Consider the following 162,329-nt stretch of genomic DNA (forward strand, 5'->3'; position numbering starts at 1 on the left):
GACTTCAAATATATATTCACCAATGTTTCCCAGCAGCAATTTTTCGGTTTGAGCGCGGATGAACTGCAGGGGAAGACCGATTTCGATATCTTCCCGGCGGAACTGGCCGGACAACTGCGGCGGGAGGATGAGGAGAATATGCGCGATCTCGAGCACGGCTTCGACAATATCATCCGGCTGGAACGCCGGGACGGCAGGATTGCCTCCCTGCAGATCACCCGTTATCCGTTCGTCGGGGAGGATGGTTCCCGGTGGCTGCTGGGCGCCGCTTTCGATGTGACGGAACTGGAAGAAGCCAAGCATCGCGCCGAGGAGAATGCCGATTGGTTCAAATTGACGCTGGACTCGATCGGCGACGGCGTGCTGACCACCGATGTGGACGGCAGAGTCATGATGCTCAATCCGGTTGCCGAGCGGATGCTGGGCGTCACGCTGGCCGAAGCGGCCGGCCGGCCGCATGAGGAAATTTTTCACATCGTCGGCTCTCCGGACGGTTCGTCTTCGCCGATCGCCCGGACGCTGCGGACCGGCGCCACGGTCGAACAGGCCGGCCACACCGATCTGCTGTCCTGCAACGGCTGGCGCTACCATATTTCCGACAGCGCCGCGCCGATTCGCAGCCACGGCGGAGAACTTTCCGGGGCGATTCTGGTCTTTCGCGACGTGACCGAGGAATATGTCAAGCGCAACCAGCTTCGCGACGCGCTGACCAGTTTGGAATACGCTTCGGAGCTGACTTGTTCCGCGTCGTTCCGGATGAATCTCCGTACCCGGGAAATTGCCGGCAGCAAACTTTTGCCGGAGCTGTGGCCGTTGCGCGGCGACAAAGCGATTCCGCGCGAGGAGTTCGTGTTGCCGGAGGATGTCGAAAATTATATCCGCGTTTCCAATCGGATTTTGAACCGGGAATGCGAAATATCCACCTGGGATTACCGTTCCGATTTCTTCGGAGAGTTGCGTTATTTCCGCATGCGCGCCTCGATCGATTGGAGCGTCCCGGAGGAACCCTATCTGCTCGGCGTGATTCAGGACATCACCGAAATCACCCACAGCATCGGCAGGCTCAAGGAGACGATGGAGCTTTGGGAATTGGTCATCAACTCGATTCCGATCATGTTTTTCGCCAAGGATGCCGACCATGATTTCCGCTATGTGCTGTGCAACCAGGCGTATGCCGATTTCCTCTGCCGCAGCCGGGAAGAAATCCTCGGACGGACCGATGCGGAATTGTTTTGCCGGCCGGAGGATGCCGCCTGGTTCCACCGGAAGGATCTGGAGATCATGGCCAAGCCGGAAGGGGAGGAATTCGAGGAGTCCTGTACCGGGCCGCAGGGCAACGTGCTGCAATGCAAAACGATGAAAAAGCCTTTCCTCGGCCTTGACGGCCGGCGCCTGCTGCTCGGCGCTTTCAGCGATATCAGCGAGCTCAAGCATCTGATCGCCAGCGAGCGGTTCAACAGCGAAGTGCTGGCCTACACGGTCGGCGAACCGGATTTCGGTCGCGTCCTCGAATATATCGCCGACCGGCTGAAACGGCAGATGGCCGGCGACCGGGTGGTGTTGGCCCGCTGCAACGGGGAAGGCAGACTGCGCCTTGAGCGGGAATGGCTTTCGGCCGGTTCGCCGTCCATTCGTGGCGCCGGACTCGAACGGCTTTACCGCGCCTGGGACGAATATTGCCGCCTGATGCGGGATGGCCGGATTTTGCGGTTTGCCGATCTTGCAGAGAACGAATTGGCGGAGCCCGGCGCGGCTTGTGGCACTTGTTCGCAGATTGTGGCGCCGATTTTCGAGGAAAGCCGGCTGTGGGGAGCCCTTTTCGTCTGTTATGCGGGGCGGCGCCGGACATTCTCCGACGCGGATGAGTGGATATTGCGTTCCTGTTCCAACGTGATTGCGCTGGCGCTGGCGCGGGAGAAGCAGGCGCAGAAGATCAAACGCTCCGAACGTGAAATGCAGTTGATCCTCGACAACATCGACATTCCGATTTCGCTCCATGCCGCCGACGGCAAGCTGCTTCACGTCAATACCGCGGTCTGCCGGATGACCGGATTGGAAACGGAGGCGCTGCTGGCTTCGCCCGAGAGCGAGGTTTTCTATCTCGGCACCACGCCGCCGGCCGATTCGCCGTTGAAACAAATCATCGCCGGCAAGAAGTCCGCTTCCGCCGATTTATGCGTTGACTGCCGGCAGTACATCATCCATGCCGATGCGGTCATCGACGATCACGGCAAATTGATCAATATCGTCAAGAGCGCCACCGAGGTCACCGAGCTGAATGCACTGATCAAAAATCAGAGCGTCATCAACTTCTGCCTGGAAACCCTGTTGCGTGAAAGCGATATGCAGAAAGCGATTTTTCTGGCGCTGCGGGCGGTCTGCCACCACATCGGCGCTTCCCGCAGTTATATTTTCCAGTTCGACACCGACCGGAAAACCATTTCCTGTTTCATCGAATATGCCGAACCCGGCCGGGCGACCGTTTTCGGCAAAGTCAAAGATCAGCCGTACGACACCCGGCCGGATTGGGAGGGGCGGTTCGCCGGGCAGGAGAGCATTGCCATCGAGAGCATCGTCGACCAGGCCGGCCAGGAGGGACTGGGCGAATCCTGGGTGGAGATGGCGACCCGTTATTCGATGTGTTCGCTTTACGCCAACCGGATTATGCTCGACTCGAAATTCTGGGGATATATCGGCCTGGTCTACGAGGACCATCCGCATGCGATCAACGCGCGCGAAGTGGACTTCATCCGCTCGGTGGCCCATTTCATCGAAGCGATGCTCGACCGCTGGCAGGCGCAGACGCAGTTGCTCGAGGCGCTGCAGAAGGCGCAGGCCGCCGACAAAGCCAAGAGTTTTTTCATCGCCAGCGTCAGCCATGAAATCCGGACGCCGCTGAACTCGGTGATCGGATTCTCCGAACTGCTCCGCGAAGGGCAGGTTTCGCCGCAGGAGCAGAAGGAGTACGTCGACAACATCGCCTACAGCGGCAATGCGCTGCTGCAACTGATCAATGATGTGCTCGATCTGTCCAAACTGGAAGCCGGGCAGGTGGTGCTGGTGCCGACGCCGACCGATTTCGGCGGGCTGGGGCGGGAAGTGATGAAGGTCTTTTCCTTCCGGGCGGCCGAGCGGAACGTGGCGCTGCAGGTGGAAATGCCGCAACTGCCGGAATTGGAGCTGGACAAGCAGCGCATCCGCCAGATTCTGTTCAATCTGATCGGCAATGCGGTTAAATTTACGGAACGCGGTTCGATTGTGCTCCGGGCGGAGTTCGTGCCGGCGGACGGCGAACGGGGCATCTTGCGTTTCTCGGTTGCCGATACCGGTATCGGAATTGCCGAAAAAGACCGGAAACGCCTGATGGAGCCGTTCGTTCAACTTTCCAATCTGCGCGGCACCAATGCGGCCAACAACGGAACCGGTTTGGGGCTGGCGATTTCCAAGCGGTTGGCGGAGGCGATGGGCGGCCGGCTGTGGCTGGAGAGCGAGCTCGGCAAAGGCAGCACCTTCGGCGTCACCTTGCACGGGGTCAAATTTCATCGCACCAGGCATCCGGAAGCGGTGACGCCGGCCAGGCCGGAAGAGGAGGACGCCGGCGAACCTGTTTCGATTTTGATTGTCGACGATGTGGAAATGAATCTGCAGGTCATGAAGGCGATGTGCGCCAAAGCCGGCCTGACGGATGTCGTTGCCGTCGCCTCCGGGCCGGCCGCGCTGGCGGAGTTGGAGAAGCGCCGTTTCGATCTGGTGATGACCGACCTGTGGATGCCGGGGATGAACGGCGCCGAATTGGCGCAGAAAATTCACGCCGACCGGCGTTTCGCCGCGCTGCCGATCATCTCCGTCACCGCCGATGTCGAGGCGCAGAACAATTTCGCCCAGGACCATTTCGCCTGTGTGCTGCTGAAACCGGTCACCCTGGCGAAAGTGCAGCAGGTGGTCGAGGCGGTCCGGAAGAAAACCGCCAAGCTTATCAGGCGCGCTTGACGGCGCCGAAAGCGGCGAAGCAGGAATTTTTGTGCAGCAGCTCCACCTGGGCGAAGCCGGCCTTTTTCAGCAGCTCGAGTTGAAAGACCACTGAACGCGGCGAGTCTTCCCTGGCGACGTTGTCAAAAATGTTCTGCCGGTAGGTTTCGCCGCCGATTTGCGCCAGGTAAGCGCCGTGGCGCTGCCACATCATTTGCTGCACGGCACCGATTTCATGGCAGACCAGGTCGGTAATCCAGACGCTGCCGCCGGGCCGGAGCAGCCGGTGGAGCCGGCGGAACGCCGTTTCCCAGTCGCCGGTGTCGCGCAGATGGTGCAGCACCGCGGCGGCCAGGATGACATCGTAACTGCCGTCGGCCAGTTCGGCGGTCCGGAAATCGGCCTGGATGATTCGGACCTTGCCGGAGTTTGCCGCTTGAACTCGTTCCTGCGCTTTGAGCAGCATCGGCCGGCTGAGGTCCAGCAGATCGCAATCGATTCCACGCTTCAACTGCAGCAGTTTCAGCGTATTGTTGCCGGCGCCGCAGCCGATGTCCAGCAGTTGCCGGACATCGGGCGTGACGCGGATTGCCGCGGCGGTGATGAGTTCCATCAGCAACGGCGCATCGGCGATCGAAACCTGGGCGGAATCCAGATTGCTGAACCGTTCGACATCATGGTCAAACCGTTCACGAATTTCCTCGACGGAGCTTTTTTGTTCAAGTGGGATATCCATGGCGGAAGCCTCCTTGGGGTTGTTCATTATTTTTAATTTCGTTAAATATATCATTTGAAAAAAACAAAATCAAATATTTCGATTGAAATTAAATATATTTAACGTTATTGTATAAGGAAAAAATCGGAGGATAACCGTGTTGCACGCCAGGATCGGCCGCCGGATTGCGGCATTCCGCCGGGAGCGGAATATTTCCATCAAGACATTTTCGGAATGGAGCGGCATCAGTACCGCCTTGGTTAGCGAACTGGAGCGGGGAATCGGCAATCCGAGTTTATCGGTGCTGCAGCGGCTGGCGGCGACGCTGGAAGTGCCGCTGGCATCGCTGTTTGCCGAAGAGATCGACAACGCCGCCTTGATCTGCCGCAAAGCGGACCGGGTGCGTCTCCACCATCCGAACGAGACGGAAGCCGCCTACGACAACTTGACGCCGGGACCGTTGCAGTCGAATGTTGAGCTGCTGCTGCTGACGCTGGTGCCGCATGGCGAGACGAACCACGAGTTCTCCCGGCACTTTGAAGAGGAGATCGCCTATGTCGTCGATGGGGAAGCCTGGATGGTTTTTGAACAGGAGGAGTTTCCGTTGTCGGCGGGAGACAGCATCCGGATTCTGCCGTCCCGCCGCCATAAACTGCGCAATGAGACCGACCGGCCGGTCAAGGTGCTTTTCATCAAGAGCAAGCCGGCCTGGTAGGGGCCGTCACTGCTGACCGGCCAGTTCCAATTGCCGGACCGCCCAGTGAACCTGGGCCCGGCTGATGTTGAATTGTTTCGCCAGTTCCATCTCGGTCGGCAGGCGGCTGCCGATCTGATATTTGCCGTTGCCGAGTTCCGACATCAGATGGCTGCGGACGATATATTTATTGGCCTCTCCTTTGGGCGTTCTCTTGCGCATTTTTCGCCTTTCGCTCCGGTTGATCCCCGTCCAATATAGCTTTGCCTGGCGAAGATTGCAAAAATTTTACCGGGTCGATCGGCCAGGAAGCGGTAAAAAAAGCACCGGGTGTTTCCACTCCGGTGCCTGAAAATCATTTCCGGTCACGCCACGACTGCCTTTCTCCTCCGAACCAGCCGCTCCTCTACGCAATTTCTCCCTGCTGCTTCGTACTCCTCGTGACAGTCTTGAATTTTATCCGTATTTCTCCCGGAAAACGCCTCGCTGCTCCTCTTCCGCGTCCGCCTCGCAAGTCTCCTCCGCTCTCCTCAAGCAACCTGCCGGGCGACCTCTTCCAGCCATGCGAATTCCATTACTCCTCCTCGGATGAAATTTCAAGCGCGATTCAGTGACCGGTCAGAACTGCGGTCCAGCCCTGACCGGAAAACAACAGATGAAAAGTTGCTCCAATATCTCCTCTTCACCGGAGCTGTCGCTCCACTCGATTATCTCCAGAACAACAGGACCCGCCGTACCGTTGAAAAAGGGTGCCGGCGGCCGGAAGGGATTGAATTTCTTTTTCGCTTCCAACAGCAAATGAAGGGGCTCCTGCGAAACTGCCGTCAGGCAGGCTTCCGGAGTGGCCTGGTGGATGTGCCAGGATTCCTGCGCATAAGCCTGTAAATCGGCGGCATGGCTGGACGCTCCTGCCAGGATCAGCCAACTGCAGCAAAATGTCAAGCCGACCAGAATGATGCCGGAAAGAAAAAACTGAAATTTCTTCAACACGAACTTCTCTTCCTGATTACTTATTTTACCGTGAAATTATTTTAACGCCGGTTTGGTTGTTTTGCAAGTTAATATGGTTGTTTTTTTAATGTTTTTTTTACAAAATACGCCATCTGCCAGTTTTTTGCCGTCAAACGGCGAAATCGATTCCTGGAAAACCGGTGTTTCGCGGCCGCCGGGAATGTTATTTTTAAGCTTTCTCGGATGATTGAAGCGGATGATTGCCGGCAGCCCGATAACGAGTTAAAAAAAAACTTGTACGCGGAATCGTTTGAAAATATGGCGTTTCGGAGGTACAGTATAGTATCGTGAGATTAAGTTAGAAACAACTTGCCGATGGTTGCGGAACCTATTTTTTCTCTTTTCAACAACTGCCTGCATTGAGGAGAATAGGTATGGTGCCGCAAAAACATTTATTGGCCTTTCTGGGAATAGTCGTCATTTCATTCAGCCTCCGCGGTCCTTTGACGGGCGTAAGCCCTCTGGTTTCATTGATGAAATCGGAACTGGGACTCAATCATACCCTGATCGGACTGGTTACGACGTTGCCGCTTCTGATGTTTGCCGTTTGTTCTCCGATGGTCTCCTGGTTCACGCGGCATTTCGGAAGTGCGCGTACCATGTTCGCCGGGCTTCTGTTCCTGGTCGCCGGCGAGTGCCTCCGCGGTCTTGGCGGTTTAGCCCTGCTGTTCTCCGGAACGGTGCTTGTCGGAATCGGGATTGCGGTGGGCAACGTACTCTGCCCGGTTATCCTGCGGCAGCGCTTCCCCGATGCTTTTGGCGTGATGATCGGTATTTTCACCCTGGGCATGTCCGTATTCGCCGTGGCGGGGGTGGCGATCGGTGTTCCGCTGGCGGTGAACGGCGGCTGGGGATGGCGCGGTACGCTGGCGGTATGGCTGCTGCCCGCCTTGGCCGCGGTGGCGCTGTGGAGCACGCAGTTGTATCGCCCGGCCATTCGGAAAGAATCCCGTTCGCCGGCCGTGCCGTCGAAAGCCGCTCCCGGGCTCGAAATATGGCATTCTCCGGTTGCGTGGGCAGTCGCCGCGTATACCGGTCTGCAATCCTTCCTCTTTTATGCGCTGGTCGCCTGGCTGCCGTCCATCGCTGCCGCCAGGGGCTGCGGCGATATGGAAGCGGCCGTGGTGGCAACCGTCTATCAAGTCTTCGGAATGCTGACGAATTTCATTGCCCCGGTTTTGTTTCAGAAATTCGGGCGGCATCGGGAAATGACGTTTATTTTCACATTTTTGTACCTGGCGGGGGGAATCGCGCTTTTTTTCGGACAAAGTTTCTCCGCCTTGCTGATTGCCGGCGTGCTGCTGGGATCGGGCGCTACGATCGGGCTGGCGTTTGTCTTTTTCGGATTGCGATCGGGCAGTCCGGCGGCGGCGGTGGCGGTGGCTCTCTCCGGTATGGCGCAGGGGGCCGGATATCTGCTGGCTGCTTCCGGTCCGGTGATTCTCGGGATGATTCACGATGTCAGCCACTCCTGGGAGGCGGTTATTCTGGCGATCGTGGCGGCGATGCTGTGCCTCCTGCCTGCCGGCGACCTCTCGGCCAGAGCGCGCCGGATTGATATTTGAAGGTCTCCGAGGTTCCCTCCCGGGCGCCTGGAAGGTGGATGGCCAGGGAGACCGGGTGGAAACGGCGTCAAATTCGACATCCGCTTGCGGCGTGGCGGGCCGAGGCCATGGGTGTCGTTTCGAATTGTCTGCGGCGAAAACTGGCTGGATTTCTCAGAGATATTGATTCATCAGCCGGAGCAGCCGCCGGGCGGAGGATGTAAAGCGTTCTTCGTCGTACCAGCCCATATTTTCCAGATGCCGGATGTCATCCCAGAACCAGTAAAAAATTTTCCTGACCGGAAACAATTCGCTCAGGACTGCCCGGTTCTGATAACGCTCCAGCAGGCTGAAACGGTCGCCGTCGGCATTCTGCAGCTGAAACAGGTCCATTTCCCGGTCGGCCCATCCGGCGTCACTCGGATCGAGCACCGCGGTAATGGCGGCGCTTGCCGGGTCAACCAGCAGGTTCCATAAATTATAATCGCTGTGGATCAGCGACGGTACAACCGGTTCGGCGAAAATCCGCCGCAGGTTTTCCAGCGATTTTTCCGCCGCAGCCAGTACCGGCGGCGCCACCCGGCCGGAAAAATCATGCCGCAAGATCCGGTAATGATTGTCCAGACGGCTTTGCAGGCAGCTTACCCAGTCCGGAAACCGATCCGCTCCGAACCCGAAAAAATCGTTGGTCGTTTCATGCCAGTGCAGCAGGTTGTCGATCAGCGCTTCGGCGAACCGCTCCCGGTGCGGGTGGCCGGTCGGCAGGGCGGAAGCGTTGATGCCGTCGACATATTCCATCAGCAGCGCTTCACAGGGAAGGTCGGGCGTGTGATCGTGAACGAAATAGACTTCCGGCAGTTTCAGCAGCGCACGGGGGCGCAGCAGTTCGAGCTGCCGGTGTTCCGAACGGTGTCTGGCACTGTGCTTGAAACATTTGATCGCCAGCCGGCCGGGATCGGCCGGCAAGACGGCGGCATAGACGGCACCATAGAAGCCTTCGCCGATTTTGGCCTGCGAAACGGGCCGGCAGTGAAAATAACGCTCGATCAGATTGTTCAGGATATCCGGCCGGCGTTCCAGTTCGGTCAAGTCGTAATTCATGGGTTCGGATTCCGGGAAAGGTTGACTGTTGCATGCTGTCTTATTTTATCATGCGGCGGAGGTTTGTCAAGGCGCCTTGCCCGGAAGGCGTCCGTTTCGCCGGTGCTGCGGATGAAAAGGCCGGAAAGTTATTTCTCCAGATAGAGTGTCTGGGTCGGAAAGGCCATCGCCAGGTTGTTTTCGGCGAAGCGGCGCTGGATTTCCAGGTTGATTTCGGTTTTCCACGCTTCGGCCTGCCAGTAATCGCCGGTGTTGAACCAGACATAAATGGTGAAATTCAACGAATAAGCGCCGAAGTCGGTGAAATCGATTTTCGGCGGGTGGTTTGCCAGATCGAACAGATCGGTCCGGCTCAAAACCTCCTGCAGGATTTCCCGGGCCCGTTTCATCTGCGGCGCGGTCGTTTCATAAGTCATGCCGATGCAGAACCGGTAGCGGATATAGGGGCGGCGGGCGTAATTCTCGATGACCGAACTGGCCACCTGGCGGTTGGGAACGGTGAACAGCTCCCCGTCGAATGCCCGGATCTTGGTCGAGCGCAGGCCCATCGTTTCGACGATGCCTTCGACGCCGCAGGTTTTCACCCAGTCGCCGACCCGGAACGAATGGTCGACGATGATCGTCACCGAACCGAAGAAATTGGCGATCGTCTCCTGGGCGGCGAAGGCGACGGCCAGCCCGGCCACCCCGGCGCCGGCCAGCAGGGAAGTGATGTTCAAGCCCAGAATGTTCTGGCCGATGAAAAAGACCGACAACAGCACCAGCACCACTTTCAGCGTTCGCCGCAGCAGCTCTTCGAGCAGTTCGTCCATCAGCGATTCCTCCCGGTCCAGGACATCGTGAAGCACCCGGTCCAGCACGTCGATCAGCCGGAACAACCCCCAGATGACGCTGACGGCGATCGCCGCGCCCAGCCCGCGCGCCCAGACTTCCAGCAATTCGCCGCCGACGGTCCGGAACAGCGGCAGGACGCTCATGAACGCGCCATTCAGGCAGAGCAGGAACATCGACGGCGCTTTCAGTTTTTCGCACAATAAATCATCGTATTTGAAATGGGAACGCCGGGCCAGCCGCAACAACGTTTTCCAGAACAGCGTATTGACGATCCAGGCGACGAAATAGGTGAGCAGCAGCCCGACGACCAGCATCGTCAATTCCACTTTCAAAGCCGTCACTTCATGCCAGGATTTTTTCCAGAATTGATTGACCTCATGCCAGAATTCGTTGGCGTTTTCCGGCAGATGAATGACTTCCTCCGCCGTTTCGGCGTCCGGCCTGGCGGTCGTTTCCCGGGTCAATACGTCGGCCAGCTTTTCGGCGAAAGCCGGATCTTTGATGACGATCACTACCGCGTCGGATTGGGCTGCCGCCGGCGCGGCTTCCTCGCCGGTGACCGGCTGGCCCGTGGCGCACAGTTGCAGCAGAAAGAGAAGAAACAGCAATTTTATTTTCATTTTTTTTATTCGTTCCAGTCGAGCGATTCATATGGTTGCAGAAAAAAGAAAAACCGAAACAACACCCGTAGTGCAGTTTCGGAAGATACTAGTTTACTATATTGCCGAAGAATGATTCCGTCAAATGAAAGTTGCCGCAGGCATTGCGATTGTCATCGCTTTTTCACCGAAAAAATTGGCAATATGTATACAATGCTGGTATGTTGAACCGTGGTTGGTCGAAAGAAAAATGAAACCGGTAGTGATTCGGGAGGATAAAATGATTCAGTGGGGAATGGTCGGGTACGGACGGATTGCGACGACGTTTGCCAGGGCGCTGGAAGCCGGCCGGAGCGGCAAAGCGGTTGCGGTTGCCGGGCGTTCGCCGGCGCGGGCGGCCGAATTTGCCGCATGCTGGAATATTCCGCAAGTGTATGACGGGGTCGACGCGCTGGCGGCGGCGCCGGAGGTCGAGGCGGTTTATGTGGCCACGCCGCATCCGTTTCATGCTGCGGCGGCGATCGCCGCACTGCGTTGCGGCAAAGCGGTGCTTTGCGAAAAACCGCTCGCGATTACTGCGCCGGAGGTTGAGGCGATGCTGCGGGAAGCCGAGACGCGCCGGGTGCTTCTGGCGGAAGCCTATATGTACCGTTTCCATCCGCAGACGCGGAAATTGGTGGAGTTGCTGGCCGAGGACGCCATCGGCCGGGTGCGGCACTTGGAGTGCTGGTTTGCCTATCAGGCTCCTTATGATCCGCAGAGCCGGTTGTGCCGGCCGGAATTGGGCGGCGGCGTGATCTGGGACATCGGCGGTTATCCGCTGTCGATGGCGATGCTGGTGGCGGCGGCTGCCGGCGGCAGGCCGCCGGCGGCGCCGGAGCTGTTGACCGGGTTGGGGTGTCCGACGGTCGACCTGGTGGACTGGCACAGTCTGGCATTGGCCCGCTGGCCGGAAGGCATCACCGCGCAGTTGACGGTGAGCTGTGCGGTTTCCGTCGGAGCTGGTCTGCGGGTTTATGGCGAAAAAGGCCGTCTGGAGTTGCCGAATCCCTGGGTGTGCGACCGGGTGAAGCCGGAAGATGGCATCATCCGGCTGGAGCGGGAAGGGCGCGGCGAAACGTTGCGCGTGCCGGCCGATTTGACCAGCTTCGGGTACGAGGCGGCCGGATTTGCCGAATTGCTGCGTTCCAGAGAGGCGTCGGCGCTATTCCCGGCGGTTTCCATCGCGGAGAGCAGACAGTTGAATGCGGCGTTGCAATCGTGGCAGCGGCAGGTTGAAAATTCTTTCAAAAAATGAAAAAACGATGCTCCGGTCCGGGCGTTAGCTTTTCTTGTTCCGTCCGGACCGGTTGGGAAATTTTTTCGGCGGAGCGCCTTTCCTGTCGTATTCCGCTTTGCCCCGCTTGCGTTTCAGCATGGCGATTTGCACCCGTCGTTCTTTCAGGCCGCGGTTGACGGCAATCGGCGTGCCATCCGGCGCCTTGCCGGTATAATACATCGCCGCTCCCATCGTCATCGGCAGCGGAATGTAATCCTGAACCTGCTGCGGACTCCAATTGTTATCGGCCAGATATTGATCGACGACCGCCATCTCCTTTTTGGTCGAACCGGGAAAATTGGAGATGAACAACGGAATGATATATTGCTCCTTGCCGCATTTGGCGCTTTCTTCCTCGAAAATCCGGCGGAATTCGTAAAATTCTTCCGCCGTGCTTTTGCGCATCAGCTCCAGAACCTTCGGATGCAGGTGCTCCGGCGCCGCTTTCAGGTGGCCGGAAACATGGTGGCGGATCAGTTCCCGCAGCAATTCCGGTTGCTTCAACGCCAGATCCAGCCGGATGCCGGAATTGATATAGAGGTGTTTCACTTCCGGCATCGAACGGATGCAGCGCAGGAGCTCGATCAGCTCCTTGCCGTCGCATTGAAAATTTTTGCACGGCACCGGCACCAGGCAACTGGAACGTTTGCAGACGGCGCATTTGGCGGTGTCGAGAATATGGCTGCCGAAGATATTGCCGGCGGCGCCGCCGATGTCGCTGATCGTTCCCCGGAAATGCGGCCGCGCACTCAGGCGCTTCGCTTCTTTCCGGATCGATTCGCAACTGCGCGACATCACATAGCGCCCCTGGTGCGCCACCAGTCCGCAGAAGGCGCAGCCGCCCGGACAGCCGCGCACGGCCGGAATGGAATCCTTGATCGTTTCAAAGGCCGGAATCCGGCCTTGATAGGAGGGGTGCGGGACCCCGGAATAAGCCAAATCGTGCACGGCGTCAAGCTCTTCCCTGGTCAGCGGCAGCGGTGGCGGTTCGATGACCAGCAGCCGGTCGCCGTAGCGCTGGAGCAAACCGCGGCCGCCGAACGGATTCATTTCCCGCTCCACCAGCTTCGTCGAAGTCATCAGGGCGTCTTTGTCGGCCAGCATCTCCTCCCAGCTCGGCAATTCCAGATAAGCGTCGCCCGGTTGAAAGGCCTCTGCCTCTTTTTTGCCCAGCAATACCGCCGTCCCGCGAATGCCGCGCAACGGCTCCCGGCGGTCGAGGCGGCGGAAGATCTCCGGCATCGGCTTTTCGCCCATGCCGTAACAGAGGATGTCGGCTTTGGAGTCGACCAGCACGCCCGGCCGCAGTTTATCCTGCCAGTAATCGTAATGCGCCACCCGGCGCAGGCTGGCGCCGACGCCGCCGAGCGTGATCGGCAAACCGGGAAAAGCGCGTTTGGCCAGTTGCGCGTAGACGATCAGAGCGTGCGGCGGCCGCCGCCCCGGAACGCCGTTTTCGGAAAAGGCGTCTTCCCGGCGCAACCGCCGGCCGGCGGTGTACAAGTTGACCATCGAATCCATATTGCCGGAAGTGACGCCGCAGGCCAGCCGCGGCCGCCCCATCACCGTCAGGGAATCGACCGTTTTCCAGTCCGGCTGGGCGACGATGCCGACCCGGTAACCGAGGCTGAGCAGTTGCCGGCCGACGATCGAAACCCCGTAGGAGGGATGGTCGACGTAACAGTCGCCGGTAATCAGTAAAATATCCAACTCCTCCCAGCCGAGACGTTTCATTTCGGTCCGGGACATCGGCAGGAAATCGACTTTTTGCAAAATAATATTCTCCGGACAATTTTCCCCGGCAAGGGAAAATCTGGTTGTAATTGATTGAATTTTCCTCTGTAATATATCGCTTGCGGCAGTGAAAAGCAAGACCGGAGCGGCGGAAAAAGCCGGCCGGCCGTTTGATGGCGGAAAATAAAATTTATGACATTATTCATTTTCTATTTGCAGGATGTCCAGAACCGATTATTTTATGTCTGGAAGATGATCGCATCGGGCGGGCAATCAAGGTTGGAGTGCGGAATTTTGAGTTCATTTTTTCATTTCGGCGTGTTGAGCAAAGTAAAACAGGCGTTCTGGCGCGGCAATACTTCGGCGAAAAAAGCGGCGCAGGCGGACTTTCTGGTCAAGATGAACCTGGCGCCGCTGATGGGACGGCGTGACGCCGCTTACGACCGGGCGGCGGAATTGCTCAATTCGGATATTTTCGCCTTGGGCGACGGCGAGCGGCGGATGCTGTATGCCAAAATTCTTTTGCTGCTGGACAACGCCATCGTCGATACCGACGCGATCATCATCACGTTGAGCAGTCACGACATCTCGATCCGTGAACGGCGGATGCAGCATTTTCTGCAGACGCTGCACGGCTTGATGGAGGCGGCGCACAATCTGATCCTGCTGCCGCCGGAAAGCGGCCGGGAAGAACTGGGGTTCTTTTTCGGCGATTCGCGCTCCGATTCATTTGTACTCGACGAGGATGCTTTCAGCCGCTGTGAAATGAACGTCATCCACAGCATTGCCGAGTTGGTCAAGCGGTCGGCGAAGTCGTTGAAGCGTTATCGCGGTTATGCGGCCAAAAGTTTCAGCCAGCACAATCTGGAACGTTACAATAGCGCCATCCGGGAATATGAAGGTTTTTTCCGGGATTTGAAAGTCGGCAATCCGACCCTTTGAGCGAAGCCGGAGCCGGGCGGCTGACGCTTGCCCGGCTTGAGCCGCCGCCGTTTTATTCCGGAAGTTCAGCCGGTTTTTGCTGTTTTCTCGCCATGTATTCGATCAGCAGGACGAGCAGGAAGCCCGCCAGGCCGAGCAGCAGCGCATACCAGAATTCCGGTTCGGAGCCGGCCGGCAGAATATTGTGGTTTTCGATGTGGTCTTCGAATTTCCACGGCCAGACTTTGCGCAGCGATCCCAGCATGAAGCCGATCAGCACCGCGATGGTGATGTCATGGAATTTCCGCAGCAGGTAGCTCAACAGCCGGATGAAACCGGCAATCCCGATGACGATTCCGACGATGAACAGCGTCAGCGTATAGCAATTATCGGCGAGATTCAGCCCGCTTTTGAGTTCGTGGACTGCATTCAGCACATCGTCGTATTTGCCCAGCAGCAACAGGATGAAACTGCCGGAGATGCCGGGCAGAATCATCGCGCAAATCGCCAGCGCACCGCAGAGGACCAGGTAAAACGGCGAATCCGGCGGATTCCGAAGCAACGGCAGTCCGACGATCAGCCAGCCGGCGGCGGTCCCGCCGATCAGGGCGGCGATCCGGCCGCCGTTCCAGTGTCTGACGCGCGGCAGCACGGTTGCCACCGAGGCCAGAACCAGGCCGAAGAAAAATGCGAGAATCAGCGTGAGCCGGTTGGCCAGCATCCATTTGATCGGCGTGGAAAACAGCGCGATGGCGCTCAGGATGCCCAGGCCGAGGCAGAGCAGGAAGGGCCATGGCAGGGTTTTGAATGCCTGCCGGATCTGGAATCGGAAAACCATCGAAAAGCACTCTTTGCCGGTGAAACGCCGAATCGCTTCGACCAGTTCATCGTAGATGCCCAGAATGAAGGCCATCGTTCCGCCGGAAACGCCCGGCACGACATCGGCGCCTCCCATGATAAAACCGCATGAAAAGATACGCAAATAATCTTTGAAGGAACGCTTCGGAGCGAACGGTTGTTCGTCTTGCATGTGAAAAACCTTGAGTTGTGTATTGGTCGAATCGGTCGGGTCGGGACGAAACAATTCCTGCGGATAAATCAAGGCGTGAAAGGCGGAAAATGGATTTTCGCCGATTGGGAAAACGGAAACGGTCGATATCATCGAAAAACGCGGTAAGGAAGTTTTCGCCCGGTCAGTTCTGGCGGAAGCGCGCCGGTCCGGCCCTGACCGGGGTTGCGGCAGCCAGAATATCCTGAACGGTGAGCAATTCCGGCTTCGGCGCGCCGCCCGGTACGCCGTCGAAAAGGTGACGAGCGGCAGAAACGGCGGCAACATCGGCTTCGCCGGCCGAATGGACCGACAGGGATTTCTTATATTTATTTTTTACCGTCGCGACGGTACGGCGGGGACGCCGGCAATCATCCTGAAAGTAGGCCGCCGCCTTGTTTTCGCCGGCGGCTGCAAGGTAACTTTGCCCGATCGGAAAAATTGCCGGCGGCGGACAGGATTCGGACGCTTCGGCCCGGAACAGCGAAAAAACAAAAAACGCGACGACGGCGAAAAGCAGGATTTGCCGGATTCTTCTCAAAATAAATTGCACGGAACCGTTGTCGCTCTGATCCATTCTCGAATGACTTTTGTTTTGATACCGGGATAATATAACGTCGTTCGGGAACTTTACAAGCGGCGTCCAGCCGGTCCGGGCCGCGGCGGCTATTTGCCCGGCGGCAAAGGCCGCCGCGGCTGTCTGCCGAGATAGGAGAGGTAGGCGCGCCAACCGTGCTTTTTGACATATTCGGCCGCCTGCCGGTAGCCGTCGCCGTAAACCGGATCCGGGTTCAATTCGAAACGGATGTTCTGCCCGGGACGCTTCAACAGCGTGTTGACCCTGGCCGCCACGTATTCGCAGGTGCCTTCCTCCAGCTTCTGATCTTCAAAAGTCCCGTAACGGTGGCGGAGATAATCGTGAGTCAGCTCATGGGCGAATACTTCGCTGAGCCGTTTCTCCGGCAGCAGGTTCAGCACATAAATGCTGCAGCGCTCATCGTCGAGATATTGCCGCTCTTCCGGCTGGCCGGCGACCGATACCGTTTTGGTGTACAACGTGGCACTGAAGACATAGCTGCCGACCTCCGATCCGAGGTTGTCGGCGGCGGCGTTTTGCTTCAACGTCGGCAGGTCGACCGAATACAATTCGATGACATGATCGAATTCGAAGGATAGTTTCTTTTCGAGCAATTCCCTGGTTTTTTCGAAAATCCTGGCGATTTCGTCCGGATCGGTGACGGCGGATTCGTAACATTGCCGGCAAAGGAAACGGCCGTCCGCCAGCGTTTTTCCCGGCTGCGGCAACTGGCAGGCGTAGCAGAGCGGCAGCCGGGCGCATTTTTCACAGAAGTCGAAGGATCCGTACAAACCGGTGATCCGATAGTAGGTTTTCATCGCGGCGCCGCAAGAGTGACAATGCGGCAGCCGCTGGTTCAGGCAGGCCTGCGAACAATAAAAGTCATTGCCCGATTGAAAACTGTCGGCCAGGCAGGGTTGACGGCAGATGGTGCAGCGCGGCGCCTGGCTGGCCAGACAGGTTTCCGAACAGTACATCCTGCCGAGCGCCGGAGAGAAAAATTGCCGCCGGCAGGCGCCGCCGCAGGCGGCGCATTTGGCGAGTGTCGCCTCGAAACAGCGTTCGGAGCAATAGATCCGGCCCTGCTGGTCGAGCAGATATTCATCGGCAATTGCCTGCCGGCAGGTCTGGCACAGATAGTCCATCGCCGCTGCCGGCAGCAGCAGACTCAACAGGACGCCGACGATCAACGCGCGCCGGAATATCTGGAAACTCATGATTCCTCCGGTTGCGCCCCATACGGATAGGGCAGAAATTCCAGCAGTTCGTCATCGGCCATGCCGCACAGCGCGTGACCGACGGTGTGGATGTAGCGGAAACTGTCGGAGCTGACGGCATACAAAAACAACATGCTCGCCAGGAATTTCAGCACTTTGCGCGGGTCGTCCCAGAATTCGCAATTGGCCGGATCGGTCGGCGCCAGCACCTGCCAGCCGTTTTTGGGCGAAAGAATCCGGCCGCGCCGGTCGATCAGCGCGAAATTGCCGTACAACCGCACGATGCACAATTCCAAATTGCACTCCAACGCCAGTTCCAGAGCGACGGCGCACAGCAGAATATCGGCGCCGATGCGGTCGTCGAGCACCGGGCCGAGGCAATAGTAATCGGGGGACGGCACTTCATTGTCCGGCGGCAGCGTGAACGAACACTTGCGCATGAAATACGCGACCTGTTCCAGGTTGTACAGATCGAATTTTTCCGCTGCGCCGGAAAAATTCTGCCAGAGGTCCACCAACGCCGGCGCCGAATCGTTGTCATACCATTGCAGGTGAACTTCAATCAGCCCTTCCAGCAAGTTGATGTTGCGATTTTTCAGCAGTGCGGCAAACATCCGGCGGCGGCGGCGCAGCAGTTGGATGGCCTGCAACTGGTGGATGCGCCGCCGGACATTCGGGTTGTCGCACTCCTGCAATTCCGCCAGATGGGCATCCAGCGCCGGCCCGAGCTTCAACAACTCGGTGATGGCGGTGCGGCCGATCTGCTCGTTGTCGTCGTCGAGCAGCCGGAGCAGGCTTTCAATCCGGCCGGCATTGCTCATTTTTTCGCTCCGGAAATTTGCCGGCCAGCGCGTTGCTGGCGATCGCCTTCACATCATCGGCGAAATCGGCCCGCAGGATCCAGCGCAGGAAACCCGGATCGTTTGCCGCCAGATGGCGCAGCGTCTGCCCGTAGTTCTTGCCGAAATTGACGATCACTTCGCTGCCGGACCATTTGAATCGGTTCGAGGCGTCGATGGCGTCCGGATCGCGCAAGTCGCAGAATTTGTGCAGTTCGTCCAGATCGCGCGGCAACTCCGGATGTTTCTCCAACTGGCCGAGGAAAACTTCGACGGTGGCCATCGTGTCGGCTTCGGCGCTGTGGGCATCTTCGAGCTCCTTGCCGCAAAACAGCCTGTAGGCGGCGGTCAGCGTCCGGGGATACAGCTTGCAGAAAATCCGGAACGAATCGATGACCCGGCGGCCTTCCAGCGAAAACTCCAGTCCGGCGCGGCGGAACTCCTCGACCAGCAGCGGAATGTCGAACCCGACGATGTTATAGCCGGCCAGATCGCAGCCTTCCAGGTAATGATGGAGATTCTGGGCGATGATCGCAAAGGTCGGCGCGTTGGCGACGTCGGCGTCATAGATGCCGTGGATTTTGCTGGCCGCTTCCGGGATCGCCATCTCCGGGTTGAGCCGCCTGGTGGTGCACTCCCGGCTGCCGTCCGGCAGAAATTTGATGACGGAGAGTTCGACGATGCGGTCCCGGGTGACGACGGTGCCGGTGCTTTCGATGTCGAAGAAGACCAGCGGCCGGTCCAATTGCATATTCAACATGATGATTGATTTCCCTCTTGAAAGTTTCATTTGTTATAAGTTACCACGGCAAAGACGGCAGCACAAGTTTTTTTGCTGTTTCCTGGAAAATTCTGCTGTTTTTATTGACCGCCAGCTGCTAAAATAGTTGCAAAAAATAATTTGCCTTGCTATTGTTATCATTCGTGGCTGAAGAGCGAATCCGGAATCATACAACGGAGGCATTGGAATGAAACGATATTGGCGGCTGAACTTGGGCGCGGCGGTCTTTTTGCTGGCGGGGCTGGCATTCTGCCGGACTGCGGCGGTAAAAGCCGAGACCAACGAAACGGAGGGAAAACAGGTGAAAATCGAAGAACTCGACCCGAATATGGCCGATAAGCCGGTGGACGAAAACGGCATGATCTGGTTCACACCGGACGAAAAGCCGTTCGAACTGCTCGGGTTTTACTGGTATGACCAGGATAAAGTGTTCCGCCGGCTGCCGGTCAAGCCGGATGTCGAAATCAGCGAAGGGGTGGATTATCTGGCCAACCATACCGCCGGCGGCCAGATTCGTTTCCGCTCCGACTGCCGCAAGCTGGTGCTCAAGGCCGATTTGGGAATTTCCGAATTCATGCCGCATATGGCGCCGACCGGCAGCAGCGGCTTCGATTTCTACATTGGCGGACCGTATCAGCAGCGCTTCAGTACGACGGCCCGGCCGCCGATGGAGCCGGACAATCATATCGTGATCGGTTATTTCCTCGACGAGCAGGGTGAGCGTCCGGCCGAAATGCGCGACTTCACGATCAATCTGCCATTGTACAACCAGGTCAAATCGATCCGGATCGGCCTGGATGCCGGCAGCCGGGTGATGGCGCCGCAGCCGTATGTCAGCGACCGGCCGGTCATCGTCTACGGCACTTCGATCACCCAGGGCGGCTGCGCCTCCCGGCCGGGCAGTTGCTATACGAACATCCTCAGCCGGAAACTCAACCGGCCGTTCCTCAATTACGGCTTTTCCGGCAACGGCAAGGGGGAGCCGGAGATGGCGCAGTTGCTGGCCGAGATCGCCGATCCGGCGATGCTGATTCTGGATTATCAGGCCAATTGTGTCGATATGATCGACCGGACTTTACCGGAGTTCATCCGGATTTACCGGGAAAAACATCCCGAGGTGCCGATCTTGGTCGTTTCCGGCATCCGTTTCAGCGGCGAAGCGGTCGGCCAGCGGCGCGAAGAGGGCAATTCGCTGAGTGACTGGATGATCCGCTACCGGGATATCCAGAAAAATACCGTCGAAGCCTGCCGGGCGGCCGGCGACCGGAATATCTATTTTCTCGACGGCAGCGAACTGCTCGACCCGTTGATCTATGACGAAGCCACCGTCGACGGCGTGCATCCGACCGACTTGGGCTTCACGATGATGGCCGACGGGATGGCGCCGGTGATCCGGAAGATTCTCGACGGCGAAGCAAAATGACGGTGCCCTGACGGCAAAGGGAACCCGGCGGTCGTTTCGGCTGTCGGGTTTTTTACTGCATAATTGCGTCGGAAAATTTGGAAAAATACGGAAAAACGCCTAAATTACTTGCATCGTAAAAGAATTGCTGAACGGATCGGAGCTCTGAGGGAATGAAAAAAAAACGCCGTTTGTATATGACCGATTACGGCTTGGTGCCGACCCGGCGGATCGATCAATGTGCGATCCTGTGCGAAGACGAACGAATCCTGTCGATCGGCTCCCGTTCCGCTTTTGTCCTGGAGCCGAAGCTGGAAATCTTTGAATTGCCGAATGCTTATGTGACGCCCGGTTTCGTCGATACCCATATTCACGGCGCCGGCGGTTTCGACTCCTCCTCGGCTTTTCTGCCGGACGCGTCGATCGAACTGATGAGCCGGATTCTGGTGGAACGCGGTGTGACCACGTTCGTGCCGACGGTGGTCAGCGCGCCGCGGGAAGAGATGCTGCGCAATCTGTCGGCGCTGGCCGATATGCTCGACCGGCCGATGGCCGGCGCCGAAGCGGTCGGCATCCATATCGAGGGGCCGTTTCTGAACCTGGCCAAGCGCGGCGCCCAGATCGAGGCGTGTTTGCGCCCGATCGATCTGGGATATGCCCGCGAGCTGCTGGCGGCGGCGCGCGGCAAGGTGAAGCGGATGACCTTCGCGCCGGAATTGCCGGGCGGCGTCGAATTGACCGAATTGCTGTGCGCCGAGCACGTGGCCCCATCGATGGGACACAGCCTGGCCGATGAAGCGGCGACCCTGCGGGCGATCGATGCCGGCGCCTGCTACTGCACCCATCTGTTCAACGGCATGCCGCCGCTGCAGCAGCGGACGATCACGCTGACGTCGATCGCCTTGACCGATTCGCGGGTGACGGTGGAAATGATCATCGACGGCCGCCATATCCATCCCCGGATGGTCGACCTGGCCTGCCGCTGCAAACCGTCCGACAAAGTGGTCGGCATCAGCGACGCGACGATGGCGGCCGGCATGGCCAACGGCGAATACCGGCTGGGGCCGTCGCTGATCAAAGTGGAGGACGGTTATTCCCATACCGGCGACGGGTTGCTGGCCGGGACGACGACGCTGCTGGACACCGGCTGGCACAGCCTGATGAGTTACAGCCATATGTCCGAGACGTATGCCGCCAGCGCCGTCAGCCGCAACGCGGCGCTGTCGCTCGGCTTGACCGACCGTGGCGAGCTGCTGCCGGGCAAACTGGCGGATCTGGCTTTTTTCGAACACGGCACCAACCGCCCGCTGCTGACGGTGCGGCGCGGTGAAATCGTCTACAAAGTCGAAGGCGCTTATCGGTTCCAGCCGGCGAATCCGGCTTGAGCGAGAGCTTCAATTGTCACTTTTTGAAAGAATTTTATGCATTATCAATTGCTCGATACCGGCAACCGGCAGAAGCTGGAACAGGCCGGTCCTTATCGTTTGATCCGGCCGGCCTTGAATGCTTTCTGGGCGCCGTCGCTGCCGGATTCGGAGTGGAAAAAAGCCGATGCCGTTTACAGGCGCGACAGTTCCGGCGGCGGCGCCTGGCAGTACCGGAACCGGCTGCCGGAACAGTGGTCGCTGGAATGGGGCACCTATACCCTGACCGTCAAGCCGACCGGTTTCGGGCACTTGGGGTTTTTCGCCGAACAGTATGCCAACTGGGCGTGGTTCCGGCAGCTCATTCCGACGATGGGCGACGCAGTCAGGACGTTGAATCTTTTCGGCTATTCCGGCGTCGGTTCGATGGCGATGGCGGAAGCCGGCGCCAGGGTGACGCACCTGGACGCGGCCCGCGGCATGATCGAGTGGGGGCAGGAAAATCAGCGGAGCAATCCGCAGGTGCCGGATGCCATCCGCTGGATCGTCGATGATGTCAACAAATTTTGCGCCCGGGAATTGCGGCGCGGCGTCAAATACAACGGCATTGCACTGGACCCGCCGACGTTCGGCCGCGGCAGCAAAGGACAGGTATGGAAAATCGAGGAGGATATCCGGAAGCTGCTTGAAATGTGCCGGGAGCTGCTGGATCTGGAACGACCGTATTTCATCGTGCTGAGCAGCCATTCGCCGGGCTTTTCCCCGCTGGTGATGGGACGGCTGCTGCAGGAGATCCTGCCGGATGGCGTGGTGGAGAATCGTGAAATGAGCATTCCGGAAAGTACCGGCAAGGTGTTGCCGGCCGGCATGGCTTCCCGGCTTGTCGGCGGGAAAAAGATGGCCTTTTCGTTGCAAAATTGATGTCATGGGCCAAGCGGTGTCCGCCCGGCCGGACCGCGTCCGGGGACTGTCCGCGACGCGGCAGCAAAATACCGGCGGCTCCGGTTTTATCGGAGTGACCGACGCTTTCTCTATCTTGAAGGGAAGCGCGGTTTCATAAGACTTTTCAGCACCAGTGGTTTTTTATGCAAAGGAACGAATTCGCAGCCGCAATCGGGTTGTAGAAAGGGAGCGCCGGAGGTTCCGGCGCTTCCCGAAAACGGCATCGCCCGCTGGATACGGACCGGCCGGCGGATTCTGACAGGCCGCATCCGGGAGGTTCGCTTTCTTAGATTTTTAGTCGAAGGCGTCTGTGAGCCATTGCTTGGTGGCGACATCGCCGATGCCCATGACCCATTCCAGTTCCTCCATGCCCGCCAGCGGCGACAGGACGATTTTCAACTCATATTCGCCGGGAAGCAATTTCCGGTCGAGCCATTGGTTGAGCGGCGCCCGGTGGAAGGACGGCACCATGGCGCCGCCGTCCCGTCCGAATATGAATTCATCGTCCAGATAAACCCGGGAAATGGCCGAAGAGTTGACCATCAGCCGATAATTGTCGCTCCGCCGAATCTTGAATTGGCGCCGGACGATGACTTGATAATCCGGCGTCAGCCCGGTTGCCGGATAACGGCACCACAGCCCGGGAAATTCCATCGGCTGATAATGGGGCGTCAAACCGTTTTTCTTGTTGCCGAGGTTGACGACGGCGATTTCAACTTTGTTGGCCAGTTTCGGCCACTCCGGTTCCGGGTCGGCGCTGGCGGCATCCCGCAGGCGGATCCGTTTGCGCAACCGGTTGATCATGGCGCAAAAATCATCGAGCGTGGCCGGCGGCGTGATTCCGACGATGCCGTCGTTGAGCACCAGTTTGTTGCCGATCGGTTTCAGCCATTCCGCCCCGATGGCGTTCGGGTTCCGCAGGCCGAGGATGGCGCCAACGCTGGCCGCCGTGCAATCGGTGTCCTGCCCCATGTTGGCGGCCAGACAGATGCTGCGGCTGAAATCGCCTTTGCCGAGCAGCAGGCCGGCGACAATGAATGGCAGGTTCATGACTACCGAGGTAAAGTTTTCACAGTAATACGTTTCCATGATCTGCCGGCGGATGACGGCCGGATCCTCACTCCGGGCGCACCAGTTGCAGGTGTCGGTCAAAGCGCGGTGCAGCACGGAAGTTGCCGGAATGTAATGCAGTGCGGAAGTGACCAGGCTGTCAAGATCGGATTCGAGGAAAGCCATGCTTTCCAGCGCCGCCAGATAGATTTCCGCCCACAAACCGTCGCCGTCGTGGTCGACGCAGGCGTCCTCGTAGGCGAATTTGGCCGCCAGTTCCGGATTGCCCGGCGCCAGCGAAGCCCACAGTTCACTGCGGATGGCCGCACCGAGGCCGTCGATGAAAAAGTTGTCGTAGCGGCCGGAATGGGGCGGGCGGATGCCGCGCCGGAGATTGCGGATGGCCATGCCGTATTCGTCCCAGGGGAAATTGACGTTGGCCAGCCAGCCGTCGGCCAGCGTTTGCCGGTCCACCACCGGCGTTTCCATCCGGTCGAGCAGACAGGCCCATAACACCTGCAAATCGATGTCGTCGTTCGGGACCATGTCGGTCGGCACCGGGTCGTAAAAGGTCAGGCGCAGCGGTCCGGACAAGCCTTCATAAGGCTGTCCCAGCGTGCCGCCGACCGCTTTTCCGAACCAGCAGCCGCGCAGCTTTCGCAAGTAAAGTTGTTCGTCCATGAGGTTCCTTTCAAGGTTCTTGGAAAAATAATTACTCCGGAACAACCGTTTGAACGGCTGCTCCGGAACGGATTCCTTTATCTGGCCGGTTCGATCCGGTCGAAGCCGACCAGCGGCCGCAGCACTTCCGGCACGAGGACCGAGCCGTCCGGCTGCTGGTTGTTTTCCAGGATGGCGATCAACGCCCGGTCGGTCATCGCGGTGGCGCTGATGGTATGGACGAAATCGCGCTTGCCGTCGCTGTCCTTGTAACGGATGTTCAGCCGGCGGCTCTGGAAGTCGGTCAGGTTGGTGTTGCTGGTCACTTCGCGGTAGGTGCCGAAACCGGCGAACCAGGCTTCGATGTCGTATTTTTTGTATCCGGGCGCGCCGAGGTCGCCGACGCAGACGTTGACGACATGATACGGCAGTCCGAGCTGCTGGAGCAGATATTCCTCGTTGGCCAGGCAGAATTCGTGATATTTGACCGAATCTTCCGGCTTGCAGAAAATGATCTGCTCGACTTTGTGGAACTGGTGCACCCGGAAAATTCCGCGGCTGGCTTTGCCGTAACTGCCGGATTCGGTTCGGAAGCAGGGTGAAAAGGCGGTGTAGCACAACGGCAGTTTGCCGCCGTCGAGCACCTCGTCGGCATGATAACCGACCAGCGTCTGCTCCGAAGTGCCGATCAACGCCAGGTCTTCTTTTTCCAGTTTGTAGGTCTGGTCGGCGAAAAATGGCAGATACCCGGTGCCGAACAGCGTTTTTTCCTTGGCGGCGCACGGCGTCATGAAAAGCGTGAAACCGCGGTTGATCAATTCGCGCTGCGTCCAGAAGAACAGCGCCTGCGCCAGTTGGGCGCCTTTGCCTTTCCAGTAATAGAAGCCGGACTGCGCCACCTTGGCGCCGCGCTGGGTGTCGATGATGTCCAGCAGTTCGCCGAGTTCCTGGTGATCGCGCACTTTGAAGTCGAAGCTCGGAATGACGCCGACTTTGCGCAATTCGACGTTGTCGGCGTCGTCTCTGCCGTCCGGCACATCGCCGGCGAGCAGGTTCGGCAACCAGGAAAGCTGTTCGTTGATCTTGCTCTGGAGCGCATCCAATTCCGGTTCCGCCGCCGCCAGTTTTTCCTTGAGCTCTTTCACCTGGTCGCGGGCTGCCGGGTTGTCGCGGCACTCCTTGCTCAGCGCGTTCCGCTCCGCCCGCATCGTTTCGACTTTCGTGGTCAGTTCGCGATATTGTCTGTCCAACGCGGCGAGCGCATCGATATCGACGTTGCAGCCGCGCCGCGCGGCATTGGCTTTGACCAGTTCGATGTTGTCGCGGATCAATTTGATATCAATCATTCTACCAGTTCCCTTATTGCTTAGAATTGCGGCAGCGGATAGTCGCGGGTGAAGGCTTTGACCTCTTCGCCCAGCGCGCCCAGCGCCGCGTCGTCATTTTTCACTTCGACGGCGCGCTCGATGAAGGCGGCGATCTGCGTCATTTCCGCTTCTTTCATGCCGCGGGTGGTCACCGCCGGGGTGCCGATGCGGATGCCGCTGGTGACGAATGGTTTTTCCGGATCGAACGGAATCATGTTCTTGTTGACCGTGATCATCGCTTTGTCCAGCGCGTTGGCGATCTCTTTGCCGGTCGCCCGCTTCGGCCGCAGGTCGACGAGCATCAGATGGTTGTCGGTGCCGCCGGAAACGATCCGGAAGCCGCGGTCGGTCAGCTCCCGGGCCAGTTTGGCGGCGTTGCGCCTGACCTGCTGCTGGTATTGCCTGAACGCCGGCGTCATCGCTTCGGCGAAACAGATCGCTTTGGCGGCGATGACGTGCTCCAGCGGTCCGCCCTGCAGACCCGGGAACACTTTGGAATTGATCGCCTTGAGATATTGTTCTCTGCAGAGAATCAGCCCGGACCGCGGGCCGCGCAGCGTCTTGTGGGTCGTCGTGGTGACGACGTCGCAGTACGGCACCGGATTCGGATGTTCGCCGGCGGCGACCAGTCCGGCGACATGCGCCATGTCGACGAACAATTTGGCGCCGACCTGGTCGGCGATCGCCCGCAGCCGGGCGAAGTCGATGATGCGCGGATAGGCGCTGGCGCCGGCCAGGATCATTTTCGGCTGATGCTGCTTGGCCAGCGCTTCGACTTCGTCGTAATCGATCTGCTCGGTTTCCCGGTTGACGCCGTAGGGAACGATATTGAACAGCATGCCGCTGAAATTGAGCGGATGACCGTGCGTCAGGTGGCCGCCGTGGTCGAGACTCATCGCCAACACGGTGTCGCCCGGGTTGAGCAGCGCGAAATAGACCGCCATGTTGGCCTGGCTGCCGGCGTGCGGCTGCACGTTGGCGGCTTCGGCGCCGAACAGCTTGCAGGCGCGTTCGATGGCCAGCGCTTCCACCTGGTCGACGAATTCGCAGCCGTTGTAGTATCGTTTGCCGGGGTAGCCTTCGGCGTATTTGTTGGTCAATACCGAGCCCTGGGCGGCGCGTACCGCGCAACTGGTGAAGTTTTCGGAGGCGATCAGTTCGATGCCTTCCGACTGTCTGGCCGCCTCGCGATCGATCATCGCGGCGATTTCCGGGTCGGCCTGGCGGATGGCGGCGATGTCGTCGTAAGAACCGGTTTCCAGCTTCATCAGCCGCTGGGCATGGCGCGGTTCGTTGCTGAACGGTGTGCCGAGCCATTGTTCGACGATGGTCAGCACCGCGGCGAAATCCAGTTGGTCTGCCGGCAATACCAGCACATTGCTGCAGTTGTGGCGGCGGCTCAGAGTGGCGACGGCCGCCTCGGCGGCGACCACCGCCCGGACGTGATGGAACCGGTTGGCGTTGATCGCCATGCCGGCGCCGGAACGGCAAAGCAGAATGCCGCAGTTCGCTTCGCCGCGGGAGATGGCGAAGCCGACTTGATTGGCGTAATCCGGATAATCGTCGGCCGGATCGAGCGTTGCCGGACCGACATCGACGATGCGGATATCCTGCGCCTCCAGCGCGTTTATCAACTGCCGCTTGAGCGCAAAGCCGCCATGGTCGGAGCCGATGGCCAGCGTCAGGACTGTCCCATGAAAATCTTGGATCGGGTTCATCTGATTGTTCCTCCAGTCAATAATATTTCAGGTCGAAAATGATACAGTCAGTTGTTCGAATAACGCATCCAGCGCCGGCTGCATTGCCAGAAAGCATTGTTCATAACAGGCGACCGAGCCGCCGAAGGGGTCCGGAATGTCGCCGTTCGGGAGCAGGGTGCGCACTTTACCGCTGCAGTCCGGCCAGGCGGCCAGCAACGCCGCCCGGTGCGACCGGGTCATCGTCACCACCCATTCGGCTTCCGCCAGCAGAACTGCGGTCAGGCGGCGGCTGTGGAAACGGCTCAGGTCCAGGGCGCGATTGGCCATCACCGTCAGCGCTTGAGCGGATGCCGGCGCTCCGTCGGCGGCATACAAGCCGGCGGAGCCGACCCGGATGTCATCGCGCCCGGCGGCGCGGCAGCGGGCGGCAAAATAGGCTTCGGCCATCGGGCTGCGGCAACTGTTGCCGGTACAGACGAACAGGATGGTTTTCATTGCTTCTCTTGACTCTCCCGTTTCGAGGCTTTTTCGTGCCGGAAGGCGTTGCGGGCGTTCCGGGCGGCGGATGTTTCGTGAAAACATAATATAGCACTGTCGCCGGAGAATGAAAACTTTTGAAATGTTTTTTTGCCGGGATGACCGCGGGCCGATTTTTAAGTGAGATTTTTGTTGAAAACCGGAAAATCGGCTTTGCACAATGCCGTGGAAGCGTTTATAATATAGATTTATAATTTGAAACGTCTGTAATATATATCCCGGAAAATTTTTTAAAACAATCTATTATTTATTTTAATTTATGATGGAATCGAAAGCAGAGGATCGCCATATCACCATTTTGACCGATGTCTACACCGTGCTGCCGGTGGCGGCGCTGGCGCGCGGCAGACGGCGGGTCGAACTCGATTTGGGGTGCGGCAAAGGTTCATTTACCACCCGGTTGGCCCAACGGGACGCTGAAACGCTGGTATTGGCGGCGGATGTGATGATCGGCCGCCTGCGCAAGCTGGTGAAACGCAATGAACGGGAACAGGTCGACAACATCGTGGCGCTGCGGGTGGAAGCCCGGATGCTGCTCGGCATCATGCTGCCGGACCGGTGCCTGGACCGGCTGCACATTCTCTGCCCGGATCCCTGGCCGAAAGGGCGGCATCGCGGCAACCGTTTGCTGTGTTCCGATTTTTTGACCCAGGTGCACCGGGTGCTGAAAAGCGGCGGCCACTGGCATTTTTCGACGGATGACATGAATTACCTGGAGCAGGTGCGGCAGGTGGTGGCGGCTTCCGGTTTGTTCGAGGAACGCCCGGAACAGCTTGCCGCGCTCGCCGATTTGAAAAGCGATTTCGAGGAACGCTGGGAGTCGGAGGGCAAGACGGTCCATCATCATCTCTGGGTTGGCGTGGAGCCGCCGCCGGTCACGATCGGACATTGAGCGATGAAAAATACTGTTTTCAAATTGGAAGTTTATGTGCCGGCTTCGCATGCGGAGGAGCTTAAAGCGGCTTTGTTCGCGGCCGGCGCCGGCCGGTTGGGCAATTACGACTGCTGCTGCTGGCAGACCGTCGGCCGGGGGCAGTTCCGTCCATTGGATGGCAGCAATCCGTTTCTCGGCCGGCCCGGCGTGGCCGAATCCGTCGAAGAAGTCAAGCTGGAATTGTTGATGACTGCCGGGGTGCGGGTGGCGGTGCTGGAGGCGTTGCGTCGCGCCCATCCGTATGAAACGCCGGCATTTTATTGCTGGCCGGTGGACGTGGAATAAACGAATGGAGAGTCGGCGCGATGTTTTTTATTCACAATCTGTTTGACGATCCGTATTATTTTTTCTCTTCTCTGCTGTTGGTGGTATTTTCGATCTGTACCCACGAGTTCGTCCATGCCTGGGCGGCGCTGAGGGAGGGGGATACGACTGCGGCGGATGCCGGCCACTTGACCTTCAATCCGTTTGTCCAGATGGGAGTCTGGTCGCTGATCATGTTTCTGCTGTGCGGAATTGCCTGGGGGCAGGTGCCGGTCAATCCGTCGCGTATGCGGCATGGCCGGCGCAGCGCGGCCTGGGTGGCTTTGTCCGGGCCGTTGAGCAATTTTGGATTGTTCCTGATTTTTTCGTCGGTCGCGGCGGTTGGCTATTATTTTGAATCCGAAGGGCTGTGGCAGCTGATGGCCAGGGGCGCGGTGCTCAATGTGATCCTGGCTGTCTTGAATTTGCTGCCGATTCCCGGATTGGACGGCTGGGCCGTCGTCGTCAATTATTTTCCCCGGTTGCTGGCGAAAGTCAACAATGAAGTGCTTGCCGGCGTGACCATCGGGTTGGTGCTGCTGCTTTTTATCAAGGGGTTTGTCTGGTTGGAATACCTGGGCTATTGGGGAACGGGGCTGGCGGTTTGGGGCTGGACCTACGGCATCGACTGGATTGCCCGGTTTTTTTTCTGAAGAATCAGGCATTCGGTGAAAATAATTCGATACGGGTTGCCGTTTTTTGGTTTGGCGGGAAATGTAAATGTGCGGGAAGGGTTGTTGCAGGAGGAGGCGATGAGCGAAGAACCGGTTTGGAGTGTCAGTGAAGTCAATGCTGCGGTCAGGGACCTGATTGAGAACAGCCTGATGCCTTTCTGGATTCGGGCGGAAGTCGGCACGTTGACGATTCATCGTTCCGGTCACGTCTATTTGACGCTGAAAGACCATGCCTGCCAGTTGCGGGCGGCTTATTTTGGCGGCGCGACACTCTGCCGGTCGATGAATCTGGCCGTCGGCATGTCGCTGGAGGTGTTCGGCAAATTGACCGTTTATCCGCCGCGCGGCGAGTACCAGTTCACGATCCGGACCTTGCGGCCGGTCGGGCAGGGGGAGCTGCAGCGTCGTTTCGAGGAGTTGAAGCGGAAGCTGGCGGCGGAAGGTTTGTTCGACGAAGGCCGCAAAAAACCGATTCCGCAGTTGCCGCGCCGGATCGGGGTGATCACTTCGGCCGACGGGGCCGCATTGCGGGATTTTTTGCAGATTGTCGAGCGTCGTTTTCCCAATTTGTTCATTCGTATTTACCCGGCGGCGGTACAGGGTGTCAACGCCGCCGCCGAAGTGGCCGCCGGCATTGCATTTTTCAACCGGACCGCCGGTGCCGACGTTCTGGTGGTGACCCGCGGCGGCGGCAGCATGGAAGATTTGTGGCCGTTCAATGAAGAACGCCTGGCCCGGGCGGTGGCTGCCAGCCGCATCCCGGTGATCAGTGCGGTCGGCCATGAGATCGACTTTACGATCTGTGATTTTGCCGCCGATCTGCGGGTGCCGACCCCTTCGGCGGCGGCGGAGCTGGTCATCGGGCGGCGCGAAGAGTTTTTGACCCGGCTGCAACGGTTTGAAAAGGATTTGAAACAGGCGCTGCGGTGGTGCTGGCAGCAGGCGCAGCAGCGCCTGAAACGGGCCGAACAAAGTTACGTGTTCCGTGAGCCGGTACACCTGGTTCAGATCAAAATGCAGCAGGTGGATGAACGGTATGAACGGCTGCAGCGGGTGCTGGGCCGCCGGCTGGAGATGAATCTGCGGCGGCTGACGGCGGCGGAAAATCGTCTGGAGGCGATGGACCCGCAAGCGGTGCTGAAACGCGGTTATGCCCTGCTGGAGCATGGAAGCGGCGGATTGATCACCCGGCCGGAGATGGTGCGTCCGGGGGAAACGGTGCGGGCGCAATTGGCCGATTTCGCTTTGGATATGACGGTGGAGCGCATCATAACGACATAAATTTCTTGCTGAAAGCGAGAAAAAAAGCAAAAAAAGTTAAAATTTTGATAACCATTACGAAAAACGGCTTGTCATTAAGCTCAGGGTTAACTATATTAGTTGACAGAAGAACGCAACTGAGGAGTAAGTTGCGCGAGGGTTAAACAATATTTGCTATGAAGGGTAAATGCTGATGGCTATAACTCCATTGAAGAAAATGTTTGGGGAGCGCATTCGGATGTATCTGGTCACCAATAAAATCCGCCAGCAGGAATTGGCACGCAAGTTGTCGGTTTCCAGTTCGGCGGTTTCCCAGATGCTCACTGGAAAAATTGTTCCCAGTATGCAGCAGTTGGATAAAATTTGTGAGGTTTTATCATTGGAATGCAGTCAATCTCTGGAATTAAGAGATTGGTTGACTCGTATCCGGATCGGCATTGACAACATCAAATCGCCGTTCAATGAATTGCTGCGGTTGTATCGGACCCGCCGCGGTCTGTCGATCGGGCAGCTTTCAAAGCGGACCGGCATTACCGTCGCCCGGCTCAACGCGTTGGAAAATAGCGGTGAAAGCCGGCCGACGGCGGATGAAGCGCTGCGGTTGAGCGCCGTATTGGAGTGTGAGAGCGCCGAATTGATGGAGGTGGCGCCGTTGTTGTGGCAGGCGCCCGGCGCCTATTCGGTGGCGCCGGGCTATCAGCCGGCGTTGAGCTATGCGCCGCCGAGCGTGACGCCGATGGTGGAAATCGGCGAAGAGGCGATTGCCTACGATCAGAGCGGCCGGCCGGTGGCGCTGATGGGGGCGCAGGAACTGTTCGAATACTGGGAGCAGCCGGACTGGATCGACAAAATCGCCAATGCCGAAAAGCACATTCAACTGGAAAAAATGCCGATGGGAACGATCGGGGTGCTGGTGATCGATGGAATGTCGGTCGGGATGGCGGTCGGCCTGGAGGTTACCATCCTGCTCGGTCACCCGGATCAGCAGGTCGAAGGCGGCATCGTGCTGCGGGCGCTGGACGGCGGCAAGTTCGAATTGCGCCTGAAATCGCGCAACGGCCTGACCGGCTGCGTGCAGCCGCTGGATCTGGTCGCCAGCGATGCCCGGCGTTTTCTGCCGGTGCTGGAAGTGACCATCCGTCCGGTGGTGACGCCGCATCCGGCGATTGATCCGGTCCCGGAGATCGAATTGGACCCGGAGATCGAATCGGAACCGGAGGCCGACGAGGAATAACGGTTCATGGAAGAAAACAAACCACCGGAAAACGGTTCCGGGCCGCTGAAACTCAGTCAGCGGCTCGGATGTTTGATTTTACTGATTGCGGTGTTGCTGATCCTCTTCTGGTTTCTCTGCATGCCGGCGCTTGAACGGCAGGGCGTGGATATGTCCGGGGTGCGCGGTACGGTCGACCATTGGCTGCAGCAGGGAACCGGTAAGGTCAATGAAGCGATCGGGGCGGCGACCGGGCGGGTGACGGAGCTGACCGGAACGGCGGAGGACGGCGGTGAGCCGGAAGTGACGGCAGCGGAGGAGGATGGCGTGGTCGACATTTCCGACTCGGTACCGGAAATGCCGCCGGAAGAGAAAATCGCCGAACCGGAGATTACGCCGGAAAATGGTTCGCCGGGCGAGCCGGACAATGCGGAAAATGAAACGGCCGGCGAGTGGATGGATCCCGATGGCGGCGTGCTGGATTACGGCGCGTATCAGTTGATCGAAGAGTGAGGCCACGATATTTTTTTGAAGATTTTTTCAATTCGGCGATTTGTATTTTACGCCGATATGTTTATATTGAAAACAATCTGAAGAAGAAATGAAAGATTGGAATTGAATGAATTCGGTTTCGGTAAAATTTTGGCGCTGGTGGCATCAGGAGGCAATCCGTTGAGGCCGCTGTGAGTTTTTGCCGTTTGGTTGGAGTTTCGCGGATTGAATGAAGTATTCAATCCGCTTTTTTTTATTTTGAAAGATATGGAATATTGAGAAGATGAATTGCAGTTTGAACAACTTTTTTGGATGGTGGCAACGCGTTCGACATGATTCGCGGCGCTCGGCCGCGTCGCGGCCGCCCGGCGCGACGGACTGAGGATTTCGAAAACGTGCAAGCCCCGTGAATCAGCAAGGTTCACGGGGCTTTTTTATGGCAATTGATCAACAGGAAATGAAGGATTGAAAACAAGATGAATACCAAACCGGATTTCAAAGAATTCGAAAAACTTTATCGGCCGCATTGCATCATCCCGCTGTATCGGGAGTTGCTGGCCGATCTGGAGACGCCGGTGTCGATTCTGAGCAAACTGGCCGGCCGCGATCAAATTTTTCTATTGGAAAGCGTCGAGGGCGGCGAACGCCACGGCCGTTACTCGTTTATCGCGTTGAATCCCTATGCGACCTTTACGGTCGAAGCGGGCCGGCCGTATTTGACCGACCGCGCCGGGCGGCGGCCGCTGGCGGGGGCGGCGAATGGTTTTGCGGCGTTGCGGCAGGTGCTCGGCGACGCGGTGATGGTGCGGCAGCCGGGTTTGCCGCCGCTGGCCGGCGGGGCGATCGGTTGTTTGAATTTCGAAGCGGCCGGCCTGTTTGAAGAGTTGCCGCCGCCCAAAGACCATCCGGAACGCCCGGTGGCGCAATTCATGCTGACCGACGAGATGATCACTTTCGACAACATGCGTCACACTTTGCTGTTGTCGGTGGCGTTGCACAGTGACGATTATCCGTCGGCCCGGGCCGCTTACGATACCGGTTTGGAACGATTGAAAGCGTTGGCCGGACAACTGGGCGGCGCCGGTCATCCGGCGCCGGCTGTAACCGATATGGTTCAATTTCAAGCCAATATGAGCAAGGAGGAATTTTGCCGGATGGTGGAGCGCGGCAAAGCGGAAATTGCCGCCGGCGAGGCGATTCAATTGGTTTTGTCGCAACGTTTCCAGGCGCCGCTTACCGTCGACCCGGTTTGCCTGTACCGGGCGTTGCGGCTGGTCAATCCGTCGCCGTACATGTATTTCTGCAAGAATTTTGACCGATATCTGATCGGCTCTTCGCCGGAAACGATGGTGAAACTGCAGCAGCGGACTGCCGGTTTGCGGCCGATTGCCGGTACCCGACGGCGCAGCGGCGACGAAGCGACCGACCGGCAGTTGGCCGATGAACTGCTGCGCGACGAGAAAGAACGGGCGGAACACCTGATGCTGGTCGACCTGGGCCGCAACGATCTCGGCCGGGTGGCGGCGCCGGGCAGCGTCCAGGTGCGGGATTTTATGCAGGTGGAACGTTATTCGCATGTCATGCACCTGGTGTCGAATCTGGAAGCGCAGTTGGACGACTCCTTCGACGCTTTCGATCTGGTCCGGTCGGCGTTTCCGGCCGGAACGCTTTCCGGCGCGCCGAAAATCCGGGCGATGGAGCTGATCCGCGAGTTGGAACCGGAGTCGCGCGGCGCCTACGGCGGTGCGGTCGGCTACATCAGTTACGACGGCAACCTGGATCTGGCGATCACCATCCGGACGATGCTGATTGAGGACGGGGTGTTGTCGATCCAGGCCGGCGCCGGCATCGTCGCCGACTCGGTGCCGGAAACGGAATATCAGGAAACGCTGAACAAAGCGATGGCGATGTTCAAAGCGGTGGAACTGGCCGCCAACGGCTTGAAATTGAATTGAAACATTTGCGAGGTTGAAAAATGGTGCTGCTGATCGATAATTTTGACTCTTTTACTTACAATCTGGCCCAATATCTCTATCAACTGGACGTCGAGCTGCTGGTGCGGCGCAACAATGCGATCACGCTGGAGGAAATCGCCGCGTTGGAGAATCTCGACGCGATCGTTCTGTCGCCGGGCCCCGGCCGTCCGGAGAATGCCGGCATCATGGTGCCGCTGATCCGGCATTTTGCCGGCCGTGTGCCGATGCTCGGCGTCTGCCTCGGGCATCAGGCGATCGGCTGTGCGTTCGGCGGCGAGGTCGTCCGGGCCAGACGGTTGATGCACGGCAAGCTCTCCAGTATTTCGCACGACGGCCAAGGGCTGTTCGCCGGTTTGAAGCAAAATTTTGCGGCGGTCCGTTACCACTCGCTGGCGCTGAATGAAACGACCCTGCCTCCGGAATTGATGGTTACCGCCCGCAGCGAGGACGGTGAAGTGATGGGCGTCCGCCACCGCGAATTCGTGCTGGAAGGCATTCAGTACCATCCGGAGTCGATCCTGAGCGCCAACGGCAAACGGCAACTGGCCAATTTCCTGGCGCTGGCAGCGGAACGGAAAGGAGTTTGAAGCGATGCTGGAACAATATTTGAACCGGGTGGTCGACGGACAGTCGTTGACGGCGGCGGAAGCCGCGGCGGTGATTGACGGCATGATGGACGGCAAGTTGACGCCGGCGCAAAGCGGCGCTTTGCTGGCCGCGCTGAAAATCAAAGGGGAAAGCTGCGAGGAGATCGTCGGCGGCGCCCGGGCGATGCGGCGCCATGCCCGGTTCATCGATTCCGGCAATCTGCCGGTCATCGACACCTGCGGGACCGGCGGCGACCACCTGAATACCTTCAATATTTCGACGACGGTGAGCTTCGTTGCCGCCGCCGCCGGCGTGCCGGTCGCCAAGCACGGCAACCGCAGCGCTTCGAGCTTATGCGGTTCGGCCGATGTGCTGGCTGAGCTCGGTTTCAACCTGGATGCTGATCCGCTGCGGATGGAGGAGTGTCTGCTCGAACACGGCATCGGCTTTTTCTTTGCGCCGAAGGTTCATCCGGCGATGCGCCAGGTGGCGGCGGTCCGCCGGGAGTTGAAATTCCGGACTTTGTTCAATCTGCTGGGGCCATTGTGCAATCCGGCCGGGGCTCGCGGCCAGTTGCTCGGCGTTTTCAAGCCGGAATTGACGGAGCTTTTCGCCAACGCGCTGCGTGAGCTGGGATCCTCCCGGGTGATGGTGGTGCACGGCCACGACGGCCTGGATGAGATCAGTTGCGATGTGCCGACCCGGATTTCCGAATTGCGCGACGGAGCGGTTCGTACCTACGATCTGTATCCGGAACTGATTCTGGGGGAGTCCTATCCGCTGAGCAGCGTCAAAGGTGGCGACGCCAAAGTCAATGCGGCGATCCTGACCGCGGTGCTGGCGGGCCGCGGGCAGGGGGGGCCGCGGGCGATCACGCTGTTGAATGCGGCGGCGGCGATCGTCGTCGGCGGCCGGGCCGAAACTTTGCAGGCTGGAATGCAGTTGGCGGCCGAAGCGGTGGATTCCGGCGCCGCGTTGGAAAAGCTGGAACGATTGCTGGAAGCGAGCCGGGGATGAAAAGTTTGATGGATTATTTGAATATGATCGTCGATCACAATCAGTTGATCGTCCGTAACGACCGGCGTTCCAAGCCGTTGAGCCATTTGAAACGAACGATTGCCGGATTGCCGCCGCCGCGGGATTTTCTGGCACCGTTCCGGGACTGTCGCCGGGTACGAGTCATCGCCGAGCTGAAAAAGGCGTCGCCATCCAAAGGATTGATCCGCGACGATTTTCCGGTGGAGGCGTTGGCCGGGGCATTGGCGGAGGCGGGCGCCGCCGCTTTGTCGGTGCTGACCGAACCGTATTATTTCCGCGGTTCGACCGAAAATTTGCAATTGGCGGCCCGGACGGTCGATATCCCGCTGCTGCGCAAGGATTTCATTTTCGATCCTTACCAGATTTATCAGGCGCGGGCGCTGGGGGCCGACGCGGTGCTGCTGATTGCGGCGATCCTCAACCCGGCCCGTTTCGATTTCCTGCTGAAATTGACCCACGAACTGGGGATGACCGCCCTGTGCGAAATCCATACCGAGAGTGAATTGGAAACCGTGTTGAACAGCGGAGCCGAATTGATCGGCATCAATTGCCGCAATTTGCGCAGTTTCGTCACTGATTTGGAAATCGTCCGGCATCTGCTGGATTTGATTCCGGACGACAAACTGGTCATCGCCGAAAGCGGCATCCACAACCGCCGCGATCTCAATCGGCTGCGCGACGCCGGCGCCGACGGTTTTCTGATCGGCGAAGCGTTGATGCGGGCGGAGAAGCCGGGTGAAAAATTGCGGGAATTCATCCGATGAAGAAACTGGAAGTCAAAATTTGCGGCCTGACGCGCCGGGAAGATGCGCTGAAAGCTCTGGCGTGCGGCGCCGATTATCTGGGTTTTGTACTGCATCCGGCTTCGCCGCGTTATATTGCGCCGGACGCATTGCGCCGGCTGGTCGCCGGCCTGCCGCCGGAAACCCGTACCGTCGGGGTTTTCGTTGACCGGCCGGCGGCGGAAATGCTGGAAATCATGGCGTTCTGTCATTTGAAAATCGTTCAACTGCATGGTCGGGAGACGGTCGAAGTGGCCGGGCAATTGGCCGGCTATCCGGTCTGGAAAGCGGTTCATTTGGGCGCGGCCGAAGATTTGGCGGCGGCCGCCGCCTTTCCGGCCGAGCGCCTGGTGGCCGACAGCCGCCGGGGCGGTTCCGGCGAACTTTGCGACTGGACTTTGGCGGCGCAGTTGGCGCGACGGCGGCCGGTCATGCTGGCCGGCGGGTTGACCCCCGTGAATATCCGGTCGGCCGCGGCGGCGGTGCAGCCGGCCGGCGTCGACCTGGCCGGCGGGGTGGAAGCGGCTCCCGGCGTCAAATCCGCTTATTTGATCGAACAATTTTTTCAACGGTTGAAAGGAATAGAACGATGAAACCGATTCCCACTTATTTCGGCAATTACGGCGGCCAGTTTGTCGCTGAAACCCTGATGGCGGCGCTTGAAGCGTTGCGGGAAGAATATGACGCCTGCCGCCGCGATCCGGCTTTTCAGGCGGAATTGCAGGCGCTGCAGCATGATTACATCGGCCGGGAGTCGCCGCTTTACTATGCGGCGAATCTGAGCAATGCGCTCGGCGGCGCCCGGATTTTCCTGAAACGGGAAGACCTCAACCATACCGGCGCCCACAAGATCAACAACACCGTCGGGCAGGCGCTGATCGCCAAGCGGATGGGAAAAAAGCGGCTGATCGCCGAAACCGGCGCCGGCATGCACGGCGTGGCGACCGCGACGGTGGCGGCGTTGTTCAATTTCGATTGCGAAGTGTTCATGGGGGCGGTCGATGTCGCCCGGCAGCAGCCGAACGTCGAACGGATGCGGGCGCTCGGGGCCGAAGTGACCGCAGTGTCCAGCGGTTCGGCCACGCTGAAGGACGCGATGAATGAGGCGATCCGCAACTGGGTAGCCACTGTCGACGATACCTTTTACGTCATCGGTACGGTGGCCGGACCGGCGCCGTATCCGGCGATGGTGCGCGACTTCCAGTCGGTGATCGGCACCGAGACGCGCCGGCAGTTTCTGGAACGCACCGGCCGGTTGCCGGATCAGGTGATCGCCTGCGTTGGCGGCGGCAGCAATGCGATGGGAATGTTCAGCGGTTTCCTGGAAGATTCCGGCGTGGAATTGATCGGCGTCGAGGCCGGCGGCCGGGGGTTGGCAACCGGTCGTCATGCCGCCAGCATCTGCGGCGGCCGGGTCGGGGTGCTGCACGGCTGCAAGACCTATCTGCTGCAGACCGACGACGGACAGATCGTCGAAACCACTTCGGTGTCGGCCGGGCTGGACTATCCCGGCGTCGGCCCGGAACATGCGATGCTGCACGACTGCGGCAGGGTTAATTACGTGGCGGTCAACGATGATGAGGCGGTCGCCGCCTTCGACCTGCTGTCGCGCCGGGAAGGCATCATTCCGGCTTTGGAATCCAGCCATGCGCTGGCCGAAGCGATCAAGCGGGCGCCGACGCTGCCGCCGGAACAGAATATCGTCGTCTGTCTTTCCGGCCGCGGCGACAAGGACATGGACAATCTCAAACAATATCACGTTTCACGAAAAGAGGAGTTTTACCGATGAACCGCATTGCCGCTGTTTTCGAACATTGCCGTACCGCCGAGCGTGCCGCTTTGACGCTGTATGCGACGGTAGGTTATCCGACGCTGGCCGACAGCATTGAAGCTTTGAAGGCGATGATCGCCGCCGGCGCCGATATGATTGAACTGGGGGTGCCATTTTCCGATCCGATGGCCGATGGGCCGGTCATCCAGGCTGCCGGGCAGGAAGCGCTGCGGCAGGGAGTCACTTTGGGCGATATCCTGTCGGTTGCTGTCGCCATCCGGAAAGAATCGTCAGTGCCGCTGATACTTTTCTCTTATTACAATGTCCTGCTGCGTTACGGCCTGGAACAACTGGCGCGGGATGCCGCCGCCGCCGGCATCGACGGGATATTGGTCGTTGATTTGCCGCTGGAAGAACAGAAAGAGCTGGTGCAGGCGCTGGAACCGGCCGGCCTGGCGTTGATTCAATTGATCGCGCCAACCACGCCGCCGGACCGGGCGGAACGGATTCTGCGGCACGCTTCCGGTTTCGTCTATTACATCACCGTCAAAGGTGTTACCGGCGAACAGAGCGTATTTCCGGCCGATCTGGCCGGGCAGCTGCAGCGCCTGCGCCGGCAGTCGCCGGTCCCGGTCGTGGCCGGATTCGGCATTGCCACGCCGGAACAGGCGAAGATGATTGCCGGCCACGCCGACGGGATTGTCATCGGCAGCGCGGTGGTGCGCCGCCAGAAGGAGCCGGAAAAGTTGCGGGAGTTCGTCGCTTCGATGGCGTCTGCCTTGCGATGAATATCATAAAATAAAAGTTAACGCTCCGGGTCGTACCCGGCCGCAGTCCAGCGGGCGGAATCCGCTGGTCGTCCGTATCCAACGGGCGAAGCTACTCCCCTGAAAGCGCCGGGCATTTCCGGCGCTTACGTCAAGGCCATCGGCCGGTTGGCGACCGTTTCCGGCGGTACCGCAAGATTTCAGCGATGAGCTGAAATCGAGAAGCTGTAGTCGGGTCTTTCGCCGAAAAACACTGCTCCGGGTCGCGCTCGGGGCGGTGGTGTTTATTTTGCCGGCTGAAGTTGATCGATGAATTGACGGATCTCCTGCCGGAAACGTTCGGCATTGAAGCGCTTGGCGTTTTGCTGCAGTTCGGCTTGATTGAATGTCGCCGTCTCGAATTCCAGCAACGCGCCGATCAAGGATTCCACCGTCGGTTCGGCGAAAAACAGTCCGGTCCGGCCGGCGATGACGGTTTCCAGCGCGCCGCCGCGGCCCAGCGCGATCACCGGCGTGCCGGCGGCCTGAGCTTCCAGCGGCACGATGCCGAAATCTTCGACGCCGGGGAAAATCAGCGCGCGCGCTTCGGCGTAGAGCCGTCTGAGCTGCTCATCGGCGGCGCGCCCGGCAAACTGGGCGGTGTCGCCGAATTCGGCACTCAATGCGGAGCGCAGCTCACCGTCGCCGACCACGACCAGCGGCCGCTTGAGTTTGCGGCAGGCCGCCAGCGCCAGTTGGGGTTGCTTGTAGGCGATCAATTGGCCGACGAACAGATAATATTCCTTCTTCTGATAATTACCGCCGGCGAAAAAGGTGGTGTCGACCGGCGGATAGATGACCGTCGATTCGCGGTGGTAGGTGCGGCGGATGCGTTCGGCGACGAATTTGCTGTTGGCGATGAAAGCGTCGACACTGTCGGCCGATTTCAGATCGTAATGCCGCAAATAATGCTTGCAGAGGCTCATCGCCAGTTTGGCCGGCAGCGAGGAGTGACGGTAATAGTCGGCGTACATGTCCCAGAGATAGCGCATCGGCGTGTGGCAGTAACAGACATGCCGGCAGCGCTTCGGCTTCCGGATACCCTTGACCGGACCGGATTCGCTGGAGAGAATCAAATCGTAATCGTCGAAATTCCAGCCTTGCAGTGCCCGGGGCATCAGCGGCAGGTATTTCTGACAGCCGTTCCGGGCGCCCGGCAGCCGGGCGATGAAGGATTCCCGGATCGGATGGGCGGTAATCGTCTCCGGCATTTTCGCCGGATTGCAGGCATGGGTGTAGATGTCCGCGTCCGGATAGAGTTTGCAGAATTCGGCCAGCACGTTTTCGCCGCCGCGCATGTTGGTCAGCCAGTAATGCAGGAGTGCGGTTTTCATGGGATGTTTTCTCCGTGGTTGTCCGGAAGTTTGCCGGTTTGGGAAACGGTTTCGTAAAGCCGGCGCAGGCGTTCGGCCATGCGTTCGACGGTGTAATGCTGCCGCACTTCCTGCTGCCAGTTCCGGCCGAGTTCCGGCAGTTTTTCATACGTTTCCGGCCGGGTCAGCAGCGTTGCCAGCGCAACGTCGTCGCCGGAAGGGAAAACCCAGCCGGTATGGCCGGACTCGAACAGCGAACCGACGCCGGGGGCGTCCGAACCGATCACCGGAATGCCGCACATGCCGGCTTCGAGGGCGATCAGCGGCAGTCCTTCCCAGCGTGACGGCAGCAACAGCGCCTCGGCCAGCGGCAGGAAGCGTTTGGCCTCCGGAATGGCGCCGGCGAAGTGGACGATGTCGTCGAGCCGGTAGCCGCAGCTCTTGCGGCGGCACTCTTCCAGATCCCGGCCGGACCCGATCAACACCACCTGACGGCCGGAATCGCGCAGAAAACCGGCCGCCTGGCGCAGCGCCTCCAACAGGATATCGTAGCCTTTGAAGAACGCATCGACGCGGGCGATCATCATCAGCACTCCGGCTGCCGGCGGCAGTTGGAGTTCGGCGGCCAGTGCCCGGCGTTCCGCGGCGGAACAGACTGCCGTTGCCGGGACGCCGTTCGGGATGAGCACCATATTGGACAGGCGGTAATGCCGCGCCAGCCAGCGGCGGTCGTCTTCGGTCAGCACGATGCTGGCGGCGGTCCGGCGGTAGAGAAAACCTTCCAGCCGCTGCCGGCAGAAATATTTGAACCGGGCGGCGCAGCCGTCCTGATATTCGTATTGACGCACGTGAATGCCGTGAACGGTGTGCAGAACCGGAACGGTTTGCCGGCCGCGCAGCCGCAGCAGGGCTTTCAGGTGGTGGCAGTGAATCAGGTCGAACGGTTCCGTCGGCAAGCCGCCGTCGGCCTGAATCCGGACGTTCGGCAGCGCTTCCAGCGCCGGAAAACTGCCGCCGCGCGCCGAGACGGTGAAGGTGAAGTCCGGCAGCTGGCGGGCAATCTGATGAATACATTCACAGCCGCCGCCGAGCCCCAGATGATCGGTTGACATGACGATATGCATCAGGAGGTCTCTCTTTCCGCCAGCAGGTACGGTTTGAGATTCGTTTCGTATTCCCGCAAGGCGTCGGCGATGGTGTCGTCCATGTCGAAATAGCGGTAATTGCCGAGGCGGCCGCCGATGAACAGGCCGGGCGTTTGCGCGGCCAGTTGCCGGTATTCGGCCGCTTTGCGGCGGTTGTCCGGCGTATCCACCGGATAATACGGCTCGTCCTCCGGGCCGGTGGTTTGCGAGTATTCCTTATAGATGACCGTTCGGCCGGTATCCGGCCGTTCCGGGTGATAATGCTTGAATTCATGGATTCTGGTATAGGGAATTTCGGCATCGGCGTAATTCATCACACTGCAGCCCTGGTAATCGGCGGTGTCCGGGTGTTCGATCTCGAAACGGACGGTACGCCACTCCAGGCGGCCGAAACGGTAATCGAAATAGGCATCCAGCCGCCCGCTGTAACAGATGATTGCGTCGGGCGGCAGCGAATCGCGCCGTTCCCGGAAGTCGGTGTTGAGTTCAAGCTCGATCAGCGGATTGGCCAGCAGCTGCCGGAACAATGCCGCATAACCGTCCAAAGGAATCCCTTCATAACAGTCGGCAAAATAACGGTCCTGGTAATGGAAGCGCAACGGCAGCCGGGAGATCAGTTCCGCCGGCAGTTCACGCGGGTCGCGCTGCCACTGTTTCAGGGTATAGCCGCGGAAAAACGCTTCGTACAACGGCCGGCCGACCAGTGAAACCGCTTTTTCCTCGAAATTGCGCGGCGGGTGACCGGTATCCCGGGCCGCTTCGGAGGCGAGCAGGGCGCGCGCCGCGTCCGGCGACAGGTTTTTCCGGTAGAACTGGTTGATGGTCATCAGGTTGATCGGCAACGGATAGACCTGCTGCCGGAACGAGGTCAGCACCCGGTGGCGGTAGTCGTTGAAGGCGGTGAAACGCCGGATATAACGCCAGACCGTTTCATCCGAGGTATGAAAGATGTGCGAGCCGTAGCAATGGCATTCGACGCCGGAGTCCGGATCGACCGCCGAATGGCAGTTGCCGCCGCTCTGCGGACGCTTTTCGATCAGACGGACCGGTCGCGCCAGTTCCGAACTGATGCGCTCGGCGATCACGGCGCCCCACAGGCCGGCGCCGACAACGTAGATGGGTTTCATGGTTTTGCCCCGTTGAAAAAGATTTGCCGGTAACTATCGACATCGCCGCGGCGGCCGTGACGGATGGCGGCAAGCAGAATGCCGGCTCCCTTCCAGTCGCGTTCGAAGAGGAGCGTCAGCGCCAGCGCTTTGGCGCTCTCGTAACTGTAAGTCAGATAGGCGAGCGCCGACAATTTGCGGCGTTTCTTCAAATAGTTCATGACGAACCAGTAATTGCGCAGATGGAAGTAACGGCCGAATAAGCTGGAGGAGTAAAAACGGCGTTTGCCCAGCGCCAGGCGTTCCTTTTCGAACTGTTTCCGCAGCAGCCACTCTTTGATATAAATGAATTTGAAAAATTCCGAAATTTTAAAACCGTAAAAGAGGTCGTCCAATCCGATGAAGAATTCCCGGTCCGGCGGCCCGAGTTTTTCGACGACCCGCCGGTGGAAGAACAACCCCTCGAAGGTGGCGCAATTGCACGGGACATAACCGCCATCCGCCAGCTCCGACCGGTAGATGAACCGGCGCCGCATCGTCCGGGGATCGAGCCGACCTTCGAACGGCACTTCCGAGCCGTCATGAAACTGTTTGGCTCCTTGAATGCAGTCGGCGCAATCGGCGTACCGCAGCAGCGTTTCCAACGCGCCGGGCAGCGGAATGACGTCGTCGTCCATGATCCACAGCCATTCGAAGCCGGCCTCGTAAGCCGCTTTGACTCCGGCGTGAAAACCACCGGCCCCGCCGCTGTTCTCCGGCAGCCGGAGCACCCGGTAATTGGCATGGCCGGCGGCCTGTTCATTCAGGTAGGCGGCGGTGCCGTCGGTGGAGGCGTTGTCGACCAGAAAGAAGGTCGGCTCCCGGTATTCCGGCATGGACAGAAAGGCATTCAGCAGGGTTTGCAGATTGGCCAGCCGGTTGTAGGTGACGATGACGATCGCCACTTGTTTGCTGTCATGATTCATCGGTGATCTGTTTCCTTTGACTTGAGAGTTCGTGAAGACCGGCGGCGGCTGTCATGCCCCAGAACAGGAAAAAAACGAATTGCAGCATTTCGGTGGCGTTCAAGCCGATCAGCAGCGTGCAATAGCCGGCGGCGACCGCCGCCGTTTCCAGCCGGATCCCCCGGCGCAGCGACCAGAGCACCGGCCCCAGCGGCATGGCCAGAAAGACGAGCAGCAGCAGCAGCCCGACCGGGCCGGATTCGATCCAACTGCCGGTGTAGACGTTCAAGCGCGAGTAATTGTGATATTGATACCACAGTGCCACTTCCGGCGGCAGTTGCTGCCGGCCGGCCAGCCGGCCGGCGATTGCGGCGCTGTAGCCGTCGAGGCCGTGGCCTTCGACCGGCGTGTCGGCGATGATGGCCAGTTCCAGTTCCAGCATGTAACGGCGGGTGACCAGCGAACCGCCGTTCGGCAGTTTCGTCTGGAATGTCTGCTCCACCAGGCCCGGCTGCACCGTCGGCTCCGATGAAGGAGCGGAGGAATCGGACAGCCGGAGAATCGCCAGGAATGCCAGGAATGCCAATGCCGCGGCAGTCAGTATGGAGGCCGGCAGGCGCCAGCGGTGCGTTTTCCAGCCTGTCAGGAACAGTTTCGGAGCCAGCAGCAGCAAACCCGCCGCCAGCATGAGGTAGCCGAGCCGGCTGAAGGTCAGGAAGAGCAGCAGCAGAACCCAACCTGCCAATAAAATGCCGATCACCTTGTGACGGCGGACCGGCAGTGCCGGCAGCAGCGCCAGCCACATCGGTACGGCGGCAAACGCGAAAAAGGACGGTTCGGCGAAAAAGGTGCGTACCCGGCCGGACTCCCATAGCAGGGGCGGCCACCAGCCGTGCTGGGTTGCCACTGCCCGGAAGCAGGGCGTCCAGAATTCCAGAAATCTGGTGGCAGCCGGACAGTGGCAGATCCAGAGAATTTCGACCAGGCCATACAGGCTGCAGCCGATCAGACAGCACAGCAGCGCGGCGGAAAAAACCCGGCGGGCCGTTTGAAAGGGCACGATAAAGAAGAGGGCGGCGAAAAAGAATCCGGAGCTGAAGAAAAAACCGCGGCCCAGCAGAAATTTGCCGATGGCGCACCAGGTGCCGCCGTCCAGCCGGGCCGGCCCGGCGGCGACCAGGCTTACCGCGATTGTCCAGCCGAAGTAGACGGCCGCAACGATTACCGGAATCCGGAACGCCCATTGCCGGCGGATGAGCCGCCACAAGGACGGCAGCGCCAGCAGCAGGCCGAACAACAGCGGATAACAGCTCGCTTTGCGCAGCAGGTAACTGTCGATGCCGGGCAGGGTGTCGAACGGCAGCAGCAGTACGGCGGCAAAACCGCAGCTCAGCAGCAGTCGCGGCTGGAGCGGCAGCCGGCGCCAGCGGCGATACCAGTTTCGCATCCGGTTCATGGCAACCTCCCGGCGAGCCGCCGCCGCGCGGCGGCGTACATCAGGATCGTCACCAGGATTTCGGCGCCGAGCGCAGCGGCGGCGGCACCGTATTCTCCCCAGCAATAAGTCAGCAGGATACTGGCGGCGAGCCCGAACAGCCCGGTGATCAGCATCGCATTGCGGTAATCCCGGTACCAGCCGCCGGCCACCAGGGTCAGCGTGCCGAGAATGCCGTTTTGAGAGATGACCAGCGGAATCAGCACCAGCAGCATGAAAAGAAGGATCGTCGGGCGGTCGCTGTTGGCGGCCAGCAATTTGACGGCGAACGGCGCCAGCAGCCAGAGGACGGCGGTCACCAGCAGCATGATGCCGAGGCTGCCCAGGTGGACGAATTTGAGAAAGTGTGCCGCCCGGCGGGTGGATTCGGTCAGCAGCACGCAGAGACGCGGGTAGGCCGCCTGGTAGAACGGCAGAAACAAGTTGCTCAGCATGGTGACGAAGCGGTACAGCACGCCGAAAATGCCGGCGCTGGCTTCGCCGAGCAGCAAGCCGACGATCAGCGGCGGCGACGAAGCGTAGAAGGAGGTGGTCAGCGAGGCGGTGAAGAAATTCCAGTCAGTCGTCAGCCGTTGACGCAATTGCGCCAGGGAGAACGGCGCGAAACGAATCTTTTCGCGCCGGATGAGATACCACCAGCCCGGCAGCGCCGCCAGCAGAAACACCGACGACAGCCAGAACGCCGCCAGGCTGGTATCCGCGGCCGAACGGGTCATCAGCAGGATGAACAGGATTGAAATGAGGCGGCTGGCGATCATGAAGATGGCGAACAGAAAACTTTTTTCCAGCGCCAGGTACAGCCAGGTCGGATTGACCGCCTGGCCGATCGCCTGGACCAGGCAGGCCAGATAAAGCCAGAACGCCGCCGCCGAAACGCCGCCGAGCAGCAAGCCGGCTCCGGTCAAAGCTCCGAGTAGCAACGCGGCCAGCAGCCGCCAACCGGTGATCAGGGTTGCCAGTTGCGACAGTTGGCGGCGGTCGCCGCGGCACAGGGCCGCGAGGCGGACTGCCGTGGTCGAAAAACCATAGTCGGAAAACAGGTAAATATAGTTGACGACGGTCTGCATCATGATCAACAGGCCGAGCTGCCGGTCGCCGACGATGCGCAGCAGCCACGGCAGGATGAGCACCGGGATGATGGCGCCCATCAACTGCTGGAGATAGATCGCCAGCGAATTCCAGGTCAGTTTCGAATACAGCAGCCGGCGGCTTTGAACACCGGCCCAATTCCTCCATTGACTATTTGGCACCGCGACACCTGAATACTTCCAGAACCGTCTTCAGCAGGATGTAAAAATCCAGCCAGACCGACCAGTTCATCACATAGTGCATATCCAGATCCACCCGCCGCTCGTAAGTCGTGTCGCTGCGGCCGGAAACCTGCCACAGACCGGTAATGCCGGGTTTGACGCGGGCGAATACTTCGTAATTGTTGCCGTAATAGACCTTTTCCGCTTCGACAATCGGGCGGGGGCCGATGACCGCCATTTCCCCGTGGAGGACGTTGAAAAATTGCGGCAGTTCGTCCAAGCTGCTCTTGCGCAGGAATTTGCCGAGCGGCGTGATGCGCGGATCATGGTCGAGCTTGAACCGCAGCCGCCATTGCCGCGCCAGTTCCGGATCTTCGGCCAGAATGCTTTCCAGCCGGTCGTCGGCGTCCTCGTACATCGTCCGGAATTTCCAGACCCGCATCGTCCTGCCGTCCAGTCCCAGCCGACGGGCGCGGTAAAAAATCGGCCCGGGACTGCTCAGTTTGACCAGCAGCGCCAGCAGCAGGAACAGCGGCAGCAGCAGAACGATGGCCGTCAGCGACAGACTCAGCTCCAGGAGCCGTTTCATCAGCCGCGGGCCGGGCAATTGCAGTTGGTTGCGCAGCTCGACGCCGGCGATGCCGTGCAGATTGAGCGGGTAAGACCAGGAAATCGGCAGCGTCTGGGTGTCGGAGACGATCAGGATATGCCGGAAATAGCCGGCGAAGTCCCGCAGTTTGCTCTGCAGGAGCGGCAGCGGCAGGCAGCAGATCAGGTAATTGATGTTTTCCCGGCGGGCAACGGCGATGGCGTCGTCGACTTTGCCGCGGAGCAGCGAAGTCTCGACCGTCGTTCGGGCGGCGTCGTCGACGAAGCCGGCGACCCGGAAGCCGAAGTGGCAATCTTCTTCCAGCATTGCCGCCACCTTGCTGCCGGTGTGCCCGGCGCCGGCGATCAGCACCCGGCCCTGCGCCCACGGGTATTTTTTCAGCCAGGCCCGCGCCAGCCAGCGGCCCGGCGGCAGCAACAGACCAGTCGCCGCCCAACTGGCCAGCAGCACCAGACGCGAGTATTCGGTATTGCGTACGATGGTCAGATAGGCCAGCAGCAGCAGGTAAGTCAGAGTGATCGAGAAAAACAATCGCCGCAACTCCTCCACCGGACCGAGCGCGGCGCCCGGATAGAAGAAATTGCCGTGGTAGAGGCGGACGAAACCGTTGCAGATGACGAACACCAGCAGCAGCGGCCACAGCCGGCAGTAGAGCGAAAGTTCGTAATTGCCGCCCAGCCAGCGGTAAATCAACGCGGTCAGCAGCAGAATGCCGCCCAGCGCGATACAGTCGCCGAGCGCTAGCAGCCAGACTCGAATTCTCATTTCATTCATAATCATTTACCGTGCCGTTGCCCGGCGCCTTCCGTCGGAGTACATAGCGGCCGTTGTGGCCGGGGAGGATTTTTACCACTGCAAAGCCGGGAATTTCGGCCGGCGGCCGGTCGGCCGGTTCCTCGTCGATTTGATAATCGGCGTTCGGCGAAAACGTTTCGACCGCTTCGCCGCCGGCCAGATAACCGAGTTCCGGCAACGCCGGCCCGGTGACCAGCGGCCGCCGGTTGGAGCGGTAGCAGCGCAGATCAAACGAGCCGCAATCGTTCCGTTGCGGTCCCCGGTAGTCGTCGCGGATCCAGGCGGCCAGCGTCAGCACCGCCTGCCGGTGGAGGCAGTGTTTCGGATCGACGCGCTGTTTCCATTGCGGCAACAGCGCGTCGGCATACAAACCGACCAAAAGGATCGTATAACCGACGGCGATGGTCCGGCGGGCGGTTCGCGGCGTCAGGCGGCGGCGCAGCCAGCCGGCGAACGTCAGCAGGCCGACTGCCGTCCAGATGAAAAAGAGGCCGGAAACCGGCAGAAGGTAACGCCTGGAGACGTACAAATAACGGTCGAAGAGCAGAATTTGCAGACACAGCAGCAACGCATGGCCGAGGACCGCCGCCAGCAGCAGCGTTTCTTCCGGCTGCCAGCGGCGGCGGCGAATCCGGAAAACGATGACCGGCAGCGCGATGACGGCATAGAGCGGAAAGAAGCCGTTGAGCAGGCCGTCGGCGAAATCGAGCGATTCCTCCAGCCCGGTGGCGGCGAATTGGCTGGGAATCACCGCCGGCGGTGGAACGCTCGGCAGGTTTTCTCCGGTTACCAGCGATGGCGCGGGTTTTTGAAAGTGCATGACCAAAGCGGCGAACCGGCCGCCGGGCACCGGATAACCGACCGTCCGGTAGTTGTAAACCAGATAAGGCAGCACCAGCAGCAGCGACAGGAACAGGCCGGCGACCGCCTTTGGCCAGCTCCGGCGGCTGCCGGAGTCGGCCAGCAGCAGAATGAGTGCCGCCAGCCAGAAGACGGCGGCATACAACACACAGTCTTCTTTGATCAGCATCAACAGTCCGGCGGCGAGGCCGAGCAGCAGATAGCCGGCGAACCGGCGGCGTTCCCGGTAGATGACCAGCAGTCCGTAGACCGCCAGTGCGAAGGCGAAACCTTTGCCGCTTTCGCGCAGGCCCGAAGAGGCCAGCCGAAGCAACTGGCTGCAGAAGACGAACAACAACAGTCCGAACAGTACAATCCGGTGAGGGAAGATTTGCCGCCAGATGCCGTAAAGCGGCAGCAGCGTCGCGACGAAAAACAGAGTGCTGGCCAGTTTGACCGCCAGAAAACCATTGCAGCCGGTCGACCAGGCCAGCAAGCCGCCGGCGGTCTGCTGCAACGGCGGAATGCGGGGATGCAGGACTTCCTGCCAGCGTCCTTCGCCGAACGCCTGCGCCATCGGCGCATAACGCGACAGAACATCGCGCAGCGGTAGATCGGTCAAGTAAATCAACGGCAATGACAACGCCAGCGCCAATAACATCATCCCGGCCAGCTCGAGCCACTCCCGGCGATTTCGACAGCAATTCACATTTGCACCATTTTGTTAAAACAGAGTAAAGGTTTTTCCCCCGGCCCGGCCGGATGACAAGCCCGTTATTTTCCCATTCCCTCTTCAGTAGAAGCATCCGTAATTTAATGTTGCTGTCCGGGTTTTTCAACTCCGGTTGAGTGGTCATCCGGGAAAAACCGGCGTTTTTCCCGGATGGAAGAAGGCGGCGCCGAAGAGAGCGGCCGGCGCGGATTGTATGGATTGCCGTTTTTTCCGGTTGCGCCGTCGATTTTTCACCGGCTTCTCTTGACAAAGTAATTTCGCCGCCTCATATTATTTCTGAACGGTCCGGCCGGCGGCGTCAGCGGTTGCCGCGGCGCGATGGTCGGGCGGGGTCGCGCAATCAATCATCGAAACGAAGGCAGGGGAATGAATCGATCGTTGTGGAGCTGGGTGCCGTCGCTGTACTTTACCGAGGGGGTGCCGTATATGATCGTCACCACCGTCTCGCTGGTGATGTTCAAAAATCTGGGCATGAGCAATGCGCAACTGGCGACCTGGACCAGTTTTCTGACGCTGCCGTGGATGCTGAAGCCGCTGTGGACGCCGCTGGTCGATTTGACCTGGACGAAAAAACGCTGGGTGCTGTTGACCCAGTTGGCGATGGCCGTCGCCTTCGCTTTCGTCGCGTTTGCGTTGCCGTTTCAACTGGCGACGCAGGCGATCATCGCCGTCTTTATGTTTCTGGCTTTCTGTTCGGCCACCCATGACGCCGCCGCCGACGGTTTCTATGTCATCGCGCTCAACGAACATGAACAGGCGATGTTCACCGGTATCCGGAGTTCGTTCTACCGGCTGGCGATGATCGCCGCCCAGGGCGGGCTGGTGATGCTGGCCGGCTTCGTCGAGCGCAGCACCGGGCTGGAGCCGGTTCGGCTGGAGGTGAAGGCCGCACCGGCCGCCCAGGCGGAAGGCTTCGGGGCCACAATGGTGGAATCGGCGGATTTGAGCTGCCGGCTGTCGAGTGCCGTGCTCGGGGCGGTGCCGGCGCCGCTGGAGAGCGGTGAAGCGTCGCGCCGGGCCGAAGCGTTGCGGCATTATCTGGCGACGCTGCAGGCCTGGAATGCCGGGCAGGCGGAAGCGGCTGCCGCCTTTGCCGAAGGCCGTCCGGTGCCGCCGGCGGCACCGGCGGCGTTGCGGGATTTGCCGGTGCCGCCGGGGACGATGCTGGTGGAGATCGGTTTGAAAGGCGAATTGCCGTCCGGCGAGACCAGGTTGGCGACTTTCGGCCGGGTGGGCGGCAGCAAGAATATTTCGCTGCTGGCCGGCGATTTGTTCCGGTTCAATCCGGGAAACGCCGACCGGGTGCAATATGCGCTGATCAAGGCCGACGGCAATTTGAAGGAGGCCTGTCAGGCGGTGTTTGAACTGCGCGCCGGCAACGTCCGGATGGCCTGGTCGATCTGTCTGTGGGTGGCGGGCGTTTTCATGGCGCTGATCTTCTGTTATCATTATTTCGCGATTCCCCGTTTGCAGGCCGATGCGCCAAGCCAAAGCGCGTCGCAGCATTTTCTGCGCAATTTCGGGGAGGCGCTGATCAGTTTTTTCCGCAAGAAAAATGTCGTCAGCGCCCTGATCTTTCTGCTTTTCTATCGCTTTGCCGAATCCCAGTTGGTCAAGCTGGCCACGCCGTTTATCCTTGACGCCCAGGAAAAAGGCGGGCTGGCGCTGACCACCGGCGACCAGGGCTTGATTTATGGAACGATCGGCATCGTATTTCTGGTCATCGGCGGCTTGATCGGCGGGTTCGTCGTCGCCAGGGACGGTTTCGGCAAGTGGTTGTGGCCGATGGTGCTGGCTTTGAACCTGCCCAATTTTGTTTATGTTTATCTGGCGTTTCTGCAGCCGGACAGTCTGTGGACGGTGGCCGGCTGCGTCGCGGTGGAGCAACTGGGGTACGGGTTCGGCTTTTCCAGCTATATGCTCTTTATCGTCTATTTTGCCGAGGACAGCGGCGTTTACAAGACCAGCCATATCGCGATTATGACCGGGTTGATGGCGCTCGGCATGATGCTGCCCGGCCTGTGGTCCGGCGTCTTGCAGGAAGCTCTCGCCGCCGCTTTTGCCGGCAGCGGTTACCGGTATTTCTTCGTCTGGGTGATGCTGTGCACCTTGCCGAGTTTCCTGGCCGTCGCGGTTGCCAGGCGGATTATCCGGCCGACTTTCGGAATGCGTTCGGAATCGGTCGTCAAGTGAATCGGCGGCTTTTCGACAAGTATCTGCGCCGGCAAACCTTCCCCGCTGTTTTCGAACCGGCTTTGCCGCCGGCCGGGCGTTTCCGGCATGCGGTGGTCATTCCGGTGCTCGACGAGGAGCAGACGCTGCCGGCCGCGTTGCGGTCGCTGCCGGCGGCGGATGAGGTGCTGGTTTTGCTGGTCGTCAACAATCAGTCCACGACGCCGCCGGCAAAAATTGCCGCCAATCTGCGTTTGCTGGCCGCCTTGCGGCAGCGGAGTCTGCCGCTGCCGGCGGCGGTTTGGGCTCGGTTGTTCTGGCTGGATGCCGCTTCGCCCGGCCGGGAGCTGCCCGGCGGCGGAGTCGGCATGGCCCGGAAAATCGGCTGCGATAGCATCCTGCCGTTCATTGCGTCGCCGGTTGCGGCGGCGGAATCGCTGTTGTTCATGCTGGATGCCGATACGCTGGTGGAGCCGGACTACTTTGCGGTCGTTTGCGCTGAAATGGCGCGCCGGCCGCAGTGGGCGGGGGCTACGCTGGAAGTTGCCCATCAACCGGCGGCCAACCCGGCTGAACAACGGGCGATCGATGCGTATGAGGATTATCTGGCCTATTATGCCGCCGGGTTGGCCTGGGCCGGGTCGCCCTACGCACAAATTGCCATCGGTTCGGCATTGGTGGCGCGGGTCGACTCCTATATCGCCTGCGGCGGCATGCGGCCGCGGGCCGCCGGCGAAGATTTCTATTTTGCCCAGGCGCTGCGAAAGATCGGCCCGTTGGGCCGGATTGCCGCGACGCGGGTCCATCCGTCGAGCCGGCCGTCCGACCGGGTGCCGTTCGGAACCGGGCCGCGCATCCGGGCGTTGGCCGGCGGGGAAGCGCTGCGGTTTCATCATCCGCGGATTTTCGGTCTGCTCAAAGAGTTGTATGAGGCGTTGGCCGGCGGCGATTGGCAGAAGGCGCCGGTGATGCCGCCGCCGGTCGCCGCTTTTCTGGAAGCCGAACAATTCGAAAAAACCTGGCAAACCATTTTAAAGAATACCGCGCCGTCGCCGGCGGCGAGAAAAGCGGCTTTCGATTGCTGGTTCGACGGTTTGAAGACGCTGCGTTTGGTTCATTTTTGCGAAAACAACGATCGGACGCTGGCGCCGCTGGCTGCCGAAGACGCCTGGAACGGCTTGCGAAAAATGGGCTATCAAGGCCCGAAATGACGGTTGGGGAGCGATTTTTCCAATTTTTCTATGAAATAATTGGCAAAAAGTTGCTTTTCCCTGTTGTCAAATCGTATAATGTCCGCTATAATTAGCATAGGCACAAAATCCTAACTTGAGGAGGGCTCCATGAAACATACTTTTTATGACGTGAAGGCGAAAGCGAAAGTGGAAGCTGAAGTTACCGAGAAGGTGACCTACGGGGATTCCGGCAATGAGCGTTACGCGTTCAAAGGTAAAACGGCGGACGGCCGCAGTTTGACTGCGTTTGTCAGCAAAGCGATTTGGGATGCTGCCAAGATCTGACTTTTTCGCCGGCTTTCGTCGTCCTCCGGGGCGATGAGAACAGCAATGACTCCATGATCGGTGCGTCGGCACTGATTTATGGAGTTTTTTTTGTTTTTCAGGCCGTTGGCGCAGAAATGGTTGCCGCATGGCCGGTTGACAGCTTGCCGGGACGTTGAGGACCGCCGAACGGTTCGTCGGTTTCAACGGAAAGGAAGAGTTGTCGCGATGAGCACCGATTTTTATTTGCCGGTTGCCGAAAGCGCCGCCGGCGTCGCACTGCGTACCGGCCTGAACTGCACCGGGGTGGAAAATGCGCTGAAAAAATTACTGATTCCCTATTGTCCGGCTTCCCTGGCGGTTCGGGTGCGGCGATTGCCGGACGGAATTGACGGACTGTGTGTCCGGGTCACTGAAATTCAGCCTTATCAGGAAAATGGACCGGCGCAATGGCGCTGCACGGCGGAAGTCATTGGCCGGGCTGAAGCGGAACGGGAGCTGCTCAACACGCTGGCGGTTCTGGCGCAGCGTTGCCCGCTGGCCGGCGGTGCGGTGACGACGCCGGACGGTTCGACCGTCTGCTTCAACCGGATCACCGCCGGGACGGCGACACTCGATGAAGTGGAACATGGCGGGGTGCGCAAAGCGTCCGGCCGTTTTCCGTTGTTCCTGACTGTCGATATGCGGCGATCGCATTTCGTCCCGGCTGCCGCCGGCGAGGAGGCGGGACGCTTGTTGTTGGCGCACCGCCGCTGGGCGGCATTGCCGGTTTCGCAGGTGGAACTGGCCTGTGTCGAATTGTTCGAGCTGCAACGGATTTTTCCGGCCGGCTGCCGAATCGGACACGGCAGTCTGCCGGATTACCGGGATGGAGTTTGCGTTCAGGTGATCCGGCAATTTCCGCGGTCCGAGGTTTCCCGGCGGGAATTCGAAGTGAAAATTCATGGGCGCGGCACGCCGGAGAGCGGTTTCCTCGATTGCTTCAGCCGCTTGGCTGCCGGCTTGCCTCTGGCGGACCGGCCGGTTCTCTGCGACGGCGCCCGGACCGTTTTTTCGCTGGCATATCAAATCGGGCCGCTGCATATCCGGCCGGTGCGGATTTTCGGCCGTGAAAAGGTGGAGGTGGATTTCAGTTGCCGGCTGGGGGTGAATGTGGACGAATGCGTGATGATGGCGGCCGATTTGCCTTCGGCGCGGCCGCCGGACCGGAACTGCGGAACTCTGGCGGTCGACCGGGTGGAACGGGCCTTGAACAAGTATGTCGCCGACCGATTGGCTTTGACGGTCGACCGGGAGGTCTGTCGCGGCGAATTTCCGGTTACCTGGCAATCCGGTCCGGTCAAGGTGGTGACGCGGTTCGTCCGGTTGGCGCCGTTGAATGCCGAATCCGGCTGGGATGTGCAGTTCGAACTCGTCGTCCGGGAGAGTGAGCGCGATGAAATGCTGCAGTGGCTGTCGCGGCTGGATGGCTTGTTTCCGGTTTATGATCTGGAGCTGACCGACGGCGAATGGCGTCTGCCGGCGCTGGCTATTCTCAAGGAACAGCAGCGGCTGGCCGAAGCGACTGAACGCGGCAGGCGGTATTATACGGCAATTCTGCAATTGGCGGTGAAAGTTTGACTGTTGGCGGGAATGGCGAAGGATATTCGGGCGATGAAAAATCAAAAAAATATAGTAACAAAAAGGTGAACAAATAATCAAAAGTGGAATTTTGTATTATTTTCTGGTGGTTTTTTTGTGATTTTTTTTGATCAGATATTGACAATTTAATCGTTTTATACTATAACTCTCAAATAAGATATCTTTATTGACGGATTTGCCGTGTTCCGACGTCGGCGTTTTTCCTCTCCGGCCGGAGAAGGGGCGAAGGTGAAACCGGGAACTTTTCGCGGCTGCGCAGCAGCCGGGAGGTGGTAAAGTGACGGAGAATCGTAAACAACTGTGCCTGGCGTTGCTGGTGGGCATGCTGTTGGGCGGCGGTTTTATCAGCCTGCTTGAATCGTATGAGGATTATCGGCGGGAACAGTTCATTCGTCGTGAAATTGCGGAAAATCCGACCGCTGCATTGCCGCAGGTGATGCTGGCCAAACTGCAATTTCAGCGCGGTCACTATGAGATGGGATTGATGACATTGCAGCGGGCGATCGAATTGGAGCCGGAGAATCTCGATCCTTATTTTTCGATCCTCGATTTCTATATCGATATCAAACAGGATTATATCACTTGCCGTCAGTATTTGAATACGGCCCGGCAAATTGCCGAGCGCAACCGGGAAAAACGGCCGGAAGAGTATTATCTGGTCAAACGGTATGAGGAGATTGTCTCGATGCTGCTGAAGGAGCGTTCCAGCATGGTCGCCGAAGCAAAAGCCGAGATGCGTTCCGAAGGAATTTGAGTCATCTTCAAGGGGTGACTTATCTGCGCAACTGTTTTTTTTGAGGTTTTTCACGACCCCCTCGTTTTGGACGGTTGCAGGTAGATAAGTCACTTCTTGCTTTTTTTATTCACGGCATCTGGCGGCCGAATCGATTTTGACCGGCCCGATTCCGGCGATTCGGCGGAAATCGATTTGGCTTTTACCGGAAACTCTCTATATTAATTCCGGAGAGAACGGCGATGCCTGTACGCGTGGAGAAAAAGTTCGAGGAGGCGGAAAATGACTGCGACGGTTTGGAAATTGCTGGGATTGACGGTTCTGTCGTGGAGCGTTGCCGGCTTATCGGCGGCGGAACAGTATGATTGGTTTGCTTTGAAAAGCCACTTTCCGGAGGATCTGGTTTTTACCGGTTCGGTGGAATATCCGCGCCGGGCGAAAATTTCCTTTGAAGAGAAAGGGCGGATCACTTTTATTGCGCCGGCGGGTAAATTTCTGAGGGGGAGGATCCTCAACGACATCGGGCAGGTGGTGAAACAGGGCGACGTCATCGCCCAGCAGGATACGGCGGTCCCGCAGCACAATCTGGAGTTGGCGAAGCTGCGTTTGAGCGAGGCGCAGGCGTCGTTGACTGAGAGTGAAGCGGATTATCAGCGCGACTTGTCGCTGCACAAGACCGAAGTGATCAGCACCAAACAGTACCTGCAGACGAAATTGAAGTACGATACCGCTCAGGTGGAGTTTGAAAAAGCCCGGGTGGAATTGGAGAAGGCCCGGTATGTGCTGGATTCCTGTACGGTCGCCGCGCCGTTCAACTGTATGATCAGCGAAATTTACTATTATCCGGGGACGGTGGTGGACAATGCGCAGGATGTCCTGGAAATTGTCCTGCTTTCGCCGATGAAAGTGGTGGTGCCGCTGTCGGAACAGTTGACCAGCCAGATCGATTTGACGACGTCGGTCAAGGTTTTTCCGGTGGGTGCGGAGACGCCGGTGGCCGCCTGGTTCGATCAGAAAGATGTGCTGACCGACCGTTTGAACTGTTATGTCGAGAATCCGTTGCTGCCGATCGGCACCCTGACGGCCGAAGAGCGGCAGTTGCCGCGGATCGATGAACTGAGTTTCGTCAACGAATCGGAACCGGAACCGGGCCGGCCGGTTTTCTGGATTGATCCGCCGGCGCTTCACCGCGATACAGCCGGCGAATTCGTCTGGAAAGTGACCGATGCCGCCGCCTACGACGACAAACGGCCCGTCACGCGGAGCATGACGCTGAAACGGGTGCCGGTCCGGTCGATCAACATGCTGACGGTGCAGGGCGTCTACCGGATGCAGGCGATTGAACCGGCGCCGGAGTTGAGCAAATTCGATCTGCTGGCCAATCAGGTTCCGGCGGCGTTGACCGGCGATGCGGCGAAGGTGGCTTACCAGGCGCAGATGCGTCAATTCCGGCCCGGGGAGCAGTTACAGGTCAATCTCCGGGGAAATTTCGAACTGGAAGGCTTTTACCTGCCGAAGAAGGCCTTGCTGTACAACGAGGACGATGCGGAATACTTCTTGTTGGCGGCTGCCGGCGGAAAAGCCGAAAAAATTTCCGTTGCGAAGCTGGGTGAATCGATGAATTACGTCCGGGTCAACGCGCCGCAACTGAAAGACGGCCTGCAGATCATCGTGCCGCGGCTCGGCCAGAAAATAGAAGCCGGCCAGGTGGTTCAATAAATAAAAATGGAAAAGTTCCGGCCGTTGAGCGTCCGGCAGATCCGCCGGGGCCGCCGGGGTATGTCGACGGAAAATCGCCGATCGCTTCGGCGTTGCCGGCGGCAAAGTTGAGGGAAATGATGGATGGCGGTTGCGCCATCCATCGCTTGACGGCTGTCTCTAGCGAAACAGGACAATGCCGGCCGGAACTGCAGTGGTGGTCGCGGCAGTGTCGGACAGACCGAAAAAAGTAACTCCCGTAATCAGTCCGATCACCAAGAGCATGGCAATCGCCAGCGCGTAGGTGAGCAAAACCGTCAGAATGGCGGCGCCCCAGGACATCTCCCCCCAGTTCACCAGCAAAAACAGAACGACGATCAAACTGATGGGAAAACCGATGAATGGAACCAGGGCACACAGCGAACCAATCAGGGCGATCTGGAACAACACTTTGTAAGGCGTCGGGTTGCCGGTTAGCCGGACGGCCACATAGAACAACGCCGCCTGTACCAGCAAAGATACGATAAAAATGAATAACACCATCAACATAGCTCATTTCCCTTTCCTGATTTTGGGTTGAGGTGAAAAAACATATCCCCCGCGTGAATTGCTATTTTTTTCAAAAACACTGATGTAAAACGGCTCAATCCTTATTATATTAGTATAAATATCGCTGATCTCGGCAATATCAAGTGAAAATTAATTTTTTTTACTGTAATGATGGAAGCCATTTTTTTTCATCATCCGGCAGAACTTGAAACAAGGAACATCCGGACTGCACTTCGCAATTTCAGCCTGCCGCCGGCGCCGGCCGATCATCGCCTGGCCGGCTGAGCTGTTTATGAAAAAACTGCATATGGCGTATTTATAGCTGTTCCAGCCGGGAGTGAAGCCGTATTGTTTTTAGGGGCTCCAAAGTTGATCCGTCGATTTGAAATATCAAAATATCATGATATCTTAATATAAAAGTCAACTCGGGAGAAAGTCATGAAAGTTCTGATTATCGGCGGAGTCGCCGGCGGCGCAAGTGCGGCGGCCCGGCTGCGGCGGCTGGATGAAAATTGTGAAATCGTGCTGGTGGAGCGCGGCGAAAACATTTCCTATGCGAATTGCGGTTTGCCGTATCACCTGGGTGGAATCATTGCCGGGCGCGACGCGTTGCTGGTGATGACGCCGGAGAAATTCCGGGCCCGTTTCCGGGTCGATGTCCGGGTGCGTTGCGAAGCGACGGCGATCGACCGGGCCGGCCGGCAGGTGAAGTTGCGCGACCTGTCCACCGGGCGGGAGGTGATGGAGTCCTACGATAAATTGATTCTGGCGCCCGGCGCATCGCCGGCGCCGGTCACGATGCCGGGGGCGGAGTTGCCCGGCGTCTATCACCTCTGGACACTGGCGGATATGGACCGGCTGGCGGCGGCGCTGGAAGCCGGCGCGAAAACGGCATTGGTGATCGGCGGCGGTTTTGTCGGGCTTGAGCTGGCGGAGAATCTGCAGCGGCGCGGTTTGGCGGTGACGCTGGTTCAGCGGGGACGCCAATTGCTGCCGACACTGGATTTTGAAATGGGCAACCTGCTGGTAACCGAATTGCGCCGCGGCGGGATCGACGTGGTGCTGGAAGCGCAGTTGACCGGCTTCCGGCCGGCTGAAGCCGGTTTGACGGCGACACTGGCGGATGGCCGCTGCCTGACGGCCGATCTGGCCGTTTTGAGCATCGGGGTACGGCCGAATTCGGAATTGGCGGCGGCGGCCGGTTTGAAGCTTGGCGCGCGCGGCCACATCGTTACCAATGACGAATTGCAGACGGCCGATCCGGATATCTATGCGGTCGGCGATGCGATCGAGGTGATCGATCCGATTCTGGGACAGCCGACCGCGATTGCCCTGGCCGGGCCGGCCAACCGGCAGGGACGGCTGGCGGCGGCCAATGTGCTGGGGCAGCATCGGCGTTATCGCGGTACCATCGGCACCTCGGTGATCAAGGTTGGCGGCCTGACCGCCGGTTCGACCGGCCATTCCGAACGGTGGCTGCAGGCGGCCGAAATACCCTACCGGAAGATTTATTTGCATCCCAACTCCAACGCTTCCTATTATCCCGGCGGCGCGCCGCTGCATATGAAGCTGTTGTTCGGGGACGGCGGCAAATTGTTTGGCGCTCAGATCGTCGGCGCCAAAGGGGTGGATAAGCGGATTGACGTGATCTCTTCCGCCATCTGGAACGGTCTGCCCATTCAGGCGCTGGCCGATTTGGAATTGGCGTATGCCCCGCCGTACGGCGCGGCGAAGGATCCGGTCAATCTGGCCGGCATGATCGGCGAAAACGTCATCGAAGGTTTGACGACGGCGGCCTATTTCGAAGCGTTGCCGGCCGACGCCTGGCTGCTCGATGTCCGCGAGCCGGCGGAGTTCGAACTCGGTTCGTTGCCGGGGGCGCACCATATTCCGCTCGGCGCGTTGCGGCGGCAGCTGGCCGAATTGCCGAAAGACCGCCGGATTTTCATCTTCTGCCAATCGGGTTTGCGCGGGTATGTGGCGGAACGCATCCTGGTGCAGCACGGTTTCGACGCGGTCAATCTTTCGGGCGGTTATCTGACCTGGAAGCAGTTGCAGCCGCCGGCCGATAACCTGACGAAACCGTCGCCGGTTCAACCGCCGCCGCCGAAAGCCGCCGCCGACCGGCCGGTGGTCGACGCCCGGGCGTTGGCTTGTCCCGGCCCGGTGGTCCGGCTGAAGCAGGCGGTCGATGCTTTGGCGGACGGCGGAGAAGTGGAATTGCTGGCGCCGCTCTCTTTCGAGGTCGATCTGGCCAATTGGCTGCGTTCCAGCGGCAATTCGCTGGTCGGGGAAGAAAAGCTGGCCGATCATCTCCGGGCGGTCATCCGCAAGGGCGGCGTGGCTCCGTCCGGGGCGGCTTGGTCCGGACGGTCGGCGAATGGCGGTGCTATCGTGCTGTTCAGCAATGATCTGGATAAGGCGATGGCGGCATTGATCATCGCCTGCGGCATGGCGGCGGCCGGCAAACCGGTCGGTATTTTCTTCACCTTCTGGGGCTTGACCGTGCTGCGCCGCGATCCGGCGCCGCCGGTCGCCAAACGCGGCCTGGCGCGCCTGTTCGGCTGGATGCTGCCGAAAGGCGCCGGTCGCCTGAAGCTGTCGAAGCTGAATATGGCCGGCCTGGGCACGCAAATGATGAAACAGGTGATGGCGGACCGCCAGGTGACGGCGCTGCCGGAGTTGCTGCAGCAGGCGCGGGCGCTCGGGGTCCGGTTCATCGCCTGCGAAATGGCGATGGATATCATGGGAATTCGCCGGGAGGAATTGATTGAAGTCGACGAAGTGGCCGGCGTTGCCAGCTTTGTCGAGATGGCCCAGTCCAGCAACAACACTTTGTTTATCTGATATGATGAATGAAGAACGACTGCCGGAGGAATTCCTCCGGCCGATGGCCGAGGTGATCAGGCTGATGGGCCATCCGCAGCGGCTGCAAATTCTGGACTATCTGGATATTCACGGCGAATCCTCGGTCAACGCGGTTGTCGAAGGAATCGACGGGCAGCAGGGCGCCGTGTCGCAGCATCTCAACAAGATGCGCGTCGCCGGGCTGATCGCCTGCCGCCGCGACCGCCGTCAGGTATTGTACCGGATCGCGGCGGAAAATCCGGTGACCATCCTGCATTGTTTGCGCCGGAAATACCAGGCGGTCAAGGCGGCCGGGGGAAAATAGCTTCGTTCCGGCTCCTCCGGGGTGGTCCGGGCGATATTTTCATAGCGTCCAATGATTCGGATCGTCACACGACCGATACGGCGATGCCGTGTCGGTCCAGCCCGACGCGCCACCGTTCGAGCAGCTCCGGCGAAGGAGCGGCCAGCGCCGGCCAATCCGGTTCCGGCAGTCCGGCCATCGTGGCTTTGCCGCGTCCCATATCGTGATACGGCAACAGGTCGACGCCTTCGACGCCGGGCAGGGCGGCCAGTTCGGCCAGCCAGCGCAGCAGGGCCGGTTCGGCGTTGACGCCGGCCACCAGCGGGACGCGGAGCCGCAGCCGGGCGCCGGCGGCCGATAAACGCCGCAGGTTCTTTTCGACCGTTTCGCCGTCGGCGCCGGTCAGTTCCCGGTAACGCGGCCGGGCCGCTTTGAGGTCGAACAGGATCAATTCACTGCATTCCGCCAAAATCTCCACCGGTTCCGGCAGGCGGATGCCGGCGGTTTCCACAGCGGTATGGATTCCCTCCTGCCGGGCAAGCCTCAACAGTTCCAGCGCAAATTCCAGTTGTGACAGTGGTTCGCCGCCGGAGAGCGTCAGGCCGCCGCCGCTCTGATCGTAGTAAAACCGGTCGCGGCGGACGACGGCGAGCACCGCCTCGGCGCTCATCGGCCGTCCGAGCAGCGTCAACGCGCCGCCGGGACATTCGGCGGCACATCTTCCGCAACCGGTACAGGCGGTGGCGGCGGTCCGGCGGCAAGCCGGGGGAATTGCCCCGGGCCGGCAGCGTCCGCAGCCGAGGCAGTGGGCCGGATTGACCGAGACGCGCGGCGCGAATTCCCGCGATTCCGGGTTGTGGCACCAGCGGCAGCGCAGCGGACAACCCTGCAGGAACACCGTCGTGCGGATGCCGGGACCGTCCTTGACGCAGAAGCGTTGGATGCGCAGGATATTTCCTTCAGCAGCCATGCGCCCGCCTCCGCATGATGTCGCGCTGCACCAGCGGGTCGAGCTGGGTGAAAAATGCCGAAAAGCCGCTGACCCGGACGATGAGGTCGGCATATTTTTCCGGTTCGGCGATCGCTTGGGCCAGCGTGGCGTTGTCGGTCACGTTGAACTGCATCTCGTGGCCGCGCCCGGAGATGAAGCGGCGCAGCAGTACGAGCAGCCGGCCCGGGTCGTCGAACATCTCCGGCAGAAACCGCATGTTGACCACCGTGCAGTTCGCCTGCGAGTAATCGGGACGAATGATCGAATTGACGAAAGCGGTCGGGCCTTCCCGGTCGAGCCCGGCGTCGGGCGAGGCCGCGTCGGACAGCGCGACGCCGGCGTGGCGGCCGTCGGCGGTGGCCATCGTTTCGGCGCCGGCCGGAATGTTGCTGGTATTCGAGGCCATGCAGCTCTGGAAACAGCCGCCGTCGGCCATGGTCAGCCGGCCGGCTTCGGCGGCGCAGAGTTCGACGATGCGTGCCGCCAGTTCGTCGCAGTACGGTTCGTCATTGCCGTATTTGGGCGCGCAGTGGATCAGCGTCTGCCGCAACTCTTCGTCGCCCTGAAAGTCGCGCCGGAGCGCTTCGACCAGCCGAATCGGTTCGATACGCTTTTCTTCGTAGACCAGTTTTTTCACCGCCGCCAGGCTGTTGGCCAGCGTGGCCAGGCCCATCATGCCGATACCGTGGAAGCGCGGAAATTCGCTGCCGCCGGCGTTGATGTCGCAGCCGCGGTTGAGACAGTCGCGCGTCACGGCGGAGAGTACCGGATCGGGAAAAATCGCCGGATCGAAAGCCGCCAGTTCGGCGTTGTAACGCCGGGCGTGTTCTTCCAGGCCGCAACGCACGCCGGCGGCGAAGGCTTCCCACAGGGCTTCGAAGGTTGGAAATTCCGGCAGGTGCAGCATGGTTTCAGTGAAGATTTTCGGCAGATTGAACCGGCTGTCGCCCCAGGCGCACTGCCGGCCGGCGAGCTGCACTTCGACGCAGCCGACCAGCGCGTAATCCCGCGCCGCTGCCAGCGGAATCCCGAAATGCTGCAGCATCCGGATGTTCACTTCGTCGTTGAATACCGCCGGAAAACCGATGCCGCTGCCGATCAGCCGGATGCAGGCCAGTAAAAATGCGTCGCTGCTCGCGTCGTGCAGCCGGGCGGACAAATTGGTGTGCGCCGAACGGACAAGGCCGGTCGCTTCCAGCATCAGGAAACTCAAGGGGTTGGCCGCATCTCTGCCGTCCGGCGTGACGCCGCCGATGCAGAGGTTGGTCACCTCCTGGAAGCCGTCGATTTTGCTCCAGAGCTGGCAGAGAAAATCGAGCGTCGGCTCGCGGTCGAGCTGGTCATGCCGCCAGAATGGCAGCAGATACTGGTCGATCCGGCCGAGCGCATTGTGGGCGCGGCCTTCCATTTCCAGGGCGACGAACAGCGCCCAGACCAGTTGGATGGCTTCGTCGAAATGCCGCGGCGGCTCGACGGCGATCCGGCGCAGCCGCTCCGCCGCGGCCGGCCGGGAGGCGGCGAGGACATCGGCGGCATGTTGCAGCCAGTCGCGCAGCGCTTCCAGGGCCTGGCGCATCGCGACGGCGATCGGCGTTTGAAAATGCCGTTCCGCCAGCCGGGCCCGTTCGATCATTCGTCCGAGTCCTTCGGTCAGAACGGTTTCAAAATCGAGTACCGTGTGGGAACTGCCGATTTCAAACGGCCGTAACGGATGCCGGTCCGCATAACGGATCGCCTCGGCGTAATCGGCCGCTTCGATTTCCGGCGGCAGTTCGGCGCGCCGGAACAGTTCGACGCCGCCGTAAAATTCCTGTTCTTCCGCCAGCAAGACCGGAATGGTCAGCAAAGCGTGGCGAAAGGCTTCGACCCGCCGGATCGCTTCCGGCGTTTCGGCGCCGTCATGGGTCCGGTAGTAGACTCCCTGCCGGTAACGGAAGAGATCGACCGGCGGCTGGGCCGGATATTGTCCGGAACGTTCCCGCTTTAAAACTTCCCGCCAATTTTTCATGGTTGTGTCCTTTCCAGTTTCTTCAACATGTCCCGCAGATCTTCGAGCCCGAAGGCGAGCGGCGAGTCGTGGTCGCCATCGGGAATTTCCCGGTAATCGAAGTTCGTCCGCCCGGCCAGCCGCTTTGCCAGCGCCCTGGCCTGTTCCACCGGGATGATTTGGTCGGCGCCGCCGTGCCGGAAGCGAATCGGCATCGTCAACCGGTCCGCCCGGTCGACAGCACTGTGCGCCCGGCAGGAACTGCCGGCATAGGCGGCCATGATCGCCCGGTGAATTTCGGCCGGGATTGCGGCCGGCTGGCGGCCGCACCAGTCGCGGTAGCGGCCGAGGTCGGTAGCGGCGCCCATGACGACCAGTGCGTCGACCAGTTCGGGATGAAGCACCGCAAAAATCAGTGCGCCGGTGCCGCCCATCGAGCCGGCCCAGAGGACGATTTTCGAGCGGCGTTGGGGTACGGTCGAAAGGAGCCAGGCGAGGTCGGCGGCGGCGGCCGGCGACATCCAGGCGTTGTCGCGCAGGTTCGGCAGCAGCAGGCTGATTTGCAGCGCCGCCAGTTCCGGCAGCCACCGGGCCAGGTCCGGGCGGGTCAACAATTGATCGCCGTGCGCGCCGTGGCCGTGCAGCATGACGACGCAGGGGCGGTTCGGGGCGCCGTCGTGCTGCAGGTACCAGTCGGGAGCGTTGTCGACCGGGCTGGCATAATCGACTCGCCGAAATAACATTGTTTCATTCCTCCGGCACGAATACCGCCTTGATCGCCCGGCCGGCTTCGGCGTCGGCCATCGCCTGATTGACCTGGGCGACCGGATACCTGGTTACCAGCCGGCTGAACAGTTTCTGCAGTTCGGGATGGGCGGCCAGAAATTCCAAATACCGGCCGATATCGGCGATGGTATATTGCCCGCTGCCGATGATGCGCAGCGCCCGGAAGGTGATCTGCTGCGGTTCGATCGCCACCGCGCCCCGGTTGGAATACTGCCCCGGTACGAAATAACGGCCGCGGGTGCGCAGCAGCGACAGCCCGAACGTGAAGGCGTCCGGCGCGCCGCTGGTTTCGATGACGACGTCGGCGCCGTCGCCGCGGTCGAGACGTCTGGCTTCGGCCAGCAGGGCCTGACGAATGTCGTCGTTCGTTGACTGGCGGTAATCGAAAAACCGGTCGGGAGCCAATGCTTCAGTCAACGCGAGGCGGGCCGGATTGGCGGCCGAACCGATCAGCGCGGTACGGCAGCGGTGCGCCTTGGCCCAGGCCAGCGCGAACAAACCGAGCGAACCGTTGCCCTGAATGGCGATTAATTCGTCCGCTTCGAGTCCGCCGCCGTATTCACAGGCGCGGATGACCGTCGGACCGCCGCAGGGAAAAGCGGCGGCGGCGAAGGTGTCGACCTGCTCCGGCAGTTTTACCAGGTTGGTCAGCGGACTGTAGAGATATTCGGCGAAGCCGCCGTGAAAATGCGGCGGGTCCGACGCCGGCTGGGCGTAGGTGACGCCGAAGGCGAGGCAACTGGCCGTTTCGCCTTTGCGGCAGTTGAAACAGTTGCCGCACGGGACGGCGACGCTGGCAATCACCCGGTCGCCGACTGCCAGCGGCCGGCCCAGTGCGTCGACCGCCGGCCCGGCGCCGAGCATATCGATTCGTCCGATGAATTCGTGGCCGATGATCAGCGGGAAGTCCGGCATCGCCAGTTTGCCGGCCGCGATGTGGACATCGGTGCCGCAGATGCCGCTGGAGAGCAGCGCCAGGCCGGCGAGGCCGGGACCGGGCTGGACGGTTGGATATTCCCGTACCTGGAATGGTTGGCCGGGACCTTGGAAAATTGCCGCTTTTCTTTTCATTTCGTTGCTTGCTCCACTGCTGAATGGTTGTATTTGAAAGAATCGGATTTTATATTTAGTATAGTATGAAACCGACGGAAAAAGAATGTCTGATTGTGGAAAAACATATCCGATTCTGCAAATCTGGAGAATGAGCCATGCCGGGATTTTATTTTAGCGAAGCGCCGCGGATCGCGCTCCATACCGCCCAGCGCCAGCAGTCGGTCTGCGGCAGCGATCGAACCAATGAAAATCGCCACGGCCACTGGGTGTTCGATTATTCCATCGCCGCCTGCGGCCGGGTGCAGGCCGGGGAAGGGCCGTGGCTGGAACGGCCGGCCAACGTCGGACATCTCTATCCGCCGGAATTCTTCTATCGTGAGGAATATTGTGCCGGCGAACCGGTCCGGTCGGCTTATGTGGTGTTTGACGCGGAGGGGGGCGCGTTGTGGCGTCTGGCGGACAATCCGGCCGGGTTTGCCCGTTTCCTCGATCCGCAGCATCGGATCGAGTCGCTGCTTTTTGAGACGATCGATACGGCGGCCGCCGGCGGCAGCGCCGGATATTTCCGCAGTTGCGGGGCGCTGGCGAAACTGCTCGATTTCCTGGTTGCCCGTTCCTGGCCGTGCCGGGAGGGCTTTATCCGTTCGGTGGATGAACGGGAATTGCCGCCCCGGCCGTTGGCGACCCGGGTGCGTGAATATTTCGAACGTCACTATATGGAAAAAATCACCCAGATTCAGTTGGCCCGTGAACTCGGCATCGGTCTTTCCACACTGGCGCACCGCTATCGGCTTGAGAGCGGCGAAACGCTGCTTGAGACTTTGCAGCGGATTCGGATTGAACAGTCGCTGCCGCTGCTGGCGCGCGGCATGCGGCTCAAAACAGTGGCCGAGGCGACCGGTTTCGCCAATGAGTTCCACTATTCAAGGGTATTCCGGCGGCTGCGCGGCCGGCCGCCGAAAGAGTGCCGGACGAGCTGCTAGTATTCCGTTTTTAAAACGATCTACAAATTTTTTGCATCGATGCTGATTATTGAATGATCTTATGAGGGAGTATCTGGATATGAAGTGGTTGCCGGTGTCCGGCGCCCTGGCCGGAAGTCTGCTGCTGAACGATTGCGGCAATGGAAATGCGGGGAACAATCCGGTGCCGGAAGCGGTGGAGAATTTTTATGTCGAAGTACAGCGGCGGCTGCCGGATACAGGCCGGCGCCATCGCCTATGCCGGTAATTTCATGAATGCGATGGGAATCTCCAACAGGACGCCGTACATCTGCCACTCCTCGACGGGGGATGCAGACGACCGCGTTCCGGCACAATGACTTTGCCAATGTCGTCCGGGGGGACGGGCACGCTTCGGCAGAGCCGTTCAACGCCTGAGCCGTTCGTGCGGTTGGAGGGGCGGATCAGGATGAAAAAAAAGCAGATCGCTCCGGCCGGGCCGGAGCGATTGGATTTTTATCAATAGCGGAAAAATTTCACCTCCATGACCGGTTCGAAATCGATGACCAATTGGCCGTTCCGATCCGGAAGATAACTCTTGTTCTCCCAGATGCTGAACAGCCGCTCCGGCCACCGTTCGAAGCCGAAATCGGCCGGCTGAAAGGTGCATTGCCAGGGCGTTGCGTGGCGGTTGAAGATGCCGAACCAGCCGTGGCCGGCGTTGCCCTGTTCCGGCGCTTTGCGGACATCCAGTTGATAACGGGCATATACCTTGCGTCCGACCACGAAGTTGCGGCAGCAGGCCAGTATTTCCGGGTGCGTCGCCAGGGCGATATCCTCGTCGTCGGTCAGCGTCAGGTCGCCGCCGAAGAGCAGCGGTGACGCGGCCAGCGCCCGCTGGGTGATGAAGAAGCGTTTTTCCGCGGCGGACAGTTCGCTCATCCGGCTGTGCCCGACACCGCTCAGGGCGGCATTGTCCGAAGAGTTCCGGGATTTCGAGTAGACCTGCAGCGCACCGAACGGAATCATGTCCAGATCGAGGCAGCAACTGCGGTCGCCGCAATTTTCCCACTGTTCCCAGCGATCCAGAATCCGGGTCAGGTCGTTCGGGCGGTCCCAGATGTCGCCGGAAATCCGGAACATGTTGCAATATTGCCGGATCAACCCGTAATTGCCGGTCCAGACGAAATCACCCGGGGAAAGGCTGTAGACGATTGGCCGCGACGCCTTGGCGATCGCTTTGCCGATCGCTTCGATTTCGGCCGGATAATCCGCCAGGTCGTCGGCTTTGAGCAGGTCGATTTGCAGTTCATCGCTCAGATAGGCGATGACGCTGTCGTAATAAGCCTGGGCGCCCGGCCTGGTCATATCGACGCCGTAGTTGAGCGGACACCAGCCGCACAGATCGCCGGTATCGGCGATATCGGCGGCGCGGATGCCGTCGGCGCCGAGCACCGGCGTATTTTCCTCGACCGCTTTGCGCGGGATGCCGCGCATCAAATGCACACCGAATTTGATGCCGGCCTCATGGCAGCGGTCGGCGATATAACGAAGGCCGCGCGGAAACAGTTTCGGCGCCGGCACCAGCCGTCCGTAGGCGTCGATATGAACGTCGATCCGGTCGGCGGCTGCCGGGTTGTCCGGCTCGAGCAGGGCGCCGTATTCCGAATACCAGCCGGCGTCGATGCAGAAATAATCATAGCCGTGGGGTTTCAGCTTGGTCAGGAACGCGTCCAGATTGGCCAGCGCCTGGGCTTCGTTGATGAAAATTCCCCAACAGTCGAAACTGTTCCAGCCCATGACCGGTTGAGGAAGGGTATCGATTCGCATGGCAAACTCCTTTGGATTGATTTACGATTGCTTTGGAAACATGAATTGCAGGGCATTTTGAATGCAGACGTCCCAGAATTCCCAGGTATGACCGCCGGAACGCTCGATATAATTCAAATCGAAGCAGTTTCCGAAACTCCGGAGGTGATCGCGGAATTTGACGTTGTCGGCGTAGAGAATATCCTCGGTTCCGCACTCCAGGTGCAGCCGGGGACGCTGCGGCGCCCGGGCCGCCTGGCTCGCGAGAGCGAAGGGATCGTCGTCGCTGCCGGGTTGCGGTCCGGCGTCGCCGAAGATGGTCCGCATTTCCTGTCGCCAGCCCGCATCGGCATTGGCATCGGTAAAATGGGCGATATCGGTGACGCCGGAGAAGCTGGCGGCGGCGGCGAACCGATCCGGATGTTTCAGCGCCAGCTTCAGGGCGCCGTAACCGCCCATCGACAACCCGGCGACGAAGGTGTCCTCGCGGCGGCGGCTGACCGGGAAAAAGCCGGCGACGATTTCCGGCAGTTCTTCGCTGAGGAAACTCCAGAAGCGGCCGCCGTAGCCCATGTCGCGGTAAAAGCTGCGCTGCCCGTCCGGCATGACGACAGCGATGCCGAGCGGAGCGACATAACGTTCAATCGAGGTCCGGCGCATCCAGATGGTGTGGTCGTCGCTCATGCCGTGGAGCAGATAGAGTACCGGCATTGCGGCTGCCGCCCGGCCGGACTGCTGGCCGATCAGCGTATGGGAACGCTGCGGCAGGATGACGTTCATGGAACAGCCGCGCATCAAAGTGTCGGAATGGAAATTGCATTGTAAAAAAGCCATTTTCGTCTCCTTGATCGATAAAAAATCATGGTGAAAGATAATTGTCGAAATGATTCTTGCAAGCGGCAAAGGAATCTTTTCCGGAAGGATTTCGCCGCGGCGCCCGGTGGAGCCAGGAACGAAGAATGCCGTCGCTGCGATTCCTGCTTTGGCCTGGATTGATGTTTTTCGATATAGTGTGGAAATATATTTTACTATAGCGATATAGGTTGTACGCCGGTAATTGAGCGAAAATTGCCGGTTTGACAGGAAAAAAGGGAAAAATCGAAAAAAAATCGAAAAAAGTCGGCCAGGGTATTGACTTTTTTGTATCGATATACTATACTTTATAACGAAACAACACGACAATGCGGAAAGATAATATTCCTTGGATGGACTTGTGCGATGAATTCGAAATACCAGCAACTCTATGAAACGCTCCATGCGGCGGCGCTCCAGGCCAGAGACGGCGAGAAACTGCCGTCGATCAAGGACCTCTGTGCGCAGTATCGGGTCAGTTTGGCGACGCTCAGTTCGGCGCTGAACCTGCTGGAAAAGGACCGGCTGATCCGCCGGGAGCCGAAGAAAGGCATCTATTTTGCCAGGCCGGAGGCGCCGGGCAGGACCCGGCGGGTGGCGCTGTTGCTGCCGGGCGGGCTGGAGCCGTTGTTCGTAACGATCGTCACGACGCTGCACCGTTATTTCAAGGCGTTGAATATCCAGTTGAATATCCAGTTGTACGATCTGAGTCCGGAATCGGAGGCGAAGGAGCTGGAGGCGCTGATGGATGACGACAGTTCGGAAGGCGTGCTCTATCTGCCGCTGTATCCGGTGTTTGACACGCCCCGTTCGGCGGAGATCCTGAAGGAAATGGTCAAGCGCAAGCCGGTGGTGCAGTTCGACCGCGAAGTCGGGGAAGGGGTGACGTCGTTTGTCGGCTACGAATGCTTCAACGGCAGCTACAGCGCCACGTGGCATTTGATCGAAGCCGGGCACCGGTCGATCGGCCTGATCTGTGCTTCGAACGATGATTTCGCCCGGCCGTCGCAGCGTTTGGCCGGCTATTTTGCCGCGCTGCACGACGCCGGCTTGCCGTATGACCCGCAGCAGACGATCATTTACGATGCTTTCAATCCGGAGTTGTCCAACGGCGTCATCGAAATTCTCAGCCGGCCTGATTGTCCGACCGCTTTTTTCGCGATCAACAGCGTCTATGTGCCGCATTTCATGCGCAAAGTGGCGTTCGTCGGCAAACAGATCCCGGACGATGTCAGCCTGATTTGTTACGATCTGTCCGATACGCTGGCCAATCTGCCGTTGAAGATTACCCATGTGTCGGAACCGACTCGTGAAGCGGTGACGCTGGCGGCGGAGCTGTTGCTGCAGCAGCTCGATTCGAAAACGCCGGTTGTCAAGTCGCAACTGTTGCCGGGAAAACTGGTGGCCGGTGAAAGCTGCAAGGTGATGCCGAAACTGGAAATCCAGGCTTATAATGAATGATTGATGCGTCGAACAAACAGAATAAATTTTGGAACCCGAAAAACAAAACGTCCAAAAGAAGGAATCCAAAGATGAGAAAGAATTTCACATTAATCGAATTGCTGGTCGTGATTGCGATTATCGCCATTCTTGCCAGCATGCTGCTTCCGGCGCTCGGCAAGGCGAAGGCCAAGGCGCAGGCGATCAAATGCACCGGCCAGATGAAACAGTTGGCACTGGGAACGACGATTTATGCCGATGACAACAATGATTGCGGCCCGTGGCAGGAATCCAACAGTTACGACAAAACCTGGCATCAGAAGATGGAATCCTATTATGACAATCAGTCGGTATGGGATGGCGGTTTCAACTGCAATGTCGCTACGCCCGACAAAGATGACGGCCTGCCCGGTTATTTCCCGAACGCACTGTTCGTGGCTTTCGGCCGCAAGCTGTCCGCGTTCAGCAAGCCCTCGGTGAACGGCATGTACGGCGAACGCCGGACGATTCAGGATGGCGGATGCGGAATGAATCCTTTTCATGGCTGGTATATGTGGAACAACGACAATTTGAAGGAAAATTCCTGGGCTTATAATCACTCCAACCGGATTAATCTGGCATTCATGGACGGTCATGTCGAATCTTACTCGCTCGGCGAATTCGATCCGTCCAACGATTATTCCAGCGGCCGTAAGCTGACGCTCTGGGATTTCTGTGACGGTGACGCCGACGGCAACTCCAGCAATTGACCGCCGGAATGACCGTTGGAGACTCCTGCTCTGCCGCCGGCAGCCACAGCCGGCGGCAGACGATTCCGGCCGTGATGCGGTGATTTTTGATATCGGGTGTGGCGTGTCCTTTGCTGTTGCGATACAAGGAGAGAAATGGCTTGGGGACCTGACTTGTCGTATTTCCGCCCGCTTGAGAGCCGAAAGCCAAATAAAGAAAAGAAAAAACCGGTTGCCATATTGACTTTTTTGTATCGATATAGTATACTTTATAACGAAACAACAATCGCAGAACGTATTTAATCATCTTTGTCACCCGGAAGCAGCGCATGACGATGAACTCGAAATATCAACAACTTTATGAAACGCTCCACGCGGTAGCGCTTCGGGCCAAGGACGGCGAAAAGCTGCCGTCGATCAAGGAACTCTGTGCGGAGTATCAGGTCAGCCTGGCGACGTTGAATTCGGCATTGAGTCTGCTGGAAAAGGATTGTCTGATTCGCCGGGAACCGAAGAAGGGCATCTATTTTGCCAAACCGAAGTCGCCGGTCAGATCCCGGCGCATTGCGCTGCTGCTGCCGGGCGGGCTGGAGCCGCTGTTCGTGACGATCGTCACGACGCTGCATCGTTATTTCAAGGCGTTGAATGTCGAATTGAACATCCAGCTGTACGACCTTACGCTGGAATCGGAGGCGGAGGAGCTGGAAGCGCTGATGTATGACAACACGACCGATGGTGTGCTTTATCTGCCGCTGTATCCGTTGTTCGAAGCGCCCCGTGCGGTGGAGATCCTGAAGGAAATGGTCAAGTGCAAACCGGTCATCCAATTCGACCGCGAGGTGGGAGACGGGGTGACGCCGTTCGTCGGGTACCAGTGTTTCGTCAACAGCTACAAGGCGACCCGTTTCCTGATCGAGGCCGGGCACCAGTCGATCGGCCTGATCTGCGCGTCGAACGATAATTTCGCCCGGCCGTCACAGCGTTTGGCCGGTTATTTCGAAGCGTTGCGCGAAGCCGGGCTGCCGTATGATCCGCGCCAGACGATCATCTATGATGTCCTCAACCCGGATTTGTCCAACGGCGTCATCGAAATTCTCAGCCGGCCTGATTGCCCGACCGCTTTTTTCGCGATCAACGGCGTCTATGTGCCGCGTTTCATGCGCAAGGTGGCGTTCGTCGGCAAGCGGATTCCGGACGACGTCAGCCTGACTTGTTACGATCTGTCCGATACGCTGGCCAATCTGCCGTTGAAAATCACCCACGTGTCGGAACCGACCCGCGAAGCGGTGACGCTGGCGGCGGAATTGTTGTTGCAGCAGATCAATTCCAATGCCGCGATTGAACAGTCGCATCTGCTGCCGGGCAAATTGGTCATCGGCGAAAGCTGCAGAAACCTCTTCAGCCCGACGGCCCAGGCTTACAATGTTTAAGCCGTCGAAAATGATAAATTGAATTTTTAAACTGTTTAAACCAAACTTCCAGAAAGAAGGATTCAGAAGATGAAAAGAAAATTCACATTAATTGAATTGCTGGTCGTGATTGCCATTATTGCCATTCTTTCCAGTATGCTGCTGCCGGCGCTCGGCAAAGCGAAAGCCAAGGCGCAAGCGATCCGGTGCACCGGCAAACTCAAGCAGCTGGCGCTGTCGGTGATCATGTATGCCGACGACAACAATGATTGCGGTCCGTGGCAGGAGGACAACAATTATGAAAACACCTGGCATTACCGCCTGATGCCGTATGGCGAAAACCGTTCGGTGTGGGATGGCGCGTTCAATTGTCCGGTCGCTCCGGAATCGGAGGCGAAAGACAACGGCATGCCGACTTATATCATCAACGGCGCTTTCGCCGGCGGCGACCGGAAAATGACGGCGATGGACAAACCTTCGGCAAACGGCATGTTCGGCGAACGGACCGCTTTCGACAACGGCGGCAATTCCTGTGCGCTGCACGCGTTCTGGCGCTGGGCCCCGGATTGCATCGAAAAGGAGAAATTCTGGGCGTACGATCATAGCGCGCGGACGAATCTGACCTTTGTCGACGGCCATGTCGACTCCTTTACACAGCAGGAATTCGATCCGACCGACAATCCGGAGGATCGTAAGGTGAACTATCGGGACTTCTGCAACCAGGATTGAAAAGACGATTGTTTATGAATCGGAAAACGATGAAATTTGCCGCCGGCATCCTCCTGGCGGTGACGGCGGCGACAGGCGGTGAATGGTCTTTCGACGGCCTGGAACCGTTGACCAGCGATGACGGCCGGCAGAGCCTGACCGGTTCGGCGGCGGTCTGCCGGGGAGAGGGGATCGTCGGAAACGCCCTTTACTTCGACGGGCGCGGTGACTTCCTGGAATTGCAGTTGACCGGTGAAAGCCGTCCGCGGGACGAGATGACCGTTTCGTTCTGGGGCAGGCCGGAAGCGGATTCGGAGTTTTTTCAATTGGTCAGAAGTCCGGCCCGCGATCTCTGCTTTGACGGCGGGCCGGGATTCGGCTGGTATGAGGTGCATACCGCTTCCGGGCGGCAGATTTACAACGGTTATGCCCATCCGCAGCGGCTGCAGCCGGAACAATGGTATCATTTCGCGCTGGTCTATGACCAGAATGCTTTGGAATTGTATCTCGACGGCGATTTGATCAGCCGGACCGCGGCGGAGCAGCCCGGTGAACTGCGCTTTTCCGGGGAGCCATGGCGCATCGGCGGCCGGCTGCGGGAAGACGGCGGGGTTTTTCACGGCTGGCTGGATGATTTAAAAGTGCTGCCGGCGGCCGACCGCGATTTTGGCGAAGTGAAACGGCTGAAGCGGCGGGAACGGTTGAAGGCGCTCGGCAGCGAATCGCTGGATGCCTATCGCCGGGAACGGATGGCGGCGCTGTTCGGCGCCGGGGCTGCCGGATTGCCGTACGCCGTCGCGGTGGAATCCGGCCTGACCAGAATTTTGCCGGCAGCCTTCCATCCGGGGAATTTTCAACCGGAAGTGGCGGTGGAGAGCGCCGCGTTCGAACGGGAAAATTGCCAGTTGCTGATTCTGCCGTATGAGGGCCGGCGTTTGACCGGTTTCAGCGTGGAATTGCCGGCGACGTTGACTGACGCGGCCGGTTGCGAGCATCCTTTCGACTTTAAGGCCAGCCGGGTGTCGTATGATCCGATGCCGAAGCCGAGCCCTTACATGTATCCGTTGCCGCGGATTCCGGACCGGCTGCTGGAATTGGAACAGTTCGAGGCCGGTGGCGATGAGCCGGCGGTGTTGTGGCTGGAGATTTTCACGCCGGGCCGGACGCCGGCCGGCGAATACCGCGGCACAATCGTGCTGCGGCAGCCGGACAGTCCCGCCTTCGAACTGCCGGTACGGGTGAAAGTTTGGAATTTCGAGCTGCCGGAGCGCAATGTCGTGCCGAGCCTGGTCAATGTCTGGGAACGCGATCTGCAGAGTTATGTCGAAGAAGGCGATGCCGAAGGCTTTGTCGCACTGCTGGATCAATATTGCAGCATGTTGCTGGAGCATCGTTTGAATCCGGTCGTCCTGGCCCATGCCGGGCTGGTGGCGCCGTGGCTGCGCCGGGCGGTTTATCCGGATTACCGGGTCGAAAACGGCCGGGCGGTCGGCAACATGGGGTATTTCGATGAATTGATCGCCAAATACCGCCGGCGCGGTTTGTCGGTCGTCGCGGTCGGGCCGCACTACAATTTCGATGAAACCAAACTCGACGGCGGCGACTGGTGGATGAACATTCAAGCCACCGAACCGGCGAAGATCTGGTCGTTCATCCGGCGGCATGCCGCCGAACGGGGCTACCTGGCCGACGCGGTGGCCTATCCAATCGACGAACCGGAAAAGGAGGTCGAATTGGTCAACCGGGTGGAAAATATGCTGGCGGTGGCGGCTCCGGATCTCCCGATGCTGCTGACCTCCGGCGGCGCCAATTATCCGGACCCGGCGATGCCCGGCGTCGATATCTGGGTGCCGATCCTGCACTGGACCAACCGGCCGGAACAGCTGAAGGCGCGGCGGGCCGGCAAACCGGTCTGGACCTACGTCTGCACCGGGCCGAATTATCCGCTGCCGAATCTGCACAGCGACACGCCGCCGTGCGGCATCCGGATGCTGGCGGTCGGCGCCGCCCGGTTCGATTACGACGGCCTGCTGCATTGGGCGGCCAATTTCAATACTTATAAAAACGCACCGGCGGAACCCAATCCGTTCGCGGCCGGCGAGGGCACTTATATCTATGCCGCCGCGGACGGCCGCCCGATTCCGACGATCCGCCTGAAATCGCTGGCCGACGGCATGGAGGACTGGACTTATCTGGAACTGCTGCGGGAGAAGAATCCGGCCGTCTATGCCGAAATTCGCGCCGAACTGGCGCGGTTGATTCCGGAGCGGGAGTACGACCGGGCGAAAGAGATCCGGCTGCAGAATCCGCGGGAAGCCTCCTTTCATACTTTTCTGGATCCGGAGGCTTTTTACGCTGTTTACGATGACCCGGCCGCCTGGCTGGCGATCCGGCATAAAATCGGTGAAGCGCTGAGCGCAGTACAATAACGCAGAAGGAGCAAATTTTGATGAACAAAAAATGGTGTGGGTTTACATTGGCGGCCGCCGCCGTCTGGTCGGCTTCGGCATTGACGCCGCAGGTGACGGTGCCGCTGACCGGTCAGGCGCCGGTCATCGACGGGGTGATCGACCCGGCTGAATGGGCGGACGCTCTGGAAATCACCGGTTTCCAGTTGTCCAGCAACCTCGGGCTGGCCAAGGAAAAGACCCGCCTGTTCGTGAAATACGACAAGGACTATTTCTATATCGGCGCCGTCGCTTCCGACCGCAACGTGTCGATTTTGAATCAGGGGCCGTTGTATGACGACTGCATCGAGGTTTTCATCATGTCGCCCGGCAATGAGAACATTTATCAGTGGCTGCTGTATTCGCAGGACGCCGCCGGTTTGAATTTCGTCGACGCCGAATTCGGCGGGATCGACCATGAGCCCGGTCCGGTCCGCTGCAAGGTGGCGGTCAATAAGGACGACTGGACGGTCGAGGCGGCCCTGCCGGCCGCCTCCTGCGATCTGGCGCAAATCATTCCGGGCCGCGGTTGGAAAGGCAGTTTTCACCGTTCGTTCAACCATCGTAACCGGGACAAGGCCGACGGCCGCGACCCGGAATTTTCCGGTTTCGCGCTGATTCTCGGACAGTTCCAGAAGCCGCTGGAATTTCCGGAGATGATTCTGGCCGACAAAGCCGTCGTGCCGGTGCGGATGGCCGGGCTCGACGAAAAGTCCTTTGAAATTTCCGCCGCGCCGACTGCCGAGATGACGGTGACGGTCAACGGCGGCAAATCGGAAAAGGTTGCCAACCGGAACGGCACGTTCCGTTATACTTATCCGGCCGGTACGGAAACGCTGGATATTCTGATCACCGACGGGACCGAAGTGGTGTTCGCCAATCATTACTATTTTCCGGCCGATCCGGCTGCCGCCCGGGCGGCGACGCGGGAAAAGCAACTGACGGTCAAAGGGCTCGGCATCGGGGTGGAGGACAGCTTCGGCCGGATTTTTGCCGATCTGCCTTATTACAGCACCAGGCGGGAAGTGGTGCTGGAAGCGGCCCGCAATGAGTTCGAAAATTTTCAATTGGTCTTTTTCACCGGTCGGGATGAGGTGAAGGACATCGCCGTCGAAGTCTCCGCGTTGCAGGATGCCGCCGGCAATACGATTGCGCCGGAAGCGGTGACGCTCTACCGGGAAGGGACCGCCTATGCGCCGGCGATCGGTTATCCGACTGTGCGCGGCAAGGGAAATTATCCGGACCCGCTGTTCCCGCTGCCGGCGGCGTTTTCGTTGAAAGCCGGTGAGGTCTATCCGGTCTGGGCGTCGGTCAAAGTGCCGATGGATGCGGAGCCGGGCGATTATGCCGGCAGCATTACGGTGACCGCCGGCGGCCGGAACGTCGCCGAATTGCCGGTGAAACTGGAAGTTTATCCGATTACCATTCCGGTAAAGCACAGCATGAAGACGGCGTTTTCGATCTGGGAAAATGCGCTGCGGACGCGTTTCTGCCGGGAAGCCACACCGGAAAATGCCGGGAAATTACTCAAACTGACCGATGAATACGCGATGATGCTGGTCGAGCACCGCCTGACGCCGATCATCTACGGCACGCCGTCGTTGCTGCCGGAAGAGCTGACTGCCGGCATCGTGCCGGAATTCGTCAAACAGCCGGACGGCAGTTACCGGGTGGAAGCCGACGTCTATGACGCCTTGAACCGCAAGTATATCGAGGCGGGCGCGACCAATTTCAGCATCGGGCCGTATCTCTGGCACCTGAACGTTGAGGACGACGATTACAGTGTTCCGGCGGAGTGGCCGGCCATCTGGCAGGCGGTCAATCGGCATTATGTTGAAAACGGCCTGGCGCCGTATGCCTTCTCCTATCCGATCGACGAACCGGGCAACGGCATATCGGCGGAAGTCAACGCAATGATCCGCTCGATCCATGAAAACGCGCCGGATATCAAAGTGTTGATCACCGGCAGCAACGCGAATTATCCGTCGCGGTTGATCGAGGATATCGAATACTGGGTGCCGGCTTCGCACTGGGTGAATTTCCGCCAGAAGGCGGAGCAGCAGGCCAGGGGCAACGAAGTCTGGCAGTATCCCTGCTCCGGTCCGTGGTATCCGTGGCCGAACTATCACCTGGATACGGTATCCTCGGCCTGGCGGGCGATGGCCTGGTCGACTGCGAAATACGATTTCGACGGCATTCTCTACTGGGCGACGGCGATTTTCAACGCAGAAGACCCGTTCAACAACAGCGCTTACGGCGCCAACGGCGACGGTGTGCTGCAGTATCCGGCGGAAGACGGTTCGCCGCTGCCGAGTCTGCGCTTGAAGGTGATCTGCGACGGCATGGAGGATTACGAGTATATCGTTCAGCTCCGGGCGGCGTTGGAAGCCGGCCGGCAGGCCGGGAAGTCGGCTGTGCTGTTGAAGGCGGCGGAAGATTTGCTGGCGCTGAACAGCGTGTTCCGTTCCAACGTCAATTACTCGAATAATGAACAGGATTACCGGAATTTCCGGCGTCGGGCGGTCGAGCTGATCGGCCGGTTGACTCAATAGCGATGACCTGCGGGTGCCGGCGGGCCCGGGCGGAAACTTTTCCGGCCGGGCCTGTTTTTTAGGGGGAGACGGTTCAACCGGTTGCAAAAACGGAGTCCGGACGTATCGTATTCCGATGGAAAATCAGGAAAGGCAGGTGAATTTCGTGACCAATGAGAATCGATTCTCCGGCAAGGCCGACGTGTATGCCAAGTGCCGGCCGGCCTACCCGGAGGCTTATATCGACTATTTGATGGCCGCTGCCGGCTTGGAAAAAGGTGCTCCGGTCGCCGATATCGGCGCCGGCACCGGCATTTTGACCGGACAATTGCTGCGGCGCGGCTGGAAGGTGACGGCGGTGGAACCGAACGGCGACATGCGGCGGGAAATGGAACGGCGTTTGGGCCGGTGCGGCGGTTTTACCGCGATGCCCGGTACGGCGGAAGCGACTTCCATTGCGGCCGGCAGTGTCGTATTGGTGACGGCGGCGCAGGCGTTCCACTGGTTCGATCCGGCTTTGTTCCGGGCGGAATGCCGCCGGATCCTGTCGCCGGCGGGCAAGGTGGCGCTGGTCTGGAACAACCGGGACGGCGACAGTGAACTGGTCAGGGCGAATGCCGAAATCTGCCGGGCTTTCTGTCCGGCATTCCGCGGTTTCAGCGGCGGGCGGATGGCGGAAATGCCGGAACTCTTCCGGAATTTCTTTCGTGGCGGCGGTTATGAGGAAAAACAGTTCCGGCACGATCTGGCGATGGACGAAACGGGATTCGTCGGTCGGAATCTTTCCGCTTCCTATGCGCCCCGGCCGGGTGACCCGTCTTATGAGGAATTCGTCGCAGCAGTTCGCCGGTTGTTTGCGGATCATGCCCGAAACGGCCGGATCGTGATGCCGAATCTGACGCGGAGTTATCTTGGTTATGTTTGAACTTCGAGGCGGCCCGCACCGGTCCGGTCGAGCGGCGCGGCGGCTGTGAAAATAAAAAAAGCGCCTTCTCCCGGGGGAGGGAGAAGGCCAGACAAAAGAGGGAAAAAGATAGGAGATTTACATTGGTAATAGACTGCCGCTGCCGGACTTTGTTCCGTTCTTTTGTCATTTTTTTTAAAGATTGCCTTTACGCGATAGGCAATCTTCCACGTTATACTGTTTTATAAGCGGTTACAATATAATGTGTTGATTGACAGATTGCCTGTCTTTTTTTCCGATTTCATACAATATTCAGGCTAGCCTGAATATTGCGTAAATTTTCAAAAACAAAGAGGCAGATTCTCGACTAACGTATTATATTGTAATATCTTACATCACAATATAACGCCGAGGTCTGCCAATGACAAAATGTAATGTTTCGATTCCGGTCTTTCAAGGTCCGAAAAGCAGAAAAATTGAATTCAATTTCGCCGGTGGAGATATCAGCAGTGACGGCGGGTTGCTTTTCGTGAAAGAATTCGACCGCAAACTCGGTTTGACCCGGCGCGCCGGTAAACTGCTGGATTCTTTTGATATTCGACAGCCCGGAAAAGTTGAACATTCCTATCTGAGCATGCTTCGTCAACGAGTTTTTGGTTTGGTTGCCGGCCATGAAGATCTCAATGACCATCATGAATTGCGAACTGATCCGCTGATTCAAACTGTTGCCGGTCGTGATCGTCAACTCGCCACTCCAAGCACTTTATGTCGATTCGAAAATGGAATCGATCGTCGTGCTTGCGTAGATTTGAGCCGATTGTTTGTCGAATTCTTTATCGAAAGTTTCTCCACGCCGCCTCGAGAATTGATTCTTGATTTCGATGCTACCGATGACCTCACTTACGGGATGCAGGAAAATCGCTTTTTTCATGGCTATTATGACCACTATTGCTTTTTGCCGTTGTATGTTTTCTGCGGGGATCAATTGCTTGTGGCTTATTTGCGTCCATCAAAAATTGATGCGGCCAAGCATGCTTGGGCGATTCTCTCGCTACTGGTAAAGCGCTTTCGGCAGAAATGGCCGAAGGTTAAGATTATTTTCCGGGGAGACAGTGGCTTTTGCCGGCAGAAAATGCTGAACTGGTGTGATAAAAATGAGGTCAAATATATTGTCGGATTGGCGAAAAATCCACGTTTGCTGGAATTATCAAAAGATCTTCAAGTGAAAGCGGAAGCACTTTACAACGAAACACATGAAAAAGCAAAACTGTTTACTCAGTTCGAATATGCGGCAGGAACTTGGAAATACCCGCGCCGGGTGATTGCCAAAGCGGAATTCAACTCCCCCGGACCGAATAATCGTTTTATCGTCACCAATCTTGATGATGATGGACAATATCTTTATGAAAAAGTCTATTGCGCCCGAGGTGAGATGGAAAACAGGATCAAGGAACAGCAGCTGGATCTTTTCGCTGATCGGACGAGCTGCCATGACTTTGCGGCAAATCAATTCCGGCTTCTGCTTTCAAGTTTGGCTTATATTCTCATGGAACGGTTTCGGGCATTGTTGTTGACAGGAACTCAATTTGCCGAGGCTACCTGCGGCAGCATTCGCTTATACCTGGTGAAAATCGGTGCCATTATTCGGCGGAATACCAGAAAAATTTATGTTGCTCTTTCAAGTGCTTGTCCAAATCAGGAACTCCTCCGCTTGATCGCTGCGAAAATCATCGCTTGGGAATAAAACCTTGGAGAGCTGTCCCCGGCTCGCCGAACAACAACGGGGGAAAGGGGGAATATGCTCAATTTGCAAAAAAACGACAATATCCGACTCTGAAAATAAAAACTTCCGAATCTTCTGAACATTTCTCGACGATTCGAAAGTTTCATGCAACATTCAGGCTAGCCTGAATATTGCGTAAATTTTCAAAAACAAAGAGGCAGATTCTCGACTAATATATTATATTGTAATATTTTACGTGACAATATAACGCCGAGGTCTGCCAATGACAAAATGTAACGTTTCGATTCCGTTCTTTCAAGGTCCGAAAAGCAGAAAAATTGAATTCAATTTCGCCGGTGGAGATATCAGCAGTGACGGCGGGTTGCTTTTTGTGAAAGAATTCGACCGCAAACTCGGTTTGACCCGGCGCGCCGGTAACCTGCTGGATTCTTTTGATATTCGACAGCCCGGAAAAGTTGAACATTCCTATCTGAGCATGCTTCGTCAACGAGTTTTTGGTTTGGTTGCCGGCCATGAAGATCTCAATGACCATCATGAATTGCGAACTGATCCGCTGATTCAAACTGTTGTCGGTCGTGATCGTCAACTCGCCACTCCAAGCACTTTATGTCGATTCGAAAATGGAATCGATCGTCGTGCTTGCGTAGATTTGAGCCGATTGTTTGTCGAATTCTTTATCGAAAGTTTTTCCACGCCGCCTCGAGAATTGATTCTTGATTTCGATGCTACCGATGACCTCACTTACGGGATGCAGGAAAATCGCTTTTTTCATGGCTATTATGACCACTATTGCTTTTTGCCGTTGTATGTTTTCTGCGGGGATCAATTGCTTGTGGCTTATTTGCGTCCATCAAAAATTGATGCGGCCAAGCATGCCTGGGCGATTCTCTCGCTACTGGTAAAGCGCTTTCGGCAGAAATGGCCGAAGGTTAAGATTATTTTCCGGGGAGACAGTGGCTTTTGTCGGCAGAAAATGCTGAACTGGTGTGATAAAAATGAGGTCAAATATATTGTCGGATTGGCGAAAAATCCACGTTTGCTGGAATTATCAAAAGATCTTCAAGTGAAAGCGGAAGCACTTTACAACGAAACACATGAAAAAGCAAAACTGTTTACTCAGTTCGAATATGCGGCAGGAACTTGGAAATACCCGCGCCGGGTGATTGCCAAAGCGGAATTCAACTCCCCCGGACCGAATAATCGTTTTATCGTCACCAATCTTGATGATGATGGACAATATCTTTATGAAAAAGTCTATTGCGCCCGAGGTGAGATGGAAAACAGGATCAAGGAACAGCAGCTGGATCTTTTCGCTGATCGGACGAGCTGCCATGACTTTGCGGCAAATCAATTCCGGCTTCTGCTTTCAAGTTTGGCTTATATTCTCATGGAACGGTTTCGGGCATTGTTGTTGACAGGAACTCAATTTGCCGAGGCTACCTGCGGCAGCATTCGCTTATACCTGGTGAAAATCGGTGCCATTATTCGGCGGAATACCAGAAAAATTTATGTTGCTCTTTCAAGTGCTTGTCCAAATCAGGAACTCCTCCGCTTGATCGCTGCGAAAATCATCGCTTGGGAATAAAACCTTGGAGAGCTGTCACCGGCTCGCCGAACAACAACGGGGGAAAGGGGGAATATGCTCAATTTGCAAAAAAACGACAATATCCGACTCTGAAAATAAAAACTTCCGAATCTTCTGAACATTTCTCGACGATTCGAAAGTTTCATGCAACATTCAGGCTAGCGGTTGCCGGTGGTTTCCGGCTGACGCGCCGCGTTCAGTTGCTGCCAGTACGGCCGGTCCTGCAGCAGATCGAACGCCTCGTGGAGTGCGACTCCATTGCTGCCGGCCAGTGCGGCGGCTTGCAACTGGCGTCGGAGCGAGTCGAGCCCATATAGTTCATTGCTACCGTAATTGCGCAACTGCAGCCAGTAGTAGAACTTCTGATCCGGATACAATAACTTTTTGAGCACTCCGGCCTGCTGAAAGATTTCGGCGGGAGTCTGCTGCCAGATGCCGACGACCAAGTGATCGACCCAGTGATTCCGCGTCCACAAATCCCAATTCAATATCGCGTAAGCGCCGAACATTCCTTCCCGGTAACGATGGTTGGCGCTGGTGATGTCGACGACCAGCTCCTGTCCGGCCGCATGGATCAAGGCCGAGGCGTGTTCAATCAAAGTATCGTAGGCTTCCGCCTTGATTTCCTGCCAGCGGCGGCCGTCAAGGTAGAGCACTCGACCTTCGGCGGCCGGGTGGGCCAGAATATCGACGCCGTAGCGTTCGCGATATTTGGCGACGAATTCCGGATTGTAGCCGTAACGTTCTCCGGTGTCCAGTGCTTCCCGTGTCGCACCGTGAAAACGGAAACAGTAAAAAATGCCGTCGGCGTGATATTCCAGCAGTTCCTTCAATTGGTTGAGGCGGTATTCCAGCGCCAACGGGTTGCTGTAGCAGAAAGTACCCCATTGTGGTTTGCCGTCACGGTCGAGCAGGGCGCATTCCGGGTGATCGAGGACGAATTGCGACCACCACGGGCCGCCTTCGTAATTGGCGTCGTCTTCCACCGTCACCCAGATCAGGATTTTGATGCCGCTTCGGCGGGCTTCGCGAACCGCGACGGCCAGAGGGTCGATTTGCCGCATGATGTCCACCGCCCGTTTCAGCGGCGCGTCCAGTTTTTCTTCCGGATAATTGCCCGGCGGCATCGTACTGGCTCCCTGGCTGCGGTACAGCACTTGTCCCAGCAACGAAATCCGCCACAGCACCCCGGTGACTTTTCGCGCTTTCAATTCGGTGAACAAAGCGGCGATTTCCGCTTCGCCGCCGTCGGTCCAGCCAATTTCCGGCGCATAGTACAGAAGATCGTAATAATCGACATTCACCCAACACTCCTGCTCCGGCCGGTCCGGATCCTCCGGCAGCGCCTCCAGATCGATCGGCTGCGCCGTCGCCGTTTCGATGGTCAATTGCCCTGTTATCGGTATGACGGCGACTTCCAGATCTGTTGCCGCGGCATCTGGAAAATAGTCCTGCGTCAAGACCGTTCGGCCCGCTGGTACCGCCAGCAATGCCGATTGCTGCTGCTGATACAACCGGCCGTCACGGTCCCGGCTGCCGATCAGCAAATAACACTTCGCACCGTCGTTTCCGGCCGTGACTGCCGTTTCGACGCGGTATGGCCGGTCGCCGGTGATCGCGAGCTGGTTGACCGAATGGTCCGCGCCGGCTAGCCTGAATATTGCGTAAATTTTCAAAAACAAAGAGGCAGATTCTCGACTAACGTATTATATTGTAATATCTTACATCACAATATAACGCCGAGGTCTGCCAATGACAAAATGTAATGTTTCGATTCCGGTCTTTCAAGGTCCGAAAAGCAGAAAAATTGAATTCAATTTCGCCGGTGGAGATATCAGCAGTGACGGCGGGTTGCTTTTTGTGAAAGAATTCGACCGCAAACTCGGTTTGACCCGGCGCGCCGGTAACCTGCTGGATTCTTTTGATCTTCGACAGCCCGGAAAAGTTGAGCATTCCTATCTGAGCATGCTTCGTCAACGAGTTTTTGGTTTGGTTGCCGGCCATGAAGATCTCAATGACCATCATGAATTGCGAACTGATCCGCTGATTCAAACTGTTGTCGGTCGTGATCGTCAACTCGCCACTCCAAGCACTTTATGTCGATTCGAAAATGGAATCGATCGTCGTGCTTGCGTAGATTTGAGCCGATTGTTTGTCGAATTCTTTATCGAAAGTTTTTCCACGCCGCCTCGAGAATTGATTCTTGATTTCGATGCTACCGATGACCTCACTTACGGGATGCAGGAAAATCGCTTTTTTCATGGCTATTATGACCACTATTGCTTTTTGCCGTTGTATGTTTTCTGCGGGGATCAATTGCTTGTGGCTTATTTGCGTCCATCAAAAATTGATGCGGCCAAGCATGCCTGGGCGATTCTCTCGCTACTGGTAAAGCGCTTTCGGCAGAAATGGCCGAAGGTTAAGATTATTTTCCGGGGAGACAGTGGCTTTTGTCGGCAGAAAATGCTGAANCGTCCATCAAAAATTGATGCGGCCAAGCATGCCTGGGCGATTCTCTCGCTACTGGTAAAGCGCTTTCGGCAGAAATGGCCGAAGGTTAAGATTATTTTCCGGGGAGACAGTGGCTTTTGTCGGCAGAAAATGCTGAATTGGTGTGATAAAAATGAGGTCAAATATATTGTCGGATTGGCGAAAAATCCACGTTTGCTGGAATTATCAAAAGATCTTCAAATCAAAGCGGAAGCACTTTACAACGAAACACATGAAAAAGCAAAACTGTTTACTCAGTTCGAATATGCGGCAGGAACTTGGAAATACCCGCGTCGGGTGATTGCCAAAGCGGAATTCAACTCCCCCGGACCGAATAATCGTTTTATCGTCACCAATCTTGATGATGATGATGGACAATATCTTTATGAAAAAGTCTATTGCGCCCGAGGTGAGATGGAAAACAGGATCAAGGAACAGCAGCTGGATCTTTTCGCTGATCGGACGAGCTGCCATGACTTTGCGGCAAATCAATTCCGGCTTCTGCTTTCAAGTTTGGCTTATATTCTCATGGAACGGTTTCGGGCATTGTTGTTGACAGGAACTCAATTTGCCGAGGCTACCTGCGGCAGCATTCGCTTATACCTGGTGAAAATCGGTGCCATTATTCGGCGGAATACCAGAAAAATTTATGTTGCTCTTTCAAGTGCTTGTCCAAATCAGGAACTCCTCCGCTTGATCGCTGCGAAAATCATCGCTTGGGAATAAAACCTTGGAGAGCTGTCCCCGGCTCGCCGAACAACAACGGGGGAAAGGGGGAATATGCTCAATTTGCAAAAAAACGACAATATCCGACTCTGAAAATAAAAACTTCCGAATCTTCTGAACATTTCTCGACGATTCGAAAGTTTCATGCAACATTCAGGCTAACAGATTGTTGACTTTGTTTTTCAATACGGTACGCAACTGAACCAGTTTTTCCCTGGTCTGCGTCAGACTTGAAATTTTCGCCTGCAAATCGTCTTTCACTCTTACCTCCGGAAGCATATCCTTTTCCAGGAACTCCGCCAACACTTTTGCGTCATGTTTGTCCGTCTTTTTGGTGGACATGCTGATGACTTTGAACTGTGATGGATTCACCACCACCAGTCGCCCGACATGAGCTTTCAGCGAGCTGCAAAACATGAACGTATTTCCGGTCGCCTCCACCGCCATCGCCGTGTTCGGACCGAGCATTGCGGCAAAGCCCTTCAGTTCGGTAATCTCACACTTGCCGATTTTCCGTTCTTCCCCATTTACCCGGATGCAATAAGTAAAATTGTTCCGGTGCAAATCCACTCCAACAAAACTTGTCATCATTCTCTGCCTCCATTCGTTTTTCACGAATCGAAGCGGAACTGCTGTCACGGCCTCACCATCCTCCCATACAGAGTAGTCGATTAATCAGTCGCTCTCTACGGTGGCGCTCTGGTTTACAGATCTGACTAATCTCCTTTCCGGGGTCGTCATCGTTTCTGATGCGCCTCATTGAAACATTCAGTCTGCAACCTGTCCGCTTCCAAACGTGTAAGTTAATCGCCATAAATTACACGCAGAAAGCTGATTCCGCGAACGTCAGTTATTTATCATACCATCTCCTTTTGTGATGTTTTAACTGTCTGCATGACTCTGTCCGTCAGAGCCGATGTCTTATTTTACAGTATCACATCTTTGAGAATCAGCCTCTTTCATTTCATAACCGCTACCTCATTCCTTTTTACCATAGCAACTGTTTGAGCATGCAGCGTCCAAGCGTTTTTACACTGGCTGCGGGCTATGAAGAACTCAATGCCCATCATGAATTGCGAAACGATCCATTGGTTCAGGCCGTTATCGGCCGAGACCGACAGCTCGCCACTCCGAACACTTTGTGTCGATTTGAAAACGGAATTGAACGTCAGGCCTGCATCGAACTGAGCCGATTGTTTGTCGAATTCTTCTTCAAGCAGAAACAATTTATAATCAAACCCATGAAAAAGTGAAGCTGTTCACGGAATTTCGATATGCGGCAGGAACCTGGAAATATCCCCGCCGGATGATTGCCAAGGCGGAATTCAACAGGCTCGGCCCCAATAATCGATTCATCGTCACCAATCTTGACGATGATGGACAATATCTTTATGAAAAAGTCTATTGTGCCCGTGGAGAGATGGCAAACCGGATCTAGGAGCAACAACTTGACCTTTTGGCCGATCGGACAAGTTGTCATGATTTTGTGACAAACCAGTTCCGGCTTCTGCTCTCAAGTCTGGCTTATATTCTCATGGAACGGTTTCGGGCATTGTTGTTGACTGGAACTGAATTTGCCGAGGCTACCTGCGGGCAGCATTCGGTTATAAATCGTGCCATTATTCGACAGAATACCAGAAAAATTTATGTTGCTCTTCAAGTGCTTGGCCAAATCAGGAACTCTTGCGCTTGATCGCTGTGAAAATCATCGCTTGGAAATAACCGCTTGGGGAGCTGCTCAAATTACGGAAAAAACGACAACATGCGACTTGGAAATAAAAACTATCGAATTACTACGACATTTCTCGACGCTTCGAACGTTTCATGCAATATTCAGGTTAAAAACACCGCTTCGTTTCTTGCGGCAGTGCAAGTCAGGGGGGATTGTGGCCTGAGCCTTTTATCTATTGACGGCACGCTCCGGAGCAGGCGTGTGATTTTGTATATAAACCACACGCCTTCCATATGTTAATTTCCATATAATCAATAAGAACAACAATAATAATAACAGTATTATTATTGTTTTTTCTATCACTCTTTTCTTTTTATATTCGAATATAAAAACAAAATATCCCAAAAAAACAGAGGCAAAAAAGCAAATAAGCACCATACTAATAATACTCATATTACAATTTGGCGTATTTTGAATTTTTATACCTACAATTAAATATCCCCAATAAAATATTAAAAACTGTAGTATAATAAAGGCTGCCTTGTTCAAATAAAATGAATATTTCATTATTTTATTATCCCTCACTTGCAGATGATGGGCTAACCTCAATACTGCATAAATTATTCCAGGACAAAGAGGCAGCACCTCAATGAAGGTATTATATTGTAAAAGGTTAAATTACATTATAAGCCCGAGGTTTGCCTATGACAAACTGTAAGGTTCCAAGCTGTAACTTTCAAGGACCGAAAAGCAGAAAGGTAGAATTCAATTTCGATGGCGGCGACATCAGCAGCGATGGTGGCCTGTTTTTTTAGAAAGGAATTAGATCGTAAGCTCGGTTTGGCCCATCGCTCCGGTAAATTGTCGGATTGAAATACTCCCCGAAAGCTGTGTCCAACTTTCGGGGTGTGCACCTTTGCTGGTACTTCTTTGGAATAAACTTATTTTCAGGCGCCTTTCTTTGTCAAGGAAGACATTGATTCATACTATCCTGTTTTCTTCATATTTGCCAATTTATCGTATAAATATGAAGAAAAACAGTCAGCCAAATCCTCCGTCCCTGAAGCCAATATTGGTTTCGGGGGGACTGAAAAATAATGTTTTTTTACGGAGAATTGTAAAATTGTGCTATTTTGAAGATACCTTAATGCGTTGATGGTAAATGCGGTTGCAAAAACAGAAGCGGCCGGGAAAATGTGGCAGAAATGTGGCATTTTTTTTCAAAACTCAGGAAAAAGCAGATAAATTCAGGTTGTTTCAGCCAAAAGCGGGAAAAGAAAAAACCAGCAGTAACTTGTTGATTACTACTGGTTCTCTGAGATCAAAAATGGTGGAGCATAGGAGACTCGAACTCCTGACCCCCACACTGCCAGTGTGGTGCTCTAGCCAACTGAGCTAATACCCCGTGTCAATGATAGATAAAATACCAGCAAATCACTGAAAAGCAAATCGGGATTGCTATAAATCCGAAAAAAAGTCGTGGTCAGCGCCGGGCGAGAGTGAGGACCCGGATTTCCGCCGCTCCGGCACTTTGCAGCAACTTGACGGCCGCAGTCAATGTCGCGCCGGTGGTGAAGACATCGTCGATGACCAGCAGCCGGCGCCCGGCGAGGTCGGGACGGCGGCGCAACCGGAAGGCGCCTTTCAGATTGGACAACCGCTGTTCCCTGGTCAAACCGGCCTGCCGCAGAACCGGCCTGACCCGGCGCAGGACCGGCAGCACCGGCAAATGCCAATGCCGTCCCAGTTCCCGCGCCAGCAATTCCGCCTGGTTATAAGAACGCTTCCAGTAGCGCAGGTAATGTAACGGTATCGGAACCAGACCGTCTGCCGCCTGGGCGGCTTCCGGGTGATATTCGGCCAGCAATTCGGCGAAGGGATGCGCCAGTTCCGGCACATTGCTGTATTTGAATCGCAACAACAGATCGCGGGCGTAGCCGCGAAATTCCAGACCGGCATAGGCTTCCCGCCACGGCCGCGGTCCGATATTGACACATTTGCTGCAGCATTGCAGAATGCCGTCCAGCCGCCCGCCGCATCCCGGACAATGCGGTTCCGCAATCGGCGGCAGCAACTTCCGGCAATCGGCGCAAAAGGAATTGCGCCCTCGGCCGGCGGCGCTGCCGCAGCCCGGGCAGGGAAATACCGCCAGCGGCATGACTGCCGTCCGCCAGAAGAAAGCCGGCAATTGCTGTAGTAATTTCACCATTGTCATTACAGCCGGGCAAAAAAAAGAGCCGCAACGGCGGCTCCTCTCCCGAAATAAAGAAATTATTTCTTTTTCGCAGCAACCATCGCGGCCCGCGTGGCGGCTTTGACCCGCGCCAGATAGGCTTTGCGGCGACGACGCTTGATGACTTTGTTGAGTTGTTGACCCATAATAAAATGCTCCTTATCCAGGGATTTTCGTTTCAGACATACAGAGTGTAAATGTAACTGCATTGCGCCTTTTTTCAAATCGGAGTTGCAAATTAATGCGGTTTTTCCGCGGCGATTGGGGTTGACAGCACTGCCGCGATGAAATCGGTGAGCCGCTGGTCGGCATCGTCGTCATCCGGCGTGAAAAGCTGATAGGTCTGCCAGTTGCCGTCCGCGCTCCAGCGCTGCCGGAACAAAGGGAAGCTGCCGGTTGAAAAGGCCGGATCCGCATACCAGACGTAAACCAGGTAATTCATTCCGTTATAACGGGCTTTCAAACGTTGCACCGCACCGGAAAGGCCGGGCAGTTTGAGCAGGCGTTGGCTGCTGCTTTCAATCGTCCAGCCGCCGGACTGCATGCAGAGCGCCGCCGGATGGATTCGATGGATGTCGTCGCCGAGCACCACCGCCAGCAGCATCAGGCTGTGCCGTGCATCGGCATAAATGAATTTCCGGGCGGTATTGCCGGCAAAGAACCGGCTTTCCTGGTCGGTCAGCATTTGTTCCCGCCCGAGATAATCGCCGGGCTTCAAGTCGCCGATTCGCAGCAGCAGACTTTCGCCCTGCAGCGGAACGTGGACAATCGAAACCGCCAGCAGCAGCGCCAGCACCGCCAGCCCGCCGCCGTAAGTGGCCGTCCAACAGTTCGGTATCCGGGCGAACATGCAGATTGCCGTTTGCCACAGCAGCAGGGCGGCCGCCGCGAGCCCTTTCAGCGCGACGGCCCGCAACGGCATGAAACCGAGCAGTTCCCGCATGCCTTCTTCCAGCCAGAAGCTGGAGCTGGTGACGCCGAGCAGCAGCAGTCCCGCCACCGGCAGCAGACTGAAACACAGAGCCCAGCCCCAGCACAGCCACCAACTGCCGCCGAGCAGCAAAATCCCGCCGATAATGACCAGGCTGTTCATCGGCAGCCAGACGCCGGCTCCGATGCAGGCGGCACCGGGGAGCATGAGCAGCAAACCGCGCCAGTCGGCGCTTCCGGCCCGACGGCGGACGAACGGCAGCGCCAGCGCCAGCGCCAACAGCGCCGCCGCGAAGAACAGCCAGTCATAACGGTCCAGCGGCGAGAACCGCCAGCCGTTCAACAAATAGGGGAATTTCCAGGCCAGCGGCAGAGCGCAAAGCAGTACAACCAGCAGTTTGAAGTAAGTTTTCATGGCTGCTCCTTCGATTTCGGCGCCGGTTCGCCGAGTTTGAAAATGCCGCCCAGGCCCCACAGCAACAGCAGGGACGCGATGACCATGCCGAAGCCGAGCATCGTATGGACGGTGTTGTTGAATGCCCAGTTGCCGAAGCGCAGGTAGAGCAGCAGTGTGACCACCAGCCTGGCGGTGTTGGTCAGAATGATGACCGGCAGCAGCATCAGGTAATGCGACAGGCGCATCCAGAAGGTTTTATGCAGCAGCATGACCAGAAGCCAGCCGATCAGCAATAGTGCTTCCAGTTGCTCGATGCCGCTGCAGGCGGCGGTGATCGCCACCTGGGAATCGCCGATGGTGATCACCGTCAGATCGTGGCTGATGACGACGCCGAAGAGTTGCAGCAGCGACACCGTCAATGTCGTGCAGACCAGCCGCAGCGGATAACTCAGGCACCAGAAGAGGTATTCCTGTTTCGGCGCCAGCACGCAGAGCAGCAGTACGCCGACCGTCAGTTTCGCCGCGCATTTCCGGCCGCCGGTGGCGCACAGCATGCTCAACACGCCGACGGCGACCGCCCAGTTGGCCGGAAAATCAGGCCGGTTGATTTTGACCAGCGCCAGCAGCAGCGCCAGAAACAATAAGCCGCCGGCAAGCGCCCGGTCGAACCAGCCAACCGGCGGCGGTTTGACCGTCAGGACCGTGAAACCCATGCCGACGGCCAGCAGCCAGAGCACGATGAAGTTTTCGAACGGCACCTGGCTGAACAGTGCCCACCCCAGGGCGCCGAGGCAACACAACAGATAGAGGCCGGCGCAGCGGGAAGGGGGTATATGCCATTTCATTGTTTCGGCTCTTGGGATGCGGCGTTCAGGACCTTTTCGATCAACTGAAGCATTTGGACCGCTTTGCTGTTGTTTTTGTCCAGCTTCAACAGTTGCCGGCAGGCGTCGCCCGCTTCCCGGTATTGCTTTTCCGTCCAATACAGTTGAGCGGATTGCTCCAGCGCTTGCTGCAGCGCCTCGCGCACCCGCTGGTTGTCCGGCGCCTGTTCCCAGACGAAATTCAGCTCGCGAACCGCATCAGGGTATTTTTTCGCTTCCAGGTAGCGCATGCCCAGGCATTCCCAGCCCGGCAGGAAATCGACCGCGCCGTCTTTGGCCTGTTTGGCCAGTGCCAGCGCCTCATCGTTCCGGCCGGCGGCGGCCAGCACTTCCGAAAAATTGACCAGCACCAGCCGGTCCTGCGGGTACAGCTCCCGTAAACGCTGGTAGGTTTTTTCCGCTTCCGCATAATCGTCCCGCACCGCGGCCAGGTAAGCCCAGGCGTAAAGGAGTTGCGGCTGATCCGGGAATTGGTGCAAGCCTTCCCGCAGGCAGGCGAGCTGTTCGTCGGTTTTTCCGGCCGCTTTCAAGCATTCCGCCAATCGCAGATAAAGCATCTCCTGGCGGGGATCGAGTTTCAACGCCTGCCGATAGGCGGCGATTTCCTGCTCCGGCTGGCCGCGCAATGCCGCCAATTCGCCGGTCATCACCTGGGCCGCCGCCTGCCGTTCCGGCCGGTCGGTGGCCGCACACCGGCGGATCAGCTCTTCGGCTTCTGCTTCTTTCTGATGCCGCAACGCGAAATTGAAGGCATTGGCAAGCAGCAGTTCGGAATCCGGCAACTGCGCCAAGCCGTCCTGATAGGCCTGCCAGGCTTCGTCTATCCGGCTGCCGCTTTCCAGCGCGGCGGCCAGCGCGATGAAAGTATTGGGATCTTCCGGTGCCAGTTGCTGCAGCTTCCGGGCCGCTTCCAGCGCCGGCACCGGCTGGCCGGCCTGAAGTTGGGCCTGAAGTTGGACCAGCAGCGCATCGGCGTCGTCGGGGAACGACCGGAGAACCGTATCGGCGTTGGCGACGGCGGCCGAAAAATTGCCGGTATTGAGTTCCGAGATCATCAGCAATTTGGCGGTGCCCGGCAATTGCGGCAGCCACTGCCGCAACTGGCGCAAGGCCGGCAGGGTGGCGGCGAATTCACCGCGGTCCAACGCTTCCGTCAGCAACGGCAACGCCAGGTTCAGCAGTTGTTCCGCCGTTTCGGTCGTCGGGTTCCGCCGGTAGACATTTTCCAGCGCTTCGGCCAGTTTCGCCAGGTTGCCGCCGTCCAGCACCAGCTGCAACTGCATGCGCTGGTACATCATCCGGTTGGCGAATTCGCTGCAGTTGTCCAGCACCTGCGTCAATTGCGCTTTGTCGTTCGTCAGAAAGGAGCGCAGCGCTTCCAGATAATAACCGGTCACCAGCGTCGGCCGGTCGCCACTGGCGTATTGTTTCGACAATTCCGTCAATGCCGCCGCATCGTTTGCGGCGGCCAGCGCTTCGCCGAGCATGACCGCGACGACGAAGTCCCGCGCGTCGCGCTGCAGGAGTTCCTGTAAATACGGAATGGCTGCCGGGAAATCGCCCTGGTCGAAACAGAAAGACGCCAGCGGTTTTAAATTCCGGTCGCCGTCCAGTTGATTGGCGAGTTCCAGATGTTGCCGGACCGCATCCAAATCGCCGCGCAGCAGAGCGTAGCGGGCCAGTCCGAATTGGGCGGCGCCCTGCAATTGCGCCGAATCCGCCGTCAGGACCGCTTCCAGTAACCGGGCGGCCTCTTCCGGATTGCGTTCTGCGAGTTTCTGCTCGGCGTAGAGCAGTTTTGCCTCCGGTGTTTCCGAGTCCGGCAATTTGGCGATCACGGCCGCCAGCAACTGGTCGTCGCCGGCTGCCGCCGCCGCCCGGCCCAGCAGCGGCAGTTGTTCGGCCGGCAATTGGTCTGTTTCGAATTTGGCGCGCAGCAGCCAGATGATTTCCGGATAATTGCCCGCTTTGTCCAGCATGTTCAACTGCCGTTCCGCCAAAGCGGCATCCAGCGGATTCAAACCGGCGGCCCGCTGAAACAGCACCGCGGCGGTGGCAAATTGTTTTTCTTCCTCGAAAATTTCCGCCAGCAGCCGGATGGCGTTTTCATTGGCCTGGTCTTTCCGGATGACTTCGCGCAATGCTTTTTTGGCCGTTTCGTAATCGTGCGCGGCATAAGCCTGCTGGCCTTCATAGAGCGCGTCGGCCAGGCTGCGGTGCGAGAACAACAGGTAAACGACGACGGCGATACATACCAGCGTGATTGCCAGCAGGGAACCGAACAGCCAGAGACGGGTCGCTTTTTTCATGATATTTCTCTCTCTTTATTTCCCGGATTCATTTTCTTCGGACTTCGGTTGCCGGAGCCGGCAAACATCTACCCAGCCGGAACTTCCGGCATATTCATACAATTCGTCGCAACTCAGCTCAATTGCCGAATTGCCGCTGCCGCAGGCGGGAAACACCGTGGCAAAACGGCGCAGGGACAGGTCGGTAAAAACTTTCACCGCCGGCTCCGGCAGTGCGAACGGACAGACGCCGCCGACGGCATGTCCGGTCCAGCGGAGCACCTCTTCCGGCGTCAGCATCGCCGCTTTCCGGCCGAATTGCGCTTTGAATTTGGCGTTGTCGATTTTGGCGTCACCGGCAGCGACCACCAGGATGGCGCCGTCCGCGGCCCGGAACGAAAGGGTTTTGGCGATTCGCGCCGGTTCGACCTGTAAGGCGGCTGCCGCCAGCTCCACCGTCGCGCTGGAAACGGCAAATTCCCGCACCTGCGTTTCCTTGCCCCAGCGCGCCAGGTAAGCTCTCACTGCTTCCACAGACATAAATTTTTTCCTCTTTTGCGGTTATAATTCTCCGTGTACAAGGAAAATATAGCGTCGTTCGCCGGTTAAGCAAGTCCGGTTTTGATCGCCGGAACCGAACCGGCGGTGGAATCAGGTGTTGCCGGTCCGGCTCAAATAGAGTTTCCAGAACAGCAGCCAGCCGCCAACCGCCGCCGCGCTGATCGTCAGCACCAGCGTGCTGCCGTGACAGATCAACAGCGGTACCGCCAGCGAGGTCCAGATGCCGCCGCCCATGATCGGCTCATGCAGCAATTGCTTATAGCCGAACGCTTCGGCGGCAACGGTTTTCGATTCCGGGTCCACCGTCCGCAGCAGCAGTAATCCGGTCGCGGTGACGCCGGTCGACTGGCCGAATTCGGCGATGCCGCGCTCGAACCAGGCATCCGGCAGGATCCGGGGGGCCAGGTACAGGATGCCGAAGACGTTCCAGGCGATTCCGGCCGCCGACAGGATGGCCAGCGGCTGCCAGTAGGCCGCGACGAATTCCAGTTGAATGGAGGCGACTGCGGCGACGACCAGGAAGTCCAGGGCGGTGCCGGCCAGCCGTTGCATCAGCCCGTGGTCGATCAGGTAATCGATTTTGCAGACCGTGAACATCTTTTGCAGCAGCAGCCCGCCGATCATGCACAGCGGGAACAGCGGGAAACTTTCCAGGAATTTCAAGTCCTGGATTGCCGGCGGCGAAATATGGTTGAGCAGCGCCAGCAGTTCTTTGATGACGAAACCGATGGTTACCGCCAGGCCGATGATGGCCGTATGCAGCGCCAGCGAGTCGATGGAATCGGCCGAGACGGTCTGTTTGCCGGCCGACGGCTGAGCATCGGCCGGATGGAGGCCGCGGCGTTCCGCCGGCGACTGGTCGGCAAAGGAACGGATGTTCTTCACCCAGCCGAACCGGACCGCCAGGTTGATCAGCCACATGCCGATGACGACGCCGCTGATCATGCCGACCGTCGCTACCGTGAAGCCGAGATCCTTGCCTTCCGGCCAGTTCAGTTCCCGAAACGTATTGCTCAAGCCGGCGACCGTGCCGTGGCCGCCTTCGAAGCCGACTTCGATCAGGGCGCCGAACGCGGAATTGACACCGAACAGCGGCTTCAGCAGCAGAATGACCAGCAGGGTGCCGACCACATATTGCCCCCAGGCGACGATCTGGCCGTAACAGAATTGCGGCGCCGCCACCCGCCAGATTTTTTTGAAACCGGGCGTCGTGATGCCGAGGAACAGCGCGGCGAAAACGATATTGATCAGAAAGGCCGGAATTTGATTCCAGCCGGCGTGCCAGTCCGGCGGCAGACGGTTCCCGCCGAAAGAGGCGATCAACAGGCCGACCGCGCCGCCGATGACCGATGACGGCAGGTACAGGCGTTGAAAGATGGTAAAACGCATCCGCAGAATTTTGCCGACGACCAGCAAAATACACAAGCAGCAAAAGGACACAACCGCTGTCATTTCCGTTCCTTTCAAAATTCAAAAAAAGTAATATAATGATTCGAGGTAAAAAGTTCAATGCGAAGTGGCGTGGAAAACGCCGGCAAAATCAACCCAACTGGAAGTTTTCTTCGCGAAAAGTGAAAGCGACGGAACGCAACCGGGTTGACGGCTGCGGCCGGCAATGCTATGGTTAGCCCGGCGGTCGAAATGATGAATACGGAAAGGGCGTGGCATGGACGGTATCCGGATTGTTGAAATTCCGGCGATGAAAATGGCGGTCTCCGGACCCGGCACCTGGGACGACGGTGTGTTGCGAAAATTCGCCGGTTGGCTCTCGCAGTTGCCGCAGACGTTGACGCCGCAGGATTTTCTCTGGTTTGACAACGGTGCCGGTAAATTTGTCTGGGGTTACCTGCTGGTTGATCCGGCTCTTGAGCCGGCCGGTTTTGAAGTCGTCGATTTTGCCGGCGGCCTGTTTGCGGTGACCGTCTGCAAAGATGCCGATGAGGTCGAATTGCAGCGGGCGGCCCGCCGCCTCGAGGCTTGGATCGAAAGAAGTGCCTGTTTCGAGCTGGACGAACGGCCGGGCCGGAACAGCATGGGGCAGGTCATCACGCCGCCGGCCGTTTTCGAGGCGATGGGATATCGGCAGATGGACCTCTACTTTCCAATCCGGATGGCAGCGGCCAAATGAACGTCCGAGGGCTCTCTTTCCGGGCGTTGAAAGCGATGGATTGTGCCGTTGCCGCCGCCGCTTTTGCCGCTCAAGGGTGGCATAAGCCGCTGGAGCAGTATCAAAATTATCTCCGGGAGCAGCAGGAGGGAGCATTGCAGGTCATCGTCGCCTGGTGCGAGGCGGAATTTGCCGGTTATCTGGTGTTGCGCCGCCGGGCGCGTTATGCGCCGTTTGCCGCTGCCGGCATCCCGGAAATCGGTGATTTGAACGTGTTGATCAAGTTCCGCTGCCGCGGTATCGGCGCGGCGTTGCTGCAGCAGGCGGAGGATTTGGCGCGGGCGTGGCGATGCGCCGAGATCGGCCTGGGAGTCGGGCTCTGGAAGGATTACGGCAGCGCACAGCGGCTTTACGTCCGGCTCGGCTACCGCCCGGACGGCCGCGGACTGCATTGGCGCGACCGGCAGATCGGCTATGGCGAAACGGTAGTTGCCGACGACGACCTGGTGCTCTATCTGACCAAACCGCTGGAACCCGTCCGGCCGGGCGAACCGCGCCGGTGACGGAATTGTCGCCGTTTTTTTTTGAGTTGGCGAATTCCGGTGGTATATTATTCGCGCATCATTGAAACCCTTCAAGCGGAACGGAGGAGAAATGTCCGGGCAACTCGATGACCGCCGCCACGGTTTTTACACACCGCAGGAAGAATTGGCCAATACGTTGACGCACGGCGCCGGCGTGCTGCTCGGCATCGCCGGTTTGGCGATCCTGCTGCGGGCGGCGTGGCCGCTGGGCGCCGGGTATGTTGCCGGGTATGCCGTTTACGGCGGTTGTCTGGTGGCGATGTATCTGGCCAGCACCTTCTATCACGCCGTCTGGGGAGAACGGCTCAAACAATTCTGCCGCCGCCTTGATCATTGCGCCATCTATCTGTTGATTGCCGGGACCTACACGCCGGTGATGACGGTGGCGATCGGCGGCACGCTGGGCGGTTGGCTGCTCGGTATCGTCTGGTTGCTGGCCGCTGCCGGAATCGCTTTCAAGTGCTGTGCGATGCAGCGGTTCAACCGCCTTTCGCTGGTGCTTTATCTGACGATGGGCTGGTTGGGGATCATCGCCGTCAAGTCGCTGATCGCCGGCATGCCGCCGCTGGCGCTGGGCTTGCTGGTTGCCGGCGGAGTCGTCTATACGCTCGGTGTGGCGTTTTATGTCCAGGATCGTCCCTATTGCCACGCGATCTGGCATCTGTTCGTCCTCGGCGGCAGCATCCTGCAATTTTTCGCCGTACTCAATCTGGCCTGACGGTGCTGCCGGCTTGCCAGTCGATGGAGAGCCGGGCGACATAGACTCCGGTTCGGCCGGATTCGTGGCTCGAGTAATAGCTGACCAGCGCTTGCGAATCGTTCAGCGGACAGACGGCGGCGTAAGAACAATCGCCGCCCGACGGCAGTGCGCCGAGTGATTCCAGTCTGCCGTCGTCGTGAAGGAAGTGCATCGCCACCCGGCGCGGTCCGGCTTCCGCCTGGTCAACCGGCCACTCCCGCCCGATCAGCAGACTGCCGTGCGGATAACGCCTGAGGCAGGGGCCGTGCAGCACGACAGGCAGCCGCCGGTGGGAGGCCGGCCGGGCTGCCGGCGGCTGCCAATGGAAATATTCCGGCTGAAACGGCGGAATATCCAGCCGGGAAAGGCCGTAGACGGAGCCGTCGTCGGCGCAGTCGAGCGCGGTCTCGCCCGCGGTCCAGGGCAACGGACCGATTTCCTGCCAGCGGCAGCCGTCGGAACTGTACAGCAGGCGGCATTGAAAGGTGGTTCCGGTTTGCAGGTAGGCGCTGCCGTAAAGCCTGTGATTCCGGTCGTTGGCCACTCCCCACAGCCAGTAACGCGCCGGGATTCCGGTCAACGGCAGTTGGTTGCCCTCGCCATCCGGTTGCAGTTGGTAGCATCTGGATTCGCGGCCGGCGCGGTTCCGGTCGCGGATGGCGGCGAACAGCAGCAGCCGGTCCTGAAAGACGATCAGCTTCGGATCGCGCAGATCCCGTTCCCGCCCGGCGGAGAGGACAGTCCACGCCCGCCAGGCATTGCCGTCGTCGGAAACCAGGACGGTGATGACGCCGTCGGCCGCCATATGGGAGGCGGCGCTGCGAAAGGCCAGATAGTAACGCCCCTGGAAGCGGCACAATCCGGTGAAGGCGTTGTGCGCCGCTGCGGCGGCAACGGAAGAGATCCGGTCGATGGAAATTTTCATGAATATTCTCCTTTGCGGCTCTTGTGCTCTGTCGGAATGCTTCTTATAGTATAGTGAAAAATATGTCGTTTGGCTATGGGACGGAAGAGATTTTCATGGAAGGATTGTGTACTTTTGGATGGCGAAGGATGATCATGCATTATTGTCGGGGGTGCTCGATGAACTTCTGCAGTTTGAGTTCACGAAAATCTATTTCGCGGAGCGCAGCCGATCGCCGGCGGAACTGAATTTTTACAGCGAGCGTCAGCCCTATTACCGCTTTACGCTGCCGTTGGCCGGCCGGTTTTATCAGCGGATTGCCATCGACGGCGTTTACCGGGAGGTCTGCCTGTATCCCGGTGAAGCGGTCGTGTTCCATCCGTTCTGCACCAACTATTATACGCCGGATTATTTTGCCGCCATCCGGCGCAGTCTGGCGGTGGTTCTGCGGCCCGGCTACCTGCGGCTGGCCTATTCCCGGCCCTATGTCGATGAAATCCGGCCGCGGGTGGATTTTCACCTTTACGACTCCTTGCGCTCTTCGACGATCAACGCCGTCATCGCGCTGGGCGCTCTGACCAACCGGCCCGAGGATCGCGATTGCGCGCTGGCGCTGATCAAACCGACCTTGCGGCTGATCGCCCGGGATCTGGCCGCTTCCAGGGGCGAACGCAACGGCAAAGCGTTGAATACCTGGCATGAGGTGGCCGACTATACGCTGGAACATTGTCTGGACGACCTGACCCGGGAGGAGGTCGCCCGCCGTTTTCAACTCTCCGACGGCTACGTTTCCAAGCTGTTCCGCCGCCATGCCGGCGACACCTTTTGCAACTATCTGACCCGGCTCCGGCTGGAAAAGGCCGCCGAATTGCTGCGGGACAGCGCGTTGACCGTCGGGGAAATCGCGGCGGACTGCGGTTTCCACTCATCGAGTTATTTCATCCGGCAGTTCCGCCACTGCTATTCGGTATCGCCGGGCGAATACCGCTTCAGCCACCACCTGAACCGCCGCCGGGCATAAACCAGAAACGCCAGTTTAACCTGAATGTTGTATTTCCAAATCTGTTCTGGGGCTGAGTTTTGGAAAAAAAATCCTCAGATGTTTTCCCTCATTTTTCACATTATACCCGCAATTGTCCGGCGGGAGTTGCCAATAAACCGTATTCGTCTTGCAAAAGGAGGCAAGCGGTGGTATCTGTATGAAAGAACTGAATTGTACATATTCAAAACCGGCTTGAAAGGGGAACTCTCCCGGCTTGAATACTGGAACGGTCAATCTGTGCATCGATGGTTACGGCCAGTCCCGCCGCTTGAATAAAGAGACAGTCCCGGCCGGCGTGTTCAATTACACTTTTGCCTCAAAAAGCCGTTCCTTCAATCATAAGGCATCCGGCAATGATACCTTCATTGTCGATTGGGCCGCCTACCGCCTCAATCAATATACGGTTTTAAATCAGGCAGGTACAATTCAGAATCCGAACGAGCCACCATTTTACAGTCTGACATTCCTGGAAATATTATCGCCATGTGATAAACATATTGAAGGATATTCTTTACACAATCATGATCTTTTTGATTTAATTGCTTCTTTGACATATGATCAGCTGCATACATTAGTTGGTGCTTTTGATTACATTTTTGAGTATATCCCAGTTTATCATAAATATAAAACAGATGAATCAACTATGTTGTTTCGACGTTTTTGGGATAAACAGTTAAGCCGGTATCAAATTATAGATAAGAATCCCTTCTTGCATCCAAATTTCACATAACATATTTGTTATTATTTGTTTCCATATTGTTTGCCGCCTTTTGATGGCTCAAAAAAAGGAAGATTTTTTATGTACAAAGGATCACTACTGTCCGGTAAAAGTTTCCGGACTTGATTGTTAAAATCGGGACTTGTTCTATATTAGAAGAGCTCAAACCCATAATATTGAACAAGAAAGTCCCGACAATGCATTACAGTAGCATCTTTCAGCAGCTTTTCAATTTCATACCGAGACATCGTTTTGAGAAATCCGTAGAAAACTTATCCGGCGACCGCTATTGCAAACATTTTACCGCATGGCGGCAGTTTTTGACGTGCCTTTACGCGCAAATTACGGGCAAAGACTCCTTGCGAGAAATTGAAAACGGTCTTCTTGCAAACCATGATCGGCTGTATCACCTCGGCATGGAGGTTGTTCCAAAATCGACCTTGTCCGAAGCGATGAATCGACGTGATCCGGAGATATTCAAGGCGTTGTTTGAGGAAATTCTTGACCGGGCTTTGAAATGTGCGCCCTCGCACAAGTTCCGATTCCACAATCCGCTGTACGCGATTGACAGCACGACGATTGATCTGTGCCTAAATCTTTACGATTGGGCGCATTATCGTAAAAACAAGGGTGCTATCAAACTTCATACCGAGCTTGATCTATCCGGAAATCTGCCCTGCTTTGTGATGCTGAGCAACGGGAAAATAGCAGATATTCGAGCGGCACGAGAGAACATTATCATCGTTCCGGACAGCATCTACACCTTTGACAAAGGATACTATGATCTGAACTGGTTTCAACACATTGCGGACAGCGAGGCTTATTTTGTCACGAGACTGAAAGACAATGCAAAAATTGAGTTTCTCGGACAGCATCGGGAGGCAAATGAAAAACGTGGGGTTTTGCGGGATGAAGCCGTGTGGTTTACCGGATATCAATCAGCAAGAAAATATCCCGGAGAACTGAGGCTGATTGAGTTCCTGGATGAATCGACCGGAAAAACATACCGCTTCATTACCAACAACTTCAAACTGGCGGCAGCGAGCATTGCCGGAATTTATAAACAGCGTTGGCAGATCGAAATCTTCTTCAAATGGATCAAGCAAAATCTCAAAATCAAGAGCTTTCTTGGAACCAGTGAAAACGCCGTCATGACGCAAATCTATGTCGCGCTTATCCATTATCTTTTGGTCGCATACATCAAATTCCTGCATGGATTCAAGCTCAGCCTCTCGGAATTAACGAACCGAATCCGCGAGACGCTTATGCAGAATCTTTCCCTGCTCGAAGTCCTCGCTCTGAACCGCAAAACCATTACGAAGCCGCCGGATTGGAATGCTCCCGAACAACTCGAACTTTTCAACGAGTTTCTATGCTGAATTTTTTACCGGACAGCAGTGACAAAGGATATGATGTTGAATTTGTTTTTTTTGATAAAATCACATTTCATTCTCTTTATTTAAGTGATGATGGGGATACAGATGATATTCCAGATAAGCCCTTTATGTTAAATGGGAAAATTATTTTTACCAGAAATATCAATATGATGACTAAGATATTGCATAATCAGAATATTATACATAAAAATATTGATCCATTTCGTTATCATGTTAATATAAGTGATCAAGTAAATTTTATTCGTCGAGTTGAACATACAGTCATGATTATGGACTGTTTGAATATTTATTTCGATTATTTACTGGAAGGAATTCGTGTCAAAATTCCTCAGGCAGAACTTAGGTTATAGATTCGGCAATTAACATACGTGCAATATTTGCTTGATGGTGTATATTATCATCATGGAAACTCAAGATGCCCGAAAACTCGATAAGGTCGCTCTTGAAGAGCGGCGCAAGCAGGCCGTGAGATTGTATCAAAGCGGCAAATGTAATAATTGTACAGAAATCGGAAAAATCGTCGGAGCGCACCGCAACACGGTGGGCAAGTGGATAAGCAAGTGGAAAAAAAGCGGCTTGTCTGCTTTGAAAGTAAAGAAATGCGGTCGTCCAGTCGGCTTTGGACGCCGTCTGCTTCCGCATGAAGAGAGTAAGATACGGAAAGATTTGGTCGACCATTGTCCGGATCAGTTAAAATTGCCATTTGCGCTCTGGACTCGTCAGGCGGTACGGTTGCACATCAAGATTTCGTTTGGAATCGAAATACCAGTCCGAACCATGGGGGAGTACTTGAAACGCTGGGGATTTACGCCGCAAAAACCAGTTAAGAAAGCTTATCAGCGCAATGAGGCGCACGTTCAAAAATGGCTGATTGAGGAGTATCCCCGGATCAAAAAGCTGGCAAAATCAGAAGACGCGGATATCTTTTGGGGGGATGAAACAGGAATTCGCAATGACGAGGCTAAGGGCCGCAGTTATGCGCCGAAAGGCAACCCCCCGGTGCAAGCAGTCAATCCGGTACGCGAAAAAGTTAATATGATCAGCGCGATTACCAACCAGGGGAAAACTCATTTCATGTTTTACAGCGAAACGATGACGGCTCAACTCCTGATCCAATTCATGGAACGTCTGATTCGTCAAAATGAGCGGAAAGTGTATTTGATTCTGGATAACCTGCGGGTTCACCACAGCAAAACGTTGACTGGTTTTCTGCAGGAAAACGCGGCTTTCATCAAGTTATTTTTCTTGCCGAGCTACAGTCCCGACCTGAACCCGGATGAATATCTCAACCGCGACTTGAAATCAAATCTGAGCAACAAGCCCTTGGGGCGCGCCAAAGGAAAAATAACCGAACATGCCAAGCAACATATGGAAATGATAGCTGAACAGCCGGAACGAATCAAGAAATTATTCCATTCCAAGACTGTTTTATATGCAAGTTAGTTAGTTGCCGGTACAATATTATATAAGTTTGCCAATTATATTACTATTCATAATGATTTTTCAACTTATGGAAAATCTCATCATGAAAAAATAATAGAAAAAGTTATTAATTTTATTCAATGGGGTACAGGCGTCATTTTGAGTAATTCCATTTTAATTAATGACATATCGACATATGGATACGAGATAAACAATAAAAGATAGCAGTGCAATTTGGGGTAGTGTCCGGAATTGTGAGCACATTTCATTCGAGAAGAGGTAAATACCGCAATCCTGAGGCCGTTATTTGAAATTCATCTGTTATATTACTGGCATGACGGGATATATGCTGGAAAGCCGTAATAAGACACTCCTGATCTATCATCCGGGATAAATATGGCAAGGCTATGGAAATCAAAAAGCTGAATCAAGATAGCTTTGCGGCATATGTACCCGGATTGCCATATGAATTCGATCCCGCTCAGAATTCCGTTATTGCCATAAACTCCGATGACGTTTTCTGTATGTACGATTCGAATGGGCGGCGCCAGATGGTGATCCGGCGAGAAGATCGCCAATATACCCTTCCGATCTGGCCTTTGTTATCTGCCCCGAATGAAGCCGAAGCCAAAAATAGGGCCATCGCGTCCTTACAGGAATTTGTTTCCCCCGATGATGATACCGGGGCGATGGCGGATTACCTGGATCAATTTGCGACCAGTGAGATACTCGGCCGCTCCGGCGAACAGTTCGATCTGCAGATGAAGCTGGTGATCAACGACCGTCTGGTTGAATTGGTCAAACTTTGCCTGGCCAATGAGCGGCGGCTCGTTTCCCGGCACCGCCCAGTTCTGGAAGTGGCAGCCACTTCCCCGCTCAACGGAGCAACCGGCGTCGACCCGGCCACTGCCGCGATTACAGTCACCTTCAACCAGCCGATGAGGCGCTCCTATTCGTTCTGCCGGACCGGCGATGATTTCCCCGAAACACCGGAAACCCCGTCCTACAATGCCGATTGCACCACCATCACCCTGCCGGTAAAATTGGAGCCGAACAAGACCTATAACCTTTATTTGAACCGCGGACAATATCTTGGATTTGTTTCGGCCGGCGGCAAAGTTCTCAACGAGTACCACTATACCTTCACGACAGGCGACAGGCAATAACTTTATAGGCCGAAGCAAAGCCGCTTCCATTGTCCGGCAGGCCGGAAAAACCGCTGGCAAGGGGTGTGCCCTTGCCAGGTTTATAACGTTCCGACGACTGATCGACTCGGTCAGCTTTGGGGGCGCGCATGCTTCAGCGGGTGTTGTCCGCTTTGGGCTGCTGTGTATGCAGCGAAACGCTTTCCACTTCCAGTTTGCGGTGGACGGCGGATTGGTGCATCCAGATGCCCAGTTCATTGTAGGCGTCTTCCGGTTTGGCGCCCGGCGGGTTGAACGGGAAGGCCAGGCTGGCTTTGCCGTGCGGTTTGACCATCAGGTTCTGGCCGTATTTCGGCCCGTTCGGCCCGTAGAAGTTCAACCCGCCGACCGCGGTGCCGTCGCCCGGATTGGCCAGGTTGATCAGAATCCATTGATATGGGGAAGTATCTTCCGGAATGTCGAAGCGTACAAAGGCGTAATCGATATCCGGCAGAAATTCGAAGCCCTGCATGGCGCTGCCGGCGATCGGAAAGAGCTTGACATGGTCGAGCCGGAATTTTTTGAGCTGTTCTTCCGGTTTGGCCCAGGAGAGTACCGGCAGCACGGTATCCTGATTCGGATTGACCCGGTAACGGCGACGAAAATCGGCGCTGCGGCCGTCCTTTTCAACTGTGATGGCAAGTTCGGCCCGGCGTTTCGGCCGGTAGCGGAATTGCAGCGGCCGCGCTTCGGCATTTTCCGGCGCAAGCGTTTCCGCGCCGCCTTCATCCTCGACGGTGACGGTGACCGTGCTGCCCGCTTCCGGATAAACCGACCAGGAGATTTCCCGGTCCTGGACGACAATGCCTTCCGGCACCGAGGCGGTGATCACTGCCGCCGGGCCGGCCGCCAACGTTTCGAGTTCATCCAGCACATCGCGGCGGAGCTGCTCCAGCGCCTCCGGATCTTTGGTGTAGGAAGTCATCGAATCGGCAATCCGGTTAACCAGTTCATAAACCCGCATTTCCGGGGTGTAATCCTCAATTCCGACCGCTTGAATCGCCCGGCGCGTCGCTTGCTTGAGCATGGAAAGCATGTCGAAATCCTCGTTGCCCTGCCGGATCAGTTCGAGCCGCAAGGTCGGAATCGGTTCCGCCGTCGGATCTTCGGCCGGGTACAACAGATAACCGTCGCCGTTGGCGTTGGGGAAGGCGGCCGGATCGTTCCAGATATCGCGCGCTTCATACGCCTGTTTTTCGGCATTGTATTTGCGCCAGATATTGACGCTCCAGTAGAGGTTGCCCTCGACGTTGTATTTGGCCTGCATCCATTCCAGAATCCGCGGGCTGACGCCGTCGTCGTTGATCAGATAGGTCGGATAGGGTTTCTGCGGCCAGACGCAGGTGTACCACCAGACGTTGTTGCCGTCCTTCCGCCGTTCGGTGAAATAGTCGTAATCGTACCCGGCCAGGATCGGGCACCAGATGTCGATGCTGTTCTTCAGCGTGTCGTTGTAGCCTTTGTCGACGGTCAGCAGGAAGCGGACATCCGGCGCCAGTTCGTGAATCCGCTTGGCGTAATCGGCGCAGAACTGGTATTGATCCGGCGTCGGTTCGTCGATGGTGTAGACGTAACCGCGTTCGAGCAGGCCTTTTTCCCGCAGGAGATTGCAGACGTCCTGAAAACCTTCCGGGTCGTCCGGATTGTAGGGAATCCGGAAGCTGTTGACTTTCGGGTGATTCAGGAAGCGGTCCGCTTCCTGGGAATTCAACTGCACCGGCAGGTCGTCCGGCGGCAGCCGGTAGTCGGTCATGAACCAGTAGAGTTTTTCATAGAGCGCCCGGGCTTCCGGCGAACCGGGCCGGATGTCCGGATAGGGGGCCAGCAGTTGATCGTCGTTCCAGATGGCGAAGGCCGATTGGAAGGTCGGCGTGTCGTCGAGCAGCAGATTGCGGACCTGAATTGTCAACGTCGTGGTTTTCAACTGTCCGTCGATGGTCACTTGGATCGAACCGAGATAATCGCCGGGCGGCGTATCGGCCGGGACGTGAATGTCGACGTAAATGGCCTGGTTCTGGTGCGGCGGCACGATCAGTTTTTCGCCGTGGTAGGGCAACAGCGCGTCCGGCAGCCAGACCGGCTCCGGCACGTATTGGGCCAGATGAATGTAATGCGCCCGGCGCAGGGTGATCGCCTCGGCCGGAATACGGTTGCCGTCCGGCGATTCCAGCTCGCCGATGGTGACCGACGCGTCGTCGATCGGCTCTTCGTCGGCATGAAAGACGATTTGGAACAATTCGTGTTCATTGCGCATCGCCTCCAGCTGCACCGGTTTGAAGGCGCCGCCAACCGGAGCGTCCCGGCCGATTTTGTTCATGGCATTGTCGACGAAAACCGTTCCGGCCGGAGCCGGCATCGCGGCGAACAGGGCCAGGGCCGCCGCGTAGACAGGCAGACGAAATCTCATTGTTCAGTGCTCCTCATCCAGAATCATTTATGGTTGTTCTTGGCTTGAAAACGCCGTCCCGGCGGCTTCCGAAACTGGTTGCGGAAAGGGCCGGAGACCGTTCTCCGATTTATATCCTAGCATGTTTTCAGTTCGTTTACAAGAATTGGTCCAGTTGTTTTTTTATTTCTCCGGTAAAAAATGCAAATGACGCCATGGGCGGATTTTCGACTCGTTCCCGGCCGCAATCGTGTTATGCCGCCGGGAAAAATTATTGTTGTAAATTGGGTCGTATGGCTGGAGCAGGTGATTGTCCGGATGAACTGGTAACGAGCCCGGAAACTTGCGCGCGGCGTTCAATGACAAAAATTTTTCCAATTCCTGAAAAAGCCTATTGACTTTTGAGATTTTCTTTGCTATAATATTATATTAACATAGCACGTGGTTGGCGGAAGACAGTGGAACCGGCCGGGCCGGGCTGAAAGGAAAAGTGAAAAAATTGCCGACTTTTGAAAAAAGCCTGTTGACTTTTCCGCTAAATTTTGCTATAATTGAAATTGACATAATATTATATTAATATAGCATGGTTCGAAAATGCCAAGAATTCTGAAATACAACGAAGCAAAACAAAAGATCATGCAGTTCATCAAGGTTGCCGCCCTGGATATCGGCGACCGGCTGCCGACCGAGCGGGAATTGGCCGGCCAGTTGGGGATGAGCATCTGCCCGATTCGCCGGGCGATGGATGAACTGCAGGAGTGCGGCATCGTCCGGCGGGTGGCCGGTGCCGGCACCTTTTTCGAGGGAAATCTCAATCTGAACACCTGCGAGTCGGTCTGTGGGCTGATCAATATCGGTGACAAGTGTTATCCGGGCGGGGCGGAACTGTACCGGCTGAAAAATTATCTCGAAAAACACAATGCCGGTCATGCGCTGTTCTACGTGTCGCGCAAACCGGAGCCGGCGGTTTTGGACGAGCTGGCCGGCTGCGACCGGCTGATCGTCACCGGTTTCATCAATCAGGGCTGGGTCGATCTGCTGGGGTCGCTGGGCAAGCCGATGGTACAATTGGGGACGGCGGCTTACGATGCCGGTTTGAGCAAAGTGATCTTCGACCGGGCCAGCGCCATCCGGCTGGTTCTGGAAACTTTCGGCCGGGAAAGCCGGCTCGGCGCTTTGCTGCCGGTCGATTCGGAGACATGCTACAGCGAGCAATTGCGGCGGACGATTGCGACGGGGATGGGCGCTAATTATGACGAGCATCTGGTCTGCAGTTTATCTTTCGACGAGGATCGGATCAGCCGGATGGCCCGGTATTTCGAGCAGAATCTGGCCAGGCTGGATGTGCTGCTGGTGGAAACGGCCCACCTGTCTTCGCTGCTGCTGCTGCTGGCCTGCCGGCCCCGGACGATCGACATTCCGATCGTCATCCTGGAGGAAGGCGACCTGATGCCGATCGGTTTTGAAGCGATGCCCAATCTGTACCATATCTTTTACCCGGAATCGGCCATCGAGTGCGCGGCGCGAATTCTGTACGAATATCCTTATTCTTTTTTGGAGCAGAGACGGGATTACCTGTTGCGGCCTTGTCTGGAGGGCAACGGAATCCGCCGCTGTGTGGAAAATGTGGAACCGCTGCAGATGCGGCAGAAATAGTTTGAAGTTTTGACACTGAACATCACTAAACAAGCAGGAGAGACAGATGAAAAAGTTCACATTGATCGAATTGTTGGTCGTAATTGCGATCATTGCCATTTTAGCCAGCATGTTGCTGCCGGCTTTGAGCAAGGCGAAGAGCAAAGCGATGGCGATCAAGTGCATCAGCAATCTGAAACAGGATGTGCTCGGCATGACGATGTACGGCAACGACAACAACGGGCATATCCTGACCTATATCGACAGCAATTCCGGTTGGTATTTCTGGCCGCAATTTTACGGCAACAGCGATTTCGGCGACTGGTATGACGATGTATTCCAGGGATGCATGAAGACCGGTTACATCGCCGCTTCCGAAGACGGGGGGACACAATATTGTCCGAGCGCACCTTTTGACGGCAAGAAAACCAACGCTTACGGCGTCCAGTGGGCCGGGCCGAAGTGCAATGCGTCCCAGACGGTGACCGGCTGGACGATGCGGACGGTCAATACCAATGCCGTCGAAAGACCGTCCGGCTATTTCCTGGTCGGCGACACCGGAGATGCCGAGCAGTACGGCATCTTCACCTTCTGGTATCACGACATCGGCGCATTTTCGCTGCGGCACGACGGCAGGATGAATATGGGATTCGTCGACGGGCATGCCGGATCGCTGAACAAGGACCAGATTCTCGAAAGCGCCGAAAATGACGAGTGGCACAATCCGGGCGACAAAGTCCGGGTGATTCTCAACGGCCGGGTTCAGGAATTGTCGCTGTAATACGGAATGGACGAAGGAGTGCCATTGATGAGAAAACGATTTTTGATTGGATTGCTGCTGAGCGCCGGGGCATTGCCGCTGCCCGCCGCCTTTGACGTGGCGGCGGACGGCAAATCGGACGCGGTGATTGTCCTGCCGGCCGAACCGAGCCGGGGCGAACGTTTCGCCGCGCAGGAGCTGCGGAATTATCTGGAAGAGATTGCCGGCGTCCGGTTGCCGATGGTCGCCGACGACGAAACGCCGGAGGGACCGGCGATTCTGATCGGCAGCCATCCGGGCAATGCCGAAACCGCCCGGAAACTGGATGCGGCGCAGGACGGTTATGAACGCTATGCCATCCGGGTGGCCGGCGACAAGCTGCATTTGACCGCGCCGCACACGATCGGTTTGACCCATGCGGTCTGGGATTATCTGGAAGAACTGGGCGTCGACTGGCTGTTGCCGACCCGTCTGGGGACTTATGTGCCGAAGCTGGCGGTGGTCCGGGCTGAGGACCGGGAGGATTACCTGGCGCCGCCGATCGAATTCCGGTCGAGCACCAACTATGCCAACGCCGGCGAGCAATGGTATATCGATTCCGCCGGCGGTTATCCGCACAAAGCGGAAGAGCAGGGCGTCAACGCGGCCAGACTTCACGCGATGCGGCTGCGGCTGAACAGCAACTGCACGTTCGACAAAGCGGACTCCTATGTCATCCTCGGCGCCGGACACTCCTATATGTATTACCTGCCGATCGAGCGCTACGGCAAGGAGCATCCGGAGTATTTCGGCGAGAAGAACGGTCGGCGGCAGCAGCCGGGCGAAGAGTGGCAGATCTGCTCCTCCAATGTGGAGGCGGCGGAACTGTTTGCCGCGAACGCGCTGGAGGATATCCGGAAGAATCTGGCCGCCGGTGTGCCGCCGGAGCGGATTCTGCTGTTCGTCTCGCCGAACGACCATGAATCGCTCTGCGATTGCGCCGAATGCGCGAAGCTGATCGATCCGGACGGTTACCGTTCCAGCCAGATTCTGCACTTTGCCAACCTGGTCGCCGACGCCGTTCACCGCCGGGAACCCGGGGTGAAGATCATCTATTACGTCTATCACAATTACGGCCGGATTCCGACGAAGGAAGAGCCGCACCACAATGTTTATCCGTTCATCACCGCCTGGACGGCCAACAATTCGCTGGCGGTCAACAATGCCAAGCCGTTGACCGACCCGGCCGGCAACCGGATTTTCGCCGAGGTATACGACTGGTTTGCCAACCACGCCGACGGCGTCTTTGTCTATCCCTATTACGGCCACTATCTGTGGTTCACGCCGTGGCCGATGGTGACCCAGATGAAAACGGATTTACCGAGGATGTATTCCTACGGCAATTTCAAAGGAATGGACAGCGAAAGCCACCTGCACTGGGGGACGCAGAACCTGAATTTTTACCTGCATCCGAAATTGCTGTGGAATCCGGAACTGGATGTCGAGGCGGCGGTGGAAACTTATTGCCGCAAAGCTTACGGACCGGCCGCTCCGGAAGCGCTCGCCTATTACCGGCTGCTGCAGCGGCAGATGGACGGTTGCGGCTATATCTGCGGCGAACAAATTGAAATCACTGCCGTGTTGACGCCGGAAGTGATGGCCGAATGCGGCCGGCTGATGGCGGCGGCGGCGGAGAAGCTGCCGGAGATGGATGAGGCGACCGCCTGGCGGACCGAAGTGTTGCTGGCCGGCTGGCGTTATTCCGCCAAATTCGGCCGGATGATGCAGTTGATCCGCTATGGCGACCGGCCGGAGTGTCAGCCGGAGCTGAAACAATTGTTCGATGAGATCAATGCCTTTGCCGACACGGAGTTGGGAAAATTAGTCTTTGAAAATCGGATTATCAAGGGCGTTTGCGGCGGCGTCGCCGACGCGGTGAAGATCAATCTGGCGGCGATTCCGAAGGGTGACAGTTACTACAGCGACCGTTTCCTGTATGGCGGCACCTTGAAGTTCTATGCCGATTTCGAGCATACGCAGTTCGATCTGTGGGGCGTCCAGGCGCAGCCGGGACGGGAAGGGCGGATTACGTTGCCGCTGAAAACGGCGGAGGGGGTGTTCAAAAAAGTGATGCTGGACTTTTATCTGACATCGCCGGGAATGCGGCTTTGGGGCGTGGACGCGGCCGGACAACAGCAGTTGATCCGTGATTTCAGTGCCAGCGGTCCGACCGGCCCGGTGGAAGTGCCGGAAGCGCTGCTGGGGCGGGAGATGCTGACGCTGGTCTGGACTTTGGACAATGCTTCGGAGACGGCTTGCGGGATGCTGTTATATGGAAGTGTCTCCTGTTCGGTGGAATAATATTATTTGACGCTCCAAGACCAGTTTTTTCGTAAAAACGGTTCGCTCAATGCGCCGGCGCCCCGGGACGTACCCGGGGCGCCGGTTTTTTATGGTTTGAAGGAATATCAGGAGTGTCTGCTTACGTAGCGGTACCCGATGCCGTAGACCGTTTCGATCAGTTGCTCCGGCAATTTTTTGCGCAACTGGGCGATATGCTGGTCCAGCGTTCGCGAGAAGCCGCCGTAATTGACCTCCCAGGCCGCCGACAACAGCGTCTGCCGGTCGAGCACGGTGTCCGGGTGGGCGGCGAAGCAGCGCAGCAGTTCGATCTCCCGTTTGCTGAAGTCGATGCTGGAGCCGTCCGGCCGCCGTCCGGCCAGTCGGTCCGGCTCGATCTGCAGATCGCCGAAGGCAAACCGGCCATCCGGCGGCGCCTCCGGCGTTTCCGGCGGCCGGCTGCGGCGTAAAATGGCGTGAATCCGGGCCAGCAGCTCCCGCAGACTGAACGGCTTGGTGACGTAATCGTCGGCGCCGAGCTCCAGCCCGAGCACCTTGTCGATCTCTTCACCTTTGGCGGTCAACATGATGATCGGCAGCGTCGGGTTGCCGTTGCGGATCTGGCGGCAGACGTCGAATCCGCTCAATTTGGGCATCATGACATCGAGCAGCAGCAGGTCCGGCCGCCACTGGGCGTAGAGTCTGAGCGTTTCACTGCCGTCCGGCGCTTCCCGGACTTCGTAGCCGGCCATTTCCAGCGCGTCGACCAGGCCCTGGCGGATGTTGAGGTCATCTTCGGCGATCAGAATTTTAATCGGAGAGTTCATCTTTCACTTTCGCTTCGAATTTGGGCAGTACAATACGAAAAGCGACGCCCGGCGTTTCCGGCTCGAGCCGCAGGTCGCCGTGCTGGTCGCGCAGCAGCTTGCGGGCGATGGTCAGACCGAGGCCGCTGCCGGCGCATTTTGCGGTCAGCCGGTTGTCGCAGCGGTAGAATTTCCGGAATACCTTGCGCCGGGCGGCCGGCGGAATGCCCGGCCCGTAATCGCGCAGCCGGATTTCCGCCGCGTGTTCCGCGTCCAGCAGCGTCAGGTCCAGCCGGCCGCCGCCGTCGGCATATTTCAGCGCATTGCTCAGCAGGTTCTGCAGGACCTGCTGCAGTGCGTCGGCGTCGATGAAAGCCCGGAGCGGTTGCTCCGGCAGAACCAGCCGCAGTTCCAGCGCCCGGGCGGTCAGTTGCGGCTGCCAATCGGCCGCCAGCCGGGCCAGGAATTCCTGCAGTTGCACATCCTGCGGGTGGTATTGTTTTTTGTTGACTTCCAGTTTGCTGAAATCGAGCACATTGGCGATCAGCCGGCTCAACCGCTCGCTTTCGGCCAGGATGATTTCCAGGTAATGCGCCTGTTTCGGCGGCGGCAGCCGATCGCCGTGGTCGTGCAGCATTTCGGCGTAAATTCGGATGCTGGTCAGCGGCGTCTTCAATTCATGGGAAACGTTGGCGACGAAACTGGTCTTCTGGCCGGCCAGTTGCAGTTGGCGGCGGACCAGGTAAATCAGCAGGCCGCCGCCGGCGACGATGACCAGCAGCAGGCTGGCCAGTTGCAGCAGCAGCAGTGAAACGAAACCGCCGGCGAACTGTTCCTGGCGCAACCGGCCGTTCAGTTGGACGCCGGGCAGCAGTTCCGAGGAAACCGGAATACCGATCTGCGGCGGCAGGGTCCGGTCCGCCGGAGCGCCGAAGGCGGCGAGCAGATTGCCGTTCGGTTCGGTCAGTTCCAGCCGGTGCCCGCCGGGCAGTTCGCTCGGCAGCAGCGGCAGCAAACGGGAAAGCAGCACGATGAAGTTGAGTTCCAGTCCGATGAGCTGCTCCGGGTTTTGCGGGTTGCGGCAGTAAAGCAGCGGCCGGAATTCATTGTCGGCAAACCAGTTCAGCCAGCCGGCGTTCTTTCCGGCGCTCAGGCTTTGGAAACGGCAGACCAACAGCGGGGCGGCGAAAGCCGGCGGTTCCGGCAGGAAGGATTCCCGGTCCGGCGCTTCCGCTTCCGGCAGCGCTTCCGGCTGCCGGGCGCTGACGAACTCCTCGAACAACGGGGCGAAACGGCGATGGAAGCGGCTGTCGGGGGCCGGCTGGAGCAGCCGGTCGCCCTGCAGCCGGAAGGCGTTGATCGCCAATGGTTCCCGCTCGACAAAACGAGAGAGCTTTTCCGGATCGTCGAAACCGATGTCGCGCAACTGTCCGGTCAGCGCCTGCCGGATATTGTCGAGTTCATTGTGCAGCCGGTTGGCCAGCAGCCGGCACTCCTGCTCCAGATAGTCGAGCTCGGTTTGGCGCTGATATTTCAATTCGTGACGGGACAGCGAAAATGCCAGCCCGCCGAGCAGCGCGGCAGCCAGCCCGACGAGAACGGCGATGCACAAAATGAAACGGTTTTGACTGATCATGTTCGAAACATAACGCCGCAACCGGAGCAATGCAAGAGCGATCCGGTTGCGGCGGATTTATTTTAATGGTGTTCCTGACTCTGCTGGACCGGCTGTGAATTCAAAAACTGGTAGTTTGTTCCTCGAATGCGTTTCCTGGCTTTATTGAATTGTTCACTGTCGTCCTGGCTGGCTTCCAGATCAATCTGCTGCTGCTCCAGCAGTTTGGCTTCCGCTTCCAGCTTGAGCGCCGCGGGAGCGGCGGCGGCATTGTCGGCTGCTGCATCGAACATGGCTCCCACATTGGTCAGAACGTATTCGGCATTGTCCTCCATGATTTTGTTGGCGCCGTAGAAATTGCCGCGGTCGGCTTCCTCCAGCGCTTTCTGTTTGTTCAGGGCGCTTTGGGTGACGACGACATCGGCGCGTACCGCCGGATTGAGGCTTTGCTCGACTTTCTCGGTCTGGGTGGTGAATTCCGCGGCGGCGGCGACTTCCGGAATGCGTACCGGCGTGCCGTCCAGCGCCGTCAGTTCCGTCGATACCGAACTGAGCGCCAGCCGAGTGTCGGGCTTTTGCGGCGGCACCTCAACCTGGAGAATGAGCACCTTGGACTGGCTGGCGTAAAGTTGATTGAATTTCATCGTCAGTGTGTTGCCGTCGATGCTGCAGTCGTGGCCGAGGATGCCTTTGAGCTTGACGTCATCCGGGCAGGTGATGCGCAATTTGACGTCCTTGGCGGCGACCTGCAGCGCGGCGCCGAGTTCTTTTTCGAAGATTTTCGGCAAATCGCGGCTGTTTTCGACGAAGTAGAAATTGCCGTCGCTGTTCTGCGCCAGCGCAGTCATCAAATCCTCGTTGTAATCGAAACCGAGACCGATGGTGCTGACCGAAATCCCTTCTTTGATCAGGCTGCCGCCGAGACTGCCGAGCTGTTCCGGCCGGGAGAAGCCGACGTTGGCCAGGCCGTCGGAGAGCAGGATGATCCGGTTGACGTAGCCCTCTTGGGCGTTTTTACGCAATTCATGCGCGCCGAGGGAAACGCCGGCGAACAAGGCGGTGCTGCCGCCCGGGCGGATATTCTTGATGGTCCGGATGATGTCGGCCTTGGCGCTCCGGGTGACCGGCATCGATGGGATGAGCGTGTTGGCCTCCGAATCGTAAACGGTCAGCGCGAACAGATCGCCATCCGACAGCAGTTCGACGGCGGCGATGGCGGCTTCCCTGGCTTTTTGCAGCTTGTTGTCGCTCTGCATCGAGCCGGAGCGGTCGAGAACGATGCTCAAATTGACCTTGGCCCGGTCGGCGGTCTGTTCCGGCGGCGGGGCCGCCAGTTCGATGCGGATCATCGCGTCCTGCCGGCAGTCGGCAGCCATCACCGGTTGCTCGGGGTCGACGTTGAGCGTGATGGTGGCTGCCTGGAGGGCGGTGAGGCCGGCGGTCAGCGCGGCGCTTAACAATTTTTTCATGATCGGTACTCCTTCCGGTTATTTTAGTAATAGTATAGAATAATTTCAATTCGGAAGTGTCACAAAGCTGTAAAATGATTGTCAAAAGATTGTAAAAATTCAAAAAACCGCACTTTTTTGCGTCTGAATCATTGACAAGTGAAAAAAGAACAATTAGCTTTGAAGCGGTAACCGGAATTCGCGGCGGAATGGTTGCTGGTTGCCGTGGATTTCCGCAACGTGGGCAAGGTGTATGTATCACAACAGTTCCGTAATCGATAAGTTGAACAGAGCGGTCAGCCTGATGCGTCGCCGTCTGCTGGTCGTTTTGTCCGTCCGTATTTTCTGCTTGAGTGGCGCCGCGACGTTGTTTTCCGCTGGCGCCGTGCTGGTGGTGCTCCAGGCTACCCGGATTCTGACGCCGCTGTGGGCTGTGTCGCTGCCGGCGGCGGCGCTGCTGTTGGCGGCGGCCGCCGCCTGGTTGCTGGCGCGCCGGCAATTGCCGAGCCGCGCCCAGCTCGTCACGCTGCTGGACAGCCGCTGCCCGGAGGGCGGCGGGCTGGTCTGCGCTTTGCAGGAACTGCCGATCGGCGACTGGGAAAGGCGCATTCAGTTGCCGGAATTGCCGCGTATTTCCTGTGAACTGGGCCGTCGGGTGGCGGTGCTGCTGCTGGCTTTCGCGTTTGTCGGCGCCAGCTTCATGACGCCGAGTCTGCAGCGCGAGGAGGTGACGGTGACCCGGCTGGATGTCACCGCCGAAGTCGACCGGGCCCGGGAACAGCTGGAATTGCTCAACGATGAACAGTTGATTCCGGAGCTGGAAAAGGACGAACTGCTGGAGGAGTTGAGCCAGTTGGAGGAGAATGCGCTCGGACTGGACCCGGTCAAGAGTTTCGAGGCGCTGGATCATTTGAGCCGCACCTTGCAGAATCAACTGATGAATGCCGAATTGAGGACGATGAATGCGCAGAATCAGTTGGAGATGGTGGAGCAGTTGACGGAACTGGTTGAGGCCGCCGCCGCGTCGATGCCGGAGGAAGAACTGGGCGAGGCGCTGTCCGAATTGGACCAGTTGATGGAAAAATTGAGGGAAAAAGAACCGCTGCTGGACCGGAAAGGCGGCGGCTCCGGCGACGGGTCGTTCGCCGAATCCGGCACCGCCGGCATGAAGGAACAGAATGCGTTGACTCAGCAGGAATTGGAAAATCTGCAGCAGAAATTGCAGGAGCAGTTGGCGAAGAACGGCGGCAGCCAGAAGGGGAACGGACAGAAGGGCGCCGGCAAAGCCGGCCGCGGCAACCAGGCGAGTATGGAAAAGTTGCAGCAGTTCCTGGCGGCCAACGGCATGGCGAAACGCCAATCCGGCATGAACAGCAAATTGAACACGATGTGCCAGGGGATGATGCCCGGCAACGGCGGCATCGGCAAGGGGCCGGGAGCGGCGCCGTTGACCTTCGAGCGGCGTGATTTGAGCGGGGACAACCATTTCGAAGAGTTGATGCTGCCGCCGGGGGCGCTGGACTGGCGCGATTCGGTGGTCGTCGGCGTAACTGCCGCGGAAGCGAAGGCGAACGAGGATTCGGCCCCGGCCGGGCACGGCGCGTTGGAGGGGGTGGCCGCCGGTGTTCGGGAACGGCGCGGCCAGACGCTGCAGCCGCGTCACCGGGCGGCGGTCGGCAACTATTTCGAACGGCAAACGGACAAAGAATAACGAAATCGATCTTGATAGCAAGCATCAGTAGTCAGAAAGGTATTGGCATGTCAATGGAGTCATTGCTTCCGGAAGCAGAATTGAGTGCCGCATCGCAGGCGGCCAATCGTGTGTTGAGTGAGCTGGATCAAATTCTGCTCGGGCATTCCGACTTGCACCGGATGGTGCTCATCGGCGTATTCAGCCGCGGCCATATCCTGCTCGAAGGCCTGCCGGGGGTCGGCAAGACGGCCCTGGTCAAAGCCCTGGGACATCTGCTTACGCTGGATTTCAACCGGATCCAGTTCACCCCGGACCTGATGCCCAGCGATATCCTTGGAACCAATATCCTGCAGGAGCGGGCCGACCGTTCGCGCGACATGGTGTTCCGGCCCGGCCCGGTTTTCACCAATCTGCTGCTGGCCGATGAAATCAACCGGGCGTCGCCGAAAACGCAATCGGCGATGCTGGAGGCGATGCAGGAAGCGGCGGTGACCTTGCTGGGCGAGACCCGCAAGCTGCCGTTCCCGTTTTTCGTGCTGGCTTCGCAGAACCCGATCGAGATGGAGGGGACTTACCCGATTCCGGAAGCGCAGTTGGACCGTTTCATGTTCAAGCTGGAAGTCAACACCGTCGACAGCGCGACGTTGACCGATATCATCAGTTCGCGCCGCCGCGGCGAGGCGCCGGCGTCGGAATGGGCGTTGAGCCGGGCGGAATTGGATCGTATTTTTGCGGTGATGGATCAGATTCATCTGACCCGGCCGGTGGCCAATTACATCGCCCGGCTGGTGGCGGCCAGCCATCCCGGCGCGCCGGAGGCGCTGCCGCAGACCAACGAATATCTGGCTTACGGCGCGTCGCCGCGCGCCGCCATCGCGATGGCCGAGGCGTCCCGCGCTGCGGCGCTGCTGAGCAACCGTCCGTCGGTCAGTTTCGACGATGTGAAGCTGGTGGCGCCGCCGGTATTGAAGCACCGGTTGATTCTCAATTACAAGGCGCGCATGGACAAGGTGACGGCGGATGCCGTCATCCGCGAACTGCTCGCCAAAGTGGACGTCGCCGGCATCGACCTGCCCGGTGGAGTGGAAATTCAATGAGGCCGGAACGGGTGTGAAGGAGATGGGACGATGAGGAAAATAACGACGATGGGAGCGGCTGCGGTCCTGGCATTGCTGGCGTTTTTGCCGCTGTCGCTGCGGGCCGTCGAATTGAATGAAGTCGATGTCACTTTGCTGCCGCAGTTGGTGGGACGCGGCAACGGTTACACTGAAATCGGTTTTTCGCTGACCAACCGCAGTCCGGAAGTCAAACAGGTGGGATTGACGCTTGAGGCGGCTTACAACTACGGCAGGGGGCTCAACCGGCTGTCGCGCAAGGTGACGCTGCCGCCGGAAAGCAGCATGAAAGTGTCGTTGTGGCAGCCGCCGCTGGCGATGAACAATCCGCAGTTGACGATCGAGGTCAACGGCCGGGTATTCACGCCGGACAAGCACAATCTGCAGCCGGGAACTTCCGGCAATTTCGGCCGCAACACGGTGATTCTGCTGTCGCAGCAGGTACCGGGCAATTCCGGTAAATTTTATCAGGGCCCGGCCGGCAGTTACAGCGGCGGCATCGAATACCAGATGTCCAGCATGCCGGTGGCCCAGTGGAGCAAATACGCGCTGGCCTACAGCGGCGTGCCGATGATCATGTTGACCGGCCGGGATTGGAAGGAGATGCCGGAAGAGGTGAAAAACGCTTTGCTGCAGTACGCCGACCTCGGAGGCGTCATTCTGCTGATCGGCGTGGAAGCGCCGGAGCGGGCGGTGCTGCTGAACGAATATTGGCGGCGTGAAAACGTCGGATTCGGTTATTTGCTGTACTCCTCCATTGAACCGGAAGCATTTTCGGAGAGCGACTGGCAGTATCTGGAGCGCGACTGGCAGCGCTTCCAGAATACGGTCAACGACAACGCGATGAAGAACAGCGGTAATCTGTTCCGGGCGCTGCTGTCGATCGACAGCAACAATTTTCCGGCGGTGCCGCTGATGCTGGTGATGGTGGTTTTCGCCATCATCGTCGGGCCGGTCAACTACATCGTCCTGATGCGCCGGAAACGTTTGATGCTGCTGCTGGTGACGACGCCGCTGATTTCGCTGGTGTTCGCCGGACTGATCGTCGGCTATGCCTTCGTCGCCGAAGGCTGGGGTATCCAGCAGGGAATTCATTCGATGACCTACCTCGATGAAATCCGCCAGCAGGCGGCCACCATCGGCAACATGGGAATTTACGGTGCGGTGTCGCCGGACGGCCTGAAATTTTCTGAGGCGATGGAATTGCGTTTCGGCGAAGGCACCGCCGATTCCGGCTATCTGCAGATTGACGACAGTGCCGGCCAGTTGCTGACCGGCAGCTGGTTCGTGCCGCGGCTGCCGGGTGCGATTGCTTTCCGCAAAGCGGAAAATCGGCTGGAACGGTTGAAAATCAACCCGCTGGCGGACGGCAGCCTGGAAGTGGTCAACGGCCTGGGCGGGGAAATCACTTTCCTGGCGATCAAAATGCCGGACCGGAAAGCGTATGAATCTGCGACGCCGCTGCCCGGCGGCGCCCGGGCGGTGCTGTGGCCGAAGGAGGGCGGCGGCGTCAGCCGGGAATTTGAACTGCGCGACAACTTTCTGCACGGCTGGAACTCCTTCCGCCAGCCGTCGGCGGAACAGTTGCCGGCCGGCAACTATTACGCCGAGCTGGTCGCTTCGCCGTTTATCGAAACCGGCTTTGAAGCCGGAAAATTGTCGCAGAAAGCCGCGGTATTCGGGCACTTTGCAGAGGAGGAAAAAACGAAATGAAAGTGGAAGTGAAGAATCTGGTTCGTTATTTCGGCGACAAGATTGCGGTGGACAACATTTCGTTTTCCTTTGAGAGCGGCAATATTTTCGGTTTCATCGGACCGAACGGCGCCGGCAAGACGACGACGATCAAAGTGATGGCGACGCTCGATTTGCCGACCTGCGGCGATGTCTTTTACGACGGCGTCTCGGTGACCGAATATCCGGATAAAATCCGCGGCTTTGTCGGATTCATGCCGGATGCGCTGCCGGAGCACAGCGACATCAGGGTCTGGGAATATCTGGATTTTTTCGCCCGGGCCTACGGCTTGAAAGGCGGGATGCGCCACAGCATGGTCAGGCAGATCGAAGAGTTCACCAACCTCGGCGAACTGCGCGACAAATTCGTCAGGGCTCTGTCGAAGGGGATGAAACAGCGTGTCTGCCTGGCCCGGGCGTTGATCCACAACCCAGAGGTGCTGATTATGGACGAGCCGGCGGCCGGTTTGGATCCGCGCGCCCGGCTGGAACTGCGCGAGCTGCTGAAAATTCTGGCCTCGCAGGGCAAGGCGATCCTGCTCTCTTCGCACATTCTGTCGGAACTGCAGGATATGTGCGACGGAGCGGTGATCATCGAACGCGGCAAGATTCTGTCGGCCGGCAAACTCGACGACATCGTGGCGGAGCAAACCGCCGAGAGCAGGAAAAATATGACCGTGCTGGTTCAGTGTCTCGGCGACCCCGAAGTGGTGCTGCTGAAAGCCCAGGAGATGCCGCTGGTGACCGTGGCTCGCCTGGAAGGCAGCAAAGTGGTGCTGGAGATCTCCTCCTCGGAGGATGAGGCCTGCTGGGAATTGTTGAACTTCCTGGTGAAAGGCGGCTGCCGCATCAATTCCTTCCAGCCGCAGAAATTGAACCTGGAGCATATTTTCATGAAAATTACCCATGGGCAGGTGCAATGAGTCTGGAAGCGAAACTCGACGCCTGGTCTGATTATCTCAATCCAATGTTGATCAAGGAATTGCGGCAGATATTCAGCAATTCCGCCGTCATCTACGGCAGTCTGGGGCTGTTGATCGGCAACCTGGTGGTGTTCGCCTGGCAATTGCGCAATATGACCGATGTCACCACCGCCTACGGCCCGACGTTTTTGCGGGTGTCGCTGTGGCTGCTGACCGGCATCGCCTCATTGTCGTTCGGCATTTCGTTCGGCTGGCGCTATGCGGCGGAAGTGAAATCCGATGCGATGAAGCTGATCTGGCTGACCAGCATGGACGGCAAACGGCTGCTGCACGGCAAGATGCTGGCGGCGCTGCTCGGTGGGATTCTGTTGCTGAGCATGTGTCTGCCGTCGCTGTTCCTGAGTTTTTTCATGCGCGGCGTGACGCTGTGGGACGTGCTCGGCGGGGTGCTGGCTTATCTGTTCTGTTTTCTGTTTGTGACGTTGTGCTCGATGTTGCTGGGCGGGACCCGCAACTGGCTGGTGCGTTGCGGACTGATCTGGCTGTTGCTGCAGTTCGTGCCGATCATGGCGGTCAGTTTGTTTTTCGTGCCGCCGCTGGCTGTGCTGATCATCGGCATTGCCGGGCTGGTGATTCCCTACATGATTTTACTGGCGATGATCAAATAGGAGTTTACCGTGAATTTCAAGGAATATTGGGCGAAAGCCGACGATTGGATCAATCCGATCGTAGTCAAGGAGATGCGGCAGTCTTTCAACGGGCGGGGGCTGCTGGCCAGTTGCGGATTGCTGCTGATAGTCAATCTGCTGGTTTTTGCGGTGGTGGCGGCCAATGTCAATATGTCCAGCATCAACGAGGGCGTCGGGCGGGAATTCATCGGCTGGTCGCTGCTGATTTTGACTTTTGGCGCGATGTTCGGCGCCGCCTATCCGGCCGCTTCGCGTTTTGCCGAAGAGCGCCGGGCGGAGGCGATGGATCTGATTTACATCACCACGCTGACGGCGCCGCGGCTGATCAACGGCAAATTCCTGTCGGTGCTGGTGCTCAACTTCCTGATGTTCAGTTTGTGTCTGCCGTCGCTGGTGCTCAGCTACTATCTGCGCGGCGTGGCGATGGAGGATGTGCTGTTCTTCATCGGGATTTCTTTTTGCATCTCGCTGGTGCTCACTCAATTTCTGCTGTTGTGCGGGACGCTCGGCAGTTGGGTGCTGCGCGGCGCGCTGGTGATTTGCGGCATCATCGTTTTCAGCACTTATGTCGGGGTGATCAGCACGATGCATTATCATGCCCGCGGCATGTTGGAGTTTTTTACGACCTGCAGCATTTTCTGCATCCTGTGTTTTATCGTCTGCTATGTTCTGACGCTGGTTTCGCTGCTGCCGCCGTCGGCCAACCGGATGCTGCCGGTGCGCAGCACCTTCCTGGTCGTCGATGCAGCGCTGCTGCCGGTATTGCTCGGTCTGCTGCCGGCGGACGGCTGGGACATCTGGCTGGTGCTGTCGGTGGCGCTGGCGTCGTTGACGATGGTGATGGCGGTGATGGAGCGGTTGAAGCAGTCGAAGCGGGTGTTGCAGAAATTGCCGAACAGCGCGCTGCTGCGGTGCGTTTATTTCCTGGTGTCCAGCGGTTCGGCCGGCGGGGTTTGTTATGCGCTGTTGCTGGGCGGCGGTTCATTCGGGCTTTATTTCGGCCTGCACGGACTCGACCCGAGATTCCATGCCGCCAACCTGATGGGCTTTTTCATGTACATCGGCGCCTATACCGCGGCGGCTTTGCTGCTGCTGCGTCTGGTGGAACGGCGCTGGCGTTCCTTCTCCGGGGCGCACGCCTGGGTTGTCGTCGCGGTGTTTGCAATTGTCGTTTCGGTGCTGAGCACGGTGGTTACCGGGGATTCGATGGTGGCGCGATGCGTGACGCCGATCGGCTTTATGGAGAGCGATTCCGAGGTGGCGCTGGCGGCGGCCGGGGGCTGGCTGCTGGTGTTTCTGGTGTTGAATCTGCCGGACTTCTGGCGTCAGTTCCGGGAATATTTCGAACCGGTGGAACCGGAGGAGGCGTCGTACGATGCCCACTGCTGAAGAATACCGTAAATTTCTGGTCCAGGGCGCCTCGATCGGCGGCGAGTATGTCTTCGTCATGCAGCATGGCATTGCCGACGGCGGATTGGGCGTGAAACTCGGCCGCCGGGTCGGCAGTTCGCTGGAATTCATGGAGCACCGGGATTACCAGCCCGGTGACGATTTGCGCAACCTGGACTGGAACGTCTATGCCAGAACCGAACATCTGACCGTGAAAATGTACCGGGAAGAGATCAATCCGCGGCTCGATTTGATCCTGGACGGCAGCGCCTCGATGGCTCTGCCCGGCAGCGGCAAGGCGGAAGCGCTGCTGACGCTGGCGTCGCTGCTGGCGGTTTGCGCCGGCAATTCCGGCTTTTTGACCCGGGTGTGGCTGAGCCGCGAACAGTTGATGCCGGTCCGCAACGGCGGCGGAGCGCCGATGGACTGGGACGGGGTGGTCTTCGACGGCATTGCGCCGCTGTCGGTGACGCTGAATGAATTTACCGGTACGTTTCAGCATCGCGGCATCCGCATCCTGCTGACCGATCTGTTGTGGGACGCGCCGCCGGAGACGGTGCTGCGCAAATTGCGCGAAGAAGCCGCCGAACTGGTGGTCATCCAGATTCTGGGCCGGGCGGATCTTGATCCGGGCTGGAACGGCAACATCCGGCTGGTGGATGTCGAAAGCGGCGAACACGATGAGTTGTTTCTCGATGCGACCGCGCTGGAAAAATACCGGCTGACGCTGGCGACGCACCAGCAGAATTGGGAACGGGCCTGCCGGGAGGCGGGCGCGCGGCTGCTGCTGATCACCGCCGAGGAGTTCCTGGAAAAATTCGATTTGCAAAGTTTATTGGCGGCGGAACTGATCCGACACGTATGAGAAAGGCGCGGGCATGATATTCTGGGCGGATAAAGGGTGGCTGCTGTTGCTGGCGACGCTGCTGTTGTTATTGGTCATTTATTATTTGTTCCGGCGGTCGAAGGCGCAGCCGGTTTCCGGGTTGTTCCTGTGGCGCAATCAGTTGAAATCGCAGCGCAGCGGCTTCAAACTGAGCCGGCTGCCGCTGCCGTTGAATTTTTTCCTGGAAGCCTTGGTGATTCTCCTGCTGGTGCTGGCGGCGGCTCTGCCGTTGTTGCCGCGCAACAGTGCGGCGGCGCCGCTGACCCTGGTGCTGGACAATTCCTATTCGATGCAGCGCCGGCTGTCGGACCGCGGGACGGTCCGGGACCGGGCGGAACAGGAGGTGACCCAGTTGATCAAGGCGCACGGCAACCGGCGCATCCGGTTGCTGCTGGCCGGTTCGACGGTGCGGAATCTCGGCGAATTCATCGAACCGCAGATCGCCTTGAACGCCGTCCGGCATTATTGGACTGCCGATGAAGTGCGCGCCGAATTGGCTGAAGCGATGGCGCTGGCCCGGAAATTCGACCGGGAACAGCAGGAACTCTGGGTTTTTACCGATGCGCCGCCAGTCGGCAGCGATCTGCCGAACAATCTGCATTTCCGGGCGCTCGGCGCCGCCGCGCCCAATCTGGCGCTGGTCAATGCCGCCCGGCTCGACCGTCCGGAAGGCGGCCGGGTGATGGCGGTGGTGGCCAATATCGCTTCGGCCGCGCAGGCGACGTCGCTGATCGTCAGTTTTCCGAACCGGCCGACGGCGCCGCCGTTGAAGCATGATCTGGAGCTGCAGCCGGGTGAACTGCGCAAGTTGACGCTGGATTTGCCGGCCGGCAGCGGCGAAATCCAATTGCAGTTGACGACCGAAGACGCATTGCCGTTCGACAATGCCATCCGGTTGCTGCCGGAAGAGCGGCCGCAGTTGAAAGTGGAAGTGGATGTCCCGGAGTCGCCGTTGCGGCGGCAGTTGCTGGAAGCGCTGGCCAGCACCGGTTTGACGGAACTGGTCGATGCGGACGCCGAGCTGGTGATCACCGTCGATCCGCAGCGGATGCGTTCCGCCGACGGCAGTATTTTTTATATCAACACCGAAGGAAAGGCGCAGGTGCTGGCCGCTCCGTTCACCGTCAACCGCAACCATCCGTTGACCGACGGGCTGGATTTGACCGGTGTCATCTGGGGCGGCGTCCAGGACTGTTCGCTGCCGGGAATTCCGTTGGTGATGGGCGGCAAAACGCCGTTGCTGAGCGTGGTCAATGTCGACAACAATCAGTTTGAAGTGTTCGCCAATCTCCAGAGCAACACTTCGACGCTGGCGGAGACGCCCGCCTGGCCGGTGCTGATTTACAACCTGGTCGATACCGTGCAGTCCCGGCGGCCCGGCGCGGTGCGGAACAATTTCCGCAGCGGTGAAAATATCCGCCTGACCTTTCCGCCGCAGATGGCCGAGGCGAGGCTGGAGTACGCCGACGGCGAAGTCGAGCGTTTTACCGTGGTCGGCGGCGCGCTCGAATTGACCGAGCTGCCGATCGGCCGCTACGCCTGGCTGGATGCCGACGGCAAGCCGTGGTGGACCATCCAGGTCAATGCGTTGAATTTCAACGAGTCGGATTTGCGGGAAAAGACGACCGGCAACTGGCAGGGGGAAATGTTGCCGGCGATGCTGCAGCGCAACTATTGGAACATCAGTTTTATCTTCATACTGGCGGCGTTGGCGGTGCTGGCGCTGCACCAGTATCTGAACCGGAAGGGCAGAGCATGATATTCGGCGAAGCGTTATTTTTACTGGCCGCTTTTCCGCTGCTGGCATTGATGATTTGGAATCCGTTGCCCAGCCGGACGCTGACGACATTGCGGGTGATTTTGTATACTTTGATCGTACTGGCGCTGGCCGATTTGTCGGTGCGGCTGCCGGACCGGCAGGGGGTGGTCGTGGTCGTCGCCGACCGCAGCAGCTCGATGACGCCGGCCCAGCTTCAGGAGCAGGCCGACGCGGTCAAATTGATCGAACGGCGGCAGAGCGGCGGCAACCGGCTGGGAGTGGTGGCTTTCGCCAACGGCAATGTCGTCGAAAAACTGCCGGAGGCCGGTGTTTTCGAAGATTTCAAGAGCATTCTCGACCGGGATCAGACCAATCTGAAGGCGGCGGTGCAGAGCGCTCTGGCTTTGATTCCGCAGGACAGCTCCGGCCGGCTGCTGGTGTTGTCGGACGGCAATTGGACCGGGGCCGATCCGTCCGGTTTGTTCGCTCTGGCAGCGGCCCGGAACATTCCGGTCGATTTCCGGCGGCAGGTGCGCATGCAGCAGGGGGATCTGGCGATCCTGGAGGTGGATGCGCCCGGCGAAGTCGCGGTCGATGAATATTTTACCGTCGGGCTGCATTTGAGCGCGCCGCAGAAAATGGCGGTGAAATATACGTTGTTGCGCAATGAACAGGTGATCACCAGCGGCGAACTGGAACTGGAGGAGGGCAGCAGCCGCTTTTATTTCAAAGACCGGATTGCCGGACCGCAGGTGGCGCGCTACCGTTTCGAAATCGACGGCGGCGAAGTGCCGGATATGCGGCCGGAGAACAATCAGGCGCGCTTCCTGGTGCGGGCGGCGGGACAGCGGCCGTTGTTGCTGATCACCGATTCCGAAGCGTCCGGCCTGGCGGGGGTGTTGCGGAAGAGCGGCCTGGACGTCGTCGTCCGGCGGCCGCAGCAGTTGACCTTCCAGGTTGCCGAACTGGCCTCCTACGCCGGTATCATCATCGAAAATGTCATGGCCGATGCGATCGGCCGCAGCGGCCTGCAGAATATCGCCGAGATGGTGCGCAACGGCAATTGCGGTTTGTGGATGACCGGCGGCCAGCACTCGTTTGCGTTGGGCGGCTATTTCAAGTCGCCGCTGGAGGAGGTGCTGCCGGTGTCGATGGAGCTGCGCCGGGAACACCGCAAGATGTCGCTGGCGGTGGCGGTGGCGCTGGATCGCTCCGGCAGCATGGCCGCGTCGGTCGGCGACGGCAAGACCAAAATGGATCTGGCCAATCTGGCGACGGTCGAAGTATTGGATATGCTTTCGCCGCTCGATGAAATCGCCGTCTTTGCCGTCGATACCGAACCGCACGAAGTGGTGCCGTTGCTGCCGGTTTCGGTGGTCGGTTCGCTGCGGCAGAAAATTCTGGACATTCAGTCGATGGGCGGCGGCATCTTCGTTTATACCGGTCTGCTGGAGGCGATCAAGACGGTGTCCGGGGCGAACAGCGGCACCCGCCATATCATTTTATTCGCCGATGCGGCCGATGCCGAGGAACCGGGCAATTACCAGGAGCTGCTGTTTCAATGCACGCAGGCCGGGATGACGGTCAGCGTCATCGGGTTGGGCAAAGATACCGACAGCGATGCGGCGTTTCTGCAGGATGTCGCCGCCCGCGGCGGCGGCCGCTGTTTTTTCACCGACCGGGCCGATGAATTGCCCCGGCTGTTCGCGCTGGACACCATCGTCGTGGCGCGCAATACTTTCGTCGAAGAGCCGACTGCGGTGAAATTGACCGGGGCGATCCGGACCCTGCGGCCGGCCGGTTTCGGCGAGAGCTTTTCCGTCGACGGCTACAACCTCTGTTATCTGCGGCCGGGCGCCCAGCTCGGCATCGTCACCGAGGACAGTTATCAGGCGCCGATTCTGGCCTGGTGGCAGGTGGGGCTCGGCCGGGCGGCCGCTTTTACCGGGGAGGTGGACGGCAAATATTCCGCCTCGTTCGTCCAGTGGCCGGCGGCCGGCGAATTGCTGACCTCGGTGGCGGATTACATTGCCGATTATCGCTCCGGCGGTCTGCCGGACAATATGCTTTTGACCCAGCGGACCGAGGGCGGCGTCCAGCATATCCGGCTGTTGCTCGACCCGGAACGGCACAGCGATTCCTTCCGGAAGCTGCCGGAGGTCGTGGTGATGCGCGGCGACGGCGAGCGGCCGGTCAGCAGCAGCCGGTTGACGATGCAATGGCTGGACCCGGATACGCTGGCGGTCGATGTGCCGCTTTCCGGCCGGGAGACGACGCTGGCGACCGTATTGATCGAGAATGTGCCGCCGCAGACGCTGCCGCCGGTGATTCTGCCCTATTCGCCGGAGTATCGGCCGCTGGACAAGGCGGATTTCAAGGCGAGTCTGGAGTCGCTTTGCCGGCTGACCGGCGGGATTGAACGGCTGGATCTGGACCGGATCTGGGACGATCTGCCGAGCCGCGGCCGGGTGCGGTCGTGGCGCTCCTGGTTGCTGGCGGCGGCAATTCTGGTGTTGCTGCTGGAGGTGCTGGAACGGCGTTTGGGGGTATTCGGCATGTTGCACCATTGGTGGAAGCGTTCGAAAGCGGCGGTGACGCCCAAAACGCCGGCACCGCGGCGCGATCCGGAGCAGAGCGGCACGGAGATGTCGGCGATGCTGAAACAGGCGCACCGCCGTCATAAGATCCTGGCCAAACGGGAGGCCAAAGTGCCGCCGGCGAAAAAAACGCCGGCGTCGGAACCGGAGGCCAGGAAAACTGTCCCGCCCGCCGCCGGGAAGGAGAATGCACTGCTGGATGCGATGAAAAAGGTGAAAAAATCCGGCAAATGATTGCATTTGAGCCGGAGCGGCGGTATTTTGAATGAATCAAGTAATTCAGTTCAGGAGTGGATGCATCGGTGAAGTTGTCGATCATTACTGTCGTCTGGAATGCGGTTTCTACCATTGAGCAGACGATTTGTTCGGTGCTGGAGCAGCGATGCCGGGCGGACGTGGAATATCTGATCATCGACGGCGGTTCGACCGACGGTACTTTGGAGGTCATTGACCGTTATCGCGACCGGCTGGCCCGGGTGGTCAGCGAACCGGATGACGGATTGTACGATGCGATGAACAAGGGCATCCGGCTGGCGACCGGCGATGTCATCGGTATCATCAACGCCGACGACTATTATTTGCCCGGAGCTTTTCAGACTGTGGAGGATGCTCTGGCCGGCCGGGCGCTCGACCGGGTCATCTTCTGGGGTGATGTCCAATACGAAAAGCTGGGGCGGGTGAAAGGATTCCGGCCGCGGCAGCGCCGGATCGGCGCCTTTGCTCCGCATCCTTCGATGTTCTGTCCGAAAGCGGTCTACGAACGGATCGGCGTTTATGATACCAAACTCAAATTGCTGGCCGACTATGACTTCATGTACCGCGCCGTCAATTATTATCGTCTGCAGATCGTCTATTGCCCGGTATTGATCGCATTTTTCCGTGAAGGCGGCCTGGCCGACAGCAACATCCGACACTGTCTGCTGGATGAATTGACGGTAAAACTGCGCTACGGCCAGCACCGCTGGTGGGCGGTATTGCTGTACCGGCTGAAATTGTTGAAAAATTATTTCCGCATCCGCCGATCGGAGCCGGAGCGGTCAAAACAGAAAGGATGAAGCGGACGATGTTGATGATCGGGGAAACGATACTGGAAAAAAACAAATTGTCCTGGCGGAATTACTGGCCGGCGTTGGCCGGCTGGGGAATGTTGTCGCTGCTGGCCGCGGCGGCGGTATATGCCGTGCTTTTTCTGGGCATCAAACTGGCTGTCTGGCTGGCGGCGGTCTGGTCGCTGACCGCGCTGCTGCCGTTCCTGCTGCTGGTGTTGCCGTTCTATTATTTGCAGGTGTGCTCCAACTGCTACACGATCACCAGCCAGCGCATCATCGCCCGCCAGGGATTGCTGGAGAAGCATATTCAGGAGGTGCGGATCGTCGATATCCGTTCGGTGAATATGCATCAGAGCTTCTGGCAGCGTATCTTTCACATCGGCGATATCTTCATCGGCACCGCCGGCACGGCCGAGGTGGAAATCAGCATGCGCGGCGTCGGCCACCCGGAAGCGATCGTCGAATTGATCAATTCCAAACGGATTGCTTGAAAAATCCATTTTTCCGGAGGAAATGATTTGACATCCGGGAAAAAACAGTTATAATAATAGTAATCATTATTAAAAATGATTACAATGGAACTCAACCCAACTTTAGGAGACGATCATGGCTGAACTCAAAGGAACGAAGACGGCGCAGAATTTGGCAACCGCGTTTGCCGGCGAATCCCAGGCGCGCAACAAATACACTTATTTTGCCAGCGTGGCCCGCAAAGAGGGCTACGAGCAGATTGCCGCGATCTTCGAGGCGACCGCCAACAACGAGAAGGAACACGCCAAGCTGTGGTTCCAATTGCTGGACGGCATCGGCACGACGGCGGAAAATCTGGAAGCGGCCGCCGCCGGGGAAAATTATGAGTGGACCGATATGTACAAGGGCTTTGCCGAAGAGGCCGAAGCCGAAGGATTCGGCGACATCGCCCGGATGTTCAAACGGGTCGGCGAAATCGAGAAACGCCATGAAGAACGTTACAAGGCGCTGCTGGCCAAGGTGAAGGATGGCCGGGTTTTCTTCGATTCCGAAGTGAAAATCTGGGAATGCCGCAACTGCGGTCATATCTGCGTCGGCACCAAGGCGCCGGAAATCTGTCCGGTCTGTAAGCATCCGAAGGCTTATTTCGAGATCGAAGCGAAGAATTACTGAGCCGTTGCAGATTCGGGAATTCCGGGGATTGAAGCGATTCAATCCCCGTTTTTTATCCGCCCGCGGAGAAAGGAAGCGCGGTCACTGGTTCAGTTCGGCGGCGATTTCCGCCCGGATGCGGCGCAATACCGCCGGATCGCGGGTAAATTCGTCGATATCGGTGGTCACCGCTTTCACCAGCTGCCGGGTCCTGGCTTCGCCGAAACGTTCGGCATGCAGTTTGAGGTATTCATAATCTTCCAGGCCGTCGCGGATGTTCATCAGCCGGACGGAGTCCAGCGCTTCGCCGTCCGGGCCCGGATAACTGAGCCGTCCGTCGCCGTGCAGGAAATCCGCTACATTGTTGTTGACGTACCAGTTGATTCGGGGGCCGTCGCCGTGCCGGACCGGTCGGTCGTTGCGCCGGCCCGGCGGGTTCCGGTCGGTCAGGCTGGTGCCGGACCAGATGTTGACGCCCCAGTAGAGCAGGCCGGCCAGTTGTTCATTCCAGCACTGCCAGAAGATAGACCGGCTTTCCAGCAGCGGGCTGTGCAGGTTGAATTGCGGAAACTGGTCCGGCAAACTGGCCATCACATAACCCCAGACCGGAACTCCGGCCGCTTGCATCGGTTCGATCTGGTCGCGGCGGCAGCGGGGCCAGAACACGACCAGTTCATCGACGCCGACCGCCCGGGCCGCTTCGGCGGTCAATGCGCAGCGCAGCGTCGAGACGAACGGGATTTGCGGGTACAGCTCTCTGGCGGCGGCGATATAGGCTTGAATGGCCGGAAATTTATCGCGGGACATTTCGTCGAAGCCGTAGAAGAATCCCCGCTCCAGAATGCCGGCTGTCCGGCATTGTTCGATCAAAGGACCTACTTTTTCCTGCAGTTGCCGTTTGAAGTGTTCCAGCGCCGCTTGACTCGGCGGTTCGCCCGAAACTTCCGGCGCGAAGGTCGACAGGGAGGCCAGACAGAATGCGTTGATTTCATCAAGCCAGGGCTCAATGTCCTGCCGGAAGTCCGGTACGTGATCCCAAAAAAAGACCGGCGACAGACGGTGGTCGATGAAAAATTGGTCCTGCCGGGCGTCGAGGGCCGCGAAATCCAGGGTTGGATACAAGGTCCGGTAATAGGCGTGGTCGGCAAAACGGCTCAAGTTGAAGAATGCCGTGCGGAACGATGGACGGGCCGGCAGCGTGAACGGCTGAACGGCGATGCTGAAGGGGATTTCGATTGCCGTATCGCCGTCCGACAACTTGACCGTGCCGTGATAGTTGCCGGCCGGCGTGCCGGCCGGGATGTGACAGCAGACCCAGAGGCTCTGCGCCCAACCCGGTTCCAGCGACAGGCTTTCCGGCTCCAGCAGAACGTCCGGCGACCAGTCCGGAATCGATTCGGTTTCGGCCGGATGCAGCAGTTGGCGCGGCACCGGTACGCAGGCGACCTGGTACGTTTTGACACAATCCGGCGGCAGGGAATTGCCGGCATCATCGGCCGGAGCGGTTATTTCGACTCGGACAGGTTCTGGTGCCCGGCCGGGGGCTGCCAGCAGCGCAACCTGAAAGGATTCGTATTCATTGCCGGCGGCCAGCAGCCGTCCGGCGGCCGGATCGGCGGAATCCGGCAGCGAAGACGGGTAGACCCGCCGCATCGAATTCTGCAGCCAGGCGATGAAGGACGGAGCCGGCCGGGAGGCGGGGACGGGGTGAACGGTCTGCGATTCGGTGAACTGGAGAGCGCCCTGCGGATTGCTGCCGGTCAGGCGCAATTGATATTCCGTCAATCCGGCCCGTTCCGGATCGGCCGGCAGCGACAGGCGAACCGGCCCGCTGCCCTGGCTGGCGGCCAGGACTTTTGTCCCCTGGAGCAGCTCGGCGCGCCAGTCGGCCGCTTCGGGCGAATAGGCGCGCACCTCCAGGGAACCGGGGCCGAAGAGGTTGGCGGCCGCCTGGCAGTAAACGAAACGCGGCGGCGGCGTTTCCAGCGCCAGATCGGTGAAATCCACTTCGCCGGACAGATTCCAGAAGAGCACGTACACCCGGACTTTTTTGACCGGCAGCGGCGGCTGCCACTCCTTGGCAAAGGTCTGCCAGCCGGCTTGTTCCGCCGGCCGGATGGCGAGGTCCAGTTCGCTGAATGAACTGCCGTCGATCAGTTCGCAGTCGAGACGGCAGCCGTAGTAGAAAGGAAAATCCGGCCCGAAACGGACCGGTCCGTGTTGGCGGGTCCGGCCGGAGAGCCGTAAGGTGGCCTGATAAGGTTCGTCGAAAACGACATCCTGATAGAGGCCGTAAATGCCGGAGCCGGTCGGATTGGTCATCCGGACAAAATGAATGCCGTCCCGGGAATGGAGGTCGGCGCCGTTGAAATAATCCTGCCAGTGGTTTTTACCCTCCCGGAAATCGCCGTTGTCAAGCAGATTGTCCGCCCAGACATTGGCGGTGAAAATCACCGCGAGCAAGAACAGAGCCGCCCGGTAGAAACGCCGTCCGTCGATTTTCATGTGATATCCTCCCGGAGTCTTTCTTATTTTTACGCAATTGAAAGAGTTTGTCTGCAATGGTAACGAGTATAGCCGGTTTTTTCAGAAAATCAATCAGCCGCGGCGGGAATGGCCTGGAAATTTTGCGCTTGCCGGCCAGTCCGGCGAAACTGCGAAGCGTAAAAATGAACGAAATTTTGCCGTTGTGCGGTTTGGACCGGTTGACAACCAGATGGTTGAGGGTATTGTTCTTTCAGTTGTCGGGCATCGGTTGTATGGGTTGAGCGGGCTGCAGGCTGAGGCGCATTTCGGGACTCAGGCGCAGGCCTTGCGTGAAGAACGCGCCAAGTTGCGCGGGAACTGAATTTGATGACGGCTTTTCTTGATCGCCCGTATTTATGAAAAAAAGGAGAAAACGAAGATGTTGGGAGTGGTTTTGGTCATCGCTGCAGTGGCGGTAATCGTCGGCGTCTGCCTGTGGTACATCGCGGTGGTGAATCGTTTCCGGGTTTTGCTGGTCAAAATCGAGGAGACCGATTCCGGCATCGAGGTGGCGTTGACCAAACGTTACGATCTGTTGACGAAAATGGTCGCGCTATGCCGGAAATACGCCGAACGTGAGGCCGGAGCGTTGTCCAGCCTGGTCGAACTGCGGCGGGGAATGGATGTGAATGGCCGGAGCCTGGCCTGCCGGAGGATGGATGAAGTTTCCCGGCAGATTGCGGAATTGGTCGAGGCGTATCCGGATCTGCGTTCCAGCGCGAATTTCAAAGAGCTGCAAACGGCGGTCCGCGAGACGGAAGAACGGTTGCGGGCCGCCCGGCGGCTTTACAACGGCAATGTTTCCGTTTTCAATCGACTGCTGGCGACCTTTCCGGCCGGTTGGGTGGGCGGGAAACTGCATTTGCGGCCGCGGGCCTTCTTCACGGCGGAGGAGGCTGAAAAAGCGAATGTCGAAATGGCGCTTTGAAGGGATCAGGCCGGCCAGCGCAGGGAAGCTGAAGGGACGGCGATTCAGATTGCGGCCTGATGGACAGCCGTTGTGATGCATTCATCGCCATGCGTCTGGATGAGCCGGCAACACTACAGGTTGCCGCCGACTGGTGGGAACATTATCTGTCCCCGGAGATTGCCGCGGAGAATATCCGCTGCAATGGCTGTATGGCCGAAGCGGGGTTGCGGTGCGCCCAGTGCGCCGCCTGTCCGCAGTGGCCATGCCGGTTGCCGGAGGAGCTCTACCGCTTTCCCGGCGAGGCGGCGCAGGATTACCGGGATTTGTTCGGGGGCGGTCGCCCGCATTGGGGCGGAACGGCGTTCGGTGCTTGGAGCGTGATTCGAGGGTTGGAGGCGTCCGGAGGGTGGAATCCTGAAAATTGGTAAAATCCTGCCGGCGCAAATGGGAATTTGCGAATTATCATGTATGTTATAAGGGATGATAACCTACATGATTTCAGGCGAAGAATTGAGGAGTGAAAAATGTCTCGAATGAAACGAACCAAGATCGTCGCGACCATTTCGACGATGAACTGCGAAGTGGATTTTCTGCGCCGCTTGCACGCGGCCGGCATGGATGTCGCCCGTTTGAATACCGCCCATATGAGTTTGGAAGATGCCGCGCTGATGGTCAACAACATCCGGCAGGTTTCCGACGATATCGCCATCATGATCGATACCAAGGGGCCGAATATCCGGACCTGCAATTTGAACGATCCGCTGCCGGTGGCCAAAGAGGCCGTCGTCGACGTCTCCTCCGGTACGGTGGCGCCCGGCAGCGGCTTTCAGGTCAACTACAACAAATTCGTCGACGAAATTCCCGCCGGCAGCCGGATCATGATCGACGACGGCGAGGTGGAGTTGATCGTCGACCGCAAGGTCGGTCGGGTGCTGAAATGCCGGGCGCTCAACGACGGCACAATCCGCAATCATAAATCGGTCAATGTGCCCGGCGTCGAGATGAACATGCCGGCCCTGACCGCCCGCGACCGGGAATTCATCGATTTCGCCATCGAAAACAAACTGGACTTCATCGCCCACTCCTTCGTCCGCAGCCGTGACGACGTCATGGCGGTACAGAGCATTCTCGACACCAGCGACAGCCCGATCGGCATTATCGCCAAGATCGAAAACCGCCAGGGCGTCAATAATTTGAGCTCGATCCTCGACGTCGCTTACGGCGTGATGGTGGCGCGGGGCGATTTGGGCATCGAGATTCCGCTTGAGGAAATTCCGTTGATTCAGAAGCATATGATTTACGAATGCATGCGCCGCCGCAAACCGGTGATCACCGCGACGCAGATGCTGCAGAGCATGGAGAACAATCCGCGGCCGACCCGGGCGGAGGTCAGCGATGTCGCCAACGCCGTGTTCGACGGCAGCGACGCGGTGATGCTCAGCGGCGAAACGGCGCAGGGCAGATATCCGGTCGAATCGGTGGCGATGATGACCCGGATTCTGCTGGAAACGGAACGGACCGCCAGTAAGCTGTTCGCCCGCATCGATGAAATTGAAGCGCCGCGCGACGCGGTCAGCGCCTATCTGGTCAAGACGGCGCTGCAATCGCCGTCGAAACTGCCGATCCGGGCGATCATCTGCAATACGGCGACCGGCCGGTCGCCGCGGATGTGCGCGGCCTATCGCGGTTCGGTGCCGATTTACGCCTTCAGCTACAATCCCGGCGTGGTGCGCCAGTTGACGCTGAGCTACGGGGTCTGTCCGCTGCATCGCGATTACCAGGAGAATTTCACCGACCTGGTGCAGGTGCCGGTGAAACGGCTGCTCGAAGACAAAAAAATCGATCGGGACGATCTGGTGGTGTTCCTCGGGCGCCACTCGCTGACCGATCAGAGTTCGGATTTCTGCAGCATTGTCCGGCCGCGCGAACTGGCCATTGACGAAAAAGAACAATAAATTGGTTTTGAATTGCCGGAAACGGCGAACAGTGAGATGAGAGGTTATGGATTATCGGACTTATTTCAAGAACTATCCGGATCGGGACGGCCGGTTCGGGCCTTACGGCGGGGCAATTTTACCGGAAGCGTTGCGCCCGGCTTTCGAAGAGATCACCAAGGCCTATCAGGCGATCTGCCACTCGGCCCAGTTCATCAACGAATTGCGCCGGATCCGGCGTGAATTCCAGGGCCGCCCGACGCCGGTGTACCATTGCGACCGGTTGTCGCGCAAGCTCGGCGAGTGCCAGATTTACCTGAAGCGCGAAGATTTGAACCATACCGGCGCCCACAAGCTCAACCACTGTATGGGCGAGGGGCTGCTGGCCAAATTCATGGGCAAGAAACGGCTGATTGCCGAGACCGGCGCCGGGCAGCATGGCGTGGCGCTGGCGACGGCGGCGGCTTATTTCGGGCTGGAATGCGAAATCCACATGGGGGAAGTCGACATTGCCAAGCAGGCGCCGAATGTGACGCGCATGAAAATCCTCGGCGCCAGGGTGGTGCCGGTGACCCACGGCTTGAAAACCCTGAAGGAAGCGGTTGATTCGGCGTTTGAGTCTTATCTGCGTTCTTACCAGGATTCGATCTACTGCATCGGTTCGGTGGTGGGTCCGTATCCTTTTCCGCTGATGGTGCGTGACTTCCAGATGTGCGTCGGCGTCGAGGCGCGCGAACAGTTCCTGGAGATGACCGGCATATTGCCGGATGCGGTCTGCGCCTGTGTCGGCGGCGGCAGCAATTCGGCGGGCATGTTTTCCGGTTTCCTGGCCGATCCGGTCGATATCTACGGCGTCGAACCGCTGGGAATCGGCAGCGGCGTCGGCCAGCATGCCGCGTCGATGACGTTCGGCAAACTGGGGGCGCTGCACGGTTTCGAAAGTTATCTGCTGCAGGAAAAGGACGGCCAGCCGTCGCCGGTCTATTCGATCGCCAGCGGGCTGGATTACCCGTCGGTCGGTCCGGAACATGCGCTGTGGCACGATTTGGGCCGGGTGAAATATGTGACGGCGACCGACGAGGAGGCGGTGGACGCTTTCTTCAAATTATCGCGTTACGAAGGGATCATTCCGGCGCTGGAAAGCGCCCATGCCGTCGCTTATGCGATGAAACTGGCCAAACAGATGGAAACCGGGGCGATCCTGGTTTGCTGCAGCGGCCGCGGCGACAAGGATGTCGATTATGTCGCCGAACATTACGGCTACGGGGAAAATTATCGTTTCCCGGAAGAGTGAATGAGTCAAAAGCTGCCGCCCGGTTGCGTCGGGCGGCAGCTCCATTGATTTGCTGCCGCCGTTATTTCACTTCGCTGAGATTTTCATGGCGGACGATTTTGCCGCTTTCCAGGTAAATGACGTCCTCGCCGATGTTGGTCGCGCAGTCCGCCATCCGTTCCAGGTTGCGGAATACGCTCAGCAAATTCAAATAATAGTCGGTCGCCACCGGATGGGCGGCGATCAGTTGCCGCAACCGTTCGAAGGATTTTTTGAACTGATCGTCGACGACGTCGTCGTGGCGGATCACTTTCAGCGCCTCCGCCGTGTTGCGGTCGATCAAAGCGTTCAACGCCAGTGTCAGCATGGAGCGCGCTTCGTTGCACATCGGCAGAAAGTCGATATCCGCCGCTATTTCGGTGCCCGGGTTCGAGGTGACGATATCCACGGTTCGTTCGGCGATGTTGACCGCCAGGTCGCCGATGCGCTCCAGCTCCGAATTGACCTTGAGGAAGGTGATCACATAGCGCAGGTCGCCGGCAACCGGCTGGTGCAGCGCCAGAATCTTCAGACATTCCTCTTCGATATTGATCTCTTCCAGATCGATCAGCCGGTCGCCGGCGATCAGGTCGGCCGCCAGTTTGGCGTCGCCGCGGGAAATCGCTTCAACCGATTGCCGCACCACCTCTTCGACGGCGGCGGCCTGGGCGGCGATCATATTCCGCAACATGGTGATTTCGTTATAAAAGTGTGCTCTCATGAAAAGGTCTCCGGTTGGAGGGTTTGGGCAGTTCGGATCAGCCGAAACGGCCGGTGATGTATTCTTCGGTTTTCGGATTCGACGGCGACGTGAAGATTTTCTCGGTGACGTCGCACTCGATGATCCGGCCTTGGAAAAAGAAGGCGGTATAGTTGGAAATGCGGGCCGCCTGCTGCATATTGTGGGTGACGATGACGATGGTGAACTGTTTCTGCAGTTCGAGGATCAGATCTTCGATTTTGGCGGTGGCCACCGGGTCGATCGCACTGGTCGGTTCGTCCATCAGCAGAATTTCCGGCCCGGCCGCCAGGGCCCGGGCGATGCAGAGCCGCTGCTGCTGGCCGCCCGACAATGCCAGACCGCTGGATTTCAGTTTGTCGCGCACTTCATCCCACAGCGACGCCTGGCGCAACGCCTGTTCCACCCGGTCGGCGATTTCGCTTTTCCTGAATTTGAAATGCAGCTTCAATGGATAGGCGACGTTGTCGAACACCGACATCGGAAACGGGGGCGGCTTTTGAAAGATCATGCCGACTTTGCGGCGCAGCTCCAGTACGTCGACCGTTTCGTCGAAGATGTTGCGGCCGTCAATCAGCACCTCTCCGGAAGCGCGCTGGTCCCGGTACAGTTCGAAAATCCGGTTGTAGACGCGCAGGTGCGTTGATTTGCCGCAGCCAGAGGGACCGATCACCGCGGTCACCTGATTGGTGTGGATTGCGATATTGTTGTCGAACAGCGCCTGGGTCGAACCGTAATAGAAATTGAGATTGCGGACGACGATTTTATCGGCATTGGTTGGTTTAGCGTCCATGCTGTTTCTCCTTGAATAAGACGCGGCAGCTGATGTTTAAGAGCAGGATGATGACGGTGACGACCAGCGCCGCTCCCCAGCCGGCGGCATGCATCGATTCGTACGGCGAATTGGTGGTGTATTCGTTGATCAGCACCGGCAGGTTGGCGGTCGGGCCGCTGAAGAATCCGCTCGGCCAGTAATTGCTGAACTGGGCGGTGAACAAAAGCGGCGCGGTTTCGCCGGTCACCCGGGCCAGCGCCAGCAGGATGCCGGTGATCAAACCGCTTTTCGAGGCCCGGAAGATGATGCAGAGCGTCGCCCGGCAGCGGGTCATGCCGAGGGCCAGCCCCGCTTCCCGCAGCGAATCCGGCACCAGCAGCAGCATGTCTTCGGTGGTTCGCATCACCACCGGAAACATGATGATGCCGAGCGCCACGCTGCCGGCCAGGCCGGAGGCCGCCCCCATCGGTACGACCAGCAGCGTATAGACGAACAGGCCGACGATGATCGACGGAATTCCCATCATGACGTTGGCGGCGAAACGGATCAGGTGGCCGGTCCGGGAATCCCGGCCGAATTCCGCCAGCGCGATGCCGCCGAGGATGCCGGGCGGAATGGTCAGGATTGCCGCCGTCAGCGTAATGCAGACGGTGCCGAGCAGCGCGTTGGCGATACCGCCGTCCGGAACGCCGGCCGGCTTGCTCGGCTCCAGCAGGAAGGTCAGGTCGATGACCGCCGCACCGCGCCTCACCACGCTGGCCAGAATCCACAGCATCGCTAGCACGGCGACGGCGACCGCCGCGACCGACAGCAGCCGGATGAGCCGGTCGGACAGTTTCCGCCAGAATAAAGGTCTTTTTTTCCGGTTGTTCATTTAACGTTTCCCCATTTTACGGCCAAGTGCCACCAGGTAGTATTGCGCACCGATCTGCACGGCCAGCGACAGCAGCAGCAGCAGCAGGCCCATGCCGAACAGCGCGGCGCGCATCATGCCGTCAGCTTCGGCGAAGTTGTTGGCCAGCGTCGCCGCGATGGTCGTGCCGCAGGAAAAAAGCGAATCCGGCATCTGCTGGATGTTGCCGATGACGAACAGCACCGCCATCGTTTCGCCCAGCGCCCGGCCCAGGCCGATGAAAATGCCGCCGAGCAGGCCGCGGGCGCCGTAGCGCATGACGATATCGCAGGCGGTTTCCCATTTGGTGCAGCCGATGCCGTAAGCCGATTCCCGCAGCACGTTCGGGACCATTTTGAAAACGTCGCGCATCACCGCGCAGATATACGGCAGAATCATCAACGCCAGGATCAGGCCGGCGGTCAGGAACCCGAAGCCGTTGTAATATTCGCCGACGAACGGCAATTGCCCCAAACCGAGGGTTTCAACCAGAAATGGCATGACGTAGTTCTGCATGATCGGCACCAGGATGAACAGGCCCCACATGCCGAAGATGATGCTCGGAATGGCGGCCAGCAAGTCGATCGCCTGGCTCAGCACCGCCGCGATTCCCGGCCGGGCGTCGACCAGATAGAAGGCGGTGACGAAGGCGAACGGAATGGCGATCCCCAGCGCGATGACGGTCGTCACCACCGTACCGGCCAGCGCGTTGAACGCGCCGTAATGGTTGGCTACCGGGTCCCATTCCGTCGACCAGATGAACGACAAGCCGAATTCACGCCAGACCGGCAGGGAGCTGACCAGCAACTGCAGGAAAAAGCCGGCCATCACCACCAGCGGCAGCCAGGCGCAAAGGACGCTCAAGCTCATGAAGCCTCTGTCCAGCCAGCGTCCGCTCGGCAAACAACGCTTTCGATCGATCATAGCCAGGTCCTGCCGGGGTTAGGGCTGCCAATTGAATTGTTGCTGCCAGAGCTGACGGAGTTTGTCGCACAGGGAGTCCGGCAGCGCTACATAGTGCAGTTTCTCCGCCACTTCGGCGCCGTCGGTCAGACACCAGTTGAAATAATCGAGCATTGCGTCGCATTTGGCCGGATCGTTCTGTTCGGCTTTGAGCACGATATAAGTCAGGCCGGTGATCGGCCAGCTCTTTTCGCCGGGCTGGTCGGTCAGTACCATATAGAAGCCCGGCGCATTGTTCCAATCGGCGTTGGCGCTGGAAGCGGTGAAGCTTTCCAGTTCGGCGCTGACGATGTTGCCGTCGTGGTTCTTCAACCTGGCCATTGCCAGTTTGGTTTCCAGCGCATAGGTGTATTCGGTATAACCGATGGCGCCGATGCTTTTGGCGACGTTGTTGCAGACGCCCGGGTTCTTCTGGCCGCCGATGCCGACCGGCCACTTGACTGCCGGGCCGCAACCGACCTTGTTGGCCCACTCTTCGGAAATTTTGCTCAGATAATTGGTGAAGATGAAGGTGGTGCCGGAACTGTCGGCGCGGTGGACGACCGAGATCGGCAATTTCGGCAGTTTCAGGCCCGGATTCAGTTTCTGAATGGCCGGATCGTTCCACTTTTTGATTTTGCCGAGGAAAATGCCGGCCAGCGTCGCCTGGTCCAGTGCCAGGGTATTGTTTTTGATGCCGGGCAGGTTGTAGATGACTACCACGCCGCCGGTCAGCATCGGAAACTGGACCAGGCCGGCCGCTTTGAGCTCTTCGGCGGTCAGCGGGTTGTCGCTGCCGGCGAAATCGATCGTGCCGGCCTTGATCTGGTTCAGGCCGGCGCCGGAACCGATCGACTGGTAATTGACCTGGACATCCCGGTGTTCTTCGCCGTATTGGTAAGTCCAGACCTGGTAGACCGGCGCCGGGAAACTGGCGCCGGCGGCGTTGATCACGGTCTCGGCGGCTGCCATTCCGGTTCCGAACATGCCGGCCAGCAGTGCGGCCATCCAGCGATATTTTTTCATAAGTTGCTGTCTCCCATGATAAATTTCCACTTCGATGTCGAGAAAAACTCAATTTTTTACGAGCTTGAATTGAGTAAAATTCTCAAACATCCAATTGTTTTTTAATGTTCTATACACGATATCGAGGAATTTGCGAGCCAAGGCGATATTGGCTTTCGCACCTCCCCGCCGACTTTTTACCGATTCATGAAAGGCATTGAGATACGGGCTGTAGCGTTTGGCGATCAAAGCGCATTGCACCAAAGCGGTTCTGGCGATCTTGCTGCCGCTCTTCGTGATTCTTCCGTGGCAAACCGTGTCATTTGAATTGCTCACTCTGGGGACGATTCCGATATAAGCGGCCAACTGCTTTGCCGATCGGAAATCAGCGATATTGCCGATGGTTGCCAACAGGATCGCCGCACCTTTCGAGCCGATTCCCTTGATGGATTTCAGGTTGTCGAAGCCGTCCATCTTGCTGCCGTGATCCTCAATCGCCTTATCCAGTTTTTCAATGCTTTTGTTCAGACTGCGAATCTGTTCGACAACCACCAGCATTTCCGTGTCGGTGATCGGGTCGAAGTGATAACTCAATGCTTTCAAAAGCCCTTTCTCCGTGGACAGTTCTTCCCGTTTCAGCACGATGAAGTTAGCTGCTAACAGATTGTTGACTTTGTTTTTCAATACGGTACGCAACTGAACCAGTTTTTCCCTGGTCTGCGTCAGACTTGAAATTTTCGCCTGCAAATCGTCTTTCACTCTTACCTCCGGAAGCATATCCTTTTCCAGGAACTCCGCCAACACTTTTGCGTCATGTTTGTCCGTCTTTTTGGTGGACATGCTGATGACTTTGAACTGTGATGGATTCACCACCACCAGTCGCCCGACATGAGCTTTCAGCGAGCTGCAAAACATGAACGTATTTCCGGTCGCCTCCACCGCCATCGCCGTGTTCGGACCGAGCATTGCGGCAAAGCCCTTCAGTTCGGTAATCTCACACTTGCCGATTTTCCGTTCTTCCCCATTTACCCGGATGCAATAAGTAAAATTGTTCCGGTGCAAATCCACTCCAACAAAACTTGTCATCATTCTCTGCCTCCATTCGTTTTTCACGAATCGAAGCGGAACTGCTGTCACGGCCTCACCATCCTCCCATACAGAGTAGTCGATTAATCAGTCGCTCTCTACGGTGGCGCTCTGGTTTACAGATCTGACTAATCTCCTTTCCGGGGTCGTCATCGTTTCTGATGCGCCTCATTGAAACATTCAGTCTGCAACCTGTCCGCTTCCAAACGTGTAAGTTAATCGCCATAAATTACACGCAGAAAGCTGATTCCGCGAACGTCAGTTATTTATCATACCATCTCCTTTGTTTTTTTCTCTCGCGACAGCCATTACTATAGGAGTCGATTGTTAGGAGAATGTTAGAGCCGTATTAGCAATCGGCGAAAAATGCGGTGCGGCCGGCGGCAAGCAGGGTGAAAAAAGGCTGTTTTGTTGGAATACGGTAAGAAAAAGCGGACCGGAATTATTTATGCTTCAGCTCGAAAACGCAACTGTGTGCGAACAGATTGGCGAACAGATGGGTCGACGAGCGCCCGTTGCGGCCGATCGGCACTTCGCAGATGATTTCGATCTCCAGCGAATGGCACAATTCGCGGAAATCCTTCAGTGTGCCGAGGTGGATGTTCGGCGTCTCATACCAGGCGTGCGGCAGGCTGCCGCTCAACGGCATCCGGCCGTGAACGGCCAGTTGCCAGCGGTTGGCGAAGTGGCCGAAGTTCAGAAAACTGACCAGCGCCCGTTTGCCGACCCGGACGATTTCAGTCAACAATTTATCCGGACGCTTGACTTCCTGCAGCGTCCGGCTCAGGACGACGTAGTCGAAACTGCCGTCCCGGGCGAAATCCAGCTTGTGATCCAGGTCGCCGTGGATGACCGAGACGCCGTTGGCGATACACTCGATGATTTTCGCCTGGTCGATTTCAATGCCGAGCGGTCGGATATTTTTCTTGACTTTCAGATATTTCAAAAAGAGTCCGTCGCCGCAGCCGAGGTCGAGGATGCGGGCTTTTTCCGGCAGCAGCCGCGAAATGGCGTGCAGATCGTGACGCTGCTCGAAAAATTCGGTCATCATCTGCTCTTCGAGATCGGCGAAAACTTCGTTGAGCGTTTTGTGTTCACTGTCAGTTTCCATGCCGTTCCTCCATCCGGTTGCGCAGGAAATCGGCGATCATCTTGCCGAGCACCTCGATTTCCAGCAGAAACGCGTCATGACCGTAGCTCGATTCGATTTCACAGAAGCTGACGTCCAGGTCGTTTTCGAGCAGCGCCCGGACGATCGCCCGCGATTCCGAAGTCGGGAACAGCCAGTCGCTGGAAAAGGCGACGACCAGGAACGCCGCCCGGGCGGCGGCGAACGCCCGGCCGAGGTCGCCGCCGGCCGAAGCGGCCAGGTCGAAATAATCCATCGCCTTGGTGATGTACAGATAACTGTTGGCGTCGAACCGCTCGACGAACCGCTGGCCCTGATATTCCAGATAGCTCTCCACCGCGAAGTCGCGCTTGAAGTCGAACGAATAATCGTCGCCTTCCTGCAAACCGCGGCCGAATTTGCGGCTCATCGATTCGTCGCTCAGGTAGGTGATGTGCGCCAGCATCCGGGCGGTCGCCAGGCCGCATTCCGGCGGTTGGTCGCCGTAATTGCCGCAGCAATAGTTCGGATCGTATTTGATCGCTTCGCGGCCGACCCAGTCGAACGCGATGCTTTGCGGCGACAATTGCGCCGTCGTGGCGATCGGAATGATGCTGTCCGCCGCCTCCGGATAGAGGATCGACCATTCCAACGCCTGCATTCCGCCCATCGAACCGCCGATGATCGCCAGGAATCTGGGGATTTCCAGATGGTCCATCAACCGTTTCTGCGCCCGCACCATGTCGGCGATGGTGATGACCGGGAAATCCATATTGTAAAGTCTGCCGGTGTGCGGATTGATCGAACGCGGTCCGGTCGAACCGGAGCAGCCGCCGATGACGTTGCTGCAGATGACGAAATAACGGTCGGTATCGATCGGTTTGCCGGGACCGATCATCGCGTCCCACCAGCCCGGCTTGGCATCGTCGGGGGAATGAACCCCGGCGACATGCGCATCTCCGGACAACGCGTGTTCGATCAGAATCGCATTGCCCCTGTCCGGCGCCAGCGTACCGTAGGTTTCATAACGGATATTGACGTTGAACAGCTTCCGGCCGCAATCCAGCCGCAATGCGTCAGCGTCGGTCATTCCGAAGGTGAAATCCCGGGGAACGACTACCGGGGAAGATTCATTCACTTTTGCGATCGGTACCTCGGGCCCGCCGCGCAAACGGCTGCCGTGTTAACAGTTGTCGGTTTTCATGTAGATTCATAAAATACAATTCCAATGGACATTTTGCAAATCGTGATCCGGTAAAATCGCCGTATCGACGATTGTTTTACATTTTTGTCCTTATTCTGCCGTGAAAACGGACGGAAATTGTCGTATCCAGGACAATCCCTGTCCGGCTTCTTCCCGGGGAAGGCCACTTCCGGCATGAACTGGCATGGCTTCTGCTCATTATCCAACGGACAACTTGTTCAACTCAGCAGGAGGTGCCGTATGAAACGAGGTTTCTTAATCGACATGGACGGTGTGGTTTACCGGGGCAAAGAGGTCATTCCGGGCGCCCGTGAATTCATCAATACCCTGGTGAAAAAGGAAATTCCGTTTACCTTCTTCACCAACAACAGCCAGCGCACCCGGCGCGATATCGCCATCAAGATGAACCGGCTCGGTTTCGAGATTGCCGAGAAAAACGTCTTTACCTGCGCCATGGCCACCGCCCGGTTTCTGAAAAGCCAGAAACCGGACGGCACCGCCTTCGTCATCGGCGAGGGCGGTTTGCTGTATGCGCTGCATTTCAACGGCTATGCCGTCGTCGACCACGATCCGGATTATGTCGTCGTCGGGGAAGGGCGGATGGTCAACATGGAAGCGGTCGAATGCGCCGTCAACATGATTTTCAACGGCGCCAGGCTGATCGCCACCAACCCGGACCCGAACTGCCCGACCGCCACCGGCATGCGGCCCGGCTGCGGCGCCATTGCCGCCATGCTGGAAATCGCCACCGGCGTCAAAGCGTTCAGCGTCGGCAAACCGAGTCCGATCATGCTGCGGGAAGCACGCAAGGAGCTCGAGTTGAGCACCGCCGAGACGACGATCATCGGCGATACGATGGACACCGACATCCTCGGCGGCGTCCAGATGGGCTACCGGACCATCCTGGTGCTGTCCGGCAATACCAAAAAAGAAGACCTCCGTCATTTCGCCTACCGGCCGAACGAAGTGTTCGATTCGATTGCCGATATCAAACTCGACGAAGAGTGATTGTGTATGCCGTTCGGTCCGCCCCTGCCGGCCAGCCGCTCAGCCGAAGCGTTCCGCTTTGGCCGAGCGGGTCATCAGCTCCCGGATCGCCAGCGCCGGTTCGCGGTTTTCATAAAGAATCCCGTAGATCTGGTCGATGATCGGCGTCTCGACCTGCCGGCTGCGCGCCAGCGTGTAAGCGCCGCGCGCGGTGCGGACGCCTTCGGCGACCACCAAGCCCATCGCTTCGATGATTTCCGGCAGCTTCCGGCCGCGTCCGAGCTCCTCGCCGACGTGCCGGTTGCGGCTGTGTCCGCTGCAGCAGGTGACGATCAGGTCGCCGATGCCGCTCAGGCCGGCGAAGGTTTCCGCCCGGCCGCCGAGCGCTTCGCCCAGCCGGCTCATTTCGGCGATGCCGCGGGTGATCAATGCCGCTTTCGGATTGTCGCCGAGCTGCATGCCGTCGATGATGCCGGCGGCGATGGCCATGACATTTTTCAACGCGCCGCCGAGTTCGACGCCGATCGGGTCGTCACCGCTGTAAACGCGGAAATAATCGTTCATGAACAGTTGCTGCGCCTGGCTTGCCCACTCCGGCTGCCGGGCGGCGGCGACCACCGCGGTCGGCACCTGCCGGGAGACCTCTTCGGCGTGGCTGGGGCCGGACAGCACCACATAGCGGCTGTCGCCGAGTTCGGATTGAACCACTTCGCTGACCCGCCGCCAACTGCCGTCCTCAATGCCTTTGGCGACGTTGACGACGAGCTGCCGGTCCGGTTGAAAAAACGGTTTGAACTGCTGCAGCACGCCGCGCAGGTATTGGGTCGGCGTCGCCAGTAAAATCAATTCGGCTCCGGCGACCGCCGTTTTCATATCCGCTTCGAAGCGGATGCCGTCCGGGTAGCGGATGCCCGGCAGGAAGCGCGGATTGCTGCGGGTTGCCTCCATTTGGGCCAGATAATCCGGAAAAGGCCCCCAGATGGTCAATTGGTGACCGTTGCCGCACAGCACCATCGCCAGAGCACTGCCCCAGGCGCCGTCGCTCAATACGCTGATTTTCATAATGTCATTTCTCCGGGGTCTTGGATTTTTTTTGAAAACGGTTTTCGGTTCCGTTCAACAGCCGTTTCAGGTTGGATAAATGCTTGAGGATCGCCGCCAGCGACAGCAGATAAAAACCGCCGAGCGTGACGTTCGAATGCGGATAGAGGTGATAGGCGTCGATGATGGTCGCGCTCAGCGGCAGCGCCGCCGCCGCCGCGATGCTGGCCAGCGAAACGTAACGCCAGGCCAGAAAGGCGATCAGCCAGACTGCGGCGGCGATCAGCACCGCATAGGGGGACAGCGCGAGTACCGCGCCGGCGGCGGTGGAAATTCCTTTGCCGCCCTTGAAATGCAGGAAACAACTGAACATATGGCCGCCGACGCTGCCGGCCAGCGCCGCGATCTGAATCCAGCCCCACGGGTCGCTGCAGAGCTGGTGCCGGAGCAGTTGGGAGACGGCAAAGACCGGCAGGAATCCTTTGAGGGCGTCGAGCGCGAAGCAGAGCCGGCCCGGAAGTTTGCCGATTGAGCGGGTGACATTGGTTGCGCCGATGTTGCCGCTGCCCAGTTTGCGGATGTCTTTGCCGTAAAGCCGGCCGATCAGATATCCCCACGGAATCGAACCAAACAGGTAGGCGCCCAGAATGGTGAACAGATAGAAGAGGAAGGTTGGCATTTTTTACTTCTTTTTCCCTTGTTGAATTGATCAATGACAGCTATACTATTAAAAATAGGCTGTCGCCGGCTTTTTGCAAGCGGCAGCCGGAACGAAAGAGTCAGGAATCATGATGAAAAAGGCGCAATTGATTGTCGATGGCAGTGAACGTTCGGCCGATTTGCTTTACGGTACCGGCTTCATGGCGGCCGATCCGTTCATTTATTTTCACGATGGGGAGCAGGCGGGCATTCTGGTGTCCGCGCTGGAGCATGACCGGGCGAAGCAGCAGGTGAAGCCGGGCGTTGAAGTGTACGAGAGTACCGTTTTTTCCGCTTCCCGCCATCCGGCCGACCAGATATTGGCGCTGGCGGCGGCGCGCGGCATCCGGCATTTCGAGACGCCCGGTGATTTTCCGCTGCAGCTGGCCGACCGGCTGCGGCAGGACGGCCTGACAGTAACTCCGGTTGCCGGCGGCTTTTTCCCGGAACGACTGTACAAGAGCAGCGCCGAGGTCATGGAAATCACTCTGGCGCAGCAGGCCGGGGAAGCCGGCTACCGGCGGGCCCGGACGATCATCGCCGCCGCCGAAATCGGCCGGGATGACATGCTTTACTGGGAAGGCGAACCGTTGACTTCCGAACGCCTCCGCACCGCCATCGATCTGGAACAGGTCAAACGCGGCGCGCTGCCGGGCGGGACGATTGTCGCCGGTGGGCGTCAGGGCGCGGAGCCGCACAACCGCGGCAACGGCGTTCTCTATGCCCATGCGCCGATTGTCATGGATATTTTTCCGCGGCTGCAATCGACCGGTTACTGGGGGGATTTGACTCGTACGCTGGTCAAGGGAAGCGCTTCCGGTCGGGTGCGGGCGGCGTTTGCCGCCGTGCTGGACGCCCGCGAGAGCGCCAAAGCGGCATTGAAAGCCGGCGCCGTTCCGTCGGAGATCCATGCGCTGGCGGCCGAAATTCTCGAAAAAGCCGGTTTCCCGACCTGGAAGCGTCCGGACGGCCGGAACTGCGGCTTTTTTCATGGACTGGGCCATGGAGTCGGACTGGAAATCCACGAAGCGCCCCGCTTGAGCCCCGGCAATTCGGTGCCGCTGGCCGGCGGCGAGGTAGTCACCGTCGAGCCGGGGGTTTATGATCCGGAGTGGGGCGGCATGCGGCTGGAGGATCTGGTGCAGGTCCGGGAGAACGGCTGCGACTGCCTGACGACGGTTTCCACCGAACTGGAGATCGAATGAAATAAAATCGCTCCGGTTTGACCGGCGCCGCTCCGCCGCGTCACGCTCCGCCCGGCGCGGGCCGAACGCCCGGGCGGGATGGACTGTTATTTTTGAGGTCAGGCCCGGCCGCGGTTGTCGGGCTGCATTGCCGGATAGCGGCTGATCCACTGCTGGACCAGCGGTTCGATGGCGAAATCTTCCGTATCGGCGCAACGTTCCAACTGGGCGTTGCAGTACGGACAGACCAGGTAGGTTTCGATGTCGGCCGGCGTGAGCAGTTCCTGGCATTTCCAGCAGCGCAGCCGCCGGGTCGACAACTCTTCATTATTGTAAAATACCGTTTTTCCGGTCATTGGTTACCTCCGTTTCTTTCAATGAGAGAACAAAGTACTATATCAATTGTTCGATAAAAGACAAATGATTTTTTAAAAAGTCCCGGCACTGTTTGAAAAAAAACGGTAGCCGACCTATATTATGCCTGCATCAAAACCGTCGCGATTGCAGACTGGATCGACCGGGCGGTTTCCCGGCCGGGGTCCGGTCTCGGCAGAAAAAACAGACGGCCGGCCGCGGAGTAACAGATTTTTTTCAATAAGGAATAATTTTTCATGGGTGTCAATCATCTTTTCGACGCACTTTCCGCCCGCGGCAACGAGTTTCTCGGGACACGCTATCCGATCATTTGCGGTGCGATGACCTGGGTTTCCGAGCCGCAACTGGTGGCGGCGGTCTGCAATAACGGCTGTTTCGGCTGCCTGGCCGGCGGCAACGCGCCGACCGATGTGCTGCAGCGGCAGATTGCCGAATTGACGGCCTTGACCGACAAGCCTTTTGCGGTCAATTTGATCACGATCGCTCCCGCCTATCGGGAGCATCTGGCGATGATCAAGGATATGCCGGTCGAATATATCGTGTTCGCCGGCAGTTTCCCGAAGGAAAAAGAGGTGGCTCTGGCCAAGGCGACCGGCGCCAGGGTGATGTGTTTTGCGTCGACGCTGTCGATTGCCGAACGGATGATCCGGTTCGGCGCCGATGCGATCATTCTGGAAGGCAATGAGGCCGGCGGCCATATCGGTCATGTTTCTTCGGTGGTGCTGATGCAGCAGGTGCTGTTCAAAGTCGGCGACCAGATTCCGGTATTTATGGCCGGCGGCATTTCCACCGGGCGGATGATTGCCGATGTGCTGATGATGGGGGCCGCCGGTGTGCAGCTCGGCACCCGGTTCGTCATGACTGAAGAGTGCCGGGCGCATGCCAATTTCAAAGCGGCGTTCCGGCGGGCCAATGCCCGGGACGCGATCGCGACGCCGCAATACGATTCCAAGCTGCCGGTGGTGGCGGTGCGGGCGCTGCGCAACAAGGGAATGGACAGCTTCGGCGCTTTGCAATTGCGATTGTTGCGCGAGCTGGAAGCCGGTACCATCCACCGCCAGGACGCCCAGGAGGAAGTGGAGAAATATTGGATGGGCGCTTTGCGCCGCGCGGTGGTCGACGGCGACATCGATTACGGTTCGCTGATGGCCGGCCAGTCGGTCGGCATGGCCGACGCCATTTTACCGGTGCGGGATTTGATCGATGAACTGGTGACTGACGCTTCCGCCGAATTGGAACGGATGAAGATGCGCCTTAACAGTTTGTAAACGGCGGAAGTAATTCGGTCATGAGTGCGAGGCGACGCCGACCCGGTTTGCGCAGCGGTCATGTGATTCTGCTGGCCGTCGCCGCGTTGATTGTCCTGGCGACGACAGTGCGGGTGCTGTCGCTGGTCTCCGGCCGGATAGCCGGAGATTTCTTCTATCCGTATTTGGCGCTGCCGAGCCGGGCGGTCGATGGCTTGAGCGACCGTTCCCTGCTGCTGCGCGATAAATTCGAACTGGCGGCGGCGGTAGAGACGCTGAGCGAGCAGAACCGGCGGCTGGCGATCGAGAATGCCGCCCAGTCGCAATTGGCGGCGGAGAACGAATTGCTGCGTCGGCAATTGCGGTTGTCGCCGCCGGCCAATTATAAGTTTATCCATGGCGAGGTGCTGCAGCGCGACCCGCTGTACTGGGAAGAACAGTTTGTCGTCGATCGCGGCGAGGCCGACGGCGTGCTGCCCGGCGCGGCGGTGCTGGCGGTGCTGCCCGGTGCCGGCGAAGCCCGGCCGATGCTGGTCGGTATGGTCCGGGAAGTGACCGGCCATACCGCCCGGGTGCAGACGCTGCTGAATTCGGAATTGCAGATATCCTGCCGTTACGAAGCGAGCGGTGCGGTGGGTTTTCTGAACGTCAGCTCCGGCGAAGCCGAGCCGGATGACGATCTGGTGCCGGTCGGCTATTTGCCGACGCAGGATTATCTGATCGGCAATCTGATGGTTTCCACCGGTTACGAGCAGCATTTGCCTTCCGGAATTCCGATCGGCCGGCTGGCCGATATCGGCCGCAGCAATACGCCGTTCAACGGCCGTCTGTACCGGACGGTGAAGCTGCGGCCGCTTGCCGATTACAATCTGTTGAAATTTGTCGTGCTGGCTGTTTCCACTTCGCCGGCGAAGATGGAATAAGGCCGGTGGGTTCGAATCGTTTTTCACAAAGAGGCAGACCACGATCATGCAGACTTGTTTCGCGCTTTTGACCTTGCTGGCGTTGACGCTGCTGGAACTCTGGATCGGTAATTTCGGCTTGTCGGTGCCGTTGGTCGGCTGCGGTATTTTTTATTTTTCGATCAATGGCTCCTGGCGGCAAGCGGTCTGGCTGGCGGCGTTGTTCGGTCTGCTGCTGGATTTCAATTTCGGCCGGATGTTTTTCTGGACGCCATGGTTCCTGCTGCTGGTGGTCGGTTTCGCCTGGCTGTGGCGGAAATACCAGACGGTTCGTCCGCTGCTGATCAACCTGGTGCCGGGTGCGCTGATCAGCGTGGTGATGCTGGCCATTCCGTTCGGTTGGCGCTGGGCGCGGAATCACTGGGCGGCTGAAACCGGTATCGACCTGCTGGCGTTGCTGGTGTTTGCCGCTCTGGCGACGGCATTGTGGCTGCCGATCAATATTCTGGTTTTCGATTTGTTCTGCGCCCAATTGGCGCTGCCGCGCTATCTGGAGAGCGGAATGCGCAGCGACCGGCGGGAGCGTTGACGATGCGGGAGTATTTCAACCGGACGCAAATCCGAATTCTGGTCATCGGCCTGCTGGTGCTGATTTTGTTTGCGGTGTTGATCGGCCGGCTTTATCAGGAGCAGATCGGCCACGGGCAGTTGCACAGCGAGAAAATTTCCCGCCAATCGATCCGCCGCATTCGCATTCCGGCGCTGCGGGGCCGGATTCTGACTTCCGATCTGGAAATCCTCGCCGACAACATTCCGGCTTACGATGTCTGTTTTTATCTGGAAGAGATGCGCCAGCCGCGGGTCAATACCCGGCAGGCCATCATGGCGGCCGCGGAGCGGCTGGCCGCCGTGCTGGGCCGGCCGAATACCTTGACCCGGGAACAACTGGAGCGGCATATCAACTTGCGTCCCGGTTTGCCGTTGACGGTCTGCAAAGATCTGAATACGGCGGAAATCGCCCGGGTCTACGACCTGCTCAATGAAATCCGCGGCATTGCCGTGGTGCCGCGGGTGCAGCGCATCTATCCGTTCGGCCCGCTGGCGGCGGTTCTGATCGGTTATACCCGGCTGGAAGATCCCAAACGGGCCGACGATTTCGATGATTTCTTCTATTACATTCCGGACTTGGTCGGACAGGCCGGCGTCGAAAAAGTTTACGATGAATTTCCGGACAAATTTTATCGGCGCCATCTCAAGGACGAGCGGGACCGCGGATTGCGCGGCAAAGCCGGATTTTCCCTGGTGCAGGTGGACAACATGGGATTTATCCACGATGTGCTGGTGCGGGAAATCGAACCGGAAGATGGCAACAACGTCGTGCTGACGCTGGATTCACGGGCGCAGGAGATCGCCGAAAAAGTCATGCAGGGGGTCAACGGCGCGCTGGTGCTGCTGGATTCCGATACCGGCGATGTGTTGGCGATGGTGTCGACGCCCGGTTATGACCTCAGCCGGTTTTCGCCGCGGCTGACGCCGGAATACTTCCAGGCGTTGAAGGACGACCCGAACCATCCGATGATGAACCGGGCGCTCAGCGGCGCCTACGCGCCGGGGTCGATTCTGAAGCCGCTGGTGGAGCTGGCTTTTCTGGAAAATGGCATCGGCCCGTCCGAACGCGTTCATTGTGACGGCCGCACCTATATCGGCAAACAGTCGGTGCGCTGCGCCTCCTGGCGGCGCGGCGGCCACGGCGATGTCGATGCGGTGACTGCGCTGCAATTCAGTTGCAACGATTATTTTATCGAGCTCGGCTTGCGGGTCGGCTACGACCGCATCAAGGCGATGCTGATTTCGGCCGGCATCGGCCAGCCGACCGGTTTCGAGCTGGGCGGCCAGGCCGGCCTGGCGCCGGACCGCGATTTCAAAAAGCGCGTCTACAAAATGGAATGGAATGCATTCGATACGGCGCTGCTTTCGATCGGGCAGGGGATCATTCTGGTGACGCCGCTGCAGGCGGCGATGTATACGGCCGCGTTGAACAACGGCGGCCGGGTGATGCGGCCCCATCTGGTCAAGACGGTTACCGACCTGAACGGCAAGGTGTTGTTCGAGCGGGAACCGGCCGTCAACAGCGTGCTGGCGGCGCGGCAGAGCAGTATCGACACCGTGCGGGAGGGGATGTTCCAGGTGATCAACAATTCATCCGGCACCGGCCGGACCGCCCGCAACCGGGCGATCACGCTGTACGGCAAGACCGGGACCGCTCAGGTCGGCCAGGTCGGCAATCTGAAGGAAAACAGTTGGTTCATCTGTTTCGGCTCGCGGGACCGCCGCAATTATGCGATGGCGGTGCTGGTGGAGGACAGCATCAATGCCGGCCGCAAAGCGGCGCCGGTTGCCGCTCAATTTTTCGAGGAGTATCTCGGACCGGAGCCGGAAGAGCCATAACTAAAGTCTCTCATTAATCTCGGGCGTTCAGTCACTCCGGCGAAACACGGCAGAAGTTTTGATCAAAAAGCAATCGCTCCGGTGATACCGGAGCGATCGAAACTATGCCGCCGATCCGCTCAGCGGGCATCCTTGGCAATTTCCCGGTTCAGGAAGATCGCCACCGCCCAGATCGAACAGAGAATGATATAGATGACGACATAAATGCCGGAGTAGATGACATATTCCATCGGAATCGGCTGTTGCACCGCCAACGCGTCGGCCACCCAGAAGAATTGCCAGTTCGGCAGGATTGCATAAAAGACCGAGCAGAGGAAATCCAGCACCGCCGACCCGGTTTCCCGCTGAAATAGGAAACTGGAGATCAGTCCGAGGAAAAAGATCACCGAACAGATGCACAGATTGGCCACCATATCCAGCCGGGTGGCGAACACCACCGTGATGGTCGCCATCGCCGAAACCGCGAAGAACAACAGGATCAGCGCCATGATGTAATCCGGCATCGACAGCGCCGGACTTTCTTTGAAAACCATGCAGAACGCGGCAAAAATCGGCAATAATACCGCCATCACCAGCGCCATTGAGGCCGGAAAAGAGTCGCCGCGGAAGAAATTCAGCAGCATGCCGACGATGCAACTGACCAGCACCGTGCCAAAAAATAGCAAATAAGCGGTCAGATCAAGCCGGAATTGGTCGACGGCCACGTAGATTGAAATGACCGATGCGGTGCTGCAGATGAAAACGAACAGAACCGAAGCGGCGACGATGCCGAAAATTTTGGCCAGGATGAATGCCCAGCGGGAAACCGGCTTGGACATCAGCAGCAGCACGGTGCCGTTGCGCATCTCCCGGGAAACGGTGTGGCTGGAAGAGAAGACGGCGACGAACAGGCCGAACAGCAATGTGGTGGCCATCGAGCTGTCGACCACCAGCTTCAATTGCTCGGAAAACACGAAGAGCGCCATCGACGGGAAATGGCCGATCAGCAATACGGCGAACAACAGCAGTACGCCGAAAATCGGCTCCCGGATCGACTCTTTGAACGTATTGGCGGCTATCTTGTAAAAATTGAGCATGACTTGTATCCCGTTGCTGTCGTTGTCGAAGTACGGCTTATTCCGTCGGTTCGTCGGCGGCTTCCGGCGCCGCGACGGCGGAGCTGTCGATATCGAGCGAGACTGCTTCGAGCGCTTCACCGCCGTCCGGCGACTGCTTCTCGGCTTCGGCCTGGGCATCGGCGTCGACGACCACCGCCTGCGAGGCTTCCTGCAGCATATCGCCGGCCGGCTGGGTGGCGGCCGGTACTTTGGCCGGCACATAGATGTTGCGCTGTTTCAGTTCACGGCGCAGTTTGCTGTAATCGCTGGCCAGGTTGTTGATATTCTGGGAACGCTCCAGCGACGCGGCGATATTCTCCCAGTCGCCGGTCATGATCATCACCGGAATGGCCGGATCGATGGCCGCCCGGAAACGGCGGGGGACGTAATGGTCGTCGCCGAGGATGATGATCTGGCGCGGATTGAGGAATTTGACGAATTTGGAAAAATCGGCGATATGAATTTTCTGGACGGCGTCCTTGCCGCGCGGACACCAGTAGAAGTATTCGTCATTTTCCAGCGGCAGCAGCAGATAGGGCTGGCGGGTGTGCGCCTGGATGACGTCGGCCAGCAAACGCGGATTGACGTAGTTGCCGGTGATCACCAGCGTCGTCACATCCTTCGACGGCCCCTGATACGGCGTGGTCCAATCCCAGAATCCTGCCATCAAACCCGTGGAACAAATCCCGAGCACCAACAGCACCAATGTTTTCTTCAACAGTGCAAGACGATTCATTATTTGCCTCTTTCGGTTATAAAAAATTTCGATTTACCTCTATTGACCCCAAGACTCAATAACAGCATAAACTATATGCAAAATGCGATAAATGCAAATGAACTATCCCGTTAAAAAAAAGGTTATTTTGCTTGCAGATTGCCGGAAGCGGGGCATTTTATTAAGAAATGATCAAAACAGTCGGGAGTTTTACGCGTGATCAGAGAGTTTTTGCCGCTGAATCGTTCTGCCCGGGTTGCCGTATTTTTGAGCGGGAGCGGGACCAATGCCGAGAAATTGCTGGAGTTCCGTGCCGCCTGTCCGGCCTGCCGTTTCGACATCGTTTTGCTGGTGACCGACCGACCGCAGGAAAGCCGTGCCGCCGAGTTGGCCGAACGGTTCAAACTGCCGCTGGCGGCGCTGGATATCAGGGAATTCTATCGGCGGCACGGCCTGGAAAGCACTTCGCTGGCGACGGAACGCGGCCGGGAGGTCCGGGAACGCTGGACCGGGGAACTGCGGCGCCGGATTGCCGGCTACGCGATTGATTTTGCCGTCCTTGCCGGTTTTGTGCCGCTGACCAACCTGACTGGCGATTTTCCATGTTTGAACGTCCATCCCGGCGACTTGACGGTCGTCGGCGGGGACGGCCGCCGGTTGCTGGTCGGGCTTCATGCCATTCCGGTGGAAAAAGCTATCCTGGCTGGGGCGGCAAGTTTGCGCAGCAGCGTCATTCTGGCGTTGCCGTACCGTGAAGACGGCCATGCTGCCGATATGGACAACGGTCCGCTGCTCGGTATTTCGGCGCCGGTGCCGGTGGAGCTGGGCGGTTATTCGCTGGACGCGCTGCGGGTGATGGCGGCGTCGCGGCCGGCGCGCCGGCCGAAAGGCGGCTTCCGCGACGGTCTGTCCGAAGTGGCCGCCCGGAATTTGCAGCATTTGAAGGAAGCCGGCGACTGGACGATTTTGCCGCGGGTGACCGCCGATTTTGCCGCCGGCCGGTTCGGGACGGATGGGACGCAACTCTTTTTCCGTCAACCGCAGGGCAGTTTCCGGCCGGTCCGCACCGTCGAATATCGTCCGGATGGAACGGCGGCGCCGGTATTGTAAAACTCCGGTCGGCGTATATAGTATAATGCCGGTTTTGCTTCAAACCGGGAGTTCGGTGGGGAAATTGAAAAAATGCGAGGGAGCGTTTCATGCGGAAAAAGAGCGGTATTTGGAAGATCACCCTGGCCGTCCTGCTGCTGGGCATCGTGATTTTTTATGGCGTACTGTATGGTTATTTCCTGCCGAAGTCATTTCAAGAGCGCTTGTTGCCGGCCTTGAATTCTCCGGCGGCGGAGCAGAGCGGATTGCGGCTGCAGGTGACCGGAAATTATCCGATGCGGGCGAATATCGGCCCGCTGGAATGGAAAGATGGCGACTCGGTGCTGCTGCAGTCGACCGGAGGCAGCATCGGGTACCGGCCGGATAAGTTCTTTTTCCCGCAAAATGCCCGTCTGCACAGCCTGACGCTGAACGGAGTGCCGTTGACGGCGGAGTGGTCGCCGGAGCGGGAACTGCTGCTCAACCGGCAGCCGGTCTGGGCGTTTTTCACCCGTCTTGCCGCCAGTTTGCCGCAAACGGTGCTGGCGGCGCAGCCGGACGACTCTTTTACGGTCAAATTGACCGGTTTGCTGCGGTTCCCCTCCGCCGGTGGCGGGAACGAGGCGGCGCGGCTGCCTTATGAATTGGAATGTTTCCGGAAAAATGCCGCCGCACCCTGGCAATTGGTCCTGACATTGCCGCAGGACGGCCAGTCGCCGCTGGTTATTTCCGCCGTGCCGGCCAAAGGGGCGGATAAACTGGTCGCCTTCCGGCTGAAAGGTTCTCTGGCGTTGCCGGAGGCGGCGGCCGGCCTGGCGCAACTGATGCCGGCTTCGAAACCGTGGTGGCAGGATTGCCGGGGCCGGGCGTATGTGAATCTTTCCGGCAGTTTGACGGTCGCTCCGCTGCGCGTCAATGCCGCATCCGGCCGCATTCAATTGCAAAATGCCGAGCTGAGCGCCGGAGTCCTGCAAAGCGCCGGCCGGCAGAACGGTTTGATCGAGTTCGCTTATGAAAATGATCAGTGGCGTGTCCGGTTGAATCGGATTGCTTTGCTTCAGCCGTTGGAAATGAGTCTGGAAGAGCTGCAATTGCAGATTCCGGAAAATGGCGAGGCCCCGGTGACATTGACCGGCCAGGCGGTTTTGAAATTGCGGGATTTGCCGTTTTTTCGCAACCGCGCTTTGCAGTTGCCGGAAAATTTGACGGTACGCCAGCCGATTACCGGCAGTTTTCAGCGGTCCGACGGCAGTTGGAGTGTCGCCGGTCAGCCGGCCGCGGCAGAAACCCCGGTCAAATTCGATCACCGTAAATTGCACATCAAGGCGGCGCTGCGGCAGATGAATCTGACGGCTTCCGGCGTCTGTCAAACCGGCCAGGCGGCGGTGGGGCTGGATTTTGCCGACTTCACGGCGACCGGGGCTGATTTCACCTGCCGGGTGCCGTCGGGCGCGATCCGGCTGGACCATGCTTTTGCCGCCGGGGACAACCACCGGAAGTGGCAGTTGACGCTGCCGGAGGTGGCTGGCAATGTCAAACGGCATGAATTTGCCTTGCAGGGTTATTCGCAGCAGATCGAAGTGCGGGAGATGGCGGACCGGCCGCCGGAATACCGGGTGGCGGTCCGATTCGACCGGTTGAATGTGCCGGATGAATATGAACAGATGCAGTTGGAAGATGCCGGCTTGACCGCCGTATTGCAGCCGGTGGCGGACAGCGACCGTTACGCCGGCGAGGTGCAGGCGGCAGTGAAGAGCTGGACAAGCGTGACGCCGTTGCGGGAGATGCGCGGCGAACAGCTTCATTTTGACGGCAGTGTGGAATTTTTGCCGGACTTCTTCGACCCGGTGAAGGTGCCGGAGCAATTCACGAAGATCGCCGGCAAATTTACCGGCGACAATTTCCAGTTGGCGACGCCGAACCGGATTGGCGTCGAACTGGGCCGGTTTGAAACGGAGGGGCGTTTCGGCGCCGGCGGCTGGGAGGAAATCGATCATTTGAATGCGGTCGGCTTGAAGGCCTTTTTCGGTGATTTCAGCCTGGTCGGTAAACAATTGACCTTACGGGGCAGCCGGGAAGGGCATACGATCCGGTTGACGCCGGCGTTTGAAACCTTGAGCGTGGCGGCGCCGGACTTCAGTCTGGATGCCAATGGGGTGGAATGGCCGCTGACCCTCAAGCTGCCGGCCAACCCGGCGATGGATGCCATTGTCATCGACAGCCGTTTGAGGTTGGCGGATGGAGAACTTTCGGCGCCGGCGGTGCATTTCGCGATGCCGGACAGTGAACTGGCGGTGTCGCTGGTGCTGCCGCCGGAAAAGAGCCTGGTCGGTTCGCCGGCATTGAAGATTGCCGGAAACTTGAAACAGACGGCGTTCAAGGTGCAGAAGGTCGAATTCACCGGTGACACGCTGGATTGGAATTTCGAATTGAAACTGGCGCGGCGCAATGGCGCCTTGCAGCCGCAGCAGGCCGGCGGGAAAATTGCCGTCAACGGTTTGAGCGGCAAAATTCTCGACAATCCGTTCAGTGCGCCGCGGGCCGTTTATCAGTTCTCCCGGGAGCTCAATACGCCGAATGCCGATTTCCATTACAGTTTGAATGCCGAAGATTTGTTGCTGCGGGTGCTCAATCCGCTCTGCCACTTCAAATTCAAGACCTTCCAGTTGACCAGCGACCAGCGCAATTCGTTCGGCTCGTTCCAGCTGGAAACGACTGGCGATGCGGAGCTGATTCAGTCGGCCGTCAAATTGAACCAGTTTAAACTTTCTTTGCCGCTGACTTTTCCGGCCGCGCCGGACGGCGGCGGTTCCTTTGAAGTCAAGCAATTGGTGATCGGTTCCCAGGAGCTCGGCAAGGTGTCGCTGGCGCTGCGGCAGAACGAGGAAAAATTGTTGTTCGACGGCGTTTTGAAAGCGGCGTCGATCGGCGGCGACGGCCTGCAGTATTCCGGCAGTTTATTGCTGCCGCCGCAGTCGTTCGGGTTCGCGCTGCAGTTTTCCCTGCCGACAACGACGGTGGAATCGCTGGACCTCAATGAGTGGTTCCGCCGTGGAATGGCGTTGCGCTATCAGGGCAAATTGGCGGCCAGCGGGTTGCTGCGCGGCAATTTGGAAACCGTGGACGGGCAGGCCAAACTGGAATTGAACGACGGGACGCTGACCGGAGATCGCTATAAAGCGACCGGCGTGCAGGGGACGGTGGAGCTGGCTGATATTGCCGCCGTCGCTTCGGCGCCGGATCAGAAATTGACGTTCCGCTCGTTGAAGATTGATGATCTGGAGATCGGCAATGGCAAAATGCTCTATGAATTGCGTCCGGACCGGCGTCTTGCCGTGTATCAGGCGGAATATACGCTTTTCGGCGGCCGCTTCAATAATCTCGGTCCGATTTTCCTTGATCCGCTGCAGCAGACGGTTTGCGGCGCCGAGGACAGTGCGTTGAAATTTGCCGTCTCCGGCCTGGATGCCGCGGCGTTCCTCCGTTATTTCGGAGTGGAGGCGACTTTGAACCCGGCCGCGCTGAACGGCATGGTCCAGTGCCGCCTGCTGCCGGGACAATTGAAGATTGAGCCGTCGGAATTGTACACGCCGGCCGGCGAGCGCGGTACGGCGGAATTTCTCAATCTGGATCAATTTTTGCTCGTGGCGCCGGACGATGCGGATTTGAATTTTGCGGTAGCCTTTCTGCGGGCGATCCGGTATAATTATCTGCGTTTTCGTTTTTCCGGCGATCAGCAGGCGTTGCGGTTGAATATTGCCGCGGATGCCAGGCCGCTGCAGCCGTTGCCGTTTTATCGCGAGGAGACTACCGGAAAATTCCGGCCGCAATTGCCGTCCGAACCGGCTTTCGATGCGGAAATGCTCGTCGATTTGAATTTGAAATTGGATAAAAAATAATTGGACTTAGAGTAAAATTACGATGACCAAAACCAATAAAGCCTTACCCATCGTCGCCATTGTCGGCCGTCCGAATGTCGGTAAATCTTCCCTGTTCAATGCGATCATCGGCCAGCGGCTGTCGATCGTCCACGAGATGAGCGGTGTGACGCGGGACCGGGTGGTGGCGCCGGCCGACTGGGGAGGGCGGCAGTTTGAACTGGTGGATACCGGCGGCATCGGAGTGGCGCCGGGGGCCCGGCGCAATGTCGATTTCTGGGATGAACGCATTACCGAGCAGGCGGCGGCGGCGATCGACGATGCCGATGTGTTGATTTTCGTCGTCAACGTTCAGGAGAGCATCACCGCGCTGGACGAGGAGGTTGCCGACCGTTTGCGGGTGCTCGACAAGCCGGTCATTCTGTTGGCCAACAAAGCTGACAATCCGCAGTTGGCGGCGGAAGCGGTCGAAATGACTGCGCTGGGCTTCGGCGTGCCGTATGCGGTTTCCTGCTTGCACCGGCGGGGCATCGGCGATATGCTCGATGCGGTGCTGATGCGATTGCCGCCCGGCGAGCCGGAAGCGGCGGCGGAAGCGGAGGATGCTGCCGACGATGGGAAATTGTTGCGGATCGCGGTGGTCGGACGACCGAACGTCGGCAAATCCTCGCTGGTCAATGCCCTGCT

General features: G+C 58.2%; 137 protein-coding genes, 1 tRNA gene and 1 pseudogene (2 of these 139 running past the window's edge). 81 read left to right on the forward strand and 58 right to left on the reverse strand.

What is annotated here, in order from left to right; translation table 11 throughout:
* Positions 1-3,990, forward strand: the 3' portion of a protein-coding gene (locus HWX74_RS10380) for an ABC transporter substrate binding protein (RefSeq protein WP_176013464.1). 1,539 nt of this gene lie to the left of the window's left edge; 3,990 of the gene's 5,529 nt are visible here — the last part of the coding sequence; the start codon falls outside the window, past its left edge; its stop codon occupies positions 3,988-3,990.
* Here HWX74_RS10380 and HWX74_RS10385 read toward each other — a convergent pair.
* Positions 3,977-4,705, reverse strand: a complete 729-nt coding sequence (locus HWX74_RS10385; RefSeq protein WP_176013465.1) for a class I SAM-dependent methyltransferase — start codon at positions 4,703-4,705, stop codon at positions 3,977-3,979. The genes HWX74_RS10380 and HWX74_RS10385 overlap by 14 nt on opposite strands.
* 136 nt (positions 4,706-4,841) lie before the next feature.
* Here HWX74_RS10385 and HWX74_RS10390 point away from each other — a divergent pair, with 136 nt between their 5' ends.
* Positions 4,842-5,399: a cupin domain-containing protein gene (locus HWX74_RS10390; RefSeq protein ID WP_176013466.1), complete on the forward strand. Its 558-nt coding sequence runs from the start codon at positions 4,842-4,844 to the stop codon at positions 5,397-5,399.
* 6 nt (positions 5,400-5,405) lie between these two features.
* On the opposite strand, the gene HWX74_RS10395 is transcribed toward HWX74_RS10390, so the two are convergent.
* Both HWX74_RS10395 and HWX74_RS10400 read right to left on the reverse strand, forming a co-directional pair.
* Positions 5,406-5,600, reverse strand: a complete 195-nt coding sequence (locus tag HWX74_RS10395) for a GntR family transcriptional regulator (RefSeq protein ID WP_176013467.1) — start codon at positions 5,598-5,600, stop codon at positions 5,406-5,408.
* 396 nt (positions 5,601-5,996) lie between these two features.
* Entirely contained in the window at positions 5,997-6,368 is a 372-nt protein-coding gene (locus HWX74_RS10400; RefSeq protein ID WP_176013468.1) for a hypothetical protein, read from the reverse strand.
* A gap of 395 nt (positions 6,369-6,763) precedes the next feature.
* On the opposite strand from HWX74_RS10400, the gene HWX74_RS10405 reads away from it, so the two are divergent.
* Positions 6,764-7,954, forward strand: a complete 1,191-nt coding sequence (locus tag HWX74_RS10405; RefSeq protein WP_303048101.1) for an MFS transporter — start codon at positions 6,764-6,766, stop codon at positions 7,952-7,954.
* Positions 7,955-8,107: 153 nt separating this feature from the next.
* Here the strand turns inward: HWX74_RS10405 and HWX74_RS10410 are convergent, their stop codons facing one another.
* Both HWX74_RS10410 and HWX74_RS10415 read right to left on the reverse strand, forming a co-directional pair.
* A complete protein-coding gene (locus HWX74_RS10410; RefSeq protein WP_176013470.1) occupies positions 8,108-9,034 on the reverse strand; it encodes a phosphotransferase in 927 nt (308 codons plus the stop codon).
* A 128-nt stretch (positions 9,035-9,162) separates the two neighbouring features.
* Positions 9,163-10,488 (reverse strand): mechanosensitive ion channel family protein, encoded by a 1,326-nt coding sequence (locus HWX74_RS10415; protein WP_176013471.1) that lies wholly within the window; start codon positions 10,486-10,488, stop codon positions 9,163-9,165.
* Positions 10,489-10,747: 259 nt separating this feature from the next.
* On the opposite strand from HWX74_RS10415, the gene HWX74_RS10420 reads away from it, so the two are divergent.
* Positions 10,748-11,764, forward strand: a complete 1,017-nt coding sequence (locus tag HWX74_RS10420) for a Gfo/Idh/MocA family protein (protein WP_176013472.1) — start codon at positions 10,748-10,750, stop codon at positions 11,762-11,764.
* A gap of 24 nt (positions 11,765-11,788) precedes the next feature.
* Here HWX74_RS10420 and HWX74_RS10425 read toward each other — a convergent pair whose 3' ends face one another.
* The gene (locus HWX74_RS10425) at positions 11,789-13,558 is read right to left on the reverse strand and encodes a YgiQ family radical SAM protein (protein ID WP_176013473.1); all 1,770 of its coding nucleotides are present in this window, start codon (positions 13,556-13,558) and stop codon (positions 11,789-11,791) included.
* Positions 13,559-13,711: 153 nt separating this feature from the next.
* Here HWX74_RS10425 and HWX74_RS10430 point away from each other — a divergent pair, with 153 nt between their 5' ends.
* Positions 13,712-14,461, forward strand: a complete 750-nt coding sequence (locus tag HWX74_RS10430; protein ID WP_176013474.1) for a hypothetical protein — start codon at positions 13,712-13,714, stop codon at positions 14,459-14,461.
* A gap of 52 nt (positions 14,462-14,513) precedes the next feature.
* On the opposite strand, the gene HWX74_RS10435 is transcribed toward HWX74_RS10430, so the two are convergent.
* From HWX74_RS10435 to HWX74_RS10455, 5 genes are all read right to left on the reverse strand, one after another.
* Positions 14,514-15,602 carry a DUF368 domain-containing protein gene (locus tag HWX74_RS10435; protein ID WP_217704926.1) on the reverse strand — a complete coding sequence of 363 codons (1,089 nt, stop codon included), beginning with the start codon at positions 15,600-15,602 and terminating at the stop codon, positions 14,514-14,516.
* A 31-nt stretch (positions 15,603-15,633) separates the two neighbouring features.
* Positions 15,634-16,065 (reverse strand): hypothetical protein, encoded by a 432-nt coding sequence (locus HWX74_RS10440; RefSeq protein ID WP_176013475.1) that lies wholly within the window; start codon positions 16,063-16,065, stop codon positions 15,634-15,636.
* Positions 16,066-16,154: 89 nt separating this feature from the next.
* Positions 16,155-17,282, reverse strand: a complete 1,128-nt coding sequence (locus HWX74_RS10445; RefSeq protein ID WP_176013476.1) for a protein DA1 — start codon at positions 17,280-17,282, stop codon at positions 16,155-16,157.
* Positions 17,279-18,103 (reverse strand): hypothetical protein, encoded by an 825-nt coding sequence (locus tag HWX74_RS10450; RefSeq protein ID WP_176013477.1) that lies wholly within the window; start codon positions 18,101-18,103, stop codon positions 17,279-17,281. Before HWX74_RS10450 ends, HWX74_RS10445 begins: the two co-directional genes overlap by 4 nt.
* A complete protein-coding gene (locus HWX74_RS10455; protein ID WP_176013478.1) occupies positions 18,081-18,881 on the reverse strand; it encodes a 3'-5' exonuclease in 801 nt (266 codons plus the stop codon). Before HWX74_RS10455 ends, HWX74_RS10450 begins: the two co-directional genes overlap by 23 nt.
* A gap of 208 nt (positions 18,882-19,089) precedes the next feature.
* Between HWX74_RS10455 and HWX74_RS10460 the strand changes: the two genes are divergently transcribed.
* The 3 genes from HWX74_RS10460 (at position 19,090) to HWX74_RS10470 (ending at position 22,589) form a co-directional block, all read left to right on the forward strand.
* On the forward strand, positions 19,090-20,325 hold the full coding sequence (locus HWX74_RS10460; RefSeq protein WP_176013479.1) for an SGNH/GDSL hydrolase family protein: 1,236 nt from the start codon (positions 19,090-19,092) through the stop codon (positions 20,323-20,325).
* 152 nt (positions 20,326-20,477) lie between these two features.
* Positions 20,478-21,689, forward strand: coding sequence for an N-acetylglucosamine-6-phosphate deacetylase (gene nagA, locus HWX74_RS10465; RefSeq protein WP_176013480.1), 1,212 nt, complete (start codon positions 20,478-20,480; stop codon positions 21,687-21,689).
* 36 nt (positions 21,690-21,725) lie between these two features.
* A complete protein-coding gene (locus tag HWX74_RS10470) occupies positions 21,726-22,589 on the forward strand; it encodes a class I SAM-dependent methyltransferase (RefSeq protein WP_176013481.1) in 864 nt (287 codons plus the stop codon).
* 315 nt (positions 22,590-22,904) lie between these two features.
* On the opposite strand, the gene HWX74_RS10475 is transcribed toward HWX74_RS10470, so the two are convergent.
* The 4 genes from HWX74_RS10475 to HWX74_RS10490 form a co-directional block, all read right to left on the reverse strand.
* A complete protein-coding gene (locus HWX74_RS10475; protein WP_176013482.1) occupies positions 22,905-24,341 on the reverse strand; it encodes an ADP-ribosylglycohydrolase family protein in 1,437 nt (478 codons plus the stop codon).
* A 77-nt stretch (positions 24,342-24,418) separates the two neighbouring features.
* Positions 24,419-25,666 (reverse strand): serine--tRNA ligase, encoded by a 1,248-nt coding sequence (gene serS, locus HWX74_RS10480; RefSeq protein WP_176013483.1) that lies wholly within the window; start codon positions 25,664-25,666, stop codon positions 24,419-24,421.
* Between the two features lie 20 nt (positions 25,667-25,686).
* Complete coding sequence (locus HWX74_RS10485) at positions 25,687-27,405, reverse strand: serine hydroxymethyltransferase (protein ID WP_176013484.1); 1,719 nt, start codon at positions 27,403-27,405, stop codon at positions 25,687-25,689.
* Positions 27,406-27,432: 27 nt separating this feature from the next.
* Positions 27,433-27,882 (reverse strand): low molecular weight protein arginine phosphatase, encoded by a 450-nt coding sequence (locus HWX74_RS10490; protein ID WP_176013485.1) that lies wholly within the window; start codon positions 27,880-27,882, stop codon positions 27,433-27,435.
* Between the two features lie 304 nt (positions 27,883-28,186).
* Between HWX74_RS10490 and HWX74_RS10495 the strand changes: the two genes are divergently transcribed.
* From HWX74_RS10495 to trpA, 13 genes are all read left to right on the forward strand, one after another.
* Positions 28,187-28,816, forward strand: coding sequence for a tRNA (guanosine(46)-N(7))-methyltransferase TrmB (locus tag HWX74_RS10495; RefSeq protein ID WP_217704927.1), 630 nt, complete (start codon positions 28,187-28,189; stop codon positions 28,814-28,816).
* A gap of 3 nt (positions 28,817-28,819) precedes the next feature.
* Complete coding sequence (locus HWX74_RS10500) at positions 28,820-29,143, forward strand: NGG1p interacting factor NIF3 (protein WP_176013487.1); 324 nt, start codon at positions 28,820-28,822, stop codon at positions 29,141-29,143.
* 20 nt (positions 29,144-29,163) lie between these two features.
* Positions 29,164-29,814, forward strand: coding sequence for a site-2 protease family protein (locus HWX74_RS10505; protein ID WP_176013488.1), 651 nt, complete (start codon positions 29,164-29,166; stop codon positions 29,812-29,814).
* A 99-nt stretch (positions 29,815-29,913) separates the two neighbouring features.
* Positions 29,914-31,116 (forward strand): exodeoxyribonuclease VII large subunit, encoded by a 1,203-nt coding sequence (gene xseA / locus HWX74_RS10510; protein WP_217704928.1) that lies wholly within the window; start codon positions 29,914-29,916, stop codon positions 31,114-31,116.
* Positions 31,117-31,288: 172 nt separating this feature from the next.
* The gene (locus HWX74_RS10515; protein ID WP_176013490.1) at positions 31,289-32,329 is read left to right on the forward strand and encodes a helix-turn-helix domain-containing protein; all 1,041 of its coding nucleotides are present in this window, start codon (positions 31,289-31,291) and stop codon (positions 32,327-32,329) included.
* A gap of 6 nt (positions 32,330-32,335) precedes the next feature.
* Entirely contained in the window at positions 32,336-32,821 is a 486-nt protein-coding gene (locus HWX74_RS10520) for a hypothetical protein (protein WP_176013491.1), read from the forward strand.
* 455 nt (positions 32,822-33,276) lie between these two features.
* The gene (locus tag HWX74_RS10525) at positions 33,277-34,755 is read left to right on the forward strand and encodes an anthranilate synthase component I family protein (RefSeq protein ID WP_176013492.1); all 1,479 of its coding nucleotides are present in this window, start codon (positions 33,277-33,279) and stop codon (positions 34,753-34,755) included.
* A 20-nt stretch (positions 34,756-34,775) separates the two neighbouring features.
* Positions 34,776-35,363, forward strand: coding sequence for an aminodeoxychorismate/anthranilate synthase component II (locus tag HWX74_RS10530; protein ID WP_176013493.1), 588 nt, complete (start codon positions 34,776-34,778; stop codon positions 35,361-35,363).
* A gap of 4 nt (positions 35,364-35,367) precedes the next feature.
* Complete coding sequence (gene trpD, locus HWX74_RS10535) at positions 35,368-36,381, forward strand: anthranilate phosphoribosyltransferase (protein WP_176013494.1); 1,014 nt, start codon at positions 35,368-35,370, stop codon at positions 36,379-36,381.
* Entirely contained in the window at positions 36,378-37,166 is a 789-nt protein-coding gene (trpC, locus tag HWX74_RS10540) for an indole-3-glycerol phosphate synthase TrpC (protein WP_176013495.1), read from the forward strand. Before trpD ends, trpC begins: the two co-directional genes overlap by 4 nt.
* Positions 37,163-37,777 (forward strand): phosphoribosylanthranilate isomerase, encoded by a 615-nt coding sequence (locus HWX74_RS10545; protein ID WP_176013496.1) that lies wholly within the window; start codon positions 37,163-37,165, stop codon positions 37,775-37,777. Before trpC ends, HWX74_RS10545 begins: the two co-directional genes overlap by 4 nt.
* Positions 37,774-38,973 (forward strand): tryptophan synthase subunit beta, encoded by a 1,200-nt coding sequence (trpB, locus tag HWX74_RS10550; protein WP_176013497.1) that lies wholly within the window; start codon positions 37,774-37,776, stop codon positions 38,971-38,973. The genes HWX74_RS10545 and trpB (HWX74_RS10550) overlap by 4 nt, the downstream gene beginning before the upstream one ends.
* The gene (gene trpA, locus HWX74_RS10555; RefSeq protein ID WP_176013498.1) at positions 38,970-39,743 is read left to right on the forward strand and encodes a tryptophan synthase subunit alpha; all 774 of its coding nucleotides are present in this window, start codon (positions 38,970-38,972) and stop codon (positions 39,741-39,743) included. Before trpB (HWX74_RS10550) ends, trpA begins: the two co-directional genes overlap by 4 nt.
* A gap of 263 nt (positions 39,744-40,006) precedes the next feature.
* On the opposite strand, the gene HWX74_RS10560 is transcribed toward trpA, so the two are convergent.
* From HWX74_RS10560 to HWX74_RS10595, 8 genes are read right to left on the reverse strand one after another with little or no spacing between them, the layout of a single operon-like run.
* Positions 40,007-41,095 (reverse strand): glycosyltransferase, encoded by a 1,089-nt coding sequence (locus HWX74_RS10560; RefSeq protein WP_176013499.1) that lies wholly within the window; start codon positions 41,093-41,095, stop codon positions 40,007-40,009.
* Positions 41,092-42,198: a glycosyltransferase family 4 protein gene (locus tag HWX74_RS10565; protein ID WP_176013500.1), complete on the reverse strand. Its 1,107-nt coding sequence runs from the start codon at positions 42,196-42,198 to the stop codon at positions 41,092-41,094. Before HWX74_RS10565 ends, HWX74_RS10560 begins: the two co-directional genes overlap by 4 nt.
* Positions 42,198-43,346, reverse strand: a complete 1,149-nt coding sequence (gene glf / locus HWX74_RS10570; protein ID WP_176013501.1) for a UDP-galactopyranose mutase — start codon at positions 43,344-43,346, stop codon at positions 42,198-42,200. Before glf ends, HWX74_RS10565 begins: the two co-directional genes overlap by 1 nt.
* On the reverse strand, positions 43,343-44,290 hold the full coding sequence (locus HWX74_RS10575) for a glycosyltransferase (protein ID WP_176013502.1): 948 nt from the start codon (positions 44,288-44,290) through the stop codon (positions 43,343-43,345). The genes glf and HWX74_RS10575 overlap by 4 nt, the downstream gene beginning before the upstream one ends.
* Entirely contained in the window at positions 44,280-45,725 is a 1,446-nt protein-coding gene (locus HWX74_RS10580; RefSeq protein ID WP_176013503.1) for an O-antigen ligase family protein, read from the reverse strand. Before HWX74_RS10580 ends, HWX74_RS10575 begins: the two co-directional genes overlap by 11 nt.
* Positions 45,722-47,014, reverse strand: coding sequence for an oligosaccharide flippase family protein (locus tag HWX74_RS10585; RefSeq protein WP_176013504.1), 1,293 nt, complete (start codon positions 47,012-47,014; stop codon positions 45,722-45,724). Before HWX74_RS10585 ends, HWX74_RS10580 begins: the two co-directional genes overlap by 4 nt.
* Entirely contained in the window at positions 47,004-48,398 is a 1,395-nt protein-coding gene (wbaP, locus tag HWX74_RS10590; protein ID WP_176013505.1) for an undecaprenyl-phosphate galactose phosphotransferase WbaP, read from the reverse strand. The genes HWX74_RS10585 and wbaP overlap by 11 nt, the downstream gene beginning before the upstream one ends.
* On the reverse strand, positions 48,391-49,968 hold the full coding sequence (locus tag HWX74_RS10595) for a glycosyltransferase family 39 protein (RefSeq protein WP_176013506.1): 1,578 nt from the start codon (positions 49,966-49,968) through the stop codon (positions 48,391-48,393). Before HWX74_RS10595 ends, wbaP begins: the two co-directional genes overlap by 8 nt.
* Before the next feature lie 390 nt (positions 49,969-50,358).
* Here HWX74_RS10595 and HWX74_RS10600 point away from each other — a divergent pair, with 390 nt between their 5' ends.
* The 6 genes from HWX74_RS10600 to HWX74_RS10625 all read left to right on the forward strand — a co-directional run bounded on the left by HWX74_RS10600 (position 50,359) and on the right by HWX74_RS10625 (position 57,753).
* Positions 50,359-52,185 carry an MFS transporter gene (locus HWX74_RS10600; RefSeq protein WP_176013507.1) on the forward strand — a complete coding sequence of 609 codons (1,827 nt, stop codon included), beginning with the start codon at positions 50,359-50,361 and terminating at the stop codon, positions 52,183-52,185.
* On the forward strand, positions 52,182-53,375 hold the full coding sequence (locus HWX74_RS10605) for a glycosyltransferase (protein ID WP_176013508.1): 1,194 nt from the start codon (positions 52,182-52,184) through the stop codon (positions 53,373-53,375). Before HWX74_RS10600 ends, HWX74_RS10605 begins: the two co-directional genes overlap by 4 nt.
* Before the next feature lie 129 nt (positions 53,376-53,504).
* On the forward strand, positions 53,505-53,681 hold the full coding sequence (locus HWX74_RS10610) for a hypothetical protein (protein WP_176013509.1): 177 nt from the start codon (positions 53,505-53,507) through the stop codon (positions 53,679-53,681).
* 207 nt (positions 53,682-53,888) lie between these two features.
* Complete coding sequence (locus HWX74_RS10615) at positions 53,889-55,280, forward strand: hypothetical protein (protein ID WP_176013510.1); 1,392 nt, start codon at positions 53,889-53,891, stop codon at positions 55,278-55,280.
* Between the two features lie 298 nt (positions 55,281-55,578).
* Positions 55,579-56,055, forward strand: coding sequence for a hypothetical protein (locus tag HWX74_RS10620; RefSeq protein ID WP_176013511.1), 477 nt, complete (start codon positions 55,579-55,581; stop codon positions 56,053-56,055).
* A gap of 261 nt (positions 56,056-56,316) precedes the next feature.
* A complete protein-coding gene (locus tag HWX74_RS10625; protein ID WP_176013512.1) occupies positions 56,317-57,753 on the forward strand; it encodes an efflux RND transporter periplasmic adaptor subunit in 1,437 nt (478 codons plus the stop codon).
* A gap of 159 nt (positions 57,754-57,912) precedes the next feature.
* Here the strand turns inward: HWX74_RS10625 and HWX74_RS10630 are convergent, their stop codons facing one another.
* A complete protein-coding gene (locus tag HWX74_RS10630) occupies positions 57,913-58,281 on the reverse strand; it encodes a hypothetical protein (RefSeq protein ID WP_176013513.1) in 369 nt (122 codons plus the stop codon).
* A 438-nt stretch (positions 58,282-58,719) separates the two neighbouring features.
* Between HWX74_RS10630 and HWX74_RS10635 the strand changes: the two genes are divergently transcribed.
* Positions 58,720-61,128: an FAD-dependent oxidoreductase gene (locus HWX74_RS10635; protein WP_176013514.1), complete on the forward strand. Its 2,409-nt coding sequence runs from the start codon at positions 58,720-58,722 to the stop codon at positions 61,126-61,128.
* 1 nt (position 61,129) lies between these two features.
* A complete protein-coding gene (locus HWX74_RS10640) occupies positions 61,130-61,453 on the forward strand; it encodes a helix-turn-helix transcriptional regulator (RefSeq protein WP_176013515.1) in 324 nt (107 codons plus the stop codon).
* A 64-nt stretch (positions 61,454-61,517) separates the two neighbouring features.
* On the opposite strand, the gene HWX74_RS10645 is transcribed toward HWX74_RS10640, so the two are convergent.
* Genes HWX74_RS10645 through HWX74_RS10660 form a run of 4 tightly spaced genes read right to left on the reverse strand, consistent with a single transcriptional unit; the run spans position 61,518 to position 66,267 of the window.
* Positions 61,518-62,402, reverse strand: a complete 885-nt coding sequence (locus tag HWX74_RS10645) for a glycyl-radical enzyme activating protein (RefSeq protein WP_176013516.1) — start codon at positions 62,400-62,402, stop codon at positions 61,518-61,520.
* Positions 62,392-64,431, reverse strand: a complete 2,040-nt coding sequence (locus HWX74_RS10650; RefSeq protein ID WP_176013517.1) for a pyruvate formate lyase family protein — start codon at positions 64,429-64,431, stop codon at positions 62,392-62,394. Before HWX74_RS10650 ends, HWX74_RS10645 begins: the two co-directional genes overlap by 11 nt.
* Positions 64,428-65,153, reverse strand: coding sequence for a S9 family peptidase (locus HWX74_RS10655; protein WP_176013518.1), 726 nt, complete (start codon positions 65,151-65,153; stop codon positions 64,428-64,430). The genes HWX74_RS10650 and HWX74_RS10655 overlap by 4 nt, the downstream gene beginning before the upstream one ends.
* A gap of 4 nt (positions 65,154-65,157) precedes the next feature.
* Complete coding sequence (locus HWX74_RS10660; RefSeq protein ID WP_176013519.1) at positions 65,158-66,267, reverse strand: alcohol dehydrogenase catalytic domain-containing protein; 1,110 nt, start codon at positions 66,265-66,267, stop codon at positions 65,158-65,160.
* 137 nt (positions 66,268-66,404) lie between these two features.
* Between HWX74_RS10660 and HWX74_RS10665 the strand changes: the two genes are divergently transcribed.
* Both HWX74_RS10665 and HWX74_RS10670 read left to right on the forward strand, forming a co-directional pair.
* Positions 66,405-67,232, forward strand: a complete 828-nt coding sequence (locus HWX74_RS10665) for an AraC family transcriptional regulator (RefSeq protein ID WP_176013520.1) — start codon at positions 66,405-66,407, stop codon at positions 67,230-67,232.
* A gap of 79 nt (positions 67,233-67,311) precedes the next feature.
* Complete coding sequence (locus tag HWX74_RS10670; RefSeq protein WP_176013521.1) at positions 67,312-67,479, forward strand: hypothetical protein; 168 nt, start codon at positions 67,312-67,314, stop codon at positions 67,477-67,479.
* A 230-nt stretch (positions 67,480-67,709) separates the two neighbouring features.
* Here the strand turns inward: HWX74_RS10670 and HWX74_RS10675 are convergent, their stop codons facing one another.
* Positions 67,710-69,020, reverse strand: coding sequence for a glycoside hydrolase family 27 protein (locus HWX74_RS10675; RefSeq protein WP_176013522.1), 1,311 nt, complete (start codon positions 69,018-69,020; stop codon positions 67,710-67,712).
* Positions 69,021-69,041: 21 nt separating this feature from the next.
* Positions 69,042-69,833, reverse strand: coding sequence for an alpha/beta hydrolase family protein (locus HWX74_RS10680; RefSeq protein WP_176013523.1), 792 nt, complete (start codon positions 69,831-69,833; stop codon positions 69,042-69,044).
* A gap of 384 nt (positions 69,834-70,217) precedes the next feature.
* Between HWX74_RS10680 and HWX74_RS10685 the strand changes: the two genes are divergently transcribed.
* The 9 genes from HWX74_RS10685 to HWX74_RS10725 all read left to right on the forward strand — a co-directional run bounded on the left by HWX74_RS10685 (position 70,218) and on the right by HWX74_RS10725 (position 83,347).
* The gene (locus HWX74_RS10685) at positions 70,218-71,312 is read left to right on the forward strand and encodes a LacI family DNA-binding transcriptional regulator (RefSeq protein WP_176013524.1); all 1,095 of its coding nucleotides are present in this window, start codon (positions 70,218-70,220) and stop codon (positions 71,310-71,312) included.
* Between the two features lie 71 nt (positions 71,313-71,383).
* Positions 71,384-72,040 carry a type II secretion system protein gene (locus HWX74_RS10690; RefSeq protein ID WP_176013525.1) on the forward strand — a complete coding sequence of 219 codons (657 nt, stop codon included), beginning with the start codon at positions 71,384-71,386 and terminating at the stop codon, positions 72,038-72,040.
* Between the two features lie 308 nt (positions 72,041-72,348).
* On the forward strand, positions 72,349-73,449 hold the full coding sequence (locus HWX74_RS10695; protein WP_176013526.1) for a GntR family transcriptional regulator: 1,101 nt from the start codon (positions 72,349-72,351) through the stop codon (positions 73,447-73,449).
* Between the two features lie 69 nt (positions 73,450-73,518).
* Positions 73,519-74,157 (forward strand): type II secretion system protein, encoded by a 639-nt coding sequence (locus HWX74_RS10700; RefSeq protein WP_176013527.1) that lies wholly within the window; start codon positions 73,519-73,521, stop codon positions 74,155-74,157.
* Between the two features lie 29 nt (positions 74,158-74,186).
* The gene (locus HWX74_RS10705) at positions 74,187-76,565 is read left to right on the forward strand and encodes a glycoside hydrolase domain-containing protein (protein ID WP_176013528.1); all 2,379 of its coding nucleotides are present in this window, start codon (positions 74,187-74,189) and stop codon (positions 76,563-76,565) included.
* A 20-nt stretch (positions 76,566-76,585) separates the two neighbouring features.
* The gene (locus HWX74_RS10710; protein WP_176013529.1) at positions 76,586-79,135 is read left to right on the forward strand and encodes a glycoside hydrolase domain-containing protein; all 2,550 of its coding nucleotides are present in this window, start codon (positions 76,586-76,588) and stop codon (positions 79,133-79,135) included.
* Positions 79,136-79,280: 145 nt separating this feature from the next.
* Positions 79,281-80,039 carry a class I SAM-dependent methyltransferase gene (locus HWX74_RS10715; RefSeq protein WP_368506824.1) on the forward strand — a complete coding sequence of 253 codons (759 nt, stop codon included), beginning with the start codon at positions 79,281-79,283 and terminating at the stop codon, positions 80,037-80,039.
* A 400-nt stretch (positions 80,040-80,439) separates the two neighbouring features.
* A complete protein-coding gene (locus HWX74_RS10720) occupies positions 80,440-81,762 on the forward strand; it encodes an IS1380 family transposase (protein WP_176012373.1) in 1,323 nt (440 codons plus the stop codon).
* A 262-nt stretch (positions 81,763-82,024) separates the two neighbouring features.
* Entirely contained in the window at positions 82,025-83,347 is a 1,323-nt protein-coding gene (locus HWX74_RS10725; RefSeq protein WP_176013531.1) for an IS1380 family transposase, read from the forward strand.
* A 158-nt stretch (positions 83,348-83,505) separates the two neighbouring features.
* Here HWX74_RS10725 and HWX74_RS10730 read toward each other — a convergent pair whose 3' ends face one another.
* Positions 83,506-85,029, reverse strand: coding sequence for a hypothetical protein (locus tag HWX74_RS10730; protein ID WP_176013532.1), 1,524 nt, complete (start codon positions 85,027-85,029; stop codon positions 83,506-83,508).
* A 70-nt stretch (positions 85,030-85,099) separates the two neighbouring features.
* Here HWX74_RS10730 and HWX74_RS10735 point away from each other — a divergent pair, with 70 nt between their 5' ends.
* The gene (locus tag HWX74_RS10735; protein ID WP_176013533.1) at positions 85,100-86,563 is read left to right on the forward strand and encodes an IS1380 family transposase; all 1,464 of its coding nucleotides are present in this window, start codon (positions 85,100-85,102) and stop codon (positions 86,561-86,563) included.
* A 153-nt stretch (positions 86,564-86,716) separates the two neighbouring features.
* Here the strand turns inward: HWX74_RS10735 and HWX74_RS10740 are convergent, their stop codons facing one another.
* On the reverse strand, positions 86,717-87,154 hold the full coding sequence (locus tag HWX74_RS10740) for a transposase (protein ID WP_176013534.1): 438 nt from the start codon (positions 87,152-87,154) through the stop codon (positions 86,717-86,719).
* A 419-nt stretch (positions 87,155-87,573) separates the two neighbouring features.
* On the opposite strand from HWX74_RS10740, the gene HWX74_RS10745 reads away from it, so the two are divergent.
* Positions 87,574-87,816, forward strand: a complete 243-nt coding sequence (locus tag HWX74_RS10745) for a transposase (protein ID WP_176013535.1) — start codon at positions 87,574-87,576, stop codon at positions 87,814-87,816.
* Positions 87,789-88,157: pseudogene (locus tag HWX74_RS20235) on the forward strand (transposase); the annotation flags it as partial. The gene HWX74_RS10745 and the pseudogene HWX74_RS20235, both read left to right, overlap by 28 nt.
* 1,406 nt (positions 88,158-89,563) lie before the next feature.
* Here the strand turns inward: HWX74_RS20235 and HWX74_RS10760 are convergent.
* From HWX74_RS10760 to HWX74_RS10790, 7 genes are all read right to left on the reverse strand, one after another.
* Positions 89,564-89,640 (reverse strand) — tRNA-Ala (locus HWX74_RS10760).
* 78 nt (positions 89,641-89,718) lie between these two features.
* On the reverse strand, positions 89,719-90,444 hold the full coding sequence (locus HWX74_RS10765) for a ComF family protein (RefSeq protein WP_176013537.1): 726 nt from the start codon (positions 90,442-90,444) through the stop codon (positions 89,719-89,721).
* 262 nt (positions 90,445-90,706) lie between these two features.
* A complete protein-coding gene (locus HWX74_RS10770) occupies positions 90,707-91,813 on the reverse strand; it encodes a hypothetical protein (RefSeq protein ID WP_176013538.1) in 1,107 nt (368 codons plus the stop codon).
* Entirely contained in the window at positions 91,810-92,640 is an 831-nt protein-coding gene (locus HWX74_RS10775; protein WP_176013539.1) for an archaeosortase/exosortase family protein, read from the reverse strand. The genes HWX74_RS10770 and HWX74_RS10775 overlap by 4 nt, the downstream gene beginning before the upstream one ends.
* Complete coding sequence (locus HWX74_RS10780; protein ID WP_176013540.1) at positions 92,637-94,988, reverse strand: tetratricopeptide repeat protein; 2,352 nt, start codon at positions 94,986-94,988, stop codon at positions 92,637-92,639. Before HWX74_RS10780 ends, HWX74_RS10775 begins: the two co-directional genes overlap by 4 nt.
* A gap of 15 nt (positions 94,989-95,003) precedes the next feature.
* Positions 95,004-95,507 carry a YbaK/EbsC family protein gene (locus HWX74_RS10785; protein WP_176013541.1) on the reverse strand — a complete coding sequence of 168 codons (504 nt, stop codon included), beginning with the start codon at positions 95,505-95,507 and terminating at the stop codon, positions 95,004-95,006.
* A 111-nt stretch (positions 95,508-95,618) separates the two neighbouring features.
* Complete coding sequence (locus HWX74_RS10790) at positions 95,619-96,980, reverse strand: sodium/glutamate symporter (RefSeq protein WP_176013542.1); 1,362 nt, start codon at positions 96,978-96,980, stop codon at positions 95,619-95,621.
* A gap of 214 nt (positions 96,981-97,194) precedes the next feature.
* On the opposite strand from HWX74_RS10790, the gene HWX74_RS10795 reads away from it, so the two are divergent.
* From HWX74_RS10795 to HWX74_RS10805, 3 genes are all read left to right on the forward strand, one after another.
* Complete coding sequence (locus tag HWX74_RS10795; RefSeq protein WP_176013543.1) at positions 97,195-97,656, forward strand: GyrI-like domain-containing protein; 462 nt, start codon at positions 97,195-97,197, stop codon at positions 97,654-97,656.
* Entirely contained in the window at positions 97,653-98,198 is a 546-nt protein-coding gene (locus HWX74_RS10800; protein ID WP_176013544.1) for an N-acetyltransferase, read from the forward strand. Before HWX74_RS10795 ends, HWX74_RS10800 begins: the two co-directional genes overlap by 4 nt.
* Positions 98,199-98,289: 91 nt before the next feature.
* Complete coding sequence (locus HWX74_RS10805; RefSeq protein WP_176013545.1) at positions 98,290-98,937, forward strand: hemolysin III family protein; 648 nt, start codon at positions 98,290-98,292, stop codon at positions 98,935-98,937.
* Here HWX74_RS10805 and HWX74_RS10810 read toward each other — a convergent pair.
* Positions 98,924-99,883 (reverse strand): hypothetical protein, encoded by a 960-nt coding sequence (locus tag HWX74_RS10810; protein ID WP_176013546.1) that lies wholly within the window; start codon positions 99,881-99,883, stop codon positions 98,924-98,926. The genes HWX74_RS10805 and HWX74_RS10810 overlap by 14 nt on opposite strands.
* 118 nt (positions 99,884-100,001) lie before the next feature.
* Here HWX74_RS10810 and HWX74_RS10815 point away from each other — a divergent pair, with 118 nt between their 5' ends.
* The 6 genes from HWX74_RS10815 to HWX74_RS10840 all read left to right on the forward strand — a co-directional run bounded on the left by HWX74_RS10815 (position 100,002) and on the right by HWX74_RS10840 (position 105,607).
* Positions 100,002-100,883: an AraC family transcriptional regulator gene (locus HWX74_RS10815; protein WP_176013547.1), complete on the forward strand. Its 882-nt coding sequence runs from the start codon at positions 100,002-100,004 to the stop codon at positions 100,881-100,883.
* A gap of 235 nt (positions 100,884-101,118) precedes the next feature.
* Positions 101,119-101,634, forward strand: a complete 516-nt coding sequence (locus tag HWX74_RS10820) for a hypothetical protein (protein ID WP_176013548.1) — start codon at positions 101,119-101,121, stop codon at positions 101,632-101,634.
* A gap of 185 nt (positions 101,635-101,819) precedes the next feature.
* Positions 101,820-103,001 (forward strand): IS4 family transposase, encoded by a 1,182-nt coding sequence (locus HWX74_RS10825; protein WP_176013549.1) that lies wholly within the window; start codon positions 101,820-101,822, stop codon positions 102,999-103,001.
* Entirely contained in the window at positions 102,995-103,369 is a 375-nt protein-coding gene (locus HWX74_RS10830) for a hypothetical protein (protein ID WP_176013550.1), read from the forward strand. Before HWX74_RS10825 ends, HWX74_RS10830 begins: the two co-directional genes overlap by 7 nt.
* A 52-nt stretch (positions 103,370-103,421) precedes the next feature.
* Entirely contained in the window at positions 103,422-104,462 is a 1,041-nt protein-coding gene (locus tag HWX74_RS10835; protein WP_176013551.1) for an IS630 family transposase, read from the forward strand.
* Positions 104,463-104,848: 386 nt separating this feature from the next.
* Positions 104,849-105,607 carry an Ig-like domain-containing protein gene (locus tag HWX74_RS10840; protein ID WP_176013552.1) on the forward strand — a complete coding sequence of 253 codons (759 nt, stop codon included), beginning with the start codon at positions 104,849-104,851 and terminating at the stop codon, positions 105,605-105,607.
* 133 nt (positions 105,608-105,740) lie between these two features.
* Here the strand turns inward: HWX74_RS10840 and HWX74_RS10845 are convergent, their stop codons facing one another.
* On the reverse strand, positions 105,741-108,032 hold the full coding sequence (locus HWX74_RS10845) for a DUF4091 domain-containing protein (RefSeq protein WP_176013553.1): 2,292 nt from the start codon (positions 108,030-108,032) through the stop codon (positions 105,741-105,743).
* A 573-nt stretch (positions 108,033-108,605) separates the two neighbouring features.
* Between HWX74_RS10845 and HWX74_RS10850 the strand changes: the two genes are divergently transcribed.
* From HWX74_RS10850 to HWX74_RS10860, 3 genes are read left to right on the forward strand one after another with little or no spacing between them, the layout of a single operon-like run.
* Positions 108,606-109,667, forward strand: coding sequence for a winged helix-turn-helix domain-containing protein (locus tag HWX74_RS10850; protein WP_176013554.1), 1,062 nt, complete (start codon positions 108,606-108,608; stop codon positions 109,665-109,667).
* Positions 109,668-109,713: 46 nt separating this feature from the next.
* Positions 109,714-110,427 (forward strand): prepilin-type N-terminal cleavage/methylation domain-containing protein, encoded by a 714-nt coding sequence (locus HWX74_RS10855; RefSeq protein ID WP_176013555.1) that lies wholly within the window; start codon positions 109,714-109,716, stop codon positions 110,425-110,427.
* A 27-nt stretch (positions 110,428-110,454) separates the two neighbouring features.
* Positions 110,455-112,746 carry a DUF4838 domain-containing protein gene (locus tag HWX74_RS10860; RefSeq protein WP_176013556.1) on the forward strand — a complete coding sequence of 764 codons (2,292 nt, stop codon included), beginning with the start codon at positions 110,455-110,457 and terminating at the stop codon, positions 112,744-112,746.
* A gap of 107 nt (positions 112,747-112,853) precedes the next feature.
* Here HWX74_RS10860 and HWX74_RS10865 read toward each other — a convergent pair whose 3' ends face one another.
* The 3 genes from HWX74_RS10865 to HWX74_RS10875 form a co-directional block, all read right to left on the reverse strand.
* Positions 112,854-113,552: a response regulator transcription factor gene (locus HWX74_RS10865; protein WP_176013557.1), complete on the reverse strand. Its 699-nt coding sequence runs from the start codon at positions 113,550-113,552 to the stop codon at positions 112,854-112,856.
* Positions 113,536-115,167, reverse strand: a complete 1,632-nt coding sequence (locus HWX74_RS10870) for a sensor histidine kinase KdpD (protein ID WP_176013558.1) — start codon at positions 115,165-115,167, stop codon at positions 113,536-113,538. Before HWX74_RS10870 ends, HWX74_RS10865 begins: the two co-directional genes overlap by 17 nt.
* A 62-nt stretch (positions 115,168-115,229) precedes the next feature.
* Complete coding sequence (locus HWX74_RS10875; protein ID WP_176013559.1) at positions 115,230-116,615, reverse strand: VWA domain-containing protein; 1,386 nt, start codon at positions 116,613-116,615, stop codon at positions 115,230-115,232.
* Between the two features lie 232 nt (positions 116,616-116,847).
* Here HWX74_RS10875 and HWX74_RS10880 point away from each other — a divergent pair, with 232 nt between their 5' ends.
* The 12 genes from HWX74_RS10880 (at position 116,848) to rbr (ending at position 131,568) form a co-directional block, all read left to right on the forward strand.
* Complete coding sequence (locus HWX74_RS10880; RefSeq protein WP_176013560.1) at positions 116,848-118,305, forward strand: hypothetical protein; 1,458 nt, start codon at positions 116,848-116,850, stop codon at positions 118,303-118,305.
* A gap of 80 nt (positions 118,306-118,385) precedes the next feature.
* Positions 118,386-119,384: a MoxR family ATPase gene (locus tag HWX74_RS10885; protein ID WP_217704930.1), complete on the forward strand. Its 999-nt coding sequence runs from the start codon at positions 118,386-118,388 to the stop codon at positions 119,382-119,384.
* A 30-nt stretch (positions 119,385-119,414) separates the two neighbouring features.
* Complete coding sequence (locus HWX74_RS10890; RefSeq protein ID WP_176013562.1) at positions 119,415-121,115, forward strand: hypothetical protein; 1,701 nt, start codon at positions 119,415-119,417, stop codon at positions 121,113-121,115.
* The gene (locus HWX74_RS10895; protein ID WP_176013563.1) at positions 121,112-122,056 is read left to right on the forward strand and encodes an ABC transporter ATP-binding protein; all 945 of its coding nucleotides are present in this window, start codon (positions 121,112-121,114) and stop codon (positions 122,054-122,056) included. The genes HWX74_RS10890 and HWX74_RS10895 overlap by 4 nt, the downstream gene beginning before the upstream one ends.
* The gene (locus HWX74_RS10900) at positions 122,053-122,724 is read left to right on the forward strand and encodes a hypothetical protein (protein WP_176013564.1); all 672 of its coding nucleotides are present in this window, start codon (positions 122,053-122,055) and stop codon (positions 122,722-122,724) included. The genes HWX74_RS10895 and HWX74_RS10900 overlap by 4 nt, the downstream gene beginning before the upstream one ends.
* A gap of 9 nt (positions 122,725-122,733) precedes the next feature.
* Complete coding sequence (locus HWX74_RS10905) at positions 122,734-124,134, forward strand: hypothetical protein (RefSeq protein WP_176013565.1); 1,401 nt, start codon at positions 122,734-122,736, stop codon at positions 124,132-124,134.
* Positions 124,121-124,999, forward strand: coding sequence for a DUF58 domain-containing protein (locus HWX74_RS10910; protein ID WP_176013566.1), 879 nt, complete (start codon positions 124,121-124,123; stop codon positions 124,997-124,999). The genes HWX74_RS10905 and HWX74_RS10910 overlap by 14 nt, the downstream gene beginning before the upstream one ends.
* A gap of 13 nt (positions 125,000-125,012) precedes the next feature.
* Positions 125,013-126,779 carry a BatA domain-containing protein gene (locus tag HWX74_RS10915; RefSeq protein WP_176013567.1) on the forward strand — a complete coding sequence of 589 codons (1,767 nt, stop codon included), beginning with the start codon at positions 125,013-125,015 and terminating at the stop codon, positions 126,777-126,779.
* Positions 126,776-129,610 carry a VWA domain-containing protein gene (locus HWX74_RS10920; protein ID WP_176013568.1) on the forward strand — a complete coding sequence of 945 codons (2,835 nt, stop codon included), beginning with the start codon at positions 126,776-126,778 and terminating at the stop codon, positions 129,608-129,610. The genes HWX74_RS10915 and HWX74_RS10920 overlap by 4 nt, the downstream gene beginning before the upstream one ends.
* A gap of 68 nt (positions 129,611-129,678) precedes the next feature.
* Positions 129,679-130,431: a glycosyltransferase family 2 protein gene (locus HWX74_RS10925; RefSeq protein WP_176013569.1), complete on the forward strand. Its 753-nt coding sequence runs from the start codon at positions 129,679-129,681 to the stop codon at positions 130,429-130,431.
* Positions 130,432-130,439: 8 nt separating this feature from the next.
* Positions 130,440-130,916: a PH domain-containing protein gene (locus HWX74_RS10930; protein WP_176013570.1), complete on the forward strand. Its 477-nt coding sequence runs from the start codon at positions 130,440-130,442 to the stop codon at positions 130,914-130,916.
* Positions 130,917-131,031: 115 nt separating this feature from the next.
* Positions 131,032-131,568, forward strand: coding sequence for a rubrerythrin (gene rbr / locus HWX74_RS10935; RefSeq protein ID WP_176013571.1), 537 nt, complete (start codon positions 131,032-131,034; stop codon positions 131,566-131,568).
* A gap of 81 nt (positions 131,569-131,649) precedes the next feature.
* Here the strand turns inward: rbr and HWX74_RS10940 are convergent, their stop codons facing one another.
* The gene (locus HWX74_RS10940; protein WP_176013572.1) at positions 131,650-134,052 is read right to left on the reverse strand and encodes a DUF4091 domain-containing protein; all 2,403 of its coding nucleotides are present in this window, start codon (positions 134,050-134,052) and stop codon (positions 131,650-131,652) included.
* Positions 134,053-134,089: 37 nt separating this feature from the next.
* Here HWX74_RS10940 and HWX74_RS10945 point away from each other — a divergent pair, with 37 nt between their 5' ends.
* From HWX74_RS10945 to trpB (HWX74_RS10965), 5 genes are all read left to right on the forward strand, one after another.
* Positions 134,090-134,395, forward strand: a complete 306-nt coding sequence (locus tag HWX74_RS10945; RefSeq protein ID WP_176013573.1) for a hypothetical protein — start codon at positions 134,090-134,092, stop codon at positions 134,393-134,395.
* Between the two features lie 57 nt (positions 134,396-134,452).
* The gene (locus tag HWX74_RS10950) at positions 134,453-135,001 is read left to right on the forward strand and encodes a LemA family protein (protein ID WP_176013574.1); all 549 of its coding nucleotides are present in this window, start codon (positions 134,453-134,455) and stop codon (positions 134,999-135,001) included.
* Positions 135,002-135,060: 59 nt separating this feature from the next.
* Positions 135,061-135,411, forward strand: a complete 351-nt coding sequence (locus tag HWX74_RS10955) for a hypothetical protein (RefSeq protein WP_176013575.1) — start codon at positions 135,061-135,063, stop codon at positions 135,409-135,411.
* 105 nt (positions 135,412-135,516) lie between these two features.
* The gene (pyk, locus tag HWX74_RS10960) at positions 135,517-136,938 is read left to right on the forward strand and encodes a pyruvate kinase (RefSeq protein ID WP_176013576.1); all 1,422 of its coding nucleotides are present in this window, start codon (positions 135,517-135,519) and stop codon (positions 136,936-136,938) included.
* Positions 136,939-136,984: 46 nt separating this feature from the next.
* Positions 136,985-138,211, forward strand: a complete 1,227-nt coding sequence (gene trpB, locus HWX74_RS10965) for a tryptophan synthase subunit beta (protein ID WP_176013577.1) — start codon at positions 136,985-136,987, stop codon at positions 138,209-138,211.
* 61 nt (positions 138,212-138,272) lie between these two features.
* On the opposite strand, the gene phoU is transcribed toward trpB (HWX74_RS10965), so the two are convergent.
* From phoU to HWX74_RS11005, 8 genes are all read right to left on the reverse strand, one after another.
* Positions 138,273-138,950: a phosphate signaling complex protein PhoU gene (phoU, locus tag HWX74_RS10970; protein WP_176013578.1), complete on the reverse strand. Its 678-nt coding sequence runs from the start codon at positions 138,948-138,950 to the stop codon at positions 138,273-138,275.
* 37 nt (positions 138,951-138,987) lie between these two features.
* Positions 138,988-139,761, reverse strand: a complete 774-nt coding sequence (gene pstB, locus HWX74_RS10975; protein WP_176013579.1) for a phosphate ABC transporter ATP-binding protein PstB — start codon at positions 139,759-139,761, stop codon at positions 138,988-138,990.
* A complete protein-coding gene (gene pstA / locus HWX74_RS10980) occupies positions 139,751-140,617 on the reverse strand; it encodes a phosphate ABC transporter permease PstA (protein ID WP_176013580.1) in 867 nt (288 codons plus the stop codon). The genes pstB and pstA overlap by 11 nt, the downstream gene beginning before the upstream one ends.
* Positions 140,618-141,559: a phosphate ABC transporter permease subunit PstC gene (pstC, locus tag HWX74_RS10985; protein ID WP_176013581.1), complete on the reverse strand. Its 942-nt coding sequence runs from the start codon at positions 141,557-141,559 to the stop codon at positions 140,618-140,620.
* Positions 141,560-141,577: 18 nt separating this feature from the next.
* Positions 141,578-142,603, reverse strand: coding sequence for a phosphate ABC transporter substrate-binding protein PstS (gene pstS / locus HWX74_RS10990; RefSeq protein WP_176013582.1), 1,026 nt, complete (start codon positions 142,601-142,603; stop codon positions 141,578-141,580).
* Between the two features lie 48 nt (positions 142,604-142,651).
* Entirely contained in the window at positions 142,652-143,668 is a 1,017-nt protein-coding gene (locus HWX74_RS10995; protein ID WP_176014518.1) for an IS110 family transposase, read from the reverse strand.
* A 442-nt stretch (positions 143,669-144,110) separates the two neighbouring features.
* Complete coding sequence (gene metW, locus HWX74_RS11000; RefSeq protein WP_176013583.1) at positions 144,111-144,779, reverse strand: methionine biosynthesis protein MetW; 669 nt, start codon at positions 144,777-144,779, stop codon at positions 144,111-144,113.
* Entirely contained in the window at positions 144,769-145,866 is a 1,098-nt protein-coding gene (locus tag HWX74_RS11005; protein ID WP_176013584.1) for a homoserine O-acetyltransferase, read from the reverse strand. The genes metW and HWX74_RS11005 overlap by 11 nt, the downstream gene beginning before the upstream one ends.
* A gap of 354 nt (positions 145,867-146,220) precedes the next feature.
* Here HWX74_RS11005 and HWX74_RS11010 point away from each other — a divergent pair, with 354 nt between their 5' ends.
* Positions 146,221-146,988 (forward strand): HAD-IIA family hydrolase, encoded by a 768-nt coding sequence (locus HWX74_RS11010; protein WP_176013585.1) that lies wholly within the window; start codon positions 146,221-146,223, stop codon positions 146,986-146,988.
* Positions 146,989-147,027: 39 nt separating this feature from the next.
* Here HWX74_RS11010 and HWX74_RS11015 read toward each other — a convergent pair whose 3' ends face one another.
* Positions 147,028-148,029, reverse strand: coding sequence for an NAD(P)H-dependent glycerol-3-phosphate dehydrogenase (locus HWX74_RS11015; protein ID WP_176013586.1), 1,002 nt, complete (start codon positions 148,027-148,029; stop codon positions 147,028-147,030).
* A gap of 4 nt (positions 148,030-148,033) precedes the next feature.
* Entirely contained in the window at positions 148,034-148,687 is a 654-nt protein-coding gene (gene plsY, locus HWX74_RS11020) for a glycerol-3-phosphate 1-O-acyltransferase PlsY (protein WP_176013587.1), read from the reverse strand.
* Positions 148,688-148,796: 109 nt separating this feature from the next.
* On the opposite strand from plsY, the gene HWX74_RS11025 reads away from it, so the two are divergent.
* Positions 148,797-149,912 carry a Xaa-Pro peptidase family protein gene (locus tag HWX74_RS11025; protein ID WP_176013588.1) on the forward strand — a complete coding sequence of 372 codons (1,116 nt, stop codon included), beginning with the start codon at positions 148,797-148,799 and terminating at the stop codon, positions 149,910-149,912.
* A 98-nt stretch (positions 149,913-150,010) separates the two neighbouring features.
* Here the strand turns inward: HWX74_RS11025 and HWX74_RS11030 are convergent, their stop codons facing one another.
* Positions 150,011-150,247: a hypothetical protein gene (locus tag HWX74_RS11030; protein WP_176013589.1), complete on the reverse strand. Its 237-nt coding sequence runs from the start codon at positions 150,245-150,247 to the stop codon at positions 150,011-150,013.
* Positions 150,248-150,502: 255 nt separating this feature from the next.
* On the opposite strand from HWX74_RS11030, the gene HWX74_RS11035 reads away from it, so the two are divergent.
* Genes HWX74_RS11035 through mrdA form a run of 4 tightly spaced genes read left to right on the forward strand, consistent with a single transcriptional unit; the run spans position 150,503 to position 154,863 of the window.
* A complete protein-coding gene (locus tag HWX74_RS11035; protein ID WP_176013590.1) occupies positions 150,503-151,534 on the forward strand; it encodes a nitronate monooxygenase family protein in 1,032 nt (343 codons plus the stop codon).
* Between the two features lie 20 nt (positions 151,535-151,554).
* Positions 151,555-152,436: a rod shape-determining protein MreC gene (gene mreC / locus HWX74_RS11040; RefSeq protein WP_176013591.1), complete on the forward strand. Its 882-nt coding sequence runs from the start codon at positions 151,555-151,557 to the stop codon at positions 152,434-152,436.
* A 46-nt stretch (positions 152,437-152,482) separates the two neighbouring features.
* Entirely contained in the window at positions 152,483-153,004 is a 522-nt protein-coding gene (locus HWX74_RS11045) for a hypothetical protein (protein ID WP_176013592.1), read from the forward strand.
* A gap of 2 nt (positions 153,005-153,006) precedes the next feature.
* Positions 153,007-154,863 (forward strand): penicillin-binding protein 2, encoded by a 1,857-nt coding sequence (gene mrdA / locus HWX74_RS11050; protein WP_176013593.1) that lies wholly within the window; start codon positions 153,007-153,009, stop codon positions 154,861-154,863.
* Positions 154,864-154,982: 119 nt separating this feature from the next.
* On the opposite strand, the gene HWX74_RS11055 is transcribed toward mrdA, so the two are convergent.
* Positions 154,983-155,939, reverse strand: a complete 957-nt coding sequence (locus HWX74_RS11055; protein WP_176013594.1) for an ABC transporter permease — start codon at positions 155,937-155,939, stop codon at positions 154,983-154,985.
* Positions 155,940-155,976: 37 nt separating this feature from the next.
* On the reverse strand, positions 155,977-156,696 hold the full coding sequence (locus tag HWX74_RS11060) for a hypothetical protein (protein ID WP_176013595.1): 720 nt from the start codon (positions 156,694-156,696) through the stop codon (positions 155,977-155,979).
* A gap of 195 nt (positions 156,697-156,891) precedes the next feature.
* Between HWX74_RS11060 and HWX74_RS11065 the strand changes: the two genes are divergently transcribed.
* From HWX74_RS11065 to der, 3 genes are all read left to right on the forward strand, one after another.
* Positions 156,892-157,785 (forward strand): hypothetical protein, encoded by an 894-nt coding sequence (locus HWX74_RS11065; protein ID WP_176013596.1) that lies wholly within the window; start codon positions 156,892-156,894, stop codon positions 157,783-157,785.
* 89 nt (positions 157,786-157,874) lie between these two features.
* Complete coding sequence (locus tag HWX74_RS11070) at positions 157,875-161,663, forward strand: hypothetical protein (protein WP_176013597.1); 3,789 nt, start codon at positions 157,875-157,877, stop codon at positions 161,661-161,663.
* A gap of 22 nt (positions 161,664-161,685) precedes the next feature.
* Positions 161,686-162,329, forward strand: partial view of a ribosome biogenesis GTPase Der gene (gene der, locus HWX74_RS11075; protein WP_176013598.1) — the 5' portion only. 814 nt of this gene lie beyond the right edge of the window; only the first 644 of its 1,458 coding nucleotides appear in the window; it begins with the start codon at positions 161,686-161,688; its stop codon lies off the right edge, out of view.

The organism is Victivallis sp. Marseille-Q1083 (assembly GCF_903645315.1).
Lineage (GTDB): Bacteria > Verrucomicrobiota > Lentisphaeria > Victivallales > Victivallaceae > UMGS1518.

Bases quoted from the DNA above. Each gene is read 5' to 3' on its own strand.
- HWX74_RS10665 (WP_176013520.1), top strand. From the start codon at position 66,405: ATGCCGGGATTTTATTTTAGCGAAGCGCCGCGGATCGCGCTCCATACC.
- HWX74_RS10430 (WP_176013474.1), top strand. From the start codon at position 13,712: ATGACATTATTCATTTTCTATTTGCAGGATGTCCAGAACCGATTATTT.
- HWX74_RS10700 (WP_176013527.1), top strand. From the start codon at position 73,519: ATGAAAAGAAAATTCACATTAATTGAATTGCTGGTCGTGATTGCCATT.
- HWX74_RS10745 (WP_176013535.1), top strand. From the start codon at position 87,574: ATGCAGCGTCCAAGCGTTTTTACACTGGCTGCGGGCTATGAAGAACTC.
- HWX74_RS10525 (WP_176013492.1), top strand. From the start codon at position 33,277: ATGAATACCAAACCGGATTTCAAAGAATTCGAAAAACTTTATCGGCCG.
- pstC (WP_176013581.1), bottom strand. From the start codon at position 141,559: ATGATCGATCGAAAGCGTTGTTTGCCGAGCGGACGCTGGCTGGACAGA.
- HWX74_RS10560 (WP_176013499.1), bottom strand. From the start codon at position 41,095: ATGAAAACCGCACTCCTGCATTACTGGCTGACCAACATGCGCGGCGGC.
- HWX74_RS10875 (WP_176013559.1), bottom strand. From the start codon at position 116,615: ATGAAAAAATTGTTAAGCGCCGCGCTGACCGCCGGCCTCACCGCCCTC.
- HWX74_RS10870 (WP_176013558.1), bottom strand. From the start codon at position 115,167: ATGATCAGTCAAAACCGTTTCATTTTGTGCATCGCCGTTCTCGTCGGG.
- HWX74_RS10485 (WP_176013484.1), bottom strand. From the start codon at position 27,405: ATGAACCCGATCCAAGATTTTCATGGGACAGTCCTGACGCTGGCCATC.
- HWX74_RS10685 (WP_176013524.1), top strand. From the start codon at position 70,218: ATGAATTCGAAATACCAGCAACTCTATGAAACGCTCCATGCGGCGGCG.
- HWX74_RS10545 (WP_176013496.1), top strand. From the start codon at position 37,163: ATGAAGAAACTGGAAGTCAAAATTTGCGGCCTGACGCGCCGGGAAGAT.
- HWX74_RS10670 (WP_176013521.1), top strand. From the start codon at position 67,312: ATGAAGTGGTTGCCGGTGTCCGGCGCCCTGGCCGGAAGTCTGCTGCTG.
- HWX74_RS11015 (WP_176013586.1), bottom strand. From the start codon at position 148,029: ATGAAAATCAGCGTATTGAGCGACGGCGCCTGGGGCAGTGCTCTGGCG.
- HWX74_RS10805 (WP_176013545.1), top strand. From the start codon at position 98,290: ATGTCCGGGCAACTCGATGACCGCCGCCACGGTTTTTACACACCGCAG.
- HWX74_RS10910 (WP_176013566.1), top strand. From the start codon at position 124,121: ATGCCCACTGCTGAAGAATACCGTAAATTTCTGGTCCAGGGCGCCTCG.
- HWX74_RS10625 (WP_176013512.1), top strand. From the start codon at position 56,317: ATGACTGCGACGGTTTGGAAATTGCTGGGATTGACGGTTCTGTCGTGG.
- HWX74_RS10565 (WP_176013500.1), bottom strand. From the start codon at position 42,198: ATGCATATCGTCATGTCAACCGATCATCTGGGGCTCGGCGGCGGCTGT.
- HWX74_RS10995 (WP_176014518.1), bottom strand. From the start codon at position 143,668: ATGACAAGTTTTGTTGGAGTGGATTTGCACCGGAACAATTTTACTTAT.
- HWX74_RS10645 (WP_176013516.1), bottom strand. From the start codon at position 62,402: ATGGCTGCTGAAGGAAATATCCTGCGCATCCAACGCTTCTGCGTCAAG.
- serS (WP_176013483.1), bottom strand. From the start codon at position 25,666: ATGATTGATATCAAATTGATCCGCGACAACATCGAACTGGTCAAAGCC.
- HWX74_RS10785 (WP_176013541.1), bottom strand. From the start codon at position 95,507: ATGTCTGTGGAAGCAGTGAGAGCTTACCTGGCGCGCTGGGGCAAGGAA.
- HWX74_RS10705 (WP_176013528.1), top strand. From the start codon at position 74,187: ATGAAATTTGCCGCCGGCATCCTCCTGGCGGTGACGGCGGCGACAGGC.
- trpA (WP_176013498.1), top strand. From the start codon at position 38,970: ATGAACCGCATTGCCGCTGTTTTCGAACATTGCCGTACCGCCGAGCGT.
- HWX74_RS10435 (WP_217704926.1), bottom strand. From the start codon at position 15,602: ATGATATCGACCGTTTCCGTTTTCCCAATCGGCGAAAATCCATTTTCC.
- HWX74_RS11030 (WP_176013589.1), bottom strand. From the start codon at position 150,247: ATGACCGGAAAAACGGTATTTTACAATAATGAAGAGTTGTCGACCCGG.
- HWX74_RS10855 (WP_176013555.1), top strand. From the start codon at position 109,714: ATGAAAAAGTTCACATTGATCGAATTGTTGGTCGTAATTGCGATCATT.
- HWX74_RS10795 (WP_176013543.1), top strand. From the start codon at position 97,195: ATGGACGGTATCCGGATTGTTGAAATTCCGGCGATGAAAATGGCGGTC.
- HWX74_RS10895 (WP_176013563.1), top strand. From the start codon at position 121,112: ATGAAAGTGGAAGTGAAGAATCTGGTTCGTTATTTCGGCGACAAGATT.
- HWX74_RS10770 (WP_176013538.1), bottom strand. From the start codon at position 91,813: ATGAAAACTTACTTCAAACTGCTGGTTGTACTGCTTTGCGCTCTGCCG.
- HWX74_RS10405 (WP_303048101.1), top strand. From the start codon at position 6,764: ATGGTGCCGCAAAAACATTTATTGGCCTTTCTGGGAATAGTCGTCATT.
- HWX74_RS10385 (WP_176013465.1), bottom strand. From the start codon at position 4,705: ATGGATATCCCACTTGAACAAAAAAGCTCCGTCGAGGAAATTCGTGAA.
- xseA (WP_217704928.1), top strand. From the start codon at position 29,914: ATGAGCGAAGAACCGGTTTGGAGTGTCAGTGAAGTCAATGCTGCGGTC.
- HWX74_RS10440 (WP_176013475.1), bottom strand. From the start codon at position 16,065: ATGGATCAGAGCGACAACGGTTCCGTGCAATTTATTTTGAGAAGAATC.
- HWX74_RS10675 (WP_176013522.1), bottom strand. From the start codon at position 69,020: ATGCGAATCGATACCCTTCCTCAACCGGTCATGGGCTGGAACAGTTTC.
- HWX74_RS10880 (WP_176013560.1), top strand. From the start codon at position 116,848: ATGTATCACAACAGTTCCGTAATCGATAAGTTGAACAGAGCGGTCAGC.
- HWX74_RS10845 (WP_176013553.1), bottom strand. From the start codon at position 108,032: ATGAGATTTCGTCTGCCTGTCTACGCGGCGGCCCTGGCCCTGTTCGCC.
- glf (WP_176013501.1), bottom strand. From the start codon at position 43,346: ATGAAACCCATCTACGTTGTCGGCGCCGGCCTGTGGGGCGCCGTGATC.
- mreC (WP_176013591.1), top strand. From the start codon at position 151,555: ATGAGTGCGAGGCGACGCCGACCCGGTTTGCGCAGCGGTCATGTGATT.
- trpC (WP_176013495.1), top strand. From the start codon at position 36,378: ATGAAAAGTTTGATGGATTATTTGAATATGATCGTCGATCACAATCAG.
- HWX74_RS10950 (WP_176013574.1), top strand. From the start codon at position 134,453: ATGTTGGGAGTGGTTTTGGTCATCGCTGCAGTGGCGGTAATCGTCGGC.
- HWX74_RS10395 (WP_176013467.1), bottom strand. From the start codon at position 5,600: ATGCGCAAGAGAACGCCCAAAGGAGAGGCCAATAAATATATCGTCCGC.
- rbr (WP_176013571.1), top strand. From the start codon at position 131,032: ATGGCTGAACTCAAAGGAACGAAGACGGCGCAGAATTTGGCAACCGCG.
- HWX74_RS10445 (WP_176013476.1), bottom strand. From the start codon at position 17,282: ATGAGTTTCCAGATATTCCGGCGCGCGTTGATCGTCGGCGTCCTGTTG.
- metW (WP_176013583.1), bottom strand. From the start codon at position 144,779: ATGGAAACTGACAGTGAACACAAAACGCTCAACGAAGTTTTCGCCGAT.
- HWX74_RS10580 (WP_176013503.1), bottom strand. From the start codon at position 45,725: ATGAACCGGATGCGAAACTGGTATCGCCGCTGGCGCCGGCTGCCGCTC.
- mrdA (WP_176013593.1), top strand. From the start codon at position 153,007: ATGCGGGAGTATTTCAACCGGACGCAAATCCGAATTCTGGTCATCGGC.
- trpB (WP_176013577.1), top strand. From the start codon at position 136,985: ATGGATTATCGGACTTATTTCAAGAACTATCCGGATCGGGACGGCCGG.
- pyk (WP_176013576.1), top strand. From the start codon at position 135,517: ATGAAACGAACCAAGATCGTCGCGACCATTTCGACGATGAACTGCGAA.
- HWX74_RS10450 (WP_176013477.1), bottom strand. From the start codon at position 18,103: ATGAGCAATGCCGGCCGGATTGAAAGCCTGCTCCGGCTGCTCGACGAC.
- HWX74_RS11035 (WP_176013590.1), top strand. From the start codon at position 150,503: ATGGGTGTCAATCATCTTTTCGACGCACTTTCCGCCCGCGGCAACGAG.
- HWX74_RS10600 (WP_176013507.1), top strand. From the start codon at position 50,359: ATGAATCGATCGTTGTGGAGCTGGGTGCCGTCGCTGTACTTTACCGAG.
- HWX74_RS10930 (WP_176013570.1), top strand. From the start codon at position 130,440: ATGTTGATGATCGGGGAAACGATACTGGAAAAAAACAAATTGTCCTGG.
- HWX74_RS10865 (WP_176013557.1), bottom strand. From the start codon at position 113,552: ATGAACTCTCCGATTAAAATTCTGATCGCCGAAGATGACCTCAACATC.
- HWX74_RS10410 (WP_176013470.1), bottom strand. From the start codon at position 9,034: ATGAATTACGACTTGACCGAACTGGAACGCCGGCCGGATATCCTGAAC.
- HWX74_RS10720 (WP_176012373.1), top strand. From the start codon at position 80,440: ATGACAAAATGTAATGTTTCGATTCCGGTCTTTCAAGGTCCGAAAAGC.
- HWX74_RS11070 (WP_176013597.1), top strand. From the start codon at position 157,875: ATGCGGAAAAAGAGCGGTATTTGGAAGATCACCCTGGCCGTCCTGCTG.
- HWX74_RS10610 (WP_176013509.1), top strand. From the start codon at position 53,505: ATGAAACATACTTTTTATGACGTGAAGGCGAAAGCGAAAGTGGAAGCT.
- HWX74_RS10495 (WP_217704927.1), top strand. From the start codon at position 28,187: ATGGAATCGAAAGCAGAGGATCGCCATATCACCATTTTGACCGATGTC.
- HWX74_RS10660 (WP_176013519.1), bottom strand. From the start codon at position 66,267: ATGAAAAGAAAAGCGGCAATTTTCCAAGGTCCCGGCCAACCATTCCAG.
- HWX74_RS10860 (WP_176013556.1), top strand. From the start codon at position 110,455: ATGAGAAAACGATTTTTGATTGGATTGCTGCTGAGCGCCGGGGCATTG.
- HWX74_RS10650 (WP_176013517.1), bottom strand. From the start codon at position 64,431: ATGAAAAATTGGCGGGAAGTTTTAAAGCGGGAACGTTCCGGACAATAT.
- HWX74_RS10515 (WP_176013490.1), top strand. From the start codon at position 31,289: ATGGCTATAACTCCATTGAAGAAAATGTTTGGGGAGCGCATTCGGATG.
- HWX74_RS10725 (WP_176013531.1), top strand. From the start codon at position 82,025: ATGACAAAATGTAACGTTTCGATTCCGTTCTTTCAAGGTCCGAAAAGC.
- HWX74_RS10825 (WP_176013549.1), top strand. From the start codon at position 101,820: ATGCATTACAGTAGCATCTTTCAGCAGCTTTTCAATTTCATACCGAGA.
- HWX74_RS10765 (WP_176013537.1), bottom strand. From the start codon at position 90,444: ATGGTGAAATTACTACAGCAATTGCCGGCTTTCTTCTGGCGGACGGCA.
- HWX74_RS10640 (WP_176013515.1), top strand. From the start codon at position 61,130: ATGATGAATGAAGAACGACTGCCGGAGGAATTCCTCCGGCCGATGGCC.
- HWX74_RS10920 (WP_176013568.1), top strand. From the start codon at position 126,776: ATGATATTCGGCGAAGCGTTATTTTTACTGGCCGCTTTTCCGCTGCTG.
- HWX74_RS10710 (WP_176013529.1), top strand. From the start codon at position 76,586: ATGAACAAAAAATGGTGTGGGTTTACATTGGCGGCCGCCGCCGTCTGG.
- trpB (WP_176013497.1), top strand. From the start codon at position 37,774: ATGAAACCGATTCCCACTTATTTCGGCAATTACGGCGGCCAGTTTGTC.
- HWX74_RS10420 (WP_176013472.1), top strand. From the start codon at position 10,748: ATGATTCAGTGGGGAATGGTCGGGTACGGACGGATTGCGACGACGTTT.
- HWX74_RS10915 (WP_176013567.1), top strand. From the start codon at position 125,013: ATGATATTCTGGGCGGATAAAGGGTGGCTGCTGTTGCTGGCGACGCTG.
- HWX74_RS10455 (WP_176013478.1), bottom strand. From the start codon at position 18,881: ATGTTGAATATGCAATTGGACCGGCCGCTGGTCTTCTTCGACATCGAA.
- HWX74_RS10790 (WP_176013542.1), bottom strand. From the start codon at position 96,980: ATGACAGCGGTTGTGTCCTTTTGCTGCTTGTGTATTTTGCTGGTCGTC.
- HWX74_RS10635 (WP_176013514.1), top strand. From the start codon at position 58,720: ATGAAAGTTCTGATTATCGGCGGAGTCGCCGGCGGCGCAAGTGCGGCG.
- pstS (WP_176013582.1), bottom strand. From the start codon at position 142,603: ATGAAAAAATATCGCTGGATGGCCGCACTGCTGGCCGGCATGTTCGGA.
- HWX74_RS10575 (WP_176013502.1), bottom strand. From the start codon at position 44,290: ATGAATCATGACAGCAAACAAGTGGCGATCGTCATCGTCACCTACAAC.
- HWX74_RS10695 (WP_176013526.1), top strand. From the start codon at position 72,349: ATGACGATGAACTCGAAATATCAACAACTTTATGAAACGCTCCACGCG.
- HWX74_RS10530 (WP_176013493.1), top strand. From the start codon at position 34,776: ATGGTGCTGCTGATCGATAATTTTGACTCTTTTACTTACAATCTGGCC.
- HWX74_RS10500 (WP_176013487.1), top strand. From the start codon at position 28,820: ATGAAAAATACTGTTTTCAAATTGGAAGTTTATGTGCCGGCTTCGCAT.
- pstA (WP_176013580.1), bottom strand. From the start codon at position 140,617: ATGAACAACCGGAAAAAAAGACCTTTATTCTGGCGGAAACTGTCCGAC.
- HWX74_RS10890 (WP_176013562.1), top strand. From the start codon at position 119,415: ATGAGGAAAATAACGACGATGGGAGCGGCTGCGGTCCTGGCATTGCTG.
- HWX74_RS11045 (WP_176013592.1), top strand. From the start codon at position 152,483: ATGCAGACTTGTTTCGCGCTTTTGACCTTGCTGGCGTTGACGCTGCTG.
- pstB (WP_176013579.1), bottom strand. From the start codon at position 139,761: ATGGACGCTAAACCAACCAATGCCGATAAAATCGTCGTCCGCAATCTC.
- HWX74_RS10810 (WP_176013546.1), bottom strand. From the start codon at position 99,883: ATGAAAATTTCCATCGACCGGATCTCTTCCGTTGCCGCCGCAGCGGCG.
- wbaP (WP_176013505.1), bottom strand. From the start codon at position 48,398: ATGAATGAAATGAGAATTCGAGTCTGGCTGCTAGCGCTCGGCGACTGT.
- HWX74_RS10680 (WP_176013523.1), bottom strand. From the start codon at position 69,833: ATGGCTTTTTTACAATGCAATTTCCATTCCGACACTTTGATGCGCGGC.
- nagA (WP_176013480.1), top strand. From the start codon at position 20,478: ATGAAAAAAAAACGCCGTTTGTATATGACCGATTACGGCTTGGTGCCG.
- HWX74_RS11055 (WP_176013594.1), bottom strand. From the start codon at position 155,939: ATGCTCAATTTTTACAAGATAGCCGCCAATACGTTCAAAGAGTCGATC.
- HWX74_RS10615 (WP_176013510.1), top strand. From the start codon at position 53,889: ATGAGCACCGATTTTTATTTGCCGGTTGCCGAAAGCGCCGCCGGCGTC.
- HWX74_RS10900 (WP_176013564.1), top strand. From the start codon at position 122,053: ATGAGTCTGGAAGCGAAACTCGACGCCTGGTCTGATTATCTCAATCCA.
- HWX74_RS10505 (WP_176013488.1), top strand. From the start codon at position 29,164: ATGTTTTTTATTCACAATCTGTTTGACGATCCGTATTATTTTTTCTCT.
- HWX74_RS11005 (WP_176013584.1), bottom strand. From the start codon at position 145,866: ATGACCGACGCTGACGCATTGCGGCTGGATTGCGGCCGGAAGCTGTTC.
- HWX74_RS10850 (WP_176013554.1), top strand. From the start codon at position 108,606: ATGCCAAGAATTCTGAAATACAACGAAGCAAAACAAAAGATCATGCAG.
- HWX74_RS10830 (WP_176013550.1), top strand. From the start codon at position 102,995: ATGCTGAATTTTTTACCGGACAGCAGTGACAAAGGATATGATGTTGAA.
- plsY (WP_176013587.1), bottom strand. From the start codon at position 148,687: ATGCCAACCTTCCTCTTCTATCTGTTCACCATTCTGGGCGCCTACCTG.
- HWX74_RS10460 (WP_176013479.1), top strand. From the start codon at position 19,090: ATGAAACGATATTGGCGGCTGAACTTGGGCGCGGCGGTCTTTTTGCTG.
- HWX74_RS10940 (WP_176013572.1), bottom strand. From the start codon at position 134,052: ATGAAAATCGACGGACGGCGTTTCTACCGGGCGGCTCTGTTCTTGCTC.
- HWX74_RS10520 (WP_176013491.1), top strand. From the start codon at position 32,336: ATGGAAGAAAACAAACCACCGGAAAACGGTTCCGGGCCGCTGAAACTC.
- HWX74_RS10775 (WP_176013539.1), bottom strand. From the start codon at position 92,640: ATGAAATGGCATATACCCCCTTCCCGCTGCGCCGGCCTCTATCTGTTG.
- HWX74_RS11060 (WP_176013595.1), bottom strand. From the start codon at position 156,696: ATGAATCGTCTTGCACTGTTGAAGAAAACATTGGTGCTGTTGGTGCTC.
- HWX74_RS10655 (WP_176013518.1), bottom strand. From the start codon at position 65,153: ATGTTATTTCGGCGAGTCGATTATGCCAGCCCGGTCGACAACGCTCCC.
- HWX74_RS10815 (WP_176013547.1), top strand. From the start codon at position 100,002: ATGGCGAAGGATGATCATGCATTATTGTCGGGGGTGCTCGATGAACTT.
- phoU (WP_176013578.1), bottom strand. From the start codon at position 138,950: ATGAGAGCACACTTTTATAACGAAATCACCATGTTGCGGAATATGATC.
- HWX74_RS10630 (WP_176013513.1), bottom strand. From the start codon at position 58,281: ATGTTGATGGTGTTATTCATTTTTATCGTATCTTTGCTGGTACAGGCG.
- trpD (WP_176013494.1), top strand. From the start codon at position 35,368: ATGCTGGAACAATATTTGAACCGGGTGGTCGACGGACAGTCGTTGACG.
- HWX74_RS11010 (WP_176013585.1), top strand. From the start codon at position 146,221: ATGAAACGAGGTTTCTTAATCGACATGGACGGTGTGGTTTACCGGGGC.
- HWX74_RS10490 (WP_176013485.1), bottom strand. From the start codon at position 27,882: ATGAAAACCATCCTGTTCGTCTGTACCGGCAACAGTTGCCGCAGCCCG.
- HWX74_RS10415 (WP_176013471.1), bottom strand. From the start codon at position 10,488: ATGAAAATAAAATTGCTGTTTCTTCTCTTTCTGCTGCAACTGTGCGCC.
- HWX74_RS10690 (WP_176013525.1), top strand. From the start codon at position 71,384: ATGAGAAAGAATTTCACATTAATCGAATTGCTGGTCGTGATTGCGATT.
- HWX74_RS11025 (WP_176013588.1), top strand. From the start codon at position 148,797: ATGATGAAAAAGGCGCAATTGATTGTCGATGGCAGTGAACGTTCGGCC.
- HWX74_RS10470 (WP_176013481.1), top strand. From the start codon at position 21,726: ATGCATTATCAATTGCTCGATACCGGCAACCGGCAGAAGCTGGAACAG.
- HWX74_RS10475 (WP_176013482.1), bottom strand. From the start codon at position 24,341: ATGGACGAACAACTTTACTTGCGAAAGCTGCGCGGCTGCTGGTTCGGA.
- HWX74_RS10800 (WP_176013544.1), top strand. From the start codon at position 97,653: ATGAACGTCCGAGGGCTCTCTTTCCGGGCGTTGAAAGCGATGGATTGT.
- HWX74_RS10740 (WP_176013534.1), bottom strand. From the start codon at position 87,154: ATGATGACAAGTTTTGTTGGAGTGGATTTGCACCGGAACAATTTTACT.
- HWX74_RS10835 (WP_176013551.1), top strand. From the start codon at position 103,422: ATGGAAACTCAAGATGCCCGAAAACTCGATAAGGTCGCTCTTGAAGAG.
- HWX74_RS10840 (WP_176013552.1), top strand. From the start codon at position 104,849: ATGGAAATCAAAAAGCTGAATCAAGATAGCTTTGCGGCATATGTACCC.
- HWX74_RS10955 (WP_176013575.1), top strand. From the start codon at position 135,061: ATGGACAGCCGTTGTGATGCATTCATCGCCATGCGTCTGGATGAGCCG.
- HWX74_RS10780 (WP_176013540.1), bottom strand. From the start codon at position 94,988: ATGAAAAAAGCGACCCGTCTCTGGCTGTTCGGTTCCCTGCTGGCAATC.